The sequence below is a fragment of the Burkholderia ubonensis genome, assembly GCF_001718695.1.
In the GTDB taxonomy this organism is placed as follows: domain Bacteria; phylum Pseudomonadota; class Gammaproteobacteria; order Burkholderiales; family Burkholderiaceae; genus Burkholderia; species Burkholderia ubonensis_B.
This window is the reverse complement of the sequence record NZ_CP013420.1, coordinates 2,841,014-3,071,699: the sequence shown is the minus strand read 5'-3', so window position 1 is coordinate 3,071,699 and position 230,686 is coordinate 2,841,014. Positions and strand designations below refer to the sequence as shown.

Here is a 230,686-nt window from a genome sequence, read left to right as displayed (position 1 = left end):
CTCGGCGCCGTGGCCGTCTTCCTTGTCACCCTTCATCGTCTCGAGCGAGCCGAGCACGCCGAGTTCCGCCTCGACCGTCACGCCGATCGAATGCGCCATCTCGACGACCTTGCGCGACACGTCGACGTTGTACTCGTACGATGCGACCGTCTTGCCGTCCGCCTCGAGCGAACCGTCCATCATCACGCTGGTGAAGCCGCTGCGGATCGCCGCCATGCAGACCGCCGGCGACTGGCCGTGGTCCTGGTGCATCACGACCGGGATGTGCGGATACGACTCGACCGCCGCTTCGATCAGGTGGCGCAGGAACGGCTCGCCCGCATACTTACGCGCGCCGGCCGATGCCTGCATGATCACGGGTGCGCCCACCTGGTCCGCCGCCGCCATGATCGCCTGCACCTGCTCCAGGTTGTTCACGTTGAAGGCCGGCAGGCCGTAGCCGTGCTCTGCCGCGTGGTCCAGCAATTGACGCATTGATACGAGAGGCATTGTGGAACTCCTTGAATGAAAACCGGTGCGCCCTGAGCGCCGGCGCGGCCTGGCCAGGGTGACCCCGGTCGGACGGGCGCGGCTGAGCGTCGAATAGGCGCATTTTATCGCGAAGCGCCTCCGAATCCGACCGGTTGGCGGCCTCCGCTCGCAATTTGTTACCTTCGCACGGCACAATGCGGGCAAAAATCAGAAAAAAAGCCGCGCGGGGCATCGGACCCCGCGCGGCTTTCGGCAATAAAACGGTGCCCGATCGAATCGGGCCGCCGGGTCAGTAATGCTCGCCGACCCGGACGATCTTCAGCGTATTGGTGCCGCCCGCCTGCCCCATCGGCTCGCCGACGGTCAGCACGACCATGTCGCCGCGCGCGACGAGCCCGCGCTGGACGATCAGCTCGATCGCCTGCTGGAGCGCCGCGTCGCGATCGCTGTTGAAGTCGACGTGCAGCGGCGTGACGTTGCGGTACAGCGCCATCGTGCGCTCGCTGCCGACCCGCGGCGTCAGCGCGAAGATCGGCACGTGCGTGTAGTGGCGCGACATCCACAGCGCGGTCGCGCCCGACTCCGTCAGCGCGACGATCGCCTTCGCGCCCAGGTGGTAAGCGGTGAACAGCGCGCCCATCGCGATCGACTGGTCGATCCGCGTGAACGTGCGGTCGAGGAAATCCTTGTCCAGCTCGACGTGCTCGGACTTCTCGGCCTCGACGCAGACGGCCGCCATCGTCTCGATCGTCACGACCGGGAACCTGCCCGCGGCCGTCTCGGCCGACAGCATCACCGCGTCGGTGCCGTCGAGCACCGCGTTCGCGACGTCCGACACCTCGGCGCGGGTCGGCACCGGCGCGTGGATCATCGATTCCATCATCTGCGTCGCGGTGATCACGAGCTTGTTCGACTCGCGCGCCATCCGGATCATGCGCTTCTGCAGCGCCGGCACGGCCGCGTTGCCGACCTCGACGGCCAGGTCGCCGCGCGCGACCATGATGCCGTCGGATGCGTCGAGGATGCTCTGCAGCGCCGGAATCGCCTCCGCGCGCTCGATCTTCGCGATCATCTTCGGCTTGATGCCGTACGGCGCGCCCGCGATGTTCGCGAGCTGGCGCGCCATTTCCATGTCGGTCGCGTTCTTCGGGAACGACACCGCGACGAGGTCCGCGCCGAGCGACATCGCGGTGCGGATGTCCTCCATGTCCTTCGCGGTCAGCGCCGGCGCCGACAGCCCGCCGCCCTGCCGGTTGATCCCCTTGTTGTTCGACAGCTCGCCGCCCACCTTGACGATCGTGTGGATCTCGTCGCCGAGCACGCGCTCGACGGTCAGCACGATCAGGCCGTCGTTCAGCAGCAGCACGTCGTCCGGCTTCAGGTCGCGCGGCAGCTCCTTGTAGTCGAGGCCGACGCGCTCGTCGTTGCCCAGCTCGCAGCCCGCGTCGAGGATGAACGGCTGGCCCGGCTCGAGCGTCGTCTTGCCGTTCTCGAACTTGCCGACGCGGATCTTCGGCCCCTGGAGGTCCGCCATGATCGCGATCTCGCGGCCGACCTTGCGGGCGGCCTCGCGCACCATCTCGGCGCGCTGGCGGTGATCATCGGCGGTGCCGTGCGAAAAATTGAGCCGCACGACGTCGAGGCCCGCCTGCATCATCTGCAGCAGAATCTCCGGCGAACTGGAAGCCGGGCCGATCGTGGCGACTATCTTGGTGGCGCGCTGCATGAAACTCCTCATCTGGATCAAGGTGGATGCGCTGGGTGAAACGCTGCGAGAGCCGGACGCGGCAGGCCCAGCGGCGGCCGCTCCGGAGGGCGCGCCGGTGCTGGCGCCCGGCGTCGCTTTGTTCTGAATCTCGTGGTGCTGCATGGCCGCGTCGCCGGCGGCCGCCGGTGCGCGCGGGGCGGTGTTCGCCCGCGCGGGCGCGCGTTTGCGCTTGCCCGCGCCGGCCGTCGGCTCCGCCTTCGCGGAGCGCGCGGCCTTCGTCACCCCTGCGCGCGCCGCCACGCTCAGGCCGCCCGCGTTTCGAGCACTTCCACCGCCGGCAGCTTCTTCCCTTCGAGGAACTCGAGGAAGGCGCCGCCGCCCGTCGAGATGTAGCTGACCTGGTCATGGATGCCGTACTTCGCGATGGCCGCGAGCGTATCGCCGCCGCCCGCGATCGAGAACGCGGACGATTTGGCGATGGCGTCGGCGAGCGTCTTCGTGCCGTTGCCGAACTGGTCGAACTCGAACACGCCGACCGGGCCGTTCCAGACGATCGTGCCGGCCTTCTCGAGCTGGCTCGCGAGCGCCTTGGCCGTTTCCGGCCCGATGTCGAGGATCATGTCGTCCGCCTCGATGTCGGCGACCTTCTTCACGGTCGCGGCGGCCGTCGGCGCGAATTCCTTCGCGGTGACGACGTCGGTCGGGATCGGCACCGACGCGCCGCGCTTGCGCGCTTCGTCGATGATCGCCTTCGCCTCGCCGACGAGGTCGGCTTCCGCGAGCGACTTGCCGATCGGCAGGCCGGCCGCGAGCATGAACGTGTTCGCGATGCCGCCGCCGACGATCAGCTGGTCGACCTTCTCCGCGAGCGACTTGAGGATCGTCAGCTTGGTCGACACCTTCGAGCCCGCGACGATCGCCACCAGCGGGCGCGCCGGGTTGCCGAGCGCCTTGCCGAGCGCGTCGAGCTCGGCCGCGAGCAGCGGGCCCGCACATGCGACGCTCGCGTACTTCGCGATGCCGTGCGTGGTCGCCTCGGCGCGGTGCGCGGTGCCGAACGCGTCGTTCACGTACACGTCGCAGAGCTTCGCCATCTTTTGCGCGAGCTCGTCCGAGTTCTTCTTCTCGCCCTTGTTCACGCGGCAGTTCTCGAGCAGCACGACCTGGCCCGGCGCGACGTTCACGCCGTTCTCGACCCAGTTCGCGACGAGCGGCACGTCGCGGCCGAGCAGCTCGGCGAGGCGCTTTGCGACCGGCGCGAGCGAATCTTCCGGCTTGAACTCGCCTTCGGTCGGGCGGCCGAGGTGGGACGTGACCATCACGGCCGCGCCGGCGTCGAGCGCGGCCTTGATGGCCGGCACGGACGCGCGCACGCGGGTGTCTTCGGTGATGTTGCCGTGGTCGTCCTGCGGGACGTTCAGGTCGGCGCGGATGAACACGCGCTTGCCGGCGAGCTGGCCGGCGGCGATCAGGTCGGTAAGACGCTTGACTTGGCTCATGTTGGACAAATTGAAGTGGTGGATGGGGAAAAAAGAAAGGGGTCTTACGCAACACGTGCGCGGGCTGCCGCTGAGGGCGCCGGATGCGGCCGTGGCTGGCGGATCCGCATGACGCGCACGGGTAAAAAATCTGGAACGGGCATTCTAGCCGATCCGTTCGGACGCCTGCCCGCATGGCGGCGAATTCCGCCTATTTGGGACAACGCGGAATGCTGCGATGCGGCCAAGCCGATGCGCGCGCATCAGGCGACCAGGCGCAGGCCGGTGAACACGAGCATCCCGACGACGATCGTGCCGAGCATGCTGCGCCGCCACAGGTACCAGCCGAAGCCGGCGAGCGCCGCATAGAACTGATGATTGGCGAGTGCGAACGACAGCCCGGCCGGGGTTTCGAGCACGTCGGGCAGCACGACGGCCGCGAGCGCCGCCGCCGGCGCGTAGCGCAGCGCGCGCTGCGCGCGCTCGGGCAGCACGGTGCGCTCGCCGCCGATCAGGAACAGCGCGCGGGTAACGGCCGTGACGAGCGTCATGCCGATGATGACGAGCCAGATCTGCACGGCGCTCATTCGACCTCCTTCTGCTGCACGGTTTCAGTGCGGATGCGGCGCCAGTCGGCCCGCTCGACGAAGAAGTCGGCGGTGCAGCCGGCCGCGAGCGCGGCCAGCACCGCGAGCGGCAGCGCGAGCCGGTACGGCAGGTCGAACGCAACCAGCGACACGACGCCGGCGACCGCGACGGCGGCCAGCGTCGAGCGGTTCGCGACCGCCGACACCATGATCGGGATCAGCGCGAGCGTGCCCGCGAGCTCGAGCCCCCAGCTCGCGGGAAAGAAGCTCGCGAGCAGGATCCCGGCGATCGACGACACCTGCCACGACAGCCAGCTCGACAGCGCCATCCCCCAGAAATACGCTTCCTTGCCCGGCACGTGGCCGGTCGCGAAGCCCCGTTTCTGGAACAGCAGGTAGATCACGTCGCCGTTGAAATAGCCGATCGCGAGACGCCGCCACAGCGGCAGGTAGGAAAAATGGGGGGCGAGCCCGGCGCTGAAGATCACGAAGCGCGTGTTGACCATCGCGGCGGTGAGCAGCACGGTCCAGAGCGGCAGCTTCGCGAGGAGGAGCGGCAGCACCGCGAGCTGCGACGAGCCCGCGTAGACGAGCAGCGACATCGCGGTCGCCTGCCCGAGCGTCATCACCGACTTGCTCATCGCGATGCCCGTGACGAGCCCCCAGGACAGGATGGCCATCAGCGTGGGCGAATAGTCGCGCGCGCCCTGGATCAGCGCGAAGCGGTCGGTGGCGGACAATCGAGCAGGCATGGGGAAGAAAGAAGGCGCCGCGGCGGGCGGTTTGCGAGGGGCGCCGGCGTCTCCTGCCGGCGCAGCCCGTCGTCGTTGGAATCGGTACCGGGCGATTATAGCCTCGCCCCCGCGCCGACCGCCCGGGTTGACGCCAAAAGACGCTAAAATGTGCGCCTTTCCCGCTCAACGCTGCACACAACCGCTTCCGACAGGAGAATCCTATGTCAATGGCCGACCGCGACGGCAAGATCTGGATGGACGGCAAGCTGATCGACTGGCGTGACGCCAAGATCCACGTCCTGACCCATACGCTGCACTACGGCATGGGCGTCTTCGAAGGCGTGCGCGCGTACAAGACGGCCGACGGCAGCACCGCGATCTTCCGCCTGCACGAGCACACGAAGCGCCTGCTGAACTCCGCGAAGATCTTCCAGATGGACGTGCCGTTCGACCAGGAAACCCTCGAAGGCGCGCAGCGCGACGTCGTGCGCGAGAACAAGCTGGAGTCGTGCTACCTGCGCCCGATCATCTGGGTCGGCTCGGAAAAGCTCGGCGTGTCCGCGAAGGGCAACACGATCCACGTCGCGATCGCCGCATGGCCGTGGGGCGCATACCTCGGCGAGGAAGGCCTCGCGAAGGGCATCCGCGTGAAGACGTCGTCGTTCACTCGCCACCACGTCAACGTGTCGATGGTCCGCGCGAAGGCGTCGGGCTGGTACGTGAACTCGATCCTCGCGAACCAGGAAGCGACCGCCGACGGCTACGACGAGGCGCTGCTGCTCGACGTCGACGGCTACGTGTCGGAAGGCTCGGGCGAGAACTTCTTCCTCGTAAACCGCGGCAAGCTGTTCACGCCGGACCTGTCGTCGTGCCTCGACGGCATCACGCGCGACACGATCATCACGCTCGCGAAGGATGCCGGCATCGAGGTGATCGAGAAGCGCATCACGCGCGACGAGGTCTACACGGCCGACGAGGCGTTCTTCACCGGCACCGCCGCCGAAGTCACGCCGATCCGCGAGCTGGACAACCGCACGATCGGCAGCGGCGCGCGCGGCCCGGTCACGGAAAAGCTGCAATCGGCATTCTTCGATATCGTGTCGGGCAAGAATGCGAAGTACGCGCACTGGCTGACGAAGATCTGAGCGCGCGCCGCACGCGAATGCCCCACAAGAAAGTGAACTAGAGAAAGACCCATGAGTGAAATCAAGGAAATGCCGCTGGTCGAGCTGACGGCCAAGGATCTTCCCGCCTACTGCCCGAACCCCGCGATGGCCCGCTGGAGCGCGCACCCGCGCGTCTTCATCGACGTGTCGCACGGCGAGGCGCGCTGCCCGTACTGCGGCACGCGCTACAAGCTGCGCGACGGCGAGGTCGTCAAGGGCCACTGAGCCCGGGACGACCGGCCCCCGCGGCCCGGCCTGCGCGGCCCGGCCGACACGCACGGCGGCGCGACCGGATGACGGGCGCGCCGCCCTTCCCATTCTGGCAACCCGAACGCGGCGCCCACGCGCCGTGCTTCATTACGACATCGGAAGTCGACCTGATGCGTCGAGCGCTGGTTATCGCACCGAACTGGATCGGTGACGCATTGATGGCGCAGCCGCTCTTTGCGCTGCTGAAGAAACTCCATCCCCGCATCGCGATCGATGCCGTCGCGCCCACCTGGGTCGCGCCGGTGCTGGAGCGCATGCCGGAGATCCACGATGTCTACGCGACCGATCTCGCGCACGGCAAGCTGCAGCTGCTGCGCCGCTGGCAGCTCGCGAGCGACCTGCGCGACAACGGCTACGACGCGGCCTATGTGCTGCCGAACTCGCTGAAGTCCGCGGTGATCCCGTGGCTCGCGAACATCCCGCTGCGGATCGGCTATACGGGCGAGCACCGCTATGGCCTCTTGAACGTGCGGCACGCGAACCCGAACAAGGCGCACGGCGAGCGGCCGCCGATGACGGGCCACTACGCGGCGCTCGCGTACGCGCCGGGCGCAAAGCTGCCCGAGTCGATGAAAACCCTGCCGCCGCCGCGCCTCGAAGCCGACCTGAATGAAACGGCGCGCGTGTCCGCACGTTTCAATCTCGATACACGGATGCCGCTCGTCGTGTTCTGCCCCGGCGCGGAATACGGCCCGGCCAAGCGCTGGCCGCCCGAGCACTTCGCGTCGCTCGCGAAGATCGTCCACCAGTCGTTCCCGTACACGCAGATCATCGCGCTCGGCTCGCAGAAGGACGCCGCGGCCGCGCAGGCGATCGCCGAGCACGCACCGCACGTGCGCAACCTGTGCGGGCAGACATCGCTGTCCGAGGCGTGCGCGCTGATCGCCCGCGCGAACGCGGTCGTCACCAACGATTCCGGGCTGATGCACGTCGCCGCGGCGCTGCGCCGGCCGCTCGTCGCGCTGTACGGCTCGACGGATCCGCGTCATACCCCTCCGCTGTCCGAGCTGGCGAAGGTACAATGGCTGCATCTCGAATGCAGTCCCTGCTTCGAGCGCGAGTGTCCGCTCGGCCACCTGAAGTGCCTGCGCGAACTCGGCCCGGAGCAAGTATTCGGCGATCTGCGCGGCATGCTCGTCGGGCAACGCTGACCTCCACCGGCAGCGTCGCGAGGCGCGCGCCGGGCAATCCGATTCACCGGAGCGCGGCGGCCTCCTGGCCGCCGTGCTGAATACGGCGCGCGATGCGCGCGAGAGAACAACCCGATGCCACGTTTTGCCCGCCTCTTCGAAGCCGCCGCCGATACGCTCAACGCCTACTACCAAGCCATCGCCGATGCCAATCTCGACGCGCTGATGGCCCTGTGGATCGACGAGGATTTCGCCAGCTGCATCTGGGCGGACGGCGCGCATCTGCACGGCCTCGACCAGATCCGCAGCGGGCTCGGCGCCCGGCTGTCCACGCAGCCGGTGACGATCGAGCCGCTCGACATCCGCGTGTACGACAGCCTCGGCACCGTCGTCTACACGATCGCCGAAGCGCATCAGCAGGCCGACCTCACTGCCGAGCCCGACATGGTGTTCGCGACCTACGTGATGATTCACGAGCGCGGCGAATGGCGCATCGCGCACATCCATGCGAGCCCGATTCCCGACCAGGCGGCCGGGCAGTTCGCCGCCAAGATCCGCCACGGGCAAGGCCCGCTGCATTGACGAATTGACCAAGACGCGGGGCGATCATGAGTACGGCTTCTCCGCCCACATCGCTTGACGGGGGCAACACCCCGGATGACGACACACTGCGCTATCGCGCGCCACGCTGGCTGCCGAACAGCCATGCGCAAACCATCGTGCCGGCGCTGTTCGCGCGACGGCCGGCCGTCGCCTACCGGCGGGAGCGATGGGAAACGCCCGATCACGACTTCATCGATCTCGACTGGATCGCCCATCTCGACAGCGCGGCGCCGGCGCCCGACGCGCCGCTGTTCGTGCTGTTCCACGGCCTCGAAGGCAGCTCCGGCTCGCACTACGCGCTCGCGCTGATGGCCGCCGCGCGCGCGAAGGGCTGGCACGGCGTCGTTCCGCATTTTCGCAGCTGCAGCGGCGAGATGAACCGCCGCCCGCGCTTCTACCACCTCGCGGACAGCGCCGAGGTCGACTGGATCCTCAAGCGCCTCGCCGCGCAGCATCGCGGGCCGATCGTCGCCGCCGGCGTGTCGCTCGGCGGCAACGTGCTGCTGCGCTGGCTCGGCGAGCACCGCGGCGACACGTCGGTCGTGCGCGCCGCCGCCGCGATCTCGACGCCGCTCGACGTGCATGCGGGCGGCCGTGCGCTGTCGCAAGGTTTCGCGATGCTCTACACGCGCAGCTTCCTGAAGACGCTGAAGCGCAAGGCGCTCGTCAAGCTCGAGCAGTTTCCGGGCCTGTTCGACCGCGAAGCGATGCTGAACGCGGTGACGATGCATGATTTCGACGACGTCGTCACCGCGCCGCTGCACGGCTTCGCCGACGCGAACGACTACTGGACGAAGGCGACCACCCGCCCGCTCCTGCCCGCGATCGACGTGCCGACGCTGATCCTCAACGCCCGCAACGACCCGTTCCTGCCCGCGTCGGCGCTGCCCGGCCCGGCGGACGTGTCGCCCGCCGTCGAGCTCGACCAGCCCGAAGACGGCGGCCACGCGGGTTTCATGACCGGGCCGTTCCCCGGTCGGCTCGACTGGCTGTCGGTGCGCGTGTTCGGCTATTGCGCCCGGTTCGTCGACCATGGATGACATCGTCAGGCAGGCGCTCGCCAAGTGGCCGGACGTGCCGCACTGCACCGGCTGGCTGCTGCTCGACCGGCGCGGCGGCTGGCGCCTGCGCGACGACGCCGCGCAGGCGGCCGGCGAGCTCGGCACGCCGCTGCGCCATGCGGCGCTGGTCGCGTTCATCGCCCGCAACTATGAAGCCGACGAGCACGGCCAGTGGTTCTTCCAGAACGGGCCGCAGCGCGTATACGTCGAGCTCGCGTATACCCCGTGGATCGTGCGGCTCGCCGAACAGGACGGCCGGCTGACGCTCGCCGATCAGGCCGGCCGGCCGTTCGAGCCGCGGGAAGCGTGGCTCGACGACGCGGGCGGCGTGCTGTTTCGCGACGCCGGCGCGCCGCCGCGCGTCGCCGCGCTGCACGATCACGATCTCGGACTGTTCGCCGACCATGCGGATCTCGACGCGACGCCGCCCGTGCTGCGCTGGCGCGACGACCGCGCGCTGCCGCTCGGCGAGATCGCGCGCGCCGACGTGCCGGCGCGCTTCGGCTTCGTCGCGAGTCCCGCCGAACGGGCGCGCACTGCGCCGGCCGACGAGCACTGACGCCGCCGCGACAGGCTAGCTCCTGCCGTTCTTCTCGTCCTCGCGCTCTTCCTTGTAGCGCGCCTCGAATTCGAGCAGGCGCGCGTTGAGCATCGACTGGTCGTAGAACGACACATCCTTTGCATCGCGCGCGTCCTTCAGCTGGCGGATCGCCGCCGGCCACGCGCCGTCGAGCGCGAGCTTCTCCGCCAGTGCGCGGCGCCGCGCGAGCATGTCGCCCTTGCCGTCGCTCGCCTTTGCGAGGTAGTCCCACCAGTCCGGCTGCTGCGGATCGGCCTGCGCCTGCGTGCGGGCGAGCGCCTGCGCTTCGCCGAAGCGGCGCGCGGCCAGGAGCGCCTGCAGATGCGCGACGATCGCCGCGTGCGACGCCGGCCAGCGCCGCTGCGCGAGCGCCGCGAGCCGCACCGCGTCGTCGGTGCGCCCCGCGCGGCGCGCGAGGTCAGCGGCCAGCACGTCGAGGCTCGGCGAGCTCGTCGCGGGATCGTCGTCGCGCCGCGCGCGCGCATCGAACGCGGCGCGCGACGCCGCCAACGCCTGCCCCGCCGCGTCGTACTGGCCGAGCAGCGTGTTCGCGAGCGCGACGCCGTACGCGTTCGCGGCGACGTTCGCCGCGGTATGGTCGTCGATCTCGAGCTGCATCCGGCGCGCCTCGGCCGCGATGTCGGTCGGCGCGCGGTTCTGCAGGATGCGCAGCCGGGCGCGCACGAACCCGTACTCGGCCGACTGGTGCGGCTGGCGGTACGGCGCGCGCCGCGCGCGATCCTCCATGTCGGCGATCCGCTCGCCCGTCAGCGGGTGGGTGCGCGCGTAGGCCGGCACGCCTGCATCGCCCATCGACGCGTGGTCCAGCCGCTCGAAGAAGCCCGGCATCCCGTACGGGTCGTAGCCCGCGCCCGCGAGCAGCTGGAAGCCGACGCGGTCCGCCTCGCGCTCCGCCGAGCGCGAAAAGCGCAGCTGGTTGTCGACCGCGTACGCCTGCCCGCCCATCGCGATCGCGCTGCCGAGATCGCCGCTGCGCGCGAGCACGCCCGCCAGCACGCCGAGCAGCATCGTCGCGAGCGCCGTGTAGCCGGTCTTCTCGCTCGCGTTGATCATCCGCGCGATATGCCGCTGCAGCACGTGGCCCATCTCGTGGCCGACGACCGACGCGAGCTCGGATTCCGTCTGCGTCGTGATGAAGAGCCCGGTGTTGATGCCGATGAAGCCGCCCGGCATCGAGAATGCATTGATCTGCGCGTCGCGCACCGGGAACAGCTCGAAGTCGGGCGCATAGCCGCCGATGAAGCGCGCGGTCGCCGCGGCCGCGAGCCGTGCCGCCATCGTGTTCAGGTAATCGCGCGCGAGCCAGTCGTCGAGATAGTCGGGGTCGCGCCGCACCTCGCGCATCACCCGTTCGCCGAGCTTGCGCTCGGCCTGCGGCGTCAGCGCGCCGCCGGAGCCGTCGCCGAGATCGGGCAGCTGCAGCGCCCGCAGCGGCGCGCGCAGGCCGGCGGCGGAATTCGACACGCCGGTGGCGCCGGAAAACCGGCTCTCGGCGCCGCCGTAGGTGCCGAATACGTCGGGCGCAATGCCGGACGGCACGGTCGAGATCGACGGGAGACCGGCGCCCGCCGCCTCGAGCGGCAAGGCGCCCGTGCATTGCGCGTAACCGTCGGGCGGCAGCGCCAGGGCCGCCGACAGCAACGCGACAAGCAACTGTTTGACACGCATGGCAGGATGATCGCGACGCCGTCCCGCGCGCGGCGCGCGCTTTGCGGCGATTGGTATAAATATCGTGGCCATTGTACCGGCGCCGGCCCGGCTGTCCCGCACGGATCGTCCGCGGGTTGTGCGCCGGCGGCGCGGGCGCCCGCTGCTATGATAGGCGCCCTTCAAGCTATGCACGGGACCGAACCGGGCGTCGACGCGCCGGATTCGGTCGACAGGAGCACGACATGTCTGGACTCACCCATTTCGACGCCGCCGGCCACGCGCACATGGTCGACGTCGGCGGCAAGCAGGAAACGCAGCGTATCGCCGTCGCGCGCGGCACGATCCGGATGCTGCCGGCGACGTTCGAGCTGATTCGCGACGGCAAGGCGAAAAAAGGCGACGTGCTCGGCGTCGCGCGCATCGCGGCGATTCAGGGCGCGAAGCGCACCGCCGACCTGATTCCGCTGTGCCATCCGCTCGCGCTGACCCGCGTCGCGGTCGATTTCGAGCTCGACGACGCGCTGCCGGGCGTGCGCTGCGTCGCGCAGGTCGAGACGTTCGGGCGGACCGGCGTCGAGATGGAGGCGCTCACCGCGGTGCAGGTCGGGCTCCTGACCGTGTACGACATGTGCAAGGCCGTCGATCGCGGGATGGTGATCACCGACGTGAGCGTCAGGGAGAAGCGCGGCGGGAAGTCGGGGGATTGGACGGCGGAGGATGCGGGGGGTTGAGGGCGAGAAAGGCTGTCGGTCCGCGAGGGGAGATTCCAGCGCCTTTATCTCATACAATTGGTGGATTCCACACGAGAGAGCGTGTGACCAGCAGAACAAAAAGAGTGAGTCCTGGTAATGAATTCGAACATGTTGAGAAGCGCGATGCTGGGCAGGCCGGTCCAGCATGAGCGCCTTGTCAAACTAGATACGCCGCTTGGCCCCGACATACTGTTGCCGCACCGCGTCAAGGGGTGGTCGCGACTCGGGCGCCAATTCGAGTTTATCGTCGATGCGGTTTCCGTATCCGACAACATCGAGCTCAAGAAGCTGATCGCGCAGCCGGTGACGCTGTGGATACAGCAGAGCGATCAATCGTACGCGCCTCACCACGGCTACGTGCATTCCGCTCGCCGGCTCGGGTCGGACAGCGGTGTCACGTACTACCAGATTGCTTTTGCATCGTTCCTGCATTTCCTTAAGTTCCGCCGCGACCAGCGCATCTGGCAGGATCAGTCCGCGGAAGACATCATTGCCGACGTACTGAACCAGCATCCGCAGGCAAAGGGACGCTTCGCCTTCAGGCTCTACCAGCCGGTACCAATTCGCTCGTTCTGCATGCAGGACGAGGACGATTGGAATTTCGTGCACCGGCTGATGGAATCCGAAGGCCTGTACGGTTTCTGGGAACAGGACCGAGACGGCAAGTCGCACCGGTTCGTCATCGTCGACCGCCTCGACGCGCTGCCCGCGCTGTCGCCACGAGTAGTGCATTTTCATCGCGCGGGTACAAGCGACGAAGCCGACACACTCGTCCATTTCTCTGGCACTCGTACGCTGCGGAGCGTCGAGCGCGCCACGCGCACGTTCGACTACAAGCAGCCGCCCACCGCCGCGAATCCGAAGGCCACTCACACGCCGACGATCGCGAACCAGGGCGACCTCCCGCAGCAGCTGGAGGTCTATGAATACACGGGCGCGCATACGTATGCCGAGCAATCCCGCGGCGACCATCTGTCGAAGCTCTGGATGGAGGATCAGGAGTCGCGCGCGAAGCGTTTTCACGGCGTCGGCGGCGTGCGGCGCATGGACGCGGGGCGCACGTTCCAATTCGCCGATCACCCCGAACACGACAAGGACGATCCCGGCCAGCGCGAATTCGCCGTAATCGAGACGGCGTGGGTCATTGTCAACAACCTCCCCGTGGCGGACGAGCAGGCGGTTTTTCCTCATAGCCTGAAGGCGGAGATCGACAGCATCGTGCACGCGACAGATTCCGCCCTGTCGCGCGTCCGTCATTCCGATGGTAGCGAGGGCTTCTTTCAGATTCGCGTGGAAGCACAGCGCACGACCGTACCGTTTCGCAGCCCGTTCGAGCATGCGAAGCCGACGATGCATTTGCAATCGGCGATCGTCGTCGCACCGCAGGGCGAAGAGGTTCACACGGATGCACTAAACCGTGTCAAAGTCCGCTTTCATTGGGATCGCCTGAACGACGGTGACGAGAAGGCGTCGTGCTGGCTACGTGCCACGACGTCGGATTCCGGAAATGGCTACGGCGCCGTTCATCCACACCGCAGCGGCGAGGAGGTGCTGGTCGACTTCGTCGGCGGCGACTGCGATCGACCGATCATCGTAGGCAAGGTCTATAACGGCGCAACAAGTCCGCAATGGCACAGCAACGGCATCCTGTCCGGATATCGCTCCAAGGAATATGCGGGCGTCGGGTACAACCAGTTGGTCCTCGACGATGCGACGTCGCAGAATCGCGTACACCTGTATAGCAGCCAGACCAATGCGCATCTGCATCTCGGCTATTTGATCGAGCACGCAGGCAATAATCGCGGCAGCTATCTCGGCAGCGGCTTCGACCTGCGGTCGGACGCATATGGCGCAGTGCGCGCGAACCGCGGCCTGTACGTCACGACGCACGAGAAGCAGCCGGCAAGCCAACCGCTCGACGTTCAGGAAACGCAGCAACAGCTCGTTCGGGCGGAAGGCCTGATGGAAGCCATGTCGGATGTCAGCACGCAGCATCGAGCGGAGCCGCTCGAGTCCGGGCATTCGGCACTGAAGCAGTTCACCGATGCAACTCAACGCAGCGTGACCGGCAGCACGTCGGGCGGCAGAACCGCCGGCGGCGGCACGGGCATCGCCAATGCGTTCAAGGAACCTGTGATGCTGTTCGGCAGTCCGGCAGGCATCGGGATGTCGACACAACAATCTGTGCATGTTGCTGCGGACCGGCACATCAACGTCGTCAGCGGGCAAAGCACGCATGTCGCCGCGGGGAAATCGCTGGTCGCCAGCGTGATCGACCGCATCAGCCTGTTCGCCCAGAACGCCGGGATCAAGCTGTTCGCCGGCAAGGGCAGGGTTGAAGTGCAAGCACAGGCTGACAACATCGAGCTGACCGCCCAGAAAACGCTGAAGCTGATCGCGGCCACCGGGGCACTCGAAGGCGCTGCGGCGAAGGAGATCCTCTTGACGTCCGGCGGCGCTTACATCCGGATCGCGGACGGCAACATTGAAGTCCATGCGCCCGGCAAGATCGACGTCAAGGGTGCGCAACACGCATTCAGCGGGCCCACGCATCTGGCGCAAACGATGCCGACACTGCCCAACTCGACGGGCAACTACGATCAGGCCTTCATCGCGCACTGGGCCGGCACCGACATCCCGGTTGCGAACACTCGGTATCAGATGTTTTCGAACGGGAAGTTGATCTCAGAAGGCGTCACCAACGCGGCCGGTGAGACGGGGCTCACGCAGAGCCACGTGCCGCACGACGTCGTCGTCAAGTTTTTGGGGAAATCGAATGGCTGACGGGCAACCGGACAAGAACGTACTCGGCACCGGCTCCGGGATGCTGACGCCGACGGGCTACAAGGATCGTCCAAAGGTGGCGATCAATATCTGCGACAAGTACGCACCACCGGCCGCAGATTCCATTGTCGGCACGTGTCCCTTCTACTACCAGCCGCTGCACGGCGAGTACTGGGAGACGGTCGAAAAGGTCAGCAAATCGAGTGCATGGGAAACCGTGAAGAAATTCGCGACCTCGTGGGATCCATGGAAAGACAAGGAAGTCGCGCGCCGCCTGCTACATCGACGGGAAAAGCTGATCGAACTGAAAAGTACAGATTCCGACTGGTCGCGCCACGGCAATTTCATGATGCGCCATATCGGTTGCGGGCACAAACCGCCCGATTACTACGTGAGTTACGGCTATTACTATTGTTCGGACTACGGCAAGAATCTTTATCCCACTCTAACGGCTCAAGGAAAGAAATGGCTGGAAAACGCCCGGTGGTGGCTTCAGCGCTACATCGAAATCGGGCTGCAGCAAAACATGCAGGGAGACCAGATCGCATTCAAGAGTGCGAAGCCGGGCAACGGTGAGCTTTCAATGCAAGTGGAACGATACGAACTCGAACTCGAAAACAACGGGGACACGTTCAAGACTTTCGCCTTTGTCACCCACCCGTTGGCTTATCTGGACGGTGGGCTGGCCGGTCTACCGGTCGCGGATCTAACCAAGATCGGCATGCGGCCGAATCTTCAGGAATGGGGCGATGGCCGGACGCTCAAGCAAGCGTGGGACGCGGGTATCCCGGTCGCCAAACAAAAGGCGCACGATTGGAGTTCGGAAGCGGCCGACCAGGCGCGAGAGTGGGGCTCAGACGTGGCCAGGAAAGCACGCGAATGGAGTTCGGACACGTCCGACGAAGTCAGCCGGGCGCTGGAACGTTTGCTAAACAAGTGACATGCTAAAACTCAAACGATGGAAATGGATCGCCGGGAGCCTCGTTGCCCTGGCCATTGCAACATACGGGTACGTAAATATGGCAACGAGCTGGGAAACGATCTCGACCAACTTCATGCGGAACGACACACCGTATGGCGGCGGCAGCTTCCGCATCAAGGGCAACGACGTGATGAGCGTCAAGCTCGCCAATCCCGAGGTGACATTCAAGCCCACCGCTGAATCGAACGAACCGCAGCGGCCCGAGCCGACCGAAGCCTGGATGAACGACACAGGCGAGCTGCTGAACCGCATGACGATCAGCTTCCTTCGCGGGACCATCGACGGCGGGATGAAACGCCAGTTCCAGCAAGTCGGCCAGAATGCCGCATGGTGGTATTCGCCAGACTGGTCGGTTCAGTTCATCAGCACCTCATGGATGAACTACAAGGCACCGGAGGCACATGGCGGCGATGCGCCTCAGACGACGAAGCTGTGGAAATCGCTCAACGGCGGCCAAACGTGGTCGCAACTGCAATGGCCCGAAAACCAGAACATCGGCCGCCTGCTGTTCATCGATCCGCAGCGCGGCTACGCGATCGGCTGGGGCCCGCGAGTATGGCGCACCGCGGACGGCGGCAACACGTGGCAGGCGATCGACGTGCCGGTCGATGCGCGCGTCGCCGGCAAGACGCGCAAGAATTTCAATGCGGTGAGCCTCGGCCCTGACGGTGTGCTGCGTGTCGCCTACTCCATCGCTCCGACTGCAGAGACGCCGGCACACAGCGTGATCGGCCGGCTCGACTGGGAGCAGCACGCCTTCGTGACCGAAACCGAACTGCCGGGCCAGGTCATCACTGCGCTCGATACCACGCCGGGACCGGCGACACACTATTCGCTGTACGCGCTGTCACGTCTGGACAAGCCGCAGAACGGCGAGAGTCGCGACAACGGCCGCCGGGTGGGCGCCATTTCCATGTGGACGAACGACCATCCGGAGTCGGTGCACCAACTGCGCACGTTCGACGAGACGCTCAGGCTCGACAGCCTGAGCGTCGGCCGTGACGGCCTCCTGCTCGTCTATGCCACCGACCCGAACTCGGGCAGTCGCGGCGGTGCGCCGATCGACCTCACGTTCACCAGCACCGACGGCGGCAAGTCGTGGGATCAAACCGCCGACAAGGTTGCACAAGGCGGCTACTTCGACGCGCAGACCAACACGCTGTACTGGTTGCACGGATATACGCTGAAAAAGCGCACCTTCTGATCGCTGCATCGGCGCGCTCGCGCGCCGATAGAGCGAACCTGCTGCCGCGACACCGAGCGTAGGCCACTCGACGAAGCGGCGAAGCGCGACGTGGCCGCGGCGCGCCGGCAGGCAGTCAACGACCACAACCGGCCGGTGCGCCACACCACGATCACCCGCACCAGCCCCCACTACTCCCCGCGCCGCGGCTCGAACACGAACGGCTGCGTCAGCGTGAACGGATTCGCGGTCGCGCCGGTCTGCGCGCAGCTCGCATGCGTCATCGCGTCGACGGCCGCGCGGTCCGCCGCCGCGTTGCGGCTGCTCGTCGTCACGGTCACGTTCTGCGCTTCGCCGGACGTCGTCATCAGCGCGCGTACGAGCACGGTGACTCGGCGCGTAAGCGGCTTCGCATTGTCCGGATAGACGGCGCGCGGGATGCGGCACGTCAGCTTGCTTTCCTGCGACGACGACAGCATCGCGCAGCCGGAAAACAGCACGGCGACGGCCGGCAGGATCAGAAGGGTCGAGCGAAGGGCCATGGTCGAATATCGTTCTTCAGTACTGTTCCAGGCGAGCGTCGCGCCGGCGGACATCGTCCGCCGCACCGCCAGCATCGCCCCGCGCCGCGGCCATCGGACCGGCGCCCCGCTACGGCCGCATGGCCGCGCGTGGCATCGGCCGCGATCGTTCCAGGCAGGCTCCCGGATCTGCGGACCTGCGCTCGCTCGTGCGGCCGACATCGCCGCGCGCACGCGAACGCTTCCGCGCATTGTGCACGTGCCGTCTTTCCCGTGGCGACGATTTGACAATGGTTGACGCGAATCGCGCGATTCCGTCGCTACCCGTTCGCGACGGGAAGCAATGTGCGCGCCGTCACGAGCCGCCACCGCACCGCCGCTTCACCACGATCCGGCGCGCGCCGGGACTTCCCGCCCGGCGCGGCGCGCGTTATTCCGAATCGTCTTCGGAGTCGTCGTCTTCCGCGTCGGCCGGCACTTCCCCGTACTTCGCGACCAAGGCCGCCTTGAAAGCCTTCAGCGACGGCTGTTCGTCGCACAGCTTGTACAGCGCCGCGAGCTGCTGCGGCCAGTCCTTCAGTTCCTTCGCGAAAACATGCAGGCGCGCGACCGTATCCAGCGCGCCGGCGTCGCGGCCGTCCAGCGCCTGCAGCACCGCATAGCGGCGCAGCACCGTCTCGCCGGGCAGCAGCGCGATCGCGCGTTCGTGCGCCGCCAGCTTGGCCGGCAGGGCGTCGCGCGAAAGCGTGAGCAGCGTCGCCGCGCCGTAGTCGCCCCATGCGCCGAACAGCAGCGACGGCGCGTCGCGATACTGCGCGGCCGGGTCGGTGCCGTAATACAGCACTTCCGCACGCTGATAGTCGCGCAACACCGGCAACGCCGCCAGCAGGCCGCCGACCGTCAGCAGCGCGAACAGCGCGAACGCCGCGCCGCGCGGCACGATGCGCAGCGGCTTCGCCTCGAGCAGGCCGATCACGAACATTGCCGGCAGCAGGAAGAACATGTACTGCTGCGGGTACTCGACCAGCGCGTGCATCAGCAGCACGCCGACCAGCGCGAAACCGAACACGCGCGTGCTCGTCTGCGGCGCGCGCAGCGCGCGCACGAACCACAGCACGAGCGTCACGACGAGCACGCCGAGGCCGAGCAGGCCGGATTTCGCGAGCAGGTCGATGAAGATGTCGTGCGAGTTGTTCGCGATCTCGACGCCGCCGAGTGCACGCGCGAGCGCGAACTGGTGCGACGGGAACTCGCCCCAGCCGACGCCGAGCAGCGGATGCTCGCGGAACATCGCGAGGCCGTACTTCCAGAGCGCGAGGCGCGGCGCGATCTGGCCCGCGTCGCGCATCCGTTCGGCCGCCGACACCGCGAGATTCAGGTGATAGTGCAGGTTCGCCCAGCGCACCGCGCCGTTCACCGCGACGAACACGGCGGCGAGCAGCACGGGCATCAGCCACGCGCGCGCGCGCACGTTGGCCGGCGCGCCCGGCTTGCCGCGCGATTCGGCCCACGCCATCCAGAAGCCGGCGACCACCATCACCGCGACCTGCAGCCACGGCCCGCGCGACACGGTGAGCGCGAGCCCGCCCGACAGCACGACCGACAGCAACAGCCACGCCCACACGGCGAGCCGGCGCGTCTGCACCAGATACAACGCGCCTGCGAGCGCGAACGCGATGTAGGTCGCCAGATGGTTCGCCTGCGCCATGTTGCCGTACGGCCGGCGCTCGACCGCAATGTTGTACACGACGACGAACGGCGACAGCACCGACTCGAGCCGGAACAACTGCACGACCTGGCAGAACACGGCGAACACGCCGCCGATGAGCAAGGCGCCCGCCATGATCCGCGCCGCCGCTTCCGCGAGCTGCTCGCGCGCGAGCACGTAGCCCGCCTGCATCGCGACCAGCGCCGCGCCGAGGTAGCCGACGGCCAGCCAGTTCATCGACGGCACCCGCAGCGGCATCAGCGCGACCTGCGCGACGAGCACGGCCGCGAAGCCGAGCGGCGCGGCGAACGCGGCCGGCGCCGCAAACGGCGTGGCCGGCCGGCTCGTCCGCACGAGCAGGATCACGGACGCGCCCAGCAGCAGATACAGCGCCAGCGCGGAAAACTCGGAATAGAAGGTCGGAATCGGATACGTGTGATTCGTGATCGCGTACGGCACGATCAGGGCGACCGCCAGCGCGACGAGCGGCAACGAGCGGGAAAAGGAAGAGGGCATGAGCAAACCGGATATCAGCAACCGGCGCACTATACAAAACTTTCCCCGCTCTGTGCGGAGCCGTCACGCCGGATGCATGGCCGGCCGCATCGATCCGGCGATCACCGCCCTGCCCGCCCGCTACGCGCGGCATTCGGCCGGCGCATACTTCGCCGGCAGCGTCGCGGCTTCGGCCGGCAGCGGCCCAGCACCCGGCGCGGGCAGCGACGACGCCTGCTTGCCCGCGGCGAAGCACTCCCACGCGATCGCGCCCGCCTGCATCGCGCCCTTCCTGAGCGCCACGCGCGCGGTCGGCGCCTCCGCCTTGTCGGGCGCGGACGGCACCAGCACCAGCGTGTTCGCATCGCCCGCTGCGACGCGGGCGGTAAAGACGACCGAGATCTGGCCCGTCTCGTCGTCGATCCGGACCGACTCGACGTTGCGGGTCGCGGCCGGCGGGCTGTAGCCGCCGGCGAGGCCCGCGCCGCTCGCCGCGTTGTCGGCGACCGCAAGCCGCGCGGACGACGCGAGCGCAAGCCCCTCGCCGACCCGCGAACGCGCGAGGTAATCCTGGTAGGCGGGAATCGCATAGGCGGCGACGACGCCGACGATCGCCAGCACGATCATCAGCTCGATCAGCGTGAAACCGGCGGGACGCCGGCGCGCCCGACGCAGGTCGACGACGAGACGGCGGAACAGCGAAACGGAAAAGGCTTCGAACATGACAGGCTCCGGAAACGAAAAACGCCTGCCGATCCAGGCAGGCGTTTCGATCGTAGCCAGCGGGCCGTGCGGCCGGCAGTCGGCCGGACGGCCAACCGTCAATGCGCTTGCGGGACGCCGCGGCGGCGCCGCAGCAGGAAGCCGGCGGCGACGACGATCAGCGCGCCGGCGATGCTCGCGCCATGGATCGCCGCCGGCGTGTCGAGCAGCGGCCAGCGGTCGCCGGCCGGGTCGTTCACCATCAGCCCGCCGGCGATCCAGCCGAGCAGCCCCGCGCCGAAAGTGACGATGATCGGAAAGCGGTCGAGCATCTTCAGCACCAGCGTGCTGCCCCACACGATGATCGGCACGCTGACGACGAGCCCGAAGATCACGAGCGCGAGCCGGTGCGACGGGTCGGCCCGCTCCGCCGCGCCGGCGATCGCGATCACGTTGTCGAGGCTCATCACCGCGTCGGCGATCACGATCGTCTTCACGGCCGCCCACAGCTTGTCGGCCGGCTTGATGTCGTCGTGCGCGTCGGCGGCAGGCGCCATCAGCTTGATGCCGATCCACAGCAGCAGCACGCCGCCCGCGAACTTCAGGAACGGCACGTCGAGCAGCGCGACCGCGAACGCGATCAGCACGATCCGCAGCAGGATCGCGCCGGCGGTGCCCCAGACGACGCCGCGCAGGCGCTGGTTCGCCGGCAGGTTGCGGCACGCGAGCGCGATCACGACCGCGTTGTCGCCGCCGAGCAGGATATCGATGACGACGATCTGGAACACGGCGCCCCAGTGGAGCGTGGACAGGAATTCGAGCATGGACGGACGCGGGGTGGACAGTCTGCCGGGCGCGGGCGCACGCGGGTTCGCCGCCGGCCGCACGATGCGCGCGCAGCCTTACGGGAACATTTTGCGAGAGTAACAAAAAACGCCGGCTGGGCCGGCGTTTTCTGCAGGACGGACCCACGCGGAATTTACAGCGCCTTCTTCAGCAGGCGGCCCATTTCCGACGGGTTGCGCGTGACCGTGATGCCGCACGCTTCCATGATTTCCAGCTTCGCTTCGGCCGTGTCCGCACCGCCCGAGATCAGCGCGCCGGCGTGGCCCATGCGCTTGCCCGGAGGCGCCGTGACGCCCGCGATGAAGCCGACGACCGGCTTCTTCATGTTGTCCTTGATCCACTGCGCGGCGTTCGCTTCGTCCGGACCGCCGATCTCGCCGATCATCACGACCGCATCCGTATCCGGATCGTCGTTGAACATCTTCATGACGTCGATGTGCTTCAGACCGTTGATCGGGTCGCCGCCGATGCCGACTGCCGACGACTGGCCGAGGCCCAGCGCCGTCAGCTGCGCAACGGCTTCATACGTCAGCGTGCCCGAACGCGACACGACGCCGATGCGGCCCTTGCGGTGGATGTGACCCGGCATGATGCCGATCTTCAGTTCGTCCGGCGTGATCGTGCCCGGGCAGTTCGGCCCGAGCAGCAGCGTCTTGCGGCCTTCGCGACGCATGCGGTCCTTCACTTCGATCATGTCGCGCACAGGGATGCCTTCCGTGATGCAGATCGCGAGATCCAGGTCGGCTTCGACCGCTTCCCAGATCGCAGCCGCTGCGCCTGCCGGCGGAACGTAGATGACCGACACGGTCGCGCCGGTTTCTGCCTTCGCTTCCTTGACGCTTGCGTAGATCGGAATGCCTTCGAAATCTTCGCCGGCCTTCTTCGGGTTCACGCCCGCGACGAATGCTTCGCGGCCGTTTGCATATTCACGGCAGGCGCGCGTGTGGAACTGACCGGTTTTGCCGGTAATGCCCTGCGTGATGACCTTCGTGTCCTTGTTGATCAGAATCGACATGTATTTTGACCTCTGTTCGATTGGCGTCGCGTGTCAGCCGCGCCGCCATGCGTATTCGACGGACGATAGCGTTACTTGCCTTCGGCAGCCGCGACGACCTTCTGCGCGGCTTCTTCCATGCTGTCCGCCGAGATGATCGGCAGGCCCGAATCGGCCAGCATCTTCTTGCCGAGGTCTTCGTTCGTGCCCTTCATGCGCACGACGAGCGGCACGTTCAGGTTCACGGCCTTCGAACCGGCGATCACGCCTTCCGCGATCACGTCGCAGCGCATGATGCCGCCGAAGATGTTGACGAGGATCGCCTTCAGGTCCGGGTTCTTCAGCATCAGCTTGAACGCTTCCGTGACCTTCTCGGTGGTCGCGCCGCCGCCGACGTCCAGGAAGTTCGCCGGCTCGCCGCCGAACAGCTTGATCGTGTCCATCGTCGCCATCGCGAGGCCCGCGCCGTTCACGAGGCAGCCGATGTTGCCGTCGAGCGAGATGTACGCGAGGTCGAACTTCGACGCTTCGATTTCAGCCGGATCTTCTTCGTCCAGATCGCGGTACGCGACGATTTCCGGGTGGCGGAACAGCGCGTTCGAGTCGAAGTTGAACTTCGCGTCGAGTGCGATGACCTTGCCGTCGCCGGAGACGTTCAGCGGGTTGATTTCAGCCAGCGACGCGTCGGTTTCCCAGAATGCCTTGTACAGGCCTTGCAGGATCGCGCGTGCTTGCGGAATCGAAGCAGCCGGCACGCCGATCTTCGCGGCGAGGTCGTCTGCCTGCGCGTCGAGCAGGCCCGTCGACGGCTCGACGATGACCTTGTGGATCAGTTCCGGGTGCTTTTCGGCGACTTCCTCGATGTCCATGCCGCCTTCGCTCGAACCCATCAGAACGATCTTTTGCGAGATGCGATCGACGACGAGGCTGACGTACAGTTCCTGCTTGATGTCGGCGCCTTCCTCGATCATCAGACGGTTGACCTTCTGGCCTTCCGGACCGGTCTGGTGCGTGACGAGCTGCATGCCGAGGATCTGGTTCGCGTATTCGCGAACCTGCTCGATCGACTTCGCCACCTTCACGCCGCCGCCCTTGCCGCGGCCGCCCGCGTGAATCTGAGCCTTGACGACCCATACCGGGCCGCCGAGCTCTTCCGCCACCTTGACGGCTTCGTCAACCGAGAACGCCGGCTTGCCGCGCGGTACCGCGACTCCGAATTTCCGCAGGATTTCCTTACCCTGGTACTCGTGAATCTTCATGCGTGATTCCCTTCAGTCTGAGAGTTGGATGAAAAGTCGTTCAGGACGCTTCTTCGAATGATTTCCGTTCATTCCTTCGTGCCGCCTTCCGGCCGGCTCGCGCCATACCAGCGCGGGTAGTACTGCCGCACGACCTCGCCGTCGAACCGCAGCGCACGGCAGCGGCCAAGCTGGAACGGTGCGTCGTCGTGCGCGCCGTCGTGATCCGGCGCTTCGCCGCCCTCCTCGCGCACGTTCCACACGTCACCGGCGAACGCCTGGATCGCCGCCGTCGGCAGCACGGCGCACAGCTCGGTGAGGTGGGAGCAGCCCGCGACGCCGGCCAGCAGCCGGTTCGCATTGCGGCGGAAATTGCGGAAGAGATTGAGCCCGACGAGGGCCCGATAGGCGGGAGCGGCGGATTGACAGTGACCGGGATACGGCACCCATTCCGAAGACGCTTCGGCGTCGACGACATTGAGGTCTCGATCGATGGTCACGCGCAGCCAGAGTTCGTGGATCGGCAGGCCCTGGGGCCGGATGCCCGACGCAAGCGCGACGTCGCGCGGCTTGTGATCGGTCAGGCAGGCTTCGATGTCCCACAAGCCGTCGCCGCGCTCGTACGCTTCCGCTCGGATTGCGCGTCGATGTCGCAACTGACGGGGCACGGGCTCGGATAGCGGCATGCTGGAGGTTGAGGCCGAAGAGGAAAACCGGCGGATTTTACCATATCGGGTATTTGAGACAGGCCGACGTGACGGCGGGTATTCCCGCCTGTCAGGAAGCGGTTGCAATGCAGCAAAATCGCGCGCCGCGCGCGACTTCGGCGATCAGTCGTCGCCGAACATTTCGTCGCCGCACTTCAGCAACTTCACGATGGTCGCGCTCGAGAAGCCGCGCGCCGCCAGGAAGCGCGCCTGCTTCGCGCGCTCGGCGGGCGTTTGCGGCAGTGCACCGAATTTCTTGCGCCAGACCGCCTGCGCGCGCGCCCATTCCGTCTCTCGAAGCTGCGCGCCCACCTCCTCGACGAGGGTGTCGCCGACCGCATGTCGCTTCAGCTCGTTGACGATCCGCGCGGCGCCGACCCGCGACGCGCGGCGATGCACGAGGCTTTCGGCGAAACGCGCGTCGGACAGCCAGCCTTCCTGCTCCAGCGCATCCAGCACCGGCTCGACGGATTCGTCTTCGCCGGCATAAGGCGCGAGCTTGCGCGCCAGTTCGGCGCGGCTGTACTCGCGCCGGGACAGGTAGCCGAGCGCGCGGCCCTTCAGCGAGCGCGGCGGCTTCGACGATTTGCGCTCGGCAGTGGCGGAAGGCTCGCCGGCAGCACCGCCGGACGCGCGACGCGTGCGGCGCGGATGCTGACTGCTGCGCGTGTAGACATCTTCCGTGACCGGCGCCGCGGCATCGGCCGCGCGCGCGCCGAGGATGCCGATACCCGACACGCGCCGACGCGACCGGTCGTGCGCATCGAACGATTCGTCGTGTTCGAACGGATCGTCCGGCGCGGTCACCTCAAATGAAACGAGGGCATCGTCGGATGCCCTCGTTTCGGTGCGATGCGCGGCACGACTGCCCGCGCTGCGCCGGTCGGTGCCCGAGGATGCGGCTCGCCGGCCGGAGCGCCCCGTCACGTCGGACGTGTCGCTCGCTTCCGGTTCGCCGGCCTGCCCTCGGCGCCCTGCCATCACTCTTCTTCGTCCATCGCCTCGGCTTCGTTGCCAGCTGCGCCATCGGGCATCGCGGCGACGCCGAGCGATTCGCGAATGCGGTTCTCGATCTCGCGAGCGATTTCCGGATTCTCGCGCAGGAATTCACGCGCGTTGTCCTTGCCCTGACCGATCTTCTCGCCGTTGTAGCTGTACCAGGCGCCCGCCTTGTCGACGATCTTCGCCTGCACGCCGAGGTCGATGATCTCGCCCTGACGCGAGATGCCCTCGCCGTACAGGATGTCGAAGATCGCTTCGCGGAACGGCGGCGACACCTTGTTCTTCACGACCTTCACGCGGGTTTCGTTGCCGATCACCTCGTCGTTCTTCTTGATCGAGCCGATCCGGCGGATGTCGAGACGCACCGACGAATAGAACTTCAGCGCGTTGCCGCCCGTCGTGGTTTCCGGGTTGCCGAACATCACGCCGATCTTCATCCGGATCTGGTTGATGAAGATCACGAGGCAGTTCGTGCGCTTGATCGTGCCGGTCAGCTTGCGCAGCGCCTGCGACATCAGGCGCGCCTGCAGGCCCGGCAGCGAATCGCCCATCTCGCCTTCGATTTCGGCCTTCGGCACGAGCGCCGCAACCGAGTCGATGACGATCATGTCGATCGAGCCCGAGCGCACCAGCGCATCGGTGATTTCCAGCGCCTGCTCGCCGGTGTCCGGCTGCGAGATCAGCAGCTCCGGCACGTTCACGCCGAGCTTCGACGCGTACTGGACGTCGAGCGCGTGTTCGGCGTCGATGAACGCCGCGGTGCCGCCGAGCTTCTGCAGCTCCGCGATCACCTGCAGCGTGAGCGTGGTCTTGCCGGACGATTCCGGACCGTAGATTTCGACCACCCGGCCGCGCGGCAGGCCGCCGACGCCGAGCGCGATGTCGAGGCCCAGCGAGCCCGTGGACACGACCTGGATGTCCTCGGTGGGGTGGCTTCACCGTCGCCCATGCGCATGATCGACCCTTTGCCGAACTGCTTCTCGATCTGCGCGAGCGCGGCGGCCAGCGCCTTGCTCTTCTCTGCAGTCAGCCCGGAGCCTTTCTTGCTATCTTCCATGAATCGTCCTTTGCTATGATGAGCAGCGTCTGATTGAGGTGCGCCGGACGAGCCGCTGCGCACGAATGCAGACACTGTATAAAAAAACAGTGTTTTATGCAAGCCCGCAATTGGGCCGTGCAACACACGAACCACTTCGGAGACAGCCGCGCCGGCATGATCGCCCTGCCGGCCACCGGTCACGCACATGCGAATTCTCATCGCCGAAGATGACAGCATACTCGCGGACGGCCTCACCCGGTCACTCCGCCAATCGGGCTATGCCGTCGACCACGTGAAGAACGGCGTCGAGGCCGACACGGCCCTGTCGATGCAGACGTTCGACCTGCTGATCCTCGATCTCGGCCTGCCGAAGCTGTCCGGGCTCGACGTCCTGAAGCGCCTGCGCGCACGCAATTCCAACCTCCCCGTGCTGATCCTGACCGCCGCCGACAGCGTCGACGAGCGCGTGAAGGGCCTCGACCTCGGCGCCGACGACTACATGGCCAAGCCGTTCGCGCTCAACGAACTCGAGGCGCGCGTGCGCGCGCTGACCCGGCGCGGCGCGGGCGGCGGCCCGACCGTCGTGCGGCACGGCTCGCTCGCGTTCGACCAGGTCGGCCGCATCGCGTACGCGAACGACCGCGTGCTCGACCTGTCCGCGCGCGAGCTCGGCCTGCTCGAAGTGCTGCTGCAGCGGATCGGCCGCCTCGTGTCGAAGGAGCAGCTCGTCGACCACCTGTGCGAATGGGGCGAGGAAGTCAGCAACAACGCGATCGAGGTCTACGTGCACCGGCTGCGCAAGAAGATCGAGCCGAGCGGCGTGCGAATCGCCACCGTGCGCGGGCTCGGCTACTGCCTCGAGAAAGTCGCCGCCGCCCCTGCGTCCGACGCGGCGGAGCCAGCCCCACCCCGCGCCAGCCGGCACGCCGCTGCGCTGACGGCCGTCCGTCGCCGCGATGGCCACGCCGGCCCGTTCCCGCCACCCGACCGGCGAACCCGCTTCCGCCGCCGACGCCGCGCGCGATGCGCGCTACGAGAACCCGTTCGCGCCGCCCGACGAAACCGACGCGCCCGAGGCTGCGCGGCCGCGCTCGCTGTTCGGCGAGATACTCGACTGGATGCTCGCGCCGCTCCTGCTGCTGTGGCCGATGAGCATCGCCGTCACGTATCTCGTCGCGAAGACGATCGCGAACGGGCCGTTCGATCGCGCGCTCGAGACCAACGCGTACGTGCTCGCGCGGCAGATCCACCCTGTCAACGGCGTCGCCGAGCTGACGCTGCCGCAGGCGACCCGCGACTTCCTGCGCGCGGACAACGTCGACAGCGTCTACTTCCAGGTGCTCGGCACGCGCGGCGAGCTGGTCGCGGGCGAAGCGGACCTGCCGCTGCCGCGCGACGAGGATCGCCCGCCGCCGGGCGTCGTCGCGTTCCGCGACGACCTGCTGCGCGGCAACGACGTCCGCGTCGCGTATACAACAGTCGCGCTGCCGCAGCCGAGCGGCCCGCAGCCGGTGCTCGTGCAGGTCGGCGAGACGCTCGACAAGCGCAACGCGCTCGCCAACGACATCATCAAGGGCGTGATCCTGCCGCAATTCGTGATCCTGCCGCTCGCGATCCTGCTCGTCTGGTTCGGGCTGTCGCGCGGGCTCGCGCCGCTCAACGCGCTGCAGGCCCACATCCGCGCGCGGCGTCCGGACGACCTGTCGCCCGTCGAGGCGCAGCGCGCGCCGCCCGAGATCGAGCCGCTCGTCACGTCGTTCAACGACCTGCTCGCGCGCCTCGAACAGAGCATGGCGCTGCAGAAGCGCTTCATCGCCGACGCCGCGCACCAGATGAAGACGCCGCTCGCCGGGCTGCGCACGCAGGCCGAATTCGCGCTGCGCCACGACGTGTCCGCGGACGTGCAGCGCTCGCTCGAACAGATCGCGACGAGTTCCGAGCAGGCCGCGCGGCTCGTCACGCAGTTGCTCGCGCTCGCGCGTGCCGAGAACCGCGCGAGCGGGCTGATGTTCGAGCCCGTCGACATCGCGCCGCTTGCGCGGCGCGCGGTGCGCGACTGGGTGCAGGCCGCGCTCGCGAAGCGGATGGACCTCGGCTACGAAGGCCCGGACGCCGGCGCCGGCGACGATGGCGCGCCGCTCGACGTCGACGGCAATCCGCTGATGCTGCGCGAGATGCTCGGCAACCTGATCGACAACGCGATCCGCTATACGCCGGAAGGCGGCCGCATCACCGTGCGGGTGCGCAAGGATCGCGCCGCGCGGCTCGCGCACCTGGAAGTCGAGGACACGGGCCCCGGCATCCCCGCCGCCGAACGCGAGCGCGTGCTCGAGCGCTTCTACCGGATCCTCGGCCGCGAAGGCGACGGCAGCGGCCTCGGGCTCGCGATCGTGCGCGAGATCGTCGCGCAGCACGGCGGCACGCTGACGCTCGACGATCACGTCTACCAGGCGACGCCGCGTCTCGCGGGCACGCTCGTGCGCGTGACGCTCCCCTTGCACGACCCGGCCCCGGAATAACCCTGACATGCGCCGCAACATCCCGCCGCAGCACGGCTGACTGCGCGAACTCGCGTGCCGTTTCCCGAGCGAACGACACACGAAGACAGCCGTTCGCCGCGGGTTAACGTGGCATCGTTTTATGCCTGCGAGTCAGTGCGCCGTAAGTTTGCCTGCCAATAATCGTCGACAGGCTCGCCTTCAGGGCGACCCAACACCTATATCAAGAGACTTGGAGACGATTCATGGCAACGTTAGGCGGGCAAATTGCGCGCGCGCCGATGACGGGCGAAGAGAAGAAGGTGATCTTCGCGTCGTCGCTCGGCACCGTGTTCGAGTGGTACGACTTCTACCTGGCCGGCTCGCTCGCGGCCTTCATCAGCAAGAGCTTCTTCTCCGGCGTCAACCCGACCGCCGCCTTCATCTTCACGCTGCTCGGCTTCGCGGCCGGCTTCGCGGTGCGCCCGTTCGGCGCGATCGTGTTCGGACGGCTCGGCGACCTCGTCGGCCGCAAGCACACGTTCCTCGTGACGATCGTGATCATGGGCGTCTCGACGTTCGTGGTCGGCTTCCTGCCCGGCTATGCGTCGATCGGCATCGCCGCGCCGGTGATCTTCATCGCGATGCGGCTGCTGCAGGGCCTCGCGCTCGGCGGCGAGTACGGCGGCGCGGCGACCTATGTCGCGGAGCATGCGCCCTCGCACCGGCGCGGCTTCTACACCGCGTGGATCCAGACGACCGCGACGCTCGGCCTGTTCCTGTCGCTGCTCGTGATCCTCGGCGTGCGCACGATGATCGGCGAGGAAGCGTTCGGCGCGTGGGGCTGGCGCGTGCCGTTCGTCGCGTCGATCCTGCTGCTCGGCGTGTCGGTGTGGATCCGGCTGCAGCTGAACGAGTCGCCGGTGTTCCTGCGCATCAAGGCCGAGGGCAAGACGTCGAAGGCGCCGCTGACCGAGGCGTTCGGCCAGTGGAAGAACCTGAAGATCGTGATCCTCGCGCTCGTCGGCCTGACGGCCGGCCAGGCCGTCGTGTGGTACACGGGCCAGTTCTACGCGCTGTTCTTCCTCACGCAGACGCTGAAGGTCGACGGCTCGAGCGCGAACATCCTGATCGCGATCGCGCTCCTGATCGGCACGCCGTTCTTCGTGTTCTTCGGCTCGCTGTCGGACCGGATCGGCCGCAAGCCGATCATCCTCGCCGGCTGCCTGATCGCGGCGCTGACCTACTTCCCGCTGTTCAAGGCGCTCACGCACTACGCGAACCCGCAGCTCGAGCTCGCGACGATGAAGGCGCCGATCACCGTCGTCGCCGATCCCGCCGCCTGCTCGTTCCAGTTCAACCCGGTCGGCACGTCGAAGTTCACGAACTCGTGCGACATCGCGAAGAGCGCACTCGCGAAGGCGGGCCTGAACTACGAGAACGTCGCGGCGCCGGCCGGCGCGACCGCGCAGATCAAGGTCGGCGACACCGTGATCGACGCGTACGACGGCAAGGCGGCCGATGCGAAGGCGAAGGGCGCGGCGTTCGACAAGACGCTCGCCGCGACGCTGAAGTCCGCCGGCTATCCGGCGAAGGCCGATCCCGCGCGGCTCAACTGGCCGATGACGATCGTGATCCTGACGATCCTCGTGATCTACGTGACGGCGGTCTACGGGCCGATCGCCGCGATGCTGGTCGAGATGTTCCCGACGCGGATCCGCTATACGTCGATGTCGCTGCCGTATCACATCGGCAACGGCTGGTTCGGCGGCTTCCTGCCGGCAACCGCGTTCGCGATCGTCGCGGCGCAGGGCAACATCTACTCGGGGCTGTGGTATCCGATCGTGATCGCGCTGGTCACGTTCGTGATCGGGCTGCTGTTCGTCAAGGAGACGAAGGATTCGAATATCTATGCGCAGGATTGACGGTTGAGGCGCCTGCTTCGGCCCTTGCGGCGGGCCGGAGCGCGGCGCCGGCAACTTTTTTCGAGAAAATATGAAAAAAGGTGTTGACACCCCGGTTGGGTATCAGCATAATTCAAGTCTTCGGCGAATTAGCTCAGTCGGTTAGAGCGACGGAATCATAATCCGCAGGTCCGGGGTTCGAGTCCCTGATTCGCCACCAAATGCAAAAGCCCGGTAGATCTTTGATCTACCGGGCTTTTTCAGTTCTGGCTCTACGGTTGTCCGCGAACCTTGATTCTGTCGCCGGCCTCCGGTGGCGCAAGCGCAGCCAACTCATCGGGCGCATCTCCCGCGTCACCGCCCCGCTCAGCAGCCGACCAACTGCCGCCACCAGCGTGCTGCCCGGAGCCGCAGCACGATGCCCACGCCCACCACCACGATTTCATCCTCCGCACTCGTCGCGCCGGCGCCTCCCGTTCGTCGCTACGCCGCCACCGACCCGCGACTCACATCACTCGCACGCGCCTGCAACCTGCTCCGCCAATCCTCCCCGCCCTCCATCGACGGCGTCGACTCGAACAATTCCTGGATCCAGTCGGCGAACACGCGCACCTTCGTGGACAAGTGCCGGTTGTGCGGATAGACGATCGAAATCGGCTTCGGCTTCGGATTGAAGCCCGGCAGCACCTCCAGCAGCGAACCGTCGAGAAGATGCGGCAGCACCATGAACAGCGTCGGCTGGATCATCCCGAAACCTTCGAGGCCGCAGGTCACGTAGGCATCCGAATCGTTGACCGTGACGGTCGACTTCAGCCTGATCTCCACCGGCTTGCCGTCGATCACGAACACCCACGGTATCGGCCGCGCGCCGTGGCTCGAGCGGAAATTCACCGCGAGGTGCTCGGCGAGATCGGCGATCTCGTGCGGATCGCCGTGACGCTTCAGGTAATCGGGCGATGCGCAGGTCACGCGCTTGAGCATCCCGATCCGCCGCGCGACCATCGACGAATCCTCGAGCGGCCCGACGCGGATCATGCAGTCGATGCCCTCCTCGATCGGGTCGACCGGCCGGTCGGAGAGCCCGAGATCGAGCGTGATGTCCGGATAGCGCTGGCGGAACGCCGGCAGCGCGGGAATCACGAGCCGCCGCCCGAGCGCGTTCGGCATGTGGACGCGCAGCACGCCGCTCGGCTTGCGGTTGCCGGTCTGGAAGCTCGCGTCGGCCTCCGCGATCTCCGCGATGATCTTCACGCAATGCTCGTAGTACGCGGCGCCTTCCGGCGTCAGCGACAGCCGGCGCGTCGTCCGGTGCAGGAGGCGCACGCCGAGCAGCGCCTCGAGATTCTGGATGATCGTCGTCACCGACGCGCGCGGCATCGTGAGCGTATCCGCCGCGCGCGTGAAGCTGTTCGCATCGACCACGCGGGTGAAAACTTCCATTGCCTGGATACGGTCCATGCTGCGCCCCTGTACGAATCGCCAACAGAACAGGATAGAGCGCCCACCGGCCGCGGCACAAGCCCCGGCCCATTGTTCCGCAAGCCCGAACAGTACGCGCCGCCTCGGCCTCAAAGTGCGCGACTTCCATGCGATTGCCTCACATCGCACCCGACCACATCCGGTAATCGCATCGTGAGCATCCCGCCTCGCCCCATCACCGCACGAAGCGCTCCCGATATCCCTGCGGCGTGACGCCCAGCACGCGCACGAAGCTGCGCCGCAACGTCTCCTCGGAGCCGAACCCGCAGCGATCGGCAATCCGCTTGACCGGCCACGACGTGTCGCCAAGCAGGCGCTGCGCGGTCTCGATCCGGATCTGCTCGACCGCGCGGGCAGGCGTGCGCCCGGTCTCGGCGCGGTAGTGCCGCACGAAGCTGCGCTCGCTCATCCGCGCGCGCTCGGCGAGCACCGGCACGGACAGGTCCGCGGCAAGGTGCTCCGCGATCCACGCATGCAGTTCGGCGAACCGGTCGCCGGTCTGCTGCATCGACAGCGTCGCGCTGAATTGGGCCTGCCCGCCCGGACGCTTCAGGAACACGACGAGCTCGCGCGCGACGTCGAGCGCGATCGAGCGCCCGAGATCCTCCTCGACGAGCGCAAGCGCGAGATCGATGCCGGCCGTCACGCCGGCCGACGTCCACAACGCGCCCTCGCGGATGAAGATCGGATCCGCTTCGACGCGGATGCGCGGATAGCGCGCCGCGAGCTCGTCGCAGCGCGTCCAGTGGGTGACCGCGCGGCGCCCGTCGAGCAGGCCGGCTTCGGCCAGCAGGAACGCCCCCGTGCAGACCGATGCGACCCGTCGCGACCGCTCTGCCTGCCGCCGGACCCAGCGGATCAGCCGTGCGTCCCGCGACGCCGCGTGCACGCCCATGCCGCCCGCGACGATCACCGTATCGGGATGCCCGCCCGCCGAACGCAGCGAATCGGCGATCACGACGAGGCCCGACGACGTCGCGACCGGCCCCGCGTCGGCAGCCACGACGCGCGGCGCGTACGGCGCGGCCTGCCCGCGCTCGAGCGCGAGCTCGTTGACGGACGCGAACACCTGCAGCGGCCCGGTCACGTCGAGCAGTTGCGCGCCGGGGAACGCCAGCACGAAGATCGAGCGCGGAACGGTAGACATGTCGATTGGCGGAAAACGTGGGAGAGATGGCAATTTCGCCAAACACTACCCGCCTAGAATCGATCTGTCCATCGTGCGCCGGCAGCGGCGCTTGTCCTTCTCTTCCGGAGTGTTCGCATGACTCTGCATATCGGCTTTCTCGTATTTCCGGGCGTTCAGCAGCTCGACCTCACCGGCCCGCACGACGTACTCGCGTCGCTGCCGGACGCGGCGGCGCATCTGGTATGGAAGACGCGCGAGCCGGTGGCATCGAGCAGCGGGCTCGCGCTGACGCCGGGCCACACGTTCGCCGACTGTCCGCCGCTCGACGTCATCTGCATTCCGGGCGGCACCGGCATCAACGAGTTGCTGCTCGATGCGCAGACGATCGCGTTCGTGCAGCAACGCGCGGCCACCGCGCGCTACGTGACGTCGGTGTGCACCGGCGCGCTGCTGCTCGGCGCGGCCGGGCTGCTGCGCGGGCGCCGCGCGACCACGCACTGGGCGTTCCACGCGCTGCTCGAACCGCTCGGCGCGGTGCCGGTCCGCGAGCGGGTGGTGCGCGACGGCAACCTGATCACGGGCGGCGGCGTGACCGCCGGCATCGACTTCGCGCTGACGATCGCCGCCGAACTGGCCGGCGACGAGGAGGCGCAGGCGATTCAGCTGGAGCTCGAATATGCGCCCGCGCCGCCGTTCGACGCAGGCTCGCCCGATACCGCGCCGGCGTCGGTCCTCGAGCGCGTGACGCAGCGCTCGGCGGCCGGCCTCGAAAAACGCCGGCAGACGATCGACGCGGCATTGCGCGCGATGGCGCGATAGTGCGATAAACGCGTCGAATCCACATCCTGATCCGAGGCCCGCACGGCCTCGTCGCTCCCTGCAAAATTCGAACCGCACCTGCGAACCCGTCGATGAACATCATCCGCAGCACGACCTTCACCGCTGCGCGCCCGTGGGGCGCGCTGGACGTCGCCAACCTGCGCGGCATCACGGTCCGCCTGCACTGGACCGACCAGCCCTATCGGTGGCACGTCAACGACGGCGACGAAGTGTTCGCGGTGCTCGACGGCCGCGTCGAGATGCGCTATCGGGAAGCCGGCATCGAACGCGCGACGGTGCTCGAAACGGGCGACCTGTTCCACGCGACGATCGGCACCGAGCACGTCGCGCATCCACTCGGCGAAGCGCGCATTCTCGTCATCGAAACCGAAGGCAGCGTTTGACCGCGCGCGCCACGCCGGTTCGTCGGTCGCGGCTGGCCGGTTCAGATTGCGACGTGCCGCCACGGCGAGCGCATTCGCACGCAGCGTGCTGTAACACGCACGCGCGCTGCACCGAACACCCATCACCGGCGCCGCGTTCGCGCCGCCGCGCGCTCGCTCAGAAGAACAACGATACGCACAGCGCCGCGCCGCACAGATACGTGCCGAGCGCGCCGGTGAAGCGCACCGGATTGGGTCTGGCCATCGTCGGCCAGACAATCAATCCGACCACCAGCAGGCATCGGCACACGGTCGCGGCGACGATCAGCGACAGGATCGCGCCCGACGGCTGGTGCGCGCCGAAGTAGAGAAACAGCACCGCGAGGAACGGTACGTATTCGGCGGTGTTGCCGTGTGCGCGCACAACCTTGTGCAACCGGTCGGTCGGATCGGGCAGACATCCCGAACCCGTGGTGTGAAGAAAGCGCGACACCGACACGACGAGCCCGAGCCCGAACAACAGCAGCCCGAGAATCGCCGTACAAAAGAGCGCGACGGGATGGATCGACATGGTGGTCCTCGCCAATGCGGGCACGGCGGCACGGCGCCGCGGTCCGCCGATCGTACCGCAGCGGCGCCGCGCCACCCTTGCCGCAACCCGTAGTACCGTCGCGCGGCAACGGGATCGAACCCGATTTGTCGCCCGCGCCCCACGCACGGACGCGGTGCAGCGCGCCCGGCCGACGGCCCGCGCCGGGCACGTGCGTTGCATCCGCGCATCTCGGTAGTGAACACCCTTGGCAGCCCGCTGCGGAGGACTACACTAGTCCTTTATGAGGTGCGGCCGGAGCCTGCGCCTTCAGGGAGACGCCGCCATGAATCGGCCGCTGAATCGAATCCTGCCGCGTGTGACCGGCATCGCGTCGGTCTGGACGTGGATCAAATGGTCGCTAGTCGCCGCCATGCTGGTCGCGATCGCGATCGTCGCCCGGCTGGTTCAGGTCGAAATCGAGACCTCCCGGCTGCAGGCCCGCTACTTGTCCGAGCTGACCCGCGACGTCGGCTTTGCGGTCGAGTCGGGCGCGAGCGACCACGTGCGGTTTCCCGCCAGCGGCCCGTACGACGAGCGGCTCGGCTACGCGATGATTCCGGCGTTCCAGCAGCGGCTGCTCGCGCGCGGCTTCGTCGTCAGCCAGCAGGCGCGCGACTCCGAGCGGATGCTGGCGCTCGCCGATCGCGGCCTGTTCCTCCCCTATGACGAGAAGGACCAGGCCGGCCTGATGCTGTTCGATTCGACGGGCGCGCCGCTGTTCGCGACCGCGTTTCCGCAGCGCGTCTATCGCGACTTCGACGCGATCCCGCGCGTCGTCGTCGATTCGCTGCTGTTCATCGAGGACCGCTACCTGCTCGACCCGAGCCAGCCGAACCGCAACCCGGCGATCGACTGGGGCCGCTTCGGCCGCGCGATCGCCGACCAGGGGCTGCACGTCGTCAACCGGCACCAGGCGCGGCCGGGCGGCAGCACGCTCGCGACCCAGATCGAGAAGTTCCGCCACTCGCCGGGCGGCCGCACCGGGTCGCCGCCCGAGAAGCTGCGGCAGATCGCGTCCGCGTCGGTGCTTGCGTACCTGAACGGCCCGCGGACGATGCTCGCGCGCCGCACGATCGTGGTCCGCTACCTGAATTCGGTGCCGCTCGCCGCGCGGCCGCACATCGGCGAAATCACCGGCATCGGCGACGGCCTCGCCGCGTGGTACGGCCGCGACTTCAACGAACTGAACCGCCTCCTCGCCGCGCCGACGACGGCCGAGAACGTCGACCAGCAGGGCACCGCGTTCCGCGAGGTGCTGTCGCTGATGATCGCGCAGCGCGCGCCGTCGTACTTCCTGAACAGCGGCTACCCGGCGCTGCAGCGGCTGACCGACAGCTACCTGCGGCTGCTGGCCGGCGGCGGCGTGATCACGCCCACGCTGCGCGACGCCGCGCTCGCCGCGCACATCGAGCGCGCACCGCCGCCGCAGGCGGCGCGCGTGCAGTCGTTCATCTCGCGCAAGGCCGTCACGTCGGCGCGCGCGTCGCTGCTCGCCGCGCTCGGCATCGACGACGTGTACCAGCTCGACCAGTTCGACCTGGAAGCGACGAGCACGCTCGACAACGGCGTGCAGCAGGCGGTCGCCGAGCGGCTCGCGAAGGCGTCGACGCGCGAAGGCGCGCAGGCCGCCGGCCTGTACGGCTACGAGATGCTCGCGCCGAAGGACGACCCGTCGCACCTCACGTACAGCTTCACGCTGTACGAGCGGCGCAACGGCGCGAACGTGCTGCGCGTGCAGACCGACAGCGTGAACGAGCCGTTCGACATCAACCGCGGCGGGCGCATCAACCTCGGCTCGACCGCGAAGCTGCGCACGATCGTCACGTACCTGCAGATCGTCTCCGACCTGCATGCGCGCTACGGCAAGCTGTCGAAGGCCGAGCTCGCGCGCGTGAAGCCCGACCCGATGGACGGCCTGTCGCTGTGGGCGCTCGACTACCTGTCCCGCACGCAGGACCGCTCGCTGCAGGCGATGCTCGACGCGGCCGTCGAGCGCAAGTATTCGGCGAGCCCCGACGTGTTCTATACGGGCGGCGGCGCGCAGGTGTTCAGCAACTTCGAGAAGTCCGACAACCACCGCATCCTGACGCTGCACCAGGCGTTCGCGCACTCGGTCAACCTCGTGTTCGTGCGGCTGATGCGCGACATCGTCCACTACGAGATGATCCAGACGTCCGGGCCGTCGTCGTCGTGGCTCGACGATCCCGAGCAGCGCAAGCATTATCTGCAGCAGTTCGTCGACGGCGAAAGCAAGGTCTACGTGAAGCGCTTCTACACGCGCTACGCGGGCAAGCCCGCGGACGACGCGCTCGCGCTGATGCTGAAGGACGTGCGCAAGTCGCCGCCGAAGCTCGCGACCGTGCTGCGCAGCGTCGCGCCGAACGAATCGCGCGCGTGGTTCGATGCACAGATGCGCGCGCAACTGAAGGGCACGCCGGCGGCGACGCTGTCCGACGACGATCTCGCGGCGCTCTATGCGAAGTACGCGATCGACCGCTTCAACCTGAACGACCGCGGCTACATCGCAAGCGTGCACCCGCTCGCGCTGTGGACGCTCAACTACCTGCGCGCGCATCCGGACGCATCGCTCGGCGACGTCGAGCAGGCGAGCCGCGACGCGCGCTTCTACACCTACACGTGGCTGTACAAGACGCGCTATCACGGCACGCAGGACCGGCGGATCCGCCGCATGGTGGAACTGCGCGCGTACGCGGCGATCAGCAAGTCGTGGCGCGCGCTCGGCTATCCGTTCGAGGAAGTCACGCCGTCGTACGCGGCCGCGATCGGCGCATCGGGCGATCAGCCGGACGCGCTCGCGAAGCTGATCGGGCTGATCGCGAACGGCGGCGACAAGGCGCCGACGGAGACGATCACGCGGCTCGACTTCGCGAAGGGCACGCCGTACGAGACGCGCTTCGTGCGGGCGGCCGCGCAGCCGCAGCCGACGCTGTCGCCGGAGATCGTCGGCGTCGTGCACCAGTTGCTGCGCGACGTCGTGCTCACCGGCACCGGCAGGCGGCTCGCCGACGGGATGACGCTGCCCAGCGGCAAGACGCTCGAGGTGTACGGCAAGACCGGCACCGGCGACCAGCGCTTCAACGTCTACGCGCGCGGCGCGCGGCTGATCGAATCGCGCAAGGTAAACCGCAGCGGCACGTTCGTGTTCGTGCTCGGCGACCGTTTCTTCGGCGTGCTGACGGCGAGCGCGCACGAGCCCTACGCGGCGCGCTACGACTTCACGAGCGCGATGGCCGTGCAATTGCTGAAATCGATGGCGCCGGCGCTTGCGCCGCTGATCGAGCGGCCCGTGACGGCCGGCACGCGGACGGCCGGCGACGCACCGCAGGCCGAAACGCCGCAGCCGCTACCGTCGTGACGGCCGCGGCGCGTCGCGCGCCGGTGCCGAGCTGCGCCGCGCGCTTCAACGCGAGCGTCCGTCGTAATGCGTGACCGGCAGCACGTCGGGATCGACATCCTCGAGACACCGCACGTTGATGCAGACCATCTCGGTGCCGTTCGGATGCGTGGCCTCGGCGAAGGTGTGGATCCCGCAGCGCTTGCAGAAGCGATGCTGGATCACGTGCTTGTTGAACGTATAGGTGGCGAGGTTGTCGTCGGGCGTCGAGAACGTGACGTGAGCGCGCGGCACGAACCACATCAGCGCGCCCTTGCGCCGGCAGATCGAGCAATTGCACGCCATCACGCCCTGCAGGTCGCCTTGGGCGTCGAACTGCACGTCGCCGCAATGGCAGCTTCCGCGATACAGCATGGTGATCTCCGAAGCGGCACCGGCGCATCGACGCATGACGGCGGGACGCCGTCACGCGGATGCGCTCGAGCGAGCACAGTAGCGCGCCGCCGCGCCGGCCGCAACGTACTGCGAGCCGCCGCGACGTCAATCGCGGCAGCCGCGACGAACGCGTCACATGACCGCGCCGACCGGCATTCCGCTCGCGACGAATCGGTCTGAACGCAGCGCGCGCAGCCGCCGACGGCGCGCCGGCGCGACCGCCCCGGCCGTCACGAGCGCTCGATGCGCGCGCGCGTCACCGCGAGCAGCGCGGCCATCGCGCGACGGGCGCCGTCCTCGTCGCGCCCGCGAATCGCATCGCTGACGGCCGTATGCTCGGCGAGCGACGCATTGAACACGTCGGCGCGACGTGCATTCAGCTGCAGCTGCGCCTCGAGCGTGCGGTCGATCAGCGCGCCGAGCGGCACCAGCAGCTCGTTGCCGCCGGCCTCGAGCACGCTCAGGTGGAACCTCAGGTCGGCGCGGACCCATTCGTCGACGTTGCGCGCGTCGGCCATCGCCCGCGCGGCGGCGTCGATCGCTTCGAACGCTTCCGGCGCATACGCGCGCGCGGCGAGCGCCGCCGCATGCGGCTCGACCATCTCGCGCATCTCCTGCAGCTTCAGCGCGAACGAAAGCGGCGGCGCGACGCGCGAATACCAGTCGAGCAGGTCGGCGTCGAGCAGGTTCCACGCGCGGCGCGGCCGCACCCGCGTGCCGACCTTCGGCCGCGATTCGACGAGCCCCTTCGACGTCAGCGTGCGCAGCGCCTCGCGCAGCACCGTGCGGCTCACGCCGAACCGCTCCATCAGCTCGGGCTCCCTCGGCAGCAGCGATTCGGGCGGATGATCGCCGCGCAGGATCGCCGTCGCGAGCCGGAACGCCGTTTGTCCATGCAAGTCGCGTTGAATGATGATCGCTCTCCCAAGGCGCGGACAGCCGGCGTCGACGCCGGGCTGTCCACTATCTGCACAATAGTGCTATTAATACTATTTTTAAATCGCCTGCGCTAGGATCACCGTAGAGCCTACCTCCAGGAGACATCCGCCATGAAGATCACCCGCCTCGAAACCTTCATCGTGCCGCCGCGCTGGCTGTTTCTCAAGATCGAGACCGACGAGGGCATCGTCGGCTGGGGCGAGCCGGTTGTCGAGGGCCGCGCGCACACGGTCGAGGCCGCCGTGCACGAGCTCGCCGACTATCTGGTCGGCAAGGACCCGCTGCTGATCGAGGATCACTGGCAGGTGATGTACCGCGCCGGCTTCTACCGCGGCGGCCCGATCACGATGAGCGCGATCGCGGGCGTCGACCAGGCGCTATGGGACATCAAGGGCAAGCATCACGGCGCACCGGTGCACGCGCTGCTCGGCGGCCAGGTGCGCGAGCGCATCAAGGTGTATTCGTGGATCGGCGGCGACCGGCCGAGCGACGTCGCGAACAACGCGCGCGCCGTCGTCGAGCGCGGCTTTAGCGCGGTGAAGATGAACGGCTCGGAGGAGCTGCAGATCGTCGACACCTACGACAAGGTCGAACAGGTGATCGCGAACGTCGCGGCGGTGCGCGACGCGGTCGGCCCGCACGTCGGCATCGGCGTCGACTTCCACGGCCGCGTGCACAAGCCGATGGCGAAGGTGCTCGCGAAGGAGCTGGACCCGTACAAGCTGATGTTCATCGAGGAGCCGGTGCTGTCGGAGAACGCCGAGGCGCTGCGCGACATCGTCAACCAGACCAATACGCCGATCGCGCTCGGCGAGCGGCTCTACTCGCGCTGGGATTTCAAGCACATCCTCGCGGGCGGCTACGTCGACATCATCCAGCCGGACGCGTCGCATGCGGGCGGCATCACCGAATGCCGGAAGATCGCGACGCTCGCCGAGAGCTACGACGTCGCGCTCGCGTTGCACTGCCCGCTCGGCCCGATCGCGCTCGCCGCGTGCCTGCAGCTCGACGCGGTCAGCTACAACGCATTCATCCAGGAGCAGAGCCTCGGCATCCACTACAACCAGGGCAACGACCTGCTCGACTACCTGCGCAACCCCGAGGTGTTCCGCTACGACGACGGCTTCGTCGCGATCCCGCAAGGCCCGGGGCTCGGCATCGACGTCAACGAGGAGAAAGTGCGCGAGATGGCGCAGACCGGCCACCGCTGGCGCAACCCGGTGTGGCGTCACGCGGACGGCAGCGTCGCCGAGTGGTGACGGCGCGGCGCGCGCCGGCCCGGCGGACCGCCGCTTCGACGCGGCGGCGGCGCCGGCGCTAGCCGAGCGCGGCGAAGCCCGGCACGCTCGCGGCCAGCACGGCCGCCGCGATGAACACGCCGATCATCGTCAGCCCTTCGAGATGCAGGATGTTGCGGAACGTGTGCGCATCCTCGGTCGACGCGGTGCGGCGCAGGCGCGGCAGCGCCGAGAAGCGGTTCAGCCCGCCGAGCACCAGCGCGAGCGCGACCAGCAGCAGCTTCAGCAGCAGCACGCGGCCCCACGCGCTGCCGTCGAGCGGCGCGAGCGAGCCGCCGAGCCCGCGCGCCGCGTTGAGCGCGCCGGTGGCGAGCACGAACGCGAGCGCGACGATCGACGTCCGCGACAGCCGCTGCGCGATGCGGATCAGCGCGCCGCGCGCGACCGACGAGCCGAGCGCGGGCAGCACCGCGAGCCCGCCCGCGAGCACGAGCCCGCCCCACGCGGCGGTGACGAGCAGGTGCAGCGTCTGCAAGGCGACGGCCGCCGAGAACGCGCCGGTATCGATCGCGTGCCCGAGCGACGCCTTGCCGGCGGCGATCGCGATCACCGCCAGCCACAGCACCGCATACGCGAGCGGCCCGTCCGGCCGCGACAGCGCGACGACGGCAAGCACGACCGCGCCGCCGAACGCGACGCTCCACGCAAAGCCGGCGTGGGTCTGCGCGAGCACCGTCGGAATCGCGCCGAACGCGCCGCCGAGCCCCGCGCCGCTCATCGCCGCCGCCTCGTAGACGAGCCAGCCGAGGTCCGCCAGCAACAGCGCGGCCGCGGCGGCCATCAGCGAATGTTGCGCGCGCAGCCATGCCGGATGCGACGGCGCGATCACGGGCCGCGCGCCTTCCTTCGCGAGCCAGCCCTTGAGCAGCGCCGAGCCGACCGCCGTCGCGAACGCCGCGTCCATCAGCGCGGCAAGCGCGACCTGGCCGATCCACAGACTGTCGAACCTCGTCATGCGCGACCTCCGCGAAACGGGCTGCGGGCGATACGGCTGCGAATGCAACGACAGGGAGAAGACGGCAACGGCACGGTAGAAAACGTCATCGATGAATCCGGAAACTGTGAAATGACACGATCTGCGGCGGAGGCGGCACCGCGCGACCCGCGAGTGTACGGTCTTCGATAGGCAAAACGCACGCCGGTTCATGAAGGCCGTGAACGATACGCGTCAAATTGTCGCAAGTCGTAAACAGGCAGGAACCGATGACCATTTGTCAAATAGCCGTCATTACCCATCGATGATAGAATGCCGCGTCGCAGCAGCCCGGCTGTCCTGCCGTCATGCCGAGCCGATCGTAGCCCGGTCAGGTCCCCGACGAATAATCATGGAGTCTCGTGTGTCTTCAAGACGCCTCTTCCGTCCGCTGCTCGCCGTTCTGTTGATCGGCGGTGCGGGCCTTACGAGCGCTGCCCAAGCGCAGACCAAGCCCACGGAGCAACAAGCCCAGCAGGCGCCGCTCAAGGCGCCCGATACCATGGCCGAGCGCGTGCGCGGCTGTACGGCCTGCCACGGCGTCCACGGCCAGGGCACGGACAACGACTACTTCCCGCGTCTCGCCGGCAAGCCGGCCGAATACTTGTACAACCAGCTCGTCAACTTCCGTGACGGCCGTCGCAAGTACCCGCCGATGAACTATCTGCTGACGTACCTGAACGACGACTACCTGCGCGAGATGGCCGCGCACTTCTCGGCCGAGCGCCCGCCGTACCCGGCGCCGGCGAAGCCGACGCTGCCGGCCGCGACGCTCGCGCGCGGCAAGCAGCTCGTCACGCAAGGCGATCCGTCGCGCAAGCTGCCGGCCTGCGTGGCCTGCCACGGCGCGACGCTGACCGGCATGCAGCCGGCGATCCCGGGTCTCGTCGGCCTGCACGCCGACTACCTGAGCGCGCAGCTCGGCGCATGGCGCTCGGGCAACCGCCACGCGAAGGCGCCCGACTGCATGCACGATATCGCCGCGAAGCTTTCCGACGAAGACGTGACCGCCGTGACCGCATGGCTCGCCGCCCAACCGGCGCCCGCCAACCCCGTGCCGGCCCCGGCCCGCGCGATGAAGACTCCGCTTGCCTGCGGCAGCGAACCGCAATAAGGCTAGGGAGACAGACACAATGAAACGCAAGTCCCTGTTTGCACTCTCGGCTGTCGCGATCGTCGCGGCAGCGGCTCTCGTGCCGGTCCTGTGGCCGGGCAACGACACGCTGCACGGCGCCGCCGCCGTCGCGGCCACGCCGGCCGACCAGGCCGCGCTGATCAAGAAGGGCGAATACCTCGCGCGCGTCGGCGACTGTATCGCGTGCCACACCGTGCGCGGCGGCAAGCCGTTCGCGGGCGGCCTGCCGATGGCGACGCCGTTCGGCACGATGTACACGCCGAACATCACGCCGGACGACCAGGCCGGCATCGGCAAGTGGACGTCGGACGACTTCTACCGCGCGATGCACACGGGCCGCTCGAAGGACGGCAGCCTGCTGTACCCGGGCTTCCCGTTCGCGAGCTACACGAAGGTCACGCGCGCGGATTCGGACGCGATCTTCGCGTACCTGCGCTCGGTCGCGCCGGTATCGGCGCCGAGCCGTCCGCACGAGCTGAAGTTCCCGTTCAACAACCGCAACCTGCTGATCGGCTGGCGCACGCTGTTCTTCAAGGAAGGCGAGTACAAGCCGGATCCGACCAAGTCGGTCGAATGGAACCGCGGCGCGTACCTCGTCGAAGGCCTCGGCCATTGCTCGATGTGCCATACGTCGATCAACATGATGGGCGGCCCGGTGAGCGCGTCGGCCTTCGCGGGCGGCCTGATCCCGCTGCAGAACTGGTATGCGCCGTCGCTGACGAACGACAAGGAACTCGGCCTCGGCGACTGGCACGTGCAGGAGCTGTCCGACCTGCTGCAGGCGGGCGTGTCGCACAAGGGCGCGGTGTTCGGCCCGATGGCGGACGTGGTCCACAACAGCCTGCAGTACATGACCGACGAAGATACGCGCGCGATGTCGACGTACCTGAAGTCGATCCCGCAGAAGGCTGAAGCGCCGAAGAACATGCAGTACGAGCCGTCGAAGCAGTTCGGCAACGTGCTGCTCGAGCAAGGCAAGAAGATCTATGCGGACAACTGCGCGACCTGCCACGCCGACAACGGCCAGGGCAAGCCGCCGGCCTATCCGCCGCTCGCGCTGAACCATTCGATCACGATGGAATCGGCCGTGAACCCGATCCGCATGGTGCTGAATGGCGGCTATCCGCCGAGCACGTTCAAGAATCCGCGTCCGTACGGGATGCCGCCGTTCGCGCAGTCGCTGTCGAACCAGGAAGTCGCGGCGGTCGTTTCGTACATCCGGATGTCGTGGGGCAACAACGGTTCGCCGATCTCGCCGCAGCAGGTGAGCGATCTGCGTTCCGCACCGCTCGACTAAGTATCGGGTGACGCAAACGGGGCGCGGCTGCGGGAAACCGCGGCCGCGCCCTTTTGTTTTTGTTTTTCTTGCGACGCTATCCCCGCGCTGGCCGCGCGATGCGTCGCCGATCATAAAACTCCAGAGTCGTATCTATGTCTTTTGAATCTCTTGGCCTGGCCGAACCGCTCGTCAAAGCGGTCAACGAGCTCGGCTACACATCGCCCACGCCGATCCAGTCGCAGGCGATCCCCGCCGTGCTCGGCGGCGGCGATCTGCTCGCCGGCGCGCAAACCGGCACCGGCAAGACCGCAGGCTTCACGCTGCCGATCCTGCAGCGCCTGCACACCTTCTACGCCGAACACCATCACGCGAAGCGCGCGGTGCGTGCGCTGATCCTCACGCCGACGCGCGAACTCGCCGCCCAGGTCGAGGAAAGCGTGCGCGCGTACAGCAAGTACCTGAAGCTGCGCTCGACCGTGATGTTCGGCGGCGTCAGCATCAATCCGCAGATCGACGCGCTCAGGCGCGGCGTCGACATCGTCGTCGCGACGCCGGGGCGCCTGCTCGATCACATGCAGCAGAAGACGATCGACCTGTCGCAGCTCGACATCCTCGTGCTCGACGAAGCCGACCGGATGCTCGACATGGGCTTCATCCACGACATCAAGCGCGTGCTCGCGAAGCTGCCGCCGCGCCGCCAGAACCTGCTGTTCTCGGCCACCTTCTCCGACGAGATCAAGGCGCTCGCCGACAGCCTGCTCGACTCGCCGGCGCTGATCGAGGTCGCACGCCGCAACACCACCGCCGAGACCGTCGCGCAGAAGATCCACCCGGTCGACCGCGACCGCAAGCGCGAGCTGCTCACGCATCTGATCCGCGAGCACAACTGGTTCCAGGTGCTCGTATTCACGCGCACGAAGCACGGCGCGAACCGGCTCGCCGAACAGCTGACGAAGGACGGCATCAGCGCGATGGCGATCCACGGCAACAAGAGCCAGTCGGCGCGCACGCGCGCGCTCGCGGAGTTCAAGAACAGCACGCTGCAGGTGCTCGTCGCGACCGACATCGCCGCGCGCGGCATCGACATCGACCAGCTGCCGCATGTCGTCAACTTCGACCTGCCGAACGTGCCGGAAGACTACGTGCACCGGATCGGCCGCACCGGCCGCGCGGGCGCGACCGGCGAAGCGGTGTCGCTCGTGTGCGTCGACGAGAAGCAGTTGCTGCGCGACATCGAGCGGCTGATCAAGCGCGAGATTCCGCAGGAAGTGATCCCGGGCTTCGAGCCGGACCCGAACGCGAAGCCGGAGCCGATCCAGCAGCGCCGCGGGCAGCAGCCGCGCGGCGGCGGCGGTGGCGGCAATCGCGCGCCGCGTGCGGGCGGCGCGGGCCAACCGGCCGCGAAGCGCGACGGCGCGCCGAAGTCGTCGCAGCCCAAGGCGGCACAGCAGAAAGCCGCGAAGCCGGGCAACGCGGGCGGCAATGGCCCGCGTCCGGCGAGCGGCGGCGGTAGCGGGCGGGCGGCCAACGGCAACGCCGCGCACGCGAACCGCAATCGTTCGTCGCGCAGCGGCCAGCGCGGCCACTAAAGACGCGCGGCCGCGCGCCGCAGGTGCTCGACCTGGCGTTGCCAGCGTTCGAGCACCGCGGCGCGCTCCCCTTCCAGCGCAAACGTGACGCCTGTCGCGAGACGCGCATAGCCGACGCGCTGCGCATCGCCGTGCGCGATCGTCGCGACGAAACCCGCGAGCCCGCCGAAGTCGCCTTCGAGCGGCTCGATCTTCAATTGCGCCTGAAAGAACGCGCCGTCGGCGACGAGCGTCAGCGCGGCCGCGCGCCGTTGCGCGAGCGCGCGCGCCGCGCGCGATTGCGGCCACAGCGCGAGCAGCAGCACGCGCGCATCGCGCGCGTAGATCTCGCCGACGCTCAGGAGCGTCGTGCGCAATTGGCCGTCGTCGGTCGCAACGATCAGCGACGCCGCGACGTCGGCCTTGCGCTCGAGCGCCGAGCCGTCGAACAACGACGCGACGGCCGGCGGCCACGCATCGAACGTCCATTGCTCGAGTGCGCGGCGATGTGAATCGGTCATGATGGAGCGGCCTCGTCGAACGTGAAGGATGCCGCAGCATACCCGCGGCAGGCCGCCCGGCAGGCGGCGATCAGCGGAAGAACACGTGCTGCGTGAGCTTCGTGAGCGGATAGTGAACGCCCGGCTGGATCTTCGCGGGCAGCTCGAGCGGCTTGAGCAGCATCTTCACGCACATGTCCGCCGACAGGTTGCGACGCACGAGCGCATTGATGCGCGCGACCCGCGCGCGGCTGTATTCGCCGTCGCCGATGCGGTCCGGATAGCGGATCGCGAACACGTGGCGCAGCGCGATCTCCGAATCCTCGTTCTTGATTTCCAGCACGCGGCGCGTCAGCGCGCCGAGCACCGCGAGCCGGCCGTTGCCCTCGAGCTGGTTGTACTTCTTGAAATATTTGAAGAAGTGCTTGTAGTGGCGCACTTCGTCCGTGCGGATGTTGTCGGTGATTTCCTTCAGCACGGGCTCGTCCGAGCACTCGTTGATCGCGCGATAGAGCGTGGCCGTGCCCGTCTCGACGACGCAGCGCGCAACCATCTCGAGCGCGCGGGTCTTCTCGAACGCTTCGATCGAGCAGGTCTTCGAGTACTCGTCGAAGAAATTCGCGAAGGCGGTATCCCAGTCGAACTCCGGCCAGACGTGCGCGATGTAGGCCTTCAGCGCGCGGCCGTGCTGCAATTCTTCGTGCTCCCATGCATTGTTGAGCCACGCCGACACTTCCGGATCGTCGTTGAAGAATTCACTCAGGTTGCTGGTGTAGAGATCCGAACCGCTCTCGATGAACGACGCCGCGCACAGCAGCAGCAGCAAATCCTCGTTCGCCGCGGCGCGCTGACGATCGATCCGCGTAAGGTCGATGTCCTCGATTCGCCACGGCATGACATGCGTCGTTTCAGTCTGCATGGTGTTGCGCTCCCAGTCGTCGCGCGGCGCGCCGGCCCTTCCCTTCGGCACCGGCCCGGCGCCCGCAGGCGACGTTTTGCTTGCATTTATAGTGACTTGGTCCGGCCGAACCATCCTGGCATCTTAGCCGGAGATTTATGTTCGTGCTTCAACCACTGACCGTACCCGGCGCGCGCAGTTCCACCCGCCATGTTGCGCTTCGTTAGACGGGTTCTTCGAACCCCGCACGTGCCACGACATGCGCCACGTCAAGCCGGCTGGTCGGCTGGTCGGCTGGTTGGCTGTTTTGCCGATCGCCCTCGGATCGGCGCCGCCGCCGACTGGAAGCGTTCCGTCAGAAACCGGCGGCGAGCCCGTCGCGCCGGCTGTCGCTCGCGGCAACGTAGCCGCGCTCGGGATCGTCCCGGTCGAGCCGCCACACGAACTGGCCCGAGCCGAAATCCATGTAGGGATCGTCGACCGACTTGATCGTGTGGCCGCGCACCGCGAGCGCGCCGACCGTCGCACGATCCATGCTCGACTCGACGTCGAGCGTGAAGTCGCGGTTGACCTTCCAGCGCGGCGCGTCGCACGCCGCCTGCGGCTGCTGGCCGTAGCCGAGCATCCGCACGATGGTCTGCAGATGGCCCTGCGGCTGCATGTCGCCGCCCATCACGCCGAAGCTCATCACCGCGTCGGTGCGGCCGTCGGCCTGTTCGGTCACGAACGCCGGAATGATCGTGTGGAACGGCCGCTTGCCGCCCGCGACGACGTTCGGCGATGCAGGGTCCATCGAGAAGCCGTACCCGCGGTTCTGCAGCGCAATCCCCGTACCCGGCACGACGAGGCCCGAGCCGAAGCCCATGTAGTTGGACTGAATGAAGCTCACCATCATCCCGCGCTCGTCGGCCGCCGACAGATAGATCGTGCCGCCCGACGGCGGCCGGCCGTGGCCGAAGTGCGTCGCGCGCGCCGGGTCGATCCGCTTCGCCCGTTCGGCGAGGTACGCGTCGTCGAGCATCTGCGCCGGCGTGACCTCCATCGCGCGCGGGTCGGCGACGTAGCGGTAGACGTCCGCGAACGCGAGCTTCATCGCCTCGATCTGCAGGTGCTGCGATTCCGGCGAATCGACCGGCCACTCGGCGACGCCCGCGTGCTCGGCGATGCCGAGCGCGATCAGCGCGGCGATGCCCTGCCCGTTCGGCGGGATCTCGTGAATCGTGTAGCCGCGAAAGCGCTTGCCGATCGGCTCGACCCATTCCGGCCGGTATGCGCGCAGGTCGGCTTCGGTCAGTGCGCCGCCGCCGTCGCGCGCGAACGCGGCGATCCGCTCGGCAAGCGCGCCCTCGTAGAACGCGCGCGCGCCGTCCTTCGCGAGCGTGCGCAGCGTCTGCGCATGGCCGGGCAGGCACACGCGCTCGCCCACCTCGGGCGCGCGGCCGCGCGGCATGAAGGTCTCCGCGAAGCCCGGCAGCCCTTTCAGCTCAGGCACCGCGGCCGCCCACTTGTGCGCGACGATCGGTGGCACCGCATGGCCGCGCTCGGCAATCTCGATCGCCGGCTCGAGCAGGTCCGCGAACGGCAGCGAACCGAACTTCGCATGCAGCGCCTCCCAGCCCGCGACGACGCCCGGCACGGTGACCGTGTCCCAGCCGCGCATCGGCTTTGCGTGCGTGGCCGTGCGCGTCCTCGCCGTGACGCCGGCGGAAATAGTCGGCGTTCCATGCGGCCGGCGCGACGCCCGACGCATTCAGCCCGTGCAACCGCCGGCCGTCCCACACGAGCGCGAACGCATCGCCGCCCAGCCCGCACGACACCGGCTCGACCACCGTGATCGCGGCCGCGGCGGCGAGCGCCGCGTCGACCGCGTTGCCGCCCTTCCACAGCATCCGCAGGCCAGCCTGCGCGGCCAGCGGATGCGACGTCGACACGACGTTGCGCGCGAACACCGGGATGCGCGTCGTCGGATACGGGTTGTGCCAGTTGAAGCCGGTCATCGATTCCACCTCGAAGGAAACTGAATGAGCGCGCGAACGCGGACAATCCGCCATTGCAGCGCGATCGGCACGGTCGCGCAAATTCATTCGTCACATGAATCCATGCATTGCGCACATGAATCATCGGCGGCGCGCCAAGCGAGCCGCGCCCGGCCTGGCGGCCGAACACCCTTACAATACCCGCTTCCGTGTTCACGCCTTCGGCATCGAGCCATGACCCGAGACCCTCGCCTCACCCTCAACGCGCGCCAGCAGGAATTGCTCGAATGGGTGCAGCGCGACGGCTTCGTGACCGTCGACGATCTCGCCGCGCACTTCGCGGTGACGCCGCAGACGATCCGCCGCGACGTCAACTGGCTCGCCGACCTGAACCTGCTGCGCCGCTACCACGGCGGCGCGAGCCTGCCGACGAGCTCGGAGAACGTGTCGTACACCGCCCGCCAGCGGATGTTCCACGACGAGAAGCGGCGCATCGCGGCGCTCGCCGCGTCGCACATCCCCGACCAGGCGTCGCTGTTCATCAACCTCGGCACGACGACCGAGGAGGTCGCGCGCGCGCTGAACCGCCATCACGGGCTGCACGTGATCACCAACAACCTGAACGTCGCGTCGATGATGAGCGGCTACCCGGACTGCGAGGTGCTGATCACGGGCGGCATCGTGCGGCCGTGGGACAAGGGGATCGTCGGCGAGCTGGCGATCGACTTCATCCGCCAGTTCAAGGTCGACTACGCGATCATCGGCACGTCGGCGATCGAGACCGACGGCACGCTGCGCGACTTCGACACCCGCGAGGTGCGGGTCGCCGAGGCGATCATGCAGCATGCGCGCACCGTCTATCTCGTGGCCGATCATTCGAAGATCGGCCGTCCGGCGCTCGTGCGCCAGGGGCACCTGAGCCAGGTGCACGCGCTCTTCACCGACAAGCCGCTGCCGCCGGACATGGCGGAGACGGTCGCGGCCGCCGGCACCCAGGTGTACGTCGCGGAATGACCGTCGCGATGCTGCGCCGCACCCAGAACTTCAAGTGAAATCAAGAAGTTGGCGGCACAGCAAGACCGCTTGCCGCGCATCCGCCTGTCAAACGGAAAATTAATGGGGCGCGATTTGGCGCTGCCCGCGCGCTCGACTAGACTCCAGTTCCCCGGCCTGTTCGTCCGTCCCGCCTGTGCCAAGGCGCGGGCGATCCGTTGGGCCGGCGAAAGCAGCTTTTCCCCCCAAGCCATACCCCCGCTGGGTATCGCGCACCGGCCGCCGAGCCGTGTGCGCGGGCAGTCCGGATGCCATGGAGAGAACGATGCTGAGTCCGCATGAATTCGCCACGCTACTGCTTGTGAAGGACGCTCCCGATCAGGCCGACATGGATCGCGATGAACTCGACGCGCTGCTCGAGCAGCAACTCGTCCGGCTCGAAGGGCTCGGTTCGGGACGCAAATACTGCGTGACCGAAACCGGCGACGCGGCATTGCGATCCATCAAATGCCGCTTTTCCTGACCTGACCGCGGCCGGCTTCCGGCCGCCCCCTCTCTCCTCTCGCCCAGGCCGGGCGGCGACGCTCAGCCGCCGCGCAGCGTCGGATCGACCGCCGCGCGCCAGCTGATGGCCTTCGCGCGCGCGTCGTTGAAATACGCGACCCAGCCGGCCCGCGCCGACGCGTCCGGCGCCGCATAGCGCGCCGAAAGTTCGTTTACGAACGTGCAGTAGCTCGCTTCCGACAACCCGCGATACCGCTTCGCGACATACGCATCGTAGATCGCCGAGTAGACCGGCTGCGCATCCGCGCCCCAGTCGCGCGCCGTGCCGCCGCACGCCGTCTGCAACGCCACGAACGACGGCGCCCGCCAGCTGCCTTCGAGCGGCGGCGTGCCCGCGCACCCCGCCAGAAGGACGGCGCAAACGCCGGCCCGCATCCCAATACGCATGATTCACCTCATGAAACGGACGATTCCGCCAGTATCGTCCGGGATCGCCCGGCGCGCCACCCGCCCCTCCCCTCTTTTTCGAACTTTACTTTTTCGAATTCGTTCGTTAAATTTCGAATTCGAACATTTCTTGTTCGTCAATTTCCATCAGACGATAAGGACAGCAGGTGACCCAACCGAATCGCTACGATCTGCTCGTCGTCGGCGGCGGCATCAACGGCGCGGGCATCGCGCGCGATGCGGCCGGCCGAGGCCTGTCGGTCATGCTCTGCGAGCAGGACGATCTCGCGTCGCACACGTCGTCGGCCAGCACGAAGCTGATCCACGGCGGCCTGCGCTATCTCGAGTACAAGGAATTCGGGCTCGTGCGCAAGGCGCTGCAGGAGCGCGAGACGCTGCTGCGCGCGGCGCCGCACATCATGTGGCCGCTGCGCTTCGTGATGCCGCATATGCCGAACCTGCGTCCGGCCTGGCTGATCCGCATCGGCCTGTTCCTCTACGATCACCTCGCGAAGCGCGAGCTGCTGCCTGGCTCGCGCGGCATCGACATGCGCCGCCACGCGGCCGGCGCGCCGCTGATCGATTCGATCAAGCGCGGCTTCGTGTACTCCGACGGCTGGGTCGACGACGCGCGCCTCGTCGTGCTGAACGCGCTCGACGCGAAGGAGCGCGGCGCCGAGATCCTGACGCGCACCAGGCTCGTGTCCGCCGAGCGGGTGGGCGACGAATGGGAAGCGCGGCTGCAACTCGCGGACGGCTCGATCAGCGTCGTGCGCGCCCGCGCGATCGCGAACGCGGCCGGCCCGTGGGTCGGCGACGTGCTGCACGGCGCGCTCGGCCGCGGCGCGCAGCACAGCGTGCGGCTCGTGAAAGGCAGCCACATCATCACGCGCCGCCTGTTCGATCACGATCACGCCTACATCTTCCAGAACCCGGACAAGCGGATCATCTTCGCGATTCCGTACGAGCGCGACTTCACGCTGATCGGCACGACCGACGTCGAATACACGAACGATCCGGCCAAGGTCGCGATCGACGGCAACGAGACGCAATACCTGTGCGAGTCGATCAACCGCTACTTCAAGCGCAAGATCTCGCCGGCCGACGTGCACTGGACGTATTCGGGCGTGCGCCCGCTGCTCGAGGACGAGAACGCGGCCAATGCGTCCGCCGTCACGCGCGACTACCGGCTCGAGATGGACGACGGCGCGGGCGCGCCGCTGCTGTCGGTGTTCGGTGGCAAGATCACGACGTTCCGCAAGCTCGCCGAGGAAGCCGGCGACCTGCTGTGCCGCGCGCTCGGCCGTGACGCCGCGCCGTGGACCGCCGGCGCGCCGCTGCCGGGCGGCGACATCGCCAACGCGAAGTTCGACGCGTTCGCCGCGCAGTTCGCGGCGCGTCATCCGTGGCTGCCTGCCGAGCTCGCGCGCCGCTATGCGCGCGCGTACGGCACGCGCGCGGAACGCGTGGTCGGCAATGCGAAGTCGCTCGCCGAGCTCGGCGCGGGGCGATCGCGCCGGGCATCCACGAAGCCGAACTGCGCTACCTGCGCGACGTCGAATGGGCGACGCGCGCACAGGACGTGCTGTGGCGCCGCTCGAAGCTCGGCCTGCACGTCGCGCCGGGCACGCTCGACGCGGTGACGGCCGCGCTCGACGCGTGGTTCGCCGCCGCGCACGCGCAACACGCCTGACCGTTTTCGACTCACCCAAATCGCGCCGCCCCGTGCGGCGCGAATCACAACTAAGCCAACTACGGATGGAGATGAGAGACATGCAGGAACAGTACATCCTCGCGCTCGACCAGGGCACGACGAGCTCCCGCGCGATGCTGTTCGATCGCCAGGGCAACATCGTGTCGACCGCGCAGAAAGAATTCGAACAGATCTACCCGCAACCCGGCTGGGTCGAGCACGACCCGCAGGAAATCTGGTCGACGCAGGCGGGCGTCGCGGCCGAGGCCGTGACCCGCACCGGCCTGAACGGCACGTCGATCGCCGCGATCGGCATCACGAACCAGCGCGAGACGACGATCGTCTGGGATCGCGAGACGGGCCAGCCGGTCTACAACGCGATCGTCTGGCAGGACCGCCGCACCGCCGACTTCTGCGACACGCTGAAGGCGCAGGGCCTCGAAGCGAAGGTGCGCGCGAAGACCGGCCTGCCGATCGACGCGTACTTCTCCGCGACCAAGATCCGCTGGATCCTCGACAACGTGCCCGGCGCGCGCGACCGCGCGAACCAGGGCAAGCTCGCGTTCGGCACCGTCGACAGCTGGCTCGTGTGGAACTTCACGAAGCACGAGCTGCACGTGACCGACGTGACGAACGCGTCGCGCACGCTGCTGTTCAACATCCATGCGCGCCAGTGGGACGACGAGCTGCTCGAGCTGTTCGACATCCCGCGCAGCATGCTGCCGGAAGTGAAGGCGTCGTCCGAGATCTACGGCCACACGAAGACCACCGTGTTCGCGTCGAAGATCCCGCTCGCCGGCATCGCGGGCGACCAGCAGGCGGCCCTCTTCGGCCAGATGTGCACGACGTCGGGCATGGTGAAGAACACCTACGGCACCGGCTGCTTCCTGATGATGAACACCGGCGACAAGCCGATCGAGTCGAAGAACAACCTCGTGACGACGATCGCGTGGCAGATCGGCGACGACGTGCAGTACGCGCTCGAAGGCAGCATCTTCATCGCGGGCGCGGTCGTGCAGTGGCTGCGCGACGGCATGGGCATCATCAAGAGCGCGGCCGAGATCGAGGCGCTCGCCGAGAGCGTGCCGCACACCGACGGCGTCTACCTCGTGCCCGCGTTCGCCGGCCTCGGCGCGCCGCACTGGAACGCCCATGCGCGCGGCTCGCTGTTCGGCGTCACGCGCGGCACGACGTCCGCGCACCTGGCGCGCGCGGCGCTCGATGCGATCGCGTACCAGTCGCTCGACGTGCTCGTGGCGATGGAGGCCGATTCGGGCATCAGCGTCGGCGAACTGCGCGTCGACGGCGGCGCGAGCGCGAACAACCTGCTGATGCAGTTCCAGGCGGACCTGCTCGGCGTCGACGCGGTGCGTCCGCAGATCACCGAGACGACCGCGCTCGGCGCGGCCTACCTCGCGGGCCTCGCGATCGGCTACTGGAAGAACCTCGACGAACTGCGCAGCCAGTGGCAGCTCGACCGCCGCTTCTCGCCGTCGATGCCGAAGGAGCAGGTCGAACGGTGCATGGCCGGCTGGCAGCGCGCGGTGCGCGCCGCGAAGGCGTGGGCCGACGACGCGCAGTAACCATTCGTCATCCATAACGCATACAACAATGACCGGCGGACCGCGCAGCGCGCGAGTCCGCCGCGACATACGAGAGACAACATGTCACCTTATATCGCAGAATTCATCGGCACGGCCATTCTCGTGCTGCTCGGCAACGGCGCGGTCGCAAACGTGCTGCTCGCCAACACCAAGGGCAAGGGCGCGGACCTGATCGTGATCGTGTGGGGCTGGGCGATGGCGGTATTCGTCGCCGTCTACGTGACCGCGTCGTTCAGCGGCGCGCACCTGAACCCGATCGTGACGATCAGCCTCGCGCTCGCGCACAAGTTCGCGTGGTCGAAGGTCGGCGGCTACATCGTCGCGCAGATGCTCGGCGGGATGGCGGGCGCGCTGGTCGTGTGGCTCGCCTATCGCCAGCACTTCGCGAAGGAAGCCGATCCCGACCTGAAGCTCGCGGTGTTCTGCACCGCGCCCGCGATCCGCAGCGTCCGCCACAACGTGCTGACCGAAGCGATCTGCACGTTCGTGCTGATCCTCGGCGTGCTGTACCTCGCGTCGCCGCAGGTCGGCCTCGGCGCGCTCGACGCGCTGCCCGTCGGCCTGCTCGTGCTCGGCATCGGCATCTCGCTCGGCGGCCCGACCGGCTATGCGATGAGCCCCGCGCGCGACCTCGCGCCGCGCCTCATGCACGCGCTGCTGCCGATCCCCGGCAAGCGCGACAGCGACTGGCGCTACGCGTGGATTCCGGTGATCGGCCCGCTGATCGGCGGCTCGCTCGCCGCCGGGCTGTACCTGACGCTGCACGCGCCGCACTGACCGGCGGCCCGCATCGCCGAAGCAACGCAGCCCGCGCGCCGCAAGGCCGCGGGCTGTTTCACTGTGGCGCCTGCCGCGGCCCGACATCGGCGCCGGCACCGGCCGCCGATCGGCCGGCGCCGGCGCGCTGTCGCCCGGCAAAGCACGTATCATGGCGGCTGACAGGCGTCGCCGACGCCCCTGCTTCTTCACCATCATGCTCGATCACCTCATCTGCGACTGCGACGGCGTGCTCGTCGACAGCGAAGTCATCGCCGACCGCGTGCTGCTCGACACGCTGTCCGCCACGTTCCCGCACATCGATTTCGAGGCCGCCGCGAAGACCGCGTTCGGCCAGCAGACCTCGCGCTTCCTCACCGGGCTCGAGACGCGCTACGGCATCACGATGCCCGACAACTTCATCGAGACGATCGAGCACAACATCGAGGCCGGTCTTGCGCAATCGCTCGCGCCGATCACCGGCGTGCGCGACGCGCTGCTGAAGGTGAGCCTGCCCGCGGCGGTCGTGTCGAACAGCCGCCTCGCGCGCGTGCGCAGCTCGCTCAAGCGCGCCGCGCTCACCGAGATCTTCGGCGAGCGCGTGTTCAGCGCCGAGCAGGTCGCGCGGCCGAAGCCCTACCCCGACGTCTACCTGCATGCGGCGCGCACGCTCGGCGTCGCGCCCGGGCGCTGCATCGTCGTCGAGGACAGCGTGTCGGGCCTGAACGCCGCACGCGCGGCCGGGATGAAGACGATCGCGTTCGTCGGCGCGAGCCACATCCCCGACAACTACGCGGATGCGCTGCGCGCGATGGGCATCACGCGGATCATGCGGAAGATGGACGAGCTGCCGTCGCTCGTCGCCGCCGGCATGCGCGGCGAGTTCGGCGACGTGCAGTCGTAACGGCAGACGGCGGACGGCGGACGGCACGCCGCCGGAAACCCGGCGCGCCGCTCGGCGCAGCCGGATCGCGTTCGCGCTACGCGTCGCTCATGCAGCGCTCATGCAGCACTCACGCGCGGCCGCAAGCGCCGCGCGGAATTCCACCAGCTCAGCGATCGTCAGCATCGGCAGGCCGTGCTGCTGCGCGAAACGCGCGACATCGTCGCCGCGCGTCATCGTGCCGTCAGGGTTCATCAGCTCGCACAGCACGCCGGCCGGCTTCAGCCCCGCAAGGATCGCCAGGTCGACCGTGCCCTCGGTGTGGCCGCGGCGCGCGAGCACGCCGCCCGGTTGCGCGCGCAACGGAAACACGTGGCCCGGGCGCACGATGTCGTGCGGCGTCGCGTCGTCGGCGATCGCCGCGCGGATCGTCGTCACGCGGTCGGCCGCCGACACGCCGGTATGCACGCCTTCGCGCGCCTCGATCGACACCGTGAACGCGGTGCCGTTGCGGCTCTCGTTGGTCTGCACCATCGGCGGCAGCGCGAGCGCGCGCACCTTGTCGTCGGTCAGGCACAGGCAGACGATCCCGCTGCATTCGCGGATCAGCAGCGCCATCGTTTCGGGCGTGATCCGCTCGGCCGCGACGATCAGGTCGGCTTCGTTCTCGCGGTCGTGATCGTCCTGCAGCACGACCGCGCGGCCCGCGCGCAATGCGTCGAGCGCGGCGGCGATGCGCGGCGGCACCGGTTCGGAATCGAGCAACGGGAGATCGGCGAAGGCGTCGGCAGGCGCCGGCGAACGGGGCGAACGGGACGAAACAGCGGAAGCAAAGGACATGTGAAACGCTCCTCGCAATACGAAGTGGGCGAAAAACGTTTCAGGGCATTTGCAAACAGACAGAACGGCAACCCGCTTCGCGCGCACGGCGAAGCGGCCCTGACGGACATGACCATCTGCACATCTTCTCTCATCCGGACTGTGACCGTCGGCTCTGGCATTCGACCAGATCTGCTGACCCCGCGCATGACGCGCGGGCGCTCGCGGGCTCGCCGGCTTGACGCCAGCCTACCGCCGGTGGGGAATTCCACCCCGCCCTGAAGACGCACTGATTGCCGGACGAACCGGCGGGCAAAGCATACAACAGCCGCACGCGCGGCGCAGCGAACCGCATCTAAAACCTTACTGACGACCCCGTCTAATGTGCGCCGGCCGCACCTGGCCAGCCGCGCCTGGCCGGCCGCACCTAGCCAGCCGCGCGCGCCGCATCCGGCACGAGCCAGCGCGGCGGCACCTCCGGGCTCACCGTCACGCGAAACGCGCGCGCCTCGCTGTCGCCCGGATTGCGCAGGCTGTGCGGCTGGTCGGCGTCGAACACGATCGCGTCGCCGGTCGCGAGCAGCTGGCGGCGATCGTGCACGCTCACCTCCAGCGTGCCTTCGCTGACCACCAGGTTGATCGTCGTGCCCGGCGCGCGGCGCACGCCCGCCTCGGTATGCAGCGGCGCGATCCGCAGCTCGTGGAACTCGGCCGCGGCCGGCTCCCCTTCCGGATGCAGCGCGCGCGCCGAGAAGCGCCCGTTCGCGCTGACGACGCGCGACGCGCGGTCGGCCGCGAGATGCTCGAAGCCGTTCACCGCATGGCGGCGCAGGAACGCCGCAACCGACACCTTCAGCGCGGCGGCGATCTTGCACAGCACCTTGATCGACGGCACGCTGCGCGCCGACTCGATCTGCGCGAGCATCGCGCGCGACACGCCGGACAGCCGCGCGAGCGCATCGAGCGACAGCTGCCGCTCGGCGCGCAGCCGCGCCAGATTGACGCCGACGACCTGCTCGAGCGCGTCGAGCGACGCCTGCGCCCGGACATCGGCGGCGTCGCCGGACTCCACGGAAGACACATCGTGCACCAGCGCCAGGGGTGTAGACATAGCATGACCTCCGGGCCGCCGTGCGGCCCTGCAATGGGGTAAGCCGGAATCGGAGTGCGCCATGCACGGCGCGTACTGACACGCTATCACCGGGCCCGGAGCGGGCAAACGAAGTTATCTTCACACCGTTATCAGCATCGCGGCGCAATGGGTGTTTCACGCGGCGTCTGCGCTCGCACCTTGCCGGGATGGAGCCGGCAAGGGGCCGGAACCCACCGGCACGGCGGCGCGCGCCCGCAACCGGCCACCGGTCCGGCGGGCCGCGAAAAGCTATAATAGAAAGCTTTCCCGACGGCCTTTCCTGTCCAATGCGCGCCATATCATGCAGCGTGCATGCAGCGCGCGGCCGTCCCGATTCACCCTAGACGACGCCCCCAGGTCAACCACTGCGAACGGCGAATCCCCATGACGAAAAAAGTTTACGTAAAGACCTTCGGCTGCCAGATGAACGAGTACGACTCGGACAAGATGGTGGACGTGCTCAATGCCGCCGAAGGCCTCGAAAAGACCGACACCCCGGAAGACGCGGACATCATCCTGTTCAACACCTGCTCGGTGCGCGAGAAGGCGCAGGAGAAGGTGTTCTCCGACCTCGGCCGCGTGCGCGAGCTGAAGGAGGCGAAGCCGGACCTGCTGATCGGCGTCGGCGGCTGCGTCGCGAGCCAGGAAGGCGCGTCGATCGTGTCGCGCGCGCCGTACGTCGACCTCGTGTTCGGCCCGCAGACGTTGCACCGCCTGCCGCAGATGATCGACCAGCGCCGCGCGAGCGGCCGCGCGCAGGTCGACATCACGTTTCCCGAAATCGAGAAGTTCGACCACCTGCCGCCCGCGCGCGTCGAGGGCCCGAGCGCGTTCGTGTCGATCATGGAAGGCTGCTCGAAGTACTGCAGCTACTGCGTGGTGCCGTACACGCGCGGCGATGAAGTGTCGCGCCCGCTCGACGACGTGCTGACCGAAGTCGCGGGTCTCGCCGACCAGGGCGTGCGCGAAGTCACGCTGCTCGGCCAGAACGTGAACGCGTACCGTGGCGCGCTGACGGCCGGCTCGTCCGAGATCGCCGATTTCGCGACGCTGATCGAATACGTCGCCGACATCCCCGGCATCGAGCGGATTCGCTACACGACGTCGCACCCGAAGGAATTCACGCAGCGCCTGATCGACATGTACGCGAAGGTGCCGAAGCTCGTGAACCACCTGCACCTGCCGGTCCAGCACGGCTCCGACCGGATCCTGATGGCGATGAAGCGCGGCTACACCGTGCTCGAGTACAAGTCGGTGATCCGCAAGCTGCGCGCGATCCGCCCGGACCTGTCGCTGTCGACCGACCTGATCGTCGGCTTCCCCGGCGAGACCGAGGCGGACTTCGACAAGATGATGGCGCTCGTGCACGAGATGAGCTACGACACGAGCTTCTCGTTCATCTACAGCCCGCGCCCCGGCACGCCGGCCGCGAACCTGCACGACGACACGCCGCGCGAGGTCAAGCTCAAGCGCCTGCAACATCTGCAGGCGACGATCGAGGAGAACGTCGCGCGCATCAGCCAGTCGATGGTCGGCAAGGTCGAGCGCATCCTCGTCGAGGGCCCGTCGCGCAAGGACCCGAACGAGCTCGCGGGCCGCACCGAGAACAACCGGGTCGTGAACTTCCCGGCGCCGCTCGCATCGCACCCGCGCCTGATCGGCCAGATGATCGACGTGAAGATCAATCACGCGTATCCGCACTCGCTGCGCGGCGAGCTCGTGCTCGCGCACGACGACGCGAGCACGGCCACGCACTGACGCCCCACGGGACACAGGAGCACGACGCCACTTTGAAGCCCACCCAAGCACTGGAATTCACCGCGCCGCGCGACGACAACGCGCGCCTCGCGAATCTCTGCGGCCCGCTCGACGAGAACCTGCGGCAGATCGAACAGGCGCTCGACGTCACGCTGCAGCGGCGCGGCCACCGGATCGCGATCCGCGGGCGCGGCGCCAAGCTCGCGCTCACCGCGCTCGAAAACTTCTACAACCGCGCGCGCGATCCGCTGTCGGTCGACGACATCCAGCTCGCGCTCGTCGAGGTGCGTCACACGGGCGGCAACGGCCGCGTCGAAGACACGCTCGACGTGCGCTTCCGCGGCGACCCCGACCATCCGTTCGACGAGCCGGTGATGCGCGTCGACGACGAGGAGCTGGAGCCCGCGCCGAAGCTCTACACGCGCCGCGCCGACCTGCGCGGCCGCACACCCGCGCAGCGCGAATACCTGAAGCAGATCCTGTCGCACGACGTCACGTTCGGGATCGGCCCGGCCGGCACCGGCAAAACCTATCTCGCGGTCGCGTGCGCGGTCGACGCGCTCGAGCGCGACCAGGTCAAGCGCATCGTGCTGACGCGCCCGGCCGTCGAGGCCGGCGAGCGGCTCGGCTTCCTGCCGGGCGACCTCGCGCAGAAGGTCGATCCGTACCTGCGGCCGCTGTACGACGCGCTGTACGACCTGCTCGGCTTCGACAAGACCGCGAAGATGTTCGAGCGCCAGATGATCGAGATCGCGCCGCTCGCGTACATGCGCGGCCGCACGCTGAACCACGCGTTCATCATCCTCGACGAGGCGCAGAACACGACGCCCGAGCAGATGAAGATGTTCCTCACGCGGATCGGCTTCGGCTCGAAGGCGGTCGTCACCGGCGACACGAGCCAGGTCGACCTGCCCCGCGCGCAGAAAAGCGGCCTGATCGAGGCACAGCAGGTGCTCGGCGGCGTGCGCGGCATCGCGCTCACGCGCTTCACGAGCGCCGACGTGGTCCGGCACCCGCTCGTCGCGCGCATCGTCGAGGCATACGACGAGTTCCACGCGCAGCACAAGGACGACTGACGCGCCCGCTCGTCACGCCCGGCCCGGCCCGCCCCACGGCGCGCCGGGCGTTTTTTCGGCTGCGCGGCGCGCGTCTCCCGCGCCGGCCGAATTCGGGCGGGATTGGCCGTTTGGTGTATCCTCATCGCGTTCCAATTGCCCGACGCGTCATGAAATCGTCCCGCTCCCGCAAGTCCGTCCGCGCCGACCAGGCCACGTCCGAAACGCTCCGTCTTTCGCTGTTCGATGCGAAGGGCAAGGTCAAATCCGTCGACGCGCAGGGGCTGCGAATCGATTTTCCCGACGGCCGCAGCCTGATGTTCGACCTGTCGGGCGCGTCCGGCGAAGCCGCCGTCGCGATCGTCGCGCAGCACGCCGATCCGGCGATGCGCGCGAAGCTCGCGCTCCAGCCCGAGCACTACGACAGCATCACGCTGCACGTCGGCGCCGAACCCGCGCCGCCCGACGTCGGCCTCGATGACGAAGCGATCCGCGATCCCGAGCTCGACCTCGCCGTCCAGTACGGCGACGAGATCACCGGCGACGTGCGCAAGGCGTGCCCCAAGCGCAAGCTGATCGCCGAATGGATCGCGCCCGCGCTGTTCGCCGACGCGCAACTCACCGTGCGCTTCGTCGGCGAAGAAGAAGGCCGCTCGCTGAACGACAGCTACCGGCACAAGGACTACCCGACCAACGTGCTGACCTTCGCGTACGACGAAGCGCCGGACGGCACCGTGATCGGCGACCTCGTGCTGTGCTGCCCGGTCGTCGAGAAGGAGGCGCGCGAGCAGGGCAAGCCGCTCGACGCCCACTACGCGCACCTGCTCGTGCACGGCGTGCTGCATGCGCAGGGCTACGACCACGAGACGAGCGACGAGGACGCCGCCGAGATGGAAGCGCTCGAAGTCGACATCCTCGCGAAACTGGGCTTCCCGAACCCGTACCGGTAAGCCGCCCCGCCCCCGATGCGCAACGCCGCCACGCTCCCGCCCGCGTACCCGCCGTCGATCGGCGAGGGACGGCTGCTGACGGAAGACGAGCTCGCGGCGTCGCTCGCGTACACGATGCGCGACTGGGACGGCCGGCAGGATCTGTGGCTGTTCGGCTATGGGTCGCTGATCTGGAATCCCGGGCTGCCGACCGTCGACGCCGTGCACGGCAAGGTGCACGGCTATCACCGCGGCCTCTATCTGTGGTCGCGCGTGAACCGCGGCACGCCGGAGCGCCCGGGCCTCGTGCTGGCGCTCGACCGCGGCGGCTCGTGCAGCGGCATCGCGTTCCGGCTCGCCGGCGCGACCGCGCAGCCGCACCTCGAAACGCTGTGGAAACGCGAGATGCCGATGGGCTCGTACCGGCCCGCGTGGCTGCCGTGCTCGCTCGGGAACGGCGAACGCGTGATGGCGCTCGCGTTCGTGATGCGGCGCGATGCACCGACCTACACCGGCAAGCTGCCAGACCGCGTCGTGAAGGAAGTGTTCGGCTGCGCGTCCGGGCGCTACGGCACGACGCTCGACTACGTGAGCCGGACCGTCGACGCGCTGCGCGCGAGCGGCATCCCGGATCGCGCGCTGGAAGGACTGCTGGCCCGCTGCCGCTGACGTGCAGCACGGCCGCCCGTCGCCCTCACCGCCCGCTCACCTTCGAAGGACGCCCGCCATGACCTCGCCCCGCTGGCCGCGCTGCAAAACCGTCGCACTGATCGTCGTCGCGAGCGTCGCGCTGTCCGGCTGCGGCGTATTCGGCTGCGGCGGCGCCGCGACCAACGGCGGGGCGGCCGGCGGCTGCTCGGCCGGCATGCGGTTCTGAACCCGGCGGCCCGCCGCCGGCGGCAAATCGTCGCGCTCCACCCCTCGCCGAAAAAGACGCCCGACCGGCCGGTCTGCCCGGAATTTCGTCCAACGCTGCCCCACCGCACCTTTCTGAGATAGGATGGAAACGACAGGACGGCGTGGCGCCGAGCCCGCCTGTCCCCGAGCGGGGCTTGCGCGGCTGCCCGTCCCGGCCGGATGGCCGGGGTGACACGGTCGCGCCTTGCCCTTGGTGTATCCTTGCCACTTCCGTGACAGCGCGCCCCGACGTGAACCGGGCGCACCACCATGAACGATTCGTATCCCAGTCGAAAGTCCAACGACAAACCGCATGAAAAGCGCTCGCTGCTCGAGCGCCTGACCGACTTCATCTCGCCCGAGCCCGAATCCCGCGGCGCGAGTTGCTCGAAATCCTCCAGGACGCCCACGAACGCAACCTGATCGACGCCGATTCGCTGTCGATGATCGAGGGCGTGTTCCAGGTGTCCGACCTGTGCGCCCGCGACATCATGGTGCCGCGCGCGCAGATGGACGCGATCAACATCGCCGACAAGCCCGAGGATTTCATTCCGTTCGTCCTCGAAAAGGCGCACTCGCGCTACCCCGTCTACGAGGAGAACCGCGACAACGTGATCGGCGTGCTGCTCGCGAAGGACCTGCTGCGCTTCTACGCGGAAGAGGAATTCGACGTGCGCGGGATGCTGCGTCCCGTCGTGTTCATCCCGGAGTCGAAGCGCCTGAACGTGCTGCTGCACGACTTCCGGGTCAACCGCAACCACCTCGCGATCGTCGTCGACGAATACGGCGGCGTCGCGGGCCTGATCACGATCGAGGACGTGCTCGAGCAGATCGTCGGCGACATCGAGGACGAATACGATTTCGACGAGGAAGCCGGCAACATCATCGCCGGGCCGGACGGCCGCTACCGCGTGCGCGCGCTGACGGAGATCGAGCAGTTCAACGAGGCGTTCGGCACCGATTTCCCCGACGAAGAGGTCGATACGATCGGCGGCCTGATCACGCACCATTTCGGGCGCGTCCCGCACCGCGGCGAGAAGCTGCAGCTCGGCAACCTCGTGTTCGAGATCCAGCGCGGCGACGCGCGCCAGGTCCACGTGCTGCTGGTGCGCCGCAGCCCGCTCGCGAGCCGCCGCGCCGAGACGTCGCACGAAGACTGACCCATCCTGACCGCCGCGCCCCGCGCGGCGTCTCCACCAACCGCTTTCGCCATCCTTCGAATCGCATGGACGATCCGATCCCGTCCCGCCCGGCAGGCGGCCTCCTCGCGCCGGCGCCCGGCCGCACGCTGCCGCGCTGGCACTACCCCGCCGCGCTGCTCGCCGGCGCGGTCAATACCCTGACCTTCGCGCCGACGCCGCACGGCGGCTGGCTGCAGCTCCTGGTATTCGTCTGGTTTTTCGCGCAGCTCACGCGCACCGCGAGCTGGAAGAGCGCGGCGCTGACGGGCGGCGCGTTCGGCTTCGGCAACTTCATCTCCGGCATCTGGTGGCTCTTCATCAGCATGCACGTGTACGGCGAGATGGCCGCGCCGCTCGCCGTCGGCGCGCTGGTGCTGTTCGCGCTGTACCTGTCGCTGTATCCGGCGTTCTCGGCCGGGCTGTGGTCGTTTTGCGCGGGCCACGCGTGGCACCGCCGCGAACCGGACCCGCGGCCGTTCTCGCCGACCTGGCACGGCGCGTTCGCATTCGCGAGCGCGTGGGCGCTCGGCGAATGGCTGCGCGGCACCGTCTTCACCGGCTTTCCGTGGCTCGCGAGCGGTTATCCGCAGGTCGACGGCCCGTTCGCGGGGTTCGCGGCGATCGTCGGCGTGTACGGGATCGGCTGGCTGCTCGCGCTGTTCGCCGCGCTGGTCGTGCAGGCGCTCGCCGCCGCCCGTCGGTCCCCCGCACGGCAGGCGGCTAACGGCGGCGACCGGCGCGTGCGCATCGCGGCGCCGGCCGGCGTCGCGCTCGCGCTCGTCGCGGCCGGCGTCGCGCTGTCGCAGGCGACGTGGACCGTGCCCGCTAACGCGCCGCTCGCGGTCCGGCTGCTGCAGGGCAACGTGAAGCAGGACATCAAGTTCGAGCAGGCCGGCATCGACGCGGCGATCAAGATGTACACGCAGATGATCACCGACAAGCCCGCCGACCTGATCGTCACGCCCGAGACGGCGATCGCGGTGATGATCCAGGAATTGCCCGAGCCGTTCGCGCGCGCGGTGCGCACGTTCAGCGACAGCACGGGCTCCGCGGTGCTGTTCGGCGCGGTCGGCGCGTCGGTCACCGACGACGGGCGCTACGTCGACTATACGAACAGCCTGTACGGCGTGACGCCGAATTCGCGCGACATCTATCACTACGACAAGCACCACCTCGTGCCCTTCGGCGAATTCATCCCGTGGGGCTTCCGCTGGTTCGTCGACCTGATGAAGATGCCGCTCGGCGATTTCGCGCGCGGCGCGCCGGTGCAGAAGCCGTTCCTCGTGCGCAACCAGCCGGTGATGGCCGACATCTGCTACGAGGACATCTTCGGCGAGGAGATCGCCGCCACCATTCGCGACAACCCGCAGCCGCCCGGCGTGCTCGTCAACGTGACGAACCTCGCGTGGTTCGGCGACACGATCGCGCTCGACCAGCACCTGCAGATCGCGCGGATGCGCGCGCTCGAGACCGGCCGGCCGATGCTGCGTGCGACCAACACGGGCATGACGGCCGCGATCGACGCGCGCGGCCGCGTGCTCGGCCAGCTCAAGCCGTTCACGGTCGGCTCGCTCGACGTGCGCATCGAAGGCACGAGCGGCTTCACGCCCTACGTGAGGAGCGGCAACGCCGCCGTGCTCGCGGCGTCGTTCGTGCTGCTCGCGTTCGGATTCACGTTCGGGCCGGGGCTGCGGCGGCGCAACGGCGAGGCTGCGCGCCGCGACAAAGAGGCATGACGCGGGCGGGCCGTGGGCCCGCCGGCCGTCACGGCAGGTTGCGCGCGTCAGCCGCCGGCCAGACGCCGCAAATCCGTTGCAACTTCGTCCATCACCGGCTCCCACTCCCCGAAAGCCGGCTGCCGGTACAGCGTCGCGCTCGGATACCACGGGCTGTCGCGCCGCTCGAGCAGCCACGGCCAGTGCGGATTCACGTCGAGCAGCACCCACGTCGGCGCGCCGAGCGCACCGGCCAAGTGCGCGACCGACGTGCACACGGTAATGACGAGATCCAGCGCGCCGATGAACGCGGCCGTGTCGTCGAAGCTCTTCAGCTCGGCAGTGTGATCGGCGATCGGCAGACCGGCCGCGCGCGCCGCGGCGACGTCGGCCTCCGCGCCCGGCTGCAGCGAATAGAACGCGACGCCGTCGATCCCGCGGAATGCGTCCACGTAACGCTCGATCCCGACCCGCCGGAACGGATTGCGCTGGTGCCCCGCGCTGCCCGTCCACACGAGCCCGACCTTCGGCCGTGTTTCACCCGCGAGGCGCGCGCGCCACGCATCGCGCGCGCGCGGATCGGCCCGCAGGTACGGCACCGACGACGCCAGCGTCGCGTCGCCCGTGCCGAGCATCAGCGGCAGGCTGATCAGCGGCACTTCGTAGTCGAACGGCGGCAGCGCGTCGACGCCGCCGCCCGCGCCGAACGCGTCCGCATGCGCGCCGAGGCTGCGCTGCATCAGCGCGCCCATCTGCGGAAACGTGTTCCATGCGAGCCGCCCGCCTTCGCGATGCACGCGCTCGGCCAGCGGCGCGATGAAACGGCAGAACTGCAGCACGTCGCCCATCCCCTGCTCGCCCCACACGAGCAGCGTCTTGCCGGCGAGCGGCTCGCCCTGCCAGCGCGGGCCGGGCAGCGCCGGCAGGCGGCCGCGCAATTCGCCGGAGCCGTCCCAGCGCGCCTCGTGCTCGCGCCAGCCCGCCGCGTAATCGCCGCGCACGAGATGGACGATCGCGAGGTTGAAGCGGTGCGACGCGTCGCCCGGCGCGAGCTCGCACGCGCGCGCGGCATGGCGCTCGGCGTCGTCCCAGCGCTGCGCCTCCTTCATCGCCATCGCGACGTTGTTCATCGCGAGCGCGTTGTCCGGCGCGAGCACGACGAGCCGTTCCGCGCACGCGAGCGCCCCCGTCAGGTCCTGCGCGGCGAGACGCACGGTGACGAGGTTGATCCAGGCCTGCACGTCGTGCGGATCGAAAGTCACCGCCTCCTCGAGCAGCGCCGCTTCCTCCGCGCGGTCGCCGCCCGACAGCCGCAGCGCGATCGCGAGGTTGTTGCGCAGCGACGGCAGGTCGGGCTCGGTCGCGAGCGCCGCGCGGTAAGGCGCGATCGCCTCGGCATGGCGGTCGGCCATCTGCAGCGCGTAGCCGAGATTGAAGCGGGCGGCCGCATTCGGATGCAGACGCGCGCCCAGGTCGGCCAGCGCGATCGCGTCCGCCGTGCGCTGCCGCGCGACGAGCGCCGCGGTGAGGCCCGCGAGCGAAGCCGGGTCGGCCCCGTGCAGGTGGGCGGCGGCGGCGAGCCAGAGATCGTGCGCGGCGCGGTCGCCGCGCGCCTGCGCGTCGGCGGCTCGCCCGAGCAGCGCGGTGAACGGCGGCAGCAGCGGAACGAGGAAATCGGTCGAGTCGTCCATGCGATCGGATACGGGGAGCTGCGCGGCCGCCCATCGGCCGCGCGACGCGGAATACGCGCATCTTAACGTCCGCGCGCGGCGCCGGGACGCAAGCCGGCACACCCGCGCGATCGGCGCCGCGCACCGGCCGGCACGACGCGCGCCGGGCCGCCGGCCGGGCCTCGGCGCCCCCCTTCGTCGCCGTTCCGGCCGCACCGCCCCGCCGATCCGGTAAAATTGCGCGTTTCAGCACACTAACAAGCCGCGCCGCCGCGCGAGCCGCCCTCCGGGTTCCCACCACCCGGCACGCAGCCCGCAACGGAGCGCCAGCGCCACGAAGGCTCTTCATGCTTACGTTTCAGCAAATCATCCTGACCCTGCAGTCCTACTGGGACAAGCAGGGTTGCGCTCTGCTCCAGCCCATCGACATGGAAGTCGGCGCGGGCACGTCGCATGTCCACACGTTCCTGCGCGCGGTCGGCCCCGAGCCGTGGCGCGCCGCGTACGTGCAGCCGTCGCGCCGCCCGAAGGACGGCCGCTACGGCGAGAACCCGAACCGCCTGCAGCACTACTACCAGTACCAGGTCGTGCTCAAGCCGGCGCCGGAAAACATCCTCGACCTCTACCTTGGCTCGCTGGAAGCGCTCGGCTTCGACCTGAAGCAGAACGACGTGCGCTTCGTCGAGGACGACTGGGAGAACCCGACGCTCGGCGCATGGGGCCTCGGCTGGGAAGTCTGGCTGAACGGGATGGAAGTGACGCAGTTCACGTACTTCCAGCAGGTCGGCGGCCTCGACTGCAAGCCGGTGCTCGGCGAGATCACCTACGGTCTCGAGCGTCTCGCGATGTACCTGCAGAAGGTCGAGAACGTGTACGACCTGATCTGGACGGAATGGGAAGAGCAAGGCCCGGACGGCCCCGAGCTGCGCCGCCTGACCTACGGCGACGTCTATCACCAGAACGAGGTCGAGCAGTCGACGTACAACTTCGAGCATGCGAACGTCGACCTGCTGTTCACGTTCTTCAACAGTTACGAAGCGGAAGCGAAGCGGATGATCGACGCGCAGCTCGCGCTGCCCGCGTACGAGCTCGTGCTGAAGGCCGGCCACACGTTCAACCTGCTCGACGCGCGCGGCGCGATCTCGGTGACCGAGCGCGCGGCGTACATCGGCCGCATCCGCGCGCTGTCGCGCCTCGTCGCGCAGGCTTACTACGAGTCGCGCGAGAAGCTCGGCTTCCCGATGCTCGGCAACCCGCCGGGCGTGCCGGGCCTCACCACCGACGCCCAGGAAGCCGCACAGCCGGCCTGGGTGCCGCCGCTGAAGGTCGAACGCAAGATCGATCAGGACTGACGAGACGAGATTTCTTCACATCATGACGCACAATCATCCCGCCCCCCTGCTCGTCGAACTGCTGACCGAAGAGCTGCCGCCGAAGGCCCTCGCGCGCCTCGGCGACGCGTTCGCCGAAGGCCTCGCGCAACGCCTCGCGTCGCGCGACCTGATCGAAGGCGAGCTCGTCTTCGAACGCTACGCGACGCCGCGCCGCCTCGCGGTCGTCGTGCAGAACGTGCGCGCCGTCGCGCCCGAGAAGCAGGTCCGTGAAAAGGTGCTGCCGGTGTCGGTCGCGCTCGACGCCGCAGGCTTGCCCACCGCGCCGCTCGCGAAGAAGCTCGCGGCGCTCGGCCACCCGAACCTGTCGATCGCCGATCTCGAGCGCGCGCAGGACGGCAAGGCCGAAGCGTTCTTCGTCAACTACGCGGCCGCCGGCGCGACGCTCGCCGACGGCCTGCAGGCCGCGCTCGACGAGACGCTCGCGAAGCTGCCGATCCCGAAGGTCATGACCTACCAGCGCCCGGACGGCACCGACGTGCAGTTCGTGCGCCCCGTGCATCGCCTGACCGTGCTGCACGACGACCGCGTCGTGCCCGTCACCGCGTTCGGCATCGATGCCGGCGACACGACGCTCGGCCACCGCTTCCTGTCCGACGGCCTCGTCGCGATCACGCATGCGCGCGCGTATGCGGACACGCTGCGCGCCAAGGGCCGCGTGATCGCGCACTTCGGCGACCGCAAGGAAACGATCCGCACGCAGCTCAACGAGCACGCGAACGGCGACACGGTCGTGATGCCCGAGGCGCTGCTCGACGAAGTGACGTCGCTCGTCGAATGGCCGGTCGTCTATCCGTGCCGCTTCGAGGACGAATTCCTGCAGGTGCCGCAGGAATGCCTGATCCTCACGATGCAGACCAACCAGAAGTATTTCGCGCTGACCGACGTCGCCGGCAAGCTGCGCTCGCGCTTCCTGATCGTGTCGAACATCGAGACGAAGACGCCGGGCGAGATCATCGAAGGCAACGAGCGCGTCGTGCGCCCGCGCCTCGCGGACGCGAAGTTCTTCTTCGAGCAGGACAAGAAGAAGACGCTCGCCGACCGCGTGCCGCTGCTCGCGAACGTCGTCTATCACAACAAGCTCGGCACGACGCTCGCGCGCGTCGAGCGCCTCGAGGCGCTGGCCGGCGAAATCGCGCCGGCGATCGGCGCCGACGCCGCGCATGCGAAGCGCGCCGCGCGCCTCGCGAAGGCCGACCTGCTGACCGACATGGTCGGCGAATTCCCCGAGCTGCAGGGCACGATGGGCACGTACTACGCCCGCCACGACGGCGAGCCGGACGACGTCGCTGTCGCGTGCACCGAGCACTACCAGCCGCGCTTCTCCGGCGACGCGCTGCCGTCGACGCCCGTGTCGACCGCGGTCGCGCTCGCCGACAAGCTCGAGACGATCGTCGGCATCTGGGGCATCGGCCTCGCGCCGACCGGCGAGAAGGACCCGTTCGCGCTGCGCCGCCACGCGCTCGGCGTGCTGCGCGTGCTGCTCGAGAAGCAGCTGCCGCTCGATCTCGTGTCGCTGCTGCGCCTCGCGCATGCGCGCTTCGCGACCGTGCCGGACGTCGCCGAATCGACCGATGCGATCCTCGCGTTCTTCATGGACCGCCTGCGCGGCCTGCTGCGCGAGCGCGGCTACACGGCCGGCGAAGTCGACGCGGTGCTGAGCCTGAACCCGACCCGCCTCGACGACATCGTCGCGCGCCTCGACGCGGTGCGCGAATTCACGCGCCTCGCGGAAGCCGAAGCGCTGGCCGCCGCGAACAAGCGGATCTCGAACATCCTGAAGAAGTCGGAAAGCGGCGCGAACGGCGCGGTGCAGCCGACGCTGTTCGTCGAAGCGGCCGAGAAGGCGCTGCACGAGCAGCTCGCGGCCGTGACGCCGCGCGTGCAGTCGCAGCTCGAGGCGCGCGCGTACACGGGCGCGCTGTCGGCGCTCGCCGCGCTGCGCGCGCCGGTCGACGCGTTCTTCGACGGCGTGATGGTCAACGCCGACGATCCCGCGCTGCGTGCGAACCGCCTCGCGCTGCTGTCCGCGCTGCACCAGCAGATGAACTGCGTCGCAGACATCTCGAAGCTTGCCGCATAAGGGCTGCACGATGCCGACCAGTCCCACCAGGAAGCTCGTCGTCCTCGACCGGGACGGCGTGATCAACGTCGATTCGGACGCGTTCGTCAAGACGCCCGACGAATGGATCCCGCTGCCCGGCAGCCTCGAGGCGATCGCGCGGCTCAACCACGCGGGGTATCGCGTGGTCGTCGCGACCAACCAGTCCGGCATCGGCCGCGGCCTGTTCGACATGGCGACGCTCAACGCGATGCATCTGAAGATGCATCGCGCGGCGGCGGCGGTCGGCGCGCGCATCGACGCGGTGTTCTTCTGCCCGCACACGGCGGAAGACCACTGCGACTGCCGCAAGCCGAAGCCCGGCATGATGCAGATGATCGCCGACCGCTTCGAGATCGATCCGGACCATACGCCGGTCGTCGGCGATTCGCTGCGCGACCTGCAGGCCGGCGTCGCGCTCGGCTTCCAGCCGCATCTCGTGCTGACCGGCAAGGGCAAGAAGACGCTTGCCGCGGGCAACCTGCCGCCCGGCACGAAGGTCCACGACGACCTGCGCGCATTCGCGCTCGATTTCCTTTCAGACGAACACGAGTGATGCGGCCGCCGCGCGCATCCTCCCTTACGCCAGACACACGCCGATGCGCTTTGTCCGCTCCCTGCTGCTGCTGATCTACTTCATCCTGTACACGGTGCCGTACGCGACCGCGTGCTTCATCGCGTTCCCGTTCCTGCGCCCCGACGCGCGCTACTGGATGGCGGCCGGCTGGTGCAAGTCCACGCTGTGGGTCGTGCGCTGGCTGAACGGCATCCGCTACCGCATCGAGGGGGCGGAGAACCTGCCGGACGGCCCGGCGGTGCTGCTGTCGAAGCACCAGTCCGCGTGGGAAACGCTCGCGTTTCCGGCGCTGATGCCGAAGCCGCTCTGCTACGTGTTCAAGCGCGAGCTGCTGTACGTGCCGTTCTTCGGCTGGGCGCTCGGCATGCTGCACATGGTTCACATCAACCGCAAGGAAGGCAAGAACGCGTTCGACTCGGTGATCCGCCAGGGCCGGAAGCGGCTCGCGGAGGGCGCGTGGGTGATCATGTTCCCGGAAGGGACCCGCACGCCGGTCGGCAAGCAGGGCAAGTACAAGACGGGCGGCCCGCGTTTCGCGATCGAGACCGGCGCGCCGGTCGTGCCGATCGCGCACAACGCCGGCCGCGTGTGGCCGCGCAATTCCTTCACGAAATACCCGGGCACCGTCACGGTGTCGATCGGCAAGCCGATCGACGTGACCGGTCTCACGCCCGACGTATTGAACTCGCGCGTCGAAGCGTGGATCGAAGCGGAAATGCGCCGCATCGACCCGGACGCCTACCGCGCGCCGGGCAGCGCCGAAAAGCGCGATGCCGCGCAAGTCTGATTCACCCGGGCCGGATCCGTTGTTGCGTACTACAAGACGAAGCGAATTGATGAAGAAGCGTCCGCGGCCACGACCCGCCGTCGTGGCTCTCGATCATCGCCAGCTGGATCTGCCGCTCTTCGACGGGCCGGCCGCCGCGCCGGCCGCGCCCGCTGCGCAGCAGACGCCGCCCGAAGCGGCGCCCGCGGCGGCGCCCGATCCCGGTCCCGCACCCGACCGTTCGCGCGTGCGCACGTTCGCGCTCGACAGCCGCACGCTCGAATACCGGCTGAAGCGCTCCGCGCGCCGCACGATCGGCTTCACGATCGACGGCAGCGGGCTGACGATCACCGCGCCGCGCTGGGTCACGCTCGCGGACATCGAGGCGGCGATCGCCGAAAAGCAGCGCTGGATCTTCGCGAAGCTCGCGGAATGGAAGACGCGCACCGAACAGCGCGCGCTGCCGCAGATCGACTGGCGCGACGGCGCGCAGCTCCCGTATCTGGGCAAATCGGTGACGGTCGCGCTCGCGTCCGATGCCGGCGCGGTCGCGTTCGACGGCGATGCGCTGCGGTTGCCGCTGCCCGCGCACGCCGACGCGCAGCAGATCAAGGACCGCGTGCAGGGCTGGCTGCAGGGCGAGGCGAAGCGGATCTTCGGCGAACGGCTCGCGTTCTACGCGGACAAGCTCGGCGTCACGTATTCGATGTACGCGCTGTCGTCGGCCGCGACGCGCTGGGGTAGCTGCTCGAGCGACGGCAAGATTCGCCTGAACTGGCGGCTGATCCACTTTCCGATGTCGATCATCGACTACGTCGTCGCGCACGAGCTGTCGCATCTGCGCGAGATGAACCACAGCCCGCGCTTCTGGCAGACCGTCGAGTCGATCTTCCCGGAATTCCGCGAAGCGCGGCACACGCTCAAGCATCATCCGCCGGAGCTGCTGCCGTCGCTGTAAAAAACGAACGGGCGGTGCAGAAATCCCCGCACCGCCCGTTTTGCATCGCGACGCGCATGGCGCGCCGCGAGCCGCTCATCCGGCGCTCAGTGCGCCTTCTTCTGGATGAACTCGATCTTGTAGCCGTCCGGATCCTCGACGAACGCGATCACGGTCGTGCCGTGCTTCATCGGGCCCGCTTCGCGCGTGACCTTGCCGCCTTGCGCCTTGATCTGCTCGCAGGCCTTGTACGCATCGTCGACTTCCAGCGCCAAATGGCCGAAACCCGTGCCGAGGTCGTAGGACGGGGTATCCCAGTTGTGGGTCAGTTCGATCACCGTGCCCGTGCTTTCATCTTCGTAGCCGACGAACGCGAGCGTGAACTTGCCTTCCGGATAATCCTGGCGGCGCAGCAGCTTCATGCCGAGCAATTCGGTATAGAACTTGATCGAGCGGTCGAGATCGCCGACTCGCAGCATCGTGTGCAGTAAACGCATCTGTGTACTCCTGTGGGGACTTTCCGGAACCGGAAATTCTACCGGAGACGGGTGAATCCCGCCGGGGGTGGAGGCGCGGGGTTGGGGGTGGTTTGCGGGCGGTGCTGTCACGGTTCCGGGGCGATCGGGCGGGATTTTGGGCGGCGTTCGGACGTGCTTGAGACCATCACCCGACCGCCTGCGCCCACGCGCGGACCGGCACCGCTCCGCCGGAGGCTCGCCGGCAAGTCCATCGATCGGGTAACATCGTCGCACGTCGCACCAAACGTGGGCATCCGCCCGCCGCCGGCCCGCGCCGCCTCTTCCCATTCAGCCACATTGCCCGCCGTGCGAAATCGCCAACTCGTTCGCCAACAACGCGCCGTCTGCCCGTCTCGTTCGCTGCCCGTCCTGCGTCACGCCGGCGAGGTCCGCCGATGAGCGCGCTCGCCGCATCGCCGACGCGCGGCGCGCTGGACGCACGCGCAGTCGGGCTGATGCTGCTGCTGTGCGCGATCTGGGGTTTCCAGCAGGTCGCGATCAAGAGCACCAACGCCGCGATCCCGCCGATGCTCCAGGCCGGCCTGCGCTCGCTGATCGCCGCGCTGCTGCTGTGGGGCTGGGCGCGCACACGCGGCACGCCGCTGTTCCGCGCGGACCGCACGTTCGGCCCCGGACTCGCGGCCGGCGCACTGTTCGCCGGCGAATTCATCTGCGTGTTCTTCGGCCTGACGCTGACGAGCGCGTCGCACATGGCGATCTTCCTGTACACGGCGCCGTGCTTCACCGCGCTCGGCCTGCACCTGTTCACGCCGGGCGAGCGCCTGCAGCGCACCCAGTGGCTCGGCGTCGGCCTGGCGTTCGCCGGCATCGCGCTCGCGTTCGCCGACGGCTTCCTGAAGCCGCTCGCACCCGGCGCGTCGGTGCTCGCGGAGCTTGCCGGCGACGCGCTCGGGATTCTCGGCGGCGCGATGTGGGCGGCGACGACGGTCGTCGTGCGCTCGACGTCGCTCGCGCATATGCGAGCGCGAGCAAGACGCTGTTCTACCAGCTCACGGTGTCGGCCGCGATGCTGCTCGCGCTCGCTGCGCTGCTCGGCCAGGCATCGTTCGCGCACGTGACGCCCGTCGCGGTCGCGAGCCTCGCGTACCAGTCGGTGATCGTCGCGTTCGTCAGCTATCTGTCGTGGTTCTGGCTGCTGACGCGCTACATCGCGTCGCGGCTGTCGGTGTTCACGTTCCTGTCGCCGCTGTTCGGCGTTGCGTTCGGGGTGCTGTTGCTCGGCGAATCGGTCGGCTGGCGCTTCATGTCGGCCGCCGCACTGGTGCTGGCCGGCATCGGGCTCGTCAACGCGCCCGCGCGCAATTGAAAAAGGCTGCCCTCGGGGCAGCCTCGAAGATCGGCGTGCGTTTCCGGCGTCAGCGCCGCGTGCGTCACCCGGCCTTGCGCGCCGCCGCAAGCGCCTGCGCGACGCCGACATACTCGGCCACGCTCACATCTTCCGCGCGGCGCGCGAGATCGAAGCCGAGCGCGTCGAAATCGACCGTCTCGCGATAGTCGCCGAGCGTGTTGCGCAGCATCTTGCGGCGCTGCGAGAACGCCGCCGTCACGACCTCGCCGAGCAGCACCGGATCGACGTCCGGCAACTCGTGCGGCTCGTACGGAATCATCCGCACGATCGCCGAATCGACCTTCGGCGGCGGCTGGAACGACTCCGGCGGCACGTCCATCATCTTGTCCATCACGTAGCGGTACTGCAGCATCACGGACAGGCGCGAGAACGCCTTCGTGCCCGGCTCGGCGACCATCCGCTCGACGACCTCGTTCTGCAGCATGAAATGCTGGTCGACGACCACGTCGGCGAACGTCATCAGGTGGAACAGCAGCGGGCTGGAAATGTTGTACGGCAGGTTGCCGACGATGCGCAGCGACGGCTTGTCGCCCGCCGCCGCGAGCGAACGGAAGTCGAACGCGAGCGCGTCGCCCGCGTGCAGTTCGAGCAGCGGGCCGAAGCGCTGCTGCAGCCGGGCGATCAGGTCGCGGTCGAGCTCGACCGCATGCAGCGGCGACTCGGGCGTCGCGAGGCGCGCGATCAGCGGCTCGGTCAGTGCGCCGAGGCCCGGGCCGATCTCGACCATCCGCTGGCCGCGCGCCGGACCGATCGTCGCGACGATCGAGTCGATCACGCCGTGATCGACGAGGAAGTTCTGCCCGAAGCGCTTGCGCGCGAAATGGCCCTGGTGCTGTCTGCTGTTCGACATCGACTATAAAAAACGAAAAAACGCGAGGAATGGAGTCAGGCTGCGTCAGGCCGGGCTGCGCGGCGGTGACGCGCCATCGTGACGGCGGTATCGAGCGCGGCGATCATGCTGCCCGGATCGGCGCGGCCGGTGCCGGCGAGGTCGAGCGCGGTGCCGTGATCGACCGACGTGCGGACGATCGGCAGGCCGAGCGTGACGTTGATCCCCTCGCCGAACGTCGCGTACTTGAGCACCGGCAGGCCCTGGTCGTGAAACATCGCGAGCACGCAGTCCGCATCGGCGAGGTAGCGCGGCTGGAACAGCGTGTCGGCCGGATACGGGCCGTGCGCGTCGATGCCCTGCGCCTTCACGCGCGCGAGCGCGGGCTCGATCACGTCGATCTCCTCGCGGCCGAGATAGCCGTTCTCGCCCGCGTGCGGGTTGAGCCCCGTGACGAGGATGCGCGGCGCGGCGAGACCGAAGTCGCGCCGCAGGTCGTGGTCGACGATCGTCAGCGTCTCGACCAGCCCGTCGATCGTCAGCGCGGCGGACACGTCCTTCAGCGGCAGGTGCGTCGTCGCGAGCGCGACGCGCAGCGGCCTGTCGCCCGTGCCCGCCAGCATCATCACGACGCGCGGCGTGCCGGTGCGCTCCGCCAGGTATTCGGTGTGGCCGGTGAACGGGACGCCGGCATCGTTGATCGTGCTCTTCTGCAGCGGCGCGGTGACGATCGCGTCGTATTCGCGCGCGAGCGCGCCGTCGATCGCCGCGTCGAGCAGCGCGAGCACGTAGCGGCCGTTGGCCGCATCCAGCTCGCCCGCGCGCGCGGGCGCGGCGAGCGGGCGGTGCGCGACGGCAACCTGCCCCGCCGCGACGAGCGCCGCCCAGTCCACGCCGACCGCCGCGGCGCGCGCGGCGACCAGCGCCGCGTCGCCGAGCACCGTGAAGCGCGCGTCGGGCCAGCGCTCGCCGGCGTCGCGCAGCGCCTGCGCGGTCAGCTCCGGACCAACGCCCGCGGGCTCGCCGGTCGTGATCGCGATATGCAGCGCGGGCGTCGTCATCGGCGGCTCGCTCAGTTCGCCGCGCCGAAGTCGCCGAGCTTGACCTGCACGTACGACGAATCGCGCAGCTCGCGCAGCCAGTCGGCATACGCCTGTTCGGCCTTGCGCTGGCCGATCGCCTGGCGCGCGATGTCCATCTGCTGCTGCACCGAGCCTTCCGATTCGCGGCGTTCGAGCACCTGGATCAGGTGGTAGCCGTACTCGGTGCGCACCGGGATGCTGACCTGGCCGTCCTGCAGGTTGTTCATCGCGCGCTCGAACTCGGGCACCGTCTCGCCCGGGCTGATCCAGCCCAGGTCGCCACCCTGCGACGCCGAGCCGTCCTGCGAATAGGTGCGCGCGAACTTCGCGAAATCGCCGCCGGCCTCGACCTGCTTGCGGATGTCGATCAGTTGCTGGCGCGCCTGGCCTTCGGACTTGCCTTCGCCGACGCGCAGCAGGATATGGCGCACGTGCGTCTGCACGATCTTCGGCGCGGCGGCCGACGCGCCCTGGCTCTGGCGGCGGTCGACGAGACGCACGATCTCGAAGCCGTCCGGCACGCGGATCAGCGTCGGATTGACCTGGCCCGGGCGCAGCTGCGACGCGGCCGCGACGACGTCGGCCGGCAGCGAGCCGGGCGACTTGAAGCCGAGGTCGCCGCCCTTCTTCGCGTCATCCGCTTCCGAATTGTTCTTCGCGAGGCGCTCGAAATCCGCGCCCGACTGCGCCTGCTTCAGCAGCGCGTCGGCCTTCTTCTGCGCGGCCTCGATGTCGGCCTGCGGCGCGCTGGTCGGCGCCTTCACGAAGATGTGCTGGAAGCGCAGGTCCTGCTGCTGCGACACGCTCGGCCCGCGCTGGCTCGCGATGTAGCTCGCGACCTCGGCGTCCGACACGGTGATCTTGCTGTCGACCTCGCGCTCGCGCAGCTTCGACAGCATCAGCTCGGTGCGCGCGTCGCCCGTGAAGACGCTCCACGGCACGCCCTGCGCCTCGATCCGCGCACGATACTGGTCGAGCGTCATGCCGTTCGCCTGCGCGAGCCGCTGCAGCGTCGACTGCACGGCTGCGTCGTCGATCCGGATCCCGTCGTCCTTGGCCTTCTGCACCTGGATGCGTTCGAGCACCATCTGGTTCAGCACCTGCGCGCGCATCTGGTCGAGCGGCGGCACCGGCGCGTTCTGCTGCTTCAGGCGGCGCGAGATCAGGCCGACGCGCTGGTCGAGCTCGCGGCCCGTGATCACGTCGTTGTTGACGACCGCGACGACTTCGTCGGTGAGCTGTGCGCCATGCGAGCCGAGCGCCTGCGCCGCAGCCGGCGCAGCGACGAGCAGCGCGGCGGACGCGGCGAGGCTGGAGACGACTGCCGCGAAGCGAAGGGTTTTCTTCATTGCCACTGATACTCCATTGAAATCGTGCTGGTCCGGCGCCGGCGCCTTCGGCCGCCCCGGCGTTAGTCGTAGTTGCTGAAGCGGGACAGCGGCGGCGGCGCGGGCGGCAGCGGCGTATAGCCCTGCACCCCGGCGCGGAACGCGCTCACGAGGCCGTTGTCGATGGTCGACAGCCCCTTGAGCGTGAGCTGCGCCATGATCCGCGACGACGTATTCCGCTGCTGCAACGACGAATCCACGCCGTTCGCGTACCGCTGGATACCGACCCCGAGCGCCCAGCAATCCGCGTCGTATTGTAAGCCGACCACGCTGTCGATCATCCGGTTGCTGGCGAAGTCGTAGTTGAAGCGGCCGACCGCGTACAGGCGGCGGGTCAGCGGCCACTGCCCGGACACCAGGAACTGGTTGATCGGCCGGCCGTCCAGCGTCGCGGTCGCCCGCGTGTAGCGGTAGCCGACGCTGATCACCTTGCGCACCTCGGGGCTGTACGCGAAACCGATGCTCGACTTCGTGAGCTGGTTGTTGTTCTGGTTGTACTGGAACGCCGTTTCCGACGCGAAGCCGGCGCCCAGCTTGATCGCGGCGCCCGCGATCAGGTCCGAGTGCCGCGCCTGCACGGCCGCCTGCGTCGGGGTGAGCGTCACGCGCTGGTCGGCGAAATAGTACTGCTGCGCGACCACGAAGCGCGCGCGCTCGTCGCCGGTGCGCGGATCGATGAAGCGCGACGTCAGCCCGGCCGTCAGGCGGTTCGCGTCGGCAACCCGGTCGTTGCCGACGAACGTGTTCGGCTGGTAGATCTCGGCAAGGCCGAAGTCCGATTCCGCGGTGTCGAACAGCGGCGCGCTCGACTGGTTGCGGTACGGCGTGTACACGTAGTACAGGCGCGGCTCGAGCGTCTGAATGAAATCCTGGCCGAACAGGCGCACCGAGCGGTCGAAGATCAGGCCCGTGTCGAAGCTCACGGTCGGGATCGATTCGGTGAAGCGCTTCGGATTGTTCGGCGTGCTCGTCGACAGGTGGCCCAGGTCGTACGACGCGAAGTGGTACTGGACCTTCGGCACCGCGAAATAGCCGGGGCCGTAGACCCCGTACGCGATGTACGGGTTGAAGACGATCCGGTCGCCCTGCGTCGCGTCGGCCGTCGTGATGCGAAAGCGCGAATAGTCGGCTTCCGCGCCGAAGTCGAAGCCGCCGACGTTGTACTTCGCGTACTTCACGTTCAACTGCGGCTCGCGGCTGTACGGCGCGATCGACGGCGGCAGCGTCTGCCAGTGCTGGTAGCGGGCGAGCACCGACCACGGGCCGTTGTTGTACGTGAGGCCGGCCTCCTGCTGGTACAGCGTCTGCGTACCGTTGACGAACTGGCTCGACGACACCGCCCCGAGGTTTTCGGGATACTGGTTGTCCGAGACCTTGTTGTAGTACACGTAGCCGCCGAAGCCGCTGCCGAAGTTCTGCTGGTGCTGCCAGTAGATCGCGTAGCGGTTGCGGTGCGCGAGCCGGTCGTCCGGCAGGAACTCGCCGGTGAACACGCCCGAATAGCTCGTCGACAGGTAGCGGAACGTCGCCTGCGTCTGCACCCCGCGCTTCGCGAGAATCCGCGGCGTGAGCGTCAGGTCGCGGTTCGGCGCGATGTTGAAGTAGTACGGCAGCGCCAGCTCGAAGCCGTTGTCCGAGCTCGGCACGAACGTCGGCGGCAGCAGGCCGCTGCGCCGCTCCCCCGACAGCGGGAACGTCATCCACGGGCTCGCGAAGATCGGCACCCCCTGGAAGAACAGCACGCTGTTGCGGGCCGTGCCCTCGTCGGCGCCGGTGTCGAAGTCGAACCGGCTGCCCTTGAGGTACCACGCGGGATGCGCCGCGCACTGGCACGCGGTGTAGGTGCCGTTGACGAACACCGAGCGCTCGGCGTCGAGCATGTCGACGCGCTCCGCGCTGCCCGACCCGCCCGTCGCGTTGAAGTGGTACTTCGGCGCCGTCATGAAGCCCTGGTTCGACTCGACCTTCAGGTGCGCCTCGGGGCCGGCGAACGACGTGCCGCCGTTGACCACCTTGACCTGGCCGTACGCATCGGCCATGTCGGTATCCTGATCGTAGTGGAGCGCGTCGGCCTTCACGGCCGCATTGCCGCGGCGCAGCTCGGCCGAGCCTTTCGCGGCGAGGTCCTGGTCGGCCGTGCCGCTCGTGTGGTCGGCGATCACGAAGGTCGCAGGCTTCGCCCCTTCCTTGAGCGGATGATCCTCGAGCTGGGGCGCGAGACGCAGATCCCACGGCGAATCGAGCGGCTGCGGCTGCGCGGCCGCGCCCGTCAGCTGCGCGTGCGACACCGCCGGCACGAGGCCCGGCACGGCCAGGAGCGCGAGCGCGAGCCGCCGTTTGCGCGGCGCCCCGTCACCGGGGGAAACAATCGGGAATAGCGGTTTGGGCGGCATCTATCGTTTGGCGAATCGCCCCTCGTCAACCCGTGCGGTCGCGCATCGCGGCCCGCGCAATCGAACCGTGACTGCGGCTGAGCGCAAACCAGGGGAGGCGATCGGGCGAACGGCGCGACAGGCGGCGGGCCTGCACGGCGGATGCTGACGCGGGGCGCGTCAAAAAAGTCGTGGGGTATTATATGGCAAGACGTTCCCCCCTCCTCCGAGTTTCATGACGCCCCCATCCGACGATTCCCGCCTCGAAGCGCTCACCGCCTGGCTGCACCCGCTCGCCGCGCGCCACGCCCTCGACCTCGACACCCTCGCGCCCGCGTCCACGGACGCGGGCTTTCGCCGCTACTTCCGCGTCGCGTCGCCCGCGAGCCCCGGCGGCTCGCTGATCGCCGTCGACGCGCCGCCGCCCGAGAAGTGCCGCGAGTTCGTCCAGGTCGCGCAGATGCTCGCCGCCGCGGGCGTCCACGCGCCGCAGGTGCTCGAGCACGATTTCGACGACGGCTTCATGCTCGTGACGGATCTCGGCCGGACGTCGTACCTGTCGGTGCTCGACCCGGCGGCGCCGCTCGCCGCGCGGCCGCTGATGCGCGCCGCGCTCGACGCGCTGATCCGCTTCCAGCTGAGCTCCGCGCCCGGCGTGCTGCCGGCGTTCGACGAGGCGTTCCTGCGCCGCGAAATGGAGCTGATGCCCGAGTGGTACGTCGGCCGGCACCTCGGCAAGACGGTCACCGACGCGATGCGCGGCACGCTCGAGCGCACCTTCGCGCTGCTGATCGCGAGCGCCCGCGCGCAGCCGCAGGGTTTCATGCTGCGCGATTTCATGCCGCGCAACCTGATGGTCTGCGAGCCGAATCCGGGCGTGCTCGACTTCCAGGACGCAGTCGTTGGGCCGCTGACCTACGACGTCGTGTCGCTGCTGCGCGACGCGTTCATCAGCTGGGACGAGGAGTTCGAGCTCGACTGCTTCGCGTATTACTGGGAGAAGGCGAAGAAGGCCGGCCTGCCGGTCGATCCGGACTTCGGCGAGTTCTACCGCCAGCTCGAATGGATCGGCCTGCAGCGGCACATCAAGATCCTCGGCCTGTTCGCGCGCCTCAACTATCGCGACGGCAAGCCGCAGTATCTCGCCGACCTGCCGCGCTTCCTCGCGTACGCGCGCAAGGTCGCGCTGCGCTACCGCCCGCTCGCGCCGTTCGCGAAGCTGCTCGACGAGCTCGAAGGCGCCACCCCCGACGTCGGCTATACGTTCTGAAGATGAGCCCATCCCTCACCACGGCGATGATCTTCGCCGCCGGGCGCGGCGAACGGATGCGCCCGCTCACCGACACCTGCCCGAAACCGCTGCTCGAGGCGGGCGGCAAGCCGCTGATCGTCTGGCAGATCGAGCGGCTCGCGCAGGCGGGCATCGAATCGATCGTGATCAACCACGCGTGGCTCGGCGCGCAGATCGAAGCCGCGCTCGGCGACGGTTCGCGCTGGGGCGTGCGGCTCGCGTACTCGGCCGAGGGCGACGCGCTCGAAACCGCGGGCGGCATCGCGCAGGCGCTGCCGCTGCTCGAACGTGACGACCGGCCGACGGTGTTCGTCGCGGTCAGCGGCGACGTGTTCTGCGAATTCGACTACCGCACGCTCGCCGCGCGCGCGGCGCGGATGGCCGCGCTCGACGCGCCCGCGATGCATCTGGTGATGGTGCCGAACCCGCCGTTCCATCCGGCGGGCGATTTCGCGCTCGACGCCGACGGCCGGCTGTCGCTCGACGGCGCCCGGCGTTTCACGTTCGGCAACATCGGCCTGTACGATACGCGGATGTTCGCCGACCTCGCGCCCGGCACGCGGCGCGCGCTGACGCCGTACTACCGCGCGGCGATCGAGGCCGGCCGCGCGAGCGGCGAGCTGTACGAAGGGATCTGGGAAAACGTCGGCACGCCCGCGCAGCTCGGCGAGCTCGACATGCGGCTGCGCGGCGCGCGCTGACCGCGAACGGGCCGGGCGGGGCCTTCGCGCCGCCCAAGCCGCCCGAGCCGCTCAAACCTCCTCGGCCTCCTCCCCGCCCGCCGCCGCGCGCTGCTGCTGCAGCGCCCACATCTGCGCATACAGCCCGTCCGCGCGTACCAGCTCGTCGTGCGTGCCGCGCTCGACGATCCGCCCGTGATCCATCACCAGGATCTGCCGCGCGTGCACGACCGTCGACAGCCGGTGCGCGATCACGAGCGTCGTGCGATGCCGCGCGATCTGCTCGAGCTCGTGCTGGATCGCGCGCTCCGAACGCGAGTCGAGCGCCGACGTCGCCTCGTCGAACAGCAGGACCGGCGGGTTCTTCAGCAGCGTGCGCGCGATCGCGACGCGCTGCTTCTCGCCGCCCGACAGCTTGAGCCCGCGCTCGCCGACCGGCGTGTCATAGCCCTTCGGCAAACTTTCGACGAAGTCGTGGATGTGCGCGGCGCGCGCGGCCGCGATCACCTCGTCGCGGGTCGCGGTCGGCCGGCCGTACGCGATGTTGTAGTAGATCGAATCGTTGAACAGCACGGTGTCCTGCGGCACGATGCCGATCGACGCGCGCAGCGAATCCTGCGTGACGTCGCGGATGTCCTGCCCGTCGATGCGGATCGCGCCGCCCGCCTGCCGGTCGAGATCGTAGAAGCGGAACAGCAGGCGCGACAGCGTCGACTTGCCCGAGCCGCTGTGGCCGACCACCGCGGTCGTCGTGCCGGCGTCGATCGTAAACGTCACGTCGTGCAGGATCGGCCGCGCCGGCTCGTACGCGAAGCTCACGTGCTCGAAGCGCACCTGCGCGCCGGCCACCGAGAGCGGCGCCGCATCGGGCGCGTCCGCGACCTCCTTCGCCGCCGCCAGCAGCCCGAACATCCGGTCCATGTCGGTGAGGCTCTGCTTCAGCTCGCGGTAGACGACGCCGAGGAAATTCAGCGGAATGTACAGCTGCAGCATGAACGTGTTGATCAGCACGAGATCGCCGAGCGTCAGCTTGCCGGCGAGCACGCCCTGCGTCGCGCGCCACAGGATGAACACGAGCCCGGTGCCGATGATCGCCTGCTGGCCGAAGTTGAGCAGCGACAGCGAGTTCTGCGAACGGATCGCGGCCTTGCGGTAGCGCTTCAGGTTCTCGTCGTAGCGCTGCGCCTCCCATTCCTCGTTGCCGAAATACTTGACCGTCTCGTAGTTGATCAGCGAATCGATCGCGCGCGAATTCGCGCGCGAGTCGAGCTCGTTCATCGTGCGGCGGAAATGCGTGCGCCAGTTGGTGACCTTCACGGTGAACACGATGTACGCGACCAGCGCGGCGAACGTGACGTACGCGTAGTAAGCGTCGTACTTGACGACGAGGAAGCCGAGCACGAGGCCGACCTCGACGAGCGTCGGCAGGATGCTGTACAGCGAGTACGAAATGAGCTGCTGGATGCCGCGCGTGCCGCGTTCGATGTCGCGCGACATGCCGCCCGTCTGGCGTTCGAGGTGAAACCGCAGCGACAGCCCGTGCAGATGCCGGAACACCTGCAGCGCGAGCCGCCGCACCGCGCTTTCGGTCACTTTCGAGAACAGGATCTCGCGCAGCTCGGTGAACAGCGACGTCGACAGCCGCACGAGCGCATACGCGACGACGAGCAGCCCGACGCCGCCCGCGAGCACGATCCCGGCCGACTGCTCGGCGCGGCCGAGCGCGGTCAGCTGCTGCACCGCGGCGAGATGGTCGACGATGCGCTTCATCACGACCGGCACGCCGAGGTTCGCGACCTTCGCGCCGATCAGGCAGCCGAGCGCGAGCGCGACGCGCCACTTGTAGGTCGTCAGGTACGGCAGCAGCGAACGGATGGTCTGCCAGTCGTTGCGGGGCCCGGTGTGAAGCGGCGCGGGCTCGCCGGAAGCGGGAAATCGGCGCATGGGGAGGATCGGCGGCGGCGTGAGGCGCATGGCTGCGGCGGCCCGCTCGCCCGCTTTCTCGTACAATTTGCGAACGTTGTATTGTCGCAGAAGCCGGTTCGCGCCGCTGTCGGCGGCCTCGCCGGCCGCGCGCGGGGGCCGGTGCGTTTTATTACAGGATGAAAGCATCGCCATGACCGATTCCCCGCTCGCCCTCCCGCAAAACCAGCCCGCGTTGCGCGTCGTCCCGCAGCCGTCCGACGCCAACGTCCACGGCGACGTGTTCGGCGGCTGGATCATGTCGCAGGTCGACATCGCCGGCTCGATCCCCGCGAGCCAGCGCGCGAACGGCCGGGTCGCGACCGTCGCGGTCAATTCGTTCGTGTTCAAGCAGCCGGTGTTCGTCGGCGACCTGCTGAGCTTCTATGCGACCGTCACGCGCACCGGCAACACGTCGGTCACGGTCGACGTCGTGGTCTATGCGCAGCGCATGCGCCTCGCGGGCGAAATCGTGAAGGTGACCGAAGCGACGCTCACCTACGTCGCGACCGGCCCGGACCGCAAGCCGCGCCCGCTGCCGCCGCTGGAATGAGCGTGCCGCGCGTTGGCGCGGCATGACACGCGTCAGCGCGCGGCCAGCCCGAACTCCCGCATCGCCGGCAGAAAATCGTGGTTCAGCTTCGGCTTGCGGGACAGCTTCATCAGCACGTAGCGCTGGAACGGCGCGAGCCGCCGCCATTGCGCGACGTCCGGCGCCGGCAGCCCCGCCAGCGCGCTCTGCTGCACCAGCGCGTCCGGCACCCGCTCGGTGCCGCGCCAGGCCGGCTGCTCGTCCGGCTGGAACCAGCTCGGCTCGAGATCGGCGTGCGTGCGCAGCATCTCGAACAGCGCGTGGTCGAAATTGGGCTCGATCGCGGTGTCGTCGTCCGCCGGGAAGCGGGCGAGCAGCTTGCGGTCCTCGAGCGGCAGCAATTGCCACTGCTCGAGCGAGATCCGCAAGCCGAAGCGGTCGAGATTGAAGCGCACGATCATCGGGATGTACGTGAAATTTTCCGATGATTCGCGTTCGAAATTGAAGAGCAACGGTACGTCGCTGAGTCCCATGGCATTACCCGAAGTGGCGGATGCCGGCGCGGCCGGCCTGCCTGAGGTATTTTAGAACCTCTGCGCACGAACGGCGGACGCGATCGTCGTCCGGCCCCGCGCCAGTCAACCGAACGGGAGTCTGAGTGAATCCGACCGAATCCGCCGAACCGCGCGGCGCGATCGAGCTGTCCGTGCGCCGCACGCGCGGCGGCGCCGCCGAAACGGCGCGCGACCACGTCGGCCAGGAATGGCCGGTCGCGCTCGTCTTCAACGGCATTTCGCACGCGGTGATGATGTGCACGCCGCGCGACCTCGAGGCGTTCGCGGTCGGCTTCGCGATTTCGGAAGGGATCGTCGCGCGCGGCAGCGACATCAAGGACATCGAGGTGATCCTGCACGCCGACGCGCCGCTGCCGCACGCCGAAGTCCACCTGGAAGTCGTGCAGCAGGCGTTCGCCGCGCTGAAGGACAAGCGCCGCGCACTTGCCGGGCGCACCGGCTGCGGCGTCTGCGGGATCGAGAGCATCGACCTGCTCGACCTGGCGCCGGAGCGCGTGCCCGATACCGGCTTCCTCGCGCGCCTCGCGCCCGATGCGCTCGCGCGCGCCGCCGGCGAGCTGCCGGCCCATCAGGCGCTGACGCGGCTGACGGGCGGCCTGCACGCGGCCGCGTGGTGCGACGCAACAGGCGCGATCCGGATGGCGTTCGAGGACGTCGGCCGCCACAACGCGCTCGACAAGCTGATCGGCTCGCTGGTGCTCGCCCGCGCCGACGCGACCGACGGCTTCGTGTTCCTGTCGAGCCGCGCGAGCTACGAGCTGGTGCGCAAGGCGGCGCGCGTCGGCATTCCGATGGTCGCGACGATCTCCGCGCCGTCGTCGCTCGCGATCGCGATCGCGCAGCAGGCCGGCCTGCGGCTCGTCAGCTTCTGCCGCGAGACCGGCTACGTGGATTACGACACTGCGTGAGGGCGCGCGGCGGCCGCCGCGGCCGGCGGTGCGTCCGTGGCGGCCGGCGGCAACGGCTCGCTCGCCGGCTCGCTCACCGGCTCGCTCGTCAGGTTGCCGAGGTAGTCGGTCCAGAGCTTGCGATCGGTGTCGTAGAGCTTGCAGCGGCGGGCCGTGTCGAAATACCAGCGCCAGCTGAAGCGCTGCACGACGATGCGCCCGGGCAGCATGTCCTCCAGCTTCGCCTGCGCCGGCTTGAGCCGGTACAGCGGCACGCTCATGTCGACGTGGTGGGCCGTGTGCTCCATGATGTGATGCAGCAGGCCGCCGATGCCGAACGGGAACGTCAGGTGCAGCGTGGTCGACACGAACGGCGCGGCGTTCGACCATTCGGCCCGGTTCGCATGCCACGCGATGCGCGGATCGGTATGGTGGACGTAGACGACGAACCCGATCATCGAGCACCAGAACAGGAACGGCACGAGCACGCCGGTCGCGAGCAGCAGCGCGACGGACTGCTGCGTCGCCAGCGCGACCCACACGACGGCGGCGATCCACGCGGCCGCGAAGCCGGTCACCAGCAGGCAGTCGCGGCTGAACACGGGCCGCGACGCGCCGATATAGGTCTTGGTCGGGAAATACATCCGCAGCCACCAGATCTCGACGAGATAGTAGAGCCCCGGCGCCCAGCCGCTTCGGTAGATGCGGTCCAGCAGCCGGCGCGTCGGCGACAGCGCCGCGTATTCGGCCGGCGTATGCGGCGCCCACACGAAATCGAAGCCCTTCAGGTTCGTGTAGCCGTGGTGCACCACGTTGTGCCCGACTTCCCACAGGCTGTACGGCGTCAGCGACGGCAGGAACGCGATGCGGCCGAGCCAGCGGTTCAGCCGGCGGTTGGGCGTCAGGCTCTGGTGGCACGCATCGTGCCCGATGATGAAGAGCCGCCCGGTGATGAAGCCGGCCGCCATCCCGCAGACGACCTTGCCGCCGATCGACGGGATCAGCAGCGCGCCCGCGAACGCCGCGAACAGCAGCAGGTAGTCGAGCACGAGCAGGAGGATCGGGCGCACGATCTCGCGCGCGGCGAACGGCACGAGCCACGAGCGGATGACCTTGCGATGCGGCATCGGCGCGTCGGCGCGAACGGGTGTCTGGGAATCGTTATTGACCATGATGCAGAAAGGCGCGCAGACCGCGCGCCCCCGAGAGAAAACCAGCCGTGCAAGGACACGGCGCGAATGCGTGAACGGGATGCCGGTTACCGCGACATCATGTTCATGCTGACGTTGTGCATCACCCACAGCGTCCCGACGATCAGGATCAGCGCGGTGAGCACCGTGTAGCTGAACGCCATCACGTTCCAGCGCTGGCTCGACGACGTGTTCATGTGCAGGAAGCACACGAGGTGCACGAGGATCTGCGCGAACGCGAGCACCGCGAGCGCGATGATCGCCGCTTTCGGCGCCAGCACGCCGCCCATCACGAGGCCGAACGACGCGGCCGTGAGCAGCACCGACAGGACGAAACCGACGATGTAGCCGCCGGCCGTGCCGTGCGCTTCATCGTGGTGAATGAGTTCCGAATGGGCCATTTAGATCACGCTCGCGAGATAGACGAAGGAGAACACGCAGATCCAGACGATGTCGAGGAAGTGCCAGAAGAGGCTCAGGCAGGTGAGGCGCCGGAAGTCGCGCTCCGTCATGCCGGGGCCGCGGGCGATCTGCACGACGAGCACGACCATCCACAACAGGCCGACGGCCACGTGCAGCCCGTGCGTGCCGACCAGCGCGAAGAACGCCGACAGGAACGCGCTGCGCCCGGGCCCCGCGCCCTCCGCGATCAGGTGCGAGAACTCGCGCAGCTCCATCGCGAGGAACGCGACGCCCAGCACGAACGTCACCGCGAGCCAGACGAACACCGCGCCGCGCCGGCGGCGCTGCGCGCCGAGCATCGCGAAGCCGTACGTGATGCTCGAGAGCAGCAGCGCGGCGGTCTCGAGCGCGACGCCCGGGATGTCGAACAGGTCCTTCGCGGTCGGGCCGCCCGCAAACTGGTTGCCGAGCACCGCGAAGGTCGCGAACAGCGATGCGAAGATCACGCAGTCGGTCATCAGGTACAGCCAGAAGCCGAACACCGAATGCGACGGCGGATGATGGTGCGCCGCCGGATGGCGGGCGCCGCCCGTGAGAGATTGATACGACATCAGTTCGCCTCCAGTTCGGCTTCCGGCGACGGCGCGCGCATCCGCACGCCCGCGCGTTGTTCCTCGATCTTGCGGACGGTATCCGCCGGAATGTAATAGCCTTCGTTGTCCTGCGCGCTGTACAGCACCACCGTCGCGACGATGCCGACGAGCGACGCGATCGCGAGCCACCAGATGTGCCACACGAGCGCGAAGCCGAGCAGCAGGCTGAACACGCCGACGAACAGGCCGGCGCTCGTGTTGGACGGCATGTGGATGTCCTGGTACGTGACGTTCTTGCCGAGCCCGATGCCGAGGCCCTTCGCCTTGCGATACGCGAGCTCGTCGAGCTCATGCACGTCCGGAATCACCGCGAAGTTGTAGACGGCCGGCGGCGACGACGTCGCCCATTCGAGCGTGCGGCCGTTCCACGGGTCGCCCGTCACGTCGCGATACTGCGCTTGCGCGCGGTTGCGCCAGCCGACCCACACCGATGCGACCTGGAACAGCACGCCGATCGCGATCAGCGCCACGCCGAACGCGGCGGCGATCAGCCACGGCTGCCATGCCGGGTTGTCGTAGTGGTTCAGGCGGCGCGTCATGCCCATGAAGCCGAGCACGTAGAGCGGCATGAACGCGACGTAGAAGCCGGTGAGCCAGCACCAGAACGCGCGCTTGCCTTGCTTCTCGTCGAGCTTGAAGCCGAACACCTTCGGGAACCAGAAATGGACGCCCGCGAAATAGCCGAACACGACGCCGCCGATGATCGTGTTATGGAAGTGCGCGATCAGGAACAGGCTGTTGTGCAGCACGAAGTCCGCGCCGGGAATCGCCAGCATCACGCCGGTCATCCCGCCGAGCGTGAACGTGACCATGAAGCCGATCGTCCACAGCACCGGCACCGTGAACTCGACGCGGCCGCGGTACATCGTGAACAGCCAGTTGAAGATCTTCACGCCGGTCGGGATCGCGATGATCATCGTCATGATGCCGAAGAACGCGTTGACGTCGGCGCCCGATCCCATCGTGAAGAAGTGATGCAGCCACACGAGGAACGCCAGCACCATGATCGCGCACGACGCGTATACCATCGTCTTGTAGCCGAACAGCGGCTTCTTCGCGAACGTCGCGATGACTTCCGAATAGATGCCGAACGCGGGCAGCACGAGGATATACACCTCCGGATGGCCCCACGCCCAGATCAGGTTCAGGTACAGCATCGCGTTGCCGCCGGCATCGTTCGTGAAGAAGTGCATGTCGAGGTAGCGATCGAGGCCGAGCAGCGCGAGCGCAACCGCCAGGATCGGGAACGTCGCCATGATCAGCACGTTCGAGCACAGCGCGGTCCACGTGAACACCGGCATCTTCATCAGCGTCATGCCCGGCGCGCGCATCTTGATGATCGTCACGAAGAAGTTGATCGACGTGATCAGCGTGCCGACGCCGGAGATCTGCAGCGCCCACAGGTAGTAGTCGACGCCGACGCCCGGGCTGAACTGCAGCTCGGAGAGCGGCGGATACGCGAGCCAGCCCACCTGCGCGAATTCGCCGATCACGAGCGAGATGTTCATCAGGATCGCGGCGACCGCCGTCATCCAGAAGGAGAGCGAGTTCAGGAACGGGAACGCGACGTCGCGCGCGCCGATCTGCAGCGGCACGATCAGGTTGAAGAACGCGACCAGCAGCGCCATCGCCATGAAGAAGATCATGATCACGCCGTGCGCGGTGAAGATCTGGTCATAGTGATGCGGCGGCAGGTAGCCGGGGCCGTTGTACGCGAGCGCGAGCTGCAGGCGCATCATGACCGCGTCCGCGAAGCCGCGCAGCAGCATCAGCACCGCGACGACCAGGTACATCACGCCGATCTTCTTGTGATCGACCGACGTCAGCCATTCGCTCCATAGCCATTTCCACCGGCCGGTGACCGTCAGCGCGACGACGATGCCCAGCACGACGAGCCCCATGAAGGCGCTCGCCCCCATGATGATGGGCTGGTCGAACGGGATCGCCGAAAGTGTCAGTTTGCCGAACATGCGTTACCCCTTCGTCGTACAGGCGGCGTCCTTCAGATCGAGGACGTGGCCGTTGTTGTATTTCGCGATGATGTTGTGAAACAGCTTCGGATCGACCGACGAGAAATAGCGCACCGGCGCCTTCTCGCTCGGCTGCGCGACCGTGCCGTACACGGTCATGTCGAGGCGGTCGGACGACGCCTTCACCTTCTGCACCCACGCGTCGAACTGCGCGCGCGGCTCAGCGAGCGTGCGGAATTTCATGTCGGAGAAGCCGCGGCCGCTGTAGTTGGCGGACACGCCCGCGTAGTCGCCCGCTTCGTCGGCGATCAGGTGCAGGCGCGTCTGCATGCCGGCCATCGCGTAGACCTGGGTGCCGAGCTGCGGGATGAAGAACGAGTTCATCACCGAATCCGACGTGATGCGGAAATTCACCGGCGTGCCGACCGGAATCGCGAGCTGGTTCACCGACGCGATGCCGAACTCCGGATAGATGAACAGCCACTTCCAGTCGAGCGCGACGACTTCGACGTCGATCGGCTTGACCGACGACTGGAGCGGCCGGTACGGGTCGAGTTCGTGCGTCGTGCGCCACGTGAGCACGCCGAGGAACAGGATGATCAGCGTCGGGACCGTCCAGATCACGACTTCGATCGCGGTCGAGTGCGACCAGTTCGGCGCATAGGTCGCGCTGCGGTTCGACGCGCGGTAGCGCCACGCGAAGAACAGCGTCAGCAGGATCACCGGCACGACGACGATCAGCATCGCCCACGTGGCCGTCGCGATCAGCGATTTCTCCGCGACGCCCACCGCGCCCTTGGGGTCGAGCACGTGAAGGTCGCTGCATCCGGCCAGCCCCGCCAGTATCGCGATGACGGGGGCCGCCCGCGCACCGCCGGTGATTCGTCTGATCATGGTTCGTTTGCCTGAGTGTCGTTGAGGAGTACCACCGGTCGCGCGCCGCCGTCGCGCGACGCAGCCGGCCGCGGCGACCCGACCGCGAACTGTACGGAAATTTGCGGCAGCGCAACTTGACGGCGGACAAGGTTTGCCGTTGCGAGCGGGAGCGGGTCGCGGTAGGCGGGGCGGGATTTTTGGCGGTTGCCGCGTTCGCCGGGGCTCGCGGCGCGGCGGGGGGCCGCGTTCAGGCTGGGGGCAGGAGCGAAGGCGCTACACCGCGACGTGGGTGTCGGCGGGGAGCACGGTAGATATGGGGGACGATCGCGCGCGGCGATCGGCGACGATTGCCGCGGTATGGCGTGCCACGCGAACGCGCGGCGATGCGGGATCGAACCGAGATGCCGCTCGGCGCGTCTTCCCTACGCGCAGATGACGGGCCGCGCGGCGAGCCGCCGGCCGGCCCGAGGGTCCCGCTCGGCCGCGCCGGGCCGCGCGCTCGTTCTGGATCGCGAAGCGTTCGCGCCGCGTATCAGTCGAATTGCCGAAAATCCGGCTTGCGCTTCTCGAAGAACGCGGCCATCGCCTCGCGGGCTTCCGGCCCGCGCAGCATCGCCGAGAAATGCGCAGCCTCCTCCGCCATCCGCGCGGCCACCGCGACGCCGCCGGTATCCTTGAGCAGCGCCTTCGTCACGCGCAGCGACGCGGCCGGCAGCGCGACGAGCTTCGCCGCCTGCTTCGCCGCGAACGCGTCGAGCTCGGCCGCCGGCAGCACGCGGTTGACGATGCCGATCCGGTGCGCCTCGAGCGCGTCGAACGGCTCGCCGAGCAGCAGTTTCTCGGCCGCGACCTGATGCCCCGCGAGACGCGGCAGCAGCAGGCTCGACGCGGCCTCCGGGCACAGCCCGAGCTGCACGAACGGCAGCGAGAACGACGCCGTGTCGGCTGCGTAGACGAGGTCGCAATGCAGCAGCATCGTCACGCCGACGCCGACCGCGACGCCCGGCACCGCGGCGACGATCGGTTTCGACGCGCTGCTGATCCGCGCGAGAAACTGGAACACCGGCGCGCTGTCGTCCTTCGGCGGCGCCTTGATGAAATCCTCGAGATCGTTGCCCGCGCTGAAGATGCCGTCGCTGCCGCGCAGCAGGATCGCGCGAACCGCCTTGTCCTCCTGCGCTTCGCCGAGCGCGTCGGCCATCGTCTGGTACATCGCGGCCGTCAGCGCGTTCTTTTTCGCCGGCCGTGCAATGGTGATCGTCATCACGCCGTCGGCGCGTTCCACCTGGATGTCCGTCACAAGCGTCTCCTTGGCTGTATCCATTCCGAATGAAAAAACGGTGCGCGAGCTCGTGGCCCGCGCACCGTCGTGCTGCTGGTTCGCCTCGCTTACAGGCGTTCGATGATGCCCGCGGCGCCCATGCCGGTGCCGACGCACATCGTCACCATGCCGTACTTCAGGTTGCGGCGGCGCAGGCCGTGCACGACGGTCGCGGCGCGGATCGCGCCGGTCGCGCCGAGCGGGTGGCCGAGCGCGATCGCGCCGCCCACCGGGTTGACCTTCGACGGGTCGAGGCCGAGGTCCCGGATCACCGCCAGCGATTGCGCGGCGAACGCTTCGTTCAGCTCGATCCAGTCGAGATCGTCCTGCTTCAGGCCCGCGGCCTTCAGCGCGGCCGGAATCGCTTCCTTCGGGCCGATGCCCATGATTTCCGGCGGCACGCCGCGCACCGCGAAGCTCACGAAGCGCGCGAGCGGCGTCAGGTTGAACTGCTTGAGCACCTTCTCCGACACGACGAGCAGCGCGCCCGCGCCGTCCGACGTCTGCGAGCTGTTGCCGGCCGTGACCGACCCTTTGTTCGCGAACACCGTGCGCAGCTTCGCGAGGCCTTCGAGCGACGTGTCCGCGCGCGGGCCCTCGTCGAGCTTGATCTCGCGCGTCTTCACGTCGATTTCGCCGGTCGCGAGGTTCGGGAAGCGTTCGGTGATCGTGTACGGTGCGATCTCGTCGCCGAACTCGCCGGCCTGCTGCGCGGCGAGCGCCTTGCGGTGCGATTCGACCGAGAACGCGTCCTGGTCCTCGCGGCTCACCTTCCACTGCTCGGCGACGCGCTCGGCGGTCAGGCCCATCCCGTACGCGATGCCGAAGTCCTCGCTGCGATCGAAGATGTGCGGCGACATCGAAGGCTTGTTGCCCATCATCGGCACCATGCTCATCGATTCGCAGCCGCCCGCGAGCAGCGCGTCCGATTCGCCGACGCGGATGCGGTCCGCCGCCATCGCCAGCGCGGTGATGCCCGATGCGCAGAAGCGGTTGACCGTCACGCCGCCGACCGTCTGCGGCAGGCCCGCGAGCAGCGCGCCCATCCGCGCGACGTTCAGGCCCTGCTCGGCTTCCGGAATCGCGCAGCCGATGATCGCGTCCTCGATCAGCTTCGTGTCGAAGCCGGGCACCTGCGCAACCGCCGTCTTGATCGCATGAACCAGCAGCTCGTCGGGGCGCGTGTTCTTGAAGACACCGCGCGGGGCCTTGCCGATCGGGGTGCGGCTCGCGGCGACGATGTATGCATCTTGCAGTTGTTTGCTCATTTCAGACTCCTTGTCGTCTGCTCGCTCAGTTACGCACCGGCTTGCCGGTCTGCAACATGCCCATGATCCGTTCCTGCGTCTTCTGCGTGCCGAGCAGGTCGACGAACGCGCGGCGCTCGAGCGCCAGCAGCCATTCCTCGTCGACGAGGCTGCCCGCCTCGACGTCGCCGCCGCACACCGCTTCCGCGATGCGGCTCGCGATCAGGAAGTCGTGGTCGCTGATGAAGCGGCCGTCGCGCATGTTGACGAGCGATGCCTTGATCGTCGCGATCGCCGAGCGGCCCGCGACCGGCACGTCCTTCGCCTTCAGCGGCGCGCGGTAGCCGGTGTCGGCAAGCGCGCGCGCTTCCTTCTTCGCGGTGTCGAGCAGCTCGAACACGTTGAACACGATCGTGTCGGACGGCTTCACGTAGCCCATCGCGCGTGCATCGTGCGCGGAGGCCGACACCTTCGCCATCGCCGCGTTCTCGAACGACTTCGTGACGAACTTCAGGATCTCGGTGGTCGCGTTCGCAGCGGTAGCGGCATCCGCCGCGCGCAGCGCCGCTTCCTTCAGGCCGCCGCCCGCCGGCACGAGGCCGACGCCCACTTCGACGAGGCCGATGTAGCTCTCGACGTGCACGACGCGCTTCGCGCTGTGCAGCATCAGCTCGCACCCGCCGCCGAGCGCGATCCCCGACACGGCCGCGACGACCGGCACGTTCGCGTACTTCACGCGCATCATCCCGTCCTGGAACTTCTTCACGAACGGCTCGATGCCTTTCGCGCCGCCCATCATGAACGCGGGCATCGCCTCTTCGAGGTTCGCGCCCGCCGAGAACGGGCCGCCCGGCGCGCCGAGCTTCAGCGACGTCGGCTGCCAGATCACGACGCCCTTGTAGTCCTTCTCCGCGAGCTCGATCGCCTGCACGAGGCCGTCGATCACGCTCGGGCCGATCGTGTTCATCTTCGACTTGAACGACACGATCACGATGTCGTCCTCGCCCGCGCGGTCATCGACCCACGCGCGCACCGAGTCGGTCTCGAACAGCGTCTTGCCGTAGGTCTTCGGGTCAGCGCCGGCTTCGCCGAGCAGCGGCGCGCGGAACACTTGCTTCTTGTAGACGGCGAGGTCCGAACGCGGCACGAAGCGCTTGGCCGCCGGCGCCCACGAGCCTTCGGCCGTATGCACGCCGCCCTTCTCGGCGACCGGGCCTTCGAGCACCCAGGCCGGCAGCGGCGCGTTCGCGAGCGCCTTGCCCGCGGCGATGTCTTCCTGCACCCACTCGGCGACCTGCTTCCAGCCGGCGGCCTGCCAGCCTTCGAACGGGCCTTCGTTCCAGCCGAAGCCCCAGCGGATCGCGAGATCGACGTCGCGCGCGTTGTCGGCGATCGACTCCAGATGCACGCCGATGTAGTGGAACACGTCGCGGAAGATCGACCACAGGAACTGCGCGTGCGGATGGTCCGTCTCGCGCAGCAGCTTCAGGCGCTCGGCCGGCGGACGCTTCAGGATGCGTGCGACGGTCTCGTCGGCCTTCGCGCCCGAATCGACGTAGGCGCCGGTCTTCGCGTCGAGCACCTTGATCGCCTTGCCTTCCTTCTTGTAGAAGCCGCCGCCCGTCTTCTGGCCGAGCGCGCCCTGCTTCACCAGCTCGGCGAGCACGGCAGGCGTCTGGTAGACCGGGAAGAACGGATCGTCGGCGAGGTTGTCCTGCATCGTCTTGATCACGTGCGCCATCGTGTCGAGGCCGACCACGTCCGCGGTGCGGAACGTCGCCGACTTCGCGCGGCCGAGGCGGCTGCCGGTCAGGTCGTCGACTTCGTCGAAGCGCAGGCCGAACTTCGCGGCCTCGGTGATCACCGCGAGGATCGAGAAGATGCCGACGCGGTTCGCGATGAAGTTCGGCGTGTCCTTCGCGCGCACGACGCCCTTGCCGACGACGCTCGTCAGGAACGTCTCGAGCTGGTCGAGGATTTCCGGGCGCGTATGCGCGGTCGGGATCAGCTCGACGAGGTGCATGTAGCGCGGCGGGTTGAAGAAGTGCACGCCGCAGAAGCGCGCCTTCAGCTCGTCGGAGAAGCCGTCCGACAGCGTCGTGATCGACAGGCCCGACGTGTTGGTCGCGAAGATCGCGTGCGAAGCGAGGTGCGGCGCGACCTTCTTGTACAGGTCGTGCTTCCAGTCCATCCGCTCGGCGATCGCCTCGATCACGACGTCGCACTCGGCGAGCTTCGCGATGTCGTCCTCGTAGTTCGCGGCTTCGAGGTATTTCGCGTCGTCCTTCACGCCGAACGGCGCGGGCGACAGCTTCTTCAGGTTCTCGATCGCCTTCAGCGCGATCGCATTCTTCGGGCCTTCCTTGGCCGGCAGGTCGAACAGCAGCACCGGCACGCGTGCGTTGACGAGGTGCGCGGCGATCTGCGCGCCCATCACGCCGGCGCCCAGCACGGCCACCTTGCGAATGATGAAATTGCTCACGGGATGTCTCCGGATAGTGTCGCGTAGCGCGGGATAGTGACGGCTACGCAGCGTAGTGAGGTTCTGCAACCGCATCGTCCGGGCGGAGCGCGGCGCGCCCCGCCCGATGCCGCATCAGAACAGCGACTCGTCGATTTCCATCATCGTCTTCGAGCCGGCGCGCGCGGCGCGGATCGTCGCGGCCGTTTCCGGCAGCAGGCGCGCGAAATAGAAGCGCGCCGTCGCGAGTTTCGACTTGTAGAACGGATCGCCCGACGCTTCGTTGTCGAGCGCGAGGCGCGCCATGCGGGCCCAGAAGTACGAGAACACCAGGTGGCCGACGGTGCGCAGGTACGGCACGGCGGCTGCGCCGACTTCGTCCGGGTTCTGCATCGCCTTCATGCCGATTTCCATCGTCAGCTTCTGCACCTTCTCGCCGATGTCCGCGAGCGGGTTGATGAACTCGGACATTTCGGGCTTCACGCCTTCCGCCTCGACGAAGTCGGACACGAGCTTGCCGAACTTCTTCAGCTTCGCGCCCATGTCGCCGAGCACCTTGCGGCCCAGCAGGTCGAGCGACTGGATCGAGTTCGTGCCTTCGTAGATCATGTTGATCCGCGCGTCGCGCACGTACTGCTCCATGCCCCACTCGGAAATGAAGCCGTGGCCGCCGTAGATCTGCATCGCGTGGTTCGTGCACTCGAACGCGTTGTCGGTCAGGAACGCCTTGATGATCGGCGTGAGCAGCGCGACGAGGTCGGCCGCTTCCTTGCGCACCGCCTCATCGGCGTGCGACAGCTCCTTGTCGATCTGCAGCGCCGACCAGTACGTGAACGCGCGCGCGCCTTCCGCGTAGGCCTTCTGCGTGAGCAGCATGCGGCGCACGTCCGGGTGGACGATGATCGGGTCGGCCGGCTTGTCCGGCGCCTTCGGGCCCGTCAGCGAGCGCATCTGCAGGCGCTCCTTCGCATACGTCAGCGAGTTCTGGTAAGCGACTTCCGTGAGGCCGAGGCCCTGCATGCCGACGCCGAGACGCGCGGCGTTCATCATCACGAACATCGCATTGAGGCCCTTGTTCGGCTCGCCGACCATCCAGCCCTTCGCGTTGTCGAGGTTCATCACGCAGGTCGAGTTGCCGTGGATGCCCATCTTGTGCTCGATCGAGCCGCACTTGACGCCGTTGCGCTCGCCCGGCTCGCCCGCCGCATCGGGGATGAACTTCGGCACGATGAACAGCGAGATCCCCTTCGTGCCTTGCGGCGCGTCCGGCAGGCGCGCGAGCACGAGGTGGACGATGTTCTTCGACATGTCGTGCTCGCCGCTCGAGATGAAGATCTTCGTGCCGCTGATCGAGTACGAGCCGTCGCCGTTCGGTTCGGCCTTGGTGCGCAGGATGCCGAGGTCGGTGCCGCAATGCGGCTCGGTCAGGCACATCGTGCCCGTCCATTCGCCCGACACGAGCTTCGGCAGATACTGCTTCTGGAGCTCCGGCGCGCCGTGCGCGTGCAGGCATTCGTAGGCGCCGTGCGACAGGCCCGGATACATCGTCCACGCCTGGTTCGCCGAGTTCAGCATTTCGTAGAGCGCGTTGTTCACGAACGCGGGCAGCCCCTGGCCGCCGTAGTCGGGATCGCAGCCGAGCGCCGGCCAGCCGGCCTCGACGTATTGCTGGTAGGCCTCCTTGAAGCCGGTCGGGGTCTTCACGACGCCGTCACCGACGTACGTGCAGCCTTCGCGGTCGCCGACCTGGTTCAGCGGGAACAGCACCTCGGAGCAGAACTTGCCCGCTTCTTCGAGGACCTGGTTGATCGTGTCGGCATCGAGGTCCGCATGCTTGGGCATTTGCTTGACTTCGGCTTCGACGTTCAGAAGCTCGTGCAACACGAATTGCATGTCGCGCAGCGGCGCGGCGTACTGTCCCATGACTCTCTCCAAAGTAGGGCAATCGGCTCGAGCTTCTGGCGGGCGGATCACGCGCCGCTAACGGCTCTCGCTCTGATACGAAACAATCGTCTTTTCCAGCGCGGCCCACGTGAGGCGCACCGCATCCGGCGAATGCAGGAAGCGTGCGTCGTGATGCAGGCCGAGCGTGAAGCTGTACAGCTCGAAGAGCATCAGGTCCGGATCGCCGTCCGGGCGCAGATGCCCCTCCTCCTTCGCCTGCGAAATGGCGCGCAGCAGCGCGGCACGCCACGCCGTCACGCTCGCGACCAGCTGCTCGCGCACGGGGCTGTCCGGCCGGTCGTCGTACTCGACGGCTCCGCTGATGTAGATGCACCCGGTCGTCACCTCCTGGATGCGCTTCTCGATCCAGCGCGCCAGCATCGCCCGCAGACGCGGCAGACCGCGCGGCTCGCGCAGGCTCGGAAAGAACACCTCGTTCTCGAAACGATGGTGATACTCGCGCACGACTTCCACCTGCAAATCCTCGCGCGATCCGAAGTGCGCGAACACGCCGCTCTTGCTCATCTGCATGCGCTCGGCCAGCAGGCCGATCGTCAACCCCTCCAGCCCGTCACGGCTGGCGAGGTCCAATGCAGCTTCGAGTATCGCGGCACGCGTCTGTTCGCCTTTTCGCATAGCTATTTCTGTAACCGTTCGGGGGTTCAAATAAAATCGAACGGCCGTACTATTATTGAGTGCGACCGCCCGTGAAACAAGGAAATTATTAGAAACCGGTGTCTAACCGAGTCGCTATTTTGCGCGATTCGGGCCGCATTGGAAAGCGGTTTTCCGCACGGGCGTGCAGAAATGATTTAAGCGGGCGCTTAGTCGTAGCCGCCGACCGTCAGCACCTTCATCGCGGCGCGGTAGACCGAGTAGGCCAGCCAGTTCAGCACGCGCTCGCCGAGCGGGCGCCGCGCGTAGCGCGCCGGGTCGATCTCGCGGCCGTCGGCGAACGCCGCGGCGATCGCGTCGCGCAGCTCGTTCGTGACCGTATCGTGCCGCACCAGCACGACGTTGGCCTCATTGTTCAGCATCAGGCTCAGCGCGTCCAGATTCGACGAGCCGACCGTCGCCCAATTGTCGTCGATCACGGCCACCTTGCCGTGCAGCATCGTCTTGTCATATTCGGCAACGCGCACGCCGGCGCGCAGCAGCGCGTGGTAGAGGAACGGCACCGCGGTGTCGAGCGCCGCGAACTCGTTGCGGCCGAGCAGGATCCGCACGTCGACGCCGCGCCGCGCGGCGCCCGTCAGCGCGCGGCGCAGCTTGCGGCCCGGCATGAAGTACGGATTCGCGAGCAGGATCCTCTGCCGGGCCTGGCCGATCGCGGCCAGGTACGCCTTCTCGATCGCGCGGCGGTTCACGACGTTGTCGCGCGCGACGAACGCGACGCTCGGCTCGGTCACGATCCTGAGCGCCCCGGCCTTGATCCAGCGGTGACTGCGCATCCAGCGGCGGAACATGTCCGGGAACGCGTCGCCGCCGGCGAGCCCCGCCGCGTATTGCGCATACGGCTTGTGGCCGAAGCGGATGCGGTGCCATTGCAGCTCGAATGCGGCGCGCACGTCGGACACGACGGGCCCCGTCATCTCGACGCTGAAATCCCAGCGCGGGTACGGCAGCGTCGCGCCGTTCTGCGCGTAGTCGTCGACGATGTTGATGCCGCCGCAATATGCATACGCGTGATCGACGACCGCAAGCTTGCGGTGCGTGCGCGAGAAGCCGAAGCGGCCGAACAGGTAGCGGTTGTACACGCAGTGCTCGATGCCCGCCCCGGCCCACGTATCGAACAGCGGCAGGCGCGCGGTGCCGATGCCGTCCGTGATCACGCGCACGCGCACGCCGCGCCGCACGGCGCGCAGCAGCGCGTCCGACACCGGCCGACCCGCCGCGTCGTCACAGAAAATGTAGGTTTCGAGCAGCACCTGCTCGCGTGCGGCGTCGATCCGCTCGATCAGCGCGCCGAAGAAGGCCTCGCCGCCCTGGCACAGCCGCACGGCGTTGCCCGACGTGAAGGCGAGCCGCGATGCGGAGCCCCGCTCCTGCAGGAACATCTGCCGCAGTTGCGCGAATCGCTTGCGGGCCTCCGGAAGGCCGCCTCCCCCGTTCATGCGGATCCGGGGGTCCGGCCTTCCGGGGTCCGGCCTTCCGGGGTCCGGCCTTCCGGGGGCCGGCCTTCCGGGGGCCGGCCTTCCGGGGGCCGGGCCGCGCGCGCGGACAATTGCAGGATCGCCTCGGCATTCGACGGCGAGAAGCAGCGCGCGGCCGCCTCGCGATACGGCAGCCACGCATGGTCGACGTGCTCGCGCGGCGACAGCGTCACGTCGACGCGACGCGGCACGCACAGGCCGAACCAGTGCTCGGTGTTGCGCGTGACGCCGGGCGCATAGCGGTGCAGGTACTGCGGATAAATCGCGTATTCGATCCGGTGATGCCAGTCGACGAGCGCGCTGGCCGGCACCTCCGGCGTGCCGACCACGATGCCGGTTTCCTCGGCCACTTCGCGCGCGGCGGTGACGGCGAGCGGTTCGTCGAGCGCATCCTTCGACCCGGTGACCGATTGCCAGAAATCGGGCTGGTCGGCGCGCTTGATCACCAGTACGTCGAGGTCGGGCGTGTAGATCACGACGAGAACGGATTCGGGAATTTTCGGCGGCTTCGTCATGTTCGTTTCATACGGCGCGAGGCCGCGCGCCGGTTGGGCCGGGCTGCGCGGCGGGTGCTGCGACTGTACCGCAAAAAACGAAAAAGGCGCACCGTTGCGCCTTTTTCGTCGTGCGGCGCGCGTGTCGCCACGCGCGCTCAGGGGTCAAGCGTGCATTACGCCTTCGGCTGCTCCGGCTGACGCAGGCGGATGTGCAGCTCGCGCAGCTGGCGCTCGTCGACCGGGCTCGGCGCCTGCGTGAGCAGACACTGCGCGCGCTGGGTCTTCGGGAACGCGATCACGTCGCGGATCGAATCGGCGCCGGCCATCATCGTGACGATGCGGTCGAGACCGAACGCGATGCCGCCGTGCGGCGGCGCGCCGTACTGGAGCGCGTCCAGCAGGAAGCCGAACTTCAGCTGCGCCTCTTCCGCGCCGATCTTCAGCGCGCGGAACACCTTGCTCTGCACTTCCTCGCGGTGGATACGCACCGAGCCGCCGCCGATTTCCCAGCCGTTCAGCACCATGTCGTAGGCCTTCGCAAGGCAGCGGCCCGGGTCGGTCTCGAGGTACTCGAGATGCTCGTCCTTCGGGCTCGTGAACGGATGGTGCGCGGCGACGTAGCGCGCATCTTCGTCGTCGTATTCGAACATCGGGAAGTCGACGACCCACAGCGGCTTCCAGCCCGCCTCGACGAGGCCGTTCGCCTTGCCGAATTCCGAGTGGCCGATCTTCAGGCGCAGCGCGCCGAGGCTGTCGTTGACGACCTTCGCGCGGTCGGCCGCGAAGAAGATGATGTCGCCGTCTTCGGCGCCGGTGCGCTCGAGGATCGCCGCGATCGACGCGTCGTGCAGGTTCTTGACGATCGGGCTCTGCAGGCCGTCGCGGCCCTTCGCCTTCTCGTTGACCTTGATCCACGCGAGGCCCTTCGCGCCGTAGATGCGCACGAACTCGGTGTAGCCGTCGATGTCGCCGCGCGACAGCTCGCCGCCCTTCGGCACGCGCAGCGCCGCGACACGGCCGTCCTTCGCGTTGGCCGGCGTGCTGAACACCTTGAACTCGACATCCTTCATCGCGTCGGTCAGCTCGGTGAACTCGAGCTTCACGCGCAGGTCGGGCTTATCCGAGCCGAAGCGCGCCATCGCTTCCGAGTACGGCATCACCGGGAACGTCGCATCCAGCTCGACATCGATCGTCGTCTTGAAGATGTGACGGATCATGTCCTCGAACAGGTCGCGGATTTCCTGCTCGCCGAGGAACGACGTCTCGCAGTCGATCTGCGTGAATTCCGGCTGACGGTCGGCGCGCAGGTCCTCGTCGCGGAAGCACTTGGTGATCTGGTAGTAGCGGTCGAAGTTCGCGACCATCAGCAGCTGCTTGAACAGCTGCGGCGACTGCGGCAGCGCGAAGAACTGGCCCGCGTTCACGCGCGACGGCACGAGGTAGTCGCGCGCGCCTTCCGGCGTGCTCTTCGTCAGCATCGGCGTCTCGATGTCGATGAAGCCCTGCTCGTCGAGGTACTTGCGCGCCTCGATCGCGACGCGGTAGCGCAGGCGCAGGTTGTGCTGCATCTGCGGACGGCGCAGGTCGAGCACGCGGTGCGTGAGGCGCGTCGTTTCCGACAGGTTGTCGTCGTCGAGCTGGAACGGCGGCGTGACCGACGCGTTCAGCACGGTCAGCTCGTGGCACAGCACTTCGATCTTGCCGCTCTTCAGGCCCGCGTTGACCGTGCCTTCCGGACGGTTGCGCACGAGGCCCTTCACCTGGACGCAGAACTCATTGCGCACGCCTTCGGCGGTCGCGAACATCTCCGCGCGGTCCGGGTCGCAGACCACCTGCACGAGGCCTTCACGATCGCGCAGGTCGATGAAGATCACACCGCCGTGATCGCGGCGGCGCTGCACCCAGCCGCACAGCGACACGGTTTGGCCCAGCAGGTGTTCGGTCACGAGACCGCAGTATTCAGTTCGCATCGACATGATGTTTGCTTTCGTTCGGTTTGATCAACGGGCGCCGCAACGCGCGGCCCGGGCAATGATTTACAGCGGCGGCTCGACGGGACGGCGGGCGGGCGCCGGTGCCGGCGCCGGGGGCGCCACCACGCCCATCGAGACGATGTACTTCAGCGCGGCATCGACCGACATGTCGAGTTCGATGACTTCGCTCTTCGGCAGCATCAGGAAGAAGCCCGACGTCGGGTTCGGCGTCGTCGGGATATACACGCTCACGTACTCTTCCGTCAGATGATTGAGCACGTCGCCGCCGGGCGTGCCGGTCAGAAATGCGATCGTATACGACCCGCGGCGCGGATATTCGATCAGGAGCGCCTTGCGGAACGCATTGCCGCTGCTCGACAGCAGCGTGTCCGACACCTGCTTGACGCTCGTGTAGATCGGGCCGACGACCGGAATGTGGCGCACGACCGCATTCCACCACGTGACGAGCTTCTGGCCGATGAAGTTCTGCGTCGCGAGCCCGACGATGAAGATGAACGCGAGCGTCAGCACCGCGCCGATCCCCGGCACGCGGAAACCGAACATCCGCTCCGGCTGCCACGATTCCGGCAGCAGCAGCAGCGTCTGGTCCATCGTGCCGATGATGAGGCCGAGCACCCACAGCGTGATCGCGAGCGGGACGAGAACCAGCAGGCCGGTCAGAAACACCGATTTCAGGGTCGTCTTTTTCATCATCTGCCGTCAAATAGTCGCACCGGCGGCGCGGAAGGGGCGCGGCCCGGCGGGGCCGCGACAGTCAACTGCCGGCCGCAGGCGTCGCAGCCGGCGCGGGCGCCGGCGCGGCGCTCGCCGCACTGTCCGAGCCCGGCGCGGGCGCGGCGGCTGCCGGCGCCGCATCGCCCGAACCGGACGGCGCCGCCGGCGCACTCGTGCCGCCCGAGCCGCCGCGGAAATCGGTGACGTACCAGCCCGAGCCCTTCAGCTGAAAGCCCGCAGCGGTCAGCTGCTTGCGAAACGCATCCTTCCCGCATTCGGGGCACTGCGACAGCGGCGCGTCGCTCATCTTCTGGAGCACGTCCTTCGCGAAACCGCACGCTTCGCATCGATAGGCGTAGATCGGCATGGTATTTTTTCCCGCAGAAACTGGAAACGGCTTGCAAAACCTTGAATTGTAGCCGAAACCCTGGCGCACCCCGGCAACGGCCGGACACGCCCGGGTAAGCGCCGGCATCAGCGGCGGCGCCACGTGAGCCAGCGCTCGCGCCCTTCGAACACGGGCAGCGAATCGGCCACCGGCAGATCCTCGACCAGCTCGAAGTGCGGCCCGAGCAGCGCGTCGAGTTCCGCCCGGTCGATGCCGAACGGCGGCCCCTTCGGCGTGGCGCCGACAAAGAAGTAGCCGGCCAGCAGCCCGCCGGCCGGCAGCAGCGCGGCCATTTGCGCCGCGTAGCCGGCGCGCCGGTCGCGCGGCAGCGCGCACAGGAATGCGCGCTCGTAGACCCATTGCACGTCGAACGGCGGCGCGTAAGCGAAGAAATCCGCCTGCTCGACGACGTCCGCGTGCGCGCCGAGCTGCGCCTTCGCGGCGGCGACCGCCTGCTCGGCGAAATCGATTGCCCTGACGGGCCACCCGGCCTGCGCGAGCCATCCCGCTTCCTGCGCGCTGCCGCAGCCGGGAATCAGCACGGCGCACGGCGCGTGGCGGCTCGCAAACGCGCGAAAGCCGTCGGGCACGCCGCCGAATTCCCACGGCGTCATGCCGCGCGCGAAGCGCTCGTCCCAGAACGACGCGTCGCCCGGGTCGCGCGACGAGAATTCCGCGGCGCGCGGCGCGGCGGGCGGGTTTTCGCGGGTCGGGTCGGACATCGGATGGCCTCCAGGCGGGTGTCAGGCGCTGTACGCGAGCGCGAGCAGCACCCGCGCGACGAGCGCGCCGACGCCCACGGCCAGCCCGAAGATCAGCAGCGCCTGCAGCAGCCGGTTGGTGCGCTTCTGCTCGACCAGGATCTGCCGCATCAGGTCTTCGCTCGCGGCGCGCGGCGCGTCGTGGCGCGCGGCGATCGCATGGTGGATCAGGCGCGGCAGTTGCGGCAGCGTCTTGCTCCATTGCGGCGCCTCGACCTTGAAGCGCTCGTACCAGCCGCGCAGGCCGATCTGCTCGGTCATCCAGCGCTCGAGGTACGGCTTCGCGGTTTTCCACAGGTCGAGCTCGGGATCGAGCGAGCGGCCGAGCCCTTCGACGTTCAGCATCGTCTTCTGCAGCAGCACGAGCTGCGGCTGGATCTCGACGTTGAAGCGGCGCGACGTCGAGAACAGGCGCATCAGCACCTGGCCGAGCGAGATGTCCTTCAGCGCGCGGTCGAAATACGGCTCGCACACCGCGCGGATCGCGCTTTCGAGCTCCTCGACGCGCGTGTCCGGCGGCACCCAGCCCGATTCGAGGTGAAGCGTCGCGACGCGGTGGTAGTCGCGCTTGAAGAACGCGAGGAAGTTCTGCGCGAGGTAGTTCTTGTCGAAATCGGACAGCGCGCCGACGATCCCGAAGTCGAGCGCGATATAGCGGCCGAAGGTCTTCGGGTCAAGGCTCACCTGGATGTTGCCGGGGTGCATGTCCGCGTGGAAGAAGCCGTCGCGGAACACCTGCGTGAAGAAGATCTCGACGCCTTCGCGCGCGAGCTTCTTGATGTCGACGCCCGCCGTGCGCAGCGTCTCGACCTGGCTGATCGGCACGCCGGACATGCGCTCCATCACGAGCACGGTCGACGTCGAGAAATCCCAGAACATCTCCGGCACGAGCAGCAGGTCGAGGCCCGCGAAGTTGCGGCGCAGCTGGCTGCCGTTCGCCGCCTCGCGCATCAGGTCCAGCTCGTCGTGCAGGTACTTGTCGAATTCGGCGACGACCTCGCGCGGCTTCAGGCGCCGGCCGTCGGCCCACATGCGCTCGGTCCACGTCGCGATGTCGCGCATCAGTGCAAGGTCGGAATCGATGACGGGCAGCATGTTCGGGCGCAGCACCTTCACCGCGACCGCCTTGCCAGCGTGCACGCCCTGCTTGAGCTTCGCGAAATGCACCTGAGCGATCGACGCGCTCGCGACCGGCTCGCGCTCGAATTCGTCGAACAGCTCGTCGACCGGCGCGCCGAGCGCCTTCTCGATGAGCCCGATCGCGACCGACGAATCGAACGGCGGCACCTGATCCTGCAGCTTGGCAAGCTCGTTCGCGAAATCGACCGACAGCAGGTCGCGGCGCGTCGACAGCACCTGGCCGAATTTCACGAAGATCGGGCCGAGGCTTTCGAGCGCGCGGCGCAGCCGCACCGCCGGCGGATCGGAATAGCGGCGGCCGATCGTCGTGATCCGCAGCAGCAGCTTCACGCGCCGGTCGTCGATCCGGGACAGCATCACCTCGTCGAGGCCGAAGCGGATGACGGTGTAGAGAATCTTGATGAAACGGAAAATGCGCATGCCCGGCGGCCCTCAGTGCGCGCCGCGCGGGCTGCCGCCCGTGCGCGCGCCGATTTTTTGTTCGAGTCGCTCGACCCGCTTTTCGACCCGGGCGAGCGCGTCCCGCGCGCGCGCCAGTTCGGCGTCGAGGTCCGCGAGCGACGCACGCCGGACGACTTGCGGTTTCTCGTCGAGCCAATATTCGACGACAGAATCGAGCACATTGCGGCCGGTGCGGCGCGCGCGCGCGCCGGCGTCGCGCACGACCGTCGCGATCCGGTGCGCCGCCGCGTCGCCGACCAGCTTCGCGAGATCTTCTTCCGGTTCCCAGCGCAGGTGCTCGGCCAGCTTCGCGATCTGCGTCGCGAACTCCGCGTCGCCCTCGATCTTCACGTGCTTCATCACGGCCGCCTGCCCGCCCTGCAGGAACGCGGCCACGGTGTCGCCGGCCAGCGCGATCGACACGTCGACGTGCTGCGCGTCCTGCGCATCGACCGCGGACAGATAGCCGTCGGGCTGCACCAGCAGCGTGAGCGTGACGGGCGGCACGTCGAAGCGGGCGGTCTTGCCCGCGTAGGGAATCAGGCGGTCACGCGCCCAGGATTCGCGCGCGAGCAGGTGATTGACAGCAGCAGCAAAAGGCTTGGCGGCAAAGGTCATCGGGCTGGGAAAGAAAAACCCGCGCGGACCGGACGTCCACGCGGGTTTCTATTGTAACGTCGGATCGTCGGCAGACTGCGCTCGACCGCACGCGCCGGCGGCAAGCGGCCGCACAGCAACGACCTCGCCGGCCGCCGGCTGCGTTCAGTGCGTGTTGAGCTGCTGGATGCCCGCGAGCAACCAGCCCTGGCCACCCGACTTCGCCAGGTTCCACACCTCGTCGAACGGCGCGGCCGGCGCGTTCGCCGCCTCGCGGATCAGGCCGTGGAAGCGCACGCTCGCCGACTGCTCGATGCCGCGATCCTCGATCGCGACCAGTTCGGCGTCGAGCTGCACGACGTCGGTCTGGTTCGCTTCGTTGCCGCGCGAATCGAGGTCGATCTTGATCTCGGCGAACATCTCGGGCGTCGTGAACTCGCGGATGTCGGCCAGGTTGCCCTGGTCCCACGCGGCCTGCAGGCGCACGAAGTAGACCTTCGCGCTGCGCAGGAACGCTTCGGTGTCGAAGCCGGCCGGGACCTGCAGCGGCGCCGCTGCAGCGCCTGCCGCCGCCGCAGCTGTGCCGCCGCCGAACACGCTCTGCGCTTCGTTCGCGTAGCTGCTGCCGCTGCCCGCGTAGTTGCCGCCGCTGCCCTGCTGGAACGACGAACCCTGGGCATAACCGCCCGCCGACGACGCCGAGCCGCCGACCGAGTACGCCGGCTCGTTCGAACGGCGGCGATTCATGAACTTGCGGATCAGCCAGATGCCGATCGCCGCGAGCAGCGCGATCACGATCAGGTTCGACATCATGCTGGCGAATGCGCCGCCGAGGCCGAAGTGAGACAGCAGCGCCGCGATGCCGAGACCGGCCGCGAGGCCGGCGATCGGCCCAAGCCAGCGCGAGCGGTTCGGCTGCGCGGCCGGCGTAGGCGCGGCCGGGTTCGCGCGCTGCGCCTGCGAAGGCGCGGCCTGCTGCATCGGCTGCTGCGCAGGCGGCGTCGCCTGGCGCTGCGTGACGGTGGAGTTCTGGCGGCCGATGCTGCGCCCGCCGCCCATGCGCCTGGCTTCGGCGTCGAGCGATGCGAACGTGCCGGCCGTGAGCAGGCCGACCATCAGCAGCGTGCCGACCCGTCGAGCCCACGGCTTCGACGGCTTGCTACGGTTGAACAACGAACGCGATTGGGACATCAGCATCTCCAGATGTAAGGCAAACGTATGGAAAGAACCCGTTAATACTTGGTTCCAAGGTGTAAAGCTACCACGCCACCTGACAAATTGTAATATTTGACGGCATCGAGGCCCGCTTGCTCCATCATCGTCTTCAGCGTGTCCTGATCGGGATGCATCCGGATAGATTCGGCAAGATACCGGTAACTGTCGGCATCTTTCGCGAACTTGTCGCCAAGCCACGGTAATACTTTGAAAGAATACAGATCGTACGCCTTTTTCAGCGGCTCCCACACTTTCGAGAATTCGAGCACCATCACACGGCCGCCCGGCTTCGCGACGCGGCGCATCTCGGCGAGTGCGGCGTCCTTGTGCGTCATGTTGCGCAGCCCGAACGCGACCGTGACCACGTCGAAGTAGTTGTCCGGAAAGGGAATCTTCTCGGCATCGCACAACAGCGACGGCGTCACGATACCCTTGTCGAGCAGCCGGTCGCGGCCGACCCGCAGCATCGATTCGTTGATGTCCGTGTGCCAGACCTCGCCGGTCGGCCCGGCGGCCTTCGCGAACGCCTTGGTCAGGTCGCCCGTGCCGGCCGCGATGTCGAGCACCTTGTAGCCCGGGCGGACGTTCGCCTGCGCGATCGTGAAGGCCTTCCACGCGCGGTGCATGCCCGCCGACATCAGGTCGTTCATCAGATCGTAGTTGCTCGCGACCGAATGGAACACGCCCGCCACTTTCTTCGCTTTATCGTTTTCCTCGACGCTTTCGAAGCCGAAGTGGGTTTTGCTCATCGCGTTGATCCTCAGTAAATGGCAAGACGGCGCCGAGTGCCCCGGCGCCGTCGCTCAGTGGCAGTGGCCGTGCGGCGTGCCCGCCGCCGGCATCGGGGCGTCGCGATCGACGCCCGCCGCCTTCAGTTTGTCGAAATAGTCGCGCCAGAGCGCATCCTGCTGCGTCGCCAGCTGGTACAGCAAGTCCCACGAATAGATGCCGGTCGAATGACCGTCGGAGAAGGTCGGCTGCAGCGCGTAGTTGCCGACGCCCTCGAGCGCGGTGATCGTCACTTCGCGCTTGCCGGTCTGCAGGGTTTCCTGGCCGGGCCCGTGGCCGCGCACCTCCGCCGACGGCGAATAGACGCGCATCAGCTCGAACGGGATCCGGTAGTTCTCGCCGCTCGGATACTGCAATTCGAGCACGCGCGACACCGCGTGCACGACGACGCCCGACGGAATCGGGGTCGTGGAAGTCAAACCGCTCATGGCTGCCTCGAATCGGTCATTCGTTGAATCTCTTCACGCACCGCGTTGTGCAACAGCGTGGCCTGCGCGGCGCGCGAGCGCAGCAGCGCCTCCGACACGCTGCGCTGCCGCGGCGCCCAGACGGGCTGCGGGAAATGCGCGTCGTTCGAGAAGCGCGGGATCACGTGCCAGTGCACGTGCGGCACCATGTTGCCGAGGCTCGCGAGGTTCACCTTGTTCGGCTGCATCACGCGCCGCACCGCGCGCTCGACCGCGCAGACGACGTTCATCACGCGGGCGCGGTCGGCGTCGCCGAGATCGGAGAACTCGGCGACGTGCGCCCCCCAGATCACCCGGCAGAAGCCCGGGTAGTCGTGCTCGCCCGTCGCGAGGACGACACGCAGCGTGTCGTCCTGCCAGAGCACCTCGCCGCCGTCTTCACGGCAAAACACGCATTTCATCGTCGCCCCCGGTCGTGCTGTCGTCATGCCCGCATTAGACCAGCACGCGCTCGATCCCGCCATGGTTTGCGCGTGCGACGTAGTCGGCCATCCAGTTCTCGCCGAGCACCTGGCGCGCGATCTCGACGACGATGTAGTCGGCCTCGAGGTTCGCGTCCTCGTTGTAGCGCGACAGGCCCTGCAGGCACGACGGGCAGCTCGTCAGGATCTTCACGTCCGCGCCGCCGTTCACGGGCGCCGGCGCGTCGCCGGCCACGACCGGGATGCTGCGCAGCTTCGCCGCCCCCTTGCGGATCTCCTCTTCCTTGCGGAAGCGGACCTGCGTCGACACGTCCGGGCGCGTGACCGCGAGCGTGCCCGACTCGCCGCAGCAGCGCTCGTTCTTCTCGATCCTGTAGCCGTCCTTGTCCGAGCCCATCAGCTCGTTGACGAGCTTGACCGGGTCCATCGTCTTGATCGGCGTGTGGCACGGGTCGTGATACATGTAGCGCGTGCCCTTCACGCCGTCGAGCTTCATCCCCTTCTCGAGCAGGAACTCGTGGATGTCGATGATCCGGCAGCCCGGGAAGATCTTGTCGAATTCATACCCCGCGAGCTGGTCGTAGCAGGTGCCGCACGACACGACTACCGTCTTGATGTCGAGGTAGTTCAGCGTGTTCGCGACCCGGTGGAACAGCACGCGGTTGTCGGTGACGATCTTCTCGGCCTTGTCGTACTGCCCCGCGCCGCGCTGCGGATAGCCGCAGCACAGGTAGCCCGGCGGCAGCACGGTCTGCACGCCCGCTTCCCACAGCATCGCCTGCGTGGCCAGCCCGACCTGCGAGAACAGGCGCTCGGAGCCGCAGCCCGGGAAGTAGAACACCGCTTCCGAATCGACGGTCGTCGACTTCGGGTTGCGGATGATCGGCACGATCTTGTTGTCCTCGATGTCGAGCAGCGCGCGCGCCGTCTTCTTCGGCAGGTTGCCCGGCATCTTCTTGTTGACGAAGTGGATCACCTGCTCGACGACGGGCGGCTTGCCGACGGTCGCCGGCGGGTGCTGCGTCTGCTTCTTCACGACGTTCTTCAGCATGTCGTTCGCGAAGCGCTGCACCTTGTAGCCGACGCCCATCATCACGCTGCGCGCGGCGTTGATCGTCTGCGGATTGGTCGCATTCAGGAAGAACATGCCCGCCGCGCTGCCCGGGTTGAACTTCTTCTTGCCCATCTTGCGCAGCAGGTTGCGCATGTTCATCGTCACGTCGCCGAAGTCGATCTTCACCGGGCACGGCGTCGCGCACTTGTGGCAGACCGTGCAGTGGTCGGCCACGTCGTTGAACTCGTCCCAGTGCTTGATCGACACGCCGCGGCGGGTCTGCTCCTCGTACAGGAACGCCTCGACCAGCAGCGACGTCGCGAGGATCTTGTTGCGCGGGCTGTACAGCAGGTTCGCGCGCGGCACGTGGGTCGCGCACACCGGCTTGCACTTGCCGCAGCGCAGGCAGTCCTTCACCGAATCGGCGATCGCGCCGATGTCGGACTGCTGCATGATCAGCGACTCGTAGCCCATCAGCCCGAAGCTCGGCGTGTACGCGTTGCGAAGATCGGCGCCGTCGAGCAGCTTGCCCTTGTTGAAGCGGCCGTTCGGATCGACGCGCTGCTTGTACGCGCGGAATTCGGCGATCTCGTCGTCGGTCAGGAACTCGAGCTTCGTGATGCCGATCCCGTGCTCGCCGGAAATCACGCCGTCGAGCGAGCGCGCGAGCGTCATGATGCGCGCGACCGCCGCGTGGGCGTCCTGCAGCATCTCGTAGTTGTCGGAGTTGACCGGGATGTTCGTGTGGACGTTGCCGTCGCCCGCGTGCATGTGCAGCGCGACGAACACGCGGCCGCGCAGCACCTGCTTGTGGATCGCCTGGGCCTCGTCGAGGATCGGCTTGAACGCGCCGCCGTTGAAGATCGCGCGCAGCTCCGCGCGGATCTCCTGCTTCCACGAGATCCGCACCGTGCGGTCCTGCGTGATGTGGAACACGTTCACGCCCGGCTGCTGGTCGACGCGGTCCGCGAACTTCTCCGCGAGCGCCTCGTAGCCGAGCTGCACGAGGTAGTGCTGCGCCTCGCGCAGCGGCTGGTCGAGCCGGTCGCGCACGAACTCCCAGCGCGCACGCACGCGCTTGAGCAGCTCCAGCGCCTGCTGCACGCGGTCTTCCAGCAGCTCGGCGCTCGGGATCTCGTTCGCGTCGTCGGTCTTGCCGAGCGGCAGGTTGCCGCTCGTGAAGAACGCCTCCAGCGCGTCGACGAGCTGCAGCTTGTTCTTCAGCGACAGCTCGATGTTGATGCGCTCGATGCCGTCGGTGTACTCGCCCATCCGGTTCAGCGGGATGACGACGTCCTCGTTGATCTTGAACGCGTTGGTGTGCTTCGCGATCGCGGCGGTGCGGCTGCGGTCGAGCCAGAAGCGCTTGCGCGCCTCGGCGCTGACCGCGACGAAGCCTTCGCCGCTCTTGCCGTTGGCCATCCGCACGACCTCGGACGTCGCGTGCGCGACCGCATCGGCGTCGTCGCCGACGATGTCGCCGATCAGCACCATCTTCGGGAACGCGTTGCGCTTGCTCTTCGTCGCATAGCCGACCGCGCGCAGGTAGCGCTCGTCGAGATGCTCGAGGCCGGCGAGGATCGCGCCGCCCTGCTTCGACGTCTCGAACAGGTAGTCCTTGATCTCGACGATGCTCGGGATCGCCTCGCGCGCCTGGCCGAAGAATTCGAGGCAGACGGTGCGCGTGTGCGCGGGCATCTTGTGCAGCACCCAGCGCGCGGACGTGATCAGGCCGTCGCAGCCTTCCTTCTGCACGCCCGGCAGGCCGGCGAGGAACTTGTCGGTGACGTCCTTGCCGAGGCCCTCCTTGCGGAACCGGCGGCCCTCGATCTCGAGCATCTCGCTCTTGAGCAGCTTCTCGCCCGGCGCATACGCGCCGTCGAACCACTTCAGCTCGAAGCGCGCGACCGGGATGTCGTGGATCTTGCCCTGGTTGTGCTCGTGGCGCGTGACTTCGAGCCAGTTGCCGTCCGGGTCGACCATCCGCCACCAGGCCAGGTTGTCGAGCGCGGTGCCCCACAGCACGGCCTTCTTGCCGCCCGCGTTCATCGCGACGTTGCCGCCGATGCAGGACGCGTCGAGCGAGGTCGGATCGACCGCGAACACGTAGCCGGCCGCCTCCGCCGCTTCCGTCACGCGGCGCGTGACGACGCCCGCGCCGGAGAAGATCGTCGGCACCTTGTGCGCGACGCCCGGCAGCTCGGTCAGCTCGACCGCGCCGAGCTGCTCCAGCTTTTCGGTGTTGATCACCGCCGAGAACGGCGTGAGCGGCACCGCGCCGCCCGTGTAGCCGGTGCCGCCGCCGCGCGGGATCACCGTCAGGCCGAGCTCGAAGCAGGCCTTGATCAGGCCCGCGATTTCCGCTTCGGTGTCCGGGGTCAGCACGACGAACGGGTACTCGACGCGCCAGTCGGTCGCGTCGGTCACGTGCGACACGCGCGACAGCCCGTCGAAGCGGATGTTGTCCTTCTGCGTGCAGCGGCCGAGCGCCTTGGTCGCGCGGCGGCGCAGCTCGGCCATCTTGTCGAATTCCTCCGCGAACTCGTCGACCGCGCGCTGCGCGGCGGCCTCGAGCATCCCGACGCGCACCGCGCGCTCGCGGCCCGCGTCGTCCTGGTGTGCGGTCAGGTCGGCGTGACGGCGCTTCTCGATCTCGCCGAGGCGGTGGTTCAGCGCCTCGATCAGCAGCGCGCGACGCTTCGGGTTGTCGAGCAGGTCGTCCTGCAGGTACGGGTTGCGGCGCACGACCCAGATGTCGCCGAGCACTTCGTACAGCATCCGCGCCGAGCGGCCGGTGCGGCGCTCGGCGCGCAGCTCGTCGAGCACGGCCCAGGCTTCCTCGCCCAGCAGGCGGATCACGATCTCGCGATCGGAGAACGAGGTGTAGTTGTACGGGATCTCGCGCAGACGAGGTGCGGGGTCGGCGGCGACGGCGGCGGCCGCGCCATGCGGATCGAAAACTTGTGGTGCGTTCATGTTCGGACGACTCGGAGGGCCGAAACGCCGGGCAAACGGGCGTCGGCAAGCGCGTGGGCGCAATCTTGGGGAAATCTGTTCTAGTACCAGGCGCGACACGGCCTGGCGGCACTCGGAGCCATCAGCACGATCGCGCGCGGCGCGCATGCCGTTCCGCCGCGGGGCTGGCTGCGCGCGGCGACGGCTTCAAAGGGGCGATCCGAGGGTGCCTCTGCATCTTCCGATCCTTGATTCAAAACGGAATTCTAACCCATGATCGGGCCTCGCGTGAGACCTCGGACCGGCCGTGGGGATATCGGCGGAAGGCCCGCCGGCCGTGGCCCGAAGCGGTTTCGGACCGCCATTCGCCGTCCGTCCGGTCGGTAACCGGCCGGTTAAGCCCGCCGGGGCGTCGCTGCGCCGCCGGAAACGGTCGCGACGCACATGCTATTCCGTATGAAAACAGACCCCAGGCGCTATCATTGGGCTTTTACGTCTGCATCCGCACTGCACGCGAGCGCCCATGGCATCCCACGATTATCTGAAGAAAATCCTCACCGCGCGCGTCTACGACGTCGCGATCGAGACAGAGCTCGAACCGGCCCGCAACCTGTCGGCCCGGCTGCGCAACCCCGTCTACCTGAAGCGCGAGGACAACCAGCCGGTGTTCTCGTTCAAGCTGCGGGGCGCGTACAACAAGATGGCGCACATTCCGGCCGATGCGCTCGCGCGCGGCGTGATTACCGCGTCGGCGGGCAACCACGCGCAGGGCGTCGCGTTCTCGGCGGCCCGGATGGGCATCAAGGCCGTGATCGTCGTGCCGGTCACGACGCCGCAGGTGAAGGTCGACGCGGTGCGCGCGCACGGCGGCCCGTCGGTCGAGGTGATCCAGGCGGGCGAGTCGTACAGCGACGCGTACAAGCATGCGCTGACGGTGCAGGAAGAGCGCGGCCTCACGTTCGTCCACCCGTTCGACGATCCGTACGTGATCGCGGGCCAGGGCACCGTCGCGATGGAAATCCTGCGCCAGCACCAGGGCCCGATCCACGCGATCTTCGTGCCGATCGGCGGCGGCGGGCTCGCCGCGGGCATCGTCGCGTACGTGAAGGCCGTGCGCCCGGAGATCAAGGTGATCGGCGTGCAGACCGAGGATTCGTGCGCGATGGCGCAGTCGATCGACGCCGGCCGCCGCATCGAGCTTTCCGAGGTCGGCCTGTTCGCGGACGGCACCGCGGTGAAGCTCGTCGGCGAGGAAACCTTCCGGCTCTGCAGCGAACACCTCGACGGCGTCCTGACGGTCAACACCGACGCGCTGTGCGCGGCGATCAAGGATGTGTTCCAGGACACCCGCAGCGTGCTCGAACCCTCCGGCGCGCTGGCGGTCGCGGGCGCGAAGCTCTACGCGGAACGCGAAGGCATCGAAAACCAGACGCTCGTCGCGATCACGTCGGGCGCGAACATGAACTTCGACCGGATGCGCTTCGTCGCCGAGCGCGCCGAAGTCGGCGAGGCGCGCGAAGCGGTGTTCGCGGTGACGATCCCCGAGGAGCGCGGCAGCTTCAAGCGCTTCTGCTCGCTCGTCGGCGACCGCAACGTCACCGAGTTCAACTACCGGATCGCCGACGCGCAGGCCGCGCACATCTTCGTCGGCGTGCAGATCAAGCGCCGCGGCGAATCAGCGGAAATCGCCGCGAACTTCGAGTCGCACGGCTTCCAGACCGTCGACCTGACGCACGACGAGCTGTCGAAGGAGCACATCCGCTACATGGTCGGCGGCCGCTCGCCGCTCGCGCTCGACGAGCGGCTGTTCCGCTTCGAATTCCCGGAGCGCCCGGGCGCGCTGATGAAGTTCCTGTCGTCGATGGCGCCCGACTGGAACATCAGCCTGTTCCACTACCGCAACCAGGGCGCGGACTACAGCTCGATCCTCGTCGGCCTGCAGGTGCCGCCCGCCGACCATGCGGAGTTCGAACGCTTCCTCGCGACGCTCGGCTATCCGTACGTCGAGGAAAGCGGCAATCCGGCCTATCGCCTGTTCCTGTCCTGAGCGAGCCCATCCATCATGAATCCCGAACACTCCCCGCTCGGCAAGGCAACCGTCTACGCGAACCAGTACGACGCGTCGCTGCTGTTCCCGATCCCGCGCGCCGGCGCGCGCGCGCAGATCGGCATCACGTCGGCGCTGCCGTTCTTCGGCACCGACATCTGGAACGCGTACGAGCTGTCATGGCTCAACGCGCGCGGCAAGCCGCAGGTCGCGGTCGCGACGTTCTACGTGCCGGCCGAATCGCCGAACATCGTCGAATCGAAGTCGTTCAAGCTGTATCTCGGCTCGTTCGCGCAGACGAAGTTCGATTCGATCGACGCGGTGCGCGACGCGCTGAAGCGCGACGTGTCGGCCGCGTGCGGCGCGAGCGTTTCCGTGCAGCTCGTGTCGCCGCACGACTTCGGCAAGCTCGAGATGGACGAGCTCGACGGGCTGTCGCTCGACCGGCTCGATCTGGACACCGACATCTATGAGCCCGATCCGTCGCTGCTCGCCGCCGCGCACGACGAGGCGCCGGTCGAGGAAACGCTCGTGTCGGACCTGCTGAGATCGAACTGCCCGGTCACCGGCCAGCCGGACTGGGGCAGCGTGCAGATCCACTACGTCGGGCCGCAGATCGACCATGCGGGCCTGCTGCGCTACATCATCTCGTTCCGCAATCACACCGGCTTTCACGAGCAGTGCGTCGAGCGGATCTTCCTCGACATCCTGCATGCGTGCAAACCGGTGAAGCTCGCGGTGTATGCGCGCTATACGCGCCGCGGCGGGCTCGACATCAACCCGTTCCGCACGAACTACAACCAGCCGATGCCGGATAACGCGCGGACGGCGCGGCAGTGACGCGCACCGGCCGCTGCTCGCGGCCCTGAACGCAACAGCCCCGCCGGTTTGCACCGGCGGGGCTGTTTGCCTTGCGACCAGCAGCGCGGCCGCGTTACTTCACCGGCGCCTTGTACGCGATGCAATCGACCTCGACCTTGCAGTCGATCACCATGCTCGACTGCACGCACGCGCGCGCCGGCGGATGCTCGCCGAAGTACGAGATGAACACCTTGTTGAACGACGCGAAATCGCGCGCGTCGTCGAGCCACACGCCGCAGCGCACGACGTGCTCGAGGCCGTAGCCGGCTTCCTTCAGGATCGCGATCACGTTCTCGATCGCCTGCTTCGACTGCGTGACGATCCCGCCTTCGACCACCTCGCCGTTCACCATCGGCGTCTGGCCCGACACGTACAGCCAGCCGTCGGCCTCGACCGCACGCGCAAACGGCATCACCTGCCCGCCCGTCCCCTTCGCTTCGCCTACGCCATATCGCTTCATCGTTTCACTCCGTTTCAGTTCCGGTTCAGTTCCATTTCATTGCGAAGGCGCGCGCCGCTCGCGGCACACGCCGAATCTCGACCTGCCTGCCGCGCTCAGAAGGCCGCATCGGCGGCGGCCGCAGAACGCTCGCCACGCGCGACGAAGCCGCCTGCGCGCTCGCCGGTCGGCTGGCCATCGCGGTAGGTCAGCACGCCGTTGACCCACACCGCGTCGATCCCGTGCGCCGGCTGCTGCGGCTTGTCGAAGGTCGCCGCGTCGATCACGCGCGCTGGATCGAACAGCACGAGATCCGCGTGGAAGCCCACGCGCACCTCGCCGCGCCCCGCGAGCCCGAAGCGGCGCGCGGACAGCGACGTCATCTTGCGGATCGCCTCCTCGAGCGGCAGCAGGCCGGTGTCGCGCGCGTAATGCCCGAGCACGCGCGGGAACGCGCCCCACAGCCGCGGATGCGGCAGCGGATCGTTCGGCAGGCCGTCCGAGCCGACCATCGTCGCCGGATGCGACAGGATCCGGCGCACGTCGTCCTCGGACATGTTGTGGTACACGGCGCCCGCCGGCCGGATCCGCTGCGCGGCCTCCTGCTCGGTCACGCCCCAGTCGGCCGCGATCGCCTTCAGCAGCTTGCCCGCCACTTCCGGATGCGGCTCCGACCACGTGATCGTGATGTCGATGTCGCCCGTCACCTGCTTCAGGTCGAGCGTCGACGAGCTGCGGCTGTACGGATAGCAGTCGCAGCCGACCGGCTGGTAGCGGCGCGCGCCTTCGAGCGACGCGAGCACCTCGGTGCTGCGCCCCCAGTTCGACGGGCCCGCGCATTTCAGGTGCGAGATCACGACCGGCACCCGCGCGTGGCGGCCGACGCGATACGCCTCGTCCATCGCATCGAGGATCGCGTCGAACTCGGTGCGCATGTGCGTCGTGTACAGCGCGCCCGCGTTCGCGAGCGGCTCGGCGAGCGCCATCACTTCCTCGGGCGGCGCCGCGAACGCGGAGCCGTACGCGAGCCCCGACGACAGCCCGAGCGCGCCGTGCGCGAGCGCCTCCTCGAGCTGCGCGCGCATGCCGGCGATTTCCGCATCGGTGGCCGCGCGGTCGAGGCGGTCCATCTGGTTGTTGCGCAGCGCGGTGTGGCCGACGAGCGCGGCGACGTTGACGGCCGGCCGCGCGTCGTTCACCGCCTCGACGTAGTCGGCGAAGCTCGGGTACCGGAACGCGCCGCGCTCGCCGAGCAGGTTCATCGGGTCGGGCGGATCGCCCGCGAGCGTCACCGGCGACGCGCTGATCCCGCAGTTGCCGACGATCACGGTCGTCACGCCCTGGGTGATCTTCGGCAGCATCTGCGGCGAGCGGATCACGTGCGTGTCGTCGTGCGTGTGCACGTCGACGAAGCCCGGCGCCAGCGCGCGGCCGTTCGCTTCGACGACCTCCTCGGCCAGCCAGTTCGACAGGTTGCCGATCGCGACGATCGCGCCGTTGCGGATCGCGACGTCGCGCTCGACGGGCGGCGCGCCGGTGCCGTCGTACAGCTGCGCGCCGACGATCAGCGTATCGGCGGCTTCGGGATGCGAATGCATGGTCAGTCTCCTAGCGGTTGGCGGTCTCCGCCGCCGCGGTGCGCATCGAGCGCATGCTTGACGCGGCGCAGCGATTCGCGGCACGCGTCGCCGAGCCGCAGCGCGACCTCGGTGACGAGCACGTCGATGGCCATCATCATCGCGTAGCGCGACGTCGACGGCTTGTAGATGAAATCGGTTTCGAACGCGACGACCGGAATCAGGTGGTCGGCAAGCTGCGCGAGCGGCGACGCCGGCGCGGTCACCGCGATCAGCGGCGCGCCGTAGCGCTTCGCGAGCGCGCAGCTTTCCAGCAGCTCCGGCACGCGCCCGCTCACCGACAGCGCGACCACGACGGAATCGCGCGACGCCGTCGCCGCGACCATCCGCTGCAGCACGCTGTCCTGGTAGCTCGCGACCGGCCGGCCGAAGCGCACGAGGCGGAAGCGCAGCTCGTCGGCGAGCGCGGTCGAGCCGCCGCCCTGCCCGTACACGTAGACCATCTTCGCGCCGGCGAGCAGGTCGGCGGCCGCGTCGAACGACGTCTGGCGCAGCAGCTGGTGGTTGTGCGCGAGCGCGACGTGGATCTCGTCGTAGACGACCGACGCGGGATTCGCGTCATCCTCGCCCGCGCCGTCGGACGGCGCGAGAAAGCGCTGGCCGACCGCCGCCGCCTGCGCGACGAGCAGCTTCAGCTCGCGCACGTCGCGGCAGCCGACCGCCTTCGCGAAGCGCGTGACCGTCGCGACGCTCACGTCGGCGTCGCGCGCGAGCGTGCCGATGCTCGCATGCGCGGCGCGCGCGAGATCGGCGAGGATGAACGCGGCCACCTTGCGCTCGGCGTCGCGCAGCTCGGGCGCGCATTCGGCGATCCGGGCGACGATGTCGACGGCCGGCTGGGCGGCAGCGCCGGCAGCCGGCGGGACGGAAGACGAAGTGACGGACGGATTCATCTGCGGGACTGGGTGCGGCGCACCATGTTACTAAATAACATTACCGCGCCGATGCTACTTTCTGTACCATCGGCATGTCAACTTCAGTGCAATGCATATCAATGATGGAGCGGGATGACATGAAAGTTACAAACTATCAGGATGCGACGATCGATCCGTTCGGCAAGGGCCTCGGCAATGTGCCGAGCGCGAGCGTGCCGCTCGGCGACGCGGGCCGCCTCGAGTGGAACCTGCTCGCGGAGGACGTCAGCCTGCCGGCCGCGGTGCTGTACGAGGACCGCATCGAGCACAACCTGAAGTGGATGCAGGCGTTCGTCGAGGAATACGGCGTCAAGTTCGCGCCGCACGGCAAGACGACGATGGCGCCGCAGCTGTTCCGCCGCCAGCTCGACGCCGGCGCGTGGGGCATCACGCTCGCGACCGCGCACCAGACGCAGGCCGCGTATCACGGCGGCGTGCGGCGCGTGCTGCTCGCGAACCAGCTGGTCGGCCGCCAGAACATGACGATCATCGCGGGGCTGCTGTCGGATCCCGATTTCGAGTTCTTCTGCCTCGTCGATTCCGCCGACGGCGTCGACCAGCTCGGCCAGTTCTTCGGCAACGCGAAAAAGTCGCTCAACGTGCTGCTCGAGCTCGGCGTGCCGGGCGGGCGCACCGGCGTGCGCGACGCCGCGCAGCGCGACGCGGTGCTCGCGGCGCTCGCCCGCTATCCGGACACGCTGAAGCTGGCCGGGATCGAACTCTACGAAGGCGTGCTGAAGGAGGAAGGCGAGATCCGCGCGTTCCTGCAGGGCGCGGTCGCGCTGACGCGCGAGCTCGCCGCCGCCGGCCGCTTCGCGCGCACGCCGGCGATCCTGTCCGGCGCGGGTTCGGCGTGGTACGACGTGGTCGCGGAAGAGTTCGCGAAGGCGTCCGGCGCGGGCTTCGCGGAAGTCGTGCTGCGCCCGGGCTGCTACCTGACGCACGACGTCGGCATCTACAAGAAGGCGCAGACCGACGTGTTCGCGCGCAACCCGACCGCGCGCAAGATGGGCGAAGGGCTGCTGCCGGCGCTGCAGCTGTGGGCGTACGTGCAGTCGGTGCCGGAGCCGGATCGCGCAATCGTCGCGCTCGGCAAGCGCGACTCGGCGTTCGACGCGGGCCTGCCCGAGCCGGCCCGGCATTTCCGCCCGGGCCGCGACAGCGCACCGCGCGACGTTGCAGCAGCCGAAGGCTGGGCGATCACCGGCCTGATGGACCAGCACGCGTACCTGCAGATCCCGCCCGGCGCGGACGTGAAGGTCGGCGACATGATCGCGTTCGACATCTCGCACCCGTGCCTGACGTTCGACAAGTGGCGCCAGCTGCTCGTGCTCGATCCGCAGTTCCGCGTGACGGAAGTGGTCGAGACGTTCTTCTGACCGACCATCCGACGTGATCCGGCCGCCCCGCCGCGCGACGGGGCGGCCTCGCGTCATACCGGTTTCAGGCCGCCGGAGTACACTGCGCTTTCGTCCCCGGGGCGCGCTCGCGCCCCGCCCAACTTTGCATGGAACCCGGGAGAAAGCCATGGCCGCGAAGAAGATCCTGTTCCTCACCGGCGATTTCGCCGAAGACTACGAAACGATGGTGCCGTTCCAGGCACTGCAGGCCGTCGGCCACCACGTCGACGCGGTCTGCCCGGGCAAGCGCTCGGGCGACAGGATCAAGACCGCGATCCACGACTTCGAGGGCGACCAGACCTACACCGAAAAGCCCGGCCACCAGTTCACGCTGAACGCGTCGTTCGACGACGTCGACGCCGCGCGCTACGACGCGCTCGCGATCGCGGGCGGCCGCGCGCCGGAATACCTGCGGCTCGATCCGAAGGTGATCGCGCTCGTGCGCGCGTTCGCGGCGGCGGGCAAGCCGATCGCCGCGATCTGCCATGCGGCGCAACTGCTCGCCGCCGCCGACGTGATCCGCGGCAAGCGCATCTCGGCCTACCCGGCCTGCGCGCCCGAAGTGAAGCTCGCGGGCGGCGAATATGCGGACATTCCGGTCGATGCGGCGGTCACCGACGCGCCGTTCGTCACCGCGCCCGCGTGGCCCGCGCATCCGGCGTGGCTCGCGCAATTCCTCGCACTGCTCGGCACGCGCATCGAGCTGTGAGCGAAGTCGTCGTGCCCGTAGAAGGGAAATGAAGTGATGTGACGAGCGCCGGCCGGCGTTGGGCGGTGGGCTCTCGGGCCCGCCGCGCCGCGCCGGTCGCCGCCCTTCAGTGCGGAGACGGCGTCGAGCCGACCTCCGCGATCCGCGACTCCAGCATCGCCAGCGCGCCTGACAGCGCCGTCAACACGTCGTCCGGCAGCCGCGCGACCGTCTTGTCGAGGAACGCGCGGCGGCGCGGCAGGCTCGCCTCGAACGCCGCACGCCCGTCGGCGGTCAGCTTCACGTTCGTCACGCGGTTGTCGCGCTCGTCGGATTCGCGCTCGATCCAGCCGAGCGCGTCGAGCGACTTCAGCTGGCGCGTGAGCGCGCCGGGGTCGATCCGCAGGATCTCGACGAGCCGCTTCTGCGACGCTTCCCCACCCAGCGAGTGCAGCGCGACCATGATGCGCCAGCGCGGCATCGGCTGGCCGACGTGCGCCTCGAACGCAGTCAAGAACGCGCGATACGTCCGTCCGAATTGCTGCAAGATCGCGACGCGGTCCTGTTCTTCCATGCGCTGATGCCTACTCGTTCATTCGGTGAATCGTTTCAATCGGCCGCGACATGCGGTTCGATCTTGCGCCGCAGCGTGACGGGCGGCACGCGGCGGCACTGCCACACCGCATACACGGCCACCGCCGCCGCCACCGCGACGCCCGCGTGAATCGCGCCGACGAGCGATTCGCGGGCGGCTTCCAGCAGCAGCGCGCCATTATGCCCGGCGCGCGTCAACTCGCCGACGAGGCCGGCCTGCGCCGCACGGTCGATCAGGATCTGCGGATCGGCGAGGGGCGCGTGCCATTGCAGCGCGTGGTCGGCGCCGAGCGCGTCGCGCACGCCGCCCGCATACATCTGGCTGACGAGCGTGCCCGTCAGCGCGGTGCCGGCCATCCCGCCGACCATCCGCAGCGACTGCAGCAGCGCGGTGGCGATGCCGAGATGCTCGCGTCCGGCGGTCTGCTGCGCGAACACCGTCAGGTTCGGCAGCACGAAGCCGAGGCCGACGCCGCCCGCGACCATCAGCGCCATCAGCAGCCAGCGGGGCGTCGCATGCGTCGACACGACGACGCCGGCGCACGTGATCGCGAACAGCGCGAAGCCGACGTGCAGCATCGCGTTCGGGTGGCGGATGCGGGTGACGACGCGGCCGTTCATGATGCTGCCGATCGTGATGAATACGACGAGCGGCGTGATGACGAGCCCCGCTTCCTTCGGCGACATGCCGAACCCGCCCTGGAACAGCAATGGCGCGTAGAACAGCAGCGAGAACATCGAGAAGCCGGCGAGGATCGCGAGCACGAACAGCGCGGACAGCGCGCGATTGCCGAACATGTCGAACGGCAAAATCGGCTGCGCGCAGCGCTTCTCCCAGCGCCACAGCCCAATGCCGGCGGCGAGCGCGACGCCGAGCAGCAGCGTCGGCCAGCCGGCGACGCCGTGCTTCGGCAGCCACTCGACGAACAGCTGCAGCGCGCCGAGCGACAGCGCGATCAAGAGCGCGCCCGGCCAGTCGAGCCGCATCTTGCGGTCGTGCTCGACCTGCCGCAGGTGCGGCAGGTAGCGCCACACGAACAGCAGCGACAGCAGGCCGACCGGCAGGTTCACGTAGAACACCGAGCGCCAGCCCAGCGACTGGGTCAGCACGCCGCCGAGCGACGGCCCGATCGCGTTCGCGATGCCGAACGCGGAACTCATCATCACCTGCCAGCGCAGCCGCACGACGGAATCGGGGAACAGGTCGGGAATGCACGCGAACGCGGTGCCGACCAGCATTCCGCCGCCGATCCCCTGCAGGCCGCGCGCGAGCACCAGGTAGAGCATGTCGTTGGCCATCCCGCACAGCACCGACGCGCCCGTGAACACGACGATCGACGCGATCACGAACGGCTTGCGCCCGTAGTAGTCGCCGAGCCGCCCGAAGATCGGCACGGTGATCACCGAGCTGAGCAGGTACGACGTCGCGACCCACGCATACAGGTCGAATCCCTTCAGTTCGGCGACGATGGTCGGCAGCGCGGTGCCGACGACGGTCTGGTCGAGCGCGACGAGCATCGTCACGAACGAGATGCCGATCATCGCGAGCAGCGATTCGCGAAACGGCAGCACTTGCCCGCTCGAATGATGGGCGGCGGTGTGGACGGCCATTTTTTGTCTTCGCAACTTTTGACAAGTCAAAGAATCTGAAAATTCTATCATTGGTGCGATAACCTGGCTGGCGGCCGCATTCCGGCCCGAGCTGCGAAGGAGAAAGATGGAACCGATTTCAAGCGAAGTCGCGACGACGCTGTCGGCAGACGATCGGGATGCGCTGCGGCGCGCGAAGCAGGTGCTCGAAAGCCCGTCGCTGACGATGAAGCTGACGGGCCTGCTCGGCGCGCCGATCGAGAAGATGATCGGCAGGCTGCCGGATTTCGCGACCGGCAAGATCAACGACGCGACCCGGCTCGCGCTGCGCAAGTGCCTGAACCTCGCGCTGCGCACGCTCGGCAAGCCGCCGGCGCCCGACGCCGACGCTCACGACAAGCCGAGCAACCTGCTGCACAAGCTCGCCGTCGCGACGACGGGCGCCGCCGGCGGCGCGTTCGGCTTCGTCGCGCTGCCGGTCGAACTGCCGGTCACGACGACGCTGATCTTCCGCTCGGTCTGCGACATCGCGCGCAGCGAAGGCGAGGACCTGTCGTCGGTGGACGCGCAGCTGCAGTGCCTCGCGGTACTCGGGATGGGCGGCAACCCGGACAAGAACGAAGAGGACGCCGATCTCGGCTACTTCGTGCTGCGCGGCGCGCTCGCGCAGGCGATCTCGAAGGCGTCGTCGGACATCACGTCGAAGGGCGTCGGCGCGCACGGCTCGGCCGCGCTGTTCAGGCTCGTGCAGACCGTCGCGTCGCGCTTCTCGGTGCAGGTGACCGAGCAGATGGCGGCGAAGTCGATCCCGGCGATCGGCGCGGTGCTCGGCGCGACCGTCAACACGCTGTTCATCGATCACTTCCAGCAGATGGCGCACGGCCACTTCACCGTGCGCCGGCTCGAGCGCAAGTACGGCGCCGCGGCCGTGCGGGCCGCGTATCAGGCGATCGACGGCGCGCCGGCGCGGTGAAGCGCGGGGGTGGGTGCGAGGCGTTGGGCGTTGGGCGTTGGGCGTTGGGCGTTGGGCGTTGGGCGTTCGGGCGTTCGGGCGTTCGGGCGTTCGGGCGGTTCGGGCGGTTCGGGCGGTTCGCCGGTTCGCCGACTGGCGGTCGAGCATCGCGCGCCTGCGGCGCGATCGGCGCTTACATCTGCCCGAGCGGCGGCCTGTCGAGCCACACGTCATCTCGACCGACTCGCCACCCGCCTTCGACACCCTATATGTCAAACGCCGCCGCGCGCATCAGTTCGCCGGCAGCACCTGCCCGCGGATCTCGCCGGACGGATGCTCCTTCGTATGGATGTTGAAGTACCACTTGCCGGCCATCAGTTCGGTCACCTGCGCATCGTTCAGTTCCTTCGAACCCCTGATCGGGCTCGCGAGGCCGTCCTTCGGAATCGGCACCTGCACGCCGGCGTTCTGCCCGACCGGCGCGGGACCGTGGAAATGTGCGGCCGTCGCCGGCCCCGTCAGGTTTTCGTAAGTGACGGTCCAGCGCAGCAGGTGGGTCGCCGTGTCGTAGGTGGCGTCGACCGCGCCGGCACCCTTGGTCGCGGTGGGCGGCACCTCGCTCGACGGTTGAAGGTCGGCAGCCAGGCGAACCGTTTCGGCCGCGGCGCTGCCGGCGGCCAGCACGCCCGCGAGTAACGCCACCTGGAGGAAACGCAGCTTCGGCATGGAATCTCCTTGTACGACGTGGTACGCCCCGCGGCCGGGGCGCTACGTGATGGTAGTCGATCGGCGCCGATCCGGCAGCGTGCCGAATCCAGGAAGGGACCTTTGCAGCGCAACGCCTGAATTCGCGCGCAGCCTTTCGCTACACTTCGTTTCACAGTTGCTTGTTTCCTTCGTCCGAAGGAGTCTGCGAGTATTTACGCGGCCAGCCGGCCGCGTTTTTTTTGCTCGTCGCGCACGCGATACCCGCCTCGTCCGCCGCTTCGGCGTCGGGCGTCGGCAAGCAGCCCGAAGCAATCTGCCCCGCCGCAGTTACGCATCACCCGCGTATCCATCACGCGCGATACCCCGGATCGATGCGGTCGACGATGCGCTGCAGCGCGTCGAACGCATCCTGCCCCGCGCCGTGCTTCGGGTCGAAGTTCAGCGAGTCGCGCACGCACGCCTCGAGCACCGGCGGCGCGATCGGCAGCGGGTCGCCGATCGCGTGCGTCGCGACCTGCACTTCGCATGCGCGATTGAGCAGCCACATCAGCGAGAACGTCTCGGCCAGCGTGGCGCCCGATCGTGACCGGCCCGTGGTTCCTCAGCAGCAGCACGGGCCGCCCGCCGGCGCTCGCGACAATGCGCCGGCCTTCGTCGAAATGCACCGTGATGCCTTCGAAGTCGTGATACGCCACCTTGCCGTACAGCTGCGCCGCGTAGAAGTTCGAGAACGACAGGCCGCCGCGCGAACTGCACACGGCCATCGCGGGCGTCGTGTGCACGTGCATCACGCAATGCGCGTCCGGCAGCGCGGCATGGATCGCGCCGTGGAACGTGAAGCCCGCCGGATTGATCGGCCAGTCGGAATGGCCGATCACGTTGCCGTCGATGTCGACCTTGACGAGATTCGACGCGCACACCTCGCGGTAATGCAGGCCGAACGGATTGATCAGGAAATGCCCGTCGGCATCCGGCACGCGCAGCGAGATATGGTTGTAGATCAGCTCGGTCCAGCCGAGCTGATCGAAGATGCGGTACGCGGCCGCAAGCTGCACGCGCGCCTGCCATTCGGCGTCGGCGAAGCGGGCGGGACGGGAAAACGGCTGGTTCGGCACGTGACGCATGCGAGTGCTCCGGTTGAGCAGGCGCTGGCCAGCGCCGCACGCGACGTGCGGCGATTCCGGCGGCGCCTTCACGGCTCCCTGATCGTTGTGCATGCAACCTTATCACCTTTCCGCACGTATCAGAACGGCGGGAACGGCGGGAACGGCGGCCGCGGACCGGCGCCTATAGCTGGTCGTCGACCGGCAGCAGCATGAACACGCCGGTCAGCAGATTGCGCAGCAGCCCCGCATACGGATCGACGTGATAGGTGTGCAGCACGCCGTCGTCGGTGCCGGTCCACATCAGCTCGGACGCGCCGGGCCCCGACGGCGCCGCGAGTTGCACGCGGTAGCTTTCGTCAGGCTGCGTCGCCCGCGCGAAGATCGTCGCGACCTGCTGCGCGAGCGCCGGGCTGTGGATCACGAGCGCCAGCTCGGTATTGAGGTGCGTGGAGCGCGGATCGAGGTTCATCGAGCCGATCACGAGAATCTTCCGGTCGATCACGTAGGCCTTCGCGTGCAGGCTCGCGCGCGAGCGCGAACCGAACAGCCGCGGCCGCTGCCGGTCGGGCCGCGCCTTGTATTCGTAGAGCTCGACGCCGTGCCGCAGCAGCGGCGCGCGGTACGGGCCGTAGCCGGCCTGCACGGCTACCGCGTCGGTCGCGGCGAGCGAGTTCGTCAGGATCGCGACGCGCACGCCGCGCGCGGTGGTGTCACCGAGGATCTTCACGCCCGCGTCATGCGGCACGAAATACGGCGAGAACGCGAGGAATTCCTGCTGCGCGGTGCGGATCAGCTCGGCGAGACGCCGCATCGGCGGGCTCACGTAGCCGTCGGTGGGCTGCGCGACCTTGTCCGGCGCGTCGGCCTCGAACTCGGCCGGCGCCCAGACGAGGCCGAGCTCGCCGCGCGCGATCTGCTGCGCGAGCGGCGTCGCGTTCAGCGGCTTCGCGTTGTACGGCTCCGCGTTCTCGCGCCAATGTGCGCGCAACTCGTCGCGCATCGCGTCGAGATCCTTCGGATCGAACGTCTGATGATTCAGCACCCGCAGCGGATAGCTGCTGCCGCTCGCCCAGTACGCATCGAAGCTCGCGGAGATGTCCCGCGTCACCGGGCCGGCCGCGAGCACGTCGAGATCCCGGAACTGCAGCGTCGGGCTCGCGCTGAAATACTCGTCGCCGAGATTGCGGCCGCCGACGATCGCGATCCGGTTGTCGGCGATCATCGCCTTGTTGTGCATCCTGCGCGTGAAGCGGTCGATCCGCGTGAAGAAATTCGCCGTGCGCTGCATCACGCGCTGCTGCGACACGCCGAACGGATTGAACACGCGGATCTCGATATTCGGGTGCGTGTTCAGCGCGGCCATCACGCGGTCGATGTCGCGGAAGTTCAGGTCGTCGACCAGCATCCGCACCCGCACGCCGCGATCGGCCGCATACAGCGCGGCGCCGAGCAGCAGCTTGCCGGTCGTGTCCTCGGTTGCGATGTAGTACTGCATGTCGAGCGTCCGGGTCGCCGCGCGGGCGAGCGCGATACGCATCTGCAGCGCGGCGGCGCCGTCCGCGAGCAGGCGGAAGCCCGACTGCCCGGGATGTGCGGCTTCCGGTGCGGCCAGCGCCGTGCGCAGCGGCGTCGCGGCATCGGCGGGCAACGCGTGCGACACCGTGCGCTCGAGCGACGTCGCAGGCGGGTGCGTCGCGCACGCGGCAACGAGCGACAGCGGCGCGCAGACGGCCAGCGCGCGGGCCAGGCGGCACACGGCGCGCCAACACGGCGCGGCCGGCGCGTGCCGGATCAAAGACGTGAGCACGGAGGCTTCCTCGACAGTCGGGTCAATGGGCACGTGAGCGCCGCGGCGCGCGGCGCACGGGCAGTTCCGACCGATTCTAGTGGGCGCCCGACGAGCCGGTCAATCGCGCGTCGAGCGGCGTTCGGGCGCCCCCGAGACCTTGGTTCGAGCGTAGTTCGATCGCGCTTCCGCCGTACTTCCATCGCACCTCCGCCGTACTTCGACTGCACTTCGACCGTACTACGAGCGCACCCGGCACCCCGCCCCCGCCCCTCGCACCGCCCCACCGCCAGCGCGTTCAGGCACGGGCCACAGGCGCCGTGGTCCAACCAATCTCACGACGCGGCGCCGTTACGCTCGAAGTGACTGCGCACATAGTCGATATGCGTCTGCATCGCGGTGCGCGCCTCCTCGGGCCGCTGCGCGCAGATCGCATCGCACACCACACGATGCTGCTGCAGCAGCAGTTCGGATGCCTGCTCGTCGTCGGTCGTCATCCCGGCGACGTTGATCGAAATGTGCTCGCGCAGCATGCCGATCACGCTCGTATGCAGGTGCAGGAACATCGTGTTGTGCGACGCGAGCGCGATCGCCTCGTGCAGCTTCGAGTCGGTCGCCGCCTCGACCGCGCGGTCGTCGTTCGCATGCGCGGCTTCGAGCTCACGCATCAGCGCGCGGATCCGGCGGCGGTCGCCCGCGTCGGCGCGCAGCGCGGCGAAATACGCGGTCGCGCCCTCCAGCACGCGGCGGAACTCGAGGATGTCGTCGCGCAGCGCCGGATGGTCGGCGACGAGTTGCCCCCACGGCGACGCGATGCCGGCGCGCAGCTGGTCCGTCACGTACACGCCCGCGCCGCGCCGGCTCTGCAGCAGGCCGCGCGCGACGAGCCGCTGGATCGCCTCGCGGATCGTGTTGCGCGCGACGCCGTACTGCTCCGCGAGCACCCGCTCCGCCGGCAGCCGGGCGCCGGCCGGCCACGTGCCGTCGAGCAGCGCCGTCTCGATCTTGCGCATCACCACTTCGGTCCGGCCCCGTGCCGTCATCGCCGCCATTGCCGTCTCCCCGTTTCGTATCGCTGTCGCGTCGATTGGCCCAACCAATTTGAGCCAACGCGCCGTCGCGGGAATTATGCAGCGAAAGCCGTCCCGCGTGCCGGGCCGCCGTCACCTGGAGTGAGACATGAACGAAAGGCACTACCCTTCGGCCGCGCCCGCGGACGTCTATCTGTTCGCGACCTGCCTGGTCGACCTGTTCGTCCCCGACGCGGGGCTCGACGCGGTGCGGCTGCTGGAGCGCGAAGGCCTGACCGTCCACTATCCGCGGGGCCAGAGCTGCTGCGGGCAGCCCGCCTACAGCAGCGGCAATCCCGACGACGCGCGCCGCGTCGCCGCCGCGCAGCTCGACCTGTTCGCCGAGCCGTGGCCCGTGATCGTCCCGTCCGGCTCGTGCGCGGGCATGATGCGGCACCATTGGCCGGCGCTGTTCGCCGACGATCCCGTGAACGGTGCGAAGGCACGCGCGATCGCCGAGCGCACCTACGAACTCGCCGAATTCCTCGTCAACGTGCTGCACGTGCGGCTCGACGCCATCGCGCCGCCAGCCGGCCCCGACGAACGCGTGGTGCTGCATACGTCGTGCGCGGCGCGACGCGAAATGGGCACGCGCGCGCATGGCGTCGCGCTCGTCGACGCGCTGCCCGGCGTGACCCGCATCGAACACGAACGCGAAGCCGAATGCTGCGGCTTCGGCGGCACGTTCTCGCTGAAGCATCCCGACATCTCCGGCGCGATGGTGCGCGACAAGGTCGCGGCGGCGTGCGCAACCGGCTGCGACCGGCTCGTGTCCGCCGACTGCGGCTGCCTGCTGAACATCGGCCATGCGGCGGCGAAGGCCGGCGCGCCGCTGCCGGTCGAGCACCTCGCGAGCTTCCTGTGGCGCCGCACCGCCGGCGCGGCGTCGCTGCGCGGAGACAACCGATGAGCGCGCGCGAAGCGATCCTCGCGCGGCTGCGCGCCGCAGCGCCCGGCGTCGCCGGGCACGCGAGCGCCGCGGTCGACACGCGCATCGGCGAGCATTACGCCGCGCAGCGCGCCCCGCTCGCCGCCGATCTCCACACGCTAGTGCAGACGATGCAGGCCGCGCTCGCCGCGTCGCACGCCGACGTCTGGTGCGCGGACGCGGCTGCGTGGCCCGCGCAGCTCGCCGAGCGCCTCGCCGCGGCCGGCGTGCGCCGCCTGCTGCTCGACCCGGCCCGCGCCGAATCGGCGGCGCTGGCCCGCGCGCTGCCCGACACCGTCGCGACCGTGCCGTTCGACCGGCCGATCGACGCATGGAAGGCCGAGCTGTTCGACACGATCGACGCGGGCTTCACGATCGCGCGCTCGGGCATCGCGGCGACCGGCACGCTCGTGCTCGCGCCCGACGCCGGCACGCCGCGCACCGTGTCGCTGGTGCCGCCGCTGCACGTCGCGCTCGTCCATGCGCGCACGCTGCACGCGGACCTCCATGCGGCCGTGCACGCCGAACGCTGGCAGGCGGGCATGCCGACCAATCTCGTGCTGGTGTCGGGGCCGTCGAAGACCTCCGACATCCAGCAGACGCTCGCTTACGGCGCGCACGGCCCGCGCCGTCTGTGGGTCGTGATCGTCACAGATCCGGCCGACGCCCCGGCCCCGCGCGATCGCCAGGAGCTGCGCGATGAGCGGCCACCCGATGCAGTTCGTCGCCCCCGGTGACTTCAAGGCCCGCGCGCGCCGAGCGCTCGACGATCCCAAGCTGCGCCGCAGCTTTCGCGGCGCGATGGATTTCCTGCAAGGCAAACGCGCGACGCAGTTCCCCGACGACGCCGAGCTGCAGCAGCTGCGCGATCTCGGCGAGGCGATCCGGCAGCATGCGCTCGCGCAGCTGCCGGCGCTGCTCGAACGGCTCGAGGCGAGGCTCACCGAGGCCGGCGTGCGCGTGCACTGGGCCGAGACGGCCGACGAAGCGAACGCGATCGTGCTCGGCATCGTGCAGGCGAAGCAGGCGCGCCGCGTGATCAAGGGCAAGTCGATGGCGAGCGAGGAAATCGAGCTGAACCATTACCTCGCCACGCGCGGCGTCGACTGCATCGAATCCGACATGGGCGAATACATCGTCCAGCTCGCCGGCGAAAAGCCGTCGCACATCGTGATGCCCGCGATCCACAAGACGCGCGGCGACATCGCCGAACTGTTCGAGGCGCACATTCCGGACGCGCATTACACGGAAGACGTCGACGAGCTGATCCAGACCGGCCGCCGCGCACTGCGCCAGGCGTTCGTCGATGCGGACGTCGGCCTGTCGGGCGTGAACTTCGCGGCGGCCGACACGGGCACGCTGTGGCTCGTCGAGAACGAGGGCAACGGCCGTCTGTCGACCACGGTGCCCGACACGCACATCGCGATCATGGGGATCGAGAAGGTCGTCGCGAAGCTCGAGCACATCGTGCCGCTGTCGAGCCTGCTCACGCGCTCGGCGACCGGCCAGGCGATCACGACCTACTTCAACCTGATCACCGGCGGGCGCCGCGACGGCGAACGCGACGGCCCGCGCGAGCTGCACCTCGTGCTGCTCGACAACGGCCGCACGCAGGCGTACGCGGACGAACAGCTGCGCGCGACGCTGCAATGCATCCGCTGCGGCGCGTGCATGAACCACTGCCCCGTCTATACGCGGATCGGCGGCCATGCGTACGGCACGACCTATCCGGGGCCGATCGGCAAGATCATCTCGCCGCACCTGCTCGGCCTGAACGCAACCGCCGACCTGCCGACCGCGTCGACGCTATGCGGCGCGTGCGGCGAGGTGTGCCCGGTGCGGATTCCGATCCCGCAGCTGCTGGTGCGGCTGCGCACCGAGGCGAACCGCAAGCCCGACGAGCCGGTCGCGCATCCGCTGCGCGGCCAGGGCGCGAACTACAGCCGCGCGGAAGACCTCGCGTGGCGCTTCTGGTCCGGCGCGTTCGCGCATCCGCGCGCGTACCGCGCGTTCCGCTGGGCGGCGACGCGCCTGCGCGCGCTCGCGCCCGCGCAGCAGATGGGCTGGACGCAGCACCGCACGCCGCTCGAACCGGCGCCGCGCAGCCTGTCCGACCTGCTGCGCGCGCGCGGCCAGCCCGAGTAGCACCCGCTTTTTGACCCGTACCGATAGACATACATGGAGGAGACAACCATGCAGGCCTGGCATCAGATCTATACCCCGCTCGGCAGCCTCGGGCTGTCGGCGTTCGTCGCCGCGATCCCGATCATCTTCTTTTTCGTCGCGCTCGCCGGCTTGCGGCTGAAAGGGCACGTCGCGGCCGCGATCACGCTGCTGCTGTCGCTCGGCGTCGCGATCCTCGCGTACCGGATGCCCGCGCCGCAGGCGCTCGCGGCAGCCGGCTTCGGCTTCGCGTACGGCCTCTGGCCGATCGCGTGGATCATCGTCGCCGCGGTGTTCCTGTACAGGATCGTCGTCAAGACCGGCCAGTTCGACGTCATCCGCGCGTCGGTGCTGTCGATCACCGACGACCAGCGGCTGCAGATGCTGCTGATCGGCTTCTCGTTCGGCGCGTTCCTCGAAGGCGCGGCCGGCTTCGGCGCGCCGGTCGCGATCACCGCCGCGCTGCTCGTCGGCCTCGGCTTCCGCCCGCTGCACGCGGCCGGGCTGTGCCTGATCGCGAACACCGCGCCGGTCGCGTTCGGCGCGATGGGCATCCCGATCATCGTCGCGGGGCAGGTCACCGGCATCGACGCTTTCCATATCGGCGCGATGGCCGGCCGCCAGTTGCCGCTGCTGTCGCTCGCGGTGCCGTTCTGGCTCGTGTTCATGATGGACGGGCTGCGCGGCGTGCGGCAGACGTGGCCGGCCGCGCTCGTCGCCGGCGGCAGCTTCGCGATCACGCAGTACTTCACGTCGAATCATCTCGGCCCCGAGCTGCCGGACATCACGTCGTCGCTCGTCAGCCTCGTCGCGCTCGCCGCGTTCCTGAAGGTGTGGCAACCGGGCAGCGCCCGTCAGACGGCCCGCGGGGCGGCCGGCGGCATGGTCGCGTCGGGCGGCGGCGCAGCGGCGCTCACCGGCTTCGGCGGCTTCGGTTCGTCGACGAGCCGCGAGGCGTCGCCGTACACGTTCGCGCAGACGCTGCGCGCGTGGTCGCCGTTCCTGATCCTGACGGGTGTCGTCACCGTGTGGAGCCTCGCGCCGTTCAAGGCGCTGTTCGCCCCGCACGGCGCGCTCGCCGCGACCGTGCTGAAGTTCAGGGTGCCGGCGCTCGACCAGCTCGTCGTCAAGACCGCCCCGATCGTCGCGACGCCGAAGGCGCTCGACGCGGTGCTGAAGATCGACCTGGTGTCGGCCGTCGGCAGCGCGATCCTCGTGACCGCGCTGATCTCGATCGTGCTGTTGCGGATGAAGCCGCGCGACGCGCTCGTCACGTTCGGCGAGACGCTGAAGGCGCTCGCGCGCCCGATCCTGTCGATCGGCTTCGTGCTCGCGTTCGCGTTCGTCGCGAACTATTCGGGGATGTCGTCGACGCTCGCGCTGCTGCTCGCCGGCACCGGCGCCGCGTTCCCGTTCTTTTCGCCGTTCCTCGGCTGGCTCGGCGTGTTCCTGACCGGCTCGGACACGTCGTCGAATGCCCTCTTCTGCTCGCTGCAGCAGGCGACCGCGCACCAGCTCGGCCTGCCGGACACGCTCGCCGTCGCCGCGAACACGACGGGCGGCGTAACCGCGAAGATGATCTCGCCGCAGTCGATCGCGGTCGCGTGCGCGGCGACGGGCCTCGTCGGCAAGGAAGCGGAGCTGTTCCGCTTCACGGTCCGGCACAGCCTCCTGTTCGCCGTGATCGTCGGGCTGATCACGCTCGTGCAGGCGTACGTGCTGCCGGGGATGGTGCCGTAACCTGAAAAAAACAAAACCCCGCGCTCCGGAGAACGCGGGGTTCGTCTGCAGACTGAAGCGCCGGCCTTGCCGGCGCTTTGATCAGTTGCCCTTCGCGATGCGATCCTGGATGTGCTGCGCGCGGCTCGCCGACGACGGGTGCGAATCCATCATCGAGCTCTTGCCGCCGTCCAGCTTCGCGAGCTTCTGGAACGACGTGACGAGCCCCTTCTGGTTCATGCCCTTCTGCTTGAGCAGGTCGAACGAGTAGTCGTCGGCCGCGCTTTCCTGCGACTGCGAGAACTGCGCGTTGATGAACTTCTCGGTGATGTCGCCGAGCTGCGAGTTGGTCAGCGCCGCCACGCCCGGCGACGCCGCGCCGGCCGCGCTGCGCGCCGCGCTCACCGCGTAGGCGGTCTGCATCGCCTTCTTCGAGTGGCCGAGCGCGACGTGGCCCATTTCGTGGCCGATCACGCCGCGCAGCTCGTCGTCGTTCATCATGTCCATCAGGCCGCTATACACGCGCACGCAGCCGTTGCCCATCGCCCACGCATTGACGTCCTTGGTCATGTAGACCTTGTAGTTGATCTTCTGGCCGTTCAGCGTCATGTCGCCGAAGCCCGCCATCACCTTCGTCAGCCGCTTCGCGTACGCGCTGCCCGGCGCGGCGATCTTCGACTGGGCGTCGCTCGACTTGCACGAGTCGTTCGACAGCGCGGCGATGTCGGCGTCCGACAGCGTCGCCGCCTTGAGCATGTTCGAGCCGGCCGACGCGAGGCCGTTCGCGTCGAGACCCTGCACGCCGCCGCACGCGCTCAGCAGGAACGCCACGCCACAAGCTGCAACCGCATTCTTCAACTGCATGTGTGTACCCTCGGTAGTTGTATTTCGAAGCGGCGATTTTGCATAAAACGGCAGAAAATTACCAGACGTTTACGTCTAATGACAGGACCATTGCCGGCGCAATCGGCCGAAAGTAACAATAGTTAACGGATTGACGGTCAGCGGGACGGTCGATCGCCGCGTCGCGGCCGGTCGAACGCGCGGCGCGAGCGGCGCGTAAGCCGGCGCGCGACCAGCAGCGGCAGCCGCACCACGAAGCCCGCGATCAGCCGCAGGTGCATCCATGTGAGCAGCGCATTGTCGCGCCCGTAATGGAAGTGCGACACGCCGCCCTCGTTCTCGCGGAAATAGCGCACGGGCGCGTCGATGCGGATCGGGCGCACGCCGGCCCAGCACAGCCGCACCGCCGCTTCGGGATCGAAGTCGAAGCCGCGCATCCACATCTGCCGGTGCATGATCGCCGCGAGCGGCGCGACCGGATACACGCGAAAGCCGTACAGCGAATCGCCGATGCCGGCCCACAGCGTCTCGACGTCGGCCCACACGTTCGACAGCCGCCGCCCCTGCACGCGCAGCGGCGGCGCGTCGGCGTCGAACTTCGGCATCCCGAGCACCATCGCGTCGGGCGCGGCCTGCGACGCGGCCATGAACGCGGGAATCAGATGGGCCGGATGCTGGCCGTCGGAGTCCATCGTCAGCACGTGCGTGAAGCCGCGCGCGGCAGCCGCGTCGAGCCCGGCGAGCACCGCCGCGCCCTTGCCGCGGTTCTCCGGCAGCACGATCACGTGCAACCCCGGATCGCGCTCGGCCAGCGCCTGCAGGCGCTCGGCGCTGCCGTCGGTGCTGCCGTCCACGACGACCCACACCGGGTTCCACAGCGCGCGGGCGCTGCGCACGGTCGCATCGACCCGGATGCCCGGGTTGTAGCTCGGAATCAGCACGAGATGGGTGGACGAAGCGCGCGGCGAGGACATGGGCACGGCCAAGGTCGAAGACGGGAATCCTGACGGAATTTTATGACCTGCCGACGAACCGCGGCATCGGGTTTCCACGGCGGGCATCGTCATGCGAGACCGCCGTTGACCGACAGCACCTGCCCCGTCACGTAGGCCGCCGCATCGGACACGAGATACGCGACCATGCCCGCGACTTCGTCGGGCCGGCCCGCGCGCTGCGCGGGCACGAGCTGCCTGATGCGCTCGGCGGGAAATGCGTGCTCGGCCATCGGCGACGCGATGATGCCGGGCGCGACCGCGTTCACGGTGATGCCGCGCGACGCGAGCTCGAGCGACAGCGACTTCGTCGCGCCGATCAGCCCGGCCTTCGCGGCCGCGTAGTTGACCTGCCCGCGGTTGCCGGTCACGCCCGCGACCGACGCGATGTTGACGATCCGCCCCCAACGCGTGCGGATCATCGGCAGCAGCAGCGGCTGCGTGACGTTGAAGAAGCCGTTGAGCGTCACGTCGATCACGCTGCGCCATTGCTGCCGCGACATGCCGGCCATCGGCGCGTCGGCGTGGATGCCCGCGTTGTTGACGAGGATCTGCACCGGCGCGTCGTCGACGAGCCGCGCGAGCGCGGCGTCGACCGACCGCGTCGGCGTCGGTCACGTCGAACGCGATCGCATGCGCGGCGCCGCCTGCCGCGACGATCCGCTGCGCGACCGCTTCCGCCTGCGCGAGATGGCGGTTCGCGTGCACCCAGACTTCATGGCCGGCCAGCGCCAGCGCTTCGCAGATCGCCTGCCCGAGCGCGCCGCTGCCGCCCGTCACGAGCGCGCGCATCGAATGGCTCCGTTCATTACACGTCGCGTTGAGCGACGCCGCCGCCTCGTATCGTGCCGCAGGCGTCGCCGCGTGCCGTCGTCCATGGCGTGCCGTATCGCGCCGCCGTCATTTCGCGCGATGCGCGGCGACGTAGGCGGCGAGTGCGCCGAGCGTCGCGAAGATCCTTTCGTTATCCGGATTGTCCGAGCGCAGCTCGAAGCCGTACTTCTTCGAGATCAGCAGCGCGATTTCCAGGATGTCGATGGAGTCGAGCCCGAATCCTTCCCCATACAGCGGGGTGTCGGCGGTCACTGCGTCGAGCGACACGTCTTCGAGATTCAGTTCGCCGATGATCAGCGCGGCGAGCTCTTGTTCCAGTGCGTTCATCATGCTTGCGGGCAGGCGGCCGGGGGCAGCGAAAGGCGCATCGAACCGGCAGCCACCGTGCCCGCGCGGCGCGTGTGAAGCGCCGTCGCGCCAGCGTCTGCCGGCTTCCCCGCCTGCGTTATGGGGGACCATGTGTAAAAGTTACGCGGATTCTAGTCGACGGGTATCGGGGCGTATACCGCGAATGGTTACAGACTGAAGGGCCCGCGCGCGGGCCAGTTGGAGGCCCCGATCGCACGAGACGCTTGCGCCGCTTCGACTCGAAATGAATCGCCGCAGCGACGCGTGCGCGCGGCCGCCATACAATCCGTTACAAAACCCGGCCGCGCCCATCACGAAGCGTCGCGCCGCGGCCCTAAAATGTGCGTGCGTCACCACCGGCCCGGACTGAGTTCGGGCCATGGTTCGCAAGCCTTTTCGTAAGACTTTTTCGTAAGACCTTTGACAGCCCGACGCACGCGTGGGGCGACGATCCGCACGATGTTTCCAGCAGCCATGCCGCGCCCGTTCATTCGCCCCGCTCCCGTCCGTCCAGCCGTACGCCGCGCTACCGCGGCGGCCATCGGCCGTGCGCGGGCGCGCCGCGCAGCGGGAGCACCGCGATGAGCACGCCGCTCGCCATCGCGCGCGGCGCCGGCGCGCTGGCCGCGGTCGCCGCGTATCAGATCGGCGCGCACTACGCGGCCGCGACGCCCGGCGCGCATGGCTTCGGACTCGCGATGGCGCTCGTGCCGCCGCTGCTGCTCGCGCTCGGCGCGGCGCTGCGCTCGCCGCGGCGCGCGTGGCTCGTGCCGGCCTGGGCGCTCGCCGCCGCCGCGCTGTGGGCCGCGCGCGAACCGCTCGCGCGGCATTTCGGCTGGGGCCTGTATCTGGAGCACGCGAGCTTCAACCTCGCGATGGCGCTGCTGTTCGGGCGCACGCTGGCGGCCGGGCAGACGCCGCTCTGCACGCGCTTCGCGGCGATGGTCCACGGCGCGGTCACGCCGGCCATCGCGCGCTACACGCGGCAGATCACGATCGCGTGGATGCTGTTCTTCGTCGCGATCGCCGCCGTGTCGACGCTGCTGTTCGCGACCGCGCCGATCGCCGCGTGGTCGACGTTCGCGAACTACCTGTCGCTGCCGCTCGTCGCCGTGATGTTCGCCGCCGAGCATGCGTGCCGGCGCTTCGCGCTGCCGGGCGACGCGCGCACGACGATGGCCGACTCGATGCGCGCGTACCGCGCGTCGACCCAGCCGTCGCGATGATTCCAAGGCCGGCGCGGCTGCGCCGGCCACTGCCTCACGCTTCAACCGATTTATGCCGACTCACCCGCTGGTATTCCCGCTGGTTTTCCATTCGTCCCCGGAGCAGACGATCGCATGGCGCGACGGCGCGCGCGTGACCGTGCGCACGTTCCTCGCCGACGTCGCGCGCGTGGCCGCCGCGCTGCCCGCGGGCGGCCACGTGTTCAACGTGTGCCGCGATCGCTACCGCTTCGCGGTCGGCCTGTGCGCGGCGCTCGTCGCCGGCAAGGTCAGCCTGCTGCCGTCCACGCAGACGCCGGAAACGGTCCGCCGGCTCGCGTCGTTCGCGCCCGATGCGTTCTGCCTGCACGACGCGCCCGGCTGCACGATCGACCTGCCGCGCTTCGCGTATCCCGACGCCGCGCCGGCGGACGGTGTGGTCGACTCGGGCGATGCGCCGTTCGTCGTCCCGCAGATCGACGCGTCGCGGCTCATGGCCTATGTGTTCACGTCCGGCTCGACCGGCGCGCCGGTGCCGCACCGCAAGACCTGGGGCAGCCTGGTCGGCTGCCTGCGCGCATCGGCCGAGCGCCTCGGGCTGCTCGACGGCCGCGCGTACACGCTGGTCGGCACCGTGCCCGCGCAGCACATGTACGGCTTCGAAGCGACGGTGCTGCTCGCGCTGGTTGGCGGGCTGGCGTTCAGCAACTGCCTGCCGTTCTACCCGCTCGACATCCGCGCGGCGCTCGACGCGGTGCCGCAGCCGCGCGTGCTCGTCGCGTCGCCGATCCACCTGCGCGCGCTGCTGTCGTCCGCGCACGCGCTGCCGCGCGCCGCACTCGTGCTGTCGGCGACCGCGCCGCTCGCGGCATCGCTCGCGCGCGAAGCCGAGGCCGCGCTCGGCGCGCCGCTCGTCGAGATCTACGGCAGCACCGAGACCGGCCAGATCGCGACGCGCCGCACCGCGCAGGACGCGGCCTGGCAACTGTTCCCGGGCATCCGCGTCGACGCGCGCGAAAGCGCGGACGACGACGGCGGGCCGACCATGTGGGTGTCGGGCGCGCATGTCGACGCGCCCGTGCCGATGGGCGACGCGCTCGAACTGCTCGGCGACGGCCGCTTCCTGCTGCACGGCCGCAAGGCGGACCTCGTCAACATCGCCGGCAAGCGCACGTCGCTCGCGTACCTGAACCATCAGCTCATTGCGGTCCCCGGCGTCGTCGACGGCGTGTTCTTCGTGCCGGACGACCCCGCGCCGGCCGACGCCGCTGCGGGCGTCGAGCCCGTCACGCGTCTCGTCGCGCTCGTCGTCGCGCCGACGCTGGCGGCCGCCGACCTGCAACGCGCGCTGCGCGAGCGGATCGATCCCGCGTTCATGCCGCGCCCGCTCGTGTTCGTCGATGCGCTGCCGCGCAACGACACCGGCAAGCTGCCGCGCGACGTGCTCGCGGCGCTGGTCGCCCGGCATACGCGCGTGGCCGTGTCGGCCGCGCCCGGCCGCGACGCCGACGCGGCGAACGCGCTCGCCTTCACGATCCCCGCCGACCATCCGGCGCTGCCCGGCCACTTCCCCGGCCACCCGATCGTGCCGGGCGTCGTGCTGCTCGATCACGCGATCACCGCGATCGGCGCGGCGCTGAAGCGTCCGCTGCACGCGTGGCGGCTCGGCTCCGCGAAATTCCTGAGCCCGGCCGCGCCCGGCGAGCCGCTCGACCTCGCGTTCGACGCGGCGGCGAGCGGCGCGATCCGCTTCACCGTGCGCGCCGGACGCCGCGACGTCGCGTCCGGCGTGCTGTCCGCGCCGCCGGCCGCGCGGGAGGCGACGCCCGCATGAAGCGCACCGCATGGGCCCGGCGCCGGGAACGCAGCAACACGCCGCTGCTGCGCGCGATGACGTGGATCTCGCTGCGCTTCGGGCGGCGCGCCGCGCGCGCCGTGCTGCATCTCGTCGCGGCCTGGTTCGTGCTGTTCTCGCCGGGCGCGTGCGCGGCGTCGCGCGGCTACCTGCGCCGCGCGCTCGGCCGGCCCGCGCGCTGGCGCGACGTGTACCGGCACGTGTTCACGTTTGCGTCGACGATCCACGACCGCGTGTACCTGATGAACGAGCGCTTCGACCTGTTCGACGTGCGCCTGCACGGCGAGGCGCACGTGCGCGCCGCGCTCGCGGGCGGACGCGGCGCGTTCCTGATCGGCGCGCACCTCGGCAGCTTCGAGATCGTGCGCGCGCTCGGCCGCACCCAGCCGGGCCTGCGCGTCGTCGTCACGATGTACGAAGAAAACGCGCGCAAGATCAACGCGACGCTCGCCGCCGTGAATCCCGCCGCGAAGCCGGACGTGATTCCCCTCGGGCAGGTCGATTCGATGCTGAAGGTGCGCGAGCGCCTCGATGCGAACTGCATGGTCGGCATGCTCGCCGACCGCACGCTGCGCGACGACGCCGCCGCGTCGACCCGGCGGCTCGACCTGCTCGGCGCGCCGGCCGCGTTCCCGCTCGGGCCGCTGTACATGGCCGCGATGCTCGGGCGCCCGGTGATCTTCATGACCGGCCTCTATCGCGACGGCAACCGCTACGACGTCCACTTCGAGCCGCTCGCCGATTTCTCCGGCGTGCGCCGCGACGCGCGCGCGGCCGCCGTCGACGCGGCGCTCGCGCGCTACGTCGCGCTGCTCGACGAGCACTGCCGCGCCGCGCCGTACAACTGGTTCAACTTCTTCGACTTCTGGCAGACGGGCGATGCCGCGGCGCGCGGCGACGATGCGCGCGCATGCACCGAGCTGCCGGCCACCGGGGATTCCGACACATGATCGCCGTTCGTCGCTCGTTGGCATCGTCGATGTCGTCGTTGCCGCGGCCCTGGCCGCCGCGGTTACCGTCGTCGTCGTCGTTCACGCTGCTCCATGCGCTACGCGGCGCCGCCCGCACGCTCGTCATCGCGGCGGCCGCGGCCTGCGCGCTGCCCGCCCACGCGGCCGACGCCGGCCCCGCGTGGACGCTCGACCGGCTGATGTCGACGCTCGCGCAGCACAAGTCCGGCCGCGCAACGTTTACCGAGACGAAAACCCTGTCGATCGCCGCGCAGCCGGTCGAGTCGTCCGGCGAGCTCGTGTTCGTCGCGCCCGATCATCTCGAGAAGCACACGCTGAGCCCGAAGCCCGAACACCTCGTCGTCGACGGCGGCATGCTGACCGTCGAGCGCAACAACCGCACATACACGCTCGCGCTCGACCGCTATCCGGAGCTCGGCGCGTTCATCGACAGCATTCGCGCGACGCTCTCCGGCAACCGCTTCGCGCTCGAGCGGGTGTACAAGGTCGCGGTCGACGGGCGCGGCGACGACTGGAGGCTGACGCTCACGCCGCTCGACGCGCGGATGCTGAAGGCCGTCAGCACGATCACGCTCGACGGCACGCGCGACGTATTGCGCAGCGTCGCGATCCGGCAGGCCGACGGCGATCATTCGCTGATGCGGCTGCAACCGGCGCCCGCGAACCGATGAACGAGCGCCCCCGCTCGGCCGGCCCCGTCGCGCCGCATTCGCCCGCCTGGCGGCAACCCGCGGTGCTCGTATGGGCACTGGCGCTGGTCGCGTGCGCGGCGGCGATCGCCCGCGCGAATTTCACCGCCGATCTGTCCGCGTTCCTGCCGCGCTCGCCGAGCGTCGGGCAGCGCGTGCTCGTCGACCAGCTGCGCGACGGCCTCGTGTCGCGGCTGATCCTCGTCGCGATCGACGGCGACACCGCCGCTGCGCGCGCGGTGCTGTCGCGGCGCATGGCCGCAGCGCTGCGCGACGATCCGCAGTTCGCGGCGGTCAACAACGGCGAGCCGGTCAACGACGCGCGCGACCAGCAGTTCATCGTCGCGCATCGCTACCTGCTGAGCCCGGCCGTGACGCCGCAGCGCTTCACCGCCGACGGCCTGCACCAGGCGCTCGGCGACAGCCTCGACCTGCTGGGCTCGTCGGCCGGCCTCGTCGCGAAGGCGCTGCTGCCGCGCGACCCGACCGGCGAAGTCGCCGCGCTCGTCGGCCAGCTCGACAGCGGCGCGCTGCCGGCCTCGCGCAACGGCGTGTGGGCGTCGCGCGACGGCGCGCGCGCGGTGCTCGTCGTGCAGACGGCCGCCGCCGGCTCCGACACCGATGCGCAGGCGCGCGCGATCGATGCCGTGCGCCGCGCGTTCGACGCGGCGCGGCAGGCGACGCCGGGCGCGTCGTCCTGCACGCTCGCGATGACCGGGCCCGGCGTGTTCTCGGTCGACACGCGCGACACGATCCGGCGCGACGTCGAGCGCCTGTCGACGCTGAGCCTGCTGCTGATCGTCGCGCTGCTGCTGACGCTGTACCGCTCGCCGCGCACGCTCGCGCTCGGGCTGCTGCCGGTGCTGTCGGGCATCGCGGCCGGGCTCGCGGCGGTCAGCGTCGCGTTCGGCACGGTCCACGGGCTGACGCTCGGCTTCGGCACCACGCTGATCGGCGAGGCGGTCGACTACTCGATCTACCTGTTCGTGCAGTCGGCGCAGGCCGGGCCGCGCGACGCAACCCGCCCGGCCGACGCGACGCGCGCGTGGCTCGCCGCGTACTGGCCGACGATCCGGCTCGGCGTGCTGACGTCCGTCTGCGGCTTCGCGTCGATGCTGTTCTCCGGCTTCCCGGGCCTCGTGCAGCTCGGGCTGTACTCGATCGCGGGCCTGACGGCCGCCGCGCTCGTCACGCGCTTCGTGCTGCCGCCGCTGCGCGGCGACCATGTCGCGATCCGCGACGTGTCGCGCGCAGGCGCGGCGCTCGCGCGCGCGGCCGCCGCCGCGCCGCGCCTGCGCTGGCCGCTGGCCGCGCTGGTGCTCGCCGCGTGCGTGGCGATCGCGCTGCATCGCGACGACCTGTGGAGCCGCGAGCTCGCCGCGCTGAGCCCGGTGCCCGCGCGCGCGCAGACGCTCGACGCGCGCCTGCGCGCCGACGTCGGCGCGCCCGACGTCCGCTATCTGGTGGTGATTCCGGCCGACAGCGAGCAAGCCGCGCTCGAAGGCGCGGAGCGCGTCGCCGCGCAACTGCAGCCGCTCGTCGAGCGCGGCGCGCTCGCCGGCTTCGAGAACCCCGCGCGCTACCTGCCGAGCGACGCCGCGCAACGTGCGCGGCAGGCGAGCCTGCCGGACGCCGGCACGCTCGCCGCGCGGCTGCGCGCAGCCGTCGCGCACCAGCCGATCATCGTCAAGCCCGACCTGTTCGCGCCGTTCGTCGCCGACGTCGACGCCGCACGCCACGCGCCGCTCCTGACGCGCGCGGACTTGCGCGGCACGTCGATGGCGCTCGCGGTCGATGCGCTGCTGACCGAGCGCGCGGGCCGCTGGAGCGCGATGCTGCCGCTGCGCGCGCCGGACGCCGCACGCGCGGCGCATGCGGCGCACGCGGCACAAGCCGCGCCAGACCTCGATGCGGCGCCAAGCCTCGACGCCGCGCCGATCCGCGCGGCCGTCGCGCGCGCCGGCGTGCCCGGCGCGCTGTTCGTCGACATGAAGGCCGAGGCCGACCGCCTGTACGTGGACTACGTGCGAGAAGACATCCGCCTGTCGCTCGCGGGCTTCGCAGCAATCGCGGTGCTGCTGCTGATCGCGCTGCGCTCGCCGCGGCGCGTCGCGCGCGCGCTCGCGCCGCTGGTAGCGGCGGTGCTGGTCGTGGCCGCGGGCTTCGCGGCCGCCGGCGTGCCGCTGACGATCCTGCACCTGATCGGGATGCTGCTGATCGTCGCGGTCGGCTCGAACTACGCGCTGTTCTTCTGCAAGCGCGGCGACGCGCAACCCGTCACGCCCCACACGCTCGTGTCGCTGCTGGTCGCCAATCTCGCGACGGTCGCCGGCTTCGGGCTGCTCGCGCTGTCGCGCGTGCCGCTGCTCGAAACCTTCGGCCTGACCGTCGGCCCCGGCGCGATGCTCGCGCTCGCGTTCGCCGCGATCCTGGCGCCGCCGGCCGCCGCACCGCTGCAGGGAGGCCACGCATGAACGCGCCTTCATCCGCGCCGCGTCCCGGCGACGCGCGCCGCTGGACGCCGACGCCGCTCGTCGCGGGCGCCGCCGCGCTGCATGCGGGCGCGGCCGCAGCCGTCGTCGCGCAGCCGGCGAGCTGGCCGTGGGCGGCCGGCGGCGTGATCGCATCGCACCTCGCGCTGACGGCGGCGGGACTGTGGCCGAAAAGCGCGCTGCTCGGCCCGAACTGGACGCGCCTGCCGGACAGCGCCGGCCGCCGGATCGCGCTGACGATCGACGACGGCCCCGACCCGGACGTCACGCCGCGCGTGCTCGACCTGCTCGACCGCTACGACGCGCAGGCGACCTTCTTCTGCATCGGCGACCGCGCGCGCCGCCATCCGCGGTGGATCGAGGCGATCGTCGCGCGCGGCCATGCGATCGAGAATCACAGCCAGCGGCACCGGCACACGTTCTCGCTGTCGGGCCCGCGCGCGCTGCGACGCGAGATCGAGGCCGCGCAGCGCACGCTGACCGAGCTCACCGGCACGCGCCCGCTGTTCTTCCGCGCGCCCGCGGGCCTGCGCAACCCGTTCCTCGAACCGGTGCTGTGCGAGCTCGGCCTGCAGCTTGCGAGCTGGACGCGGCGCGGCTTCGACACGCGCGAGCGGGATGCCGGCGTGGTCACGCGCCGCCTGCTGCACGGGCTCGCGCCGCGCGACATCCTGCTCGTCCACGACGGCCACGCGGCGCGCGACGCGCGCGGCGAGCCGGTCGTGCTCGATGTGCTGCCGGCCGTGCTGCGCGCGGCCGCCGACGCGCAATTGCGCTGGACGACGCTGCGCGCCGCGCTCGCGCCGGAACCGCCGGCGGCGGCCGGCCCGACGGCGCCCGTTTGACAAAATTCAATGGCTATCGGCGCGCCGCGCGGCCTCACCGCGCACCGCGGCGCCCGAACCGGCAACCGGATTCGACCCTCGTGAACCCTCTCCTGCTTTCGCATTTCACGGCCACCAGCTGCATCGGGCGCGGGCTCGACGCGACCGTCGCCGCGCTGCGCGGCGCGCGCGGCGGACTCACGCGATGCGACTTCGAGCGCGCGGACCTCGACACCTGGATCGGCGCGGTGGACGGCGTCGACGCGCAGCCGGTGCGCGCCGACCTGAGCGACTTCGAGTGCCGCAACAACCGTCTCGCGCAGCTCGGCCTCACGCAGGACGGTTTCGCCGAACGCGTCGCGGCCGCCGTGTCGCGCTACGGCGCCGAACGTGTCGGCGTGTTCGTCGGCACCAGCACGGCCGGCATCCTCGAGACCGAGCACGCGTACCGGCGCCGCGACCCGCAAAGCGGCGCGCTGCCGGCCGGCTTCCACTACGCGCAGACCCACAACCCGTATTCGCCCGCCGCGTTCGTGCGCGCGTACTTCGCGCTGCGCGGCCCGGCGCTGGCGGTGTCGTCCGCGTGCTCGTCCGGCGCGAAGGTGTTCGGCTCCGCGCGCCGCATGCTCGAAGCGGGCCTGATCGATGCGGCGGTCGTCGGCGGCGTCGATTCGCTGTGCCTCACGACGCTGTACGGCTTCAATTCGCTCGAACTGCTGTCGCGCAGGCCGTGCCGGCCGTTCGACGTCGCGCGCGACGGGATCTCGATCGGCGAGGCTGCGGCGTTCGCGCTCGTCGAGCGCGTGCCCGCGTCGCCCGACGCGCTCGACGACAGCGCGGTCCTGCTGCTCGGCATCGGCGAATCGAGCGACGCGCATCACATGTCGTCGCCGCATCCGGACGGGCGCGGCGCGCGCGCCGCGATCGAGCAGGCGCTGGCGTCGGCCGGCCTCGGCGCGACCGACATCGACTACATCAACCTGCACGGCACCGCGACGCCGAGCAACGACGCCGCGGAAGGCCGTGCGATCGGCGCGCTGTTTGCGCAGACGCCGTGCAGCTCGACCAAGGGCGCGACCGGCCACACGCTCGGCGCGGCCGGCGCGCTCGAGGCGGTCGTCGCCGCCGTCGCGCTGCGCGGCCAGTTCGTGCCGGCCGGCGTCAACACGACGGACCCCGACCCGGCGCTCGCCACCGACTACGTGCTCGCGAGCCGCGCGGCGCAGATGCGCACGGCGCTGTCCAATTCGTTCGGCTTCGGCGGCACGAACTGTACGCTGGTGTTCGGCCGCGCCGACCACGCGAGCGCGAACCGCCGGGAGCCGACATGACGCTCAGCGCATTCATCGAAGGTATCGGCTTGGTTGGCCCGGGGCTGAACGACTGGCCGCACGCGGCCGACGTGCTCGCCGGCCGCGCGGCCTATGCGGGCGCGCGCACCGTGCTGCCGCCGCCGGCCGGCCTGCCGAGCGCCGAGCGGCGGCGCACCGGCCCCGTCGTGCGGACCGCGCTCGCGGTCGGCCGCGCAGCGGTCGCCGCCAGCGGACGCGACGCCGCGACGCTCGCGACCGTGTTCAGCGCGTCCGGCGGCGACAGCCAGAACTGCCATGCGATCTGCGAGACGCTCGCGGGCGACGACCGGCTGCTGTCGCCGACGCGCTTTCACAACTCCGTGCACAACGCGCCGGCCGGCTACTGGAGCATCGCGACGGGCGCGACGGCCGCGTCGAACGTGCTGTGCGCGCATGACGGCAGCTTCGCCGCCGGGCTGCTCGAAAGCGTCTGCCAGGTTGCAGTCGATCGCATGCCGTGCCTGCTGATCGCATACGACACCGACTATCCGGAGCCGCTGCGCGCGGTGCGGCCGATCGTCGATGCGTTCGGCGTCGCGCTCGTGCTCGCGCCCGAGGCCGGCGCCGCCACGCTCGCGCGCATCGACGTGCAGCTCACCGACGCGAGCGCGACGACGCTCGCGTCGCCCGCGCTCGAAGCGTTGCGCATCGGCAATCCCGCCGCGCGCGCGTTGCCGCTGCTCGATGCGCTCGCCGCGCCGCGCGCCGCGCGCGTCGTGCTCGACTATCTGGCGGACCGGCGCGTGCAGGTCGACGTCGCGCTGCCGGACGCATTCGCGGAGCCTGCGCGATGACGGCCGCCGGCACGATGCGCGACCGCGCGTGGATCGCCGCGCACATTCCGCACGACGGCGCGATGTGCCTGCTCGACACGGTCGACTTCTGGGACGGCGCGCGGATCCGCTGCACGGCGACGAGCCACCGCGATCCGCGCAACCCGCTGCGCGCGCACGGCCGGCTCGCGTCGGTCTGCGGGATCGAATACGCGGCGCAGGCGATGGCCGTGCACGGCGCGCTCGTCGGCGCGCCGCGCGAGCGGCCGCGCGCCGGCTTTCTGGCGAGCGTGCGCGGCGTCGACGCGTTCGTCGAGCGCCTCGACACGTGCGACGCGCCGCTGACCGTCGAAGCCGAACGCGTCGGCGGCGACGACGTCACGGTGCTGTACGGCTTCACGCTTCGCTGCGGCGAGCGCGTGCTGCTGAGCGGCCGCGCCGCGGTGATGCTCGATGCGTCCGCGGCCGGCGCGCTTCGCCCGCCTGGCGGCGGCGCGGAGATTCGATGACAACGTTGGGAGGAATCTGCTTGTGAAAGGTCGTCAGTTCATTTTTGCCGCACTCGTGTTCGCGACGGTTTGCCCGGCCGCGCACGCGGACCTGTCCGAGGTGAAGCAGGACATCAAGCGCGACTCGAAGGAAGCCGCGCACAAGACCGGCGAGGCCGCGCGCAGCTTCGGCCACGCTACCGCGAGCGCCGCGAAGGCGGTCGGCCACGGCGTCGCGCATGCGTCGCGCGAGGGTTGGGACGCGACCAAGCACGCATCGCGCGAAGGCTGGGACGCGACCAAGCGCACGACGAAGCGGGTCTTCCACAAGGACGGCAGCGACTGAGCGCAGTCCGCGGCGGCGCAGCGGGACGCTGCGCCGCAACCCGACCACTCAGCCCGCCCGGCGCTTCGCCCTGACGCCGTGCAAGGCCGCCTTGCCGTATGCCGCACGCCAGCAGTCGCGATGATCGAAGTCGCGCAGCAAGCGCGCGCGGCGCCGCTCGAGCCAGTAGTGAACGATCGCCGCCGTCAGCGCGACGGCGAGCGCTGCCCCGCCGATCGCGAGCCCCATCGAAGTGTCACCCATGCCTGCTCCGGAATATGAAGCCGCGGCCGCGCAGCGGGCGACGGCGAGCGGGGCGGGCCCCCGTCCGTCATCGCGCACGCGCGCTGCCCCGGCGCTGGATAGCGCTGGAGCACGTCCCGGGCGCGCGACGCGCGCGGCCCGGGCCGCCGCGCGTCAATGCATGTGCTGCCCGCCGTTGATCGCGATGTTGGAGCCGGTCACGAAGCCCGCCTCGTCGGAGCACAGGTACGCGACGAGCGCCGCGACCTCCTCGGGCTTGCCGAGCCGGCCGGCCGGAATCTGCGGCAGGATCTTGCTGTCGAGGACGTCCTGCGGAATCGCCGTCACCATCTTCGTCGCGAGATAGCCGGGCGACACGGTGTTCACCGTCACGCCCTTGCGCGCGACTTCCAGCGCGAGCGATTTCGTGAAGCCGTGCATGCCGGCCTTCGCGGCCGCGTAGTTGGTCTGGCCGACCGAACCCTTCGAGCCGTTGACCGACGAGATGTTGACGATCCGCCCCCAGCCGCGCTCGACCATCCCTTCGCACACCGGCTTGGTCATGTTGAACACGGAATCGAGGTTGGTGCGGATCACCGCGTCCCAGTTGACCTTGTCGAGCTTGCGGAACGTCATGTCGCGCGTGATGCCCGCGTTGTTCACCAGCACGTCGATCGGCCCGACGTCCTGCACGATCTTCGCCACGCATTGCTGGCACGAGTCGTGATCGGCCACGTCCACCGGATACGCGTGGAATTCGCGGCCCGCGGCATGCATCTCGGTCAACCAGCGGTCGACGCCGTTGTTGTTCGGCGAATACGTGACGACGACCCGGTAGCCCGCGTCGTGCAACCGGATGCTGATTGCCTCGCCGAGACCGCCCATTCCACCTGTCACAACTGCAATTCGCTTAGTCATCCTATAGAGTACCGACAAAAAGAGTAATCGATGATGTAGGGGCCAATTGGCACCGCTTGGACACCGTCTGCCGCCCACATCGCTTCGATGCGCCGAGCGCATCGTCGAATCGCGCGTTTTTGTTGTGAACTGCTTGTCCGGCGCGCGCAAGCCGTCACGGGCCGCCGTCGTGGTGCAGGCCTGCACCGCGACGGCGCCTTACCTCACAAACTGCTGTCAGAAGCCGCTCAACCGCGCTCGACCGCGAGCGCAACCCCCATCCCGCCGCCGATGCACAGCGACGCCAGCCCGCGCTTCGCGTCGCGCTTGACCATCTCGTGCAGCAGCGTCACCAGGATCCGGCAGCCCGACGCCCCGATCGGATGACCGATCGCGATCGCCCCGCCGTTCACGTTCACCTTCGACGTGTCCCAGCCCATCTGCTTGTGCACCGCCAGCGCCTGCGCCGCGAACGCCTCGTTGACCTCCATCAGGTCCAGGTCGCCCGGCGTCCACCCCGCGCGCTCCAGGCACCGCCGCGACGCCGGCACCGGACCCATCCCCATCACGCTCGGGTCCACCCCCGCGTTCGCGTACGCCTTGATCCGCGCCAGCGGCGTCAGACCCAGCGCCGCCGCCTTCTGCGCCGACATCACCAGCACCGCCGCCGCGCCGTCGTTGATCCCCGACGCGTTCGCCGCCGTCACCGTGCCGTCCTTCGCGAACGCCGGCTTCAGCCCCGCCAGCGCGTCCGCCGTCACGCCGTGACGCACGAACTCGTCGGTCGCGAACTGCAGCGGCTCGCCCTTCTTCTGCGGGATCGCCACCGGCACGATCTCGGCATCGAAGCGTCCCGCCTTCTGCGCCGCTTCCGCCTTGTTCTGCGACAGCGCCGCGAATGCGTCCTGCTCCGCGCGCGTGATCCCGTATTCCTTCGCGACGTTCTCCGCCGTGATCCCCATGTGGTACTGGTTGTACACGTCCCACAGCCCGTCGACGATCATCGTGTCGACCAGCTTCGCGTCGCCCATCCGGAACCCGTCGCGCGAGCCCGGCAGCACGTGCGGCGCCGCGCTCATGTTCTCCTGCCCGCCCGCGACCACGATCTCCGCGTCGCCCGCCGCGATCGCGTTCGCCGCCAGCATCACCGCCTTCAGGCCCGAGCCGCACACCTTGTTGATCGTCATCCCCGGCACCGCGCTCGGCAGCCCGGCCTTGATCAGCGACTGCCGCGCCGGGTTCTGCCCCGAGCCGGCCGCCAGCACCTGGCCCATGATCACTTCGCTCACCTGCTCCGGCTTCACGCCGGCGCGCTCCAGCACCGCGCGGATCACCGTCGCGCCCAGCTCCGGCGCCGCGATCTTCGCGAGCGTGCCGCCGAATTTGCCGACCGCGGTCCGCGCGGCCGATACGATCACTACGTCCGTCATGTTCTGTTCCTGCGTTGAAATCAATGGGTCGATAGGGGATGCGCGGCGGTGGGCGGGAGGCGCGCAGACTGCCGCGCCTCGGCGCCGCGCGGCCGCGCGTGCGGACGCGCAGCGCGACCGTCAGAGCGGATGCGTCGCACACCGCGAAAGCGATACGCGGCACTTCCGCGCGCTCCGGCCGTTCCCGGACATCGCGCCGCAAGCCGACCGCGCGCACCGGCCGCCGCGCAGCACACGCGACGGCCGGCACGCGGCTCCCGTGGCGATCGAGCGATCGTGTTCGTGTCGCGCGTGTCGCGACCCGCGATCACGCCGCCGATTCGCGCGAAGCGGCGTCCTTGCGGGCGGCTGCGGCCGTCTGCTTCGCGCCGCGCGCGGCCGTGTCGCTGACCGCGTCGAGGCCGCTTTGCGCCGCCTCGATCACCTGGCCCGTCGCCGCGCGCACCGATTCCGCCGCCGCGCTGGCCGCGGACAGCGCCGAATTCAGTGCGGCCACCACGGCGCCCGAACCGGCCGGCGCGTGCTTCGTCAGCTCGCCGATCACGTCCTTCAGGCGCTTGTCGGTCTCCTCATACTGCGCCTGAGCGACTTTGGCCCACTCGGCCTGCGTCGACACCGCGATGTCGAACAGATGGCGACCGTACGCGGCTGCCTTGCCGGCCGCTTCCTGCGGCGCGGCGACCTGCTGCGCGAAACCAGCCGCCGGGTTGCTCGCGTTGAACGCGTTCTTCAGCTTGTCCTCGTACTCAGCGAGCGCCGTCCGGGCCACTTGCAGATTGAGTTCGACGACGGCCTCAAAGCCGCTGATCGCCGGACGCGCGATCGCAAACCAGGCTGCGATACCGGACTGATAATCGGCGGCGAATTTTTCGGGGGCAAATACGGACATCGGGCACGCTCCTGTTTGGCAATGCGAGAGACGACGTAATGGAAAATGGAAGGCAGATCGACGGCCCGCTTCCTTATTGACAACCCGCAACTCCATTGAGCTCGAGAAGTTGAGGAAGGCCATTCTAGAACGTTTAATTGTCAATTAAATGGCATTAATGATAGGTAAAAACCCTTATGCCTCGAAATGACCGACACCGCGAGGCGTCCTCAGGCTTGCATGGCGGCGTTGCACCGCATTGCCGACGAGCGCTTTTACCTTTTTACAGCATGCCGCGGCACGACGAGACGCAATATTTACCCCGTCATTATTCCCGATATTCGAAAAATGGTCGCATTTGAATGCGTCCATTTCTCATGTAATCGTTTTTCCGATTTATTATGAAACCGTTGCCGGGATTACTAATACGCATTTAAATGATCGGATGATTCCGATTATTGCCGGCGCAGATTCACCCGGCCAACTCGCGGTGCAGTGCGCGGAATTCGTGCGCGAGCTTGTGCCCTGGTTCGAGATGAATGACGGGGGTCGCACGCTGATGCGATTCGCGGATCTTCACCGACGACGACAGCCGCGACGCGAGCACGGGCAGCCCTTCGCCGACCAGTTCGTCGACGAGCTGCTGCGGCAGGCTCGCGCGCGGCTGGAACTGGTTGATCACGATCCCTTCGACCTCGAGCCCCGCGTTGTGGTCCTGCTGGATCTCCTTCACGTTCTCGAGCAGCGTGTACAGCGCGCGGCGCGAGAAGTCGTCGCAGTCGAACGGGATCAGGCAACGTTCGACTGCGATCAGCGCGGACCGCGTGTAGAAATTGAGCGCGGGCGGCGTGTCGATGTAGACCGCATCGTACGCGTCGAGCTCGTTCAGCGCGTCGCGCAGCTTGTAGATCTTGTAGCGGGACTCGAGCTTGCCGTGCAGCGCATCGAGATCCGGATGCGCGGGCATCACGTCGAGGTTCTCGAACGGGGTCGGATGAATGTACGACGCGGCGTCGACAGGCCGGAAGTTGAACGTCAGCGCGGTTTCGAAGAAGTCGGCGACGGTCGGCGCATTGCCGGCAGCGCGCTCGCCGAGCAGGTACTGGGTCGAGTTCGCCTGCGCGTCCAGGTCGATCACCAGCGTGCGCAGCCCTTCGCTCGCGCTGATCGCGGCGAGATTGCAGACGATCGTCGACTTGCCTACGCCGCCCTTCTGGTTGAACACGACACGCCGCATTGCGTCTCCTTCGATCGAACGTCGAAGAGACGAGCTTAGCCGGTCAATCATGGCGGCCGCGTGACATCGATCAGATGCGCGCGATTGCGCACGATTGCGGGCGGCATCCGCGGCGTGTCGGGCGCGCGGCACGTATACGGCAAAGGGCCCGGCGGTCCGCGCCGAGCGATTCGCTCGACTCGGGCCGCCGGGCCCCCTTCGGGTACGCGATGCCGTCGGTCCGCTTTAGAACGGTTCTGTTCCACAATTATGTAAACATTGCTACGCGACGAGCGACAGACCGACCGCCACGATGTTGACGGCCCTGAAACCGTAAAGATCGGTACTGGACCGCCCGTGCCTGCTGGGCAATCGGTCGATGCGCGACGCGCGCTGAGTTGAGATCAGTCTAGGCTTGTGTCGCCTCCCCTTTGCTGCGAATCATCGACATTTCGGGGTAGCTATTTATCGGTGCCCGCCTTCTTCGATACTGCAGGCGCTCAACCATTCAAATCCGCAGCTTGGTGCCGAGCGGCAGCAGCCGACCCAGAGCGGAAATTCGCGTCCTCGCATTCGACCTCAAAAGCCGACGCCAGCTGAAGTCGATGCTCTCCTTGGTAGGCCTGCGCGCCGGCACTTCTGCGTCAGACCTTCGCGCCCTGTGCCAATCCCGTAATTCACCGTCGAGGCGACCCCAGGTTAACCTCTCGATTCGGTGAAGCCATGCTCCTCCATGAACTTAACGAGGATTTCAGGGATGGACACCTGCCCACTGGAACCACTAGACCTCCAGGCGTTAGCTCGGTAGCTGACCCTCAGCTCTTGGGTGCCGACCTGAAGCACTAGTGCGGGTTGCGTGTCGTCATAGGTCTCTGCATAGCGGTAAGTTATTCCCGGTAGTGTGCCCTTTGAACGTTGCAGCGCAAGGAAGAGCGCGTAGCTCCTTAGCTCCGCGTGATACCCGGAAAGGCGTTTGCGCGACAACAAATAGATATCATCTGACCCCTCACGGTGTATAAGACGCTCCCCGCAATAGTCGATAAGCTGTGGCTCTGCCACGACATACCTGCGCCAATCCGTGCAGACTGCGGCCTCGATGAGTTCACGTAGCGCAGCACTGGCATCACCCTCGATGCGGTCGAGCAGATTCTGGAACTCGCGCCGGCCGATCACCTTCAACCAGTTCTCCGACCTGTCGCGGTAGGTACCGGCATCAGGCTGGCAGAAGGAGAACTTGGACGATCCACGCCCAATCAAGTAGTCGTCTATAGACAACAACGCACGCTCTAGGAGGTGCTCCGTGGAGGCGCGCACGCTCGCATCGAGGACCGCTCTTGCTCGCTCCGAGTAGCGGGAGAACGTGTCACGGTCAAGAGCCCCTTCGGACGGAGTGCTGAAGTCAAGCAGGAACCCGATCTTTCCTTGCAAGTATGGATGCGCCTCAGCTTCGATGAACAAGTCTTCCCATGTCGGATCTTCGACAATTAGTCGTGCCTTTCGTACCTCTTCCTTTACCTGCTCGCCGCTGAAGCCGGTGGGAGGTTCAGTCGCCTTCGATAGCGACTCGTACAAATTTCCGGCGTGAGAAGACAAGGCCTGCACCCCCTTGATGGCAAGGATAGCTGCGTAGACATCGTCTATACGGTGGTTGGCCAGAAGGTTCGAGGTGACGCGGTCCCATCGCGACCTCTCGCGCTCCAGCCCAGACGGCTCCGACGTCACCGCGGAGCAATTAACCCACGCAATGATGCAGAACAGCCTCATGAGATCAAGGTAGTCGCTGTTCGGCGCCAGAGCTCGCTCCAGCGTGGCCAGATCTGCTGTCGAAGCAGGGTCACAGAAGTGGTCCAATGCCACCGACGCGACTTGCGCAGTCGAGGGGCTAAAGGCTCCGTAGCCCTCGAGCTCTCGCAGCGGGATGTAGCCGCGGGCCTGGCGCAACCTCATGATCCATTCGACTGCCTGTTTTGGGGCACCGTAAGCGCGTTCGATTTGATTGCAGGCGTCGAAGAACGCCATCACGTACATGAACCGCAGGTAGAAGTCATCAACCACCTGTCCAACGGGTACGTTCTTCTTCTGAGAGGCAAGGCGCCAGAAAAGATCCATCCACTTCTGGTCCATCGCCAGGTCGAAGTCGCCGGCCCAAGGCTCTGGCGCCACACGGCCGACAAGCCATGCCTTGAAGTTCTCGAACGCCGTGAGCGGCTTGCCCCGAGCATTCATCTTGATGTACAGGTCGTCGGTCAGGCCGAAGCGCTCCAAGTCGAGAAAATGGAAAGTGATCCTGGGTTCGCGCTCATCTATGAGGCGCGCATACATGCCTTCAGTGACACCAAACGTCTTGGCAATAGAGTTGAGCGCGGTCAGACATGACTTGACCGTAGGGTCACTGCGCCACGACAGGAAAAACCAATTGCTGTCGACCAAGCGTTCTGAGAGTCTGCCCTCCCACTGCTTCCCGTCGGCCGGCGGCGCAACCACAGCGCTTGCAAGCGCGTCAAAGAACTCAGCCGAACTAGGCCGCGTGGCGTAAGTGAACCTGGAGCGCCCGCCTTTCGTCCAGCGAGCCCTGAAGTCTTCCAACTGCCCCTCGCACATTGCGACGTACCAGTGCAGGAGGAACAGGGTTGTTAGACGCTGTTGGCCGTCGAGCAGGGACAGCACACTGCTTGCACTGTCCTCGAATGTCCCGTAGATGAAGTCGAGGTCAATCCCGCGCCCGTCCTCACTGCTCAATGCGTCCCGCAGCGACGCCAGGAAGCCACCCAAGACCTCAGTGGACTGCTCGCGGCCCTGGGCGTAGTCACGTTGAATGATGGGAATTTCAACGGCATCGACGCTCGAGAAGAGCGTAGCGAATGAATGCTGTCGGGCCTCGCTCATACGCATGCTCCGTCATATGTGAAGAACCGCACCAGCGCACTGACGAGTGCTTCCTGATGCTCCTTCGCATCCAAACGACTCCAGACCAGCATTTCGTCGATCTTGGTGCTGTAGTACTTCAGGAAGGCGTTCTTCGTACAAGGCGGAACGAAGCGGCCTGCCTTGTCCAACGCGATGAGTTTGCGCCGTTTGTGCGGGAAGATAGCGTTCCCGTAGCTTCGGTTCGTACTAGCGTCGAGCAACGTCAAGTTGCCAATACTGTTGTCGAACTCAACATCCGAGCCTGGATCGTAGCGGTCAATAACGTCGTTGAATGCAGTCTCGAATGCGACGGCGTCGAAGGGTTCCTTCGCGCTCAGCGCGCGCAAACGTTCAGCCAACTCCTGCTCGCATGTGCGACTCGTGCGGCCGACCGCCGCCAACTCAGGCTCGGAGAAGTATTCGACAGCCTGTCCGAGCCAAGCTTTCTGAGCGTCAACGCGTTGAGGCATGTCGGATTTCACCGAGCGAATGTGTTCTAGGTCCCATTGATCTTTCTTGAAGTGATCGAAAGGAAACCACGGCCCGCTGTCGCCGAGTTCCAGTAGCGACGCGATATTGAACAGTAGAAGGAGACGACGGATGGAAGCACGATGCGACTCATAGTCCAGCTGCGCGACGTAGCCTTCAACGAACCGAGCCAATCCCATCTCATCCGCGGCGCTCCGAGTTTTACCAAAGACGAGCTTGAAAATTTCTGCCTTCAGCGCGGCTCGGAAGGCGGTCTTGGACCCAGCGCCCCGCGCGAGGTCACGTATCTGCCCTACTTTGACTTCTTGGCTGAGAAGGAACCCAACAACGTGATACAGGAAGCGGTCCCGGAACCACTCGTCGAGTTGCAGAAACATTCGTTTTACTGCGTCCCACTCGTTTGCTACCGCGTCCTGCCTTGCAGCCAGATGCGCGTTGAATGCAAGGAACAGGCTGTTGGCATCCCAGCGATTGGCAACCTGCTGGATCTCTTCGGCCCGTAGACCCAAGACGAGGTCAATGCGATTCGCTTCTTGTTGTCGATTCGCCAAGAAGTACCAGAATGCCTCTTCCTGCAGGCGTCGCTCAATCTCATCCCAGTCTTGGGCAATTCTCAGTTGCTGCAATTGCTTGGCCCGTGGTCCCTCGCTGTCGAAATTACCACCCCGCAAGAACAGTGCCTTCACAAGCTCTGCGTTCGTGAGTGGAATCTTGCCGACATTCAGTCGCGTAAACACGTCAATCGGTTCGACGGCCCGGTCTACCTCGTACCAGATGACCTTGACTTCGTTCAGGAAGGCAGCCTCGATGTAGTTCAACCGGTTGCTCCTAGGTTTGAACCAGTCGCGAATGGCTTGGTACGAGTGCCAGATATGGAAAAAGTCGATGTTCTCCTCGTGGAGCTTTTCGTCGAGGGAACGCAGGTAGCTCGCACTGTTCTCACGAGTCTTGTAGTTGAGCGCGAATAGGGCCTTGCGCTCTTCGGGTACCAAGCGGTTGTTGAAGTAGGAGAGGATAAGAAAAATCGTAGTGAGCCGTTGCTGCCCATCAATGAGTTCCCAGTAGTCGTTACGTCGTGTGACGACGACTGGCTGCAAGCAATAAAACTCCCCTTGAACCGGTCTTTGCCTTTCCGTGAAGGCGGCGACGTCATCAAGCAACTCCGTTACCTGCCGAGAGGTCCAGCGATAGCCGCGCTGGTAAGCGGGGATTAAGAACGACTCGGTCATTAGCTGACTTATCGAGCGCAGTTGAAGTTCACCGGTACTCATACATCCTCGTTGAGTAGTACACCATGCCGCAAACCTCACGATCTGCGATGAACGTGCGGCCGGACCAATTCGCCCCCTCACGCGACTATTGACTCACGTGAGCAACTGGATAAAGCTGCGCGCCACGTTGGCTTCTGGGCCACGTATGGCGAAAGTCGACCTGTTATCGTCGTTCGTCATTGGACCACTTTTATGGCAGCCTCCAACGGAAAACAACTAACGACAACGTCGGCGGTTCGGCCACCGCCGATCGAATAACCGAAGCTGGTCAGGGCGCAGTCGTCAGAATCCCTGCGATTCTCAGTCATTTCTTTCAGCCCTCATCGACTCGGAGTTGTCTTCCGATGTGCCGCCCTCAGAGCGCCAAGAGGCGCTCTTTCATCAAAGCGTCACGGCGATAGAGGCTCACATGGCACACAGCTATGGGGAAGTGAAGAGGTAGCTGAAACTTCTTTCCACCTCGTCGACCTTCGCATCTAGTTGGTCGGGCAATCGAATCCCGCTTTTTCGCAGGCCATACCGGCTTTTCACTAAGTACTCGACGTTATCGCACCCCGACCCAACGTGATACCCCAGTGCGAAGCAATAGCGAGCCAGTTCGCCGCATTCAGCTAAGCGCTTCGAAGCAAACTCAACCGCCAGATCGCACCGGGGAAGACCACAACGAAGCGTGTTACCGATAACCTGAGCAAATAGTGCTGGCGCCTCATAGCTCGATGCAAAAAATTCACACCACGTGCTCGCAAAGCGCGCCTGGGTCGTTGCCCACCCGAAATGACGCGCATCGCGTTGCCCGAAGTTTGCCGATCTGAATCTGCCAACGTTCTCACCGCAGCGGAATGCATGCCACGCCAGCGGATCGCCCTCGTCCTGCTCGCTTGTGTCGATAAGCGACTCCAATGCCGATAACCAGGTGAGAGGATGCCACGTCGGCAATGAGGTAATGTCGGCAACTACGGGTGCCAAAGCATAGCGCTGCTGCGTGCGCCAAGTGCTCACTTGATCGCCAATCTCACCGAAGGCGTCGAATCGCAAGATGTGGGCGCCTTCGTTAGCAAGTCGAGCCTCAAGATTGGCCCAAATGCCTTCAGATTCCGACGAGTACGAGAGGATATTTTGGCCGACTTCAAGATCGAGCAGGAGTCGTACTGCCGTATCATCGATGAGCTCGGTAAAAGTATTCGACCATGCAAAGTCCTCTGCCTCCTGTTCGGTCTTGAATTCAGGGATTTCTTGAGGGCGAAATGAGTTACGCACTGCCATAGAAACGAATAGCCTGACTTGCGATTGACTCGATCTCTCACGCGGGCAGTACCAAACGACAACAAACCCGGATGCGCGCCCTCTTTCTGCCTCGCGCACTAGTGCCGTGACAGCGTGCTCAATACGATTACACCAGCGCTCAACCTGAGGCGGAATACGCCAGTCGTCAGGAAGCAAGAAGACCTTTGTATCCGCCAACAAAGCATCCGGAGAGAAGGGTCTGACATCCGCGATTGGTAGCAGGTCATCCCGCACCAGTAGGGTCGGCGTCCGTTCGTACGCACTCTCTTCGCGGTACTCCAACGCGAGGGTGGGGATTTCATAGTGTGCCAGTTGCGCAAATGCGTGTTGCTCGAGGGGAGCCCAGCTCGTCGAGATCGCCACGAGAAACACCTGCGAGCCGGGATACTGCTCGGATAAGCAGTTAGCGTAGGCTAGCAGCTCCGTAGCGAATTCTCGGGCAGTTTTACGGCTACGCTTGAGTTCCACTATTACGAAGGCGCTGCTGATCTCGTCCTCGAGAATTAAGTCCGGTTTGAGAACCTTCCCAGGATCCAAAGAGATGTTCCTGTTCGCGCTTTTGAATCGAGGCTCCACGAGACTTTTTAGTACTCGACAAGCCTCACGGGCCGAGCGGTGTCGTGATGGACCGAGGCCACCTTCGAGTCCGTATCGCTCTACCTCGTTCTTCATCTCCCGGCTCAGTGAACTGTCGTCATACCGGACGACGCTGTACAAGTCGCTGTTGCCAACCCTGCCGTCCCCACCAGCCAATTGCACCATCCACTCTTGAATCACGCTTTCAAGCTTCATTGCATTTAGCCTCAGTACTCGTCTAGCAATGCTAGCGTACTAGATAGTTGGCCGCTGCTCCGTCGGCGGCCAACTATTTCGAGTTAATCGCGGCGACGCCGACTTTCGGCAATGCATGACTGCCTAGCTACGGCCGCATTGTCCTCGCGACTAATCGAGTGTCGTGTCTGTCAAATTTCAGGCCTCGAGTCGCCCCCGCCATTGCCACATCATCATTCAGAGTTAAGTCCCTATATAAGCCCCTTCGGTAGCTGAATTGAAAAGCTACCTGCTATGGCCGACGCGCAAGCCCCGCTGGTGGTGTCTTACCTAGTCGTTTCTTCACCATCTTCGGCGCTCCCGGCGACAACGCGAGAAGCTTGGGACCGAAGTGGTCCATCGGCACGTCGAAGACAGCCACCGAGATTTGGTTCGCCCCATGCGCGTGGGAGATAGTGCGTCGATGTTCATCGTCATACGGAGCCTGCGCGGACGAGCCACCGAACTCACCGATGTTGCAGACGACTACGTGCTGATACATGTGATATCTGAGCGCGGCAATCATGCTGTCAAACGTTTTAATGTCTTGATTGTGTGCAGGCACCACAAACATGTGCGACTCGTTCCTCATGTCGGCGGCAAGCGCGAGGTCAGTGGCGTCGTAACAGATGGCTCCCACCATCCGATACGATGTGAGCTGGTCCAGCTGTAGCTCTATCACCACCCGGTATGGACACCACTTCTCAACCCCCATCCCCAGCTCAACGCCCGTGAGATGCAACTTTCCCTGGTCAACTTCGATCCACGATCTCCGGCTGCTCGTTCGGACCGGAATCAGCCAGCGTGACGCATTTGTATGCCTCCCGGTTATCGGGTGCAGCGCTCCCAGCAGGCCGTAGTGGAGCATCGCACCGGTGTCATCGGAGAAGGCTCGAAGCAGGTCTTGGTCACCAACATGAATTGAGTACTCGGGGAAGACGACGAGGTCAACGATTGGCTTCTTCGCGCCGTCACCGAGGCGCTCGTATGCATCGAGTTTCTTCGCGACCAAGTTCAACAGCGCGGCGGTGTGATTGCGGTGTTGCGTTCGGAAAGGGTTGCTGCTGAGACCGTCGAGTTCATGTGTCTTGAAGTCCGCGACGCTTGGAAGCAACCCCTGGACGACGACGACTCGCAGCGACCGGGAATCGCGGAGCTGCCAACGTACGGGGTAGCGGTAGACCGGTGAACCAGTGCTGCGGCCAAAAATTCCGCTCTGGACCTTGAGGCGCTCGTTAATGATGCCCCTCAGATCCTTCACTTCGGCAGTGCTTGAGGCCGGATGCTCGTCCGGGTCAACCTCAATCCCGGGCCATCGAAGCAGAACGTTGAGCAGGCCACTAAACCATGGCGTAACTGACGAGGCAGTGCCGCCCAGAGCCTGCGAGGAATGGAGCATCCCAACTTGTCGACGTGACGGGGTACTTGAAAGTCCGCGGTACCAACCAGACTCGCTCCCGCCGACGCGCCAAACGAGGGTGAAGTCGTTGCTGCCAACCGCAGCGGCACGCAGGATTGCGCCAATCGCGTACTGCCAACTCAACTCGGGTTTGCACCACGCTGGAGCCCGGAATCGCGGCGTCTTTCGTTGCGCGCTCTTTGGCTGGAGACGAACATGCAGCGATGGGCCGTCGGGGTCGTCGAGCCGCGTCCAGTCTTCGCACATCACATCAAAGTCAAAGGCTGAGTAGATCGTATCGTCCGGCCGAGTCCAGTCATCCACTTCGGTCAGGCATTGCGCAAGCCTCAGCAGCGCGTTCTCATGCCTAAACGGTCTCGTGGAATGACAAGCAGCCCTGCTGAGGCGGAGCCAGACCCCGGTTGGAAGAGGCTCGCCATCCTTGTTCCGAGAATCAACGTGCAGAGCCTGCTCTGGGTTGAGGAGCTCGCGATCAAAAAAAGCGGCACCGTTGGCGCGGAGCGTGGTAATCGCATCGAAAAGAGATGGGTCGCCCTTGTATACCAGCTCGAATGCGCGGCGGGTGCTGTTCTTACTTCGCTTAACCGAGAAGCGACGGAGCCAGTTTGCAAACCTACGCGCGTTGCCTTCCAGCTGATACCCCACGATGGCAATTCCGATAACGTCATCGTCTGGGAGACCTTCAGATTGATATCGACCGGAGAGGTACGCATGGAGGACGCGATAGCGTGCAAGTTCTGGTTCGTCACTCAGTAAGTTCGAGGGAGAGCCAAGTGTAGCTAGCAGTAGCGCAGCCTGTTGCTGCGCAAACCACGGACAGTCGCCGTTCTGCAGGACCGTCTCTGCATACTCAGCAAGCTCCGCACGGTACTCGTCGATATCCCCGACCTGCAGCCCGTCATCACCGACCGACGATCGGCCTGTTTCCGTGGCAGCCGCACGAAACAGCTCGGCCAAAATGTACCAAGCGACAGATGCTTGGTCAGAATGACTGTCTGCGTCCTGAAACTTCCGGGCAAGTGCGTCGAGGACATCCCGTAACAGAGATGCTGAGGGAAATAGGTCAAACGCGTACCGCAGAACTTGAACAAGCGAAGGGTTTTCCGACCAAGCACCAACCAAGCGCCGAGCGGCAAGTTCATAGTCCTGTTGAAGCTGCTCGCCGGCCGTACCGTTCTCGCGCGTCTCGCCCAAGTCGGTCAAAAGCCGGCGCTGCTTCAGCGATTTGCAGATGCGGAATGCAGCGAATCGGGTAAGCGTGTCATCACGTACGTCCATCGGTGGTTTGGTTACAAGGGCCAAGGCAGGAACGCCGCGGGGCTTCCGTACCTTGCTGGTTGCTCCTTCCACCTCTGCCATCGACAGGAGGCCATTCAATGCTGTCTCGAGATCTTCCAACGAAGATAGATCGAATGGGCCACTGAGTTGCTGCTGGACCTGCCGCATGCGATTAGCAATGCTTGTGCCTTTCGCAACTTTGCTCAGCAGCTCAATTTCGGTCTTGGCGCCGTTAAGGGTCAGTGTGATTTTCCCTTGAGCGTCGCCCAAAGATTTGTTCAGTTGCCTTTGAGTCCAGTTTGTGATGCCCGTCTGCAACTCGGCGAGGTCCAACTCAGGGTCATCGGTAGACACTACCAAGCGCAGGTCGTCGACGTAGCGGCAGTAGTCGTGAAGCGTCACCAGTGATTCGCGGTCACCGATTTTGATATTGCGCCGCTTCTGGCATGCAAGCCCAATCGCACGATCAAGCTCCAGTAGGTAGGCATTGGCAAAGAAGCCACTCGCCATGAGCCCTTGCGGCAAACCACGCGGCAGCTCGCTATTCTTCAACAGCCCCTTGAGCGCATCATCGGCAGTAGACCACTCGAAGGTCAGCGCAGCCTCGGCGGCCACCCAGAACGCATCATCGTCCATCGGTCTTTCAATGTCGTCGCCCCAGTAGCGGTTGTACTCATTCTTCAGCTTTGCGATGAGCCGTGGAATATTGATTCGATCGTAGTAGGCGCTGACATCGAGCTTCACCATCAAAACGCGCGCATCGTCTTCATTGTCGAACTCGTCCTCGAGCGCGGCAGCGACCTCCCTGGGCCGAGCGACAAACTGCTGATAGTCAGCGTAGTAGCGACTGTATGTGTCAGAACTGCCCCACGAGAATCTCGCTTGGCTATCGTCGTCGCTCCAACGGCAGTAAAGCCGATTTCCATAGCTGAAGACCCCCTTCCCCAGCGCTTCCGTAGCCTTCACAGCCGGATTGCCCTGTGCGGTCTCGATACAGTCGGCAAGGCAGAGCAGCACTGCGGTAGCGATGGTCTGTTCGCGAATGCCCACATGCGCCAAGGGACGCAGAGTCAGCAGTGTCGATGCACTATCCTGGTTATCCAGAGACGGGAGCGGCCCCCACCCACCCGGTAGATTCTCTGCGAAGCCCCAGCGCCCATTCTTCGGTGCCGGCACCAATCTGGCGGGGTTGGGCTCATAGTGCTTATTTGCGACCTCGAATGACTGAGGCCGGTCGGAAAAAATGGAAGCCAACGTTTCGTAAAATCGAGAAACGGAGGCATGGATGAATCGAATTCCAAGAGCGGTCTATACGAAGGAGCTTCGCGACGAAGCGGTCAAGTTGGCGTTGGCCGAAGGTGTGGGGGTATCGGAAGCTTCCCGGCGCTTGTCGATCCCAATCAAGACGCTGGCAAACTGGGTGCGCGCGGCGAAGGCCGGTAAGCTGAAAGATGTCGGCCGGCACCAGAGGCCACTGACGGAAATGGAGGCCGAGCTGGCGCAGGTCAAGCGCGAACTGGCCGAGGTCAAAATGGAGCGCGATCTGCTAAAAAAGTTCGCGACGTACTTCGCGAAGGAGTCGCGGTGAAGTACGGCGTGATCGAACAAATGCGACAGGACTATCCCGTGCCGCCGATGTGCCGCGTGCTGGGTGTATCGGTGAGCGGCTACTATGCGTGGCGCAAGCGCGGGCCGTCCGAAAGAACGCAGCAGGAGCCTCGCCTGGAAGCGGAGGTACTTGCGGCACATCAGCGAACTCGGGAAAGCTTCGGGCCCGAGCGCCTGAAGCAACATCTCGATGAACGTGGCGTGCGAATCGGCGTGCACCGGATCAGGCGACTGCGTAGAAAACTGGGACTGCGCTGCAAGCAGAAACGCCGGTTCAAGGCCACGACGAATTCGAAGCACGACCTGCCTGTCGCGCCGAATCTGTTGAACCAGGATTTCTCAGTGACCGCGCCCAATCAGGCCTGGTGCGGTGACATCACCTATATCGCGACCGACGAGGGCTGGCTGTATCTTGCCGGCCTGAAGGACCTGTACAGCGGCGAAATCGTCGGCTATGCGATGAGCGAACGTATGACGAAAAATCTGGTCATGCAGGCACTGTTTCGCGCTGTCGCAACCCGACGACCGCCGGCGGGCCTGATTCATCATAGCGACCGTGGGTCGCAATATTGTGCGCTGGCTTATCAAGCACTCATCGGCCAGTTTGACATGCGCGCGTCGATGAGCCGCCGTGGCAACTGCTACGACAACGCGCCCATCGAATCCTTCTGGGGAACGCTGAAGAATGAACTGGTCTATCATCAACGCTTCGCCACGCGCGAGCAGGCGCGCCTGGCGATCAGCGAATACATCGAAATCTTCTACAACCGGCAGCGCACGCAGGCGCGTCTGAACTACCAATCGCCTGTCGCGTTCACGCAGCGCTTCTATTTGAATCAGATCGCTGCTTAACCCGTTGGCCTCCACGAATTCCGTCCGACCTCAGACCACGCTTGGGTCAACCCCTCGAGATTGAGCCCGGAGGCATCCAACTCTAACGTGTCTGCATACCAGTTGTGCCTTCGGACGTACGCCGAAGCCTTCTTCCAAGCAAGCGCCAGAACCACCTCATCACAGAGGTACTCCATTCGAGGGGCCAGTCTTTCGTACTTCGTCTTGATCAAGCTCATATTGGATGAACGTATGGGACCGAGAACAAGCTAGAACGTTGAGCCACTAGGTGTCCAACGTAGGTAGCAGCAACGCGGTACTAGCTCCGCACTCCCATTCCTGCGTCGTCTTCATCGCCCAGATCGTCGCTGGGCACACCACCTGCTTCGCTCGACTCAGCTTCCTCGGCTTCCTCGGCTTCCAAACCATGGCTGACGCCGTCGCGTAATGGATAAAAACCGTACCTACCTTTGCCACGAATACGCGTGAACGTGATGGGATCGAGTGCTTCCGCAGTCTCCAACTTTATGGGTTCGTTCTCGAGAACAATGACTTGGCCACGTCCGCTCCATGTAGACATCCAGCTATAGAACCGATCAACGATCGTTGCAGGAGGTACCTCATGTTCCTCGGTCGACTCCGGATCTGCGTACGTCTTTAAGGGGGAATCCAAGACAACGACACCGAGATGGGGATGTCCTTTCTCAAGGGCATGCTCCATGAGTGCAACCATTAGCGAGGATAGGTACAGACCTCGCACACCCGCGCCGTAGCTCAATCTTGAGCGATCGTCGATACGCAGGTCGCACGCGTCGTCATCGAGTGCGATATTTTCGATAGCGTTGAACCCCCAGGCACTCAACAACTCCCTCGCACGATCCGCCACCTCGCGCCCGAATGTACCGGCTTCACGAGTTACGGTGATGCGCTTGCGAACGGTAGCCTTCTTCAAACGACCAATCTCGGCTGTTAAGCGCTGCATCTCGTCGAAGTTACTCAGTTGCGCCGAGAGCTCAGAACGTCGCAGCGCCAAGCTCTTCGGGTCAGCAGTAAATTCTATGCGTGCGTTCTGTAGAACTGTCGCCTCACGGTTCTGCAACGCACTCATATCACCCGCAAGTTTCTCAGCGTCAGTCTTGCAGAGTTGATATCGGTTTCGCTCGTGGTGGAGTGCCCCGAGGAGTCCGATGCGCAAGATACGAATCTTCTCGACCTCCGCCGCGATGGCCGTTCGATAATTGCCAGGCGCCCCGGGACGCAGGTCGTTAGGGTCAACTTGACTTTCCGCCGGCGTGCCGCACAAGGGGCAATCCACCGTTGGAAGTTCCTGGAAGAATGCGACGCCCTCGCTAGTGCCACCAAGGCGTGCCAAGTCGTTCGTGTACTTCTTGTCCAGCAGCTCGAACCGGCTAATCATGGACTGCGCATGATTTCGTCTATTTTCTACTCTGCGCAAACTGTCTGACGTTTCTGCAATCTGCTTGCGCAGATCCTGCAATGCGGAAGCACGCGCGTCATACTGGCTCGTCATCGCCGACAAAGTACTATCCACCCGCTCCAGCGCGTCTGCTACATCCCCGCGATTCAGATCCGTCGACATGAATTCTTGAATGCGCGCTAAAGCAGCCTCAGCGGCTTGTAACTCGCCGCGGGCACGCTCGGCCTCTGACAGAGACTTGCGGAGTTGAATACCGGAGTCGTCGGTACCCGTCACGAATAGATGGAAAGAAGCCTCACGCTTCGACGCTGCTTGCCCGATCCCAACGCTGGGCTGCTTAGCGGGGATATCGGATTGCGACCACAACGCCCAGTGACGAAGGTCGTCCCCCGTCACAGCGCCCCGCTTACTGTGATTGCGCAGAATCTGCTTGCCGTCAGCACCAGACAGGCTCACGAGCAATTTCCCGAGGTCTTGATCCAGAGGCTCGAACGCTTGTTCCTCGGGGCTGCCCAACGCTCGCCAGTAAATTGCCGTGCCGCCGCCAGATATCCCGCGGCGGACTTCATATTCATCGCCGAGAGCGGTAAACCGCAAGCAAAATTCCTGATAACCCTGCGACAACGGAAACGTTTCGGGAAAATCGTCGCCTCCCAACATGTACCAGAGGCAGTCGTAGATGTACGACTTCCCGGTCTCACTTGGTCCTCGGATCAGCCGCCGCTTGGGGTGGAACGTGACTTGAGCGACTTCACGATCGGGCCCAAGGACCGAAAGAGACGTCAGAACTATGCCCATACGCCGCCTCCATCTCGTGCCACCGACTCAAGCTCGGCGCCCCACAGGTGGCCGCTAGCAGCGAACTGAGCAGTGAGTTCCGTGGAGCCTGCTTGACCATAGTGTTCCGCTACCCATGTGCAGCGGTGCTCCAACTCGCGCAGATAGTTTGAAGTCAGCGCGCCCGTCATAGTTCGCGCGAGATCCCCTGCAAAATAAGTGATCCCATCTGCACCCCACGTGGCCGTCACCAAGCCACGCGTGCTCATTAAGTAGAGCCCCTGCTCAATTAGCTCGCGTCGGCTCATGAGCTCCGCGCCGCGAAATGGGATGGGCGTATGCAAGCTGCTCGGTCCGTTCAAGTCGGCTGAGTACACGATGGCATAGTCGAGAAGCACCAGTTTCTGTAGGTCCGCTCCTCGCGGCGTGAGTGCCTGCAGCAAGTAGACCATGCGTATGCCAAGCTCGAAGGGTGAATTGAATACAGGCAGCGCCCGTCGCTTCACTTGACCCACTTTAGCCTCTTCTGGTTCACCAAGTGGTGGCAGGTACCCGGCAGATCACCAGGCCGCAATTTGGGAGCAAGTACGCTATCGCTGACGACCAGTTGCTCGGCGCCACTGGTGCCCGCCTCAAGCCTGTCGAGCCCGGTTCGGTGTCGCGGGCTTTTGACCTTCGGCCCTATGCCGGTCAGCACCATGTTCAGCAATGCATCGAACTCGGCTTCTCCATACGTATCTCTACTGAATGTCTTCAGGCCTTCAGCGCAGTAGAAAAGCACACGATGACTTTGGAAATGCTCACCGCACGAATCCGATGACATCAGTTCATCAAGCGTCAAGCTCATGCCGCAAACTTCAGCGTAAACTTTCCGCAACTCCTCGATGTAGACATGTTCACGGACTTCGGGGGCGGTTGGGGCCAAGGGATCGTCACCACGCTCCCCCTCGATGCCGAACAGTTCGAAGTGGGCCTTTCGATCCAGGGCATGCCATTCCAGAATGTCTCGCGTCTGGCATTCGACGATATTCCGGAAGTCGAAAGCAGTAACCAGACTCTCGAGTTCCTGAGTCAACTCAGCGGCACGCCCCTGAAGCCCTGTTCTCTCCGCCTTCCATGCGTCCAGCAGGCGCTGTTTGAATTCGTTGGGCTTGGCTAGCAGATTATGCAGATCATTACCCACGCCGCGCGGTGCGCAGAGGTAGTAGTAGCGCGGCTCAGGGTAAGTCTTCGCCGCTAAGTGCTTGAAGAACTTGACCAGTTCTTTGAACACGTCGGTCGGCGTCAACGCGTGGTCATAATGCTTGCCTTGGAACAAGTCCCATTGCCCCGCGCTCAATGCGGGAACCAGGCGAGCTTCGACGTCGCGCCCACCATCCCCAGAGCCGCCCAAATGCTTGACGAAGGCGTACTTCGCGCCACCGCCGAGCGGACGATTTAGGCAGGCCACCTCGACAAGCTTCTCCCACTGGTCGGGGTGAATTAGCAAAATCTGGGACGACGGAGGAATAACGCCGCGCTTGACCGAAAAACGGCTCTTCCGCACTGGCTTCTGAGTCGGATTTGTACACATATCCCCTCATATATTTCTTCTTGCGCATTGACATACGTCTTCGCACATCGTGAGCATCCGATCCCCGAACTTCTCGCTCGGACTGCTCGTAGCGTCATTGACTCAATACTAATCGACGCTATGATACCGCCGTATATCGCTCCCTTACTTGAGCGATTCGTTCACCGACTTTCTCGTCATCATACGCGTCAATCGCTCCTCGAGACGAGCAGCAGCGCTCGGCTCCACTGCTCGCGCAGCCGCCAATCGTCCTCTCAGCACGTCGCGGTTGTTATCACCGGCTGTCGCAATCGAATCTTGAATTGCCACAATCGCACCGTGGTGCTTGTTGCGAAGCCGAACACCGCCGTCGCGTCGCACGACTCCCGTAATGATGGCTGCCTTTCCCGGCCGCACGACAGCGTCCTTTGCATCCTTCGTTCGCAGACCACACCGCTTAATCATTACCTTTGTTTCAAATAGCAGGCCTTTTGTCGCATGAGGGCCCGATAGGGTCAAGTCATCAACGTAAAGGGTCATCGTGACACCACGCTCAGCGCAGAGTCGTTCGATGTCTGCGAAAAGATGACGATGCGTGAAATACGAGAGCAACGGACTGATGCAACTGCCAGTCGGCAGATGTCCATCCGCAGTACAGATGTTTGCCAAGAACCGAGCAATATCGTGCGAGCAGCCGAGATCTTTGTGAAAGAAACTCTTGACGTGCTGATACATTGTGCTCTCGAAGAATTTGCGTATATCCATCGCCACTACGGCACCACCGCTCTCGGCATGAGCTCGAGCGTTCGTAATGTGTGAGCGCTTCTTCGTGGCGGAATGCAGGAAATCGGGCCGTTGAATACTATCTAGATGCCTGACAAGGCGATAGTGAGCACGCAGCGTGGCTCCAGTAGGCTCTTGGATGTGCCGCGGCTCCTTACCGTCCTTCGATGCTTCATCGAATCGATGGTACGTCGGCGCCATGCACGTGGCCTCAAGCTCATCGACTGGAATGCCGATCAGTACCGCGAGTTGATGAATGCTCGACAATTTCCAGAGCGGAGACGATTCGATCGGATAGCGCGCCGACTTGTTCTTGCGCAGTCGTGCACGCCCCGCAGATTTATCTCGCTTACGCGCGTCTCTCGTCATCGGCGGCTACCCAGTCCAGTACCTTCAGCACGTTTGACGCCATCGCAACACGAATCTTCTCGCTGCGCTTGTCGGATTCCAACTCCTCGGAGAACAGCATCAGGCTCGACACGGGTACGCCAAACACGCTCGCATATCTGTTCAGCAAATCGACCGTGATTGCATGCGCCTTCTTGCCCGATTCGATCTCCGACAAGTAGTTGTTGGAAATCTCGAGGCGGCTCGCCAACTCTTCCTGGGTCATTCGATGATATCGGCGAAGGTGGCGTAAAGCCTTGTGCAACATTTGATCGCCTCCTTTCAAAACAAGGACTAGGCAGGGGTGTCGGCGCTCACCGCGTCCAGTGATCGAACAGCCGCGCAATCGCAACAGCAACGCGAAGCCATCCCATCAACAGTGACACGGTCTTGGGGTTGACCAGGGCTCGCCGAAGCTTGGCCCACGAACCGCCCCGAGATTGATGCACTGACTGTCGTCCCTGGTTGGGTATGGTTTTTTTGACCATGGTGTTCTCTCGTTACCCCTCGGCACAATTGCCTCGGGACCAGTACGTAACGAGAAATCGAAGCGGGACGACGTTTCCCCTGCCTATCCGTCTCCGCCCGCCGTACCAGGCGGCGGGCGGGGCCCCGAGCACACGTGCCGGGGTAAGGTTTGGAGAGTTACCTCTCCGCAGACCGATGAAAACGGTCCAGGTACCACGCTGGCTTTATCTTCAACACCAACCAGACTTCAGCATAGCATAAACTTCGCTGACAGCGAAGTTTATTTCGCTGACAGCGAAGCCAGAGGTGACACGACAGCTCGTCGTTGATCTGGATAGGGAGTGACAGTCGGTATCGTCGTGAATTGGAACGGGATCTCATCCGTTCCACGGTACCTACCGAGAATGATGAGAAGCACGTCGAAAAGGTAAGCGCCGTAGCATCGAGTCGCACGTCGGGCGGACATGTCTACGATGCCTCGCGACACCCACCCTGGCCCCGGTAGATCGGACGTCACAAGTTCCCGGTACTCGCTTTCGTGGTGATCGATCGACGATAAACTCGTTGGCCCTTGCTAGGGTATGTCGGAGCATCGGCTGCCATCGGGAGGTAGTGCCGAGAACCGTCCTCGGCAATCAACGCCATGGCTGGACGTTGGCGTACGTTGCGACTCTTCTGCACCGTCGGTGGAATCACACCGGCACGAATCTCTCGCAACGCTTCAAGCTTCCACATCCGCGACGAACACGCGGCACTCAATCGCAGGATTGCAGCACCGCGAACCACGAGTCCATCGCTAACGCACTGCTGGATTACAGCTGGGCAATCCTTCAAATCGACAAGGGTGACTTTTCTTGGACTTCCTCGCTGAGCACTCTCTGACAGCTGGAGAACAAGTGCGTCATTGCCTCCCCAGATGTCGACGATCGACCATACAGAAAATTGATCCCCCGCGACGGCGGAATAAAACGGCAATGCATTGGCTTTGTGTGTTGCAAACATGGCGCCGATGATACCAAATGAACACTATAGATTGTAGTTCTTTAGTGTTCGAAATGAGTACATCAAGTCCTTTATCGAGGGGGCTTGCATGCACTCATCGGCGCGAATCGGCGCAGCGTTGCGGATGCTTCGCCAAGCGAAAGGAGTATCTCAAGAGGACTTCGGCGTTGTCTCCAGCCGCACCTATGTCAGCACCGTCGAGCGCGGCCTCAAGTCTCCTACTCTCGGAAAGATCGAGCAGTTGGCAGAGGTACTAGGCGTCCACCCTCTCACGCTCATAGCCACTGCATACTTGGACGAATACAACGACAATGGGGTGGAGTCGGCCCTGTCCGACCTGAGAAGTGAATTACTGACTATCCTTGAAGAAGCGCAATAGAACTCGCGGCAGTGACCGAGGTTCGACCGTGCAGCGTCGACGATCGAGAACTCCGATTGAGCTGCGATCACACTCTTCTTCCTGCATCGAAGCTTCGTCCTGGATCATCCAGCGGTTGATCAAGTTCACCGATGCTCAGCCCGCGTCTGGAGCAATGGAATGCGATGCGTTGCCAACGCCGAAGCCACTCCTGTTCCAATGCTTCGTATCGCCTCACCTCCGCTCGTAGCGAAGCAAGAGTTTCGTCAAAGTACGCGCGCTCGTCGTCTTGCGAACGTGACCGGGAACGACGACCAGGCATTGACAGGGACTGTTTGGCTTCCTGTGAGGCCGGTCGGAAAAAATGGAAGCCAACGTTTCGTAAAATCGAGAAACGGAGGCATGGATGAATCGAATTCCAAGAGCGGTCTATACGAAGGAGCTTCGCGACGAAGCGGTCAAGTTGGCGTTGGCCGAAGGTGTGGGGGTATCGGAAGCTTCCCGGCGCTTGTCGATCCCAATCAAGACGCTGGCAAACTGGGTGCGCGCGGCGAAGGCCGGTAAGCTGAAAGATGTCGGCCGGCACCAGAGGCCACTGACGGAAATGGAGGCCGAGCTGGCGCAGGTCAAGCGCGAACTGGCCGAGGTCAAAATGGAGCGCGATCTGCTAAAAAAGTTCGCGACGTACTTCGCGAAGGAGTCGCGGTGAAGTACGGCGTGATCGAACAAATGCGACAGGACTATCCCGTGCCGCCGATGTGCCGCGTGCTGGGTGTATCGGTGAGCGGCTACTATGCGTGGCGCAAGCGCGGGCCGTCCGAAAGAACGCAGCAGGAGCCTCGCCTGGAAGCGGAGGTACTTGCGGCACATCAGCGAACTCGGGAAAGCTTCGGGCCCGAGCGCCTGAAGCAACATCTCGATGAACGTGGCGTGCGAATCGGCGTGCACCGGATCAGGCGACTGCGTAGAAAACTGGGACTGCGCTGCAAGCAGAAACGCCGGTTCAAGGCCACGACGAATTCGAAGCACGACCTGCCTGTCGCGCCGAATCTGTTGAACCAGGATTTCTCAGTGACCGCGCCCAATCAGGCCTGGTGCGGTGACATCACCTATATCGCGACCGACGAGGGCTGGCTGTATCTTGCCGGCCTGAAGGACCTGTACAGCGGCGAAATCGTCGGCTATGCGATGAGCGAACGTATGACGAAAAATCTGGTCATGCAGGCACTGTTTCGCGCTGTCGCAACCCGACGACCGCCGGCGGGCCTGATTCATCATAGCGACCGTGGGTCGCAATATTGTGCGCTGGCTTATCAAGCACTCATCGGCCAGTTTGACATGCGCGCGTCGATGAGCCGCCGTGGCAACTGCTACGACAACGCGCCCATCGAATCCTTCTGGGGAACGCTGAAGAATGAACTGGTCTATCATCAACGCTTCGCCACGCGCGAGCAGGCGCGCCTGGCGATCAGCGAATACATCGAAATCTTCTACAACCGGCAGCGCACGCAGGCGCGTCTGAACTACCAATCGCCTGTCGCGTTCACGCAGCGCTTCTATTTGAATCAGATCGCTGCTTAACCCGTTGGCCTCCACGAATTCCGTCCGACCTCACTGATATGCACTTGCAATCTTCGGGTGACGACTCAGTGCTTGCCGCGTAAATCCTGAAAACGCTTCAATCCTCTCCCATGTCAGTTTGACGCCGAGCTCCTTGTCTCGCCACCGCTCAAGCTCAGCGATGATGCTCGTCAACTTTGCAGCACTGATTTTCGAGTTAGCTCGAATCGCCTTCGGCATGGCAGCCCCCTTGATCGATATAGCGTACAAGATCTACTTCCCCGAAGTTGAGCGGTGCCAATTGCGTCATCAGCTGGTCGTACCGGATACGCAGGTGCCTCATCCAGTCCGGCTCAACCAACGCCTGTCCGTCGATCTGCTTCTGAACACTTTGCAGGCTGATATAGACAACGGCCGCCTGTCTCTTGAGTTCGTCTGACCGTGACGCATCGCGCTTCAACCAGATGTACTCGTCGCAGTTCACCGTGCACTGCAGATGTCGCGGGCACGGCGCCATCTGGAAGTCGTGAATGCACATTCCCGGTCCGACATCGTGGACGGCATGGATGCGTGCAGTCAGGAATGTCTGTGCGAGCTCGGCTGGCAGAACCTTCGCAAGTTCCGTCACCGCACCGCTGATTTGACCGTCCATGATGTCCGCCACTACTTGCGCGGCCTTTTGGGCGTGCGTCAGGTGCTGATAGGCCTTTGTGTCGCCGGCATGCTTGCGCCCGAACCATTTGGTCTGCACGAGATCCGGTGCACCACCCTCGTCCAGTAGATGGTTTAGAAAGTGACGAAATCCATGCGAGCGAACGTTTATTTGGCCGCCACTACTGTCGGCGATCGCGTAACGCTCGAAAACGGAACCAACGACTCCACGTCCAGTCAGGAAATCCCGCACGTTCTGGTCAGTGATCGGACGCGCCGCGTAGGTCAGCGTCGTTCGAGTGCCACGGTGCATCTGATTTGTGTAAACAACGCAGAGCGCTTCATGGAGCGCAAGGCCGCGACCGGGTGTGCCGGGTATGGTGGGCGATGCCCAGTGGTCGCCCCGAATTCCCTGAAGCAGCGCCTCGCGACTGATCCGAATATTCTTCGCGACGACGGTGTAAGTGATGCGCCGAGCTTTCAGGAACTGCGCGACCGCTTTGCTGCGCAGTCCGAGTATTGCGGGTAACGAAGTGCCAACAATTTCCGCCTGTAACGGTAAGGCTGCGAGTAGCTCGCCCGACTCATGGAACGAGCGGGATATTTGGCGAGCTCCCTGCGTCGCCTCCCATAGCTCGATCAGTGCTGCTTCGACGACCTCCTCGGTCTCCGTCAACAGCGGTTTGATAAGCCACTCGACGGCCACATCGTCGGCACGTCCCTTCAAGCGCGCATAGCGCAGATTTTTGCTGCCGTCTTCAGCACGGGAGATGGGTTTCTCTGGCAAGGTCAGCATTTCGCCAATGCGCAGCCCGGTGCAGACCATTACCGTTGCAATCAGAATCATGATGCGATCGGCACTGACGGGATCATGTGGCGATGCGTCACGTGGGATCTGCTGATAGAGGTAGCCGATCGCGCGGATGGCCTCCTCATCTGGTAGCTGACTATGTTGCCCGACCTGCTGTGCCAAGTCGTCAATCCGACCAGGCGTCATTGATTTCGGACGGGATTTGCGTCGGCAGCGCCAGTCGAGTCGTATCCTGCACAAACCGTTACGATCTAGCGCATCGGCGAACTCCTCCATGTGACCAACGACCTTGTATGCCGTTGACTCCCTCTCGCGCTCGAACAGCCTTGCAGCCGCAGCATCCAGATGATTCGCCGTCAACTGGCCGATGTCATAGTCTCTATCTGCCAATGCATCGAACACGTAGCGCGAAGCCCGGATAAACACCATGTGACTGCTTGCCGACTGCCCCCGTTGACGATGCCGCTGGCATATAAGCGACTTCACGACATCCCCAAACGCCCCCCTAAATGGCGCCCCGGGCATCCGTGGCACGTGGCTATGCTGCGTGAACAGCAGACGCTGGGCTGGTCGGTCCGCTTTGTAGCCACGGGTGCGGTGCAGGTAAGCCAACGATACATCCCAGACAGTACCGTCCCATTCCACGCCCGGGAACGGGACTAAGACCTTTGCTTTGTCTACTAGCGTCTCACGGTTGACGATCCAGTTATCCGACAGCTTGCCAACCGCACTGGCAAGCGCCGCCATCGATTTACGCTTTCTTGCGACGCCCGCAGACATATTCGTCGACCTCTCGGATCACTTGCGCAACCGCGTAGATGACATCATCCAACTGGATTGACAAACGCGCGCCGTATTTCGTTTGACGGTACTTGCGGCCCGCGAGCAGTTCGCTTAGCACCGCCTGATGGTCGGCTTCCACGTAGGGTTGGAACTTTGGACAGAGGTAGCACGAGAACGGTGGATCAAGGGCACAAAGCTGATCCTGTCCGCAGGCTCCGATTTCAACCGGCAGTACCGCCGATATATCACCAACGAACTGGATGCGCTTCGTAGGATCAGGGCCACTCACGGCACACTCGGATGACGGTACCAGTGTTCCACGAAACAGCCTCATCAGCGGCCCCATCTTCAGCGCGGCCGCCTGATCGAGAATCTTGGTCAGGCGCCGCCCCTTCAGGGCGTAATAAACCTGAACGTGCTGCGTGTCGGAGTGATCAAGCATGGCGGCAAGCACTCTCTTTGACACACCCAATTCCACCATTGTCGTCGCGAACGTATAGCGCAACCGACGGGAAGTAACATGAAGAGCCTGCCCCGTACGTGGGGAAAAAAGATTCATCCGTACGGCAAACCGTTTTATCAACAGGCGGAATTCATCGACTTTAATGTGGTAGCCGTATTCACCGACGCCGGTGTCCTGACACCAACGATCAAAATTCTCGCGCATGAAGATAGGCCGGGGGTGATCGCCACAGTCAACCAATTTGTTCGCATCAAGAAGCGTCCGCAAGAAGCCCGCCAGTTCGTCGCTCACGCGTTCCTCGATAAAGGCCTGCCTGGCACCAACACCCGGCTTCTTAATTCTGGGAATTGAGAGCGTCCATTGCTCCAGCACGTCAAACCCTGCAAGCACATTCCTAAAGTCTGTCTCCCGCAGCAGGCAGAAGTTAGATGGATTGCGACCGTATGCAAGACTGAGCGCGACTGCCGCGCGCTGCATTACGTGCTGACGCGCCGTCGATACATCCTCCAGCAGCGCGCGACGAAGAATCGTCACTTCGGTATCCCAGAGCGGACCGCACTCCTCGTCCTCGAGTTCAACCGCAAGACGCGACGGTCGCGCAGGAATTTGAACTTCATCGAGTTCGAGAGCGAATTCCTCGTCGAAACCGAGGCAGTCCAACATTTCCGATGACCAAAGATACCAATGGCGCAGGACGTAAAAGTCGACCATTGCTTTCCGTACTCGCAGGCCCTGAATTGCCCTTTCCATCTGGGCGCGCAGAGCCGTTCGCATACGCACTGGATCAGTAATCTCGGCCAGCCCTGGCCACATATGTTGACCCCGTTCTGAGAGGGGATCGCGAAGCGCATCGACAATGGTGCGGATACCGTTCGCCACGGTTCGGCCAGCTTGTTGAGCAAGCAGCAGCACGGCCCATCGCCGCAGCGCATAGCTCACAATCGCATTGCAGTCGGCAAAGCTGGACCAGTCGACGGCTATGTGCTCAGTCGCCACATTAAACTTCCATACCGTGCCATGGAGGTCCATTCGCCGTCCATCCCGGTCAACAACGAAATCCGGCAACGCTGGAAGGCCGTACCGCCGCAGGTGTTCCGCCATAGCTTGGTTCACGTCGCTGTTCGTCATGCGTCGCTCCGGAAGATTGACCTGCCAAGGGACGCAGCCTGGTAGCTCAGGCTGATCTCACACGATTCGCGCCGGATGGCCGCATCGATATACGGCATCACTGAGTCGGCCGAGCGCCAGCCAAAGAAGTACATCATGTCCTTGTCGATTCGCTCCTCGTCCAATCCATTGCGCAAGCCAGCCTCGCGGAAGTTGGTCGCACATGTGCTGCGCAGGCAATGCGGGTGCAGACCTTCGAATTCAGGATGAACAATTGCGATCTGATCAAGGAGACCATTCACGCGCGCAAGGCTCATCGGTTGTCCGCCTCGACTTAGAAATAGGAACGGGCTCCTGCCGGCTCCTGGGATATTTCGGCGCGTCGTGCAGATGTAGTCGTTAAGGTACCTGGCTAGCGATGTGTTGCACGGTAGAAGTCTCGACTCGGTCTTGACTTGCGGCTCGTTGATCCGGGGATCACTTGGATCGTCGGGCGATCTCTGCACACGGATTTCGGGAATAGCGCGAGACAAGTGGCAGTCCGAAACCCGAAGCTTGAGCAACTCCCCCCGACGCACACCGAGCATTGCCATCATCAGCACGATCAGGAAGTTGCGCTGCCGATACGGCTTTTTCCATGGATTCTCGCGAGAGTCAGGATGGCAGATCCGCAATAGTCGTTGCTGTTGATCTGTCGACAGCGGCGTCGCATGAGTCGAAGACTCGACGCGCACGCGCCCCGCTGTTGAGAAGCTACGCTCAATGAACGTCAACCTCTCTCGCATTTCGCGAATTTCTGGGCTACCCACTGGCATCGCGAATATCGCGCACTCGAGATGCCACCTGACACACTGCGAAACGACGTTCAGACGAAACGCTACGGTGCTCGGCGAAACGATGAGCTTGCGAACTTTTCGGGTTGTCTGGAAGTTGCGCCGCAACCAGGGGTAAAGCTGACTGACGATCTCGTCCTGACTCAGACCTTCGCCAGAAACTAGACGCGTCTCCAGCGGAAACGCCTCTGCCAACGCCCAAGCCCACATATAACCGAGAGCGCGCAACGTCTTGATGAGACTGTTGACAGACAGCCTGGGACGCAGGTGCTTGATGAGATACGCGTTAATCCATGGCACCGGTTGCCTTTCCGCATCAAGCAGGATTGGAAGACGCTCCCCTCCTGGATGCAGAACCGTAACCACGTGAAATCGCACTTGCATGCGTCTCTCCTTGATGCTGCCGACTCAAGGTACGCAATGTTTACGACTTTTTCATGGCAACGCCTGGGGAAGCCCGCGCCTCAGGATTGCTAACACCGAAAGTTGACGATATGCGTTATCAGCGAAAAATCGTCTGCCGCCGCGGTACCCCTCCGGCAAATGTTGCGGGTCAAGGAACGCTCTGAATCCCAGATATATAAAGAAAAAACCCCACCAAAAGGCGGGGTTGATCTTTACATTTCTCGGATACGGGAAATCAGAACGGAATATCGTCGTCCATCTCGTCGAACCCGCCGCCGGCCGGCGCGCTCGGACGGCTCTGGCCGCCACCTGCACCGCCCGCACCGCCGCGCGATGCGCCGCCGGTACGGCTGCCGCGTTCCGCCTGCTCGCCGCCGCGGCTGCCGCCGCCACCGCCGTAGCCGCCGCCGTAACCGCCTTCGTCACCACCACCGCCGCCGCCGCCCGAACCACCGCGGCCGCCGAGCATCTGCATCTGGTCGGCGACGATTTCGGTCGAGTAACGGTCCTGGCCGTCCTGGCCTTGCCACTTGCGGGTGCGGATGCGGCCTTCGATATACACCGACGAACCCTTCTTCAGGTATTCGCTGACGATTTCCGCGAGGCGGCCGAAGAACGCGACGCGATGCCACTCGGTCATTTCCTTGAACTCGCCGCTCGCCTTGTCCTTGTAGCGGTCGGTCGTCGCGAGACGGATGTTCGCAACCGCGTCGCCGCTCGGCAGGTAACGGACTTCAGGATCGGCGCCGAGATTGCCGACGAGGATGACCTTGTTGACGGATGCCATGTGTTTCTCCAATAGATTCGATGCCGGGCCGCTCGCGGATCACGTCGAGCCGGCCCGCCGGGCTGCCCGGCAAGCCCCGCCGATGCGAGCCCGGATAAGGGGTCAGGCCTTGCGCGGCGGCGCCTTCATGCTGGCCGCGATTATAAGCCACGCGGCCACGAGGCCCGAGCACGCGTAGAACACCGTGTTCGCGCCGCCATGCTTGAGCAGCCACCCGCCCACGACGCCGCCGAGCGCGAGCCCGATCGATTGCGTCGTGTTGTACACGCCCGTGGCCGCGCCCTTGCGCGAGCCCGGCGCGAGCTTCGAGACCAGCGACGGCTGCGACGCTTCCAGGATGTTGAATCCCAAGAAATAGACGAACAGCACCGCGGCCACAATCAGGATGGTATGCGGCGTGCTGCCCAGCAGCAATTGGCCGATCAGGATAGCGAGGATGCCGCCGAGCAGCACGGGTTTCATCTTGCCCTGCTTTTCCGCGACGATGATCGCCGGCACCATCATCACGAACGCGAGTGCCATCACCGGCAGGTAGACCTTCCAGTGCGACGCGACCGGCAGCCCGCCGTCGACGAGCAGGCGCGGCACGACGAGAAACAGCGCGGTCTGCGTCGCATGCAGCACGAGCACGCCGAAATTGAGGCGCAGCAGCTCGGCGTTGTGCAGCACTTCGGAGAACGGCGCGGGCACGTGCACGGGCTTCGCCGCATTCGGCACGACCCACAGCACGACGCCGATCGCGAGGATCGACAGCACGCCGACGAGCGCGAACAGCCCGTTCATCCCGACCCAGTGGAACACGATCGGCGCGCCGACGATCGCGACCGCGAACGACACGCCGATCGAGCCGCCGACCATCGCCATCGCCTTCGTGCGGTTCTGCTCGGACGTCAGGTCCGCGATGAACGCGAGCACCGCGGACGACACCGCGCCCATCCCCTGGATCACGCGGCCGACGATGATCCACGTGATGTCGTGCGCGAACGCGGCGACGAAGCTGCCGATCGCGAAGATCAAAAGGCCGGTCGCGATCACCGGCTTGCGGCCGAACTTGTCGGACGCCCAGCCGTAGAAGATGTAGAGCAGCGACTGCGTGACGCCGTAGGCCCCGAGCGCGATGCCGACGAGCAGCACGTTGTCGCCGCCCGGGATGGTTTTCGCGTAGACCGAGAACACCGGCATGATCATGAACAGGCCGAGCATGCGCAGCGCGAAGATCGCGGCGAGCGACGTGGTCGCGCGCAATTCGGGCGCGGTCATGCGGGAAGACGTGGCGGACGGATTGGACATCGGGAGTGAATTTCGAATGATCGGAATGTCCGCCCGGCAGCGGGCGGCGGAAGATCACGGCCGTTGGCCCGGGCGGCCGGCCGGGCGCGGGCGACGGCCTTGCTGACAGCTGCTGCAAAGGTCGGGAGCCCCGAACGACGGTCTCGAAAAGCCGTTATAGTAGCAGGTTTGGTCCCCCCTCCTTTTCGCCAGGTTCATGGAACAGATTCGTATCCGTGGGGCGCGCACCCACAACCTGAAAAACGTCAATCTCGACCTGCCGCGCCACAAGCTGATCGTGATTACCGGGCTGTCCGGGTCGGGCAAGTCGTCGCTCGCGTTCGATACCCTTTATGCGGAAGGGCAGCGCCGCTACGTCGAAAGCCTGTCCGCGTACGCGCGCCAGTTCCTGCAGCTGATGGAGAAACCGGACGTCGACCTGATCGAGGGCCTGTCGCCCGCGATCTCGATCGAGCAGAAGGCGACGTCGCACAACCCGCGTTCGACCGTCGGCACGGTCACCGAAATCCACGACTACCTGCGGCTTTTGTACGCACGGGTCGGCACGCCGTACTGCCCGGACCACGAGATCCCGCTGGAAGCGCAGAGCGTGTCGCAGATGGTCGACGCGGCGCTCGCGCTGCCCGAGGACACCAAGCTGATGATCCTCGCGCCCGTCGTCGCGAACCGCAAGGGCGAGCACGCCGAGCTGTTCGAGGACATGCAGGCGCAGGGCTTCGTGCGCTTTCGCGTGCGCTCGGGCGGCGGCACCGCGAACGAAGGCGTCGCGAAGATCTACGAGGTCGACGCGCTGCCGAAGCTCAAGAAGAACGACAAGCACACGATCGACGTGGTCGTCGACCGCCTGAAGGTGCGCCCGGACATGAAGCAGCGCCTCGCCGAGTCGTTCGAGACGGCGCTGCGCCTCGCGGACGGCCGCGCGATCGCGCTCGAGATGGATACCGACAAGGAGCACCTGTTCAGCTCGAAGTTCGCGTGCCCGATCTGCTCGTACTCGCTGCAGGAGCTCGAGCCGCGCCTGTTCTCGTTCAACAACCCGATGGGCGCGTGCCCGGAATGCGACGGCCTCGGCCAGATCACGTTCTTCGATCCGAAGCGGGTCGTCGCGCACCCGTCGCTGTCGCTCGCCGCGGGCGCGGTGAAGGGCTGGGACCGGCGCAACCAGTTCTACTTCCAGATGCTGCAGAGCCTCGCGGCGTTCTACGAATTCGACATCGACGCCGCGTTCGAGGATCTCCCCGAGAAGATCAGGAAGGTGCTGTTGTATGGCTCCGGCAAGCAGACGATCCCGTTCTCGTACATCAACGAGCGCGGCCGCACGACGATCCGCGAGCACGTGTTCGAGGGGATCATCCCGAACCTGGAGCGCCGCTACCGCGAGACCGATTCGGTCGCGGTGCGCGAGGAGCTGTCGAAGTACCAGAACAACCAGCCGTGCCCGTCGTGCGACGGCACCCGCCTGCGCCGCGAGGCGCGCCACGTGCGGGTCGGCGCGGGCGACTACGCGCGCGCGATCTACGAAGTCAGCGGCTGGCCGCTGCGCGACGCGCTCGGCTACTTCGACGGCCTGACGCTCGAAGGCGCGAAGGGCGAAATCGCCGAAAAGGTGATCAAGGAAATCGTCGCGCGGCTGACCTTCCTGAACAACGTCGGCCTCGACTACCTGTCGCTCGAGCGCAGCGCGGAAACGCTGTCGGGCGGCGAGGCGCAGCGCATCCGGCTCGCGTCGCAGATCGGCTCGGGCCTCACCGGCGTGATGTACGTGCTCGACGAGCCGTCGATCGGCCTGCACCAGCGCGACAACGACCGGCTGATCGCGACGCTCAAGCACCTGCGCGACCTCGGCAACTCGGTGATCGTCGTCGAGCACGACGAGGACATGATCCGCACCGCCGACTACGTGGTCGACATGGGCCCCGGCGCGGGCGAGCACGGCGGCGTGGTGGTCGCCGAAGGCACGCCGAAGCAGGTGCAGGCGAACGCGGCATCGCTGACCGGCCAGTACCTCGTCGGCAAGCGCACGATCGAGTATCCGGACGAGCGGATCGCGCCCGAGCCGGAGCGGATGCTGCGCATCGTCGACGCGCACGGCAACAACCTGAAGCACGTCGACCTCGAGCTGCCGGTCGGCCTGCTGACCTGCATCACCGGCGTGTCGGGCTCCGGCAAGTCGACGCTGATCAACGACACGCTGTATCACGCGGTCGCGCGCCACCTGTACGGCTCGTCGGCCGAGCCGGCGCCGCACGAGGCGATCGAGGGCCTCGAGCATTTCGACAAGGTGATCAACGTCGACCAGTCGCCGATCGGCCGCACGCCGCGCTCGAACCCGGCCACGTATACGGGCCTGTTCACGCCGATCCGCGAGCTGTTCTCCGGCGTGCCGACCTCGAAGGAGCGCGGCTACGATCCGGGCCGCTTCTCGTTCAACGTGAAAGGCGGCCGCTGCGAGTCGTGCCAGGGCGACGGCGTGCTGAAGGTCGAGATGCACTTCCTGCCGGACGTCTACGTGCCGTGCGACGTCTGCCACGGCAAGCGCTACAACCGCGAGACGCTCGAAGTCCTGTACAAGGGCAAGAACATCAGCGAAGTGCTCGACATGACGGTCGAGCACGCGTACGAGTTCTTCAACGCGGTGCCCGTCGTCGCGCGCAAGCTGAAGACGCTGCTCGACGTCGGCCTCGGCTACATCCGCCTCGGCCAGTCGGCGACGACGCTGTCGGGCGGCGAGGCGCAGCGCGTGAAGCTGTCGCTCGAGCTCTCCAAGCGCGACACGGGCCGCACGCTGTACATCCTCGACGAGCCGACCACCGGCCTGCACTTCCACGACATCGCGCTGCTGCTCGAAGTGATCCACCGGCTGCGCGACCAGGGCAACACGGTCGTGATCATCGAGCACAACCTCGACGTGATCAAGACGGCCGACTGGGTGATCGACCTCGGCCCGGAAGGCGGCGCGGGCGGCGGCCAGATCATCGCGCAGGGCACGCCCGAGCAGGTCGCGAAGACGAAGGCGAGCTTCACCGGCAAGTACCTCGCGCCGCTGCTCAGGCGCACCACCCGCAAAGTCGCGGCGGGCTGATCCCGCCGCGCCGCGCGCGGCAGGACGGCCGCGCGCGCCCCCTCCCCGGCTGCCGTTCGGCGGCCCGTCGGCGTTTTCCCTTTTTGCGTTCGCACCACGCACCAAATGGCCCCGTGGCGGCTCATAATGGCGGCTATACTTTACGGTCGTAAGGTTCGCCATCCGCACCAATTCGGTGCAGCGAAGGGCGAACGCCGCCGGCCGGACCTCGCATGGCCGGGCGCACGAACGACACCAGGAAATCATGACGGAGAAGCAACACGAGTCGCCGCGCGACGCGCAGAACAAGGAGCCGCACCTGCGCAGCGTCCGGCTGACGAGCGACTTCAGCCTGCCGAAACTGTCGGCGATCGAGATCGGCAGCTACCTGCTGGCGCTCCTCTCGATGTGGCTCGTCCTCGAACTGAAGCTGCTCGGCGGCATGCTGGCCGGCCTGCTCGTCTACCAACTGATCCACACGATCGCGCCCGTGATCGAACGGCACACGACGAGCATGCGGGCGCGCTGGGTCGCGGTCGTGCTGCTGTCCGTCGCGATCGTCGGCGCGCTGACGGGCCTCACGATCGGCATCATCGAGCACTTCGAGCACGCGGTGCCGAACCTGCAGGGCCTGCTCGGCCAGCTGATGCAGATCGTCGAGCAGACCCGCGCGCGCACGCCGGCCTGGATCGCGAACCTGCTGCCCGTCGACGTCGAGCAGATGAAGACGAAGGCGGCCTTGCTGATGCACACGCACATGGACCAGCTCCAGCAGAGCGGCAAGAGCGTCGCGCGCGGCTTCGGCCACGTGCTGTTCGGGATGATCATCGGTGCGATGATCGCGATCGGCGTCGAGCACGACAAGGTGCGCAGGCCGCTGTCGACCGCGCTCGTCACGCGCGTGTCGCGCTTCGCCGACGCGTTCCGCCGGATCGTGTTCGCGCAGATCAAGATCTCGGCGATCAACGCGTTCTTCACGAGCCTGTACCTGCTCGTCGCGCTGCCGATCTTCCACGAGCGGCTGCCGCTGTCGAAGACGCTCGTGCTCGTCACGTTCATCGTCGGCCTGCTGCCGGTGATCGGCAACCTGATCTCGAACACGCTGATCGTCGCGGTGTCGCTGTCGGTGAGCATGGGCACCGCGATCGCGTCGCTCGCGTTCCTCGTGATCATCCACAAGCTCGAGTACTTCCTGAACGCGAAGATCATCGGCGGCCAGATCGAGTCGCGCGCGTGGGAGCTGCTGCTCGCGATGCTCGTGATGGAAGCCGCGTTCGGGCTGCCGGGCGTGATCGCCGCGCCGATCTTCTACGCATACGTGAAGCGCGAGCTGTACATGCTGCGGCTGATCTGACCCCGCGCGCCGTCACCCGGCCTACGAAAAAAACGCCGCGCTCGATTACGAGCGCGGCGTTTTTGCTGGCGGGCCGGCAAGCGGCCGGCGCGATGCGCCGCTCAGCGGAACACGACCGTCTTCGTCCCGTTCAGCACGATCCGGTGTTCGACGTGCCACTTCACCGCGCGCGCGAGCGTCACGCACTCGACGTCGCGGCCGATCGCGGTCAGCTGGTCCGGCGTCATGCTGTGATCGACGCGCTCCACTTCCTGCTCGATGATCGGGCCTTCGTCCAGGTCGGTCGTCACGTAGTGCGCGGTCGCGCCGATCAGCTTCACGCCGCGGTCGAACGCCTGGTAGTACGGCTTCGCGCCCTTGAAGCTCGGCAGGAACGAATGGTGGATGTTGATCGCGCGCCCGGCGAGCCGCTCGCACATGTCCTGCGACAGGATCTGCATGTAGCGCGCCAGCACGACGAGGTCGGCCTGGTGCTCGTCGATCACTTCCAGCACGCGCGCTTCCTGCGCGGCCTTCGCGGCGTCGGACGAGCCGCCGACGAGCGGGAAGTGATGGAACGGGATGTCGTAGCTCGCCGCGAGCTGGTAGAAGTCCTTGTGGTTCGACACGATCGCCGGGATCTCGATCGGCAGCTGGCCCGTGCGGTAGCGGAACAGCAGGTCGTTCAGGCAATGGCCGATCTTCGACACCATGATCACGACGCGCGGCTTCACCGCCGCGTCATGCAGCTCCCAGCGCATCGCGAACTGCTCTGCGAGCGGCGCGAACTGCGCGCGCAGCGCATCGAGCGTCGTCGCGACGTCCGCGCCGCTGCCGTTCTGGTCGAAGTGCACGCGCATGAAGAATTCGCCGGTGCGGCTGTCACCGAACTGCGCCGAGTCGAGGATGTTGCTGCCGCGCTCGAACAGGAAGCCCGAGACCGCGTGGACGATGCCGTGCCGGTCGGGGCACGACAGTTTCAGGATAAAGCTGTGATCGGCCGACATGACCGTACTCCCTTCGTTTCCGTATTCGTGAAAATGTTGGCGCGCGCAGCTGGCGCGCGCAACCGGCGTCGCGCGTCAGGCCGCCGGCGCGAACAGCGCGTCGATGCCCGCCGCGTCTTCCGGCGCGAGCCAGCGGTGGCGCAGCAGCGTGTCGAGCATCGCGAGGCTCGCATCGAGCGTCGCCTGGCCATCCCGCAGCCACCCGATCACCTCGGGCACGCCCGCCAGCAGGTGCTCGGCGACTTCGCCGTCCTGGTTGTGCGGCGCGAAGTCGCGCGGCAGCGGCAGGTCGTAGACGAACAGCAGTTCGGACTGCGTGCCTTCCGGCAGCGAGCAGAGCACCTGCACCGCGCGGCCCGCGATCGCGCGCGCCGCCAGTTCGGGCGGAATGCCGGCTTCCTCCCAGCACTCCTTGGCCAGCGTCTCGTGAACACCGAGCCCCCAGCCGATGCCGCCCGCGACGACGTTGTCGAGCATGCCGGGATCGGTCGCCTTGGTCGCGCTGCGGCGGCCGAGCCACATCTGCGGCGCAGCCGGCGCCCCTGGGCGAACCGCATATTCTACGATGCCGTTCAAATGCACCGCATAAGTCTGCGTGCCGAAGAACCGCGACGCGGCCCGCTCGATGTACGCGAGCGGCGGATCGTCGAAGCGGTTGCGGATCGCGTAGATCTCGTCGCGCCAGCCGGGAATCGCGCCTTCGGCCGCGAGCGCGCCGATCGCGCTCGCGAGCGCCATGCTGCGCGCGTCGACCGTGTCGTAGCGGTCGGACAGCGTGACGCGGTCGTCCGTCAGGTCGAACACGTCGGGCCAGCGGGCGAGCCGCGCTGCGTCGGAACGCCGCACCCAGCCCACCTGGCGGCCGGCGATCACGAAACGCAGGTGCGCGGCCGGGTCGAAGCGGCGCGCGGCGGCGATGCACGGAAACGTCATCGGCGTCAGTCCTTCAGCGCGACGCGGATGCCGATCGCGATGAACGTCGCGCCGGCGAGCCGGTCGAGCCACACGCCCGCCTTCGGGCGGCGCTTCAGCCACGTGCCGATCGCGCCGGCGCACACGCCGAACAGCGAGAAGATCGCGGCCGTCTGCAGCATGAACAGCGCGCCGAGCTCGAACATCTGCAGCGTCACGCTCTGCATGCCGCGGGCATCGACGAACTGCGGCAGGAACACGACGAAGAACAGCGTCACCTTCGGGTTCATCAGGTTGCCGACCACGCTCTGGCGGAAGATCGACCACAGCGGCTGCGGCGCGCGCTCGTGCGCGGTCGCGAGGCCCTGGCTGCGCAGCGCCTTGATGCCGATCCAGATCAGGTACGCGGCGCCCGCGAGCTTCAGGATCTGGAACGCGACCGGCGACGAACGCAGCACCGCCGCGACGCCGAGCGCGGCGAGCGTCGTGTGGAACGTCACGCCGGCGGCGAAGCCGAGCGCCGCGACGAGGCCGGCCGCGCGGCCCTGCGAGATGCCGCGCGCGAGCACCTGAAGGTTGTCCGGGCCGGGCGCGAACGTGATCGCGATCGACGTGGCGAGAAACAGCGTGAAGTTCGGCATCGTGACCTCGCAGCGTAAGCCGGCGCTCAGTGGCCGGCGAATTCGGTGACGGTATAGACGGGCAGACCCGCGTTGCGCAGCAGCGCCGAGCCGCCGAGATCCGGCAGATCGATGATCGCCGCGCCCTCGACGACGACCGCGCCGAGCCGCTGCAGCAGGTTGCGCCCCGCCATCATCGTGCCGCCGGTCGCGATCAGGTCGTCCATGATGATCACGCGGTCGCCGGGCCGGCACGCATCCTCGTGGATCTCGACGGTCGCGCTGCCGTATTCGAGGTCGTACGATTCGCGCTGGGTCTTGTACGGCAGCTTGCCGACCTTGCGGATGGGCACGAAGCCGACGCTCAGCTCGTATGCGACGATCGGCGCGATGATGAAGCCGCGCGCGTCGAGGCCCGCCACGTAGTCGAGCTTCGCGTCGACATAGCGCTCGACGAACAGGTCGACCAGCACGCGCAGCGCCTTCGGGCTTTGCAGCAGCGTCGTGATGTCGCGGAACTGCACGCCCGGCTGCGGCCAGTCGGGCACCGTGCGGATCTGGCTGTGGATGAAGGCGGCCGGATCGACCGGCGCCCCCGACGACGAATGCGGCATGAAGCTCTCCGAAAAAAACGGTGCGCGACGTTTCGGGCACCGTTCAGAAAATACGGGTCAGATTATGGATCGCCGCTCACGCGGCCGTGGCCGGCGGCTCGCGCCGATGGCGCGACAGGCGCTCTTCAGCAAGCGCCAGCGCTTCGGGCAGCCCGCGCAGCACGACGATGTCGCTCGCGCGCAGCTTGGTCTGCGGATCCGGCTCCACGCCGCGAATCCCGTGCCGGCGGATCGCCGTGACCTCGAGCCCGAGCGCGAACAGCCCGATCTCCTCCAGCGAGCGCCCGACCGCGTCCGCGCGCGCGTCGACCGGCACCGATTGTAGCCGCACCTGCTCGTGGTCGTCGTCGTCCGCGTCGTCGGCGCCGCGGAAGTAGCCGCGCAGCAGGCTGTAGCGCTCGTCGCGCATCTCCTCGACGCGCCGCACGACCTTGCGCATCGGCACGCCGACCAGCACCAGCGTATGCGACGCGAGCATCAGGCTGCCCTCGACGATTTCCGGGATCACCTCGGTCGCGCCGGCGGCGAGCAGCTTTTCCAGGTCGGCGTCGTCGACGGTGCGCACGATCGCCGGCAGCGTGGGCTCGAGCTCGTGCACGTGGTGCAGCACGCGCAGCGCCGACGGCGTGTTCGCATAGGTGATCGCGACCGCCGCCGCGCGGTGGATGCCCGCCGCGAGCAGCGACTCGCGGCGCGCCGCGTCGCCGAACACGACCGACTCGCCCGCGGCCGCGGCCGCGCTCACGCGATCGGGGTCGAGGTCGAGCGCGACGTACGGAATCCCTTCCTGCTCGAGCATCCGCGCAAGGTTCTGGCCCGCGCGGCCGTAGCCGCAGATGATCACGTGGCCACGCTGCTTGAGGCTCTGCGTCGCGATCCGGGTCATCTGCAGCGACTGCTGCATCCATTCGGTCGACGACAGCCGCATCACGATCCGGTCGGCGTTCTGGATCAGGAACGGCGCGGCGAGCATCGACAGCAGCATCGACGCGAGGATCGCCTGCAGCAGCGTCGCATCGACGAGGTGCTTGTCGAGGATCAGGTTCAGCAGCACGAAGCCGAATTCACCGGCCTGCGCGAGCCCGATGCCGGTGCGCATCGCGACGCCCGGCGTCGCGCCGAACACCCGTGCGAGCCCCGTGATCATCGTGCCCTTGAACAGGATCTGCCCAAAGAAGAAGCCGAACACGAGCAACGGATGCTCCCAGATCACGCGCGGATCGAGCAGCATCCCGGTCGTCACGAAGAACAGGCCGAGCAGCACGTCGCGGAACGGCTTGATGTCTTCCTCGACCTGATGGCGGAACGGCGTCTCGGCGATCAGCATCCCCGCGATGAACGCGCCGAGCGCGAGCGACAGGCCGAACTTGTCGGTGAAGAACGCGGCGCCCAGCGTGACGAGCAGCAGGTTCAGCACGAACAGCTCCTGCGAGCGGCGCCGCGCGACGACGTTGAGCCAGCGGGTCATGAAGCGCTGTCCGACGATCAACAGCAGCGCGAGCGCGATCACGATCTTCACGGCCGCGAACCCGAGCGTGAGCACCAGGTCCTTCGACGACTCGGCGCCGAACGCGGCGATCACGATCAGGAGCGGCACAACGGCGAGATCCTGGAACAGCAGCACGCCGAAGATGTTGCGGCCGTGCTCGGTCTCGATCTCGAGGCGCTCGGCGAGCATCTTCGACACGATCGCGGTCGACGACATCGCGAGCGCGCCGCCGAGCGCGATGCAGCCCTGCCACGTGATGTGCATCCAGCGCTCGAACAGCGCGCCGAGCACGAGCGCGAGCACGAGCGTCGCGACCACCTGCAGCAGCCCGAGGCCGAACACGAGCCGCTGCATCGCCCGCAGCTTCGCGAGCGAGAACTCGAGGCCGATCGAGAACATCAGGAACACCACGCCGAATTCCGCGAGATGCTCGGCCCGCTCGAGGTCCGCCGCGACGCCGAACGCGTGCGGGCCGACCAGGATGCCGACGGTCAGGTAGCCGAGCATCGGCGGCAGGTTCAGCGAACGGAATACGACGACGCCCACCACCGAAGCCAGCAGCAGCAGGAGCGTCATTTCGAGCGGGGAAATCACGGGCGAAGCGTCCTCGGTCGTCGGGGCCACGGCAAAGCAGGCGCGGGATGGTGGCGGGAGACAGGCGACATCGGACGAGTCCGAACGGCCGGCGCGGCGAACAAACGCCTTTGCTATACTCCGCGCATGATAGCGAAAATCAATGATGATCGGGCGCTCGCGCTCGCCCGCGACGTGCTCGACATCGAGGCGGACGCCGTGCGCGCACTGAGCGACCAGCTCGACGGCGACTTCGTCAAGGCCGTCGCGCTGCTGCTCGGCTGCGGCGGCCGCGTGGTGGTCTCCGGAATCGGCAAATCCGGGCACATCGCCCGCAAGATCGCGGCCACGCTGGCCAGCACCGGCACGCCCGCGTTCTTCGTCCATCCGGCCGAGGCCAGCCACGGCGACCTCGGGATGGTCACGGCCGACGACGTGTTCATCGGCATCTCGTACTCCGGCGAGTCGGAAGAGCTCGTCGCGATCCTGCCGCTCGTGAAGCGGATCGGCGCGAAGCTGATCGCGATCACGGGCCGCGCCGAATCCAGCCTCGGCCAGCTCGCCGACGTCAACCTGAACGCCGCGGTCGCGAAGGAAGCGTGCCCGCTCAACCTCGCGCCCACCGCGAGCACGACCGCCGCGCTCGCGCTCGGCGACGCGCTCGCGGTCGCGGTGCTCGACGCGCGCGGCTTCGGCTCCGAGGATTTCGCGCGCTCGCACCCGGGCGGCGCGCTCGGCCGGCGCCTGCTCACCTACGTGCGCGACGTGATGCGCACCGGCGACGAGATTCCGTCCGTCGGGCTCGACGCGACGCTGTCCGACGCGCTGTTCCAGATCACCGCGAAGCGGCTCGGGATGACGGCCGTGGTCGACGCCGGCGGCAAGGTCGCCGGGATCTTCACGGACGGCGACCTGCGCCGCGTGCTCGAGCGCGACGGCGACTTCCGCCGGCTGCCGATCGCCGACGTGATGACGCGCCAGCCGCGCACGATCGGGCCGGATCACCTGGCGGTCGAGGCGGTGGAACTGATGGAGCGCCACCGGATCAACCAGATGCTGGTGGTCGATGCCGACGGCGCGCTGATCGGCGCGCTGAACATGCACGACCTGTTCTCGAAGAAGGTGATCTGATGACCGCTGCGCTGACCGCAGCCGAGCGCGCGAGCCGTGTGAAGCTGATGATTTTCGACGTCGACGGCGTGCTGACCGACGGCGGCCTGCTGTTCACGGCCGCCGGCGACGCGATGAAGTCGTTCAATTCGCTCGACGGGCACGGCGTGAAGCTGCTCGGCGAGGCCGGCATCGCAACCGCGATCATCACGGGCCGCAAGTCCGAGATCGTCGCCGCGCGCGCGAAGGAAATGAAGATCGCGCACCTGTTCCAGGGCGCCGAGAACAAGCTCGCCGTGTTCGGCGAGCTGGCCGCGTCGCTCGGCATCGCGCCGCACGCATGCGGCTACATGGGCGACGACTGGCCCGACCTGCCGGTGATGCTGCGCTGCGGCTTCGCTGCCGCGCCGGCGAACGCGCACCCCGAGGTGATCGCCCGTGCGCACTGGGTCGCCGAGGCCCGCGGCGGCCAAGGCGCGGTGCGCGAGGTCTGCGACACGATCCTGCGCGCGCAGCGCCGCTACGACGCGCTGCTCGCGCAAGCCTGCGGGGCCTGACGGATGAATCCTCAATTCCGCTGGACCCAGCTGCTGCCGCTCGCCGCGGTCGCGGCGCTCGCGGGCGTCACCTGGTGGCTGCTGCAGGCGACGCTGCCGCCGCCCGGCGAAGGCCCCGCGCAGCAGAAGCAGCACACGCCCGATTATTTCGCGGACAACTTCTCGGTGACCGAGCTCGACCAGTCGGGCACGACCCAGTACCGGCTGACCGCGGCGAAGCTGATCCACTACGAGGACACCGAGTCGAGCGACCTGACCACCCCGGCGATGCGCGCGTTCCAGCCCGGCAAGCCGGTCGTGACGACCACCGCGAAGCGCGGCACCGTCAACGGCGACGTGTCGATCGTCGACCTGTACGACGACGCGCGCATCCTGCGCGCCGCGGGCGGCGGCGACCCGCAGATGCAGGCGGATTCCCAGCATTTCCGGATCTTCGTCAATGATGATGTGATCCAGACCGAAAAGCCGGTTAAACTTCAGCGCGGCCTGTCGCTCGTCAATGCGACCGACGGCATGAAGTACAACAACGTCACCCGGGTCATCGAGCTTTACGGCAACGTGCGCGGCACGATCGCCGCGTCGGACGCGTCCGGCGGCTCGAAAGGTCAACCCAAGTAACTCATCCCACGCGTGACTGCATGAACGAATCGTTCCCGTGTCAGATTTACGGCGGCGCCCGGCGCGCTGCCCGCGCCGCGCTCGCCGCGACGCTCGTGGCGCTCCCGCTGGCCGGGCTGGCGCCGCTCGCCCATGCCGAAAAGGCCGATCAGGGCAAGCCGATCAACGTCGAAGCGGACAACCTGACCTACGACGACCTGAAGCAGGTCACCATCGCGACCGGCAACGTCGTGATCACGAAGGGCACGATCATCATCAAGGGCGATCGCGTCGAAGTGCGGCAGGATCCGGAAGGCTATCAGTACGCGACGTCGTACGGCAGCGGCAAGAAGCACGCGTCGTTCCGCCAGAAGCGCGAAGGGCTCGACGAGTACATCGACGGCGACTCGGAGCGCATCGACTACGACGGCAAGCAGGACCTGACGACCCTCACGACCGCCGCGACCGTGCGCCGCCTGCAGGGCACGTCGACGATCGCCGACACCGTGCACGGCAGCGTGATCACCTACGACGGCCAGCGCGACTTCTACACCGCGCGCGGCGGCAAGGACGTCGCGGCGCCGGGCAACCCGAACGGCCGCGTGCGCGCGATGCTGTCGCCGCGCAACGGCGGCCCCGCCCCGCTGAACGGCGCGCCGGCCAAGCTGGCGCCGTCGGCCACGATCCAGGGGGCGCCGGGCCAATGAATGCGTTACCGAACCGCCAGCCGGCCGGCACCAGCAGCTCGCTCGTCGTGCGCAACCTGAAGAAGCGCTACGGCTCGCGCACGGTGGTCAAGGATGTGTCGCTCGACGTGAAGAGCGGCGAAGTCGTCGGCCTGCTCGGCCCGAACGGCGCCGGCAAGACCACGTCGTTCTACATGATCGTCGGGCTCGTGCCGCTCGACGCGGGCGAGATTTCGCTGAACGGCAGCTCGATCAGCCTGCTGCCGATCCACAAGCGCGCGTCGCTGGGGCTGTCGTACCTGCCGCAGGAAGCGTCGGTGTTCCGCAAGCTGACCGTCGAGGAAAACATCCGCGCGGTGCTCGAGCTGCAGCACGACGACGGCGGCAAGCGCCTGTCGAAGGACGCGATCGCGTCGCGCACCGAGGCGCTGCTCGACGAGCTGCAGATCGGCCACCTGCGCGAGAATCCGGCACTGTCGCTGTCCGGCGGCGAACGCCGCCGCGTCGAGATCGCGCGCGCGCTCGCGACCAACCCGAGCTTCATCCTGCTCGACGAGCCGTTCGCGGGCGTCGACCCGATCGCGGTGCTCGAGATCCAGAAGATCGTCAAGTTCCTGAAGCAGCGCAACATCGGCGTGCTGATCACGGACCACAACGTCCGCGAAACGCTCGGCATCTGCGACCACGCGTACATCATCAGCGACGGCACCGTGCTCGCCGCCGGCGCGCCGAGCGAAATCATCGAGAACGAAAGCGTGCGCCGCGTCTATCTCGGCGAACATTTCCGCATGTAACCCGTCGTCGAGGACGCGCCCCGCCCGGTCACGCCGCGCGGGGCCGCGACCGGTTTCACAGTCCCGTTCGCGGCCCGCTCGCGGCCGAACGGGCGCCGCGCGTAATCGCGGATGGCTCAAGGCGCCTGGGTCGTGGCAAACTTCCGGTATGACTCCCTCCTTGCCATGAAAGCCAGCCTTCAACTCCGCCTGTCGCAACACCTGGCGCTGACGCCGCAACTGCAGCAGTCGATCCGGCTCCTGCAGCTGTCGACGCTCGAACTGCAGCAGGAAGTGGCGATGGCGGTCGCCCAGAATCCGCTGCTCGAGAGCGACGACGAATGGATCGCGAGCCCGCTGCGCGTTGCCGCCGACGGTTCGCTGATCGCGCAGACGCCGCCCGCGTCGAACCCCGAGCCGATGGCGGCCACGAACGGCGCCGGCCAGACCGGCGAGCGCACCGAACGCGATGAGCCTGCCTCGGCCGACGACTACGACGGCTACGCGTCCGGCGACAGCGACGGCCCGCAATGGAACCTCGACGAATTCGGCCGCGCGAGCGGCGCGTCGGATGACGACGACCTGCCGCCGCTGCAGGTCCAGGAAGCGGCGACGTCGCTGCGCGACCACCTGTCCGCGCAGCTGCGCGTCACGCAGGCCGGGCCGCGCGACCGCGCGCTCGTGATGTTCCTGATCGAATCGCTCGACGACGACGGCTACCTGACCGCCACGCTCGACGAGGTGCTCGCCGACCTGCCGCCCGAACTCGAAGTCGATTGCGACGAACTGAACGCCGCGCTTGCGCTGCTGCACAGCTTCGACCCGGCCGGGGTCGGGGCCCGCTCGGCGTCCGAGTGCCTGAAGCTGCAGTTGCTGCGGCTCGATCCGTCCCCGACGCGCACGCTCGCGCTCGAGATCGTGTCGCAATATCTCGAGCTGCTCGCCGCGCGCGACTTCACGCGGTTGCGCAAGCACCTGAAGGCGAACGACGACGCGCTGCGCGACGCGCACGCGCTGATCCGCTCGCTGGAGCCGTTCCCCGGCGCCGCGTACGGCAAGGCCGAAGCGGACTATGTCGTGCCCGACATCATCGTGAAGAAGGTCGGCCAGGGCTGGCAGGCGGAGCTGAATCCCGAAGTCGTGCCGCGCCTGCGGATCAACAATCTCTACGCGAACATCCTGCGCAACAGCCGCGGCGATCCGTCCGCGGGTTCGCTCAAGCAGCAGCTGCAGGAAGCGCGCTGGCTGATCAAGAATATCCAGCAGCGGTTCGACACGATCCTGCGAGTGGCGCAGGCTATTGTCGAACGTCAGAAGAATTTCTTTGCGCACGGCGAAATTGCCATGCGCCCCTTGGTTTTGAGGGAAATAGCTGATACGCTGGGCCTACACGAGTCGACTGTCAGCCGTGTGACAACCGGGAAGTACATGCTGACCCCGTTCGGGACGCTTGAATTTAAGTACTTCTTCGGATCTCACGTCTCGACCGACACCGGTGGCGCCGCATCGTCGACCGCCATCCGTGCCCTGATCAAGCAACTGATAGGAGCCGAAGACACCAAATCGCCTCTTTCGGACAGCCGCATTGCCGAACTGCTGGCAGAACAAGGCTTCGTGGTCGCGCGCCGCACGGTTGCCAAGTATCGCGAAGCCCTCAAGATCCCGGCAGTGAATCTGCGCAAGTCTCTTTAAGCCTGCTGCCTGCCCGGCGGCAGGCGTGTTCCGGCCACCGCGCATACGGGGAACAGGCCGGGCGACCTGTCCGCCAGCTGCCGCCCCGTGCGGCACGGGCATGTCGACCGGAGCGCCGCCTCGATGCGGCCGCGTGGTCACTCGCTTGGAGAAGCACTATGAACCTGAAGATCAGTGGACATCATCTCGAAGTCACGCCTGCAATTCGCGAATACGTGATCACCAAGCTGGACCGGGTGCTACGGCATAGCGATCAGGTGATCGATGGCACTGTGATCCTCTCGGTCGACAACCACAAGGAAAAGGACAAGCAGCAACGCGCGGAAATCAATCTGCATCTGAAGGGCAAGGACATCTTCGTCGAAAGCGCAAACGGCAACCTGTACGCGGCGATCGACCTGCTGATCGACAAGCTGGACCGCCAGGTCGTGAAGCACATGGAGCGCCTGCAAACGCACGCGCACGATCCGATCAAGCTTCAGCCGGCGGTCGAGCAGTTCGAACAGATCGAAGTGCCGCCGCAATAACCTTTACCGCAACACGCACATCGCCCGGTTCGCCGGGCTTTTTTTGTGCCCTCGGGGCCGTGGTGCGACCGGTCCGTCCATGCTGCGCCATGCACGCGGCTGTGCTCTATAATGTGCCGGTTATCGCCGGGGGGCGTGGCGCGCGGTAGCTGCGTTGCAGGCTGCCGAAGCCGAACGCCTTGATATTGCCAAACATGGAAAATCAGTCTGCCGCCGCGAGGAGACCCCAGGCCGCCCTATCGCCTGCCAACATGAATCGCCTAGCCAAAATCCTGCCCCTAGAGAACGTCGTCATCGACCTCTCCGTCACCAGCAAGAAACGCGTCTTCGAACAAGCCGGGCTGATCTTCGAGAATCAGAACGGCATCGCCCGCAGCACCGTCACGGACAACCTGTTCGCGCGCGAGCGCCTCGGCTCGACCGGGCTCGGCGAAGGCGTCGCGATTCCACACGGACGCATCAAGGGCCTCAAGCATCCGCTCGCCGCGTTCGTGCGGCTCGCCGATCCGATTCCGTTCGAGGCGCCCGACGGCCAGCCCGTTTCGCTCCTGATCTTCCTGCTCGTTCCCGAGCAAGCCACCCAGCAGCATCTCGAGATCCTGTCGGAAATCGCGCAGCTGCTGTCCGACCGCGATGCGCGCGAGCGTCTGCACAACGAACCGGATCGCGCGGAGTTGCACAGCCTGCTCACTCAGTGGCAACCTTGAGTTGATCCGGGCGGTACATTTTCCCGAACCAGGCGGCACGCGCCGCCGCCCCGGGCCGCCCGGCGCCGGCCCGGCGTGGCGACGACCGTCGCTGCGCGCACCGGCTCATTGACCGGCTCACTGGAGTGACGGACTCATGGATACGTCCAGCATCAACGCCCAGAGCATCTTCGACGACAACGCCGCCACGCTGAAGCTCAGCTGGCTGACGGGGCATGAAGGCTGGGAGCGCGGCTTTTCCGCGGATACCGTCGCCAATGCGACGTCGAGCGCCGACCTCGTCGGCCACCTGAACCTGATCCACCCGAACCGGATCCAGGTGCTCGGTGAGGCCGAGATCGACTACTACCAGCGGCAGACCGACGAAGACCGCTCGCGCCACATGGCCGAACTGATCGCCCTCGAACCGCCGTTCCTCGTCGTCGCCGGCGGCGCCGCGGCGCCGCCCGAACTGGTGCTGCGCTGCACGCGCTCGTCGACGCCGCTGTTCACGACGCCGATGTCCGCCGCCGCGGTGATCGACAGCCTGCGCCTCTACATGTCGCGCATTCTCGCGCCGCGCGCCACGCTGCACGGCGTGTTCCTCGACATCCTCGGGATGGGCGTGCTGCTGACGGGCGACTCGGGCCTCGGCAAGAGCGAACTCGGCCTCGAGCTGATCAGCCGCGGCCACGGCCTCGTCGCCGACGACGCGGTCGATTTCGTGCGCCTCGGCCCCGATTTCGTCGAAGGGCGCTGCCCGCCGCTGCTGCAGAACCTGCTCGAAGTGCGCGGCCTCGGCCTGCTCGACATCAAGACGATCTTCGGCGAGACCGCCGTACGGCGGAAAATGAAGCTGAAGCTGATCGTGCAGCTGGTGCGGCGCCCCGACGGCGAGTTCCAGCGCCTGCCGCTCGAAAGCCAGACGGTCGACGTGCTCGGCCTGCCGATCAGCAAGGTCACGATCCAGGTCGCGGCCGGCCGCAACCTCGCGGTGCTGGTCGAGGCGGCGGTTCGCAACACGATCCTGCAGTTGCGCGGCATCGACACGCTGCGCGATTTCATGGATCGGCAACGACTCGCGATGCAAGATCCCGATAGCCAGTTCCCCGGCAAGCTCGTGTAATCGGCACCGGCGCAGGCGTGCGGGCGTGCGGCGCGGGCGCGTCGTGCCGGTGCTATGATGAAACGTCAGGATTTTCTGCTTCCCATGCGCATAGTTCTCATCACCGGCATTTCCGGCTCCGGCAAGTCCGTCGCGCTGAACGCGCTGGAGGACGCGGGCTTCTACTGCGTCGACAACCTGCCGCCGCACGTGCTGCCCGAGCTGGCCCGCTACCTGGCCGAGGAGGGCCAGCGGCGGCTCGCCGTCGCGATCGACGCGCGCTCGAGCGCGTCGCTCGACGAAATGCCCGGCCTGATCCGCGCGCTGTCGCGCGATCACGACGTGCGCGTGCTGTTCCTCAACGCGAGCACCCAGGCGCTGATCCAGCGCTTTTCCGAGACGCGCCGCCGCCATCCGCTGTCCGGCTCGCCGTCGCACGACGCCGACGTCGGCCTGCTGTCGTCGCTCGAGGAGGCGATCGAGCGCGAGCGCGACCTGGTCGCGCCGCTCGCCGAATTCGGCCATCAGATCGACACCAGCAACCTGCGCGCGAACGTGCTGCGCAGCTGGGTCAAGCGGTTCATCGAGCAGAAGAACAACGACCTGATGCTGATGTTCGAATCGTTCGGCTTCAAGCGCGGCGTGCCGCTCGACGCGGACCTGATGTTCGACGTGCGCGCGCTGCCGAATCCGTACTACGACCACGAGCTGCGGCCGCTCACCGGACTCGACCAGCCGGTCATCGCGTTTCTCGACGCACTGCCGATCGTCCACCAGATGATCGACGACATCCATGCGTTTCTCATCAAATGGCTGCCGCACTTCCGCGAAGACAATCGCAGCTACCTGACCGTCGCCATCGGCTGCACGGGCGGGCAGCATCGCTCGGTCTTCATCGCGGAAACGCTCGCTGCGCGCCTCGCGGCCGAGGCGAACGTGATCGTGCGGCATCGTGACGCACCGGTGGATGTCGGCGCGTCGTCGCGGCTCGTGACCGCGGTCGCAAGACCCTAGCGACGCCGCTTCCCCATCAGCGCGCCATGTCCTCTCTCTCCACCACCCTGCTCGACCTGCCGCTGTTTCCGCTGCATACGGTGCTGTTTCCCGGAGGGCTGCTGCCGCTCAAGGTGTTCGAGGCGCGCTATCTCGACATGTCGCGTGCGTGTCTGCGCGACAACGCGCCGTTCGGCGTCTGCCTGCTGAAGAGCGGACCGGAAGTCGCACAGGAAGGCGCGGTGTCGATACCGGAAACGATCGGCTGCATGGCGCGCATCGTCGAATGCGACACCGGCGAATTCGGGATGCTGTTTCTGCAGGCGATCGGCACGCAGCGCTTCGAACTGCTGTCGCACCGCGTCGAGGCGAACGGGCTGCTCGTCGGCATCGCCGAGCCGCTGCCCGACGACATTCCGCTCGAAGGCGAGCAGGCGCTCGCGCAGTTCGGCGCGTGCGCGGAGGTGCTGGAGCGCATCATCGATGCGCTGAAGCAGCAGAAGAACGAGCCGGACAAGCTGCCGTTCTGCGAGCCGTTCCGGCTCGACGATCCGAGCTGGGTGTCGAACCGTCTCGCCGAACTGCTGCCGCTCGATCTGCGCGCGCGGCAGAAGCTGATGGAGTTTCCCGACGTCGGCGCGCGCATCGACGCCGTGCATCATGTGCTGAACCGGCACGGCTGGCTCTGACCGCCCGCAGCGCGCGTTCCGCGCGAGTTACAGCAGCGGCCCGCTCAACGCATCGAGCAGCTTGCGCACCGGCGCGGGCACGCCGTACGCGTCGAGTCCGCTCAGCGGCACCCATGCGGTTTGCGCATCCTGCGCGACGACGTCACCGCCGCCGCCCTCGCCCATTTCGCTCAGCCGCGGCTCGATCTCGAGCTTGAAATGCGTGAACGTGTGCGTGAGCGGCGCGAGCGGCACCGGCCCGCCGCCGCCCAGGCCGCGCGCGCGGTCGGCGAGCGCGGCGTCGCCGTCGGCTTCCGGCAGGCTCCACAACCCGCCCCAGATGCCCGTCGGCGGCCGCCGCTCGAGCAGCACCGCGTCGCCGTCGCGCAGCACGAGCATCCAGGTCTTGCGCGTCGGCACCTTCTTCTTCGGACGCGCGGCCGGCAATTCGCGCTGCCGGCCGGTGGACTGCGCGACGCAATCGCCGGCGAACGGGCAGCGCGCGCAATCCGGCTTGCCGCGCACACACAGCGTCGCGCCGAGATCCATCAGGCCCTGCGTATACGCGCTCACGTCGGCTGCATTCGCGGCATCGGGCAGCAGCGATTCCGCCAGCGCCCACATGTCGTTCTCGACGCGCTTCTCGCCGGGGAAGCCTTCGACGCCGAACACCCGCGCGAGCACGCGCTTCACGTTGCCGTCGAGAATCGTCGCGTGCGCGCCGAACGCGAACGATGCGATCGCCGCGGCGGTCGAGCGGCCGATGCCGGGCAGCTCGGCGAGCGCGTCCGGCGTCGCCGGGAACGCGCCGCCGTGCTCGGCGGCCACCACCTGCGCGCAGCGGTGGAGGTTGCGCGCGCGCGAGTAGTAGCCGAGGCCCGCCCATAGCGCCATCACGTCGTCGGCCGGCGCGGCGGCGAGCGCGGCGACGTCCGGGAAGCGCTCGAGAAAGCGCAGGTAGTACGGCACGACGGTCGACACCTGGGTCTGCTGCAGCATGATTTCCGACAGCCAGATGCGATAGGGATCGCGTGTGTTCTGCCACGGCAGGTCGTGGCGCCCGTGCGCACGCTGCCACGCGATCAGGCGCGTGGCGAACGTGCGGTGCAGCGGCGTGACGGGAAACGGAGCGGGAGCGATACGGGGCGGCTTCAAGATGACGGGAAAATGGCGAAAGGTTTCAACGCTGGCACGTCGGACAGAAATAGGTCGACCGCTGGCCCTGCACGATCTGCCGGACCGGCGTGCCGCACACGCGGCAAGGCAGGCCCGCGCGATCGTAGACGAAGCAGTCGAGCTGGAAGTAGCCGCTCTCGCCGTTGCTGCCGACGAAATCGCGCAACGTGCTGCCGCCGCGCTCGATCGCGTCGGCGAGCGTCGCGCGCACGGCATCGGCCAGCCGCTCGTAACGCGGCAGCGACACCTTCCCGGCGGCGGCGGTCGGCCGGATGCCGGCGCGGAACAGGCTCTCCGATGCATAGATGTTGCCGACGCCGACGACGATGTCGCCCGCGAGCAGCGCCTGCTTCACCGACACCGAGCGCCCGCGCGTGCGCGCATGCAGCAGCGCGCCGCTGAAGGCCGGCGAGAACGGTTCGACGCCGAGGCTCGCGAGCAGCGGGTGCGCGTGCACGTCGCCTGCCTCGCGCGGATGCCACAGCACGGCGCCGAAGCGGCGCGGATCGCGGTAGCGCAGCACGAATTCGTCGAAGATCCAGTCGATGTGGTCGTGCTTCGCGGCGGCGGGGGGCGGCGCGCCGGCGGTCGGCAGCACGCGCAGCGTGCCCGTCATGCCGAGATGCACGATGAACCAGCCTGCGTCGACCTCGAACAGCAGGTACTTGCCGCGCCGCTCGACGCCGAGCACCTCGCGCGCGCGCAACTGCTCCGCGAGCCCGGCCGGCACCGGCCAGCGCAGCATCGCGGTACGGACGTCGACGCGCTCGACGCGCCGCCCCGCGACAAAGGGTTCGATACCCCGGCGCGTCACTTCGACTTCTGGCAACTCTGGCATGTTCTGCGGGTCTCAAGCTGGTAGTCGTGATTGTGCGTGTATTGTAGCGAGCGCGTTACAATCGACCGAAACATCGAACGGATTTCCATGACCCTGCCCTTGAAGCTGCTTCAGAAGCGCCCCGCCGCCGACGACGCGCGCGGCTTGCGCGCCTTCCCGGTCCGCCGCGTGCTTGGCGCCGCGCTGATCGCCGCATGGACCTTCGCCGCCATTCCGGCCCACGCGCAGATGCCCGCGCCGGACGACGACGAGCCGCAGGGCGCGTTCGACCATGTGTTGCCGGACGAGAAAAAGAATCTCCCGAGCGTGCCGCTGACGAGTCAGATCGTCTACCAGGTGCTGGCCGCGGAAGTCGCGCTCCAGCGCAACCAGCCCGCGCCGGCCTTCCAGACCTATCTCGCGCTCGCGCGCGACACGCGCGACCCGCGCATGGCGCAGCGCGCGACCGAAATCGCGCTCGCCGCGCAGAGCCCGGCCGATGCGCTGTCCGCCGCGAACCTGTGGCGCCAGTACGCGCCGGATTCGAACCGCGCGTCGCAGGTCGACGCCGCGCTGCTGGTGCTCGCTGGCAAGCCGGCCGACGCGCAGCCGATGCTCGCGCGCGAACTCGCGCGCGCGAACGGCGACACGCGCGGCCCCGCGATCCTCGCGCTGCAGGCGCTGCTCGCGCGCGGCGCCGACCGCGTCGGCGGCCTCGCGGTGCTGCGGGACATGCTGAAGAACGACATGAACCGCCCGGAGGCGCAACTCGCGATCGCCCGCCAGCAGCTCGCCGTCGACGACAAGGACGGCGCCGCGCAATCGCTGAAGCAGGCGCTGCAGATCCGGCCGGACTACCTGCCCGCGGCGCTGATGCTGTCGCAGATGGGCCCCGCGGAGCGCGCGGCCGGCATCACGTCGTTCGAGAAGTATGTTCAGCAGAATCCGAAGTCGCGCGACGCGCGGCTCGCGCTGTCGCAGCTGTATCTCGCGGACGAACGCCTCGACGACGCGCAGAAGCAGTTCGAGACGATGCGCAAGCTCGACTCGAAGGATCCGACTCCGCTGATGGCGCTTGCGCTGATCAAGATTCAGCAGAAGAAGCTCGACGATGCGACGGCCTACCTGAAACAGTACGTGCAGCTCGGCGCGAAGCAGCCGAACGCCGACGTCGGCCAGGGCTACATCTACCTCGCGCAGATCGCGATCGACCAAGGCAACGACGCGACCGCGTCGCAATGGCTCGACAAGGTCGACCAGACGAGCCAGCACTACCTGCCCGCGCAGATCACACGCGCGCAGCTGCTGCAGAAACAGGGCAAGACCGACGAGGCGCGCAAGGTGCTCGACAACCTGCCGGTCAACGATCCGCGCGACGCCGCCGTGATCGCGCGCACCGACGCGTCGATCCTGTTTACCGCGAAGCGCTACGGCGAAGCGGAGACGCGCCTGTGTCGCGGGCCGTCGCCGATTTCCCGGACGATCCGGACCTGCGCTACGACTACGCGATGGCGGCCGAGAAGACCGGCCACTACACGACGATGGAACAGCAGTTGCGCGAACTGATCCGCACGCAGCCCGACAACCCGCAGGCGTACAACGCACTCGGCTATTCGCTCGCCGACCGCAACCAGCGCCTGCCGGAAGCCAGCAAGCTGATCGAGAAGGCCAACGCGCTCGCGCCGAACGACGCGTACATCATGGACAGCCTCGGCTGGGTGAAATTCCGGATGGGCGACACCGCCGGCGCGACGAAGGTCCTGCGGCGCGCATACGACCTGCAGCCGAACGCCGAAATCGGCGCGCATCTCGGCGAGGTGCTGTGGAAGAGCGGCGCGCAGGAAGAAGCGCGCACCGCGTGGCGCGCGGCGCAGAAGCTCGAGCCGGACAACGACACGCTCGTGCAGACGCTCAAGCGCCTCCAGATCAACGGCCTCTGATGCGGATGGCCCGGATGTTTTCCCTGTCCTCACGTGCGGCGCGCGGCATCGCCGCGGCCGGCGCGGCACTTGCGCTCGCCGGCTGTGCGAGCACGCCGCCGTCGGCGAGCGCACCCGGCGGCGTGCTGCAGACGGCCGCGACGCACGCGTATCACGGCCGCTTCGCGGTGCAGTACAACGACCGCCTCGGCAGGCAGCAGAACGTGTACGGCAACTTCGACTGGCAGGAGTACGGCGACGACGTGTCGCTCGAATTGCGCAGCCCGCTCGGCCAGACGCTCGCGGTCGTGAAGTCTTCGCCGCGCACCGCGTCGCTCGAGCTGCCGAACCGCCAGCCGCAGTTCGCGACGGACGTCGACCAGCTGATGCAGAACACGCTCGGCTTTTCGCTGCCGCTCGCCGGGCTGCGCTACTGGCTGCAGCCGACGCCCGCGCCCGCGTCGCCGGCCGCGACCGTGCGCGACGCCGAAGACGGCGCGCGCATCAAGCAGATCCGCCAGGACGGCTGGACGATCGACTACCTCTCGTACGCGGATGCGCCGGCCACCGGCGTCAAGCGCGTGAACCTCGTGCGCGCGACGCCGCCGCTCGACATCAAGCTCGTGCTCGACCAGTGAGCACGCGCGCCTAGCCTGACACGACACCAGCATGACCGACTCGACCCGTTCGCTGCGCAATTGCCTTGCGCCCGCGAAACTCAACCTGTTCCTGCACATCACCGGCCGCCGCCCGAACGGCTATCACGACCTGCAGAGCGTGTTCCAGCTGCTGAACTGGGGCGACACGCTGCACTTCACGCTGCGCGACGACGGCAAGGTTGCGCGCGCGACCGACATGCCGGGCGTGCCCGAGGAAAGCGACCTCGTCGTGCGCGCCGCCAACCTGCTGAAGGCGCACACGGGCGCGACGGCCGGCGTCGACATCGAGATCGACAAGCGCCTGCCGATGGGCGCGGGCCTCGGCGGCGGCAGCTCCGACGCGGCGACCACGCTGCTCGCGCTGAACCGTCTGTGGCAGCTGAATCTGCCGCGCGCGGAATTGCAGTCGCTCGCGGTGAAACTCGGCGCGGACGTGCCGTTTTTTATTTTTGGGAAAAATGCGTTCGCAGAGGGTATCGGAGAAGAATTAGCTGAGGTAGAATTGCCGACTCGCTGGTTCCTGGTTGTGACGCCAAGCGTTCATGTCCCGACCGCTGAAATTTTTTCAGATGAGTTGTTGACAAGAGATTCAAAGGCAGTCACAATTACAGACTTTCTTGCACGACAAAGCAGCGACGCAGGATGGCCAGACAGCTTCGGCCGGAATGACATGCAGCAAGTTGTGACAAGTAAGTACGCGGAAGTTGCGCAGGTGGTCAAATGGTTGTATGATGTGACCCCCGCGAGGATGACCGGCTCCGGAGCAAGCGTGTTTGCAGTGTTTCGCAGCAAGCACGAGGCAGAAGCGGTGAAAGCCAAACTGCCCGCCGGTTGGAACGGCGCAGTTGCCGAGAGCCTGAACGAGCATCCGCTCTTCGCTTTCGCGTCATGAAGTTTTACTTTGTCGGATGACCTACAGTCCGGCGGAGTTATCAGTTAAGTGTAGGGGAGTCGCCAAGTTGGTCAAGGCACCGGATTTTGATTCCGGCATGCGAGGGTTCGAGTCCTTCCTCCCCTGCCAAAAATTTTCCCGCATTTCCCGCCCAAGCCCGAAGCAGGTGCACGATGAGCAGCCACAGCCATGATGGCTTGATGGTCTTTACTGGCAACGCGAATCCCGCGCTTGCTCAGGAAGTCGTCAATATTCTTGGAATTCCCCTCGGCAAGGCAATGGTCAGCCGTTTCTCCGACGGCGAGATCCAGGTCGAGATCCAGGAAAACGTGCGCGGCAAGGACGTCTTCGTCCTGCAATCCACGTGCGCGCCGACCAACGACAACCTGATGGAACTGATGATCATGGTCGATGCGCTCAAGCGCGCATCCGCCGGCCGGATCACCGCAGCCATCCCCTACTTCGGCTACGCCCGCCAGGACCGCCGCCCGCGTTCGGCGCGCGTCGCGATCTCGGCGAAGATCGTCGCGAACATGCTGGAAATCGCCGGCGTCGAGCGGATCATCACGATGGATCTGCACGCCGACCAGATTCAGGGCTTCTTCGACATTCCGGTCGACAACATCTACGCGACGCCGATCCTGCTGGGTGACCTGCGCAAGCAGAATTACTCGGATCTGCTCGTCGTGTCGCCGGACGTCGGCGGCGTGGTCCGCGCCCGTGCGCTCGCGAAGCAGCTCAACTGCGATCTCGCGATCATCGACAAGCGTCGCCCGAAGGCGAACGTCGCCGAAGTGATGAACATCATCGGTGAAGTCGAAGGCCGCACCTGCGTGATCATGGACGACATGGTCGACACCGCCGGCACGCTCTGCAAGGCTGCGCAAGTGCTGAAGGATCGCGGCGCGAAGCAGGTGTTCGCATATGCGACGCACCCGGTGCTGTCGGGTGGCGCCGCCGAGCGCATCGCCGCATCGGCGCTCGACGAGCTGGTCGTCACCGACACGATCCCGCTGTCCGCAGAATCGCTCGGCTGCTCGAAGATCCGCTCGCTGACGAGCGCGAGCCTCCTGGCCGAGACGTTCTCGCGGATCCGCCGCGGCGATTCGGTGATGTCGCTGTTCGCGGAATCCTGATCGAGATACCCGACAAGCAAAGCATGCGCGAAAAGCGAAGCGGCAACGCTTCGCTTTTTGCACAATCGGCCGGGACGTACGAAACCCCGGCCGTTTCATCAGGGGCCGCCGTTATGACGGCCGTCTTACTGCCTGGTCGCGGGCAGCATATGGAGAATCACATGAAAGTCGTCGCTTTCGAGCGCCAACAGCAAGGTACGGGTGCGAGCCGCCGCCTGCGCAACGCTGGTAAGACCACGGGTATCGTCTATGGTGGCGAAGCAGCCCCGCAAATGATCGAACTCGATCACAACGCCCTGTGGCACGCGCTGAAGAAGGAAGCCTTCCACTCGTCGATCCTCGACCTCGAAGTGGCCGGCGCGTCGCAGCAAGTCCTGCTGCGTGACGTTCAGTACCACCCGTTCAAGCAACTCGTGCTGCACGTGGACTTCCAGCGCGTCGACGCGAAGAAGAAGCTGCACACGAAGGTGCCGCTGCACTTCCTGAACGCTGAAGTCAGCCCAGCCGTGAAGCTGTCGAGCGCGATCATCTCGCACGTCGTGACGGAAATCGAAGTCGAGTGCCTGCCGGCCGACCTGCCGGAATTCCTCGAAATCGACCTGTCGAAGATCGAAGCAGGCCAGTCGCTGCACGCGAAGGACATCGTGCTGCCGAAGGGCGTTGCGCTGACCTCGCACGTCGACGCTGAAAACCCGGTCGTCGCGTCGGCAGCGCTGCCGGCTGGCGCCGTGTCGGACGCGGCCGAAGGCGAAACGCCGGCTGCCTAAGCGCCCTTTCGATCCGTTTTCCGAAACGGTCGACGCAACCCGCCGCGGCTTGCCCCCGGCGGGTTTTTCTTTTTTGCGCCCAGGCGGCTCGCCGCCGCCATCGAAACGTCATGATCAAACTGATCGTCGGCCTCGGCAATCCCGGGGCGGAATACACCGCGACGCGCCACAACGCCGGCTTCTGGCTGATCGACCAGCTGGCCCGCGAAGCGGGCGCCACGCTGCGCGACGAGCGCCGCTTCCACGGCTTCTACGCGAAGGCCCGCCTGCACGGCGAGGAAGTGCATCTGCTCGAGCCGCAGACGTACATGAATCGCTCCGGCCAGTCGGTCGTCGCGCTCGCGCAATTCTTCAAGATCCTGCCCGACCAGATCCTCGTCGCGCACGACGAGCTCGACCTGCCGCCCGGCACCGTCAAGCTGAAGCGCGGCGGCGGCAGCGGCGGCCACAACGGCCTCAAGGACATTTCCGCACACCTGTCGTCGCAGCAATACTGGCGGCTGCGGATCGGCATCGGCCATCCGCGCGACCTGATCCCCGAAAGCGCGCGCGCCGGCGCGAAGCCGGACGTCGCGAATTTCGTGCTGAAGCCGCCGCGCCGCGAAGAGCAGGACGTGATCGACGCGTCGATCGAACGTGCGCTCGCCGTGATGCCGATGATCGTCAAGGGCGAGCTCGACCGCGCGACGATGCTGCTGCATCGCAACGGCTGAGCGCATGCGCAGCGCGCACCGCATGCCGCGCATGAGGTAATCTCGTCGTTTTACCCGTCAGGAGTCGTGCGGTGAGCCGTTACTGGAGCGAAGTCGTTCAGCAACTCGTGCCCTACGTGCCGGGCGAACAGCCCGCGCTCGCGCATCCGGTCAAGCTGAACACCAACGAGAATCCGTATCCGCCGTCGCCGCGCGTCGTCGCGGCGATCGCGCACGAGCTCGGCGAGACCGGCGACACGCTGCGCCGCTATCCCGATCCGCTCGCGCGCCAGTTGCGCGAGACGGTCGCCGCCCATCACCGCATCGCGCCCGACCAGGTGTTCGTCGGCAACGGCTCCGACGAAGTGCTCGCGCACACGTTCCAGGCGCTGCTCAAGCATGACCGGCCGCTGCGCTTCCCCGACATCACGTACAGCTTCTATCCGACCTATGCGCGGCTGTACGGCGTGCCATACACGGCGCTGCCGCTCGCCGACGATTTCTCGATCCGTGTCGACGACTACCTCGACGACGCGGGCTGCGTGCTGTTCCCGAACCCGAACGCGCCGACGGGCCGCGCGCTGCCGCTCGCGGACATCGAGCGGATCGCCGCCGCGAATCCGTCGTCGGCGGTCGTCATCGACGAGGCGTATGTGGATTTCGGCGCGCAGTCGGCAATCTCGCTGATCGACCGCTATCCGAACCTGCTGGTCGTCCATACGACGTCGAAAGCACGCTCGCTCGCGGGGATGCGGGTCGGCTTCGCATTCGGCGATGCCGGCCTGATCGACGCGCTCAACCGCGTGAAGGACAGCTTCAACTCGTACCCGCTCGACCGCCTCGCGCAGGTCGCGGCGCGCGCCGCCTACGAGGACGACGCGTACTTCGACGCGACGTGCCGGCGCGTGATCGACAGCCGCACGCGGCTCACGCAGGCGCTGGAAGCAATGGGATTCGACGTCGTGCCGTCGGCCGCGAATTTCGTGTTCGCGCGCCATCCGGCGCACGACGCGGCCACGCTGGCGACACGGCTCAAGGAGCGGGAGATTTTCGTGCGGCACTTCAAGCTGCCGCGGATCGACCAGCATCTGCGCATCACCGTCGGCACCGATGCCGAGTGCGACGCGCTCGTCGCGGCCTTGCGTGAAATGATCGGCTGAACACCGGAAGGACGCCGGCGCGAGGCTGCGCCGGCCGAAGAAACGGTGACGCGCACGCGTCACCGCGACATCACTGCGCGTCGTCGCCCTTCGCGGCGATCAGCGCGCGGTACTTCTCCATCAACTGCGCGTGCGTTTCCGCGTGCTGCGGATCGCGCGGGATGCATTCGACCGGACACACCTGCTGGCACTGCGGCTCGTCGAAATGGCCGACGCACTCGGTGCACTTGCCGGGGTCGATCACGTAGATTTCCGGGCCCATCGAAATCGCGCCGTTCGGGCACTCGGGCTCGCACACGTCGCAATTGATGCACTCGTCGGTAATCATCAAAGCCATACTGATCTCACTTGCTCAGGCCCGCGGCCGGCTTCGGGGAGAAACCGGCCGGCGCCGCATCACGCGGCCGGGCCTTGGCCCATTGCGGCCACTTTTTCCGTCAGCCACTTCTCGACCGACGGGAACACGAACTTGCTGACATCTCCACCCAACTGGGCGATTTCGCGCACGATCGTCCCCGAAATGAACTGGTACTGGTCGGACGGCGTCATGAACATCGTCTCGACGTCCGGCAGCAGATAGCGGTTCATCCCCGCCATCTGGAACTCGTATTCGAAATCGGACACCGCGCGCAGGCCGCGCACGATCACCCGCGCGTTGTTGGTGCGGACGAAATCCTTCAGCAGGCCGGTGAAGCCCATCACCTTCACGTTCGGGTAATGGCCGAGCACCTCGTTCGCAATCTCCAGACGTTCCTCCAGCGAGAAGAACGGCTTTTTCGCGCGGCTGTCGGCGACGCCGACGACCAGCGTATCAAAAATGCTCGACGCGCGCCGCACGAGATCTTCGTGGCCACGCGTCAGCGGATCGAACGTACCCGGATACACGGCGACTACCATGTCGCTCCTCCTGTCATCACGCAAATGGGGGTGCAGCCGTGCGACGCGCACGCCACTGCCGAGCTGGGCAAACGTCGCCTGTCGCACGTCGCCTCGTTTTTGGAACGCGCATTATTCATCATTTTCGCGTCGCAGCAAATGATAGTGGACCGCGCCGGCCTTGCCATGCTTCACGATCTCCCAGCCGGCGAGCGCGTCGTGCCCGGCCGGGTCGAGTTCCGCGCCCGTCTCGACGTACAGCGCGCCGCCCGGCGCAACCAGCGGTGCGGTGAGCGCGATCGCGCGCGCGAGCACGTCCGCGTCGCCGAACGGCGGGTCGAGGAACACGACGTCGAACGCGCCCGGCGCGAGGCCGGCCGCGAGCCGCAGCGCATCGGCCTCCGCGACCTCGACCGTGCGCGCGCCGAGCTTGTCCCGGATCGCGCGCAGCTGCTGCGCCGCGCGCGGATGGCGCTCGACCATCACGACGCTCGCCGCGCCGCGCGATGCGGCCTCGAAGCCGAGCGCGCCGGTGCCGGCGAACAGGTCGAGGCAGCGCTGCCCGTCGAGGTCCTGGCCGAGCCAGTTGAACAGCGTCTCGCGGACGCGGTCGGGCGTCGGGCGCAGGCCGTCGAGATCCAGCACCGCGAGCGGCGTGCGTTTCCAGTCGCCGCCGATGATGCGGATCGTGTGCGGCTTGCCGCGGCTGGTGGGGGCCGCGGGGCGACCGGAGGATGAACGGGATGAACGGGACATGCGGGAGGAATATCGAACGGAGGACCGGGCGCGAACGGGGCGCGCCGCCAAACAGGCGCACGTTACCACAGCGGCGGCGCGCGCTGGCGCGAGCGCCGCGCTGCGCCTGATAAAATGCGAGGTTTCGGCTGTCGCGCGCGGCAGCCCGCACGCAGTCCGCGCCTTCAGCGGCGACGAACGGCCCTCTTCCCGACGCCAGACCATGTTCAGTTTCTTCAAACGATTCAAGAAAACGCAGGAGCCGACGCCCGCAGAAGCGCCGTCGGCCGCCGAGCCGCAGGCGGACGCGCAGTCCGTCGATGCACCCGCGCCGCAGCCGGCCGCGCCCGCCGTCGTGATGACGGTCACCCCGGCCGACGGCGGCCGCGGCGAAGTCGTCGAGACGGTCGAGATCGTCCCGCCGCCCGCCGTGTGGAGCCGAACGCGAAGAAATCGTGGCTCGCGCGCCTGAAGTCCGGGCTCGCGAAAACCAGTTCGAGCATCACCGGCGTGTTCGTCAGCACGAAGATCGACGAGGACCTGTACGAGGAGCTCGAGACCGCGCTACTGATGTCCGACGCGGGCGTCGACGCGACCGAATACCTGCTCGACGCGCTGCGCGAGAAAGTGCGCACGGGCCGGCTCACCGATCCGCAGCAGGTCAAGGCCGCGCTGCACGACCTGCTCGTCGACCTGCTGAAGCCGCTCGAGAAATCGCTGATGCTCGGCCGCGCGCAGCCGCTCGTGATGATGATCGCGGGCGTCAACGGCGCCGGCAAGACGACCAGCATCGGCAAGCTCGCAAAGCACCTGCAGAGCTTCGACCAGTCGGTGCTGCTGGCCGCGGGCGACACGTTCCGCGCGGCCGCCCGCGAACAGCTGGCGATCTGGGGCGAGCGCAACAACGTGACGGTCGTGCAGCAGGAAAGCGGCGATCCGGCCGCGGTGATCTTCGACGCGGTCAGCGCCGCGCGCGCGCGCGGCATCGACGTGATGATGGCCGACACCGCGGGCCGCCTGCCGACGCAGCTGCATCTGATGGAAGAGCTGAAGAAGGTGAAGCGCGTGATCTCGAAGGCGCACGACGGCGCGCCGCACGAAGTGCTGCTCGTGATCGACGCGAACACGGGCCAGAACGCACTCACGCAGGTGAAGGCGTTCGACGACGCGCTCGGCCTGACCGGCCTCATCGTCACGAAGCTCGACGGCACCGCGAAGGGCGGCATCCTCGCCGCGATCGCGCGGCAGCGCCCGGTGCCCGTCTACTTCATCGGCGTCGGCGAGAAGGTCGAGGACCTGCAGCCGTTCAGCGCAGTGGAATTCGCGGACGCGCTGCTCGGCTGAACGCCGTCGACACGTCCTGCAACGGGCGCCTTCGGGCGCCCGTTTTCATTGGCGGCGGCGGGCCGCGGCGACGTCAGCCGGCCATCATTCGGCGTCGGGCTGCACGCCGGGCGCGGCCGCCTTGAACGCGTCGAGCGTCATCGCGTAGTCGTGGATCCGCTGGATCGTCGGGAAGCGCGACGTGTCGATCGCGAAGCGGTTCGCGTTGAACACCTGCGGCACGACGCAGATGTCGGCGAGCGTCGGCGTGTCGCCGAAGCACAGCTTGCCGGTGCGCGGATCGTTCGCGAGGCGCGCTTCCAGTGTCGCGAACCCCGCCTCGATCCAGTGGCGGTACCAGTCGTTCTTCGCCTCTTCCGGCACCTGGAGCATGTGCTTCAGGTACTTCAGCACGCGCAGGTTGTTGAGCGGGTGGATCTCGCACGCGATCTGCAGCGCGATCGACCGCACGTACGCGCGGTCGAGCGGCGCATTCGGCAGCAGCGGCGGCTCGGGATGGGTCTCGTCCAGGTACTCGACGATCGCGAGCGACTGCTGCAGCGCCGCATCGCCGTCGACGAGCGTCGGCACCAGTGAATCCGGGCTCAGCGCGCGATATTCGTCCTTCAGTTGCTGGCCGCCGTCGCGCAGCAGGTGCACCGGCACGTAGTCGAACGGCAGCTGCTTCAGGTGCAGCGCGATCCGCACGCGATACGACGCGGAACTGCGGAAATAGCTGTAAAGCTTCATCGGATGTCTCTCGTAATCGTATTCGGCCGGCGCCGCCGGGGACTCCGAGTTTAGCGCGCCGCACCGCGTCGGCATACGCGGCCGCGCTTGCGCGACGCGCGCCCGTGCGATACTCGGGCATTCCTCACCGCTCAGCGCGCGGCCCGATGCCGGCCGCCCGCCCCGTCACGATGACCGCTTCCCAAGACTCCACAGCCGCTTCGCCGTTCCCGTGCGCCCGCTTCATCAAGGAAATCGGGCGCGGCCCGCATGGCGCGCGCGCGCTGTCCGCCGAAGACACCTTCGAGCTGTATCGGGCGATGCTCGATGCGCGCGTGTCGGACCTCGAACTCGGCGCGATCCTGATCGCGTATCGCCTGAAGGGCGAGACCGCCGACGAGCTGGCCGCGATGCTGGCCGCCGCGCACGCGTCGTTCGAACCCGTGCACGTGCGCGACGGCGCGTTCCGCGCGGTGTCGATCCCGAGCTACAACGGCGCGCGCAAGCAGCCGAACCTCGTGCCGCTGCTCGCGCTCCTGCTCGCGCGCGAAGGCGTGCCGGTGCTCGTGCACGGCGTCACGCACGACCCGGGCCGCGTGACGAGCGCCGAGATCTTCAATGCGCTGTCGATCGCTCCGTCGGCGTCGCACGACGGAATCGAGGACATGCTCGCCGAACGCCGCGTCGCGTTCGCGCCGATCGACACGCTCGCGCCGCGGCTCGCGCGCCTGCTGGCGATGCGCGGCGTGCTCGGCGTGCGCAACTCGACGCATACGCTCGTGAAGATCCTGCAGCCGTTCGCGCCCGCCGGCCTGCGGCTCGTCAACTACACGCATCCACCGTACCGCGACAGTCTCGCGCAGTTGTTCCGCGATCATCCGGACGCGGCGCTGGGCGGCGCGCTGCTCGCGCGCGGCACCGAAGGCGAAGCGGTCGCCGACACGCGGCGCCAGGTGCAGGTCGACTGGCTGCATGACGGCGTCTGCGACACGCTGATCGAAGCGGAGCGCTCGTCGGCCGACGCGCCGCCCGTCGCGCTGCCGGAATCGCGCGACGCGGCCACGACCGCGGCCTGGACGGACGCCGTGCTGCGCGGCGAGATGCCGGTGCCGGAGACGGTCGCGCGCCAGGTCGAGACGATCGTGCGCATCGTCCGCCGCGGCGCCTGAGCGCGCAATGGCGTGCCGGACCCGTTCCGGCGCCGCCGCACGCGACGCACGCCATCCGACGCGCCCCATTTGACACGCGCGGGCATCCTGGCATAGAGTTGTCGCCATGCGTTCCTTTCCGAACACCCTCCGAATTACCTCCGGCCGCCTAGCGCGGCCGCTATCGCTACGACTAGCCTAAGGCTGTCGTAGCGCCGTGTGCTGTCCGCACGGTCCCTCCCAGCAGTTCCTCGCAGTACCCCTCTCGCAGTTTTTACAACCGAAGTCGTCAGCTTTCGTCCGTCTATCCGTCGGCCGATTCGCGAAGATCATCCGCATCCGCAGCGCGTTCCGGCGCCACACGGTGCGAGGCAGCGTCAACCGACGCTCATGCCGCCCGTCTTCGCTCGCGACTTGAGACCCGAGGTCCCGAAGATGAAGCGCAACCCACAAGAAAAGTACCGACCGTTCGAACCCGTCCGCATCAACGGCCGCAAGTGGCCGACCCGCACGATCGAGCGCGCGCCGGTCTGGATGAGCACCGATCTGCGCGACGGCAACCAGTCGCTGATCGAGCCGATGAGCATCGAGCAGAAGCTCGAATTCTTCGAGATGCTCGTCGCGATCGGCTTCAAGGAGATCGAAGTCGGTTTTCCGTCGGCGTCGCAAACCGACTTCGATTTCGTGCGCAGGCTGATCGACGAGAAGCGCATTCCCGGCGACGTGACGATCGAAGTGCTCGTGCAATCGCGCGAAGACCTGATCGCCCGCACGTTCGACGCGCTCGAAGGCGCGCCGCGCGCGATCGTGCACCTGTACAACGCGATCTGCCCGTCGTTCCGCCGCATCGTGTTCGGGATGTCGAAGGACGACGTGAAGGCGCTCGCGGTCGACGGCACGCGAATGATCAAGGAACACGCGATGGCGCGCCCGGACACGCACTGGACCTACCAGTATTCGCCGGAAACCTTCAGCATGACCGAACTGCCGTTCGCGCGCGAAGTGTGCGACGCGGTCGCGCAGACCTGGCGGCCGACCCGCGACCACAAGATGATCGTCAACCTGCCGGCGACCGTCGAAGCCGCGACGCCGAACGTGTTCGCCGACCAGATCGAATGGATGGACCGCAACCTCGGCTATCGCGACAGCATCGTGCTGTCCGTGCATCCGCACAACGACCGCGGCACCGCCGTCGCCGCCGCCGAGCTCGCGCTGCTCGCGGGCGCCGACCGCATCGAAGGCTGCCTGTTCGGCAACGGCGAGCGCACCGGCAACGTCGATCTCGTCACGCTCGCGCTGAACCTCTACACGCAGGGCATCGATCCGGGCCTCGACTTCTCCGACATCGACGCGGTGCGCCGCGTCGTCGAGCGCTGCAACCAGATTCCCGTGCATCCGCGCCACCCGTATGCGGGCGACCTCGTGTTCACCGCATTCTCCGGCTCGCACCAGGATGCGATCCGCAAGGGCTTCGCGCAGCAACGGCCCGACGCGATCTGGGAGGTGCCGTACCTGCCGATCGATCCGGCCGATCTCGGCCGCAGCTACGACGCGGTGATCCGCGTGAACAGCCAGTCCGGCAAGGGCGGCGCGACGTTCCTGCTCGAACGCGGAATGGGCTTCACGCCGCCGCGCCGCGTGCAGATCGAGTTCAGCCATGCGGTGCAGACGCTCGCCGACGCATCCGGCGAGGAAGTGACGGGTGACGCAATCTGCGCGCTGTTCGCACGCGAATTCTTCGAAACCGAGGGCCCGGCCGCGCGCAGCGGCGGCAGCGCACGCTGGCGGAACCGCGACGTCGCGGGCGCCAGCGCGGCCGGCGCGACGCCCGACGAGGCGGCGCGGCGCGCGGCGGCGGCCTTCGCGGCCGCGGCGGGCGTCACGATCGACGTCGCGTCGTGCGAACACGCACGCACGGTCGACGGACGAATCGCGGTATCGGTCGGCTGCCGGGTCGGCGACGCGCCGCCGCGGCACGGCGTCGGCGTGCACGCCGATGCGGCGAGCGCCGCGCTCGACGCGGTCGTCAGCGCGATCAACCGCTCGGCGTGGCACTGCGCCGACCGCCGTGCGGCGGCATAAGGGTTTGAATCAGGGTTTGAAGCAGGCCAGCGAGCGGTGCGAGACCGCCCGCGCAGCGTGCGATCCGCGCTGCGCGGGCCAGCAGGAAGCGGCCCAGAAGGGCGCTTCGGACGGGACACGAAAAGGAACGCGACGCGCGTTCATGTCTCGGTCGCGCACCGCGTCGCCTGCCACGCGAGCAGGCGCCAGCGCCCCTGCTCCTGCGTCTGCACCGCAGTGTACGCAATCGGAAACACGAGGCCGCCGTTGTTCGTTTCCATCTCGATCAGCGCGCGCCCGGTGACGAGGCAGGTATCGTCGCCCACGGGCAGCACGTCCTGCGACTGGATTTCGATCTGGCGATAGCGGCGGCGGCCGGCGGCGATGGCGTCGATGAACTGCTGCTTGGTTTCCCGTTTGCCGTTGGTGTGCACGTAGAACACCTTGTCCGACAGCAGCGCGTCGAGCACTTCGCCGTCGGCGTCCACCATCGCCCGGAACCGATCGCGCTCGAGCGCGCGGATCGCATCGACCACCTTCGCCATCGCCTGACTCCTCGGCAACGCGCACGCCGTGCGCGGGCGTGCGGATCAGAAGTTGTACTGCAGATAGAACTGGTGGAAATTTATACCAGGATTCGGCTCTTTGATACCCGCGTTAGACACATGTTGAAAGCGGTAGCCGACCTGGTACTGTTGCCGCTGCCCGAACTGCACGCCGACGCCCGCCACGTCGGCGAACTGGAACGCGGTCGACATCGACAGATCGTTCGATATCGTCGGATGAGACAGCAGGCGGATGCCGGCGCCGGCTTCGACGTACGGGCGAACCGCGCCCGCGCTCTTGATGAAACGGAACATCGGCGTCGCGCCGACCTCCCAGATGCTCGTGTGGACGTTGCCGTTCGTATGCCAGTAGCTGACGTTGCCCTCCATCACGAACGCGAAGTGCCAGCCGCCGATTTCCCACCAGGTCCAGCCCGGATCCCAGACCACGCCGAGACTGCCCTTGTCGATGCTGTGGCGATCCGAAAACCCGCCGCCCGCCTGAATCCCCCAGCGATCCGCCAGCGCTGCCCCCGAACCGCCCAGCAGCGACGCCGCCAGGACCGCGTGCAACGCAAGCCGGCTCCGCCGCCGACCGTTCTTATTGTTCATCTGACACTCCAACTTTGTGGGTTGAACGGAGCCAGCCGCCACGCGGCTGGGCTCGAGCGAACAGAATGGTATGGTAAAGGACTTTTCGGATCGGCATCACGAAACGAAATGGTTTGCTGTCGAAACTACAAAAATCAGAATCGTCTACTGATTCTCATGAAAAACAACAGGTTACGGAACTTGCGGGCATTCGAGCGGTCAGCCCCAATGCTATCGATATCGCCAGATCGATAGAAAAACGGGAACTCCAAAGCCCGCATCCCCTCTAAGGAATTAGCACTCAGTTGACGGGAGTGCTAAGATTGACCGCGGAATCATCCGAGACCGGGGTTCATCCCTGATTCCAAAGGAGTTTTCTTAAGTGAGCAACGCACTGACCCTTCCGAACACCCTGAGCCCGGCGTCTGCTAAGGCCGAATCGGCAGGCTCGCTGGCGCTCGCAACCCATTCGATGTTGCCGGGCCAGCTGGGCAATATCGACGCCTATATCCAGGCAGTCAATCGTATTCCGCTGCTGACGGCCGAGGAAGAACGCCGGTACGCCACCGAGTTCCGCGAGCAGAACAACCTCGATGCGGCCCGCCGCCTCGTGCTGTCGCACCTGCGGCTCGTCGTGTCGATCGCGCGCAACTATCTCGGCTACGGCCTGCCGCACGGCGACCTGATCCAGGAAGGCAACATCGGCCTGATGAAGGCCGTGAAGCGCTTCGATCCGGCGCAGAACGTGCGCCTCGTGTCCTATGCGATCCACTGGATCAAGGCCGAGATCCACGAGTACATCCTGCGCAACTGGCGCATGGTGAAGGTCGCGACGACGAAGGCGCAGCGCAAGCTGTTCTTCAACCTGCGCAGCCACAAAAAGGGCATGCAGGCGATGACGCCCGAGGAAATCGACGGCCTCGCGCAGGAGCTCAACGTCAAGCGCGAGGAAGTCACCGAGATGGAAACCCGCCTGTCGGGCGGCGACATCGCGCTCGAAGGGCAGGTCGAGGACGGCGAGGAAAGCTACGCGCCGATCGCGTATCTCGCCGATTCGCACAACGAGCCGACCGCCGTGCTCGCCGCGCGTCAGCGCGACATGCTGCAGACGGACGGCATCGCGCAGGCACTCGACGCGCTCGACGCGCGCAGCCGCCGCATCATCGAGGCACGCTGGCTGCACGTCGACGACGACGGCTCGGGCGGCTCGACGCTGCACGATCTCGCCGCCGAGTTCGGCGTGTCGGCGGAGCGCATTCGCCAGATCGAAGCGAGCGCGATGAAGAAAATGCGCACGGCGCTCGCCGAATACGCGTAACGCCCGCTGAATTAAAACGCTTCATCGAAAACCGCTGCCCGTCCGGCAGCGGTTTTTTTTCGCCCATAATTTGACCAATTCAATCGGGTATTCACCAAAACGCCGCCTGTTCCGCCGATGCTTGATCTAGCTCAAGTTTCGACGATCCCTTCGCGACGGTCCGCCGCAGCGCGGCACTGGCACGTCGCGAGCGTCCTCTTAAAATTGATGCGTCAGGCGCAATAGGATTTAAAACTGCTTAACGGCCGTCATCAATCCGACGTAGAGTCGCCCCAAACCTGCTTTAAAACGATTCTGGATAATGACCTTGATCTCGATCGATAAAAAGCCCGCGCCCACGGGCGGTGCGACCGGCTGGCGCGGTCGCCTCGCCGCGTGGGCCCGCGGCCCGACGCTCGCCCGCGACATCACCATCGTGCTGCTCGTCAAGCTGGCCCTGCTGATGGCGCTCAAATACGCATTCTTCAATCACCCGCAGGCCAGGCACATGTCGCTGCCGCCTGCCGCCGTCGCCGAGAAGCTGCTCTCGGTGCCGGCCCCCGCCTCTACCGAGGGAGACCACCATGATAAGTAGCGAAGTCGTCGATCTGTCGCGTCTGCAGTTCGGCATCACAGCGCTCTACCACTTCCTGTTCGTACCGCTGACCCTCGGCCTGTCCTGGCTGCTCGTCGTCATGGAAGCCGTCTACGTGATGACCGGCAAGCAGGTCTACAAGGACATGACCCAGTTCTGGGGCAAGCTGTTCGGCATCAATTTCGCGATGGGCGTGACGACCGGCATCACGCTCGAATTCCAGTTCGGCACGAACTGGTCGTACTACTCGCACTACGTCGGCGACATCTTCGGCGTGCCGCTCGCGGTCGAAGGCCTGATGGCGTTCTTCCTCGAATCGACGTTCGTCGGCCTGTTCTTCTTCGGCTGGAACCGCCTGTCGAAGGTCAAGCACCTGATGGTCACGTTCCTCGTCGCGCTCGGCTCGAACCTGTCCGCGCTGTGGATCCTCGTCGCGAACGGCTGGATGAACAACCCGGTCGGCGCCGAGTTCAACTACCAGACGATGCGGATGGAAATGACGAACCTGTTCGACGTGGTGTTCAACCCGGTCGCGCAGGTGAAGTTCGTGCACACCGTGTCGGCCGGCTACGTGTCCGCGGCGATGTTCGTGCTCGGCGTGTCGTCGTGGTATCTGCTGAAGAAGCGCGACACCGATTTCGCGCTGCGCTCGTTCGCGGTCGCGGCCGGCTTCGGCCTCGCGTCGACGCTCTGCGTGATCGTGCTCGGCGACGAATCCGGCTATACGACCGGCGAAGTGCAGAAGATGAAGCTCGCCGCGATCGAATCCGAATGGGAAACCGCACCGGCGCCGGCGGCGTTCACGCTGATCGGGCTGCCGAACCAGCAGGAAGAACGCACCGACTACGCAATCAAGATCCCGTATGCGCTCGGCCTGATCGCGACGCGCTCGATCGACGAGCCGGTGATCGGCCTGCGTGAGCTCGCCAAGCGCAGCGAAGAGCACATCCAGAGCGGGATGATCGCTTACGGCGCGCTGCAGAAGATCAAGGAAGGCGACACCAGCGCCGCGACCCGCGCGCTGTTCGACAAGCACAAGGAATATCTCGGCTACGGGCTGATGCTCAAGCAGTTCACGCCGAAGGTCACCGACGCGACGCCGGAGCAGATCAAGGCCGCCGCGAAGAAGACCATCCCGCCTGTCGCACCGGTGTTCTTCTCGTTCCGGATCATGGTGTTCCTCGGCTTCCTGTTCCTTGCGACGTTCGTCGCCGCGTTCTGGTTCTGCGCGCGCCGCGAGCTGCTGCAGGACAACCGCCGCTGGTTCCTGCGCTATGCGGTGTGGGCGATCCCGCTGCCGTGGATCGCGATCGAATTCGGCTGGATCGTCGCCGAACTGGGCCGCCAGCCGTGGACGATCGCGGGCATCCTGCCGACGCACCTGTCCGCGTCGAGCCTGACGCCGGCCGACCTGTACCTGAGCCTGGCCGGCTTCATCCTGTTCTACACGGCGCTCTTCATCATCGAGATCACGCTGATGTTCAAGTACGCGCGCCTCGGCCCGTCGTCGCTGCATACCGGCCGCTACCACCACGAGCTGGCGGCCGCCGGCGAGCGCGCCCCGGCCTGAGCCCGGCCCAGATACCGAACAAGGAATCGCTATGGACTACGCAACTCTCAAGCTGATCTGGTGGCTGCTCGTCGGCGTGCTGCTGATCGGCTTCGCCGTCACCGACGGCTTCGACATGGGCGCGACCGCGCTGCTGCCGTTCCTCGGCAAGACCGACGAGGAGCGCCGCATCATCGTCAACACGGTCGGCGCGACCTGGGAAGGCAACCAGGTGTGGCTCATCACCGCCGGCGGCGCGATGTTCGCCGCGTGGCCGCTCGTCTATGCGGCATCGTTCTCCGGCTTCTACTTCGCGATGCTGCTCGTGCTGTTCGCGCTGTTCTTCCGGCCGGTCGGCTTCGACTACCGCAGCAAGCGGCCGGACCCGCGCTGGCGCGCGGGCTGGGACTGGGGCCTGTTCGCCGGCGGCTTCGTGCCGGCGCTGGTGTTCGGCGTCGCGTTCGGCAACCTGCTGCAGGGCGTGCCGTTCCAGTTCGACACCGACCTGCGCGTCAGCTATCACGGCAGCTTCTGGGCGCTCCTGAACCCGTTCGCGCTGCTCTGCGGCCTCGTCAGCCTGACGATGCTGGTCGCGCACGGCGCCGCGTTCATCAAGATGAAGACGGACGGCGTGATCGCGCGCCGCGCGTCGGTCGCGCTGCGCGTGTCGGCGTTCCTCGCCGTCGTGCTGTTCGTGCTCGCGGGCGTGCTGATCGCGTCGTATGTCGGCGGCTATCACGTCACGCACGCGGCGCCGACCGACACGGTCGCGAACCCGCTGCTGAAGGACGTCGCCGCGGGCTCGGGCCTGTGGCTCGCGAACTACGGCGAGTATCCGTGGATGGTCGCGGCGCCGGTCGTCGGCATCGCCGGCGGCGTGCTCGCGCTGCTGCTCGCGGGCTCGCGCCTCGAGAAGACCGCGTTCTTCTGCACGGGCCTGATGATCGTCGGCGTGATCCTGACCGCGGGCTTCTCGATGTTCCCGTTCATCATGCCGTCGTCGCTCGACCCGAAGAGCAGCCTGACCGTGTGGGACTCGACGTCGAGCCACATGACGCTGCAGGTGATGCTGTTCGCCGTGATCGTGTTCCTGCCGATCGTCCTGCTCTATACGGGCTGGGTGTACCGCGTGATGCGCGGCAAGGTCACGCGCGAGGCGCTCGAGGAAAACAAGCACTCGATGTATTGAACCCGGCGGGGCGCGCACGCGCCCCCGCCCCACGTTTCGCAAGGAGTCGGATCATGTGGTACTTCAGCTGGATTCTCGGTATCGGCGTCGCGCTCGCGTTCGGCATCGTCAACGCGATGTGGCTCGAAGCGCAGCCGAAGCGCGTCGCGCCGGCCGGCGCGAAAGCCGACCGGGCCTGACGCCGCGGCGGCAGCCGCCGCGCGCGCCCGGACGACATGCGCCCGGCCGCGCCGGACGGATTGCCGTCCCGCAGCAGCCAACCTCGCCTCGTGCGAGGTTTTTTTTCGCCTGCGGCCCGGCCGCCTCGCGTCGCCCCATCTCAAAATTCAATGCCACTCTGGAACCAAATTAATACCACTTGAATACCATTCAAAGGTTTCATATGATCTTTCACGCGGCGGTCCACAGGCCGCGTCCACTTGGGTGGAGGAGACATGAACGATCACCGCTTGGGCCCCCGCGGCGCCACGCCGAACCGTGAGCGTCCGAGGACCGGCCGCGCCGCGGCGCCCACCGATATGCGCCGCTCATGAACGCGCACGGCCGGCGCGCGTGCCGCGAACCTGATCCGTAGCGCTCGGCATCGCGCGCCTTATGCGCGCCTCGTGCACGCCTTGCGCACTTCGTGCCCCCTCGCCCGCGCACGGCCCCCAGCCTTTCCCCGCAGCCTCCTTGAAAGACCCGATCGCAGCGACGTAATCCCGCGGCGTCGTATCGCCGAACTTTTTTTGAGGAATCCCCATGAATCGAATCCTGCATTCCCTGTGCGCCGGCGCGCTGATCGCGGCGGCGCTGTCGCCGGCCGCGTCGCCTGCGCAGACGCCCGCGCGCGCGGCGCCCGGCGCGAGCGCGAACGCCGCCCCGCCGACGCCCGCCGGGCTCGCGACGCTGCTGTCGAACGGCCTCGCGTTGCGCGTCACCGTCGACAACAATCACGCGGCGTCGGCCGGCGTGCCCTGCGCCGATCTCGGCGCGGACTGGGCGAGCTGCGCGACGGGCCGCCTGATCCTGCAGAACCGCGGCCACCAGCCGATCGCCGACGGCGGCTGGCGGCTCTACCTGCACAGCATCCGCCGCCTGCTGCGGATCGACCGGCCGGGCTTCGCGCTGCGCCGCCTGACGGGCGACCTGTACGAACTGACGCCGCAGCCGGGTTCGCTCAGGCTCGCGCCGGGCGAGCGCATCGAGCTGCCGGTCGTCGCCGAATACTGGCTGCGCCGCTACAGCGACGTGATTCCGCGGCCCTACGTGGTGGTCGACGGCGCGCCGCCCGCGGTGCTGCGCTACAACGACACCGACGACGAGCTGCGCTACGTCGAATCGCTGCCCGCCGACGCGCAGAACAATTCACCCGGCAACGCACCGCCCGTCGCCGCGCGGCCGGACGCCGGCCGCGCGCTGCCGAGCGTGAAGCGGCAGCGCACGCTGGGCGGCACGCTCGAGCTGCGCGGCGTCGACCTGGCGCTGCCGGAGCTCCCGTCCGCGCAAGTGGCGGCGTTGCGCGAGCGCGCGGGCACGCTCGGCCTCGACGGCGCGCGCGTGCCGGTGTGGGGCGTCGTCGCACCTCGCCGGCTGCCGGCCGATATCGCGACGCCCGGCGGCTACCGGCTCGCGATCGGGCCGCGCGGCGCGTTCATCGAGGCCTACGATCGCGCCGGCCTCTACTACGGCGTGCAGACCCTGTTCTCGCTCGCGCCGGCCGGCGGCGGCACGCTTCCCGCGATGCTCGTCGAGGACGCGCCGCGCTTCGTCCATCGCGGCATGCACGTCGACCTCGCGCGCAACTTCAAGCATCCGGCGACGCTGCGCCGCCTGATCGACCAGATGAGCGCGTACAAGCTCAACCGGCTGCACCTGCACCTGTCCGACGACGAGGGCTGGCGCATCGAGATTCCCGGCCTGCCCGAACTGACCGACGTCGGCGCGCGCCGCTGCCACGATCCGTCCGAAACGCGCTGCCTGCTGCCGCAGCTCGGCTCGGGGCCCGACGACCAGTCGGGCGGCGGCTACCTGACGCGCGCCGATTACGTGGCGCTGCTGCGCTATGCGGCCGACCGCTTCGTCGAGGTGATTCCCGAGATCGACATGCCCGCGCACTCGCGCGCGGCCGTCGTGTCGATGGAGGCGCGCTATCGCCGCCTGCACGCGGCGGGCCGCGAGCAGGACGCGAACGCGTACCGGCTGCTCGATCCGCAGGACACGTCGAACCTGCTGACGGTGCAGTTCTACGACCGGCGCAGCGACCTGAACCCGTGCGTGCCGGGCGCGCTCAACTTCGCGTCGAAGGTGATCCGCGAAATCGCGTCGATGCACGCGGACGCGCAAGTGCCGCTGCGCACCTGGCACTACGGCGGCGACGAGGCGAAGAACATCCTGCTCGGCGCGGGCTTCCAGCCGCGCAACGGCGCCGATCCGGGCAAGGGCCGCATCGATCTCGCCGCGCAGGACAAGCCGTGGGCGCGCTCGCCGGCGTGCACCGCGCTGCTGCAACGCGGTGAAGTCAAGTCGATCGACGAGCTGCCGACGCGCTTCGCGAAGCAGGTCAGCGCGGTCGTGAACGCGAACGGAATCGGCACGATGGCCGCGTGGCAGGACGGCATCAAGCACGCGAACGGTCCGCAGGACTTCAGCACGCGCAACGTGATGGTGTCGCTGTGGGACACGATCTTCTGGGGCGCGTCGGACAGCGCGCGCGACCTGAGCGCCAAGGGATACCGGACGGTGCTCGCGCTGCCCGACTACCTGTATTTCGACTTCCCGTACACGCTCAATCCGCGCGAGCGCGGCTATTACTGGGGCTCGCATGCGACGGACGAGTACAAGGTGTTCTCGCTCGCGCCGGAGAACCTGCCGCAGAACGCCGAGGTGATGGGCGACCGCGACGGCAATCCGTTCGAGGTGACGAGCGCCGGACCCGCGCCGCGCCTCGAAGGGATCCAGGGGCAAGCGTGGGGTGAAGTGATGCGCAACGACCGGCTGCTCGAATACATGGTGTATCCGCGGCTGCTCGCGCTCGCCGAGCGCGCATGGCACAAGGCCGACTGGGAGCTGCCGTATGCGGCGGGCGTGCGCTACAAGCTCGGCGACACGCATCACGTCGACACGGCCGCGCTGCAGCGCGACTGGGCAGGCTTCGCGACGCTGCTCCAGCAGCGCGAACTGCCGAAGCTCGAACGCGCGGGGATCGGCTACCGGAAGCCGACGTTCACGCTGACGAACCCGTAAGGGGCGCGCAGTTGCACGGGGTGGGCGAGGCGCGAGGCGGATCGGAGCACCGGCACTGAACACTGAGCAGTGGCACCGCCCCCAAAGTAAAAACGGCTTGCGCCCCATCGGTCGCAAGCCGTTTTCGTACTGGGGCCGGCAGCCGGCCCGCTGCGGCAACGCAGACAGACCGGCAGCGTCGCGTCAGGCCGGTTGCGCGGCCGCGCCGCCCCCGGTCGACGGCAGGCGTGCGCCGAGCTGCTGCGCATAGCGCGCGGCCGCATTGCCGCAGACGATGTGGAATGTGTCCGGCGACACCCATGCGGCGTCGAGCGTGCCGAGCCGTTCGCGATCGACGGCCGATGCGTCGCGCACGACCACGCGCAGCCGCGTGGTCGCCACCGCGTCGAGCGACGCGACGTTGGTCGCGCCGCCGAACACCGCGAGCCAGCGCGCCGGATCGGGATCGAGCGGCCCCGCCGCCGCGCCCGTGACCGCTTGCGCCGTCGATTGCGCGGCCGCGGCCGGCGCTGCGGCTGCGGCCCCAGCCGTACCGCTGCCGATCGCCGCGCGCATTTCGTCGGCGATGATGTCCGCCTCCGGCCCGATGATCACCTGCACGCTGTTGCCGCCGCGCTTGAGCACGCCGCGCGCGCCGATCGCCTTCAGGTCCGGCTCCGACACCTTGTCCGGATCGGCGACGGTCAGCCGCAGGCGCGTCGTGCACGCGTCGACGACCGTCAGGTTGCCCGCGCCGCCGAGCGCGGCGATGTAGCGCTGCGCGCGCGGCGCCGCGGCGCTCGCGGCCGGCGCGACGTAGCCGCCCGGCTGGTACGGCTCGGCCGCGCCTTCGGCCGTCGCCGGCTCACGGCCCGGCGTCGCCATGTCGAACTTGCGGATGAAGAAGCGGAACAGCCCGTAGTACGCGATGCCGTACGCGATGCCGAGCGGAATCGCGACCCAGCCCTTCGTCGACAGCCCGTAGTTCAGCACGTAGTCGATCCCGCCCGCCGAGAACGTGAAGCCGAGCTTCACGCCGAGAATCTGGCAGATCGCGAGCGACAGCCCCGTCAGCACCGCGTGGATCACGTACAGCACCGGCGCGAGGAACATGAAGCTGAATTCGATCGGCTCGGTCACGCCGGTCAGGAACGACGTGAGCGCCATCGAGAACAGCAGGCCGCCGACCACCGCGCGGCGCTCCTTCGGCGCCTCGTGCAGCATCGCGAGGCACGCGGCCGGCAGGCCGAACATCATGATCGGGAAGAAGCCGGCCATGAAGGTGCCCGCGCTCGGGTCGCCCGCGAAGAAGCGGTGCAGGTCGCCGTGCACGAGCTCGCCGCCGGCCGGCGGCGTGAAGTTGCCGAACACGAACCACGCGAGCGAATTGATGATGTGGTGCAGGCCCGTGACGAGCAGCAGCCGGTTCAGGAAGCCGAACACGAACGCGCCGATCGCGCCCGCGGTCGTCAGCCACTGGCCGGCCGCGTCGATCGCATGCTGGACCGGCTGCCACACGTAGCCGAACACGATGCCGAGCACCACGCATGCCAGGCCGGTGATGATCGGCACGAAGCGCTTGCCGCCGAAGAACGCGAGGTAGTCGGGCAGCTTGATGTCCTTGTAGCGGTTGTACAGCAAGCCGGCCACCACGCCCGCGATGATCCCGGACAGCACGCCCATGTTCAGCTTGGGATCGATGTCCTTCATGATCGCGGTTTCGATCAGGTAGCCGATCGCGCCCGCGAGCGCCGCGACGCCGTTGTTGTCCTTCGCGAAGCCGACCGCCACGCCGATCGCGAACAAGAGCGGCAGGTTGTCGAAGATCGCGCCGCCCGCGTCGGCGATCATCTTGATGTTGAACACGTCCGGCTGGCCGAGCCGCAGCAGGATGCCGGCGACCGGCAGCACCGCGATCGGCAGCATCAGCGCCCTTCCCAGGCTCTGTATCTTCAGAAACGGATTCCCGTCCATTCAGTCCTCCAATCCTTGTCTCTTCGTTGACCTTCTTCGTTGACCTGATTGCTTGCGTAGTGAATTTGCGTTGCTGCTGAAACCGCGCGCGAGTCCCCGCCGACGCTCAGTCGAGCGGCCAGATCTCGCGGCTTGCTGCCCTTACCGCCTGCGCCGAGTCGAGCGCGAGCAGATCCTGCGCGCGCTGGCGGCACAACTGGTAATCGAGGCGGCGCACGCGCGCCTTGATGCCCGGCACCGACACCGGATCGACCGACAGCTCGGTCACGCCGAGGCCGACGAGGATCGGCACCGCGAGCGGATCGCCGCCGAGCGCGCCGCACACGCCGACCCACTTGCCGTGCTTCTCGGCACCGCGCACCGCGATGTCGATCAGGCGCAGCACGGCCGGATGCAGGCCGTCCGCCTGCGCGGCGAGGTCGGCCTGGCAGCGGTCCATCGCGAGCGTGTACTGGGTGAGGTCGTTGGTGCCGATCGACAGGAAGTCCGCATGCTGCGCGAGCTGGTCGGCCAGCAGCGCCGCCGACGGCACCTCGATCATCACGCCGACCTCGATCGGCTCGGCGCGGCCCATCGCGCGCGCGAATTCGCCGATGCGCTTTTTCAGCCGCACGAGCTCGCCCGCGTCGGTCACCATCGGCAGCAGGATGCGCACCGCGCCGAACGGCTTCACCGCGAGCAGGCCCTGCAGCTGGTCGTCGAGCAGATCGGGGCGCACCTGCGCGAGGCGGATCCCGCGCAGGCCGAGCGCCGGGTTCGGCTCGGGCGGCAGCGTCAGGTAGTCGACTTCCTTGTCCGCGCCGACGTCGAGCGTGCGGATGATCGCGGTGCGGCCCTGCAGCGCGTCGACGATCGACTGGTAGCTCTGCTGGTGCTCGACGGTGGTCGGCGCCGCCTGGCGATGGATGAACATCAGCTCGGTGCGCAGCAGGCCGACCGCGTCCGCGCCGTTGTCGACGGCCGTGTTCGCGTCGTCGAGCGTCGCGATGTTCGCGGCGACCTCGATCGCGCGGCCGTCGGCGGTCGCGGCGGCTTCGCCCGCGGTCCGGCGGTTCGCTTCGCGCACGCCGGCGAGGCGCTGGCGCTCGTGCCGCGCACGCTCGACGTCGAGCGCGGTCGGCGCGTGTTCGAGACGGCCCGCGCTCGCGTCGACGACGACCTGCGTGCCGTCCGGAATCGCGTACAGCGCGTCGCCGACCGCGACGAGCGCCGGAATGCCGAGCTGGCGCGCGATGATCGCCGCGTGCGACGTCGCGCCGCCGCGCGCCATCACGAGCGCGGTCACGCGCTCGCGATCGAGCGACGACAGCTCGGACGGCGTGAACTCCTCGGCCGCGAGCACGGCCTCGTCGGGCAGCGCGCGCGCCGCGCCGTTCGTGTGGCCGAGTGCGCGCAGCACGCGCTTCTCGATGTCGCGCAGGTCGGCCGCGCGCTCGGCGAGCAGTGCGTCGTCGAGCTTCGACAGCGTGTCGATCTGCGTGCGGATCGTCGCGCGCCACGCGAAGCCCGCGCTCTTGCCGAGGCTGATCAGGTCGCGCGCCGCGTCGATCAGCGTCGGGTCTTCGAGCAGCACGCGATGCACCGCGAAGATCCCCGCCTCGCCGACCGCGCCGCGCGCCGATGCGTTGCGCACGGTGACGTCGAGCTCGGCGTCGACGGCCTTCAGCGCCTGGTCGAGCTGACGGCTTTCCGATGCGGGCGTGCCGCTCGCCTGCTCGGGCGGCGTGAGGTCCGCATCGTCGAGGCGCACCAGCGTGCCGACGGCGATGCCGGGCGCCGCGCACACGCCGGCGAGCGTGTGCGGATCGAGGGGCGCGCCAACGCGCGGGGCGCCGACGTCGCGCACGACCGCCTGCGGCGCGGGCGACAGCGTGCGCGCCGGCTTCTCCTCGACTTCGCCGTGCGCCTCGCGCAGCAGCTCGTGCGCGACCGCGTCGACCGCCTGCTGCGCCTGCGCGCCGCGGCCGACCAGCTCGATCGCCGCCTGTTCGCCGGCGCCGAGGCCGAGCAGCCCGACCACGCTCTGGATCGGCGCCTTGCGGCCTTCGAAATGCACGTCGACGTGCGCATCGAGCCCGCGCGCCGCCTCGCGCGCCCGCGCGGCCGGCCGTGCGTGCAGGCCGCCCGGCTGCGTGAGCACGATCTGGCGGCGCACTTCGTGCGCCGAAGTCGCGGTCGCGGTCGCATGAGCGGCCTGCGTGGCCTGCCCGGCCGCTGCGCCGTTGGCGCGCAGCGTGAGGAGCGGCGTCTCGCCGGCCGTCGCGGAGCCTTGCGCGCGTGCGACGATCTCGAACGCGTCGGAATTCGCGATCGCGATCACCGACACGAGCGAATGCGCGCTGCGCGCGACCGCGTCCTGGTCGAACTCGATCAGCAGGTCGCCCGCGTCGACGCGCGCGCCGGCCTCGACGCGCGCGGTGAAGCCCTTCCCGTTCAGCTCGACGGTGTCGATGCCGATGTGCAGCAGCACTTCCGCGCCCTGCGGCGTCGTGATCGTCACCGCGTGGCCGGTGCGCGCGAGATGCGACACGATGCCGGCGCACGGCGCGACGAGCTTGCCGGCGAGCGGGTCGATGCCGATGCCGTCGCCGAACATCCCGCCGGAGAACACCGGATCGGGCACGTCGGCCAGCGCAACGATCGGCCCCGTCAACGGGGCAAGCAGAACGATCTGATCGTGGGTGGGGCTCTTCAACTGGGACTCCTCGGCGCGTCTCATCGGCGTTCTCGGCTCATCAATGCGTTTCGGTGACTTTGTTCAGGTGGCGCGGCGTATCGGGATTGCGGCCGCGCGCGACGGCGAGATCCGCCGCCATCACGTAGAACGACAGAATGGCGGCGATCGGGTCGAGCGCCGCATGGGCGGACTGCGCGAGCGGCAGCACCGTGCCCGACAGGCCGGGCGTGCCGGCCGGCGCGGCGAGCAGCACCGCGGCGCCGCGCGCGCGCATGTCGGCCGCGAGCTGCAGCAGGCCCGCCTGCTCCGGCCCCGGCGGCGCGAACACGAGCAGCGGATAGTCGCGGTCGATCAGCTCCATCGGGCCGTGACGCACTTCGGCGCTCGAGAACGCCTCGGCCTGGATGCCGGAGGTTTCCTTCAGCTTCAGCGCGGCTTCCTGCGCGATCGCGAGGCCGAGGCCGCGGCCGATCACGATCATCCGCTCGACGTCGGCCAGCGCGGCGACGGCCGGCGACCAGTCGAGCGCGCCCGCCTGCGCGAGCACGTCGGGCAGGCCGCGCAGCGCGGTGACGAGCGCCGCGTCGCGCTGCCAGAACGCGACGATCTGCGCGGACAGCGACAGCATCGCGATGTAGCTCTTGGTGGCCGCGACCGACCGTTCCGGGCCGGCCAGGAGCGGCAGCTGGTGCTCGCAGGCGTCGGCGAGCGGCGACGGCAGCACGTTGACCGCCGCGACGGTGCGCGCGCCCGCTTCGCGCAGCGCGGCCATCGTGTTGACGAGATCGGGGCTCTTGCCCGACTGGGAGAACGCGATCGCAAGCTGGTCCTGCACCTTCAGCGGCGCCTGCTGCAGCGTCGCGACCGACATCGGCAG

At 67.3% G+C, this 230,686-nt stretch carries 191 protein-coding genes, 2 tRNA genes, 10 pseudogenes and 1 riboswitch (2 of these 204 cut by a window edge); of the genes and pseudogenes, 97 read left to right on the top strand and 106 right to left on the bottom strand.

The genetic code is table 11. The annotated features are described in order from the left end of the window. Both fba and pyk read right to left on the bottom strand, forming a co-directional pair. Positions 1-489 carry the 5' portion of a class II fructose-bisphosphate aldolase gene (gene fba, locus WJ35_RS13975; protein WP_010090809.1) on the bottom strand. The gene continues 576 nt to the left of window position 1, outside the view, so only the first 489 of its 1,065 coding nucleotides appear in the window; the start codon lies at positions 487-489; its stop codon lies beyond the left edge, outside the window. A 271-nt stretch (positions 490-760) separates the two neighbouring features. After that, the gene (gene pyk / locus WJ35_RS13970) at positions 761-2,197 is read right to left on the bottom strand and encodes a pyruvate kinase (protein WP_060236705.1); all 1,437 of its coding nucleotides are present in this window, start codon (positions 2,195-2,197) and stop codon (positions 761-763) included. On the opposite strand from pyk, the gene WJ35_RS32520 reads away from it, so the two are divergent. Continuing rightward, on the top strand, positions 2,196-2,324 hold the full coding sequence (locus tag WJ35_RS32520; RefSeq protein ID WP_010090807.1) for a hypothetical protein: 129 nt from the start codon (positions 2,196-2,198) through the stop codon (positions 2,322-2,324). The genes pyk and WJ35_RS32520 overlap by 2 nt on opposite strands. 157 nt (positions 2,325-2,481) lie before the next feature. Here the strand turns inward: WJ35_RS32520 and WJ35_RS13965 are convergent, their stop codons facing one another. From WJ35_RS13965 to WJ35_RS13955, 3 genes are all read right to left on the bottom strand, one after another. Further along, on the bottom strand, positions 2,482-3,678 hold the full coding sequence (locus tag WJ35_RS13965; protein WP_060236708.1) for a phosphoglycerate kinase: 1,197 nt from the start codon (positions 3,676-3,678) through the stop codon (positions 2,482-2,484). A 242-nt stretch (positions 3,679-3,920) separates the two neighbouring features. Then, entirely contained in the window at positions 3,921-4,244 is a 324-nt protein-coding gene (locus tag WJ35_RS13960) for an AzlD domain-containing protein (protein WP_010090804.1), read from the bottom strand. Next, a complete protein-coding gene (locus tag WJ35_RS13955; RefSeq protein ID WP_060236711.1) occupies positions 4,241-4,996 on the bottom strand; it encodes an AzlC family ABC transporter permease in 756 nt (251 codons plus the stop codon). Before WJ35_RS13955 ends, WJ35_RS13960 begins: the two co-directional genes overlap by 4 nt. A gap of 203 nt (positions 4,997-5,199) precedes the next feature. On the opposite strand from WJ35_RS13955, the gene WJ35_RS13950 reads away from it, so the two are divergent. From WJ35_RS13950 to WJ35_RS13925, 6 genes are all read left to right on the top strand, one after another. Then, positions 5,200-6,123, top strand: coding sequence for a branched-chain amino acid transaminase (locus WJ35_RS13950; protein WP_010090803.1), 924 nt, complete (start codon positions 5,200-5,202; stop codon positions 6,121-6,123). A gap of 51 nt (positions 6,124-6,174) precedes the next feature. Further along, a complete protein-coding gene (locus WJ35_RS13945; protein ID WP_006749970.1) occupies positions 6,175-6,369 on the top strand; it encodes a zinc-finger domain-containing protein in 195 nt (64 codons plus the stop codon). A 155-nt stretch (positions 6,370-6,524) separates the two neighbouring features. Further along, positions 6,525-7,565, top strand: a complete 1,041-nt coding sequence (gene waaF / locus WJ35_RS13940) for a lipopolysaccharide heptosyltransferase II (protein WP_045567247.1) — start codon at positions 6,525-6,527, stop codon at positions 7,563-7,565. Between the two features lie 114 nt (positions 7,566-7,679). Continuing rightward, positions 7,680-8,126 carry a nuclear transport factor 2 family protein gene (locus tag WJ35_RS13935; RefSeq protein WP_010090801.1) on the top strand — a complete coding sequence of 149 codons (447 nt, stop codon included), beginning with the start codon at positions 7,680-7,682 and terminating at the stop codon, positions 8,124-8,126. Between the two features lie 26 nt (positions 8,127-8,152). Then, complete coding sequence (locus tag WJ35_RS13930) at positions 8,153-9,187, top strand: hydrolase (RefSeq protein WP_010090800.1); 1,035 nt, start codon at positions 8,153-8,155, stop codon at positions 9,185-9,187. Next, positions 9,180-9,767: a DUF2946 family protein gene (locus tag WJ35_RS13925; protein ID WP_060236714.1), complete on the top strand. Its 588-nt coding sequence runs from the start codon at positions 9,180-9,182 to the stop codon at positions 9,765-9,767. Before WJ35_RS13930 ends, WJ35_RS13925 begins: the two co-directional genes overlap by 8 nt. Positions 9,768-9,782: 15 nt before the next feature. Here WJ35_RS13925 and WJ35_RS13920 read toward each other — a convergent pair whose 3' ends face one another. Next, on the bottom strand, positions 9,783-11,477 hold the full coding sequence (locus WJ35_RS13920) for a M48 family metalloprotease (RefSeq protein WP_060236716.1): 1,695 nt from the start codon (positions 11,475-11,477) through the stop codon (positions 9,783-9,785). A 224-nt stretch (positions 11,478-11,701) separates the two neighbouring features. Between WJ35_RS13920 and moaC the strand changes: the two genes are divergently transcribed. The 4 genes from moaC (at position 11,702) to WJ35_RS13900 (ending at position 17,181) form a co-directional block, all read left to right on the top strand. Then, a complete protein-coding gene (gene moaC, locus WJ35_RS13915) occupies positions 11,702-12,190 on the top strand; it encodes a cyclic pyranopterin monophosphate synthase MoaC (RefSeq protein ID WP_069239326.1) in 489 nt (162 codons plus the stop codon). Positions 12,191-12,307: 117 nt separating this feature from the next. Beyond that, positions 12,308-14,995, top strand: coding sequence for a type VI secretion system Vgr family protein (locus tag WJ35_RS13910; RefSeq protein ID WP_045578817.1), 2,688 nt, complete (start codon positions 12,308-12,310; stop codon positions 14,993-14,995). Further along, positions 14,988-15,935: a hypothetical protein gene (locus WJ35_RS13905; protein WP_034192670.1), complete on the top strand. Its 948-nt coding sequence runs from the start codon at positions 14,988-14,990 to the stop codon at positions 15,933-15,935. Before WJ35_RS13910 ends, WJ35_RS13905 begins: the two co-directional genes overlap by 8 nt. Positions 15,936-16,014: 79 nt before the next feature. Continuing rightward, a complete protein-coding gene (locus tag WJ35_RS13900; protein WP_060091530.1) occupies positions 16,015-17,181 on the top strand; it encodes a WD40/YVTN/BNR-like repeat-containing protein in 1,167 nt (388 codons plus the stop codon). Positions 17,182-17,351: 170 nt separating this feature from the next. On the opposite strand, the gene WJ35_RS13895 is transcribed toward WJ35_RS13900, so the two are convergent. The 9 genes and pseudogenes from WJ35_RS13895 to recA all read right to left on the bottom strand — a co-directional run bounded on the left by WJ35_RS13895 (position 17,352) and on the right by recA (position 26,430). Beyond that, a complete protein-coding gene (locus WJ35_RS13895) occupies positions 17,352-17,702 on the bottom strand; it encodes a TonB family protein (RefSeq protein ID WP_069239325.1) in 351 nt (116 codons plus the stop codon). A gap of 409 nt (positions 17,703-18,111) precedes the next feature. Further along, a complete protein-coding gene (locus tag WJ35_RS13890) occupies positions 18,112-19,905 on the bottom strand; it encodes a PglL family O-oligosaccharyltransferase (protein WP_069239324.1) in 1,794 nt (597 codons plus the stop codon). Positions 19,906-20,025: 120 nt separating this feature from the next. After that, positions 20,026-20,607, bottom strand: a complete 582-nt coding sequence (locus tag WJ35_RS13885) for a pilin (protein ID WP_042586223.1) — start codon at positions 20,605-20,607, stop codon at positions 20,026-20,028. A 98-nt stretch (positions 20,608-20,705) separates the two neighbouring features. Beyond that, entirely contained in the window at positions 20,706-21,410 is a 705-nt protein-coding gene (locus tag WJ35_RS13880) for a TerC family protein (protein ID WP_069239323.1), read from the bottom strand. Between the two features lie 155 nt (positions 21,411-21,565). Further along, positions 21,566-22,447 carry a succinate--CoA ligase subunit alpha gene (gene sucD / locus WJ35_RS13875; protein WP_010090788.1) on the bottom strand — a complete coding sequence of 294 codons (882 nt, stop codon included), beginning with the start codon at positions 22,445-22,447 and terminating at the stop codon, positions 21,566-21,568. 71 nt (positions 22,448-22,518) lie between these two features. Continuing rightward, the gene (sucC, locus tag WJ35_RS13870) at positions 22,519-23,685 is read right to left on the bottom strand and encodes an ADP-forming succinate--CoA ligase subunit beta (protein ID WP_010090787.1); all 1,167 of its coding nucleotides are present in this window, start codon (positions 23,683-23,685) and stop codon (positions 22,519-22,521) included. Between the two features lie 68 nt (positions 23,686-23,753). After that, the gene (locus tag WJ35_RS13865; RefSeq protein WP_029226350.1) at positions 23,754-24,350 is read right to left on the bottom strand and encodes a DUF2889 domain-containing protein; all 597 of its coding nucleotides are present in this window, start codon (positions 24,348-24,350) and stop codon (positions 23,754-23,756) included. 144 nt (positions 24,351-24,494) lie between these two features. Further along, positions 24,495-25,352, bottom strand: a complete 858-nt coding sequence (gene recX / locus WJ35_RS13860) for a recombination regulator RecX (RefSeq protein WP_069239322.1) — start codon at positions 25,350-25,352, stop codon at positions 24,495-24,497. Beyond that, positions 25,352-26,430, bottom strand: a pseudogene (recA, locus tag WJ35_RS13855) (recombinase RecA). The gene recX and the pseudogene recA overlap by 1 nt, the downstream one beginning before the upstream one ends. A 187-nt stretch (positions 26,431-26,617) precedes the next feature. Between recA and WJ35_RS30070 the strand changes: the two are divergent. From WJ35_RS30070 to WJ35_RS13835, 4 genes and pseudogenes are all read left to right on the top strand, one after another. Further along, positions 26,618-27,361, top strand: a pseudogene (locus WJ35_RS30070) (response regulator); the annotation flags it as partial. A 7-nt stretch (positions 27,362-27,368) separates the two neighbouring features. After that, a complete protein-coding gene (locus WJ35_RS13845) occupies positions 27,369-28,931 on the top strand; it encodes a sensor histidine kinase (protein WP_069239320.1) in 1,563 nt (520 codons plus the stop codon). 224 nt (positions 28,932-29,155) lie between these two features. After that, positions 29,156-30,814 (top strand): MFS transporter, encoded by a 1,659-nt coding sequence (locus tag WJ35_RS13840; RefSeq protein WP_060236738.1) that lies wholly within the window; start codon positions 29,156-29,158, stop codon positions 30,812-30,814. A 122-nt stretch (positions 30,815-30,936) separates the two neighbouring features. Beyond that, positions 30,937-31,013 (top strand) — tRNA-Met (locus tag WJ35_RS13835). Between the two features lie 263 nt (positions 31,014-31,276). Here WJ35_RS13835 and WJ35_RS13830 read toward each other — a convergent pair. After that, a complete protein-coding gene (locus WJ35_RS13830; protein WP_059897249.1) occupies positions 31,277-32,251 on the bottom strand; it encodes a LysR family transcriptional regulator in 975 nt (324 codons plus the stop codon). Between the two features lie 196 nt (positions 32,252-32,447). Next, positions 32,448-33,419 (bottom strand): GlxA family transcriptional regulator, encoded by a 972-nt coding sequence (locus WJ35_RS13825; RefSeq protein ID WP_069239319.1) that lies wholly within the window; start codon positions 33,417-33,419, stop codon positions 32,448-32,450. A 117-nt stretch (positions 33,420-33,536) separates the two neighbouring features. Between WJ35_RS13825 and WJ35_RS13820 the strand changes: the two genes are divergently transcribed. Beyond that, entirely contained in the window at positions 33,537-34,220 is a 684-nt protein-coding gene (locus WJ35_RS13820) for a DJ-1/PfpI family protein (protein WP_069239318.1), read from the top strand. A 92-nt stretch (positions 34,221-34,312) separates the two neighbouring features. Then, entirely contained in the window at positions 34,313-34,624 is a 312-nt protein-coding gene (locus WJ35_RS13815) for a cupin (RefSeq protein ID WP_069239317.1), read from the top strand. A 157-nt stretch (positions 34,625-34,781) separates the two neighbouring features. Here WJ35_RS13815 and WJ35_RS13810 read toward each other — a convergent pair whose 3' ends face one another. Continuing rightward, a complete protein-coding gene (locus WJ35_RS13810) occupies positions 34,782-35,174 on the bottom strand; it encodes an MAPEG family protein (RefSeq protein ID WP_069239316.1) in 393 nt (130 codons plus the stop codon). Positions 35,175-35,478: 304 nt separating this feature from the next. Here WJ35_RS13810 and WJ35_RS13805 point away from each other — a divergent pair, with 304 nt between their 5' ends. Beyond that, positions 35,479-38,571, top strand: a complete 3,093-nt coding sequence (locus WJ35_RS13805; protein ID WP_069239315.1) for a biosynthetic peptidoglycan transglycosylase — start codon at positions 35,479-35,481, stop codon at positions 38,569-38,571. A gap of 45 nt (positions 38,572-38,616) precedes the next feature. Here the strand turns inward: WJ35_RS13805 and WJ35_RS13800 are convergent, their stop codons facing one another. After that, a complete protein-coding gene (locus WJ35_RS13800) occupies positions 38,617-38,964 on the bottom strand; it encodes a GFA family protein (RefSeq protein ID WP_069239314.1) in 348 nt (115 codons plus the stop codon). 251 nt (positions 38,965-39,215) lie between these two features. Beyond that, on the bottom strand, positions 39,216-39,899 hold the full coding sequence (locus WJ35_RS13795) for a FadR/GntR family transcriptional regulator (RefSeq protein WP_069239313.1): 684 nt from the start codon (positions 39,897-39,899) through the stop codon (positions 39,216-39,218). A 135-nt stretch (positions 39,900-40,034) separates the two neighbouring features. On the opposite strand from WJ35_RS13795, the gene dgoD reads away from it, so the two are divergent. After that, positions 40,035-41,183 carry a galactonate dehydratase gene (gene dgoD / locus WJ35_RS13790; RefSeq protein WP_010090768.1) on the top strand — a complete coding sequence of 383 codons (1,149 nt, stop codon included), beginning with the start codon at positions 40,035-40,037 and terminating at the stop codon, positions 41,181-41,183. A 58-nt stretch (positions 41,184-41,241) separates the two neighbouring features. On the opposite strand, the gene WJ35_RS13785 is transcribed toward dgoD, so the two are convergent. Beyond that, positions 41,242-42,177: a CopD family protein gene (locus tag WJ35_RS13785; RefSeq protein WP_069239312.1), complete on the bottom strand. Its 936-nt coding sequence runs from the start codon at positions 42,175-42,177 to the stop codon at positions 41,242-41,244. Positions 42,178-42,547: 370 nt separating this feature from the next. On the opposite strand from WJ35_RS13785, the gene WJ35_RS13780 reads away from it, so the two are divergent. From WJ35_RS13780 to WJ35_RS13770, 3 genes are all read left to right on the top strand, one after another. Beyond that, positions 42,548-43,309, top strand: coding sequence for a c-type cytochrome (locus WJ35_RS13780; RefSeq protein WP_060236758.1), 762 nt, complete (start codon positions 42,548-42,550; stop codon positions 43,307-43,309). Positions 43,310-43,328: 19 nt separating this feature from the next. After that, positions 43,329-44,627: a c-type cytochrome gene (locus WJ35_RS13775; RefSeq protein WP_010090765.1), complete on the top strand. Its 1,299-nt coding sequence runs from the start codon at positions 43,329-43,331 to the stop codon at positions 44,625-44,627. A 134-nt stretch (positions 44,628-44,761) separates the two neighbouring features. Beyond that, a complete protein-coding gene (locus WJ35_RS13770) occupies positions 44,762-46,198 on the top strand; it encodes a DEAD/DEAH box helicase (RefSeq protein WP_060236762.1) in 1,437 nt (478 codons plus the stop codon). Here WJ35_RS13770 and WJ35_RS13765 read toward each other — a convergent pair. The 3 genes and pseudogenes from WJ35_RS13765 to WJ35_RS13755 form a co-directional block, all read right to left on the bottom strand. After that, positions 46,195-46,698 carry a hypothetical protein gene (locus WJ35_RS13765; protein WP_060236766.1) on the bottom strand — a complete coding sequence of 168 codons (504 nt, stop codon included), beginning with the start codon at positions 46,696-46,698 and terminating at the stop codon, positions 46,195-46,197. The two genes, WJ35_RS13770 and WJ35_RS13765, sit on opposite strands and share 4 nt — an antisense overlap. A 70-nt stretch (positions 46,699-46,768) precedes the next feature. After that, on the bottom strand, positions 46,769-47,596 hold the full coding sequence (locus tag WJ35_RS13760) for a ferritin-like domain-containing protein (protein ID WP_010090761.1): 828 nt from the start codon (positions 47,594-47,596) through the stop codon (positions 46,769-46,771). Positions 47,597-47,930: 334 nt separating this feature from the next. Next, a pseudogene (locus tag WJ35_RS13755) lies at positions 47,931-49,572 on the bottom strand (gamma-glutamyltransferase family protein). Between the two features lie 213 nt (positions 49,573-49,785). Between WJ35_RS13755 and WJ35_RS13750 the strand changes: the two are divergent. Both WJ35_RS13750 and WJ35_RS13745 read left to right on the top strand, forming a co-directional pair. Then, positions 49,786-50,565 carry a DeoR/GlpR family DNA-binding transcription regulator gene (locus WJ35_RS13750; protein WP_010090759.1) on the top strand — a complete coding sequence of 260 codons (780 nt, stop codon included), beginning with the start codon at positions 49,786-49,788 and terminating at the stop codon, positions 50,563-50,565. 304 nt (positions 50,566-50,869) lie between these two features. Then, the gene (locus WJ35_RS13745; RefSeq protein ID WP_010090758.1) at positions 50,870-51,067 is read left to right on the top strand and encodes a phage tail assembly chaperone; all 198 of its coding nucleotides are present in this window, start codon (positions 50,870-50,872) and stop codon (positions 51,065-51,067) included. A 62-nt stretch (positions 51,068-51,129) separates the two neighbouring features. Here the strand turns inward: WJ35_RS13745 and WJ35_RS13740 are convergent, their stop codons facing one another. Next, positions 51,130-51,495, bottom strand: a complete 366-nt coding sequence (locus WJ35_RS13740; protein ID WP_060236767.1) for a hypothetical protein — start codon at positions 51,493-51,495, stop codon at positions 51,130-51,132. Between the two features lie 167 nt (positions 51,496-51,662). Between WJ35_RS13740 and glpD the strand changes: the two are divergent. From glpD to WJ35_RS13720, 4 genes and pseudogenes are all read left to right on the top strand, one after another. Then, positions 51,663-53,188, top strand: a pseudogene (glpD, locus tag WJ35_RS13735) (glycerol-3-phosphate dehydrogenase). Between the two features lie 80 nt (positions 53,189-53,268). Then, positions 53,269-54,771, top strand: a complete 1,503-nt coding sequence (gene glpK, locus WJ35_RS13730; RefSeq protein ID WP_060236770.1) for a glycerol kinase GlpK — start codon at positions 53,269-53,271, stop codon at positions 54,769-54,771. Between the two features lie 81 nt (positions 54,772-54,852). After that, positions 54,853-55,569 (top strand): MIP/aquaporin family protein, encoded by a 717-nt coding sequence (locus WJ35_RS13725; RefSeq protein WP_060236773.1) that lies wholly within the window; start codon positions 54,853-54,855, stop codon positions 55,567-55,569. 196 nt (positions 55,570-55,765) lie between these two features. Then, positions 55,766-56,452 carry an HAD family hydrolase gene (locus WJ35_RS13720; protein WP_010090753.1) on the top strand — a complete coding sequence of 229 codons (687 nt, stop codon included), beginning with the start codon at positions 55,766-55,768 and terminating at the stop codon, positions 56,450-56,452. 87 nt (positions 56,453-56,539) lie between these two features. Here WJ35_RS13720 and ribB read toward each other — a convergent pair whose 3' ends face one another. Together ribB and WJ35_RS13710 are read right to left on the bottom strand one after the other, a co-directional pair. Further along, positions 56,540-57,271 carry a 3,4-dihydroxy-2-butanone-4-phosphate synthase gene (ribB, locus tag WJ35_RS13715; protein WP_069239311.1) on the bottom strand — a complete coding sequence of 244 codons (732 nt, stop codon included), beginning with the start codon at positions 57,269-57,271 and terminating at the stop codon, positions 56,540-56,542. A 118-nt stretch (positions 57,272-57,389) separates the two neighbouring features. Continuing rightward, positions 57,390-57,540: riboswitch (FMN riboswitch) on the bottom strand. A 137-nt stretch (positions 57,541-57,677) separates the two neighbouring features. Next, a complete protein-coding gene (locus WJ35_RS13710) occupies positions 57,678-58,361 on the bottom strand; it encodes a helix-turn-helix domain-containing protein (RefSeq protein ID WP_069239310.1) in 684 nt (227 codons plus the stop codon). A gap of 405 nt (positions 58,362-58,766) precedes the next feature. Between WJ35_RS13710 and miaB the strand changes: the two genes are divergently transcribed. The 7 genes and pseudogenes from miaB (at position 58,767) to lnt (ending at position 65,938) form a co-directional block, all read left to right on the top strand. Further along, entirely contained in the window at positions 58,767-60,140 is a 1,374-nt protein-coding gene (miaB, locus tag WJ35_RS13705; RefSeq protein WP_010090748.1) for a tRNA (N6-isopentenyl adenosine(37)-C2)-methylthiotransferase MiaB, read from the top strand. 32 nt (positions 60,141-60,172) lie between these two features. Further along, positions 60,173-61,216, top strand: coding sequence for a PhoH family protein (locus WJ35_RS13700; protein WP_069239309.1), 1,044 nt, complete (start codon positions 60,173-60,175; stop codon positions 61,214-61,216). 149 nt (positions 61,217-61,365) lie between these two features. Then, entirely contained in the window at positions 61,366-62,145 is a 780-nt protein-coding gene (gene ybeY, locus WJ35_RS13695; RefSeq protein WP_010090746.1) for an rRNA maturation RNase YbeY, read from the top strand. A gap of 15 nt (positions 62,146-62,160) precedes the next feature. Continuing rightward, positions 62,161-62,793, top strand: a complete 633-nt coding sequence (locus WJ35_RS13690; RefSeq protein ID WP_060236787.1) for a gamma-glutamylcyclotransferase — start codon at positions 62,161-62,163, stop codon at positions 62,791-62,793. Between the two features lie 58 nt (positions 62,794-62,851). Next, the gene (locus tag WJ35_RS31820) at positions 62,852-63,001 is read left to right on the top strand and encodes a hypothetical protein (RefSeq protein WP_196222077.1); all 150 of its coding nucleotides are present in this window, start codon (positions 62,852-62,854) and stop codon (positions 62,999-63,001) included. Between the two features lie 290 nt (positions 63,002-63,291). Further along, positions 63,292-64,181, top strand: a pseudogene (locus tag WJ35_RS13685) (HlyC/CorC family transporter). A 65-nt stretch (positions 64,182-64,246) separates the two neighbouring features. Then, positions 64,247-65,938 (top strand): apolipoprotein N-acyltransferase, encoded by a 1,692-nt coding sequence (lnt, locus tag WJ35_RS13680; protein ID WP_060236790.1) that lies wholly within the window; start codon positions 64,247-64,249, stop codon positions 65,936-65,938. Between the two features lie 47 nt (positions 65,939-65,985). Here the strand turns inward: lnt and WJ35_RS13675 are convergent, their stop codons facing one another. Next, positions 65,986-67,608 carry a hypothetical protein gene (locus tag WJ35_RS13675; RefSeq protein ID WP_060236794.1) on the bottom strand — a complete coding sequence of 541 codons (1,623 nt, stop codon included), beginning with the start codon at positions 67,606-67,608 and terminating at the stop codon, positions 65,986-65,988. Between the two features lie 326 nt (positions 67,609-67,934). Here WJ35_RS13675 and glyQ point away from each other — a divergent pair, with 326 nt between their 5' ends. The 5 genes from glyQ to WJ35_RS13650 are packed head-to-tail and all read left to right on the top strand — an operon-like array spanning position 67,935 to position 73,380. Further along, on the top strand, positions 67,935-68,939 hold the full coding sequence (gene glyQ / locus WJ35_RS13670) for a glycine--tRNA ligase subunit alpha (protein WP_010090741.1): 1,005 nt from the start codon (positions 67,935-67,937) through the stop codon (positions 68,937-68,939). 22 nt (positions 68,940-68,961) lie between these two features. After that, entirely contained in the window at positions 68,962-71,061 is a 2,100-nt protein-coding gene (glyS, locus tag WJ35_RS13665) for a glycine--tRNA ligase subunit beta (protein ID WP_060236797.1), read from the top strand. Between the two features lie 10 nt (positions 71,062-71,071). After that, positions 71,072-71,635 (top strand): D-glycero-beta-D-manno-heptose 1,7-bisphosphate 7-phosphatase, encoded by a 564-nt coding sequence (gene gmhB / locus WJ35_RS13660; RefSeq protein WP_010090739.1) that lies wholly within the window; start codon positions 71,072-71,074, stop codon positions 71,633-71,635. A 43-nt stretch (positions 71,636-71,678) separates the two neighbouring features. After that, complete coding sequence (locus WJ35_RS13655; RefSeq protein ID WP_010090738.1) at positions 71,679-72,443, top strand: lysophospholipid acyltransferase family protein; 765 nt, start codon at positions 71,679-71,681, stop codon at positions 72,441-72,443. Positions 72,444-72,492: 49 nt separating this feature from the next. Further along, on the top strand, positions 72,493-73,380 hold the full coding sequence (locus WJ35_RS13650) for a M48 family metallopeptidase (protein WP_060236800.1): 888 nt from the start codon (positions 72,493-72,495) through the stop codon (positions 73,378-73,380). An 86-nt stretch (positions 73,381-73,466) separates the two neighbouring features. On the opposite strand, the gene gloA is transcribed toward WJ35_RS13650, so the two are convergent. Continuing rightward, complete coding sequence (gene gloA / locus WJ35_RS13645) at positions 73,467-73,856, bottom strand: lactoylglutathione lyase (protein ID WP_060236801.1); 390 nt, start codon at positions 73,854-73,856, stop codon at positions 73,467-73,469. A 416-nt stretch (positions 73,857-74,272) separates the two neighbouring features. Between gloA and WJ35_RS13640 the strand changes: the two are divergent. Continuing rightward, a pseudogene (locus WJ35_RS13640) lies at positions 74,273-75,204 on the top strand (DMT family transporter). A 64-nt stretch (positions 75,205-75,268) separates the two neighbouring features. Here WJ35_RS13640 and rsmA read toward each other — a convergent pair. The 4 genes from rsmA to WJ35_RS13620 form a co-directional block, all read right to left on the bottom strand. Beyond that, the gene (rsmA, locus tag WJ35_RS13635; RefSeq protein WP_059491647.1) at positions 75,269-76,096 is read right to left on the bottom strand and encodes a 16S rRNA (adenine(1518)-N(6)/adenine(1519)-N(6))-dimethyltransferase RsmA; all 828 of its coding nucleotides are present in this window, start codon (positions 76,094-76,096) and stop codon (positions 75,269-75,271) included. 35 nt (positions 76,097-76,131) lie between these two features. Beyond that, entirely contained in the window at positions 76,132-77,136 is a 1,005-nt protein-coding gene (gene pdxA / locus WJ35_RS13630) for a 4-hydroxythreonine-4-phosphate dehydrogenase PdxA (RefSeq protein ID WP_060236804.1), read from the bottom strand. An 11-nt stretch (positions 77,137-77,147) separates the two neighbouring features. After that, the gene (locus WJ35_RS13625) at positions 77,148-78,506 is read right to left on the bottom strand and encodes a peptidylprolyl isomerase (protein ID WP_060236806.1); all 1,359 of its coding nucleotides are present in this window, start codon (positions 78,504-78,506) and stop codon (positions 77,148-77,150) included. A 62-nt stretch (positions 78,507-78,568) separates the two neighbouring features. Beyond that, the gene (locus WJ35_RS13620) at positions 78,569-80,938 is read right to left on the bottom strand and encodes an LPS-assembly protein LptD (protein WP_069239308.1); all 2,370 of its coding nucleotides are present in this window, start codon (positions 80,936-80,938) and stop codon (positions 78,569-78,571) included. A gap of 214 nt (positions 80,939-81,152) precedes the next feature. On the opposite strand from WJ35_RS13620, the gene WJ35_RS13615 reads away from it, so the two are divergent. Together WJ35_RS13615 and murU are read left to right on the top strand one after the other, a co-directional pair. Beyond that, positions 81,153-82,187 (top strand): aminoglycoside phosphotransferase family protein, encoded by a 1,035-nt coding sequence (locus WJ35_RS13615; RefSeq protein ID WP_060236812.1) that lies wholly within the window; start codon positions 81,153-81,155, stop codon positions 82,185-82,187. 2 nt (positions 82,188-82,189) lie between these two features. Continuing rightward, on the top strand, positions 82,190-82,909 hold the full coding sequence (gene murU / locus WJ35_RS13610; protein WP_060236815.1) for an N-acetylmuramate alpha-1-phosphate uridylyltransferase MurU: 720 nt from the start codon (positions 82,190-82,192) through the stop codon (positions 82,907-82,909). Between the two features lie 51 nt (positions 82,910-82,960). On the opposite strand, the gene WJ35_RS13605 is transcribed toward murU, so the two are convergent. Continuing rightward, positions 82,961-84,832: an ABCB family ABC transporter ATP-binding protein/permease gene (locus WJ35_RS13605; RefSeq protein ID WP_060236819.1), complete on the bottom strand. Its 1,872-nt coding sequence runs from the start codon at positions 84,830-84,832 to the stop codon at positions 82,961-82,963. A gap of 172 nt (positions 84,833-85,004) precedes the next feature. Between WJ35_RS13605 and WJ35_RS13600 the strand changes: the two genes are divergently transcribed. Continuing rightward, on the top strand, positions 85,005-85,403 hold the full coding sequence (locus tag WJ35_RS13600; protein WP_010090728.1) for an acyl-CoA thioesterase: 399 nt from the start codon (positions 85,005-85,007) through the stop codon (positions 85,401-85,403). Between the two features lie 32 nt (positions 85,404-85,435). On the opposite strand, the gene WJ35_RS13595 is transcribed toward WJ35_RS13600, so the two are convergent. Next, entirely contained in the window at positions 85,436-85,915 is a 480-nt protein-coding gene (locus WJ35_RS13595; protein WP_060236820.1) for a nitrate reductase associated protein, read from the bottom strand. 125 nt (positions 85,916-86,040) lie between these two features. On the opposite strand from WJ35_RS13595, the gene fdhD reads away from it, so the two are divergent. Continuing rightward, positions 86,041-86,865, top strand: coding sequence for a formate dehydrogenase accessory sulfurtransferase FdhD (fdhD, locus tag WJ35_RS13590; RefSeq protein WP_060236822.1), 825 nt, complete (start codon positions 86,041-86,043; stop codon positions 86,863-86,865). Here the strand turns inward: fdhD and WJ35_RS13585 are convergent. From WJ35_RS13585 to WJ35_RS13475, 23 genes are all read right to left on the bottom strand, one after another. Further along, positions 86,850-88,016 (bottom strand): fatty acid desaturase, encoded by a 1,167-nt coding sequence (locus WJ35_RS13585; RefSeq protein WP_060236825.1) that lies wholly within the window; start codon positions 88,014-88,016, stop codon positions 86,850-86,852. The two genes, fdhD and WJ35_RS13585, sit on opposite strands and share 16 nt — an antisense overlap. Before the next feature lie 86 nt (positions 88,017-88,102). After that, a complete protein-coding gene (gene cyoD, locus WJ35_RS13580; protein ID WP_042586271.1) occupies positions 88,103-88,435 on the bottom strand; it encodes a cytochrome o ubiquinol oxidase subunit IV in 333 nt (110 codons plus the stop codon). Next, entirely contained in the window at positions 88,436-89,047 is a 612-nt protein-coding gene (gene cyoC, locus WJ35_RS13575; protein ID WP_060160638.1) for a cytochrome o ubiquinol oxidase subunit III, read from the bottom strand. It lies immediately after the preceding gene. Beyond that, positions 89,047-91,059, bottom strand: a complete 2,013-nt coding sequence (gene cyoB, locus WJ35_RS13570) for a cytochrome o ubiquinol oxidase subunit I (RefSeq protein WP_060236827.1) — start codon at positions 91,057-91,059, stop codon at positions 89,047-89,049. The genes cyoC and cyoB overlap by 1 nt, the downstream gene beginning before the upstream one ends. A gap of 3 nt (positions 91,060-91,062) precedes the next feature. Next, positions 91,063-91,953, bottom strand: a complete 891-nt coding sequence (gene cyoA / locus WJ35_RS13565; protein ID WP_069239307.1) for a ubiquinol oxidase subunit II — start codon at positions 91,951-91,953, stop codon at positions 91,063-91,065. Positions 91,954-92,467: 514 nt separating this feature from the next. Further along, the gene (locus WJ35_RS13560; RefSeq protein ID WP_069239306.1) at positions 92,468-93,235 is read right to left on the bottom strand and encodes an enoyl-CoA hydratase; all 768 of its coding nucleotides are present in this window, start codon (positions 93,233-93,235) and stop codon (positions 92,468-92,470) included. Between the two features lie 89 nt (positions 93,236-93,324). Beyond that, entirely contained in the window at positions 93,325-94,524 is a 1,200-nt protein-coding gene (locus tag WJ35_RS13555; protein ID WP_060236843.1) for an acetyl-CoA C-acyltransferase, read from the bottom strand. A gap of 25 nt (positions 94,525-94,549) precedes the next feature. Next, complete coding sequence (locus WJ35_RS13550; protein WP_060236846.1) at positions 94,550-96,985, bottom strand: 3-hydroxyacyl-CoA dehydrogenase/enoyl-CoA hydratase family protein; 2,436 nt, start codon at positions 96,983-96,985, stop codon at positions 94,550-94,552. Between the two features lie 114 nt (positions 96,986-97,099). Then, complete coding sequence (locus tag WJ35_RS13545) at positions 97,100-98,887, bottom strand: acyl-CoA dehydrogenase C-terminal domain-containing protein (protein ID WP_010090717.1); 1,788 nt, start codon at positions 98,885-98,887, stop codon at positions 97,100-97,102. A 57-nt stretch (positions 98,888-98,944) separates the two neighbouring features. Continuing rightward, positions 98,945-99,544: a TetR/AcrR family transcriptional regulator gene (locus tag WJ35_RS13540; RefSeq protein WP_010090716.1), complete on the bottom strand. Its 600-nt coding sequence runs from the start codon at positions 99,542-99,544 to the stop codon at positions 98,945-98,947. A gap of 188 nt (positions 99,545-99,732) precedes the next feature. Continuing rightward, positions 99,733-101,022, bottom strand: coding sequence for a cardiolipin synthase ClsB (clsB, locus tag WJ35_RS13535; RefSeq protein WP_060236848.1), 1,290 nt, complete (start codon positions 101,020-101,022; stop codon positions 99,733-99,735). Beyond that, entirely contained in the window at positions 101,019-101,576 is a 558-nt protein-coding gene (gene nudB, locus WJ35_RS13530; RefSeq protein ID WP_060236851.1) for a dihydroneopterin triphosphate diphosphatase, read from the bottom strand. The genes clsB and nudB overlap by 4 nt, the downstream gene beginning before the upstream one ends. Before the next feature lie 155 nt (positions 101,577-101,731). Beyond that, entirely contained in the window at positions 101,732-103,534 is a 1,803-nt protein-coding gene (aspS, locus tag WJ35_RS13525) for an aspartate--tRNA ligase (RefSeq protein ID WP_010090713.1), read from the bottom strand. Between the two features lie 60 nt (positions 103,535-103,594). Then, on the bottom strand, positions 103,595-104,245 hold the full coding sequence (locus WJ35_RS13520; protein ID WP_010090712.1) for a DUF502 domain-containing protein: 651 nt from the start codon (positions 104,243-104,245) through the stop codon (positions 103,595-103,597). 61 nt (positions 104,246-104,306) lie between these two features. Beyond that, positions 104,307-104,633 (bottom strand): FmdB family zinc ribbon protein, encoded by a 327-nt coding sequence (locus WJ35_RS13515; RefSeq protein ID WP_060236854.1) that lies wholly within the window; start codon positions 104,631-104,633, stop codon positions 104,307-104,309. A 107-nt stretch (positions 104,634-104,740) separates the two neighbouring features. After that, positions 104,741-105,376 (bottom strand): methyltransferase domain-containing protein, encoded by a 636-nt coding sequence (locus WJ35_RS13510; protein WP_059756557.1) that lies wholly within the window; start codon positions 105,374-105,376, stop codon positions 104,741-104,743. Between the two features lie 21 nt (positions 105,377-105,397). Further along, positions 105,398-106,975: a ubiquinone biosynthesis regulatory protein kinase UbiB gene (gene ubiB / locus WJ35_RS13505; protein ID WP_010090709.1), complete on the bottom strand. Its 1,578-nt coding sequence runs from the start codon at positions 106,973-106,975 to the stop codon at positions 105,398-105,400. 12 nt (positions 106,976-106,987) lie between these two features. Further along, entirely contained in the window at positions 106,988-107,614 is a 627-nt protein-coding gene (locus WJ35_RS13500) for a ubiquinone biosynthesis accessory factor UbiJ (protein WP_059612112.1), read from the bottom strand. Positions 107,615-107,758: 144 nt separating this feature from the next. Continuing rightward, a complete protein-coding gene (locus tag WJ35_RS13495) occupies positions 107,759-108,784 on the bottom strand; it encodes a Tim44 domain-containing protein (protein ID WP_069239440.1) in 1,026 nt (341 codons plus the stop codon). A 41-nt stretch (positions 108,785-108,825) separates the two neighbouring features. After that, the gene (ubiE, locus tag WJ35_RS13490) at positions 108,826-109,557 is read right to left on the bottom strand and encodes a bifunctional demethylmenaquinone methyltransferase/2-methoxy-6-polyprenyl-1,4-benzoquinol methylase UbiE (RefSeq protein WP_010090706.1); all 732 of its coding nucleotides are present in this window, start codon (positions 109,555-109,557) and stop codon (positions 108,826-108,828) included. A 54-nt stretch (positions 109,558-109,611) separates the two neighbouring features. Further along, a complete protein-coding gene (locus tag WJ35_RS13485) occupies positions 109,612-110,025 on the bottom strand; it encodes a gamma-butyrobetaine hydroxylase-like domain-containing protein (RefSeq protein WP_010090705.1) in 414 nt (137 codons plus the stop codon). After that, a complete protein-coding gene (locus WJ35_RS13480; protein ID WP_060236857.1) occupies positions 110,022-110,465 on the bottom strand; it encodes an HIT family protein in 444 nt (147 codons plus the stop codon). Before WJ35_RS13480 ends, WJ35_RS13485 begins: the two co-directional genes overlap by 4 nt. Before the next feature lie 34 nt (positions 110,466-110,499). Next, a complete protein-coding gene (locus tag WJ35_RS13475) occupies positions 110,500-114,516 on the bottom strand; it encodes a DUF3683 domain-containing protein (protein WP_069239305.1) in 4,017 nt (1,338 codons plus the stop codon). Between the two features lie 502 nt (positions 114,517-115,018). Between WJ35_RS13475 and ilvA the strand changes: the two genes are divergently transcribed. After that, entirely contained in the window at positions 115,019-116,542 is a 1,524-nt protein-coding gene (gene ilvA / locus WJ35_RS13470; RefSeq protein ID WP_060236864.1) for a threonine ammonia-lyase, biosynthetic, read from the top strand. Positions 116,543-116,557: 15 nt separating this feature from the next. Continuing rightward, positions 116,558-117,382: an NADPH-dependent 7-cyano-7-deazaguanine reductase QueF gene (gene queF / locus WJ35_RS13465; RefSeq protein ID WP_010090700.1), complete on the top strand. Its 825-nt coding sequence runs from the start codon at positions 116,558-116,560 to the stop codon at positions 117,380-117,382. 94 nt (positions 117,383-117,476) lie between these two features. Here queF and WJ35_RS13460 read toward each other — a convergent pair whose 3' ends face one another. The 3 genes from WJ35_RS13460 to WJ35_RS13450 form a co-directional block, all read right to left on the bottom strand. Further along, positions 117,477-117,863 (bottom strand): RidA family protein, encoded by a 387-nt coding sequence (locus WJ35_RS13460; RefSeq protein WP_010090694.1) that lies wholly within the window; start codon positions 117,861-117,863, stop codon positions 117,477-117,479. Between the two features lie 95 nt (positions 117,864-117,958). Then, positions 117,959-119,440: an N-acyl-D-amino-acid deacylase family protein gene (locus tag WJ35_RS13455; RefSeq protein WP_069239304.1), complete on the bottom strand. Its 1,482-nt coding sequence runs from the start codon at positions 119,438-119,440 to the stop codon at positions 117,959-117,961. A 2-nt stretch (positions 119,441-119,442) separates the two neighbouring features. Continuing rightward, positions 119,443-120,372, bottom strand: a complete 930-nt coding sequence (locus WJ35_RS13450) for a MurR/RpiR family transcriptional regulator (protein WP_060236869.1) — start codon at positions 120,370-120,372, stop codon at positions 119,443-119,445. 119 nt (positions 120,373-120,491) lie between these two features. Here WJ35_RS13450 and WJ35_RS13445 point away from each other — a divergent pair, with 119 nt between their 5' ends. Further along, a complete protein-coding gene (locus tag WJ35_RS13445) occupies positions 120,492-121,772 on the top strand; it encodes an amino acid deaminase (RefSeq protein ID WP_060196076.1) in 1,281 nt (426 codons plus the stop codon). Positions 121,773-121,920: 148 nt separating this feature from the next. Then, entirely contained in the window at positions 121,921-122,502 is a 582-nt protein-coding gene (locus WJ35_RS13440) for a DJ-1/PfpI family protein (RefSeq protein ID WP_060236872.1), read from the top strand. A gap of 106 nt (positions 122,503-122,608) precedes the next feature. Here WJ35_RS13440 and WJ35_RS13435 read toward each other — a convergent pair whose 3' ends face one another. Further along, positions 122,609-123,055, bottom strand: a complete 447-nt coding sequence (locus WJ35_RS13435) for a MarR family winged helix-turn-helix transcriptional regulator (RefSeq protein ID WP_069239303.1) — start codon at positions 123,053-123,055, stop codon at positions 122,609-122,611. 35 nt (positions 123,056-123,090) lie between these two features. Continuing rightward, the gene (locus tag WJ35_RS13430) at positions 123,091-124,686 is read right to left on the bottom strand and encodes an MDR family MFS transporter (RefSeq protein WP_060236875.1); all 1,596 of its coding nucleotides are present in this window, start codon (positions 124,684-124,686) and stop codon (positions 123,091-123,093) included. 106 nt (positions 124,687-124,792) lie between these two features. On the opposite strand from WJ35_RS13430, the gene WJ35_RS13425 reads away from it, so the two are divergent. Further along, complete coding sequence (locus WJ35_RS13425; protein WP_069239302.1) at positions 124,793-125,638, top strand: EcsC family protein; 846 nt, start codon at positions 124,793-124,795, stop codon at positions 125,636-125,638. A gap of 270 nt (positions 125,639-125,908) precedes the next feature. Here the strand turns inward: WJ35_RS13425 and WJ35_RS13420 are convergent, their stop codons facing one another. The 4 genes and pseudogenes from WJ35_RS13420 to WJ35_RS13405 all read right to left on the bottom strand — a co-directional run bounded on the left by WJ35_RS13420 (position 125,909) and on the right by WJ35_RS13405 (position 130,269). After that, a complete protein-coding gene (locus WJ35_RS13420; RefSeq protein ID WP_069239301.1) occupies positions 125,909-126,343 on the bottom strand; it encodes a CHRD domain-containing protein in 435 nt (144 codons plus the stop codon). Between the two features lie 331 nt (positions 126,344-126,674). Further along, positions 126,675-127,489: pseudogene (locus WJ35_RS13415) on the bottom strand (class II aldolase/adducin family protein). Between the two features lie 123 nt (positions 127,490-127,612). Continuing rightward, positions 127,613-129,238, bottom strand: coding sequence for a phospholipase D family protein (locus tag WJ35_RS13410; RefSeq protein WP_069239300.1), 1,626 nt, complete (start codon positions 129,236-129,238; stop codon positions 127,613-127,615). 314 nt (positions 129,239-129,552) lie between these two features. Then, positions 129,553-130,269 carry a FadR/GntR family transcriptional regulator gene (locus WJ35_RS13405; RefSeq protein WP_069239299.1) on the bottom strand — a complete coding sequence of 239 codons (717 nt, stop codon included), beginning with the start codon at positions 130,267-130,269 and terminating at the stop codon, positions 129,553-129,555. Positions 130,270-130,396: 127 nt separating this feature from the next. On the opposite strand from WJ35_RS13405, the gene WJ35_RS13400 reads away from it, so the two are divergent. The 4 genes from WJ35_RS13400 to WJ35_RS13385 are packed head-to-tail and all read left to right on the top strand — an operon-like array spanning position 130,397 to position 135,118. Continuing rightward, complete coding sequence (locus WJ35_RS13400; protein ID WP_069239298.1) at positions 130,397-131,197, top strand: (Fe-S)-binding protein; 801 nt, start codon at positions 130,397-130,399, stop codon at positions 131,195-131,197. Further along, positions 131,194-131,952 (top strand): LutC/YkgG family protein, encoded by a 759-nt coding sequence (locus tag WJ35_RS13395; protein ID WP_069239297.1) that lies wholly within the window; start codon positions 131,194-131,196, stop codon positions 131,950-131,952. The genes WJ35_RS13400 and WJ35_RS13395 overlap by 4 nt, the downstream gene beginning before the upstream one ends. Beyond that, complete coding sequence (locus WJ35_RS13390; RefSeq protein WP_060236890.1) at positions 131,915-133,360, top strand: LutB/LldF family L-lactate oxidation iron-sulfur protein; 1,446 nt, start codon at positions 131,915-131,917, stop codon at positions 133,358-133,360. Before WJ35_RS13395 ends, WJ35_RS13390 begins: the two co-directional genes overlap by 38 nt. Before the next feature lie 48 nt (positions 133,361-133,408). Further along, on the top strand, positions 133,409-135,118 hold the full coding sequence (locus tag WJ35_RS13385) for a lactate permease LctP family transporter (protein ID WP_060236959.1): 1,710 nt from the start codon (positions 133,409-133,411) through the stop codon (positions 135,116-135,118). 81 nt (positions 135,119-135,199) lie between these two features. Here the strand turns inward: WJ35_RS13385 and WJ35_RS13380 are convergent, their stop codons facing one another. The 4 genes and pseudogenes from WJ35_RS13380 to WJ35_RS13365 form a co-directional block, all read right to left on the bottom strand. Continuing rightward, positions 135,200-135,961 (bottom strand): M48 family metallopeptidase, encoded by a 762-nt coding sequence (locus tag WJ35_RS13380; RefSeq protein WP_059713892.1) that lies wholly within the window; start codon positions 135,959-135,961, stop codon positions 135,200-135,202. 137 nt (positions 135,962-136,098) lie between these two features. Beyond that, positions 136,099-136,914 carry a glycosyltransferase family 2 protein gene (locus tag WJ35_RS13375; protein WP_069239296.1) on the bottom strand — a complete coding sequence of 272 codons (816 nt, stop codon included), beginning with the start codon at positions 136,912-136,914 and terminating at the stop codon, positions 136,099-136,101. Between the two features lie 89 nt (positions 136,915-137,003). Further along, positions 137,004-137,724, bottom strand: a pseudogene (fabG, locus tag WJ35_RS13370) (3-oxoacyl-ACP reductase FabG). Between the two features lie 108 nt (positions 137,725-137,832). After that, entirely contained in the window at positions 137,833-138,093 is a 261-nt protein-coding gene (locus WJ35_RS13365; RefSeq protein ID WP_029226252.1) for a phosphopantetheine-binding protein, read from the bottom strand. A 602-nt stretch (positions 138,094-138,695) separates the two neighbouring features. Here WJ35_RS13365 and WJ35_RS13360 point away from each other — a divergent pair. From WJ35_RS13360 to WJ35_RS13315, 10 genes are all read left to right on the top strand, one after another. Then, positions 138,696-139,340: a hypothetical protein gene (locus WJ35_RS13360; RefSeq protein WP_069239295.1), complete on the top strand. Its 645-nt coding sequence runs from the start codon at positions 138,696-138,698 to the stop codon at positions 139,338-139,340. 52 nt (positions 139,341-139,392) lie between these two features. Continuing rightward, positions 139,393-141,153, top strand: coding sequence for an AMP-binding protein (locus WJ35_RS13355; RefSeq protein WP_069239294.1), 1,761 nt, complete (start codon positions 139,393-139,395; stop codon positions 141,151-141,153). After that, positions 141,150-142,124, top strand: coding sequence for an acyl-CoA synthetase (locus tag WJ35_RS13350; RefSeq protein ID WP_069239293.1), 975 nt, complete (start codon positions 141,150-141,152; stop codon positions 142,122-142,124). The genes WJ35_RS13355 and WJ35_RS13350 overlap by 4 nt, the downstream gene beginning before the upstream one ends. Further along, on the top strand, positions 142,121-142,816 hold the full coding sequence (locus WJ35_RS13345) for an outer membrane lipoprotein carrier protein LolA (protein ID WP_420480893.1): 696 nt from the start codon (positions 142,121-142,123) through the stop codon (positions 142,814-142,816). Before WJ35_RS13350 ends, WJ35_RS13345 begins: the two co-directional genes overlap by 4 nt. Continuing rightward, on the top strand, positions 142,813-145,308 hold the full coding sequence (locus tag WJ35_RS13340; RefSeq protein ID WP_069239292.1) for an MMPL family transporter: 2,496 nt from the start codon (positions 142,813-142,815) through the stop codon (positions 145,306-145,308). Before WJ35_RS13345 ends, WJ35_RS13340 begins: the two co-directional genes overlap by 4 nt. Further along, positions 145,305-146,171 carry a polysaccharide deacetylase family protein gene (locus WJ35_RS13335; protein WP_060236928.1) on the top strand — a complete coding sequence of 289 codons (867 nt, stop codon included), beginning with the start codon at positions 145,305-145,307 and terminating at the stop codon, positions 146,169-146,171. The genes WJ35_RS13340 and WJ35_RS13335 overlap by 4 nt, the downstream gene beginning before the upstream one ends. An 80-nt stretch (positions 146,172-146,251) precedes the next feature. Further along, entirely contained in the window at positions 146,252-147,481 is a 1,230-nt protein-coding gene (locus WJ35_RS13330) for a beta-ketoacyl-[acyl-carrier-protein] synthase family protein (RefSeq protein ID WP_069239291.1), read from the top strand. Beyond that, on the top strand, positions 147,478-148,296 hold the full coding sequence (locus tag WJ35_RS13325; RefSeq protein WP_069239290.1) for a beta-ketoacyl synthase chain length factor: 819 nt from the start codon (positions 147,478-147,480) through the stop codon (positions 148,294-148,296). Before WJ35_RS13330 ends, WJ35_RS13325 begins: the two co-directional genes overlap by 4 nt. Further along, on the top strand, positions 148,293-148,784 hold the full coding sequence (locus tag WJ35_RS13320) for a hotdog family protein (RefSeq protein WP_060236938.1): 492 nt from the start codon (positions 148,293-148,295) through the stop codon (positions 148,782-148,784). The genes WJ35_RS13325 and WJ35_RS13320 overlap by 4 nt, the downstream gene beginning before the upstream one ends. A gap of 22 nt (positions 148,785-148,806) precedes the next feature. Next, on the top strand, positions 148,807-149,109 hold the full coding sequence (locus WJ35_RS13315; RefSeq protein ID WP_059534324.1) for a hypothetical protein: 303 nt from the start codon (positions 148,807-148,809) through the stop codon (positions 149,107-149,109). A gap of 48 nt (positions 149,110-149,157) precedes the next feature. Here the strand turns inward: WJ35_RS13315 and WJ35_RS13310 are convergent, their stop codons facing one another. The 9 genes from WJ35_RS13310 to WJ35_RS13270 form a co-directional block, all read right to left on the bottom strand. Beyond that, complete coding sequence (locus WJ35_RS13310; protein ID WP_042586317.1) at positions 149,158-149,352, bottom strand: hypothetical protein; 195 nt, start codon at positions 149,350-149,352, stop codon at positions 149,158-149,160. 153 nt (positions 149,353-149,505) lie between these two features. Further along, entirely contained in the window at positions 149,506-150,249 is a 744-nt protein-coding gene (gene phbB / locus WJ35_RS13305; protein WP_059612187.1) for an acetoacetyl-CoA reductase, read from the bottom strand. 227 nt (positions 150,250-150,476) lie between these two features. Beyond that, the gene (locus WJ35_RS13300) at positions 150,477-151,658 is read right to left on the bottom strand and encodes an acetyl-CoA C-acetyltransferase (protein WP_069239289.1); all 1,182 of its coding nucleotides are present in this window, start codon (positions 151,656-151,658) and stop codon (positions 150,477-150,479) included. Between the two features lie 307 nt (positions 151,659-151,965). Continuing rightward, the gene (phaP, locus tag WJ35_RS13295; RefSeq protein ID WP_069239288.1) at positions 151,966-152,547 is read right to left on the bottom strand and encodes a TIGR01841 family phasin; all 582 of its coding nucleotides are present in this window, start codon (positions 152,545-152,547) and stop codon (positions 151,966-151,968) included. A gap of 451 nt (positions 152,548-152,998) precedes the next feature. Then, positions 152,999-153,763, bottom strand: coding sequence for a ParA family protein (locus tag WJ35_RS13290; protein ID WP_069239287.1), 765 nt, complete (start codon positions 153,761-153,763; stop codon positions 152,999-153,001). A 678-nt stretch (positions 153,764-154,441) separates the two neighbouring features. After that, positions 154,442-156,628, bottom strand: a complete 2,187-nt coding sequence (locus WJ35_RS13285; protein WP_069239286.1) for a DUF262 domain-containing protein — start codon at positions 156,626-156,628, stop codon at positions 154,442-154,444. Continuing rightward, positions 156,625-158,409, bottom strand: coding sequence for a GmrSD restriction endonuclease domain-containing protein (locus WJ35_RS13280; protein ID WP_069239285.1), 1,785 nt, complete (start codon positions 158,407-158,409; stop codon positions 156,625-156,627). The genes WJ35_RS13285 and WJ35_RS13280 overlap by 4 nt, the downstream gene beginning before the upstream one ends. 420 nt (positions 158,410-158,829) lie before the next feature. Then, positions 158,830-160,485 (bottom strand): hypothetical protein, encoded by a 1,656-nt coding sequence (locus tag WJ35_RS13275; RefSeq protein WP_069239284.1) that lies wholly within the window; start codon positions 160,483-160,485, stop codon positions 158,830-158,832. Between the two features lie 271 nt (positions 160,486-160,756). Continuing rightward, a complete protein-coding gene (locus WJ35_RS13270) occupies positions 160,757-164,455 on the bottom strand; it encodes an RNA-directed DNA polymerase (protein ID WP_155121901.1) in 3,699 nt (1,232 codons plus the stop codon). Between the two features lie 31 nt (positions 164,456-164,486). Here WJ35_RS13270 and WJ35_RS13260 point away from each other — a divergent pair. After that, a protein-coding gene (locus tag WJ35_RS13260; protein WP_155121863.1) for an IS3-like element ISBvi4 family transposase occupies positions 164,487-165,661 on the top strand; the annotation gives its coding sequence in 2 pieces (ribosomal slippage) (positions 164,487-164,748 and positions 164,748-165,661; 1,176 coding nt in all). Between the two features lie 298 nt (positions 165,662-165,959). Here the strand turns inward: WJ35_RS13260 and WJ35_RS13250 are convergent. The 5 genes from WJ35_RS13250 to WJ35_RS13235 all read right to left on the bottom strand — a co-directional run bounded on the left by WJ35_RS13250 (position 165,960) and on the right by WJ35_RS13235 (position 170,845). Continuing rightward, entirely contained in the window at positions 165,960-167,876 is a 1,917-nt protein-coding gene (locus WJ35_RS13250; RefSeq protein WP_069239281.1) for a hypothetical protein, read from the bottom strand. After that, positions 167,867-168,307, bottom strand: coding sequence for an ABC-three component system middle component 2 (locus WJ35_RS32645; protein WP_069239280.1), 441 nt, complete (start codon positions 168,305-168,307; stop codon positions 167,867-167,869). The genes WJ35_RS13250 and WJ35_RS32645 overlap by 10 nt, the downstream gene beginning before the upstream one ends. Before the next feature lie 50 nt (positions 168,308-168,357). Then, positions 168,358-169,428 carry an ABC-three component system protein gene (locus tag WJ35_RS13240; RefSeq protein WP_069239279.1) on the bottom strand — a complete coding sequence of 357 codons (1,071 nt, stop codon included), beginning with the start codon at positions 169,426-169,428 and terminating at the stop codon, positions 168,358-168,360. 144 nt (positions 169,429-169,572) lie between these two features. Further along, the gene (locus tag WJ35_RS30055) at positions 169,573-170,559 is read right to left on the bottom strand and encodes a reverse transcriptase family protein (RefSeq protein WP_080484309.1); all 987 of its coding nucleotides are present in this window, start codon (positions 170,557-170,559) and stop codon (positions 169,573-169,575) included. Next, on the bottom strand, positions 170,540-170,845 hold the full coding sequence (locus WJ35_RS13235; protein ID WP_069239278.1) for a helix-turn-helix domain-containing protein: 306 nt from the start codon (positions 170,843-170,845) through the stop codon (positions 170,540-170,542). Before WJ35_RS13235 ends, WJ35_RS30055 begins: the two co-directional genes overlap by 20 nt. Before the next feature lie 1,290 nt (positions 170,846-172,135). On the opposite strand from WJ35_RS13235, the gene WJ35_RS13230 reads away from it, so the two are divergent. Both WJ35_RS13230 and WJ35_RS13220 read left to right on the top strand, forming a co-directional pair. Further along, positions 172,136-172,426 carry a helix-turn-helix domain-containing protein gene (locus tag WJ35_RS13230; protein ID WP_069239277.1) on the top strand — a complete coding sequence of 97 codons (291 nt, stop codon included), beginning with the start codon at positions 172,136-172,138 and terminating at the stop codon, positions 172,424-172,426. Positions 172,427-172,811: 385 nt separating this feature from the next. Further along, positions 172,812-173,986 (top strand): IS3-like element ISBvi4 family transposase gene (locus WJ35_RS13220; protein WP_155121863.1). Its coding sequence is split into 2 segments (ribosomal slippage): positions 172,812-173,073 and positions 173,073-173,986, totalling 1,176 coding nucleotides; the frame shifts between segments, so codons are not numbered across the junction. Positions 173,987-174,182: 196 nt separating this feature from the next. Here the strand turns inward: WJ35_RS13220 and WJ35_RS13215 are convergent. From WJ35_RS13215 to WJ35_RS13195, 5 genes are all read right to left on the bottom strand, one after another. Next, on the bottom strand, positions 174,183-176,174 hold the full coding sequence (locus WJ35_RS13215) for an integrase (RefSeq protein WP_224056243.1): 1,992 nt from the start codon (positions 176,172-176,174) through the stop codon (positions 174,183-174,185). A gap of 4 nt (positions 176,175-176,178) precedes the next feature. Continuing rightward, the gene (locus tag WJ35_RS13210; RefSeq protein ID WP_080484308.1) at positions 176,179-177,801 is read right to left on the bottom strand and encodes a site-specific integrase; all 1,623 of its coding nucleotides are present in this window, start codon (positions 177,799-177,801) and stop codon (positions 176,179-176,181) included. Then, complete coding sequence (locus tag WJ35_RS13205) at positions 177,798-178,997, bottom strand: tyrosine-type recombinase/integrase (RefSeq protein ID WP_069239275.1); 1,200 nt, start codon at positions 178,995-178,997, stop codon at positions 177,798-177,800. Before WJ35_RS13205 ends, WJ35_RS13210 begins: the two co-directional genes overlap by 4 nt. A gap of 256 nt (positions 178,998-179,253) precedes the next feature. Further along, positions 179,254-179,805, bottom strand: a complete 552-nt coding sequence (locus WJ35_RS13200) for a single-stranded DNA-binding protein (RefSeq protein ID WP_069239274.1) — start codon at positions 179,803-179,805, stop codon at positions 179,254-179,256. Positions 179,806-179,907: 102 nt separating this feature from the next. After that, complete coding sequence (locus WJ35_RS13195; protein ID WP_033354983.1) at positions 179,908-181,095, bottom strand: MFS transporter; 1,188 nt, start codon at positions 181,093-181,095, stop codon at positions 179,908-179,910. Positions 181,096-181,291: 196 nt separating this feature from the next. On the opposite strand from WJ35_RS13195, the gene uvrA reads away from it, so the two are divergent. Next, positions 181,292-184,177, top strand: coding sequence for an excinuclease ABC subunit UvrA (gene uvrA / locus WJ35_RS13190; RefSeq protein WP_060236015.1), 2,886 nt, complete (start codon positions 181,292-181,294; stop codon positions 184,175-184,177). A 244-nt stretch (positions 184,178-184,421) separates the two neighbouring features. Beyond that, positions 184,422-185,510: an AI-2E family transporter gene (locus WJ35_RS13185; protein ID WP_069239273.1), complete on the top strand. Its 1,089-nt coding sequence runs from the start codon at positions 184,422-184,424 to the stop codon at positions 185,508-185,510. A 101-nt stretch (positions 185,511-185,611) separates the two neighbouring features. On the opposite strand, the gene purU is transcribed toward WJ35_RS13185, so the two are convergent. The 5 genes from purU to WJ35_RS13160 form a co-directional block, all read right to left on the bottom strand. After that, complete coding sequence (gene purU, locus WJ35_RS13180; protein ID WP_060236007.1) at positions 185,612-186,496, bottom strand: formyltetrahydrofolate deformylase; 885 nt, start codon at positions 186,494-186,496, stop codon at positions 185,612-185,614. Positions 186,497-186,571: 75 nt separating this feature from the next. Beyond that, positions 186,572-187,429 carry an NUDIX hydrolase gene (locus WJ35_RS13175; protein ID WP_069239272.1) on the bottom strand — a complete coding sequence of 286 codons (858 nt, stop codon included), beginning with the start codon at positions 187,427-187,429 and terminating at the stop codon, positions 186,572-186,574. Between the two features lie 5 nt (positions 187,430-187,434). Then, entirely contained in the window at positions 187,435-188,049 is a 615-nt protein-coding gene (locus WJ35_RS13170) for a LysE family translocator (protein ID WP_060236004.1), read from the bottom strand. Between the two features lie 26 nt (positions 188,050-188,075). Then, positions 188,076-188,642, bottom strand: a complete 567-nt coding sequence (locus tag WJ35_RS13165) for an adenine phosphoribosyltransferase (protein ID WP_010090674.1) — start codon at positions 188,640-188,642, stop codon at positions 188,076-188,078. A gap of 76 nt (positions 188,643-188,718) precedes the next feature. Beyond that, a complete protein-coding gene (locus tag WJ35_RS13160) occupies positions 188,719-190,725 on the bottom strand; it encodes a monovalent cation:proton antiporter family protein (RefSeq protein WP_060236055.1) in 2,007 nt (668 codons plus the stop codon). A gap of 126 nt (positions 190,726-190,851) precedes the next feature. On the opposite strand from WJ35_RS13160, the gene kdsD reads away from it, so the two are divergent. The 11 genes from kdsD to WJ35_RS13105 all read left to right on the top strand — a co-directional run bounded on the left by kdsD (position 190,852) and on the right by WJ35_RS13105 (position 200,119). Then, the gene (gene kdsD, locus WJ35_RS13155) at positions 190,852-191,835 is read left to right on the top strand and encodes an arabinose 5-phosphate isomerase KdsD (protein ID WP_010090672.1); all 984 of its coding nucleotides are present in this window, start codon (positions 190,852-190,854) and stop codon (positions 191,833-191,835) included. Further along, positions 191,835-192,371 carry a KdsC family phosphatase gene (locus WJ35_RS13150; protein ID WP_042586336.1) on the top strand — a complete coding sequence of 179 codons (537 nt, stop codon included), beginning with the start codon at positions 191,835-191,837 and terminating at the stop codon, positions 192,369-192,371. The genes kdsD and WJ35_RS13150 overlap by 1 nt, the downstream gene beginning before the upstream one ends. A 3-nt stretch (positions 192,372-192,374) precedes the next feature. Next, positions 192,375-192,989, top strand: coding sequence for an LPS export ABC transporter periplasmic protein LptC (gene lptC / locus WJ35_RS13145; protein WP_010090670.1), 615 nt, complete (start codon positions 192,375-192,377; stop codon positions 192,987-192,989). A 20-nt stretch (positions 192,990-193,009) separates the two neighbouring features. Continuing rightward, complete coding sequence (gene lptA / locus WJ35_RS13140) at positions 193,010-193,675, top strand: lipopolysaccharide transport periplasmic protein LptA (protein WP_060236002.1); 666 nt, start codon at positions 193,010-193,012, stop codon at positions 193,673-193,675. Beyond that, positions 193,672-194,448 carry an LPS export ABC transporter ATP-binding protein gene (gene lptB / locus WJ35_RS13135; protein WP_010090668.1) on the top strand — a complete coding sequence of 259 codons (777 nt, stop codon included), beginning with the start codon at positions 193,672-193,674 and terminating at the stop codon, positions 194,446-194,448. The genes lptA and lptB overlap by 4 nt, the downstream gene beginning before the upstream one ends. Before the next feature lie 165 nt (positions 194,449-194,613). Beyond that, the gene (locus tag WJ35_RS13130) at positions 194,614-196,119 is read left to right on the top strand and encodes an RNA polymerase factor sigma-54 (protein ID WP_060236000.1); all 1,506 of its coding nucleotides are present in this window, start codon (positions 194,614-194,616) and stop codon (positions 196,117-196,119) included. Positions 196,120-196,277: 158 nt separating this feature from the next. Continuing rightward, a complete protein-coding gene (hpf, locus tag WJ35_RS13125) occupies positions 196,278-196,646 on the top strand; it encodes a ribosome hibernation-promoting factor, HPF/YfiA family (protein ID WP_010090666.1) in 369 nt (122 codons plus the stop codon). Between the two features lie 194 nt (positions 196,647-196,840). Beyond that, positions 196,841-197,353 carry a PTS sugar transporter subunit IIA gene (locus WJ35_RS13120; protein ID WP_029226338.1) on the top strand — a complete coding sequence of 171 codons (513 nt, stop codon included), beginning with the start codon at positions 196,841-196,843 and terminating at the stop codon, positions 197,351-197,353. 136 nt (positions 197,354-197,489) lie between these two features. After that, the gene (gene hprK / locus WJ35_RS13115; protein WP_010090664.1) at positions 197,490-198,458 is read left to right on the top strand and encodes an HPr(Ser) kinase/phosphatase; all 969 of its coding nucleotides are present in this window, start codon (positions 197,490-197,492) and stop codon (positions 198,456-198,458) included. Between the two features lie 84 nt (positions 198,459-198,542). Next, positions 198,543-199,451 (top strand): RNase adapter RapZ, encoded by a 909-nt coding sequence (rapZ, locus tag WJ35_RS13110; RefSeq protein WP_010090663.1) that lies wholly within the window; start codon positions 198,543-198,545, stop codon positions 199,449-199,451. 26 nt (positions 199,452-199,477) lie between these two features. Beyond that, complete coding sequence (locus tag WJ35_RS13105) at positions 199,478-200,119, top strand: LON peptidase substrate-binding domain-containing protein (protein WP_069239271.1); 642 nt, start codon at positions 199,478-199,480, stop codon at positions 200,117-200,119. A gap of 27 nt (positions 200,120-200,146) precedes the next feature. Here the strand turns inward: WJ35_RS13105 and mutY are convergent, their stop codons facing one another. Both mutY and mutM read right to left on the bottom strand, forming a co-directional pair. Then, positions 200,147-201,253, bottom strand: coding sequence for an A/G-specific adenine glycosylase (gene mutY / locus WJ35_RS13100; protein ID WP_060235999.1), 1,107 nt, complete (start codon positions 201,251-201,253; stop codon positions 200,147-200,149). 25 nt (positions 201,254-201,278) lie between these two features. Continuing rightward, positions 201,279-202,112, bottom strand: coding sequence for a bifunctional DNA-formamidopyrimidine glycosylase/DNA-(apurinic or apyrimidinic site) lyase (gene mutM / locus WJ35_RS13095; RefSeq protein ID WP_069239270.1), 834 nt, complete (start codon positions 202,110-202,112; stop codon positions 201,279-201,281). 87 nt (positions 202,113-202,199) lie between these two features. On the opposite strand from mutM, the pseudogene WJ35_RS13090 reads away from it, so the two are divergent. The 8 genes and pseudogenes from WJ35_RS13090 to hisC all read left to right on the top strand — a co-directional run bounded on the left by WJ35_RS13090 (position 202,200) and on the right by hisC (position 209,316). Next, positions 202,200-204,031 (top strand): annotated as a pseudogene (locus WJ35_RS13090) (tetratricopeptide repeat protein). Next, positions 204,031-204,648: a lipoprotein insertase outer membrane protein LolB gene (gene lolB / locus WJ35_RS13085; protein ID WP_060235995.1), complete on the top strand. Its 618-nt coding sequence runs from the start codon at positions 204,031-204,033 to the stop codon at positions 204,646-204,648. The pseudogene WJ35_RS13090 and the gene lolB overlap by 1 nt, the downstream one beginning before the upstream one ends. A gap of 31 nt (positions 204,649-204,679) precedes the next feature. Next, positions 204,680-205,561, top strand: a complete 882-nt coding sequence (gene ispE / locus WJ35_RS13080; protein WP_060235993.1) for a 4-(cytidine 5'-diphospho)-2-C-methyl-D-erythritol kinase — start codon at positions 204,680-204,682, stop codon at positions 205,559-205,561. A 52-nt stretch (positions 205,562-205,613) separates the two neighbouring features. After that, positions 205,614-205,690: transfer RNA gene (locus WJ35_RS13075), tRNA-Gln, on the top strand. 44 nt (positions 205,691-205,734) lie between these two features. After that, a complete protein-coding gene (locus tag WJ35_RS13070; RefSeq protein WP_059888343.1) occupies positions 205,735-206,697 on the top strand; it encodes a ribose-phosphate pyrophosphokinase in 963 nt (320 codons plus the stop codon). Positions 206,698-206,858: 161 nt separating this feature from the next. Continuing rightward, positions 206,859-207,464, top strand: coding sequence for a 50S ribosomal protein L25/general stress protein Ctc (locus tag WJ35_RS13065; protein ID WP_060235991.1), 606 nt, complete (start codon positions 206,859-206,861; stop codon positions 207,462-207,464). A gap of 110 nt (positions 207,465-207,574) precedes the next feature. Further along, positions 207,575-208,177: an aminoacyl-tRNA hydrolase gene (gene pth / locus WJ35_RS13060; RefSeq protein WP_010090652.1), complete on the top strand. Its 603-nt coding sequence runs from the start codon at positions 207,575-207,577 to the stop codon at positions 208,175-208,177. Positions 208,178-208,248: 71 nt separating this feature from the next. Then, complete coding sequence (hisC, locus tag WJ35_RS13055; protein WP_069239269.1) at positions 208,249-209,316, top strand: histidinol-phosphate transaminase; 1,068 nt, start codon at positions 208,249-208,251, stop codon at positions 209,314-209,316. Positions 209,317-209,386: 70 nt separating this feature from the next. Here the strand turns inward: hisC and WJ35_RS13050 are convergent, their stop codons facing one another. The 3 genes from WJ35_RS13050 to rsmD form a co-directional block, all read right to left on the bottom strand. Then, the gene (locus WJ35_RS13050) at positions 209,387-209,653 is read right to left on the bottom strand and encodes a YfhL family 4Fe-4S dicluster ferredoxin (protein ID WP_069239268.1); all 267 of its coding nucleotides are present in this window, start codon (positions 209,651-209,653) and stop codon (positions 209,387-209,389) included. Positions 209,654-209,712: 59 nt separating this feature from the next. Further along, the gene (gene coaD, locus WJ35_RS13045; protein ID WP_010090649.1) at positions 209,713-210,213 is read right to left on the bottom strand and encodes a pantetheine-phosphate adenylyltransferase; all 501 of its coding nucleotides are present in this window, start codon (positions 210,211-210,213) and stop codon (positions 209,713-209,715) included. 111 nt (positions 210,214-210,324) lie between these two features. Beyond that, on the bottom strand, positions 210,325-210,948 hold the full coding sequence (gene rsmD / locus WJ35_RS13040) for a 16S rRNA (guanine(966)-N(2))-methyltransferase RsmD (RefSeq protein ID WP_060235985.1): 624 nt from the start codon (positions 210,946-210,948) through the stop codon (positions 210,325-210,327). A 202-nt stretch (positions 210,949-211,150) separates the two neighbouring features. Between rsmD and ftsY the strand changes: the two are divergent. After that, positions 211,151-212,271 (top strand): annotated as a pseudogene (gene ftsY, locus WJ35_RS13035) (signal recognition particle-docking protein FtsY). Between the two features lie 84 nt (positions 212,272-212,355). Here ftsY and maiA read toward each other — a convergent pair. Continuing rightward, positions 212,356-213,000, bottom strand: a complete 645-nt coding sequence (gene maiA, locus WJ35_RS13030) for a maleylacetoacetate isomerase (protein ID WP_060235983.1) — start codon at positions 212,998-213,000, stop codon at positions 212,356-212,358. Positions 213,001-213,170: 170 nt separating this feature from the next. Here maiA and ybiB point away from each other — a divergent pair, with 170 nt between their 5' ends. Further along, the gene (gene ybiB, locus WJ35_RS13025; RefSeq protein WP_069239437.1) at positions 213,171-214,148 is read left to right on the top strand and encodes a DNA-binding protein YbiB; all 978 of its coding nucleotides are present in this window, start codon (positions 213,171-213,173) and stop codon (positions 214,146-214,148) included. Between the two features lie 414 nt (positions 214,149-214,562). Continuing rightward, on the top strand, positions 214,563-216,209 hold the full coding sequence (gene leuA / locus WJ35_RS13020; RefSeq protein ID WP_060235979.1) for a 2-isopropylmalate synthase: 1,647 nt from the start codon (positions 214,563-214,565) through the stop codon (positions 216,207-216,209). Positions 216,210-216,349: 140 nt separating this feature from the next. On the opposite strand, the gene WJ35_RS13015 is transcribed toward leuA, so the two are convergent. Together WJ35_RS13015 and WJ35_RS13010 are read right to left on the bottom strand one after the other, a co-directional pair. After that, complete coding sequence (locus WJ35_RS13015; RefSeq protein WP_010090640.1) at positions 216,350-216,733, bottom strand: nuclear transport factor 2 family protein; 384 nt, start codon at positions 216,731-216,733, stop codon at positions 216,350-216,352. Positions 216,734-216,778: 45 nt separating this feature from the next. After that, complete coding sequence (locus WJ35_RS13010) at positions 216,779-217,345, bottom strand: acyloxyacyl hydrolase (protein ID WP_060235978.1); 567 nt, start codon at positions 217,343-217,345, stop codon at positions 216,779-216,781. Between the two features lie 361 nt (positions 217,346-217,706). Between WJ35_RS13010 and rpoH the strand changes: the two genes are divergently transcribed. The 6 genes from rpoH (at position 217,707) to WJ35_RS12980 (ending at position 225,179) form a co-directional block, all read left to right on the top strand. Further along, entirely contained in the window at positions 217,707-218,642 is a 936-nt protein-coding gene (gene rpoH, locus WJ35_RS13005; RefSeq protein ID WP_010090638.1) for an RNA polymerase sigma factor RpoH, read from the top strand. A 301-nt stretch (positions 218,643-218,943) separates the two neighbouring features. Beyond that, a complete protein-coding gene (gene cydP / locus WJ35_RS13000) occupies positions 218,944-219,216 on the top strand; it encodes a cytochrome oxidase putative small subunit CydP (protein WP_176728769.1) in 273 nt (90 codons plus the stop codon). Next, positions 219,206-220,786, top strand: a complete 1,581-nt coding sequence (locus WJ35_RS12995) for a cytochrome ubiquinol oxidase subunit I (protein ID WP_010090636.1) — start codon at positions 219,206-219,208, stop codon at positions 220,784-220,786. The genes cydP and WJ35_RS12995 overlap by 11 nt, the downstream gene beginning before the upstream one ends. A gap of 31 nt (positions 220,787-220,817) precedes the next feature. Next, positions 220,818-221,954: a cytochrome d ubiquinol oxidase subunit II gene (cydB, locus tag WJ35_RS12990; protein WP_059962725.1), complete on the top strand. Its 1,137-nt coding sequence runs from the start codon at positions 220,818-220,820 to the stop codon at positions 221,952-221,954. Positions 221,955-222,007: 53 nt separating this feature from the next. Next, positions 222,008-222,133 carry a cytochrome bd-I oxidase subunit CydX gene (cydX, locus tag WJ35_RS12985; protein ID WP_042586361.1) on the top strand — a complete coding sequence of 42 codons (126 nt, stop codon included), beginning with the start codon at positions 222,008-222,010 and terminating at the stop codon, positions 222,131-222,133. A 562-nt stretch (positions 222,134-222,695) separates the two neighbouring features. Further along, positions 222,696-225,179 (top strand): family 20 glycosylhydrolase, encoded by a 2,484-nt coding sequence (locus WJ35_RS12980; protein ID WP_069239267.1) that lies wholly within the window; start codon positions 222,696-222,698, stop codon positions 225,177-225,179. A gap of 183 nt (positions 225,180-225,362) precedes the next feature. Here the strand turns inward: WJ35_RS12980 and nagE are convergent, their stop codons facing one another. The 3 genes from nagE to WJ35_RS12965 all read right to left on the bottom strand — a co-directional run. After that, on the bottom strand, positions 225,363-227,132 hold the full coding sequence (nagE, locus tag WJ35_RS12975; RefSeq protein ID WP_069239266.1) for an N-acetylglucosamine-specific PTS transporter subunit IIBC: 1,770 nt from the start codon (positions 227,130-227,132) through the stop codon (positions 225,363-225,365). A gap of 106 nt (positions 227,133-227,238) precedes the next feature. Beyond that, positions 227,239-229,851, bottom strand: coding sequence for a phosphoenolpyruvate--protein phosphotransferase (ptsP, locus tag WJ35_RS12970; RefSeq protein ID WP_069239265.1), 2,613 nt, complete (start codon positions 229,849-229,851; stop codon positions 227,239-227,241). Between the two features lie 16 nt (positions 229,852-229,867). Next, a protein-coding gene (locus WJ35_RS12965) for an SIS domain-containing protein (protein WP_060235971.1) crosses the window boundary here: on the bottom strand, positions 229,868-230,686 show its 3' portion. The gene runs 198 nt beyond the window's last position; only the last 819 of its 1,017 coding nucleotides appear in the window; its start codon lies off the right edge, out of view; it ends in the stop codon at positions 229,868-229,870.

What these genes read in the sequence shown, in the direction of transcription:
- WJ35_RS32520 (WP_010090807.1), top strand. Translation starts at nt 2,196, where the DNA reads ATGAAACTCCTCATCTGGATCAAGGTGGATGCGCTGGGTGAAACGCTG.
- pyk (WP_060236705.1), bottom strand. Translation starts at nt 2,197, where the DNA reads ATGCAGCGCGCCACCAAGATAGTCGCCACGATCGGCCCGGCTTCCAGT.
- WJ35_RS13965 (WP_060236708.1), bottom strand. Translation starts at nt 3,678, where the DNA reads ATGAGCCAAGTCAAGCGTCTTACCGACCTGATCGCCGCCGGCCAGCTC.
- WJ35_RS13960 (WP_010090804.1), bottom strand. Translation starts at nt 4,244, where the DNA reads ATGAGCGCCGTGCAGATCTGGCTCGTCATCATCGGCATGACGCTCGTC.
- WJ35_RS13955 (WP_060236711.1), bottom strand. Translation starts at nt 4,996, where the DNA reads ATGCCTGCTCGATTGTCCGCCACCGACCGCTTCGCGCTGATCCAGGGC.
- WJ35_RS13950 (WP_010090803.1), top strand. Translation starts at nt 5,200, where the DNA reads ATGTCAATGGCCGACCGCGACGGCAAGATCTGGATGGACGGCAAGCTG.
- WJ35_RS13945 (WP_006749970.1), top strand. Translation starts at nt 6,175, where the DNA reads ATGAGTGAAATCAAGGAAATGCCGCTGGTCGAGCTGACGGCCAAGGAT.
- waaF (WP_045567247.1), top strand. Translation starts at nt 6,525, where the DNA reads ATGCGTCGAGCGCTGGTTATCGCACCGAACTGGATCGGTGACGCATTG.
- WJ35_RS13935 (WP_010090801.1), top strand. Translation starts at nt 7,680, where the DNA reads ATGCCACGTTTTGCCCGCCTCTTCGAAGCCGCCGCCGATACGCTCAAC.
- WJ35_RS13930 (WP_010090800.1), top strand. Translation starts at nt 8,153, where the DNA reads ATGAGTACGGCTTCTCCGCCCACATCGCTTGACGGGGGCAACACCCCG.
- WJ35_RS13925 (WP_060236714.1), top strand. Translation starts at nt 9,180, where the DNA reads ATGGATGACATCGTCAGGCAGGCGCTCGCCAAGTGGCCGGACGTGCCG.
- WJ35_RS13920 (WP_060236716.1), bottom strand. Translation starts at nt 11,477, where the DNA reads ATGCGTGTCAAACAGTTGCTTGTCGCGTTGCTGTCGGCGGCCCTGGCG.
- moaC (WP_069239326.1), top strand. Translation starts at nt 11,702, where the DNA reads ATGTCTGGACTCACCCATTTCGACGCCGCCGGCCACGCGCACATGGTC.
- WJ35_RS13910 (WP_045578817.1), top strand. Translation starts at nt 12,308, where the DNA reads ATGAATTCGAACATGTTGAGAAGCGCGATGCTGGGCAGGCCGGTCCAG.
- WJ35_RS13905 (WP_034192670.1), top strand. Translation starts at nt 14,988, where the DNA reads ATGGCTGACGGGCAACCGGACAAGAACGTACTCGGCACCGGCTCCGGG.
- WJ35_RS13900 (WP_060091530.1), top strand. Translation starts at nt 16,015, where the DNA reads ATGGCAACGAGCTGGGAAACGATCTCGACCAACTTCATGCGGAACGAC.
- WJ35_RS13895 (WP_069239325.1), bottom strand. Translation starts at nt 17,702, where the DNA reads ATGGCCCTTCGCTCGACCCTTCTGATCCTGCCGGCCGTCGCCGTGCTG.
- WJ35_RS13890 (WP_069239324.1), bottom strand. Translation starts at nt 19,905, where the DNA reads ATGCCCTCTTCCTTTTCCCGCTCGTTGCCGCTCGTCGCGCTGGCGGTC.
- WJ35_RS13885 (WP_042586223.1), bottom strand. Translation starts at nt 20,607, where the DNA reads ATGTTCGAAGCCTTTTCCGTTTCGCTGTTCCGCCGTCTCGTCGTCGAC.
- WJ35_RS13880 (WP_069239323.1), bottom strand. Translation starts at nt 21,410, where the DNA reads ATGCTCGAATTCCTGTCCACGCTCCACTGGGGCGCCGTGTTCCAGATC.
- sucD (WP_010090788.1), bottom strand. Translation starts at nt 22,447, where the DNA reads ATGTCGATTCTGATCAACAAGGACACGAAGGTCATCACGCAGGGCATT.
- sucC (WP_010090787.1), bottom strand. Translation starts at nt 23,685, where the DNA reads ATGAAGATTCACGAGTACCAGGGTAAGGAAATCCTGCGGAAATTCGGA.
- WJ35_RS13865 (WP_029226350.1), bottom strand. Translation starts at nt 24,350, where the DNA reads ATGCCGCTATCCGAGCCCGTGCCCCGTCAGTTGCGACATCGACGCGCA.
- recX (WP_069239322.1), bottom strand. Translation starts at nt 25,352, where the DNA reads ATGGCAGGGCGCCGAGGGCAGGCCGGCGAACCGGAAGCGAGCGACACG.
- WJ35_RS13845 (WP_069239320.1), top strand. Translation starts at nt 27,369, where the DNA reads ATGGCCACGCCGGCCCGTTCCCGCCACCCGACCGGCGAACCCGCTTCC.
- WJ35_RS13840 (WP_060236738.1), top strand. Translation starts at nt 29,156, where the DNA reads ATGGCAACGTTAGGCGGGCAAATTGCGCGCGCGCCGATGACGGGCGAA.
- WJ35_RS13830 (WP_059897249.1), bottom strand. Translation starts at nt 32,251, where the DNA reads ATGGACCGTATCCAGGCAATGGAAGTTTTCACCCGCGTGGTCGATGCG.
- WJ35_RS13825 (WP_069239319.1), bottom strand. Translation starts at nt 33,419, where the DNA reads ATGTCTACCGTTCCGCGCTCGATCTTCGTGCTGGCGTTCCCCGGCGCG.
- WJ35_RS13820 (WP_069239318.1), top strand. Translation starts at nt 33,537, where the DNA reads ATGACTCTGCATATCGGCTTTCTCGTATTTCCGGGCGTTCAGCAGCTC.
- WJ35_RS13815 (WP_069239317.1), top strand. Translation starts at nt 34,313, where the DNA reads ATGAACATCATCCGCAGCACGACCTTCACCGCTGCGCGCCCGTGGGGC.
- WJ35_RS13810 (WP_069239316.1), bottom strand. Translation starts at nt 35,174, where the DNA reads ATGTCGATCCATCCCGTCGCGCTCTTTTGTACGGCGATTCTCGGGCTG.
- WJ35_RS13805 (WP_069239315.1), top strand. Translation starts at nt 35,479, where the DNA reads ATGAATCGGCCGCTGAATCGAATCCTGCCGCGTGTGACCGGCATCGCG.
- WJ35_RS13800 (WP_069239314.1), bottom strand. Translation starts at nt 38,964, where the DNA reads ATGCTGTATCGCGGAAGCTGCCATTGCGGCGACGTGCAGTTCGACGCC.
- dgoD (WP_010090768.1), top strand. Translation starts at nt 40,035, where the DNA reads ATGAAGATCACCCGCCTCGAAACCTTCATCGTGCCGCCGCGCTGGCTG.
- WJ35_RS13785 (WP_069239312.1), bottom strand. Translation starts at nt 42,177, where the DNA reads ATGACGAGGTTCGACAGTCTGTGGATCGGCCAGGTCGCGCTTGCCGCG.
- WJ35_RS13780 (WP_060236758.1), top strand. Translation starts at nt 42,548, where the DNA reads ATGGAGTCTCGTGTGTCTTCAAGACGCCTCTTCCGTCCGCTGCTCGCC.
- WJ35_RS13775 (WP_010090765.1), top strand. Translation starts at nt 43,329, where the DNA reads ATGAAACGCAAGTCCCTGTTTGCACTCTCGGCTGTCGCGATCGTCGCG.
- WJ35_RS13770 (WP_060236762.1), top strand. Translation starts at nt 44,762, where the DNA reads ATGTCTTTTGAATCTCTTGGCCTGGCCGAACCGCTCGTCAAAGCGGTC.
- WJ35_RS13765 (WP_060236766.1), bottom strand. Translation starts at nt 46,698, where the DNA reads ATGACCGATTCACATCGCCGCGCACTCGAGCAATGGACGTTCGATGCG.
- WJ35_RS13760 (WP_010090761.1), bottom strand. Translation starts at nt 47,596, where the DNA reads ATGCAGACTGAAACGACGCATGTCATGCCGTGGCGAATCGAGGACATC.
- WJ35_RS13750 (WP_010090759.1), top strand. Translation starts at nt 49,786, where the DNA reads ATGACCCGAGACCCTCGCCTCACCCTCAACGCGCGCCAGCAGGAATTG.
- WJ35_RS13745 (WP_010090758.1), top strand. Translation starts at nt 50,870, where the DNA reads ATGCTGAGTCCGCATGAATTCGCCACGCTACTGCTTGTGAAGGACGCT.
- WJ35_RS13740 (WP_060236767.1), bottom strand. Translation starts at nt 51,495, where the DNA reads ATGCGTATTGGGATGCGGGCCGGCGTTTGCGCCGTCCTTCTGGCGGGG.
- glpK (WP_060236770.1), top strand. Translation starts at nt 53,269, where the DNA reads ATGCAGGAACAGTACATCCTCGCGCTCGACCAGGGCACGACGAGCTCC.
- WJ35_RS13725 (WP_060236773.1), top strand. Translation starts at nt 54,853, where the DNA reads ATGTCACCTTATATCGCAGAATTCATCGGCACGGCCATTCTCGTGCTG.
- WJ35_RS13720 (WP_010090753.1), top strand. Translation starts at nt 55,766, where the DNA reads ATGCTCGATCACCTCATCTGCGACTGCGACGGCGTGCTCGTCGACAGC.
- ribB (WP_069239311.1), bottom strand. Translation starts at nt 57,271, where the DNA reads ATGTCCTTTGCTTCCGCTGTTTCGTCCCGTTCGCCCCGTTCGCCGGCG.
- WJ35_RS13710 (WP_069239310.1), bottom strand. Translation starts at nt 58,361, where the DNA reads ATGTCTACACCCCTGGCGCTGGTGCACGATGTGTCTTCCGTGGAGTCC.
- miaB (WP_010090748.1), top strand. Translation starts at nt 58,767, where the DNA reads ATGACGAAAAAAGTTTACGTAAAGACCTTCGGCTGCCAGATGAACGAG.
- ybeY (WP_010090746.1), top strand. Translation starts at nt 61,366, where the DNA reads ATGAAATCGTCCCGCTCCCGCAAGTCCGTCCGCGCCGACCAGGCCACG.
- WJ35_RS13690 (WP_060236787.1), top strand. Translation starts at nt 62,161, where the DNA reads ATGCGCAACGCCGCCACGCTCCCGCCCGCGTACCCGCCGTCGATCGGC.
- WJ35_RS31820 (WP_196222077.1), top strand. Translation starts at nt 62,852, where the DNA reads ATGACCTCGCCCCGCTGGCCGCGCTGCAAAACCGTCGCACTGATCGTC.
- lnt (WP_060236790.1), top strand. Translation starts at nt 64,247, where the DNA reads ATGGACGATCCGATCCCGTCCCGCCCGGCAGGCGGCCTCCTCGCGCCG.
- WJ35_RS13675 (WP_060236794.1), bottom strand. Translation starts at nt 67,608, where the DNA reads ATGGACGACTCGACCGATTTCCTCGTTCCGCTGCTGCCGCCGTTCACC.
- glyQ (WP_010090741.1), top strand. Translation starts at nt 67,935, where the DNA reads ATGCTTACGTTTCAGCAAATCATCCTGACCCTGCAGTCCTACTGGGAC.
- glyS (WP_060236797.1), top strand. Translation starts at nt 68,962, where the DNA reads ATGACGCACAATCATCCCGCCCCCCTGCTCGTCGAACTGCTGACCGAA.
- gmhB (WP_010090739.1), top strand. Translation starts at nt 71,072, where the DNA reads ATGCCGACCAGTCCCACCAGGAAGCTCGTCGTCCTCGACCGGGACGGC.
- WJ35_RS13655 (WP_010090738.1), top strand. Translation starts at nt 71,679, where the DNA reads ATGCGCTTTGTCCGCTCCCTGCTGCTGCTGATCTACTTCATCCTGTAC.
- WJ35_RS13650 (WP_060236800.1), top strand. Translation starts at nt 72,493, where the DNA reads ATGAAGAAGCGTCCGCGGCCACGACCCGCCGTCGTGGCTCTCGATCAT.
- gloA (WP_060236801.1), bottom strand. Translation starts at nt 73,856, where the DNA reads ATGCGTTTACTGCACACGATGCTGCGAGTCGGCGATCTCGACCGCTCG.
- rsmA (WP_059491647.1), bottom strand. Translation starts at nt 76,096, where the DNA reads ATGTCGAACAGCAGACAGCACCAGGGCCATTTCGCGCGCAAGCGCTTC.
- pdxA (WP_060236804.1), bottom strand. Translation starts at nt 77,136, where the DNA reads ATGACGACGCCCGCGCTGCATATCGCGATCACGACCGGCGAGCCCGCG.
- WJ35_RS13625 (WP_060236806.1), bottom strand. Translation starts at nt 78,506, where the DNA reads ATGAAGAAAACCCTTCGCTTCGCGGCAGTCGTCTCCAGCCTCGCCGCG.
- WJ35_RS13620 (WP_069239308.1), bottom strand. Translation starts at nt 80,938, where the DNA reads ATGCCGCCCAAACCGCTATTCCCGATTGTTTCCCCCGGTGACGGGGCG.
- WJ35_RS13615 (WP_060236812.1), top strand. Translation starts at nt 81,153, where the DNA reads ATGACGCCCCCATCCGACGATTCCCGCCTCGAAGCGCTCACCGCCTGG.
- murU (WP_060236815.1), top strand. Translation starts at nt 82,190, where the DNA reads ATGAGCCCATCCCTCACCACGGCGATGATCTTCGCCGCCGGGCGCGGC.
- WJ35_RS13605 (WP_060236819.1), bottom strand. Translation starts at nt 84,832, where the DNA reads ATGCGCCGATTTCCCGCTTCCGGCGAGCCCGCGCCGCTTCACACCGGG.
- WJ35_RS13600 (WP_010090728.1), top strand. Translation starts at nt 85,005, where the DNA reads ATGACCGATTCCCCGCTCGCCCTCCCGCAAAACCAGCCCGCGTTGCGC.
- WJ35_RS13595 (WP_060236820.1), bottom strand. Translation starts at nt 85,915, where the DNA reads ATGGGACTCAGCGACGTACCGTTGCTCTTCAATTTCGAACGCGAATCA.
- WJ35_RS13585 (WP_060236825.1), bottom strand. Translation starts at nt 88,016, where the DNA reads ATGGTCAATAACGATTCCCAGACACCCGTTCGCGCCGACGCGCCGATG.
- cyoD (WP_042586271.1), bottom strand. Translation starts at nt 88,435, where the DNA reads ATGGCCCATTCGGAACTCATTCACCACGATGAAGCGCACGGCACGGCC.
- cyoC (WP_060160638.1), bottom strand. Translation starts at nt 89,047, where the DNA reads ATGTCGTATCAATCTCTCACGGGCGGCGCCCGCCATCCGGCGGCGCAC.
- cyoB (WP_060236827.1), bottom strand. Translation starts at nt 91,059, where the DNA reads ATGTTCGGCAAACTGACACTTTCGGCGATCCCGTTCGACCAGCCCATC.
- cyoA (WP_069239307.1), bottom strand. Translation starts at nt 91,953, where the DNA reads ATGATCAGACGAATCACCGGCGGTGCGCGGGCGGCCCCCGTCATCGCG.
- WJ35_RS13555 (WP_060236843.1), bottom strand. Translation starts at nt 94,524, where the DNA reads ATGAGCAAACAACTGCAAGATGCATACATCGTCGCCGCGAGCCGCACC.
- WJ35_RS13545 (WP_010090717.1), bottom strand. Translation starts at nt 98,887, where the DNA reads ATGGGACAGTACGCCGCGCCGCTGCGCGACATGCAATTCGTGTTGCAC.
- WJ35_RS13540 (WP_010090716.1), bottom strand. Translation starts at nt 99,544, where the DNA reads ATGCGAAAAGGCGAACAGACGCGTGCCGCGATACTCGAAGCTGCATTG.
- clsB (WP_060236848.1), bottom strand. Translation starts at nt 101,022, where the DNA reads ATGAACGGGGGAGGCGGCCTTCCGGAGGCCCGCAAGCGATTCGCGCAA.
- nudB (WP_060236851.1), bottom strand. Translation starts at nt 101,576, where the DNA reads ATGACGAAGCCGCCGAAAATTCCCGAATCCGTTCTCGTCGTGATCTAC.
- aspS (WP_010090713.1), bottom strand. Translation starts at nt 103,534, where the DNA reads ATGTCGATGCGAACTGAATACTGCGGTCTCGTGACCGAACACCTGCTG.
- WJ35_RS13520 (WP_010090712.1), bottom strand. Translation starts at nt 104,245, where the DNA reads ATGATGAAAAAGACGACCCTGAAATCGGTGTTTCTGACCGGCCTGCTG.
- WJ35_RS13515 (WP_060236854.1), bottom strand. Translation starts at nt 104,633, where the DNA reads ATGCCGATCTACGCCTATCGATGCGAAGCGTGCGGTTTCGCGAAGGAC.
- WJ35_RS13510 (WP_059756557.1), bottom strand. Translation starts at nt 105,376, where the DNA reads ATGTCCGACCCGACCCGCGAAAACCCGCCCGCCGCGCCGCGCGCCGCG.
- ubiB (WP_010090709.1), bottom strand. Translation starts at nt 106,975, where the DNA reads ATGCGCATTTTCCGTTTCATCAAGATTCTCTACACCGTCATCCGCTTC.
- WJ35_RS13500 (WP_059612112.1), bottom strand. Translation starts at nt 107,614, where the DNA reads ATGACCTTTGCCGCCAAGCCTTTTGCTGCTGCTGTCAATCACCTGCTC.
- WJ35_RS13495 (WP_069239440.1), bottom strand. Translation starts at nt 108,784, where the DNA reads ATGTCCCAATCGCGTTCGTTGTTCAACCGTAGCAAGCCGTCGAAGCCG.
- ubiE (WP_010090706.1), bottom strand. Translation starts at nt 109,557, where the DNA reads ATGAGCAAAACCCACTTCGGCTTCGAAAGCGTCGAGGAAAACGATAAA.
- WJ35_RS13485 (WP_010090705.1), bottom strand. Translation starts at nt 110,025, where the DNA reads ATGAGCGGTTTGACTTCCACGACCCCGATTCCGTCGGGCGTCGTCGTG.
- WJ35_RS13480 (WP_060236857.1), bottom strand. Translation starts at nt 110,465, where the DNA reads ATGAAATGCGTGTTTTGCCGTGAAGACGGCGGCGAGGTGCTCTGGCAG.
- WJ35_RS13475 (WP_069239305.1), bottom strand. Translation starts at nt 114,516, where the DNA reads ATGAACGCACCACAAGTTTTCGATCCGCATGGCGCGGCCGCCGCCGTC.
- ilvA (WP_060236864.1), top strand. Translation starts at nt 115,019, where the DNA reads ATGGCATCCCACGATTATCTGAAGAAAATCCTCACCGCGCGCGTCTAC.
- queF (WP_010090700.1), top strand. Translation starts at nt 116,558, where the DNA reads ATGAATCCCGAACACTCCCCGCTCGGCAAGGCAACCGTCTACGCGAAC.
- WJ35_RS13460 (WP_010090694.1), bottom strand. Translation starts at nt 117,863, where the DNA reads ATGAAGCGATATGGCGTAGGCGAAGCGAAGGGGACGGGCGGGCAGGTG.
- WJ35_RS13455 (WP_069239304.1), bottom strand. Translation starts at nt 119,440, where the DNA reads ATGCATTCGCATCCCGAAGCCGCCGATACGCTGATCGTCGGCGCGCAG.
- WJ35_RS13450 (WP_060236869.1), bottom strand. Translation starts at nt 120,372, where the DNA reads ATGAATCCGTCCGTCACTTCGTCTTCCGTCCCGCCGGCTGCCGGCGCT.
- WJ35_RS13445 (WP_060196076.1), top strand. Translation starts at nt 120,492, where the DNA reads ATGAAAGTTACAAACTATCAGGATGCGACGATCGATCCGTTCGGCAAG.
- WJ35_RS13440 (WP_060236872.1), top strand. Translation starts at nt 121,921, where the DNA reads ATGGCCGCGAAGAAGATCCTGTTCCTCACCGGCGATTTCGCCGAAGAC.
- WJ35_RS13435 (WP_069239303.1), bottom strand. Translation starts at nt 123,055, where the DNA reads ATGGAAGAACAGGACCGCGTCGCGATCTTGCAGCAATTCGGACGGACG.
- WJ35_RS13430 (WP_060236875.1), bottom strand. Translation starts at nt 124,686, where the DNA reads ATGGCCGTCCACACCGCCGCCCATCATTCGAGCGGGCAAGTGCTGCCG.
- WJ35_RS13425 (WP_069239302.1), top strand. Translation starts at nt 124,793, where the DNA reads ATGGAACCGATTTCAAGCGAAGTCGCGACGACGCTGTCGGCAGACGAT.
- WJ35_RS13420 (WP_069239301.1), bottom strand. Translation starts at nt 126,343, where the DNA reads ATGCCGAAGCTGCGTTTCCTCCAGGTGGCGTTACTCGCGGGCGTGCTG.
- WJ35_RS13405 (WP_069239299.1), bottom strand. Translation starts at nt 130,269, where the DNA reads ATGGCGGCGATGACGGCACGGGGCCGGACCGAAGTGGTGATGCGCAAG.
- WJ35_RS13400 (WP_069239298.1), top strand. Translation starts at nt 130,397, where the DNA reads ATGAACGAAAGGCACTACCCTTCGGCCGCGCCCGCGGACGTCTATCTG.
- WJ35_RS13395 (WP_069239297.1), top strand. Translation starts at nt 131,194, where the DNA reads ATGAGCGCGCGCGAAGCGATCCTCGCGCGGCTGCGCGCCGCAGCGCCC.
- WJ35_RS13390 (WP_060236890.1), top strand. Translation starts at nt 131,915, where the DNA reads ATGAGCGGCCACCCGATGCAGTTCGTCGCCCCCGGTGACTTCAAGGCC.
- WJ35_RS13385 (WP_060236959.1), top strand. Translation starts at nt 133,409, where the DNA reads ATGCAGGCCTGGCATCAGATCTATACCCCGCTCGGCAGCCTCGGGCTG.
- WJ35_RS13380 (WP_059713892.1), bottom strand. Translation starts at nt 135,961, where the DNA reads ATGCAGTTGAAGAATGCGGTTGCAGCTTGTGGCGTGGCGTTCCTGCTG.
- WJ35_RS13375 (WP_069239296.1), bottom strand. Translation starts at nt 136,914, where the DNA reads ATGTCCTCGCCGCGCGCTTCGTCCACCCATCTCGTGCTGATTCCGAGC.
- WJ35_RS13365 (WP_029226252.1), bottom strand. Translation starts at nt 138,093, where the DNA reads ATGAACGCACTGGAACAAGAGCTCGCCGCGCTGATCATCGGCGAACTG.
- WJ35_RS13360 (WP_069239295.1), top strand. Translation starts at nt 138,696, where the DNA reads ATGAGCACGCCGCTCGCCATCGCGCGCGGCGCCGGCGCGCTGGCCGCG.
- WJ35_RS13355 (WP_069239294.1), top strand. Translation starts at nt 139,393, where the DNA reads ATGCCGACTCACCCGCTGGTATTCCCGCTGGTTTTCCATTCGTCCCCG.
- WJ35_RS13350 (WP_069239293.1), top strand. Translation starts at nt 141,150, where the DNA reads ATGAAGCGCACCGCATGGGCCCGGCGCCGGGAACGCAGCAACACGCCG.
- WJ35_RS13345 (WP_420480893.1), top strand. Translation starts at nt 142,121, where the DNA reads ATGATCGCCGTTCGTCGCTCGTTGGCATCGTCGATGTCGTCGTTGCCG.
- WJ35_RS13340 (WP_069239292.1), top strand. Translation starts at nt 142,813, where the DNA reads ATGAACGAGCGCCCCCGCTCGGCCGGCCCCGTCGCGCCGCATTCGCCC.
- WJ35_RS13335 (WP_060236928.1), top strand. Translation starts at nt 145,305, where the DNA reads ATGAACGCGCCTTCATCCGCGCCGCGTCCCGGCGACGCGCGCCGCTGG.
- WJ35_RS13325 (WP_069239290.1), top strand. Translation starts at nt 147,478, where the DNA reads ATGACGCTCAGCGCATTCATCGAAGGTATCGGCTTGGTTGGCCCGGGG.
- WJ35_RS13320 (WP_060236938.1), top strand. Translation starts at nt 148,293, where the DNA reads ATGACGGCCGCCGGCACGATGCGCGACCGCGCGTGGATCGCCGCGCAC.
- WJ35_RS13310 (WP_042586317.1), bottom strand. Translation starts at nt 149,352, where the DNA reads ATGGGTGACACTTCGATGGGGCTCGCGATCGGCGGGGCAGCGCTCGCC.
- phbB (WP_059612187.1), bottom strand. Translation starts at nt 150,249, where the DNA reads ATGACTAAGCGAATTGCAGTTGTGACAGGTGGAATGGGCGGTCTCGGC.
- WJ35_RS13300 (WP_069239289.1), bottom strand. Translation starts at nt 151,658, where the DNA reads ATGACGGACGTAGTGATCGTATCGGCCGCGCGGACCGCGGTCGGCAAA.
- phaP (WP_069239288.1), bottom strand. Translation starts at nt 152,547, where the DNA reads ATGTCCGTATTTGCCCCCGAAAAATTCGCCGCCGATTATCAGTCCGGT.
- WJ35_RS13290 (WP_069239287.1), bottom strand. Translation starts at nt 153,763, where the DNA reads ATGCGGCGTGTCGTGTTCAACCAGAAGGGCGGCGTAGGCAAGTCGACG.
- WJ35_RS13285 (WP_069239286.1), bottom strand. Translation starts at nt 156,628, where the DNA reads ATGAGCGAGGCCCGACAGCATTCATTCGCTACGCTCTTCTCGAGCGTC.
- WJ35_RS13280 (WP_069239285.1), bottom strand. Translation starts at nt 158,409, where the DNA reads ATGAGTACCGGTGAACTTCAACTGCGCTCGATAAGTCAGCTAATGACC.
- WJ35_RS13275 (WP_069239284.1), bottom strand. Translation starts at nt 160,485, where the DNA reads ATGAAGCTTGAAAGCGTGATTCAAGAGTGGATGGTGCAATTGGCTGGT.
- WJ35_RS13250 (WP_069239281.1), bottom strand. Translation starts at nt 167,876, where the DNA reads ATGGGCATAGTTCTGACGTCTCTTTCGGTCCTTGGGCCCGATCGTGAA.
- WJ35_RS32645 (WP_069239280.1), bottom strand. Translation starts at nt 168,307, where the DNA reads ATGGTCTACTTGCTGCAGGCACTCACGCCGCGAGGAGCGGACCTACAG.
- WJ35_RS13240 (WP_069239279.1), bottom strand. Translation starts at nt 169,428, where the DNA reads ATGTGTACAAATCCGACTCAGAAGCCAGTGCGGAAGAGCCGTTTTTCG.
- WJ35_RS30055 (WP_080484309.1), bottom strand. Translation starts at nt 170,559, where the DNA reads ATGACGAGAGACGCGCGTAAGCGAGATAAATCTGCGGGGCGTGCACGA.
- WJ35_RS13235 (WP_069239278.1), bottom strand. Translation starts at nt 170,845, where the DNA reads ATGTTGCACAAGGCTTTACGCCACCTTCGCCGATATCATCGAATGACC.
- WJ35_RS13230 (WP_069239277.1), top strand. Translation starts at nt 172,136, where the DNA reads ATGCACTCATCGGCGCGAATCGGCGCAGCGTTGCGGATGCTTCGCCAA.
- WJ35_RS13215 (WP_224056243.1), bottom strand. Translation starts at nt 176,174, where the DNA reads ATGGCGGCGCTTGCCAGTGCGGTTGGCAAGCTGTCGGATAACTGGATC.
- WJ35_RS13210 (WP_080484308.1), bottom strand. Translation starts at nt 177,801, where the DNA reads ATGACGAACAGCGACGTGAACCAAGCTATGGCGGAACACCTGCGGCGG.
- WJ35_RS13205 (WP_069239275.1), bottom strand. Translation starts at nt 178,997, where the DNA reads ATGCAAGTGCGATTTCACGTGGTTACGGTTCTGCATCCAGGAGGGGAG.
- WJ35_RS13200 (WP_069239274.1), bottom strand. Translation starts at nt 179,805, where the DNA reads ATGGCATCCGTCAACAAGGTCATCCTCGTCGGCAATCTCGGCGCCGAT.
- WJ35_RS13195 (WP_033354983.1), bottom strand. Translation starts at nt 181,095, where the DNA reads ATGTCCAATCCGTCCGCCACGTCTTCCCGCATGACCGCGCCCGAATTG.
- uvrA (WP_060236015.1), top strand. Translation starts at nt 181,292, where the DNA reads ATGGAACAGATTCGTATCCGTGGGGCGCGCACCCACAACCTGAAAAAC.
- WJ35_RS13185 (WP_069239273.1), top strand. Translation starts at nt 184,422, where the DNA reads ATGACGGAGAAGCAACACGAGTCGCCGCGCGACGCGCAGAACAAGGAG.
- purU (WP_060236007.1), bottom strand. Translation starts at nt 186,496, where the DNA reads ATGTCGGCCGATCACAGCTTTATCCTGAAACTGTCGTGCCCCGACCGG.
- WJ35_RS13175 (WP_069239272.1), bottom strand. Translation starts at nt 187,429, where the DNA reads ATGACGTTTCCGTGCATCGCCGCCGCGCGCCGCTTCGACCCGGCCGCG.
- WJ35_RS13170 (WP_060236004.1), bottom strand. Translation starts at nt 188,049, where the DNA reads ATGCCGAACTTCACGCTGTTTCTCGCCACGTCGATCGCGATCACGTTC.
- WJ35_RS13165 (WP_010090674.1), bottom strand. Translation starts at nt 188,642, where the DNA reads ATGCCGCATTCGTCGTCGGGGGCGCCGGTCGATCCGGCCGCCTTCATC.
- kdsD (WP_010090672.1), top strand. Translation starts at nt 190,852, where the DNA reads ATGATAGCGAAAATCAATGATGATCGGGCGCTCGCGCTCGCCCGCGAC.
- WJ35_RS13150 (WP_042586336.1), top strand. Translation starts at nt 191,835, where the DNA reads ATGACCGCTGCGCTGACCGCAGCCGAGCGCGCGAGCCGTGTGAAGCTG.
- lptC (WP_010090670.1), top strand. Translation starts at nt 192,375, where the DNA reads ATGAATCCTCAATTCCGCTGGACCCAGCTGCTGCCGCTCGCCGCGGTC.
- lptA (WP_060236002.1), top strand. Translation starts at nt 193,010, where the DNA reads ATGAACGAATCGTTCCCGTGTCAGATTTACGGCGGCGCCCGGCGCGCT.
- lptB (WP_010090668.1), top strand. Translation starts at nt 193,672, where the DNA reads ATGAATGCGTTACCGAACCGCCAGCCGGCCGGCACCAGCAGCTCGCTC.
- WJ35_RS13130 (WP_060236000.1), top strand. Translation starts at nt 194,614, where the DNA reads ATGAAAGCCAGCCTTCAACTCCGCCTGTCGCAACACCTGGCGCTGACG.
- hpf (WP_010090666.1), top strand. Translation starts at nt 196,278, where the DNA reads ATGAACCTGAAGATCAGTGGACATCATCTCGAAGTCACGCCTGCAATT.
- WJ35_RS13120 (WP_029226338.1), top strand. Translation starts at nt 196,841, where the DNA reads ATGGAAAATCAGTCTGCCGCCGCGAGGAGACCCCAGGCCGCCCTATCG.
- hprK (WP_010090664.1), top strand. Translation starts at nt 197,490, where the DNA reads ATGGATACGTCCAGCATCAACGCCCAGAGCATCTTCGACGACAACGCC.
- rapZ (WP_010090663.1), top strand. Translation starts at nt 198,543, where the DNA reads ATGCGCATAGTTCTCATCACCGGCATTTCCGGCTCCGGCAAGTCCGTC.
- WJ35_RS13105 (WP_069239271.1), top strand. Translation starts at nt 199,478, where the DNA reads ATGTCCTCTCTCTCCACCACCCTGCTCGACCTGCCGCTGTTTCCGCTG.
- mutM (WP_069239270.1), bottom strand. Translation starts at nt 202,112, where the DNA reads ATGCCAGAGTTGCCAGAAGTCGAAGTGACGCGCCGGGGTATCGAACCC.
- lolB (WP_060235995.1), top strand. Translation starts at nt 204,031, where the DNA reads ATGCGGATGGCCCGGATGTTTTCCCTGTCCTCACGTGCGGCGCGCGGC.
- ispE (WP_060235993.1), top strand. Translation starts at nt 204,680, where the DNA reads ATGACCGACTCGACCCGTTCGCTGCGCAATTGCCTTGCGCCCGCGAAA.
- WJ35_RS13070 (WP_059888343.1), top strand. Translation starts at nt 205,735, where the DNA reads ATGAGCAGCCACAGCCATGATGGCTTGATGGTCTTTACTGGCAACGCG.
- WJ35_RS13065 (WP_060235991.1), top strand. Translation starts at nt 206,859, where the DNA reads ATGAAAGTCGTCGCTTTCGAGCGCCAACAGCAAGGTACGGGTGCGAGC.
- pth (WP_010090652.1), top strand. Translation starts at nt 207,575, where the DNA reads ATGATCAAACTGATCGTCGGCCTCGGCAATCCCGGGGCGGAATACACC.
- WJ35_RS13050 (WP_069239268.1), bottom strand. Translation starts at nt 209,653, where the DNA reads ATGGCTTTGATGATTACCGACGAGTGCATCAATTGCGACGTGTGCGAG.
- coaD (WP_010090649.1), bottom strand. Translation starts at nt 210,213, where the DNA reads ATGGTAGTCGCCGTGTATCCGGGTACGTTCGATCCGCTGACGCGTGGC.
- rsmD (WP_060235985.1), bottom strand. Translation starts at nt 210,948, where the DNA reads ATGTCCCGTTCATCCCGTTCATCCTCCGGTCGCCCCGCGGCCCCCACC.
- maiA (WP_060235983.1), bottom strand. Translation starts at nt 213,000, where the DNA reads ATGAAGCTTTACAGCTATTTCCGCAGTTCCGCGTCGTATCGCGTGCGG.
- ybiB (WP_069239437.1), top strand. Translation starts at nt 213,171, where the DNA reads ATGACCGCTTCCCAAGACTCCACAGCCGCTTCGCCGTTCCCGTGCGCC.
- leuA (WP_060235979.1), top strand. Translation starts at nt 214,563, where the DNA reads ATGAAGCGCAACCCACAAGAAAAGTACCGACCGTTCGAACCCGTCCGC.
- WJ35_RS13015 (WP_010090640.1), bottom strand. Translation starts at nt 216,733, where the DNA reads ATGGCGAAGGTGGTCGATGCGATCCGCGCGCTCGAGCGCGATCGGTTC.
- WJ35_RS13010 (WP_060235978.1), bottom strand. Translation starts at nt 217,345, where the DNA reads ATGAACAATAAGAACGGTCGGCGGCGGAGCCGGCTTGCGTTGCACGCG.
- cydP (WP_176728769.1), top strand. Translation starts at nt 218,944, where the DNA reads ATGACCTTGATCTCGATCGATAAAAAGCCCGCGCCCACGGGCGGTGCG.
- WJ35_RS12995 (WP_010090636.1), top strand. Translation starts at nt 219,206, where the DNA reads ATGATAAGTAGCGAAGTCGTCGATCTGTCGCGTCTGCAGTTCGGCATC.
- cydB (WP_059962725.1), top strand. Translation starts at nt 220,818, where the DNA reads ATGGACTACGCAACTCTCAAGCTGATCTGGTGGCTGCTCGTCGGCGTG.
- cydX (WP_042586361.1), top strand. Translation starts at nt 222,008, where the DNA reads ATGTGGTACTTCAGCTGGATTCTCGGTATCGGCGTCGCGCTCGCGTTC.
- WJ35_RS12980 (WP_069239267.1), top strand. Translation starts at nt 222,696, where the DNA reads ATGAATCGAATCCTGCATTCCCTGTGCGCCGGCGCGCTGATCGCGGCG.
- nagE (WP_069239266.1), bottom strand. Translation starts at nt 227,132, where the DNA reads ATGGACGGGAATCCGTTTCTGAAGATACAGAGCCTGGGAAGGGCGCTG.
- ptsP (WP_069239265.1), bottom strand. Translation starts at nt 229,851, where the DNA reads ATGAGACGCGCCGAGGAGTCCCAGTTGAAGAGCCCCACCCACGATCAG.